This window comes from Faecalibacterium sp. AF10-46, assembly GCF_003604105.1.
Classification (GTDB): Bacteria; Bacillota; Clostridia; order Oscillospirales; family Ruminococcaceae; genus Faecalibacterium; species Faecalibacterium taiwanense.
Genome location: NZ_QVGY01000001.1, coordinates 385,753 through 613,234, shown reverse-complemented (window position 1 = coordinate 613,234; position 227,482 = coordinate 385,753). Strand labels below are relative to the sequence as shown.

At 55.9% G+C, this 227,482-nt stretch carries 222 protein-coding genes, 5 tRNA genes, 2 other RNA genes, 1 pseudogene, 1 riboswitch and 1 other annotated feature (1 of these 232 cut by a window edge); of the genes and pseudogenes, 109 read left to right on the top strand and 121 right to left on the bottom strand.

Translation table 11 applies throughout. From position 1 onward, the window contains the following. Positions 1 to 311, bottom strand: partial view of a cyclodeaminase/cyclohydrolase family protein gene (locus DWV57_RS03000; RefSeq protein WP_097777764.1) — the beginning only. Its footprint begins 325 nt before the window's first position; only the first 311 of its 636 coding nucleotides appear in the window; its start codon is at positions 309 to 311; its stop codon lies off the left edge, out of view. Continuing rightward, positions 302 to 874, bottom strand: a complete 573-nt coding sequence (locus DWV57_RS02995) for a 5-formyltetrahydrofolate cyclo-ligase (protein ID WP_097777765.1) — start codon at positions 872 to 874, stop codon at positions 302 to 304. The genes DWV57_RS03000 and DWV57_RS02995 overlap by 10 nt, the downstream gene beginning before the upstream one ends. A gap of 250 nt (positions 875 to 1,124) precedes the next feature. Here DWV57_RS02995 and glyA point away from each other — a divergent pair, with 250 nt between their 5' ends. The 4 genes from glyA to DWV57_RS02975 all read left to right on the top strand — a co-directional run bounded on the left by glyA (position 1,125) and on the right by DWV57_RS02975 (position 4,532). Continuing rightward, positions 1,125 to 2,378, top strand: coding sequence for a serine hydroxymethyltransferase (gene glyA / locus DWV57_RS02990; RefSeq protein WP_005942005.1), 1,254 nt, complete (start codon positions 1,125 to 1,127; stop codon positions 2,376 to 2,378). A 101-nt stretch (positions 2,379 to 2,479) separates the two neighbouring features. Further along, complete coding sequence (locus DWV57_RS02985) at positions 2,480 to 2,995, top strand: cob(I)yrinic acid a,c-diamide adenosyltransferase (RefSeq protein WP_097775481.1); 516 nt, start codon at positions 2,480 to 2,482, stop codon at positions 2,993 to 2,995. 269 nt (positions 2,996 to 3,264) lie between these two features. Beyond that, positions 3,265 to 3,525 (top strand): cation transporter, encoded by a 261-nt coding sequence (locus DWV57_RS02980; RefSeq protein WP_044953687.1) that lies wholly within the window; start codon positions 3,265 to 3,267, stop codon positions 3,523 to 3,525. A gap of 35 nt (positions 3,526 to 3,560) precedes the next feature. Continuing rightward, positions 3,561 to 4,532, top strand: a complete 972-nt coding sequence (locus DWV57_RS02975) for a 2-dehydropantoate 2-reductase N-terminal domain-containing protein (protein ID WP_120019884.1) — start codon at positions 3,561 to 3,563, stop codon at positions 4,530 to 4,532. Positions 4,533 to 4,598: 66 nt separating this feature from the next. Here the strand turns inward: DWV57_RS02975 and DWV57_RS02970 are convergent, their stop codons facing one another. The 3 genes from DWV57_RS02970 to DWV57_RS02960 all read right to left on the bottom strand — a co-directional run bounded on the left by DWV57_RS02970 (position 4,599) and on the right by DWV57_RS02960 (position 8,977). Beyond that, positions 4,599 to 7,085 (bottom strand): ATP-dependent DNA helicase, encoded by a 2,487-nt coding sequence (locus DWV57_RS02970; RefSeq protein ID WP_120019883.1) that lies wholly within the window; start codon positions 7,083 to 7,085, stop codon positions 4,599 to 4,601. A gap of 160 nt (positions 7,086 to 7,245) precedes the next feature. Next, positions 7,246 to 8,331: a hypothetical protein gene (locus tag DWV57_RS02965; RefSeq protein ID WP_120019882.1), complete on the bottom strand. Its 1,086-nt coding sequence runs from the start codon at positions 8,329 to 8,331 to the stop codon at positions 7,246 to 7,248. Between the two features lie 70 nt (positions 8,332 to 8,401). Beyond that, entirely contained in the window at positions 8,402 to 8,977 is a 576-nt protein-coding gene (locus tag DWV57_RS02960) for a uracil-DNA glycosylase (RefSeq protein ID WP_118527270.1), read from the bottom strand. 622 nt (positions 8,978 to 9,599) lie between these two features. Between DWV57_RS02960 and ligA the strand changes: the two genes are divergently transcribed. From ligA to tyrS, 22 genes are all read left to right on the top strand, one after another. Beyond that, positions 9,600 to 11,600, top strand: coding sequence for an NAD-dependent DNA ligase LigA (gene ligA, locus DWV57_RS02955; RefSeq protein ID WP_120019881.1), 2,001 nt, complete (start codon positions 9,600 to 9,602; stop codon positions 11,598 to 11,600). 128 nt (positions 11,601 to 11,728) lie between these two features. After that, entirely contained in the window at positions 11,729 to 12,622 is an 894-nt protein-coding gene (locus DWV57_RS02950) for an AAA family ATPase (RefSeq protein WP_120019880.1), read from the top strand. After that, on the top strand, positions 12,619 to 13,083 hold the full coding sequence (locus DWV57_RS02945) for a hypothetical protein (RefSeq protein ID WP_120019879.1): 465 nt from the start codon (positions 12,619 to 12,621) through the stop codon (positions 13,081 to 13,083). The genes DWV57_RS02950 and DWV57_RS02945 overlap by 4 nt, the downstream gene beginning before the upstream one ends. 18 nt (positions 13,084 to 13,101) lie before the next feature. Next, positions 13,102 to 13,296 carry a stage III sporulation protein AC gene (gene spoIIIAC, locus DWV57_RS02940; protein WP_005942027.1) on the top strand — a complete coding sequence of 65 codons (195 nt, stop codon included), beginning with the start codon at positions 13,102 to 13,104 and terminating at the stop codon, positions 13,294 to 13,296. After that, entirely contained in the window at positions 13,293 to 13,676 is a 384-nt protein-coding gene (locus DWV57_RS02935) for a stage III sporulation protein AD (protein ID WP_120019878.1), read from the top strand. The genes spoIIIAC and DWV57_RS02935 overlap by 4 nt, the downstream gene beginning before the upstream one ends. Further along, positions 13,673 to 14,752, top strand: coding sequence for a stage III sporulation protein AE (locus DWV57_RS02930; RefSeq protein ID WP_120019877.1), 1,080 nt, complete (start codon positions 13,673 to 13,675; stop codon positions 14,750 to 14,752). The genes DWV57_RS02935 and DWV57_RS02930 overlap by 4 nt, the downstream gene beginning before the upstream one ends. A 6-nt stretch (positions 14,753 to 14,758) precedes the next feature. Further along, positions 14,759 to 15,229, top strand: coding sequence for a hypothetical protein (locus tag DWV57_RS02925; RefSeq protein WP_120019876.1), 471 nt, complete (start codon positions 14,759 to 14,761; stop codon positions 15,227 to 15,229). After that, positions 15,226 to 15,759 carry a stage III sporulation protein AG gene (locus DWV57_RS02920; protein WP_120019875.1) on the top strand — a complete coding sequence of 178 codons (534 nt, stop codon included), beginning with the start codon at positions 15,226 to 15,228 and terminating at the stop codon, positions 15,757 to 15,759. The genes DWV57_RS02925 and DWV57_RS02920 overlap by 4 nt, the downstream gene beginning before the upstream one ends. A 32-nt stretch (positions 15,760 to 15,791) precedes the next feature. Next, positions 15,792 to 16,418: a SpoIIIAH-like family protein gene (locus DWV57_RS02915; protein ID WP_005942037.1), complete on the top strand. Its 627-nt coding sequence runs from the start codon at positions 15,792 to 15,794 to the stop codon at positions 16,416 to 16,418. Between the two features lie 160 nt (positions 16,419 to 16,578). Next, positions 16,579 to 16,965 carry an Asp23/Gls24 family envelope stress response protein gene (locus DWV57_RS02910; RefSeq protein ID WP_120019874.1) on the top strand — a complete coding sequence of 129 codons (387 nt, stop codon included), beginning with the start codon at positions 16,579 to 16,581 and terminating at the stop codon, positions 16,963 to 16,965. Between the two features lie 74 nt (positions 16,966 to 17,039). Then, positions 17,040 to 17,474 (top strand): transcription antitermination factor NusB, encoded by a 435-nt coding sequence (gene nusB, locus DWV57_RS02905; RefSeq protein ID WP_097777779.1) that lies wholly within the window; start codon positions 17,040 to 17,042, stop codon positions 17,472 to 17,474. After that, on the top strand, positions 17,471 to 18,412 hold the full coding sequence (locus tag DWV57_RS02900; protein ID WP_120019873.1) for a glycoprotease: 942 nt from the start codon (positions 17,471 to 17,473) through the stop codon (positions 18,410 to 18,412). Before nusB ends, DWV57_RS02900 begins: the two co-directional genes overlap by 4 nt. Continuing rightward, complete coding sequence (gene xseA, locus DWV57_RS02895; protein ID WP_120019872.1) at positions 18,400 to 19,623, top strand: exodeoxyribonuclease VII large subunit; 1,224 nt, start codon at positions 18,400 to 18,402, stop codon at positions 19,621 to 19,623. Before DWV57_RS02900 ends, xseA begins: the two co-directional genes overlap by 13 nt. Further along, positions 19,601 to 19,816 carry an exodeoxyribonuclease VII small subunit gene (xseB, locus tag DWV57_RS02890; protein ID WP_243111397.1) on the top strand — a complete coding sequence of 72 codons (216 nt, stop codon included), beginning with the start codon at positions 19,601 to 19,603 and terminating at the stop codon, positions 19,814 to 19,816. The genes xseA and xseB overlap by 23 nt, the downstream gene beginning before the upstream one ends. Beyond that, complete coding sequence (locus tag DWV57_RS02885) at positions 19,816 to 20,697, top strand: polyprenyl synthetase family protein (RefSeq protein ID WP_120019871.1); 882 nt, start codon at positions 19,816 to 19,818, stop codon at positions 20,695 to 20,697. Before xseB ends, DWV57_RS02885 begins: the two co-directional genes overlap by 1 nt. A gap of 32 nt (positions 20,698 to 20,729) precedes the next feature. After that, positions 20,730 to 21,197, top strand: coding sequence for a divergent PAP2 family protein (locus tag DWV57_RS02880; RefSeq protein ID WP_097777783.1), 468 nt, complete (start codon positions 20,730 to 20,732; stop codon positions 21,195 to 21,197). A 68-nt stretch (positions 21,198 to 21,265) separates the two neighbouring features. Then, positions 21,266 to 23,149, top strand: coding sequence for a 1-deoxy-D-xylulose-5-phosphate synthase (gene dxs / locus DWV57_RS02875; protein ID WP_120019870.1), 1,884 nt, complete (start codon positions 21,266 to 21,268; stop codon positions 23,147 to 23,149). Beyond that, positions 23,146 to 23,949 carry a TlyA family RNA methyltransferase gene (locus DWV57_RS02870; protein ID WP_118527246.1) on the top strand — a complete coding sequence of 268 codons (804 nt, stop codon included), beginning with the start codon at positions 23,146 to 23,148 and terminating at the stop codon, positions 23,947 to 23,949. The genes dxs and DWV57_RS02870 overlap by 4 nt, the downstream gene beginning before the upstream one ends. A gap of 38 nt (positions 23,950 to 23,987) precedes the next feature. Next, positions 23,988 to 24,839, top strand: coding sequence for an NAD(+)/NADH kinase (locus DWV57_RS02865; protein WP_120019869.1), 852 nt, complete (start codon positions 23,988 to 23,990; stop codon positions 24,837 to 24,839). An 18-nt stretch (positions 24,840 to 24,857) separates the two neighbouring features. Next, the gene (locus DWV57_RS02860) at positions 24,858 to 25,340 is read left to right on the top strand and encodes an arginine repressor (protein ID WP_120019868.1); all 483 of its coding nucleotides are present in this window, start codon (positions 24,858 to 24,860) and stop codon (positions 25,338 to 25,340) included. 21 nt (positions 25,341 to 25,361) lie between these two features. Next, complete coding sequence (gene recN / locus DWV57_RS02855; RefSeq protein WP_118527242.1) at positions 25,362 to 27,026, top strand: DNA repair protein RecN; 1,665 nt, start codon at positions 25,362 to 25,364, stop codon at positions 27,024 to 27,026. Positions 27,027 to 27,092: 66 nt separating this feature from the next. After that, positions 27,093 to 27,348, top strand: a binding site (T-box leader). 64 nt (positions 27,349 to 27,412) lie between these two features. Then, on the top strand, positions 27,413 to 28,633 hold the full coding sequence (gene tyrS, locus DWV57_RS02850; RefSeq protein ID WP_120019867.1) for a tyrosine--tRNA ligase: 1,221 nt from the start codon (positions 27,413 to 27,415) through the stop codon (positions 28,631 to 28,633). Between the two features lie 92 nt (positions 28,634 to 28,725). Here tyrS and DWV57_RS02845 read toward each other — a convergent pair whose 3' ends face one another. The 5 genes from DWV57_RS02845 to asd all read right to left on the bottom strand — a co-directional run bounded on the left by DWV57_RS02845 (position 28,726) and on the right by asd (position 33,474). Then, a complete protein-coding gene (locus tag DWV57_RS02845; RefSeq protein WP_118527240.1) occupies positions 28,726 to 29,193 on the bottom strand; it encodes an ACT domain-containing protein in 468 nt (155 codons plus the stop codon). Between the two features lie 51 nt (positions 29,194 to 29,244). Then, positions 29,245 to 30,552, bottom strand: coding sequence for a CapA family protein (locus DWV57_RS02840; protein WP_243089032.1), 1,308 nt, complete (start codon positions 30,550 to 30,552; stop codon positions 29,245 to 29,247). 54 nt (positions 30,553 to 30,606) lie between these two features. After that, positions 30,607 to 31,365, bottom strand: a complete 759-nt coding sequence (gene dapB / locus DWV57_RS02835) for a 4-hydroxy-tetrahydrodipicolinate reductase (RefSeq protein ID WP_118527236.1) — start codon at positions 31,363 to 31,365, stop codon at positions 30,607 to 30,609. Between the two features lie 90 nt (positions 31,366 to 31,455). Continuing rightward, positions 31,456 to 32,349 carry a 4-hydroxy-tetrahydrodipicolinate synthase gene (dapA, locus tag DWV57_RS02830; RefSeq protein ID WP_118527234.1) on the bottom strand — a complete coding sequence of 298 codons (894 nt, stop codon included), beginning with the start codon at positions 32,347 to 32,349 and terminating at the stop codon, positions 31,456 to 31,458. Positions 32,350 to 32,391: 42 nt separating this feature from the next. After that, a complete protein-coding gene (gene asd / locus DWV57_RS02825) occupies positions 32,392 to 33,474 on the bottom strand; it encodes an aspartate-semialdehyde dehydrogenase (RefSeq protein ID WP_120019866.1) in 1,083 nt (360 codons plus the stop codon). Positions 33,475 to 33,644: 170 nt separating this feature from the next. Between asd and queA the strand changes: the two genes are divergently transcribed. The 7 genes from queA (at position 33,645) to DWV57_RS02790 (ending at position 40,225) form a co-directional block, all read left to right on the top strand. After that, positions 33,645 to 34,673, top strand: coding sequence for a tRNA preQ1(34) S-adenosylmethionine ribosyltransferase-isomerase QueA (queA, locus tag DWV57_RS02820; RefSeq protein ID WP_097777791.1), 1,029 nt, complete (start codon positions 33,645 to 33,647; stop codon positions 34,671 to 34,673). A 97-nt stretch (positions 34,674 to 34,770) separates the two neighbouring features. Further along, the gene (tgt, locus tag DWV57_RS02815; RefSeq protein WP_005942084.1) at positions 34,771 to 35,916 is read left to right on the top strand and encodes a tRNA guanosine(34) transglycosylase Tgt; all 1,146 of its coding nucleotides are present in this window, start codon (positions 34,771 to 34,773) and stop codon (positions 35,914 to 35,916) included. A gap of 73 nt (positions 35,917 to 35,989) precedes the next feature. Then, positions 35,990 to 36,301 (top strand): preprotein translocase subunit YajC, encoded by a 312-nt coding sequence (gene yajC, locus DWV57_RS02810; protein ID WP_005942086.1) that lies wholly within the window; start codon positions 35,990 to 35,992, stop codon positions 36,299 to 36,301. 75 nt (positions 36,302 to 36,376) lie between these two features. Then, entirely contained in the window at positions 36,377 to 36,772 is a 396-nt protein-coding gene (locus tag DWV57_RS02805; protein ID WP_120019865.1) for a TIGR04086 family membrane protein, read from the top strand. 25 nt (positions 36,773 to 36,797) lie between these two features. Continuing rightward, a complete protein-coding gene (locus DWV57_RS02800) occupies positions 36,798 to 37,511 on the top strand; it encodes a hypothetical protein (RefSeq protein ID WP_120019864.1) in 714 nt (237 codons plus the stop codon). A gap of 84 nt (positions 37,512 to 37,595) precedes the next feature. Then, a complete protein-coding gene (gene radA, locus DWV57_RS02795; protein WP_118527071.1) occupies positions 37,596 to 39,008 on the top strand; it encodes a DNA repair protein RadA in 1,413 nt (470 codons plus the stop codon). A gap of 11 nt (positions 39,009 to 39,019) precedes the next feature. Further along, entirely contained in the window at positions 39,020 to 40,225 is a 1,206-nt protein-coding gene (locus DWV57_RS02790) for a tyrosine-type recombinase/integrase (protein WP_120019863.1), read from the top strand. Between the two features lie 598 nt (positions 40,226 to 40,823). Here the strand turns inward: DWV57_RS02790 and DWV57_RS02785 are convergent. The 6 genes from DWV57_RS02785 to DWV57_RS02760 form a co-directional block, all read right to left on the bottom strand. Beyond that, the gene (locus DWV57_RS02785) at positions 40,824 to 41,690 is read right to left on the bottom strand and encodes an N-acetylmuramoyl-L-alanine amidase (protein WP_243111399.1); all 867 of its coding nucleotides are present in this window, start codon (positions 41,688 to 41,690) and stop codon (positions 40,824 to 40,826) included. Positions 41,691 to 41,799: 109 nt separating this feature from the next. Next, positions 41,800 to 44,211 carry an endonuclease MutS2 gene (locus DWV57_RS02780; protein ID WP_005942094.1) on the bottom strand — a complete coding sequence of 804 codons (2,412 nt, stop codon included), beginning with the start codon at positions 44,209 to 44,211 and terminating at the stop codon, positions 41,800 to 41,802. A gap of 15 nt (positions 44,212 to 44,226) precedes the next feature. After that, entirely contained in the window at positions 44,227 to 44,973 is a 747-nt protein-coding gene (gene recO, locus DWV57_RS02775) for a DNA repair protein RecO (RefSeq protein WP_118527063.1), read from the bottom strand. A gap of 194 nt (positions 44,974 to 45,167) precedes the next feature. After that, positions 45,168 to 46,106: a GTPase Era gene (era, locus tag DWV57_RS02770; RefSeq protein WP_154255692.1), complete on the bottom strand. Its 939-nt coding sequence runs from the start codon at positions 46,104 to 46,106 to the stop codon at positions 45,168 to 45,170. Between the two features lie 46 nt (positions 46,107 to 46,152). Next, the gene (gene ybeY, locus DWV57_RS02765; RefSeq protein WP_097775507.1) at positions 46,153 to 46,644 is read right to left on the bottom strand and encodes an rRNA maturation RNase YbeY; all 492 of its coding nucleotides are present in this window, start codon (positions 46,642 to 46,644) and stop codon (positions 46,153 to 46,155) included. 53 nt (positions 46,645 to 46,697) lie between these two features. After that, positions 46,698 to 47,657, bottom strand: a complete 960-nt coding sequence (locus DWV57_RS02760) for a PhoH family protein (protein ID WP_005942102.1) — start codon at positions 47,655 to 47,657, stop codon at positions 46,698 to 46,700. Positions 47,658 to 48,009: 352 nt separating this feature from the next. Here DWV57_RS02760 and DWV57_RS02755 point away from each other — a divergent pair, with 352 nt between their 5' ends. Further along, positions 48,010 to 48,204 (top strand): DUF3873 family protein, encoded by a 195-nt coding sequence (locus tag DWV57_RS02755; RefSeq protein ID WP_005942104.1) that lies wholly within the window; start codon positions 48,010 to 48,012, stop codon positions 48,202 to 48,204. Positions 48,205 to 48,277: 73 nt separating this feature from the next. Here the strand turns inward: DWV57_RS02755 and yqeB are convergent, their stop codons facing one another. Genes yqeB through DWV57_RS02705 form a run of 10 tightly spaced genes read right to left on the bottom strand, consistent with a single transcriptional unit; the run spans position 48,278 to position 57,460 of the window. After that, positions 48,278 to 49,093, bottom strand: a complete 816-nt coding sequence (yqeB, locus tag DWV57_RS02750) for a selenium-dependent molybdenum cofactor biosynthesis protein YqeB (protein WP_120019861.1) — start codon at positions 49,091 to 49,093, stop codon at positions 48,278 to 48,280. Beyond that, positions 49,090 to 50,145 carry an XdhC/CoxI family protein gene (locus DWV57_RS02745; protein ID WP_120019860.1) on the bottom strand — a complete coding sequence of 352 codons (1,056 nt, stop codon included), beginning with the start codon at positions 50,143 to 50,145 and terminating at the stop codon, positions 49,090 to 49,092. The genes yqeB and DWV57_RS02745 overlap by 4 nt, the downstream gene beginning before the upstream one ends. Positions 50,146 to 50,170: 25 nt before the next feature. Beyond that, positions 50,171 to 50,401 carry a DUF3343 domain-containing protein gene (locus DWV57_RS02740; protein WP_097775510.1) on the bottom strand — a complete coding sequence of 77 codons (231 nt, stop codon included), beginning with the start codon at positions 50,399 to 50,401 and terminating at the stop codon, positions 50,171 to 50,173. Position 50,402: 1 nt separating this feature from the next. Further along, entirely contained in the window at positions 50,403 to 51,542 is a 1,140-nt protein-coding gene (locus tag DWV57_RS02735; protein ID WP_120019859.1) for an aminotransferase class V-fold PLP-dependent enzyme, read from the bottom strand. Next, positions 51,539 to 52,147 carry a sulfurtransferase-like selenium metabolism protein YedF gene (yedF, locus tag DWV57_RS02730; protein WP_347562363.1) on the bottom strand — a complete coding sequence of 203 codons (609 nt, stop codon included), beginning with the start codon at positions 52,145 to 52,147 and terminating at the stop codon, positions 51,539 to 51,541. Before yedF ends, DWV57_RS02735 begins: the two co-directional genes overlap by 4 nt. A gap of 15 nt (positions 52,148 to 52,162) precedes the next feature. After that, the gene (gene selD / locus DWV57_RS02725) at positions 52,163 to 53,197 is read right to left on the bottom strand and encodes a selenide, water dikinase SelD (protein WP_118527055.1); all 1,035 of its coding nucleotides are present in this window, start codon (positions 53,195 to 53,197) and stop codon (positions 52,163 to 52,165) included. Further along, positions 53,194 to 53,901, bottom strand: a complete 708-nt coding sequence (yqeC, locus tag DWV57_RS02720) for a selenium cofactor biosynthesis protein YqeC (protein WP_118527053.1) — start codon at positions 53,899 to 53,901, stop codon at positions 53,194 to 53,196. The genes selD and yqeC overlap by 4 nt, the downstream gene beginning before the upstream one ends. Then, on the bottom strand, positions 53,898 to 56,189 hold the full coding sequence (locus tag DWV57_RS02715; protein ID WP_120019858.1) for a molybdopterin cofactor-binding domain-containing protein: 2,292 nt from the start codon (positions 56,187 to 56,189) through the stop codon (positions 53,898 to 53,900). The genes yqeC and DWV57_RS02715 overlap by 4 nt, the downstream gene beginning before the upstream one ends. Further along, entirely contained in the window at positions 56,186 to 56,656 is a 471-nt protein-coding gene (locus DWV57_RS02710) for a (2Fe-2S)-binding protein (protein WP_005942122.1), read from the bottom strand. Before DWV57_RS02710 ends, DWV57_RS02715 begins: the two co-directional genes overlap by 4 nt. Beyond that, positions 56,657 to 57,460: an FAD binding domain-containing protein gene (locus DWV57_RS02705; RefSeq protein WP_120019857.1), complete on the bottom strand. Its 804-nt coding sequence runs from the start codon at positions 57,458 to 57,460 to the stop codon at positions 56,657 to 56,659. Positions 57,461 to 57,559: 99 nt separating this feature from the next. On the opposite strand from DWV57_RS02705, the gene DWV57_RS02700 reads away from it, so the two are divergent. After that, positions 57,560 to 58,219, top strand: coding sequence for a nucleotidyltransferase family protein (locus DWV57_RS02700; protein WP_120019856.1), 660 nt, complete (start codon positions 57,560 to 57,562; stop codon positions 58,217 to 58,219). Between the two features lie 3 nt (positions 58,220 to 58,222). On the opposite strand, the gene DWV57_RS02695 is transcribed toward DWV57_RS02700, so the two are convergent. The 9 genes from DWV57_RS02695 to DWV57_RS02655 all read right to left on the bottom strand — a co-directional run bounded on the left by DWV57_RS02695 (position 58,223) and on the right by DWV57_RS02655 (position 67,139). Next, entirely contained in the window at positions 58,223 to 59,572 is a 1,350-nt protein-coding gene (locus DWV57_RS02695) for a nucleobase:cation symporter-2 family protein (RefSeq protein ID WP_242959309.1), read from the bottom strand. A 299-nt stretch (positions 59,573 to 59,871) separates the two neighbouring features. Next, on the bottom strand, positions 59,872 to 60,714 hold the full coding sequence (locus DWV57_RS02690) for a sugar nucleotide-binding protein (RefSeq protein WP_120019854.1): 843 nt from the start codon (positions 60,712 to 60,714) through the stop codon (positions 59,872 to 59,874). 68 nt (positions 60,715 to 60,782) lie between these two features. Further along, positions 60,783 to 61,088: an AzlD domain-containing protein gene (locus tag DWV57_RS02685; RefSeq protein ID WP_005942135.1), complete on the bottom strand. Its 306-nt coding sequence runs from the start codon at positions 61,086 to 61,088 to the stop codon at positions 60,783 to 60,785. After that, positions 61,078 to 61,863: an AzlC family ABC transporter permease gene (locus DWV57_RS02680; protein WP_120019853.1), complete on the bottom strand. Its 786-nt coding sequence runs from the start codon at positions 61,861 to 61,863 to the stop codon at positions 61,078 to 61,080. The genes DWV57_RS02685 and DWV57_RS02680 overlap by 11 nt, the downstream gene beginning before the upstream one ends. Positions 61,864 to 62,002: 139 nt before the next feature. Beyond that, the gene (locus DWV57_RS02675; RefSeq protein ID WP_120019852.1) at positions 62,003 to 63,523 is read right to left on the bottom strand and encodes an SPOCS domain-containing protein; all 1,521 of its coding nucleotides are present in this window, start codon (positions 63,521 to 63,523) and stop codon (positions 62,003 to 62,005) included. Positions 63,524 to 63,641: 118 nt separating this feature from the next. Further along, positions 63,642 to 65,063: an amino acid decarboxylase gene (locus DWV57_RS02670; protein ID WP_120019851.1), complete on the bottom strand. Its 1,422-nt coding sequence runs from the start codon at positions 65,061 to 65,063 to the stop codon at positions 63,642 to 63,644. Continuing rightward, a complete protein-coding gene (gene scfB / locus DWV57_RS02665; protein WP_165853647.1) occupies positions 65,060 to 66,511 on the bottom strand; it encodes a thioether cross-link-forming SCIFF peptide maturase in 1,452 nt (483 codons plus the stop codon). The genes DWV57_RS02670 and scfB overlap by 4 nt, the downstream gene beginning before the upstream one ends. A gap of 65 nt (positions 66,512 to 66,576) precedes the next feature. Further along, positions 66,577 to 66,723, bottom strand: coding sequence for a six-cysteine ranthipeptide SCIFF (gene scfA, locus DWV57_RS02660; RefSeq protein WP_005926683.1), 147 nt, complete (start codon positions 66,721 to 66,723; stop codon positions 66,577 to 66,579). 122 nt (positions 66,724 to 66,845) lie between these two features. Next, entirely contained in the window at positions 66,846 to 67,139 is a 294-nt protein-coding gene (locus DWV57_RS02655; protein ID WP_120019850.1) for a DUF2508 domain-containing protein, read from the bottom strand. Between the two features lie 225 nt (positions 67,140 to 67,364). Here DWV57_RS02655 and DWV57_RS02650 point away from each other — a divergent pair. Further along, a tRNA-Gln gene (locus DWV57_RS02650) sits at positions 67,365 to 67,438 on the top strand. Between the two features lie 101 nt (positions 67,439 to 67,539). Here DWV57_RS02650 and DWV57_RS02645 read toward each other — a convergent pair. From DWV57_RS02645 to DWV57_RS14925, 10 genes are all read right to left on the bottom strand, one after another. Further along, the gene (locus DWV57_RS02645) at positions 67,540 to 69,297 is read right to left on the bottom strand and encodes a bifunctional UDP-sugar hydrolase/5'-nucleotidase (protein ID WP_120019849.1); all 1,758 of its coding nucleotides are present in this window, start codon (positions 69,295 to 69,297) and stop codon (positions 67,540 to 67,542) included. A 269-nt stretch (positions 69,298 to 69,566) separates the two neighbouring features. Next, positions 69,567 to 71,339 carry an oleate hydratase gene (locus tag DWV57_RS02640; RefSeq protein ID WP_118527031.1) on the bottom strand — a complete coding sequence of 591 codons (1,773 nt, stop codon included), beginning with the start codon at positions 71,337 to 71,339 and terminating at the stop codon, positions 69,567 to 69,569. 269 nt (positions 71,340 to 71,608) lie between these two features. Then, positions 71,609 to 71,959: a transfer-messenger RNA gene (gene ssrA, locus DWV57_RS02635) on the bottom strand. A gap of 70 nt (positions 71,960 to 72,029) precedes the next feature. Next, entirely contained in the window at positions 72,030 to 72,512 is a 483-nt protein-coding gene (gene smpB, locus DWV57_RS02630) for an SsrA-binding protein SmpB (RefSeq protein WP_005941729.1), read from the bottom strand. A 102-nt stretch (positions 72,513 to 72,614) separates the two neighbouring features. Next, positions 72,615 to 73,214 carry a recombination mediator RecR gene (recR, locus tag DWV57_RS02625; protein ID WP_005941730.1) on the bottom strand — a complete coding sequence of 200 codons (600 nt, stop codon included), beginning with the start codon at positions 73,212 to 73,214 and terminating at the stop codon, positions 72,615 to 72,617. A 19-nt stretch (positions 73,215 to 73,233) separates the two neighbouring features. Next, positions 73,234 to 73,572, bottom strand: a complete 339-nt coding sequence (locus DWV57_RS02620; protein WP_097774953.1) for a YbaB/EbfC family nucleoid-associated protein — start codon at positions 73,570 to 73,572, stop codon at positions 73,234 to 73,236. Between the two features lie 31 nt (positions 73,573 to 73,603). Beyond that, positions 73,604 to 75,469 carry a DNA polymerase III subunit gamma/tau gene (gene dnaX / locus DWV57_RS02615; protein WP_120019848.1) on the bottom strand — a complete coding sequence of 622 codons (1,866 nt, stop codon included), beginning with the start codon at positions 75,467 to 75,469 and terminating at the stop codon, positions 73,604 to 73,606. 77 nt (positions 75,470 to 75,546) lie between these two features. After that, positions 75,547 to 75,645: signal recognition particle sRNA small type (ffs, locus tag DWV57_RS02610), an RNA gene on the bottom strand. Positions 75,646 to 75,919: 274 nt separating this feature from the next. Beyond that, positions 75,920 to 76,672, bottom strand: a complete 753-nt coding sequence (locus DWV57_RS02605) for a ZIP family metal transporter (RefSeq protein WP_165853646.1) — start codon at positions 76,670 to 76,672, stop codon at positions 75,920 to 75,922. Between the two features lie 92 nt (positions 76,673 to 76,764). Further along, positions 76,765 to 76,899, bottom strand: coding sequence for a hypothetical protein (locus tag DWV57_RS14925; RefSeq protein WP_279221242.1), 135 nt, complete (start codon positions 76,897 to 76,899; stop codon positions 76,765 to 76,767). A 315-nt stretch (positions 76,900 to 77,214) separates the two neighbouring features. On the opposite strand from DWV57_RS14925, the gene DWV57_RS02600 reads away from it, so the two are divergent. Continuing rightward, a complete protein-coding gene (locus tag DWV57_RS02600) occupies positions 77,215 to 77,490 on the top strand; it encodes a hypothetical protein (protein ID WP_120019847.1) in 276 nt (91 codons plus the stop codon). A 127-nt stretch (positions 77,491 to 77,617) separates the two neighbouring features. Here the strand turns inward: DWV57_RS02600 and DWV57_RS02595 are convergent, their stop codons facing one another. Both DWV57_RS02595 and DWV57_RS02590 read right to left on the bottom strand, forming a co-directional pair. Beyond that, the gene (locus tag DWV57_RS02595) at positions 77,618 to 78,190 is read right to left on the bottom strand and encodes a chromate transporter (protein WP_120019846.1); all 573 of its coding nucleotides are present in this window, start codon (positions 78,188 to 78,190) and stop codon (positions 77,618 to 77,620) included. Continuing rightward, positions 78,187 to 78,759 (bottom strand): chromate transporter, encoded by a 573-nt coding sequence (locus tag DWV57_RS02590; protein WP_097777853.1) that lies wholly within the window; start codon positions 78,757 to 78,759, stop codon positions 78,187 to 78,189. Before DWV57_RS02590 ends, DWV57_RS02595 begins: the two co-directional genes overlap by 4 nt. 108 nt (positions 78,760 to 78,867) lie before the next feature. Between DWV57_RS02590 and DWV57_RS02585 the strand changes: the two genes are divergently transcribed. Together DWV57_RS02585 and DWV57_RS02580 are read left to right on the top strand one after the other, a co-directional pair. After that, complete coding sequence (locus DWV57_RS02585) at positions 78,868 to 79,668, top strand: aspartate dehydrogenase domain-containing protein (RefSeq protein WP_005941748.1); 801 nt, start codon at positions 78,868 to 78,870, stop codon at positions 79,666 to 79,668. 15 nt (positions 79,669 to 79,683) lie between these two features. Continuing rightward, positions 79,684 to 80,580, top strand: coding sequence for an NAD(P)-dependent oxidoreductase (locus DWV57_RS02580; RefSeq protein ID WP_120019845.1), 897 nt, complete (start codon positions 79,684 to 79,686; stop codon positions 80,578 to 80,580). A gap of 42 nt (positions 80,581 to 80,622) precedes the next feature. Here the strand turns inward: DWV57_RS02580 and DWV57_RS02575 are convergent, their stop codons facing one another. Continuing rightward, positions 80,623 to 81,159 carry a TIGR00730 family Rossman fold protein gene (locus tag DWV57_RS02575; RefSeq protein ID WP_097774947.1) on the bottom strand — a complete coding sequence of 179 codons (537 nt, stop codon included), beginning with the start codon at positions 81,157 to 81,159 and terminating at the stop codon, positions 80,623 to 80,625. 96 nt (positions 81,160 to 81,255) lie between these two features. After that, a riboswitch (TPP riboswitch) is annotated at positions 81,256 to 81,362 on the top strand. A 57-nt stretch (positions 81,363 to 81,419) separates the two neighbouring features. On the opposite strand from DWV57_RS02575, the gene thiD reads away from it, so the two are divergent. Next, positions 81,420 to 82,220 (top strand): bifunctional hydroxymethylpyrimidine kinase/phosphomethylpyrimidine kinase, encoded by an 801-nt coding sequence (gene thiD / locus DWV57_RS02570; RefSeq protein WP_120019844.1) that lies wholly within the window; start codon positions 81,420 to 81,422, stop codon positions 82,218 to 82,220. Then, positions 82,213 to 82,890 carry a TENA/THI-4 family protein gene (locus DWV57_RS02565; protein ID WP_120019843.1) on the top strand — a complete coding sequence of 226 codons (678 nt, stop codon included), beginning with the start codon at positions 82,213 to 82,215 and terminating at the stop codon, positions 82,888 to 82,890. The genes thiD and DWV57_RS02565 overlap by 8 nt, the downstream gene beginning before the upstream one ends. 592 nt (positions 82,891 to 83,482) lie before the next feature. Here DWV57_RS02565 and DWV57_RS02560 read toward each other — a convergent pair. Next, entirely contained in the window at positions 83,483 to 84,115 is a 633-nt protein-coding gene (locus DWV57_RS02560) for a rhomboid family intramembrane serine protease (protein WP_120019842.1), read from the bottom strand. Next, positions 84,112 to 84,600 carry a CYTH domain-containing protein gene (locus DWV57_RS02555; protein WP_044953662.1) on the bottom strand — a complete coding sequence of 163 codons (489 nt, stop codon included), beginning with the start codon at positions 84,598 to 84,600 and terminating at the stop codon, positions 84,112 to 84,114. Before DWV57_RS02555 ends, DWV57_RS02560 begins: the two co-directional genes overlap by 4 nt. Before the next feature lie 195 nt (positions 84,601 to 84,795). Between DWV57_RS02555 and DWV57_RS02550 the strand changes: the two genes are divergently transcribed. The 5 genes from DWV57_RS02550 (at position 84,796) to DWV57_RS02530 (ending at position 92,557) form a co-directional block, all read left to right on the top strand. Next, positions 84,796 to 86,022: a class I SAM-dependent rRNA methyltransferase gene (locus DWV57_RS02550; protein ID WP_120019841.1), complete on the top strand. Its 1,227-nt coding sequence runs from the start codon at positions 84,796 to 84,798 to the stop codon at positions 86,020 to 86,022. A gap of 577 nt (positions 86,023 to 86,599) precedes the next feature. Beyond that, positions 86,600 to 88,687, top strand: a complete 2,088-nt coding sequence (locus tag DWV57_RS02545) for a glutamine synthetase III (protein ID WP_120019840.1) — start codon at positions 86,600 to 86,602, stop codon at positions 88,685 to 88,687. A 149-nt stretch (positions 88,688 to 88,836) separates the two neighbouring features. Then, positions 88,837 to 90,156 carry a glutamine synthetase family protein gene (locus tag DWV57_RS02540; RefSeq protein WP_120019839.1) on the top strand — a complete coding sequence of 440 codons (1,320 nt, stop codon included), beginning with the start codon at positions 88,837 to 88,839 and terminating at the stop codon, positions 90,154 to 90,156. A 41-nt stretch (positions 90,157 to 90,197) separates the two neighbouring features. Continuing rightward, the gene (locus tag DWV57_RS02535) at positions 90,198 to 90,776 is read left to right on the top strand and encodes an ANTAR domain-containing protein (protein WP_005937320.1); all 579 of its coding nucleotides are present in this window, start codon (positions 90,198 to 90,200) and stop codon (positions 90,774 to 90,776) included. A gap of 137 nt (positions 90,777 to 90,913) precedes the next feature. Next, positions 90,914 to 92,557 carry a CTP synthase gene (locus tag DWV57_RS02530; protein WP_118527002.1) on the top strand — a complete coding sequence of 548 codons (1,644 nt, stop codon included), beginning with the start codon at positions 90,914 to 90,916 and terminating at the stop codon, positions 92,555 to 92,557. Positions 92,558 to 92,607: 50 nt separating this feature from the next. Here DWV57_RS02530 and DWV57_RS02525 read toward each other — a convergent pair whose 3' ends face one another. The 26 genes and pseudogenes from DWV57_RS02525 to DWV57_RS02405 all read right to left on the bottom strand — a co-directional run bounded on the left by DWV57_RS02525 (position 92,608) and on the right by DWV57_RS02405 (position 130,587). Next, a complete protein-coding gene (locus DWV57_RS02525; RefSeq protein WP_120019838.1) occupies positions 92,608 to 94,473 on the bottom strand; it encodes a diguanylate cyclase in 1,866 nt (621 codons plus the stop codon). A gap of 388 nt (positions 94,474 to 94,861) precedes the next feature. Beyond that, positions 94,862 to 96,106 carry a glycerate kinase gene (locus tag DWV57_RS02520; RefSeq protein ID WP_120019837.1) on the bottom strand — a complete coding sequence of 415 codons (1,245 nt, stop codon included), beginning with the start codon at positions 96,104 to 96,106 and terminating at the stop codon, positions 94,862 to 94,864. A gap of 104 nt (positions 96,107 to 96,210) precedes the next feature. Continuing rightward, complete coding sequence (gene rnr, locus DWV57_RS02515; protein ID WP_120019836.1) at positions 96,211 to 98,331, bottom strand: ribonuclease R; 2,121 nt, start codon at positions 98,329 to 98,331, stop codon at positions 96,211 to 96,213. 166 nt (positions 98,332 to 98,497) lie between these two features. Beyond that, positions 98,498 to 98,749: a preprotein translocase subunit SecG gene (secG, locus tag DWV57_RS02510; protein WP_120019835.1), complete on the bottom strand. Its 252-nt coding sequence runs from the start codon at positions 98,747 to 98,749 to the stop codon at positions 98,498 to 98,500. Positions 98,750 to 98,851: 102 nt separating this feature from the next. Then, positions 98,852 to 100,447 carry a penicillin-binding protein 2 gene (locus DWV57_RS02505; protein WP_120019834.1) on the bottom strand — a complete coding sequence of 532 codons (1,596 nt, stop codon included), beginning with the start codon at positions 100,445 to 100,447 and terminating at the stop codon, positions 98,852 to 98,854. A gap of 340 nt (positions 100,448 to 100,787) precedes the next feature. Then, positions 100,788 to 101,732, bottom strand: coding sequence for a site-specific integrase (locus tag DWV57_RS02500; protein WP_243112290.1), 945 nt, complete (start codon positions 101,730 to 101,732; stop codon positions 100,788 to 100,790). A 45-nt stretch (positions 101,733 to 101,777) separates the two neighbouring features. Beyond that, complete coding sequence (locus DWV57_RS14745) at positions 101,778 to 101,942, bottom strand: integrase DNA-binding domain-containing protein (protein ID WP_243112289.1); 165 nt, start codon at positions 101,940 to 101,942, stop codon at positions 101,778 to 101,780. Positions 101,943 to 102,069: 127 nt separating this feature from the next. Next, positions 102,070 to 102,264 (bottom strand): excisionase, encoded by a 195-nt coding sequence (locus tag DWV57_RS02495; RefSeq protein ID WP_117526274.1) that lies wholly within the window; start codon positions 102,262 to 102,264, stop codon positions 102,070 to 102,072. Then, positions 102,261 to 103,164 (bottom strand): annotated as a pseudogene (locus tag DWV57_RS02490) (ATP-binding protein). The gene DWV57_RS02495 and the pseudogene DWV57_RS02490 overlap by 4 nt, the downstream one beginning before the upstream one ends. Further along, positions 103,161 to 103,940 (bottom strand): replication initiator protein A, encoded by a 780-nt coding sequence (locus tag DWV57_RS02485; RefSeq protein WP_120019833.1) that lies wholly within the window; start codon positions 103,938 to 103,940, stop codon positions 103,161 to 103,163. The pseudogene DWV57_RS02490 and the gene DWV57_RS02485 overlap by 4 nt, the downstream one beginning before the upstream one ends. Further along, positions 103,915 to 104,928, bottom strand: a complete 1,014-nt coding sequence (locus DWV57_RS02480) for a hypothetical protein (protein ID WP_133303626.1) — start codon at positions 104,926 to 104,928, stop codon at positions 103,915 to 103,917. Before DWV57_RS02480 ends, DWV57_RS02485 begins: the two co-directional genes overlap by 26 nt. Positions 104,929 to 106,165: 1,237 nt before the next feature. Then, entirely contained in the window at positions 106,166 to 109,303 is a 3,138-nt protein-coding gene (locus DWV57_RS02475; RefSeq protein WP_120019831.1) for a DEAD/DEAH box helicase family protein, read from the bottom strand. Beyond that, entirely contained in the window at positions 109,293 to 110,348 is a 1,056-nt protein-coding gene (locus tag DWV57_RS02470) for a virulence RhuM family protein (protein WP_120019830.1), read from the bottom strand. The genes DWV57_RS02475 and DWV57_RS02470 overlap by 11 nt, the downstream gene beginning before the upstream one ends. A gap of 15 nt (positions 110,349 to 110,363) precedes the next feature. Further along, complete coding sequence (locus DWV57_RS02465; RefSeq protein WP_120019829.1) at positions 110,364 to 111,218, bottom strand: DUF2971 domain-containing protein; 855 nt, start codon at positions 111,216 to 111,218, stop codon at positions 110,364 to 110,366. 1 nt (position 111,219) lies between these two features. Beyond that, a complete protein-coding gene (locus tag DWV57_RS02460; RefSeq protein ID WP_120019828.1) occupies positions 111,220 to 113,271 on the bottom strand; it encodes a site-specific DNA-methyltransferase in 2,052 nt (683 codons plus the stop codon). Positions 113,272 to 113,289: 18 nt separating this feature from the next. Then, positions 113,290 to 115,053, bottom strand: a complete 1,764-nt coding sequence (locus tag DWV57_RS02455; RefSeq protein WP_120019827.1) for a DUF4365 domain-containing protein — start codon at positions 115,051 to 115,053, stop codon at positions 113,290 to 113,292. Then, complete coding sequence (locus DWV57_RS02450) at positions 115,046 to 115,693, bottom strand: DUF4391 domain-containing protein (protein ID WP_120019826.1); 648 nt, start codon at positions 115,691 to 115,693, stop codon at positions 115,046 to 115,048. The genes DWV57_RS02455 and DWV57_RS02450 overlap by 8 nt, the downstream gene beginning before the upstream one ends. 19 nt (positions 115,694 to 115,712) lie before the next feature. After that, positions 115,713 to 118,943: a helicase-related protein gene (locus DWV57_RS02445; RefSeq protein WP_120019825.1), complete on the bottom strand. Its 3,231-nt coding sequence runs from the start codon at positions 118,941 to 118,943 to the stop codon at positions 115,713 to 115,715. A gap of 304 nt (positions 118,944 to 119,247) precedes the next feature. Then, a complete protein-coding gene (gene groL, locus DWV57_RS02440; protein WP_097777868.1) occupies positions 119,248 to 120,891 on the bottom strand; it encodes a chaperonin GroEL in 1,644 nt (547 codons plus the stop codon). Between the two features lie 52 nt (positions 120,892 to 120,943). After that, entirely contained in the window at positions 120,944 to 121,231 is a 288-nt protein-coding gene (locus DWV57_RS02435; protein ID WP_005937287.1) for a co-chaperone GroES, read from the bottom strand. Positions 121,232 to 121,484: 253 nt separating this feature from the next. Then, positions 121,485 to 122,480, bottom strand: coding sequence for a YegS/Rv2252/BmrU family lipid kinase (locus tag DWV57_RS02430; RefSeq protein WP_120019824.1), 996 nt, complete (start codon positions 122,478 to 122,480; stop codon positions 121,485 to 121,487). 132 nt (positions 122,481 to 122,612) lie between these two features. After that, positions 122,613 to 124,388: a hypothetical protein gene (locus DWV57_RS02425; RefSeq protein WP_120019823.1), complete on the bottom strand. Its 1,776-nt coding sequence runs from the start codon at positions 124,386 to 124,388 to the stop codon at positions 122,613 to 122,615. Between the two features lie 205 nt (positions 124,389 to 124,593). Next, positions 124,594 to 126,894: an ATP-dependent Clp protease ATP-binding subunit gene (locus tag DWV57_RS02420; RefSeq protein ID WP_120019822.1), complete on the bottom strand. Its 2,301-nt coding sequence runs from the start codon at positions 126,892 to 126,894 to the stop codon at positions 124,594 to 124,596. Between the two features lie 139 nt (positions 126,895 to 127,033). Continuing rightward, on the bottom strand, positions 127,034 to 127,297 hold the full coding sequence (locus DWV57_RS02415) for a TIGR03905 family TSCPD domain-containing protein (RefSeq protein WP_005937268.1): 264 nt from the start codon (positions 127,295 to 127,297) through the stop codon (positions 127,034 to 127,036). Positions 127,298 to 127,388: 91 nt separating this feature from the next. Beyond that, the gene (locus tag DWV57_RS02410; protein ID WP_120019821.1) at positions 127,389 to 128,246 is read right to left on the bottom strand and encodes a PHP domain-containing protein; all 858 of its coding nucleotides are present in this window, start codon (positions 128,244 to 128,246) and stop codon (positions 127,389 to 127,391) included. A 64-nt stretch (positions 128,247 to 128,310) separates the two neighbouring features. Further along, positions 128,311 to 130,587, bottom strand: coding sequence for a hydratase (locus tag DWV57_RS02405; protein WP_097781857.1), 2,277 nt, complete (start codon positions 130,585 to 130,587; stop codon positions 128,311 to 128,313). Positions 130,588 to 130,861: 274 nt separating this feature from the next. On the opposite strand from DWV57_RS02405, the gene DWV57_RS02400 reads away from it, so the two are divergent. Continuing rightward, positions 130,862 to 130,945, top strand: a tRNA-Leu gene (locus DWV57_RS02400). A 50-nt stretch (positions 130,946 to 130,995) separates the two neighbouring features. On the opposite strand, the gene DWV57_RS02395 is transcribed toward DWV57_RS02400, so the two are convergent. The 20 genes from DWV57_RS02395 to DWV57_RS02305 form a co-directional block, all read right to left on the bottom strand. Next, positions 130,996 to 132,513 carry a nicotinate phosphoribosyltransferase gene (locus DWV57_RS02395; protein WP_120019820.1) on the bottom strand — a complete coding sequence of 506 codons (1,518 nt, stop codon included), beginning with the start codon at positions 132,511 to 132,513 and terminating at the stop codon, positions 130,996 to 130,998. Positions 132,514 to 132,737: 224 nt separating this feature from the next. After that, positions 132,738 to 134,252 carry an IMP dehydrogenase gene (locus DWV57_RS02390; RefSeq protein WP_120019819.1) on the bottom strand — a complete coding sequence of 505 codons (1,515 nt, stop codon included), beginning with the start codon at positions 134,250 to 134,252 and terminating at the stop codon, positions 132,738 to 132,740. Further along, the gene (locus tag DWV57_RS14305) at positions 134,236 to 134,433 is read right to left on the bottom strand and encodes a hypothetical protein (RefSeq protein ID WP_133303625.1); all 198 of its coding nucleotides are present in this window, start codon (positions 134,431 to 134,433) and stop codon (positions 134,236 to 134,238) included. Before DWV57_RS14305 ends, DWV57_RS02390 begins: the two co-directional genes overlap by 17 nt. 366 nt (positions 134,434 to 134,799) lie before the next feature. Next, complete coding sequence (locus DWV57_RS02385; protein WP_005937246.1) at positions 134,800 to 135,087, bottom strand: hypothetical protein; 288 nt, start codon at positions 135,085 to 135,087, stop codon at positions 134,800 to 134,802. 176 nt (positions 135,088 to 135,263) lie between these two features. After that, positions 135,264 to 136,001, bottom strand: a complete 738-nt coding sequence (locus tag DWV57_RS02380; protein WP_120019818.1) for an acyl-ACP thioesterase domain-containing protein — start codon at positions 135,999 to 136,001, stop codon at positions 135,264 to 135,266. A 63-nt stretch (positions 136,002 to 136,064) separates the two neighbouring features. Next, positions 136,065 to 137,297, bottom strand: a complete 1,233-nt coding sequence (locus DWV57_RS02375) for a spermidine/putrescine ABC transporter substrate-binding protein (RefSeq protein WP_120019817.1) — start codon at positions 137,295 to 137,297, stop codon at positions 136,065 to 136,067. After that, on the bottom strand, positions 137,297 to 138,142 hold the full coding sequence (locus DWV57_RS02370; protein WP_120019816.1) for an ABC transporter permease: 846 nt from the start codon (positions 138,140 to 138,142) through the stop codon (positions 137,297 to 137,299). Before DWV57_RS02370 ends, DWV57_RS02375 begins: the two co-directional genes overlap by 1 nt. Next, positions 138,142 to 138,957, bottom strand: a complete 816-nt coding sequence (locus DWV57_RS02365; protein ID WP_120019932.1) for an ABC transporter permease — start codon at positions 138,955 to 138,957, stop codon at positions 138,142 to 138,144. The genes DWV57_RS02370 and DWV57_RS02365 overlap by 1 nt, the downstream gene beginning before the upstream one ends. A gap of 9 nt (positions 138,958 to 138,966) precedes the next feature. Further along, positions 138,967 to 140,013: a spermidine/putrescine ABC transporter ATP-binding protein gene (gene potA / locus DWV57_RS02360; RefSeq protein ID WP_097774916.1), complete on the bottom strand. Its 1,047-nt coding sequence runs from the start codon at positions 140,011 to 140,013 to the stop codon at positions 138,967 to 138,969. A 279-nt stretch (positions 140,014 to 140,292) separates the two neighbouring features. Continuing rightward, positions 140,293 to 141,276: a DUF4340 domain-containing protein gene (locus tag DWV57_RS02355; protein WP_120019815.1), complete on the bottom strand. Its 984-nt coding sequence runs from the start codon at positions 141,274 to 141,276 to the stop codon at positions 140,293 to 140,295. Positions 141,277 to 141,288: 12 nt separating this feature from the next. Further along, positions 141,289 to 142,719, bottom strand: coding sequence for a Gldg family protein (locus tag DWV57_RS02350; RefSeq protein ID WP_120019814.1), 1,431 nt, complete (start codon positions 142,717 to 142,719; stop codon positions 141,289 to 141,291). Between the two features lie 15 nt (positions 142,720 to 142,734). Then, a complete protein-coding gene (locus DWV57_RS02345) occupies positions 142,735 to 143,607 on the bottom strand; it encodes an ABC transporter permease (protein WP_097781863.1) in 873 nt (290 codons plus the stop codon). Further along, complete coding sequence (locus DWV57_RS02340; RefSeq protein ID WP_120019813.1) at positions 143,604 to 144,578, bottom strand: ABC transporter ATP-binding protein; 975 nt, start codon at positions 144,576 to 144,578, stop codon at positions 143,604 to 143,606. The genes DWV57_RS02345 and DWV57_RS02340 overlap by 4 nt, the downstream gene beginning before the upstream one ends. Before the next feature lie 189 nt (positions 144,579 to 144,767). Next, positions 144,768 to 144,968 carry a 50S ribosomal protein L31 gene (gene rpmE / locus DWV57_RS02335; RefSeq protein ID WP_005926533.1) on the bottom strand — a complete coding sequence of 67 codons (201 nt, stop codon included), beginning with the start codon at positions 144,966 to 144,968 and terminating at the stop codon, positions 144,768 to 144,770. 233 nt (positions 144,969 to 145,201) lie between these two features. After that, the gene (locus tag DWV57_RS02330; protein WP_097777885.1) at positions 145,202 to 146,542 is read right to left on the bottom strand and encodes a TRAP transporter large permease; all 1,341 of its coding nucleotides are present in this window, start codon (positions 146,540 to 146,542) and stop codon (positions 145,202 to 145,204) included. Position 146,543: 1 nt separating this feature from the next. After that, positions 146,544 to 147,065: a TRAP transporter small permease gene (locus DWV57_RS02325; protein WP_097774911.1), complete on the bottom strand. Its 522-nt coding sequence runs from the start codon at positions 147,063 to 147,065 to the stop codon at positions 146,544 to 146,546. Between the two features lie 99 nt (positions 147,066 to 147,164). Further along, the gene (locus DWV57_RS02320; RefSeq protein ID WP_120019812.1) at positions 147,165 to 148,253 is read right to left on the bottom strand and encodes a TRAP transporter substrate-binding protein; all 1,089 of its coding nucleotides are present in this window, start codon (positions 148,251 to 148,253) and stop codon (positions 147,165 to 147,167) included. A 347-nt stretch (positions 148,254 to 148,600) separates the two neighbouring features. Beyond that, positions 148,601 to 149,611: a TRAP transporter substrate-binding protein gene (locus DWV57_RS02315; RefSeq protein WP_243112288.1), complete on the bottom strand. Its 1,011-nt coding sequence runs from the start codon at positions 149,609 to 149,611 to the stop codon at positions 148,601 to 148,603. Beyond that, positions 149,608 to 150,417, bottom strand: coding sequence for a response regulator (locus tag DWV57_RS02310; RefSeq protein ID WP_005937194.1), 810 nt, complete (start codon positions 150,415 to 150,417; stop codon positions 149,608 to 149,610). The genes DWV57_RS02315 and DWV57_RS02310 overlap by 4 nt, the downstream gene beginning before the upstream one ends. Next, positions 150,414 to 151,937, bottom strand: a complete 1,524-nt coding sequence (locus DWV57_RS02305) for a histidine kinase (RefSeq protein WP_243112287.1) — start codon at positions 151,935 to 151,937, stop codon at positions 150,414 to 150,416. Before DWV57_RS02305 ends, DWV57_RS02310 begins: the two co-directional genes overlap by 4 nt. A 137-nt stretch (positions 151,938 to 152,074) precedes the next feature. Between DWV57_RS02305 and DWV57_RS02300 the strand changes: the two genes are divergently transcribed. Then, positions 152,075 to 152,608 carry a hypothetical protein gene (locus DWV57_RS02300; RefSeq protein ID WP_005937189.1) on the top strand — a complete coding sequence of 178 codons (534 nt, stop codon included), beginning with the start codon at positions 152,075 to 152,077 and terminating at the stop codon, positions 152,606 to 152,608. Between the two features lie 138 nt (positions 152,609 to 152,746). Here the strand turns inward: DWV57_RS02300 and DWV57_RS02295 are convergent, their stop codons facing one another. From DWV57_RS02295 to DWV57_RS02285, 3 genes are all read right to left on the bottom strand, one after another. Further along, positions 152,747 to 154,333, bottom strand: a complete 1,587-nt coding sequence (locus DWV57_RS02295; protein WP_120019811.1) for a mannitol dehydrogenase family protein — start codon at positions 154,331 to 154,333, stop codon at positions 152,747 to 152,749. Positions 154,334 to 154,338: 5 nt separating this feature from the next. Beyond that, positions 154,339 to 155,439, bottom strand: a complete 1,101-nt coding sequence (uxuA, locus tag DWV57_RS02290) for a mannonate dehydratase (protein WP_097777891.1) — start codon at positions 155,437 to 155,439, stop codon at positions 154,339 to 154,341. Positions 155,440 to 155,654: 215 nt separating this feature from the next. Further along, the gene (locus DWV57_RS02285) at positions 155,655 to 157,109 is read right to left on the bottom strand and encodes a lipopolysaccharide biosynthesis protein (RefSeq protein ID WP_120019810.1); all 1,455 of its coding nucleotides are present in this window, start codon (positions 157,107 to 157,109) and stop codon (positions 155,655 to 155,657) included. A 310-nt stretch (positions 157,110 to 157,419) separates the two neighbouring features. On the opposite strand from DWV57_RS02285, the gene DWV57_RS02280 reads away from it, so the two are divergent. Continuing rightward, a tRNA-Leu gene (locus DWV57_RS02280) sits at positions 157,420 to 157,503 on the top strand. Positions 157,504 to 157,680: 177 nt separating this feature from the next. Then, positions 157,681 to 157,932, top strand: coding sequence for a DUF6061 family protein (locus DWV57_RS02270; protein WP_120019808.1), 252 nt, complete (start codon positions 157,681 to 157,683; stop codon positions 157,930 to 157,932). Positions 157,933 to 157,981: 49 nt separating this feature from the next. On the opposite strand, the gene DWV57_RS02265 is transcribed toward DWV57_RS02270, so the two are convergent. Beyond that, positions 157,982 to 158,527 (bottom strand): TetR/AcrR family transcriptional regulator, encoded by a 546-nt coding sequence (locus DWV57_RS02265; protein WP_133303624.1) that lies wholly within the window; start codon positions 158,525 to 158,527, stop codon positions 157,982 to 157,984. Positions 158,528 to 158,625: 98 nt separating this feature from the next. Here DWV57_RS02265 and DWV57_RS14920 point away from each other — a divergent pair, with 98 nt between their 5' ends. From DWV57_RS14920 to DWV57_RS02250, 4 genes are all read left to right on the top strand, one after another. Further along, positions 158,626 to 158,760, top strand: coding sequence for a hypothetical protein (locus DWV57_RS14920; protein ID WP_256468832.1), 135 nt, complete (start codon positions 158,626 to 158,628; stop codon positions 158,758 to 158,760). Next, on the top strand, positions 158,757 to 159,704 hold the full coding sequence (locus tag DWV57_RS02260; protein ID WP_207666231.1) for an alpha/beta hydrolase: 948 nt from the start codon (positions 158,757 to 158,759) through the stop codon (positions 159,702 to 159,704). The genes DWV57_RS14920 and DWV57_RS02260 overlap by 4 nt, the downstream gene beginning before the upstream one ends. 129 nt (positions 159,705 to 159,833) lie before the next feature. Further along, positions 159,834 to 160,760: an alpha/beta hydrolase gene (locus DWV57_RS02255; RefSeq protein ID WP_120019806.1), complete on the top strand. Its 927-nt coding sequence runs from the start codon at positions 159,834 to 159,836 to the stop codon at positions 160,758 to 160,760. Positions 160,761 to 161,236: 476 nt separating this feature from the next. Continuing rightward, positions 161,237 to 162,790: a recombinase family protein gene (locus DWV57_RS02250; protein ID WP_120019805.1), complete on the top strand. Its 1,554-nt coding sequence runs from the start codon at positions 161,237 to 161,239 to the stop codon at positions 162,788 to 162,790. A gap of 206 nt (positions 162,791 to 162,996) precedes the next feature. Here the strand turns inward: DWV57_RS02250 and DWV57_RS02245 are convergent, their stop codons facing one another. The 4 genes from DWV57_RS02245 to DWV57_RS02230 form a co-directional block, all read right to left on the bottom strand. Beyond that, a complete protein-coding gene (locus tag DWV57_RS02245; RefSeq protein WP_120019804.1) occupies positions 162,997 to 164,133 on the bottom strand; it encodes a tyrosine-type recombinase/integrase in 1,137 nt (378 codons plus the stop codon). A 158-nt stretch (positions 164,134 to 164,291) separates the two neighbouring features. Beyond that, on the bottom strand, positions 164,292 to 165,794 hold the full coding sequence (locus tag DWV57_RS14645) for a GIY-YIG nuclease family protein (protein ID WP_207666230.1): 1,503 nt from the start codon (positions 165,792 to 165,794) through the stop codon (positions 164,292 to 164,294). A 35-nt stretch (positions 165,795 to 165,829) separates the two neighbouring features. Next, positions 165,830 to 166,564: a hypothetical protein gene (locus DWV57_RS02235; protein ID WP_120019803.1), complete on the bottom strand. Its 735-nt coding sequence runs from the start codon at positions 166,562 to 166,564 to the stop codon at positions 165,830 to 165,832. Between the two features lie 11 nt (positions 166,565 to 166,575). Next, the gene (locus DWV57_RS02230; RefSeq protein ID WP_120019802.1) at positions 166,576 to 167,202 is read right to left on the bottom strand and encodes a S24 family peptidase; all 627 of its coding nucleotides are present in this window, start codon (positions 167,200 to 167,202) and stop codon (positions 166,576 to 166,578) included. Between the two features lie 147 nt (positions 167,203 to 167,349). Between DWV57_RS02230 and DWV57_RS02225 the strand changes: the two genes are divergently transcribed. Next, entirely contained in the window at positions 167,350 to 167,553 is a 204-nt protein-coding gene (locus tag DWV57_RS02225) for a helix-turn-helix transcriptional regulator (RefSeq protein ID WP_015564041.1), read from the top strand. Between the two features lie 36 nt (positions 167,554 to 167,589). Further along, entirely contained in the window at positions 167,590 to 167,727 is a 138-nt protein-coding gene (locus DWV57_RS14395) for a hypothetical protein (RefSeq protein ID WP_165853645.1), read from the top strand. On the opposite strand, the gene DWV57_RS02220 is transcribed toward DWV57_RS14395, so the two are convergent. Beyond that, a complete protein-coding gene (locus DWV57_RS02220) occupies positions 167,720 to 167,998 on the bottom strand; it encodes a hypothetical protein (protein WP_120019801.1) in 279 nt (92 codons plus the stop codon). The genes DWV57_RS14395 and DWV57_RS02220 overlap by 8 nt on opposite strands. 70 nt (positions 167,999 to 168,068) lie before the next feature. On the opposite strand from DWV57_RS02220, the gene DWV57_RS02215 reads away from it, so the two are divergent. The 43 genes from DWV57_RS02215 to DWV57_RS02015 all read left to right on the top strand — a co-directional run bounded on the left by DWV57_RS02215 (position 168,069) and on the right by DWV57_RS02015 (position 200,834). Beyond that, positions 168,069 to 168,737: a Rha family transcriptional regulator gene (locus tag DWV57_RS02215; RefSeq protein WP_120019800.1), complete on the top strand. Its 669-nt coding sequence runs from the start codon at positions 168,069 to 168,071 to the stop codon at positions 168,735 to 168,737. Position 168,738: 1 nt separating this feature from the next. After that, positions 168,739 to 169,002, top strand: a complete 264-nt coding sequence (locus DWV57_RS02210) for a DUF739 family protein (protein WP_165853644.1) — start codon at positions 168,739 to 168,741, stop codon at positions 169,000 to 169,002. Next, on the top strand, positions 168,999 to 169,256 hold the full coding sequence (locus tag DWV57_RS02205; RefSeq protein ID WP_120019798.1) for a hypothetical protein: 258 nt from the start codon (positions 168,999 to 169,001) through the stop codon (positions 169,254 to 169,256). The genes DWV57_RS02210 and DWV57_RS02205 overlap by 4 nt, the downstream gene beginning before the upstream one ends. Next, the gene (locus DWV57_RS02200; protein WP_005946592.1) at positions 169,253 to 169,468 is read left to right on the top strand and encodes a hypothetical protein; all 216 of its coding nucleotides are present in this window, start codon (positions 169,253 to 169,255) and stop codon (positions 169,466 to 169,468) included. The genes DWV57_RS02205 and DWV57_RS02200 overlap by 4 nt, the downstream gene beginning before the upstream one ends. After that, positions 169,465 to 169,725 (top strand): hypothetical protein, encoded by a 261-nt coding sequence (locus DWV57_RS02195; RefSeq protein WP_120019797.1) that lies wholly within the window; start codon positions 169,465 to 169,467, stop codon positions 169,723 to 169,725. Before DWV57_RS02200 ends, DWV57_RS02195 begins: the two co-directional genes overlap by 4 nt. Before the next feature lie 8 nt (positions 169,726 to 169,733). Beyond that, positions 169,734 to 170,156 carry a hypothetical protein gene (locus tag DWV57_RS02190; RefSeq protein WP_120019796.1) on the top strand — a complete coding sequence of 141 codons (423 nt, stop codon included), beginning with the start codon at positions 169,734 to 169,736 and terminating at the stop codon, positions 170,154 to 170,156. A 54-nt stretch (positions 170,157 to 170,210) separates the two neighbouring features. Then, complete coding sequence (locus tag DWV57_RS02185; protein WP_120019795.1) at positions 170,211 to 170,525, top strand: hypothetical protein; 315 nt, start codon at positions 170,211 to 170,213, stop codon at positions 170,523 to 170,525. After that, positions 170,522 to 171,613 (top strand): hypothetical protein, encoded by a 1,092-nt coding sequence (locus DWV57_RS02180; RefSeq protein WP_120019794.1) that lies wholly within the window; start codon positions 170,522 to 170,524, stop codon positions 171,611 to 171,613. The genes DWV57_RS02185 and DWV57_RS02180 overlap by 4 nt, the downstream gene beginning before the upstream one ends. After that, positions 171,604 to 172,932, top strand: coding sequence for an AAA family ATPase (locus DWV57_RS02175; RefSeq protein ID WP_120019793.1), 1,329 nt, complete (start codon positions 171,604 to 171,606; stop codon positions 172,930 to 172,932). Before DWV57_RS02180 ends, DWV57_RS02175 begins: the two co-directional genes overlap by 10 nt. Further along, a complete protein-coding gene (locus DWV57_RS02170; protein WP_120019792.1) occupies positions 172,933 to 174,018 on the top strand; it encodes an ATP-binding protein in 1,086 nt (361 codons plus the stop codon). Positions 174,019 to 174,092: 74 nt separating this feature from the next. Beyond that, positions 174,093 to 174,581: a DUF669 domain-containing protein gene (locus tag DWV57_RS02165; protein WP_120019791.1), complete on the top strand. Its 489-nt coding sequence runs from the start codon at positions 174,093 to 174,095 to the stop codon at positions 174,579 to 174,581. After that, positions 174,581 to 176,206: a DEAD/DEAH box helicase gene (locus DWV57_RS02160; RefSeq protein WP_120019790.1), complete on the top strand. Its 1,626-nt coding sequence runs from the start codon at positions 174,581 to 174,583 to the stop codon at positions 176,204 to 176,206. The genes DWV57_RS02165 and DWV57_RS02160 overlap by 1 nt, the downstream gene beginning before the upstream one ends. Positions 176,207 to 176,211: 5 nt before the next feature. Beyond that, complete coding sequence (locus DWV57_RS02155; protein ID WP_120019789.1) at positions 176,212 to 178,443, top strand: AAA family ATPase; 2,232 nt, start codon at positions 176,212 to 176,214, stop codon at positions 178,441 to 178,443. A gap of 273 nt (positions 178,444 to 178,716) precedes the next feature. Continuing rightward, positions 178,717 to 179,127, top strand: a complete 411-nt coding sequence (locus DWV57_RS02150; protein ID WP_120019788.1) for a RusA family crossover junction endodeoxyribonuclease — start codon at positions 178,717 to 178,719, stop codon at positions 179,125 to 179,127. Then, positions 179,127 to 179,303 (top strand): hypothetical protein, encoded by a 177-nt coding sequence (locus DWV57_RS14390; RefSeq protein ID WP_165853643.1) that lies wholly within the window; start codon positions 179,127 to 179,129, stop codon positions 179,301 to 179,303. The genes DWV57_RS02150 and DWV57_RS14390 overlap by 1 nt, the downstream gene beginning before the upstream one ends. A gap of 6 nt (positions 179,304 to 179,309) precedes the next feature. Beyond that, complete coding sequence (locus DWV57_RS02145; RefSeq protein WP_120019787.1) at positions 179,310 to 179,717, top strand: sigma-70 family RNA polymerase sigma factor; 408 nt, start codon at positions 179,310 to 179,312, stop codon at positions 179,715 to 179,717. Between the two features lie 488 nt (positions 179,718 to 180,205). Continuing rightward, complete coding sequence (locus tag DWV57_RS02140; protein ID WP_120019786.1) at positions 180,206 to 180,733, top strand: terminase small subunit; 528 nt, start codon at positions 180,206 to 180,208, stop codon at positions 180,731 to 180,733. Further along, complete coding sequence (locus DWV57_RS02135) at positions 180,730 to 182,004, top strand: PBSX family phage terminase large subunit (protein ID WP_120019785.1); 1,275 nt, start codon at positions 180,730 to 180,732, stop codon at positions 182,002 to 182,004. The genes DWV57_RS02140 and DWV57_RS02135 overlap by 4 nt, the downstream gene beginning before the upstream one ends. Continuing rightward, positions 182,004 to 183,434 (top strand): capsid protein, encoded by a 1,431-nt coding sequence (locus DWV57_RS02130; protein WP_120019784.1) that lies wholly within the window; start codon positions 182,004 to 182,006, stop codon positions 183,432 to 183,434. The genes DWV57_RS02135 and DWV57_RS02130 overlap by 1 nt, the downstream gene beginning before the upstream one ends. Further along, positions 183,434 to 185,182: a phage minor capsid protein gene (locus DWV57_RS02125; RefSeq protein ID WP_243112286.1), complete on the top strand. Its 1,749-nt coding sequence runs from the start codon at positions 183,434 to 183,436 to the stop codon at positions 185,180 to 185,182. Before DWV57_RS02130 ends, DWV57_RS02125 begins: the two co-directional genes overlap by 1 nt. A gap of 257 nt (positions 185,183 to 185,439) precedes the next feature. Beyond that, a complete protein-coding gene (locus DWV57_RS02120; protein WP_120019783.1) occupies positions 185,440 to 185,820 on the top strand; it encodes a hypothetical protein in 381 nt (126 codons plus the stop codon). A 72-nt stretch (positions 185,821 to 185,892) separates the two neighbouring features. Then, positions 185,893 to 185,969, top strand: a tRNA-Lys gene (locus tag DWV57_RS02115). A 109-nt stretch (positions 185,970 to 186,078) separates the two neighbouring features. Further along, positions 186,079 to 186,618 (top strand): phage scaffolding protein, encoded by a 540-nt coding sequence (locus DWV57_RS02110; RefSeq protein WP_165853642.1) that lies wholly within the window; start codon positions 186,079 to 186,081, stop codon positions 186,616 to 186,618. Positions 186,619 to 186,623: 5 nt separating this feature from the next. Beyond that, complete coding sequence (locus tag DWV57_RS02105) at positions 186,624 to 187,562, top strand: phage major capsid protein (RefSeq protein ID WP_120019781.1); 939 nt, start codon at positions 186,624 to 186,626, stop codon at positions 187,560 to 187,562. Between the two features lie 9 nt (positions 187,563 to 187,571). Continuing rightward, entirely contained in the window at positions 187,572 to 187,946 is a 375-nt protein-coding gene (locus DWV57_RS02100; protein WP_120019780.1) for a hypothetical protein, read from the top strand. Beyond that, positions 187,946 to 188,347: a hypothetical protein gene (locus DWV57_RS02095; protein ID WP_120019779.1), complete on the top strand. Its 402-nt coding sequence runs from the start codon at positions 187,946 to 187,948 to the stop codon at positions 188,345 to 188,347. Before DWV57_RS02100 ends, DWV57_RS02095 begins: the two co-directional genes overlap by 1 nt. A gap of 4 nt (positions 188,348 to 188,351) precedes the next feature. Beyond that, complete coding sequence (locus DWV57_RS02090; RefSeq protein WP_165853641.1) at positions 188,352 to 188,759, top strand: minor capsid protein; 408 nt, start codon at positions 188,352 to 188,354, stop codon at positions 188,757 to 188,759. Between the two features lie 2 nt (positions 188,760 to 188,761). Beyond that, positions 188,762 to 189,217, top strand: coding sequence for a hypothetical protein (locus tag DWV57_RS02085; protein ID WP_120019777.1), 456 nt, complete (start codon positions 188,762 to 188,764; stop codon positions 189,215 to 189,217). 13 nt (positions 189,218 to 189,230) lie between these two features. Beyond that, positions 189,231 to 189,788, top strand: coding sequence for a hypothetical protein (locus DWV57_RS02080; protein WP_120019776.1), 558 nt, complete (start codon positions 189,231 to 189,233; stop codon positions 189,786 to 189,788). A 101-nt stretch (positions 189,789 to 189,889) separates the two neighbouring features. Next, positions 189,890 to 190,408 carry a hypothetical protein gene (locus tag DWV57_RS02075; RefSeq protein ID WP_120019775.1) on the top strand — a complete coding sequence of 173 codons (519 nt, stop codon included), beginning with the start codon at positions 189,890 to 189,892 and terminating at the stop codon, positions 190,406 to 190,408. Next, on the top strand, positions 190,401 to 190,994 hold the full coding sequence (locus DWV57_RS02070; RefSeq protein WP_120019774.1) for a Gp15 family bacteriophage protein: 594 nt from the start codon (positions 190,401 to 190,403) through the stop codon (positions 190,992 to 190,994). Before DWV57_RS02075 ends, DWV57_RS02070 begins: the two co-directional genes overlap by 8 nt. Further along, the gene (locus tag DWV57_RS14300) at positions 190,945 to 191,136 is read left to right on the top strand and encodes a hypothetical protein (RefSeq protein WP_133303623.1); all 192 of its coding nucleotides are present in this window, start codon (positions 190,945 to 190,947) and stop codon (positions 191,134 to 191,136) included. Before DWV57_RS02070 ends, DWV57_RS14300 begins: the two co-directional genes overlap by 50 nt. Positions 191,137 to 191,187: 51 nt before the next feature. Next, positions 191,188 to 194,565 carry a tape measure protein gene (locus DWV57_RS02065; protein ID WP_120019773.1) on the top strand — a complete coding sequence of 1,126 codons (3,378 nt, stop codon included), beginning with the start codon at positions 191,188 to 191,190 and terminating at the stop codon, positions 194,563 to 194,565. A gap of 14 nt (positions 194,566 to 194,579) precedes the next feature. Then, entirely contained in the window at positions 194,580 to 195,452 is an 873-nt protein-coding gene (locus tag DWV57_RS02060; RefSeq protein ID WP_120019772.1) for a phage tail domain-containing protein, read from the top strand. Further along, positions 195,449 to 196,456, top strand: a complete 1,008-nt coding sequence (locus DWV57_RS02055; protein WP_120019771.1) for a siphovirus ReqiPepy6 Gp37-like family protein — start codon at positions 195,449 to 195,451, stop codon at positions 196,454 to 196,456. Before DWV57_RS02060 ends, DWV57_RS02055 begins: the two co-directional genes overlap by 4 nt. 12 nt (positions 196,457 to 196,468) lie before the next feature. After that, entirely contained in the window at positions 196,469 to 197,608 is a 1,140-nt protein-coding gene (locus tag DWV57_RS02050) for a hypothetical protein (RefSeq protein WP_120019770.1), read from the top strand. A 3-nt stretch (positions 197,609 to 197,611) separates the two neighbouring features. Continuing rightward, a complete protein-coding gene (locus DWV57_RS02045) occupies positions 197,612 to 198,499 on the top strand; it encodes a hypothetical protein (RefSeq protein ID WP_120019769.1) in 888 nt (295 codons plus the stop codon). A gap of 21 nt (positions 198,500 to 198,520) precedes the next feature. Then, a complete protein-coding gene (locus DWV57_RS02040; RefSeq protein ID WP_120019768.1) occupies positions 198,521 to 198,889 on the top strand; it encodes a hypothetical protein in 369 nt (122 codons plus the stop codon). Between the two features lie 5 nt (positions 198,890 to 198,894). Further along, positions 198,895 to 199,047 carry a DUF433 domain-containing protein gene (locus DWV57_RS02035; RefSeq protein WP_005937343.1) on the top strand — a complete coding sequence of 51 codons (153 nt, stop codon included), beginning with the start codon at positions 198,895 to 198,897 and terminating at the stop codon, positions 199,045 to 199,047. 36 nt (positions 199,048 to 199,083) lie between these two features. Continuing rightward, complete coding sequence (locus DWV57_RS02030; RefSeq protein WP_120019767.1) at positions 199,084 to 199,497, top strand: D-Ala-D-Ala carboxypeptidase family metallohydrolase; 414 nt, start codon at positions 199,084 to 199,086, stop codon at positions 199,495 to 199,497. An 11-nt stretch (positions 199,498 to 199,508) separates the two neighbouring features. Next, entirely contained in the window at positions 199,509 to 199,934 is a 426-nt protein-coding gene (locus DWV57_RS02025) for a phage holin family protein (protein WP_120019766.1), read from the top strand. Between the two features lie 6 nt (positions 199,935 to 199,940). Further along, positions 199,941 to 200,321: a hypothetical protein gene (locus DWV57_RS02020; protein WP_120019765.1), complete on the top strand. Its 381-nt coding sequence runs from the start codon at positions 199,941 to 199,943 to the stop codon at positions 200,319 to 200,321. 171 nt (positions 200,322 to 200,492) lie between these two features. Then, positions 200,493 to 200,834, top strand: coding sequence for a sporulation initiation factor Spo0A C-terminal domain-containing protein (locus DWV57_RS02015; RefSeq protein WP_120019764.1), 342 nt, complete (start codon positions 200,493 to 200,495; stop codon positions 200,832 to 200,834). Positions 200,835 to 200,917: 83 nt separating this feature from the next. Here the strand turns inward: DWV57_RS02015 and DWV57_RS02010 are convergent. Next, positions 200,918 to 200,999: transfer RNA gene (locus DWV57_RS02010), tRNA-Leu, on the bottom strand. Positions 201,000 to 201,155: 156 nt separating this feature from the next. On the opposite strand from DWV57_RS02010, the gene spoIVB reads away from it, so the two are divergent. From spoIVB to DWV57_RS01995, 3 genes are all read left to right on the top strand, one after another. Beyond that, entirely contained in the window at positions 201,156 to 202,403 is a 1,248-nt protein-coding gene (gene spoIVB / locus DWV57_RS02005; protein WP_120019763.1) for a SpoIVB peptidase, read from the top strand. A gap of 116 nt (positions 202,404 to 202,519) precedes the next feature. Continuing rightward, the gene (gene spo0A, locus DWV57_RS02000) at positions 202,520 to 203,278 is read left to right on the top strand and encodes a sporulation transcription factor Spo0A (RefSeq protein WP_044953592.1); all 759 of its coding nucleotides are present in this window, start codon (positions 202,520 to 202,522) and stop codon (positions 203,276 to 203,278) included. A gap of 72 nt (positions 203,279 to 203,350) precedes the next feature. Then, positions 203,351 to 204,193: a polysaccharide deacetylase family protein gene (locus DWV57_RS01995; protein WP_243112285.1), complete on the top strand. Its 843-nt coding sequence runs from the start codon at positions 203,351 to 203,353 to the stop codon at positions 204,191 to 204,193. Between the two features lie 6 nt (positions 204,194 to 204,199). Here DWV57_RS01995 and DWV57_RS01990 read toward each other — a convergent pair whose 3' ends face one another. The 7 genes from DWV57_RS01990 to DWV57_RS01960 form a co-directional block, all read right to left on the bottom strand. Next, on the bottom strand, positions 204,200 to 205,045 hold the full coding sequence (locus DWV57_RS01990; RefSeq protein ID WP_120019762.1) for a MerR family transcriptional regulator: 846 nt from the start codon (positions 205,043 to 205,045) through the stop codon (positions 204,200 to 204,202). Positions 205,046 to 205,185: 140 nt separating this feature from the next. Continuing rightward, positions 205,186 to 206,589: an aminopeptidase gene (locus DWV57_RS01985; RefSeq protein WP_120019761.1), complete on the bottom strand. Its 1,404-nt coding sequence runs from the start codon at positions 206,587 to 206,589 to the stop codon at positions 205,186 to 205,188. Positions 206,590 to 206,604: 15 nt separating this feature from the next. Then, positions 206,605 to 207,273, bottom strand: a complete 669-nt coding sequence (locus DWV57_RS01980) for a lytic transglycosylase domain-containing protein (protein ID WP_005941169.1) — start codon at positions 207,271 to 207,273, stop codon at positions 206,605 to 206,607. Then, entirely contained in the window at positions 207,270 to 207,887 is a 618-nt protein-coding gene (coaE, locus tag DWV57_RS01975) for a dephospho-CoA kinase (RefSeq protein ID WP_120019760.1), read from the bottom strand. The genes DWV57_RS01980 and coaE overlap by 4 nt, the downstream gene beginning before the upstream one ends. After that, positions 207,884 to 208,912: an L-threonylcarbamoyladenylate synthase gene (locus DWV57_RS01970; RefSeq protein WP_118528065.1), complete on the bottom strand. Its 1,029-nt coding sequence runs from the start codon at positions 208,910 to 208,912 to the stop codon at positions 207,884 to 207,886. The genes coaE and DWV57_RS01970 overlap by 4 nt, the downstream gene beginning before the upstream one ends. Before the next feature lie 86 nt (positions 208,913 to 208,998). Beyond that, positions 208,999 to 210,090 carry a peptide chain release factor 1 gene (gene prfA, locus DWV57_RS01965; RefSeq protein ID WP_097774901.1) on the bottom strand — a complete coding sequence of 364 codons (1,092 nt, stop codon included), beginning with the start codon at positions 210,088 to 210,090 and terminating at the stop codon, positions 208,999 to 209,001. A gap of 94 nt (positions 210,091 to 210,184) precedes the next feature. Next, positions 210,185 to 210,373, bottom strand: a complete 189-nt coding sequence (locus tag DWV57_RS01960; protein ID WP_005941184.1) for a DUF951 domain-containing protein — start codon at positions 210,371 to 210,373, stop codon at positions 210,185 to 210,187. Positions 210,374 to 210,589: 216 nt separating this feature from the next. On the opposite strand from DWV57_RS01960, the gene DWV57_RS01955 reads away from it, so the two are divergent. Together DWV57_RS01955 and DWV57_RS01950 are read left to right on the top strand one after the other, a co-directional pair. Continuing rightward, entirely contained in the window at positions 210,590 to 211,525 is a 936-nt protein-coding gene (locus DWV57_RS01955; RefSeq protein ID WP_005941187.1) for a S1 RNA-binding domain-containing protein, read from the top strand. A gap of 38 nt (positions 211,526 to 211,563) precedes the next feature. Then, positions 211,564 to 212,127 carry a DUF4364 family protein gene (locus tag DWV57_RS01950; protein ID WP_005941189.1) on the top strand — a complete coding sequence of 188 codons (564 nt, stop codon included), beginning with the start codon at positions 211,564 to 211,566 and terminating at the stop codon, positions 212,125 to 212,127. 54 nt (positions 212,128 to 212,181) lie between these two features. Here DWV57_RS01950 and spoIVA read toward each other — a convergent pair whose 3' ends face one another. From spoIVA to DWV57_RS01935, 3 genes are all read right to left on the bottom strand, one after another. After that, positions 212,182 to 213,672, bottom strand: coding sequence for a stage IV sporulation protein A (spoIVA, locus tag DWV57_RS01945; RefSeq protein ID WP_120019925.1), 1,491 nt, complete (start codon positions 213,670 to 213,672; stop codon positions 212,182 to 212,184). Between the two features lie 140 nt (positions 213,673 to 213,812). Further along, positions 213,813 to 215,147, bottom strand: coding sequence for an aspartate--tRNA(Asn) ligase (gene aspS / locus DWV57_RS01940; RefSeq protein ID WP_120019759.1), 1,335 nt, complete (start codon positions 215,145 to 215,147; stop codon positions 213,813 to 213,815). Between the two features lie 221 nt (positions 215,148 to 215,368). Then, positions 215,369 to 215,989: a sugar transferase gene (locus tag DWV57_RS01935; protein WP_120019758.1), complete on the bottom strand. Its 621-nt coding sequence runs from the start codon at positions 215,987 to 215,989 to the stop codon at positions 215,369 to 215,371. Between the two features lie 328 nt (positions 215,990 to 216,317). Here DWV57_RS01935 and DWV57_RS01930 point away from each other — a divergent pair, with 328 nt between their 5' ends. After that, positions 216,318 to 218,333, top strand: coding sequence for a TIM-barrel domain-containing protein (locus DWV57_RS01930; RefSeq protein WP_120019757.1), 2,016 nt, complete (start codon positions 216,318 to 216,320; stop codon positions 218,331 to 218,333). Between the two features lie 207 nt (positions 218,334 to 218,540). Then, positions 218,541 to 219,908: an MATE family efflux transporter gene (locus tag DWV57_RS01925; protein WP_120019756.1), complete on the top strand. Its 1,368-nt coding sequence runs from the start codon at positions 218,541 to 218,543 to the stop codon at positions 219,906 to 219,908. A 134-nt stretch (positions 219,909 to 220,042) separates the two neighbouring features. Here DWV57_RS01925 and DWV57_RS14385 read toward each other — a convergent pair whose 3' ends face one another. Both DWV57_RS14385 and DWV57_RS01920 read right to left on the bottom strand, forming a co-directional pair. Next, positions 220,043 to 220,180 carry a hypothetical protein gene (locus DWV57_RS14385; protein ID WP_165853640.1) on the bottom strand — a complete coding sequence of 46 codons (138 nt, stop codon included), beginning with the start codon at positions 220,178 to 220,180 and terminating at the stop codon, positions 220,043 to 220,045. A 207-nt stretch (positions 220,181 to 220,387) separates the two neighbouring features. Continuing rightward, entirely contained in the window at positions 220,388 to 220,936 is a 549-nt protein-coding gene (locus DWV57_RS01920) for a GNAT family N-acetyltransferase (RefSeq protein WP_120019755.1), read from the bottom strand. 197 nt (positions 220,937 to 221,133) lie between these two features. Between DWV57_RS01920 and DWV57_RS01915 the strand changes: the two genes are divergently transcribed. Genes DWV57_RS01915 through DWV57_RS01905 form a run of 3 tightly spaced genes read left to right on the top strand, consistent with a single transcriptional unit; the run spans position 221,134 to position 223,298 of the window. Then, entirely contained in the window at positions 221,134 to 221,889 is a 756-nt protein-coding gene (locus DWV57_RS01915; protein ID WP_120019754.1) for a GntR family transcriptional regulator, read from the top strand. Between the two features lie 28 nt (positions 221,890 to 221,917). Next, positions 221,918 to 222,859 (top strand): aspartate carbamoyltransferase, encoded by a 942-nt coding sequence (pyrB, locus tag DWV57_RS01910; RefSeq protein ID WP_120019753.1) that lies wholly within the window; start codon positions 221,918 to 221,920, stop codon positions 222,857 to 222,859. Between the two features lies 1 nt (position 222,860). Next, positions 222,861 to 223,298, top strand: coding sequence for an aspartate carbamoyltransferase regulatory subunit (locus DWV57_RS01905; RefSeq protein ID WP_120019752.1), 438 nt, complete (start codon positions 222,861 to 222,863; stop codon positions 223,296 to 223,298). A 419-nt stretch (positions 223,299 to 223,717) separates the two neighbouring features. Here the strand turns inward: DWV57_RS01905 and DWV57_RS01900 are convergent, their stop codons facing one another. The 3 genes from DWV57_RS01900 to DWV57_RS01890 are packed head-to-tail and all read right to left on the bottom strand — an operon-like array spanning position 223,718 to position 227,167. Beyond that, positions 223,718 to 225,025, bottom strand: coding sequence for a sensor histidine kinase (locus DWV57_RS01900; protein ID WP_120019751.1), 1,308 nt, complete (start codon positions 225,023 to 225,025; stop codon positions 223,718 to 223,720). Continuing rightward, positions 225,018 to 225,740, bottom strand: a complete 723-nt coding sequence (locus DWV57_RS01895) for a LytTR family DNA-binding domain-containing protein (protein WP_120019750.1) — start codon at positions 225,738 to 225,740, stop codon at positions 225,018 to 225,020. Before DWV57_RS01895 ends, DWV57_RS01900 begins: the two co-directional genes overlap by 8 nt. Positions 225,741 to 225,799: 59 nt before the next feature. Then, entirely contained in the window at positions 225,800 to 227,167 is a 1,368-nt protein-coding gene (locus tag DWV57_RS01890) for a sodium-dependent transporter (RefSeq protein ID WP_120019749.1), read from the bottom strand. Positions 227,168 to 227,482: the final 315 nt, after the last annotated feature.

The following is a 227,482-nucleotide window of genomic DNA, read 5'->3' as shown; positions in this document are numbered from 1 at the left end:
TTGTGTGCAGCCTGCTCTGGTGTGTCCTTGGGCAGGCCGTAGGCCGCAGCCAGCGGCGCAAAGGCATCGGCATCGGCCTGCACCAGCGCTTCCAGCTCTTTGCGCAGGGCATCGGCTTTTGTGTTCAGGGCCTGAATGTCTGCTTCCACGGCGGCATATTTCTTTTTGCCGGTGGTCAGGTTGCCCACCATATTGCCCAGCGCTACACCGGCAGCACCCACCAGCGCTGCCGTTCCGCCGCCGCCCGGCGTGGGGGCTTTGCTGGCCAGCTCTGCGAGAAATTTCTCACAGCTCAGCTTAGTCATTTCCATTTGTAAATACCCCTCTCTGTTACATAGGCATCCAGCCGCTGGTCGTGCTCGTCTACGGCAGCATGTTCCACCCGCTGTGCCTCAAATGCAATGCCGATCTTCACCGCGTTTTTGCAGCGGGGAAGATACCGGTCGTAATAACCCTTGCCCATGCCGACCCGGAAGCAGTCTGCATCAAAAGCCGTGCAGGGTACAAGGACCAGATCCAGCGCTTCCGGCAGCAGAATCTCCGACCGGCTCAGGATGGGGGTGCGGATGCCGTACTGCCCCATCTCCCAGCCGTCCGGGCCGGGCACAGCGGCTGTAAGGGAATACGCCTCGCCGCACACCGGATAGGCCAGTGTTTTGCCCTGAGCTGCTGCTTCGGCGGCAAAGGCAGCAAGGTCGGCTTCAAAGCCAAACGCTGCGTACAGCAGGATGGTCTGCGCATTCTGCACGGCAGCCAGCTGCCAGAGGGATGCGCACAAAGCGGCATTTGCAGCCTTGCGTTCTTCCGGGCCGAGAGCCTTGCGTGCGGCACGGCCCGCTTTGCGCTGGGTCTGCTTTGCTTCGCTGACCGTCACCAGAGAACACCTCGCTTCATCTGAAGATTGACTGACTTGAAAAATATACAAAAACGACACTGCATTTTTATACAAGTATAATAAACACTTCAGACGAAAAAAGCAAGCCTTTTGGCAAAATGGAAGTTGAAGATTCTACAGCTTTCTGCTATGATAAAAGAAAGCAATTCGGTTCGTGCGCGGAGCAGGGTGGCTTGAAGAGATCCAGAGATCCGGGGCTTTCTCCGGAAATTGAGAGGGGTAGAATATTATGTACAATGAAATGATGGACACCATCGGTCTGGTCAATACCGTTGATCCGGAGTTGGCCGCAGCCATGGATCGCGAGCTGAACCGTCAGCGCCAGAACATTGAACTGATCGCCAGTGAGAACATCGTCTCTCCCGCCGTCATGGCCGCAATGGGCAGCATCCTGACCAACAAGTACGCCGAGGGCCTGCCCGGCAAGCGCTACTATGGCGGCTGTGTCTATGTGGACGAGGTGGAGAACATTGCCATCGAGCGTGCCTGCAAGCTGTTCGGCGCAAAATATGCCAATGTTCAGCCCCACTCCGGTGCACAGGCCAATCTGGCAGTTTATTTTGCTCTGCTGGATCTGGGCGATACTGTCATGGGCATGGATCTGTCTCAGGGCGGCCATCTGACCCACGGTTCTCCGGTGAACATGTCCGGCAAGAACTATAACTTTGTCTCTTACGGTGTCAATGCCGACGGCGTGATCGACTATGCTGAGCTGGAAAAGCAGGTTAAGAAGGTGCGCCCCAAGCTGATCGTGGCCGGTGCATCTGCATATCCCCGTGCCATCGATTTTGAGAAGATCGCTGAGATCGCCCACGGCTATGGTGCATATCTGATGGTGGATATGGCCCACATTGCCGGTCTGGTGGCAGGCGGCTATCACCAGAGTCCTGTGCCGTATGCTGATGTTGTTACCACCACCACCCACAAGACCCTGCGCGGCCCCCGCGGCGGTCTGATTCTGACCAACAATCCCATTCTTGCAAAGCGCATCAATTCTGCCGTGTTCCCCGGCACCCAGGGCGGCCCGCTGGAGCATGTGATCGCCGCAAAAGCTGTCTGCTTTGGTGAAGCACTGAAGCCGGAGTTCAAGGAATATGCCCGCAAGATCGTGGAGAATGCACAGGCTCTGGCAGCAGAGCTGCAGGCCCGCGGCGTCAAGCTGGTGTCCGGCGGTACGGATAACCACCTCATGCTGATCGACCTGCGTGACGAGGAGTGCACCGGCAAGGAGCTGGAAGCACGTCTGGACAGCGTGCACATCACCGCCAATAAGAACACTGTCCCCGGCGAGACCCGCAGCCCATTCGTGACTTCTGGCGTGCGTCTGGGCACCCCGGCTGTTACCACCCGCGGCATGGGCGTGGCCGAGATGAAGGTGATCGCCGACTGCATCGCCGATTGCATCTGGCACTACGACGAGAAGAAGGACGAAATCAGTGACCGTGTGCTGAAGCTGACCCGGGATTTTCCTCTGTATCAGTAAATATCGCATTGTTTGAAAGAGGAAGCGCCTTCGGGTGCTTCCTCTTCCTTTTTTGCTGGGTTTGTGTTACCATAAACGCAAAGACAAAAGGAGAAATGACCATGAAGCGTACAGGGCTGTTACATCTATATTACGGTGATGGCAAGGGCAAGACCACCGCTGCCATGGGCCTTGCTTTGCGGGCCATGGGCAGCGGAAAGCGGGTGGTGATTCTGCAGTTCCTCAAAGGCGGCAAAAGCGGCGAGGTGCCGCTGCTGGAACAGCTGGGTGCAAAGGTGTACCGCGGCAAGGCGGGGCAGAAATTCGTGTTCCAGATGAACGAAGCGGAAAAGGAAGCCACCCGCCAGCTGCAGAATGCGAACCTCACAGCTGCCATGGCTGACCCTGCCGACCTGCTGATTTTGGACGAAGCAGGCAGCGCATGGGAACTGGATATGGTGGATAAAGCCCTGTTGCAAAAGGCCGTGCTGGAACGCCCGGCAGAGCAGGAATGCGTGCTTACTGCCCATGCTGCGCCGCAGTGGATGCTGGATGCCGCCGACTATGCCACGGAGATGAAGTGCCACCGCCACCCTTACCAGAGGGGAATTTCCGCCCGGCAGGGCATTGAATACTGACCCGGCAGCAGGATGCCGGGTGCATGAGTGAAAAGCGCAAAAACCGGGATGGGGTATTTTTCATCTTGCATTTAGCCCACTGGTGTGATATGATGAAGACAAGAAATCATGCGTGCATTTTCTGAGCAGACCCACCACAGAACAGGGAACCGCTCCGCACCGCTGCCGGGCAGTTCCCGACGGCGTTTTGTTTGAAACTGCGGTTAGTGCTTCCTAACAGATTCTGCGTCAACGGGCCGATGCGCGCAGAAGATCTGGAGGAGAATAAAATGATTGAAACGATCGTAAAAGTAGATGGTATGATGTGCGGCATGTGCGAGAGCCATGTCAACGAAGCCGTGCGCAAGGCCTTCCCGGAGGTAAAAAGGGTGTCGTCCTCGCAGGCAAAAGCCCAGACGGTGATCCACTCGGAACAGCCGCTGGACGAGCAGAAGCTGCGGGATGCCATCAATGCAACCGGCTATGAGGTCAAGGGCGTAAGCAGTGCACCTTACGAGAAAAAAGGCTTTTTCTCGTTTTTGAAAAAGTAAGCAAACCTTAACACACATAAGGGAGGCGTATCTGGATGAGGATTCTGGTTTACGGTGCGGGCGTTTTGGGCTGCGAGCTGGCCCATGTGCTGATGCAGAACAAAAAGAACGTTGTCACGCTGCTTGCACGCGGAGAGTGGAAGGAAATGATCGACCAGAAGGGTTTAATCATCCGCCACTGGGTGCAGCGCAAGACCACAACGGAACGGATCAAAACCGTGGACACTCTTGCCCCGGATGATTATTATGATCTCGTCTTTGTGGTCGTGCAGGCGGGCCAGCTGCCGGAGGTGCTTCCTGTGCTCAAGGCCAACAAGAGCCAGTATTTTGTGTTTGTGGGCAACAACCCGCAGGCAAAGCAGGTGCTGGAATTCATGCAGCGCCCGGCGGATAAGATCGCATTCGGCTTTCAGGGCACGGCAGGCCGCCGTGAACACGACCATGTGGTCAGTGTGTACGCCAGTGCTGGCATGACGGTGGGCGGTGCCACAACTCCGCTTTCTGGCACCTTCCGAACCCGGCTCAAGACCGCCTTTGACGGTGCAAAATACAAGCTGACCTTCTATGGCGATATGGATGAATGGCTCAAGTGCCACATTGCATTCGTTCTGCCGGCGTGCTATGTGTGCTATGCCTGCAACGGCGATCTGCACCGGGCCACCAAGCAGCAGCGCGGTGCCATTCTGGATGCCGCCTATGAAGCCTGCCTGATGCTCAAGGATGCGGGCATCCCGGTGAACGATGCCAACAACACCGATAATTTCCAGCCCGGCACATCGGCCCGCCGTAAGATGGAAGCGATGGTGTTTACCATGACAAAAACACCGCTGGGCAGATTGTGCGTTTCGGATCACGCCATGCACGCAGTGTCCGAAATGAAGTATCTGGACGAAGCGTTCGATGCTCTGCGCAGGCAGACCGGCACGGCAATGCCCATGTGGGAAAAGCTGCGCAATGAAATGCCCTCGTGGGATAGCCTGCAGCAGAACCGGAAAGCAGCAAAATAAAACAAAAAAGAAGCAAAGGCACTGCCGCTCCTGTTTTGGGTGCGGCAGTGCCTTTTTGTTTGGGTCTCATTTATTCCAGAAGTCCTGCAGGGCAGCGGCCAGTTCTTCGCAGCTGCGCAGATAGCGGATATGCCGCCAGTGAGGAGGGAACAGCCGGATGTATTCCTGCTGGGCAAACCGGTCGTCCAGCAAAAGCACCGCACCTCTGTCTTCCGGCGTGCGGATCACGCGCCCTGCGGCCTGCAGTACCTTGTTCATGCCGGGATAGCGGTAGGCATAATCAAATCCAAAGCCGTTCTGTGCGTCATAATAACGGCGCAGCATTTCCTGCTGCGGATTTACCTGCGGCAGGCCCACACCCACAATGGCGCACCCGATCAGGCGGCTGCCTGCAAGATCAACTCCCTCACCAAAGATGCCGCCCATCACGCCAAAACCTAGAAGCGTTTCGGCCGGGTCCGGCACAAACTGAGCCAGAAATTCAGCCCGAGCGGCATCATCCAGACGGCTTTCCTGCACAAGGGTGCGAATGCCCGGGTAACGTGCTGCAAAATCTTCGTGTACCTGCCGCAGATATGCGTAGCTTGGGAAAAAGGCAAAGTAGTTTCCCGTTCTGGCCTGCACCAGCCGGGCCAGTGCATCCGAAACTGCCTGCACGCTGGCTTCGCGGTCGCGGTAGCGGGTAGAAATATTCGGCAGGCAATACAGCCCCAGATTTTCAGCCGGGAAGGGATTGTCCAGTGCGACGGCACGTGCATCGCTGCAGCCCAGAACACTGCGGTAGAACGAGGGCGGAGCCAGTGTTGCACTGAACAGCGCTGCGCTGCGCCCTGCGGCAAGGCTGGCATCCACAAAAGGTGCCGGGTCCAGACACAGCAGCTGCAATTCAAGCTCTCTGCCGCGCGCGGTAAGCTGAGTGACAAAGTGGCTGTCGTATCGTTCGGCGGCACGGGTGATGTCCTGTACAGCAAAATAAAGCTCCAGCAACTGTGCATGTACTTCGGCATCCGGGTTCGCTTCCAGCCAGTCCTGCAAAGGTGCCTGTACGGCCCGCAGCGAACTGAGCAGGGCAGAGGGCGGCTCCTGCAAAAACACAGTACTGTCCTGTACATACAGCGGTTCGGGCAGTTCCAGTGCGGGGGCAGTGTTTTCAGGCAAAAGACTGGTCTGTGCCGGGTCTGCGGCATCGGTCTGGCTGCTGTGCCGGGGTGCAAGCTGTATGCAGGCTTTCCGGGCTTCCAGCAGGGCTTTGTCTGCTTTGGTCAGAGCGGTCTTTAAAGCACTTTTGCCCTTGCCCAATGCGCGTTTTGCCTCGGTCAGGCTGCTTTTACAAAAGCGTGCAGAATACATTGCTCTGGCTCTGTCGGGCAGATTATGTGCTTCATCGACCAAAAACAACCAGTCGCCGGAAGAATCAAAGAACCGCTTCAGGTGCACCACCGGATCGAACAGGTAATTGTAATCCCCAATGACCACATCGCACCACTCGCTCAGGTCTAGCCCCAGTTCAAAGGGACACACCGAAAAACGCTTTGCCGCCCCGGCCAGCGCTGCGCGGTCAAAGCTGCCGGTACCGTCCAGCAGAGCTGTCAGCGCATCCTTGATGCGGTCGTAGTAGCCGTTGGCGTAGGGACAAAGCTCCGGCAGGCAGGCGGGATGTCCCTCTGCGTCCGGATGCAGGCAGACCTTTTCCTTGGCGGTCAGCGTCACACTGCGCAGGGCAAGCTCTGGCTGTGCCGTATGCAGCCGGGTCAAGGCATCCTCGGCGGCAGTCTGGGTCGTGTTGCGGGCCGTGAGATAGAACAGCTTTTCTCCGTTGCCTTCGCCCATGGCTTTCAGCGCGGGGAAAAGCGCGCTCATGGTCTTGCCAATGCCGGTAGGAGCCTGACAGAACAGCCGCGTACCGCCCTTGCAGTCGGCGGTCTTGCCAGCGCGGCAGGCGCGGTAGATCTCGCCCGCCATAGCCCGCTGTCCGGGCCGGTACTGCGCAAACGGGAACTGCAGTGCCGCAAGGCTCTGAGTACGCTTTACATCCCACTCTATCCGGCGCTGCGCCCACGGAGCATACTGGCACAATAATTTGTCAAGAAATTCATCCAGCTCCTGCTGCGTAAAGCGGCGGATAAAGCGGATGATCTGATCGGTGTCTATCTGATAATAAGTCAGCCGGACGTTCAGTTCCGGCAGGCTTTGCTGTGTGGCATAAATGGCACCGTACACCATGCCCTGTGCCCAGTGGCAGGGGTTCATATCCTCAGTGATCTCTTCCGGCGGCACAGCGGTGGTCTTGATCTCGTCAATGACTACCGTGCCAGTCTCATCGGTAAAAATGCCGTCAGCCCGGCCCTCAAGGGTAAAAGTGATGTCCTCTGCCTGCCGCTCTACGGAGAGAAACACCTCAGCCTGATAGCCGTCTCCGGCAGCTTTTTGCAATTTGCGGTGGATGTGGGCACCTTCCAGTGCACGGTCAAACCCCGTAAACCGGCTGTCAATGCTGCCGGTCCGCAGCAGAAATTCCACCAGCTGCCGGATGGGCAGATGAACCGTTGCCAAAGCATTTCACCTCCGCTTTTGGGATACACTGACGAACCGGTAATTTCTCTTCAGACACGATTCGGGCCATTCCATCGCCCGTCCTATTGCCTCACGGCAACAGGGTCCCACCCCAGCGGACGGTCCTCAGAGAAACTCCCGGTTCGTCGACGTAAACTGATTATTTCAGGCCGAACATCTCCATGCATTCTGCTGCCGCTTCATCCACTTTGCCAAAATCCACCGCTGCACGGTAATAGGTCTCCAACTCATCGTGGCAGCTCTTGGCCTGTGCCATCAGGGCACTGGCCTGTTCCAGCAGTTCGGCGGCAGCACGCTCGTTAAAGCGCAGCCGTGCCCGGTACGCTGCCAGATTTTCCCTGTCAAGGAAGCGGGTGCACCGCACAGCCTGCACACTGGGCAGATGCACCGGATGCCAGCGATTATCCGTCAGGAAGGCAAGCTTCAACTCCGGGATCAGGATATGGTCGATCTTATCCTCCGGGTGCATGGCGCATGGACAGGTAATAATGTGGTAGCCCCGCGTCAGGGCTTCGGCGCGGATCAGCTCCAGCAGCAGGCGGGACACCGCGCCGTAGTCATCCCGGAACACGATAAACTTATCCGCCAATGCCTGTGCAGTGCCCTGATAAAACACTTCACCCTTGGGGGTGACGGCGGAAAGCAGGCGCAGCTCTTCGCTGCCAATGCCTTCCGTGCGCGGCATCACCCGGGTGCACAGCCGTTTGACATAACGGCGCACCTTGTCAAAATTGGCGCTGCAGGCTTCGGCGCGGCGGCTGTCCAGCAAAAGACTGCCTGCCGATGCAATATATCGTGCAGCGCGGCTGCGCAGCAAGGCGTTGCGGGCAAACAGCGCCTTGACCTCATCGGTGCACTGGTGCAGCTTTTCTGCATCGATGGTGTGGTACAAACTCACCACCACTTCGTCCGCACCGGGAGCATCCGGCTCCACCACATGGGGCGCAGTGGCATCCACGATGGCCCTGTGCTGCCCGGGCAGGATCACGCCGTCCAGACTGTCCGGGTCGCTGGCACAGTGGATGCGCTGCGTCAGTTCGCCGCGCTGTTCGGCAACACGGGCAAGCCGCTTCATCAGGGTGGATTTGCCGCAGCCCGGCCCGCTTTTGATCAGGTACATCTGCATACCGGGTTCGTGGCGCAGCGGTTCAAAATAGCCCTTGAAACCGGCAGGCGTTGTGGCACCCAGAAAGAAATCAATGGAATCACGTCGTGCAGCTTCCATAATCGAACACCTCTCTTTTTGTTTTAGAGTATGCAAAAGGAAGGTGTTTGGTTCTTGCAGCGGGAATGATTCAGTCTTTATGATAGGTATGTTTGCACACCGTTTCAATGCTGTCCCGCAGGGCAGTAAAATCAGCAAAGGCTGCAGGCTTGTTCTGCGGGCTGCGCAGCAGAGCGGCAGGGTGGAAGGTACCCATGAACAGGATGCCGCCCTTTTCGTACAGCTGGCCATGCTCCTTGGTCACGGAGAAATCCTTTCGGATCATCCGCTGGGCGGCAATGCGGCCAAGACAGACCACGATCTTTGGCTTCAGCAGGCGGAACTGCTCCCGCAGCCAGGGCATACAGGCTTCGCTCTCAGCAGGCTGAGGGTCACGGTTCTGCGGCGGGCGGCACTTGACGATGTTTGCAATATAGCAGTTCTTCGTGCGGTCAAGGTCGATGGCAAACAGATATTTGTCCAGCAGCTGGCCGCTGCGTCCCACAAAGGGCAGACCCTGCTCATCCTCATTCTGGCCGGGGCCTTCGCCCACAAACAGAACTTCGGCATCTTCCACACCCTGACCGAACACCACATTGGTGCGGGTCTTGCACAGCTCGCAGCGGGTGCAGGCAAGACAGCTTGATCTTAATGTTTCCCAATCCATGGCGGCTTGATCTCCTCTTGAAACGGTATGATACTTGATTCACAAATCGGAACAGCTTTTCTCCTAAAATAATAGTACAAAAGCTAGGGTGGTACGATGCATTGCATGAAATGACGAATCCACTCAATACCTCTTTTAGTATACGACTTTTCGGCAACATCATCAATACAGTGGCCGACAATCTTTTTAATGACATGCTCATCCACACCGGCTTTCTTTGCCGTGGTGACGAACTGAACACGACCATCATGAGGACGATGCCGGGGGGATAAGGCTTAAAGCATTCACAACGAATGCGTTGCCCTTTCTGTGTGTGTTTTGGCTGGCGACTTAACGATACCACGGGACGATTCACTCGTCATGGATGTGGAGAAATCATACGATAAAACGTTGTTTTATCAAAAGAATAAACAAAGAGTATCTCGGAGCGTTGATTTTAAATCAATCTGCAGCAATGATTGAAAACGATTACACGTGCGGATTTCAAAGCACTTATACAAATTGTATCCGCTTTCTCTTTGCAGAGCGCGGCTGGATGTGTTATAATCAAAATAGTTTTCTGCAATGCATTTTCAGGCGGTAGTGCCGGACGGCAGCGCGGGAGAAACCGGATAGCGGGAGAGTGGAACTTTTGGAGTTGGAACAGGCAAAAAAGCGCGTGGAAGAATTGCGCGCTGTGATTGAGAAAAACAATCGGCTTTACTATGACCAGGATGCCCCGGAGCTTGAAGATTTTGAGTATGATGCTCTGACCCGGGAACTGAAAGAATTGGAAGCACAGTTTCCGCAGCTGGTCACGGCATCGTCGCCTACCCAGAAGGTAGGCGGCACGGCCAGCAGCAAGCTGCCCAAGGTGACCCATGCGGTAAAAATGGAAAGCCTGCTGGATGCATTTTCGTATGATGAACTGCGGGATTTTGACCGCCGCGTGCGGGAAGCCGGCATAGAGCCGGAGTATGTGGTGGAAATCAAGATCGATGGCCTTTCCTGCAGTCTGGAATATGAAAACGGTGAACTGGTTCGTGCCTCTACCCGCGGCGATGGCGTGGTGGGTGAGGATGTGACCGCCAATGTCCGCGCCATCCGCAGCATTCCCAAAAAGTTGAAGGATGCGCCGGAATTTCTGGAAGTGCGTGGTGAGGTGTATATGCCGCATGGCGCGTTCCAGAAGCTGTGTGCAGAGCAGGAGCTGCAGGGCGCGGCACCCTTTAAAAATCCGCGCAATGCGGCTGCCGGTTCGCTGCGCCAGAAGAATGCAAAAATCACCGGAAGCCGAGGCCTTTCTATCTTTGTTTTCAATGTGCAGCAGATCCGCGGCAAAACGCTTACCAAACATGCCGAAAGTCTGGATTACCTCAAGAGCCTTGGCCTGCCGGTCTCGCCGCGCTATCATATCGTGCATGACATTGAGCAGGCCATTGCCGAGATCGAGCAGATCGGCCAGAACCGTGCCAAACTGGATTTTGATATGGATGGTGCTGTGATCAAGGTGAACGATTTTGCACAGCGCGATCTGATGGGTTCCACCAACAAATTCCCACGCTGGGCAATTGCGTTTAAGTATCCGCCAGAGGTAAAGGAGACAACGCTGCGCAACATTGAGGTCGCAGTTGGCCGCACCGGTGTTCTTACCCCGACGGCCTGCTTTGACCCTGTCTTTCTGGCGGGTACTACCGTTGCCCGCGCGACCCTGCACAATGAGGATTTTATCCATCAGTTCGGCCTTTGCATCGGCGATACCATTCAGGTGCGCAAGGCGGGTGATATCATCCCGGAAGTGATCGGTGTTACCCATCACGCAGAGGATGCACAGCCCTATGAGATGCCCACGGTCTGCCCCTCCTGCGGTGCGCCAGTCGTTCATCTGGAGGATGAAGCAGCTCTGCGCTGTGTTAACCCCGAGTGCCCGGCACAGGCACTGCGCAATATCATCCATTTTGCTTCCCGCGATGCAATGGATATCGAGGGCCTTGGCACAGCAGTTGCCACCCAGCTGGTGGAGAAGGACATGGTGCACTCCGCAGCAGATATCTACACGCTGACACGGGAACAGCTGCTGACGCTGGATAAGTTCAAGGAAAAGAGTGCCGATAACCTGCTGAACGCCATCGAGGCTTCCAAGCAGAACAATCTGGATAAGCTCCTGTTCGGATTTGGCATCCGCAACATTGGCGATAAAGCTGCAGCCCTGCTGGCAGAGCATTTCGGTACGCTGCAGGCTGTCCGGGAAGCAAGTGCAGAGCAGATCAGCGAGATCGATGGGTTTGGCGGCGTAATGGCGCAGAGCGTCGTGGAATTCTTTGCAAAAGAGGGAACGACCGACCTTGTCCATCGTCTGGCCGATGCCGGATTGAATATGCAGTGGAAGGGCGAACCGAAGGGCGATAAGCTGGCAGGAAAAACGCTGGTGGTCACCGGCACACTGGAAACTCTTTCCCGCAATGAGGCGGAAGCACTGATCGTGAAAAACGGCGGTAAGGCCAGCGGTTCTGTTTCAAAGAAAACGGCCTATGTCGTGGCAGGCACGGCAGCAGGCTCCAAACTGACCAAGGCGCAGGCGCTTGGTATCCCGGTGCTGACCGAGGCAGAATTTCTGGCAATGATCAGCGACGAAAACATCTGATAAAACCGCTCCAATGGATATCCCCGCAGTTTTGTGCTGCGGGGATATTTTTATGTCCGCAGGTTCTATCCGGCAGGGACAGGCATATACTCATAGCAGGCAATGAGCCTGAAAAAGGAGAGGACAGTGTGGATGAGTATTATCGGGCGATACGCCTGCTTCCCTCATGGCTGGCCGGGCCATTGGGACAGCTGCCAGCACAGACGGCAGCGCAGATCCATGAACTTCGGTTCCGGACAGGCTGTGGTGTTTTTGTTACACTGTCGGGTCGGCAGCTCCCGCTGCAGGACCTGCCGGAGTGCCCGCTGCAGCTGAGGGAGTGTGTATTGGATCAGCTTCAGATCGAAGAAATCTTTCACACCCTGTGCGGCGGCGCGGTACATGCACACCAGACGGAGCTTGCGCATGGATTTCTGACAATACCCTCCGGCTGCCGGGTGGGTGTGGCAGGACGCTATGTGGATCGCGACGGCCAGACGGTTCTGCAGCAGGTGCAGGGGCTGAACCTGCGCATTGCAAGGGCGGTTCCGGTACAGCTGCCGGACGAACTTCTGGTGCAACTGAAAAAGCATTTTATTGGGATGCTTTTGGTCGGCGAGCCGGACAGCGGCAAGACGACGCTGCTGCGTCAGATCGCACGAGAACTGGCCGGGATGCAGCGGCGAGCCTGCGTGGTGGACGAGCGCTGCGAGATCTTTCCGCCGGGTGATTTCGAGAAGATGCCGCCGCTGGATCTGCTGTCCGGCATCCCTAAGGAACGGGCTGTGCAGATGGCACTGCGCACGCTTTCGCCGCAAGTTATTTTGCTGGACGAGCTGGGCACGCTTGCCGAAACTGCAGCGCTGGAACAGGGCTTTTACGGCGGGGTGGACTTTGTTGCAAGCGTCCATGCCGCAAGCGTGGAAGAAGCCGCCCGGCGGCCGCAGGTACAGGCGCTGCAGCGGCATGGAATGCTGCGTGTATTTGTACTGCTGCACGGCTGCACAACGCCGGGAAAAGTCCGGCAGGTCTGCACGGTATGATGCGGCTTTTTCATTGGGCAGCGGCTGCACTGCTTCTGCTGTGCGGGTGGCTGACCGGTTCTGCATTTCAGGTCAGAACAGAGCAGCATATCCTGCAGCTGCAGCGCACCGTGGAGCTGCTGCAGCGCATCCGGCAGGAGATCGCTTACCGCAGGCTGGATCTGGAACAGCTGCAGCGGTGTCTCGTGCAGGAAAAGCTGCTGGAAAGCGATGCAGCACCAAAACTGCAGGAAATTCCGGCACCGGAAAGATTTGATGATGCGGAACGCCTTTGCTTTGAGCAGTGCTTTGCCGGCCTTGGCCAAAGCGAAGCGGCACAGGAATGCGAACGACTGGATTATTACTCTGCCCGTTTTGAAGCATTCCTGCACCAGGCGCAGCAGAAAGCGGCATCCGGGCAGGGCTTACCGTGCAGGCTTGGCCTTGCAGCCGGCGCGGTGGCAGCACTGATTCTTTTGTAGTGGCAGGAGGACGAAAACTTGGAGATCGACCTTGTGTTCAAAATTGCAGCGATCGGTATTATCGTGGCCGTCCTGAACCAGCTGCTGATCCGTTCCGGCCGGGAGGATCAGGCCATGATGACGACCCTTGCGGGTCTTGTGGTAGTGCTTTCCATCCTTGTCAAGCAGATCAGCGCACTGTTCGTTACCATCAAGTCGCTGTTTGCACTATGAGTACATCTTTTTCCATTCTGGGGGCAGTGGTCGTCTTTGCAGCAGCGCAGCTTCTGCTGCGGAAGGATGCACCGGTCTATGCGTTTCTGCTGTCCGTTGGCGCAGCATTGTTTGTGCTGCTGCAGCTTGGAGTGGCGGTGCAGGAGCTGCTTCGGAATATACTGGCTTTCAGCCGCCGGGTGGACGGGCCTGCATTTGCCTGCCTGCTGCGCTGTGCCGGAATTTTGCTGCTGACCGATTACGCGCGGACCCTGTGTGAAGAAGCTGGTGCGGATACTTTGGCATGGTGCGCCGGGTTTGCGGGCCGATGTTTGGTTCTGGCATCAGCATTTCCTCTACTGGAAGAGATCTGTCAGAAGATCTGGGGGCTTGCCGCATGATAAAAAAATTCCTGCAAAAAGCGGCAGCGTTTGTATTGTGCACAGCATGCTTTCTGGCTTTTGCACCTGATGCCGCTGCGGCACAGCTGCAGGGCCTGCCCGGACAGGAGCTTTGGCAGCCTTATCTGGAAAAAGCTCCACAAAGCGCAGATTCCTTTGCCAAAGATCCGCTCAAAACTCTGCTCGCGCTCCTGCCGGGATCACCGGCAGAGATGATCCGGCAGATGGCACACTGCTATGCGGATGTTCTGCTGTTTTTACTGTTGCTGATCGTGCTTTCATTTCTGGTGGGAGGAGCAGCCGACAGCGCCTTGTTGGAGCTGGCTGCGGCTGTGGGCTGCGGCACCCTTTTGTGGGGAGATCTGATCAGCCTTGCACAGCTGATCTGTGAGCGGATGGAGGGGTGGAAAAACTACCTTCTGGGTTTTCTTCCGGTGTACAGCGGTGTGCTCGCTGCCGGTGGAGAGGTAAATGCCAGCACAGCGGCAAGCGGTCTGCTGCTGACCGGGCTGTGCTTTCTGGCACAGGGTACGGTGCTTGTGGTCAGTCCGCTGCTGCAGAGCTACCTTGCGGTAAGCATGGCGTGCTGCATCAGCACCCAGCAGGGGCTTTCGGAAACGTGCCGTGTCATGGGCGCGTTGCTGCGCAGGGGGCTTGTCTGGGCTGGGCGGATTTTTGCAGTGCTGTTAGGGCTGCAAAGAGCGGTAACGGTTCAGCTGGACCGTTCTGCACTGCGGTTGGGCCAGCTGCTTACCGGCGGCGTGCCGGTGATCGGGCAGGCTCTGAGCGATACGGCAGAAGTATTTCTTGCCGGAATGCAGCTGCTCAAAAGCAGTCTGGGTTTTGCGGCACTTGCCGTGATCGGGGCCGAATTTCTGCCGCTGTATCTGCAGCTTCTGCTCCATTTGCTATTCCTTGCAGGATGCAGGCTTCTGTGCGGCCTTGCGGAGAACCGGCGCTGTCAGGCGCTGTTTGATTGCATGGCCGAAGCGGTAAAATGCATGGCAGCAGTAACGGCACTGTTTTTTGAACTGCTGACGGTAGGCGTGGGGCTTCTGATGATGACGGGAGGCTGATAGGAAATGCACGCATTTCAGACGGCGGCATCGGCGTTCTGCATTGCCTGTATCTGTGCGGAGATCACGACGCTGCTGGTGGGCGCAGGCTGGGCGGGCAGATGCATAAAAGCCGTTGCCGGGCTATATATTCTAGTGATCCTGTTCCGGCTGGCCACGCAGATGAAGCTGGAACTGAAAAGTGCAGCGGCGGCGGCTCCGGCAGCGGTCAGCATCCAGAGTACGGAGACATCGCTCTTGCAGGGAACGCAGGAACGGCTGGAAGCGGATCTTTGCGCAGAGTGTGAGCGGCGCTTTGGTACAAAGGTGAAACTGGAGATCACACTGACCCGGACAGAACAGACCGTTCGGGCAGAAAAGGTGCTTGTGATCCTCCCGGCGGCGTGCACATCCGCAGAGCAGAGCCGGATCGCGGCATATCTGCAGCAGGAGCTTGACATGGCACCGATACTGGAAGTGCAGGAGGACACCGAATGAAAGAAGCAGGGGGCATTTCGTTCGGAGATTCCGTGAAAGATTTTGCCCGGAAATGTAAAGGGAAACAGGGCAGAGCAAGGCTTGCTGCGGCAGTAGGCGTTCTGGCAATGCTGCTGATCCTGCTGTCGGAACTTTTTCCGCAGAACACGGCAGCGGGCAACACAAAAAACACAAAGTCTGCCCAGAGCAGCACGGAATATCAGGCACAGCTGGAGAACCGGCTGGAACATCTGATCTCACAGATGAGCGGTGCGGGCAAAACGACCGTGATGGTCACGCTGGAGACTGGGGAAGAAGCCATTTATGCGCTGGATACACAGTCCGGAGAAATGCAGTCCCAGCAGACCCATGTCCTGCTGGAAGATGGTTCAGCCCTGACCGAAACGGTATGTCTGCCGCAGGTGTGCGGTGTGGCCGTGCTGTGCGAGGGCGGCGGAGACATCCGCGTTGCTGCCCGGATCACCGAACTGGTAAGCGCACTGCTGGATCTGCCATCCAACCGCATTTGTGTGGAACAGCGCAAGGGCTGAGACCCTGCAGCTTTTATAAGGAGGAACGATTTATGAGAGCACTTTCCAGAAATACCCGCAGGGCCACAGCTGTTACATTGGCTGCCGCACTGGTGATCGCCGTATACTTGAACTGGCAGTATGCCCGCAGCGATGTGCCCACGGAACTGCCGGACAATGCTGCAATGGTCGCGGCAGAGGCTGAGGATGTCCCGGTACAGGCGCAGACGGTTCTGGATGAGCTGCCCACAGAGGCCGAAGCGGTGTCCAGCGCCAACAAAAACTATGGTGAAGCGCAGCTTGTAAGCGTTGCCAGTGACAGCGGTGCAAAGTTTTTTGAGCAGGCTCGGCTCAAACGACAGAAGGCCCACGATGAGGCGATGGATTCCATCAAGAAAACGATGAAATCCTCGTCGCTTTCCGCAGAGGAAAAGAAGGAATATACCGCCCAGATGACCGCAAATCTGGAAGATCTGAATGCGGAGAATGAGATCGAAACGCTGATCAAAGCCAAAGGTTTTGCCGATTGCCTGTGCTTTTTGCAGTCCGGCCGGGCAGACCTTACCGTGATGACCTCCGGTGAACCGCTCACAGCGGCACAGGTGGCACAGATCCGGGATGTGGTGCTGAACAAAAGCACTGTGACTGCCCAGAACATCACGGTGGTGGAGGTCAAATAAGAAGGTGCGGCAGAGTTTTCCGAAACAAGTATTGAAATCGCACCCGCTTTGATGGTATAATAACTCTATCAATAAAGAATGATGTTGTCCTGCGTATGGCATTGATCGTTTCAGGCAGGACCATTTCAAACAAGAAAAAGCAGGCTGTGCCCGCTTTTGAATGGAGGACAACACAATGGATTTTCAGAATACAGATCTTCAGGGCGGCAGCCTTCAGATCTCCACCGAAGTCATCGGTAAGATCGCACGCTGCGCAGCATTGGAAATTGACGGCGTTGCCGAGGTTTCCTGCGGCGGACAAAATAAAAAGCTCAAGGATCTGCTGGAAGCATCCAGCATCCAGTCTCCGGTCGTGGTGGAAATGCGGGATGGTACCGCAAACATCACTCTGAACCTGATGATGAGCTTTGGTGCACGCATTCCTGCTGTGGCCGAAAAGGTGCAGGAAAACGTGAAGAACGCCGTACAGAACATGACCAATGTCACTGTGAGCCGCGTCAATCTGGTGATCGCCGGCCTTGCACAAACCACTGCAGCAGAGCAGTAAAATAAAATTCAGAATTGGAAGCCGATCCTCTCTGTGCTCTGGCCAGAGAGGCTTCGTGCTGCGAGAGGAACATTATGGAAAATATTTTGCCCCGTAGAGAAGCACGCGAGAATGCATTTTTGCTGGCATTTTCGCAGACCTTTGGTGATATCCCGCTGGCAGAGGCCATTACCAACCACGAAGAAAACGATGAAGAACACCCTGTGGATGGTTTCAGCAAGCACCTGCTGAACGCATACTACGATCATTCTGCCGAGGTGGATGACGAGATCCGTGCACATCTGCGCAACTGGACCATGGAGCGCCTGCCTCGTGTCAGCCTGACCATCCTGCGTCTGGCAGTTGCCGAGATGCTGTTTGGCGGCGAGAATAAGCCCGGTGTTGCCATCAACGAGGCGGTGGAACTGACGAAAAAGTATGGTGCGGACGAAGATTACCAGTTCGTGAACGGTCTGCTTGGCGCAGTGGCCCGGGATCACGGTCTGGATGCGGAGCAGGCCGAACAGTGAGCCATTATACGCTTGGCATTGATACAAGCAACTATGCAACCTCTCTGGCAGTGTTTGATACAGCTGGAGAGGTTGTTTGCGCAAAGAAGCGCTTTTTGCCGGTAAAAACGGGCCAGCTGGGCCTGCGGCAAAGCGATGCACTGTTTCATCATACGGTCGCGCTGCCGGAGATGATGCAGGAACTGGCGCAGGAATTTGATCTGACGCAGATCGATGCTGTGGGCGTATCGCAAAAGCCCCGCCCGGTAGAAGGCAGCTATATGCCTTGCTTTCTTGCAGGTGTCAATGCTGCAACGGCCTTTGCACATGCAAAAGGGATCCCACTTGTGCTGACGACCCATCAGCAGGGCCATGCTGCTGCTGCACTGTTTGCAGCTAAGGGAGAACAGCTGTTTGCTGAAAAAGTTCTGCTGTTCCATATTTCCGGCGGCACCACGGACCTGCTGCTCTGCGATCAGGTGCGCCGGATCACAACGCTTGGCACCAGCACAGACCTTTATGCCGGACAGGCTGTGGACCGTGTGGGGGTCAGGCTTGGCTTTGGCTTCCCGGCGGGTGCTGAGGTTTCCCGTCTGGCTGCACAGTGCACTGAGGAGATCAAGCCAAAATCCAGCGTGAAGGGGATGCAATGCAGCCTTTCCGGGCTGGAAAACCAGTGCAATGCCCTGCTTGCCGCAGGCAAAACGCCGGAATATGTGTGCAAGTACTGCCTGCTCTGTGTGGCGGATACAGTGGTAAAAATGACCAAAGCTGCACAGAAGGAATACCCCGGCCTGCCGGTGGTATGTGCTGGCGGAGTGATGAGCAGCGATATCATCCGTGCATGGGTGCAGAAACGTCTGCCGCAGGTCTACTTTGTGCCGGGACAGTATTCCAGCGATAATGCCATCGGTGTTTCGATCCTGGCAGCGCGGGAGGCCGGATTATGGCTGAAGTGATTACCGTTTCAGCACTCAACCGTTATGTAAAAACGCTGCTGGATGTCAACGATGCTTTGTTTGACCTTGCCCTGCGCGGCGAGATCGCAAATTTTGTACAGAATGCGCGCAGCGGGCACTGCTATTTTTCTCTGCGGGATGATGTCTGCAGCGTCAAAGCGGTAATGTTCCGCACTGATGCACGCCGCCTTGCTTTCCGCCCGGAAGAGGGAATGCGTGTAGTCGTGCGCTGCCGCGCTACCCTTTATGAGCGCGACGGCGCATTTCAGCTGTACGTGAACGATATGTTTCCAGATGGCATTGGTGCCGCACAGCTGGCGTTGGAACAGCTCAAGGCAAAACTGGAGCAGGAGGGCCTGTTTGCACCGGAGCACAAAAAGCCGCTGCCGGAATTTCCTAAATGCATCGGTGTTGTTACCAGCAAGACGGGAGCTGCCCTGCAGGACATCCGCAATGTGCTCACACGGCGCTGGCCATCTGTACGGCTGCTGCTGTGTCCGGTGACAGTGCAGGGGTTTGAAGCCGCGCAGCAGGTGGCCGATGCCATCAAAAAGCTGGATCAGCGCAAAGAGGTGGACGAGATCATCGTTGCACGCGGAGGCGGCAGCCGGGAAGACCTGTGGGTCTTTAACGCAGAGATGATCGCCCGGGCTGCATACCGCTGCAAAAAACCACTGATCAGCGCAATCGGCCACGAGATCGACTATACCATTCTGGATTTTGTGGCAGACTGCCGTGCCCCCACACCTTCGGCTGCAGCAGAGCTGGCTGTACCGGATCGGGCAGAGCAGGAACGGATATTGCTGGATTTGCAGCAAAATATTCGCAAAAATATGCAAAAACGTTTTGATTTATGCTATAATGGTCTGGAACAATACAACTTTGTGTTGGAGCAGGGCCTTGCACGCCGAAACTGGCAAAAAAGTCAGGGCCAGCTGCAGCAGGTGCAGGATGCCATCCGTCAGCAGATGCAGAAACGCCTGCATTCTGCAGAATTGCAGCTGGGTCATGCGGCAGCACTTACTGGTTCGCTGGATCCATACAAGGTGCTGGCGCGCGGCTACACGATGGTCACAGCAGCCAACGGCACTATTTTAAATGCAGATGATCTGCAGCCGGAAAAAACAATCTATGTTCGCAGCGCTTCCCGCCGTGCAAAGTGCAGGGTGGAAGCGGTGGAGGAGATCAATGAGAGCACCCAAAAGTTTTGAGGAAGGCATGGAACGGCTGAATGCGCTCCTTGCACAGATGCAGAGTGAGGATACGACCCTTGCAGATTCGGTCAAACTGTATGCAGAGGCCGCTTCTCTGATGGAGTACTGCCATGCTGCACTGGAAAAAACATCGCTGCAGATCGACGAGATCGACGCAAAGCTTGCGGGCACAGTGCAGGAGGAAAGCTAATGGACTATCAGGAGCAGTATCAGAATTATTTGGCGCAGGCAATGGCCGCGCTGGAAAAGGCCTGCGGCCGTTTTCTGCCGGAAGGATCCGAGGTGTGCCGTGCGGCACGCTACAGCCTGATGGGCGGCGGCAAACGGATCCGTGCAGTTCTTGTTCTCAGCGTCTGCGATATGCTGGGCGGCAGTATGCAGGCGGCACAGCATTTTGCAGCTGCTGTAGAAATGCTGCACTGCTATTCGCTCATTCACGATGACCTGCCCTGCATGGACAATGATGATCTGCGCCGCGGCCGTCCTTCCTGCCACAAGGCATTTAGCGAAGCAACTGCCATGCTGGCCGGTGATGTGCTGCTGACAGAAGCATTTGAGACAGTCGCCAATGCCTCGGCAGATGCGTCTGTCTGTGTACAGGCAGCGCGGGCACTGGGTGCAGGCGCTGGCAGCCGCGGCATGGTCTATGGGCAGGAACTGGATCTGAAATACGAAGCGTTGGCCGCAACAGAAGACCAGCTTCGGCTGATCCATCGCAATAAAACGGGTGCGCTGATCAATGCAGCCATCCAGATGGGTGCGGCTGCGGCCAAAGCGGATGAAGCACAGTGCAGAGCGCTGGAACAGTATGCTTATGGTCTGGGTCTTGTTTTTCAGATCGTGGACGACGTGCTGGATGTTACCAGCACACCGGAACAGCTGGGCAAGCCCATTGGCAGCGACAGCGAAAATGGAAAAACTACCTTTGTGACCCTTTATGGTGCGGAAGGTGCCATGAAGCTTGCACATGACCTGAATCAGAAGACCTGCACGGAACTGCACCGGAATTTTGGCGAAAAGGCTGCGTTTCTGGAACAGCTTGCGCAGCAGCTTCTTGTGCGTAAAAACTAAAAATAATCCATACAGAATAAAGGAAAAAGATTATGCAGCTTATTCAAAACATCCTGTCTTTCAATCAGATCCTTACGGTTTCACTGCTCGGCTGGTTTGTGGCGCAGGTGCTTAAAACCATCATCAATTTTATCCTACTGGGCAAGTTCCAGTTGGAACGCATGTGGGGTGATGGCGGTATGCCCAGTGCCCACAGCGCAACGGTCTGTGCCATGGTCATTGCAACCGGACGCTGTGTGGGTGTTGACTCTGCCATTTTTGCAGTGGCAAGCGTGGTGGCAATCATTACCATGCACGATGCCATGGGCGTGCGGCATGAGACTGGCGAGCAGGCCAAGGTCCTGAACCAGATGATCGATCAGTGGATCGAAGTGAGCGAGAAGAATGCTCCTTTCCTGCAGAACATGCATCTGAAGGAGATGGTCGGCCATACGCCGCTGCAGGTCGTGGCAGGCGTACTGGTCGGCGCAGCCGTCGGCTTCCTGTATCCGCTGGCTTGAGACATTCTTTTTTCACGCAGGAACGCACTGCAGAAACAGAAAATCTTCATTTGAAGGACGTGTGATTTATGGGAGCATTGCTGCTGGACAGCATCAATCAGCCCAAGGATTTAAAGCAACTGAATGAACAGCAGGTGAAACAGCTGTGCGCGGAGATCCGCCAGTTTCTGCTGGAGAATATTTCCAAGACGGGCGGCCACCTTGCCTCAAACCTTGGCGTGGTAGAGCTTACCGTTGCGCTGCACCGTGTTCTGGATACACCACAGGACAAAATCGTGTTTGATGTCGGTCACCAGTGCTACACACACAAGATCCTTACGGGTCGGCGCGGACAGTTTGATAAGCTGCGCCAGCTCGACGGGATCTCCGGTTTCCCGAACCCGAACGAGAGCGAACACGATGCATTCATTGCCGGGCACGGAAACACGGCGCTTTCGCTTGCGATCGGCATGGCGTGGGCCAAAAAGCTGCATCATGAAGCAGGGCTTGTGGTCGCGGTGATCGGCGATGGTGCCTTTACCGGCGGCATGGTCTACGAGGGAATGAACAACATTGAACAGCTGGACAACCTTCTTGTGATCCTGAACGACAACAAGATGTCCATTTCTAAAAATGTCGGTGCACTTGCCCGCTATCTGACTCATTTGCGCACGACCACGGCCTATTTTGATGCCAAGGATAATGTACGCAGCTTTTTGGATAGAGTACCGCTGGTGGGCGCTCCACTGAAAAAAAACATCACCGAGTGCAAGACGCTTTTGCGTCGGGCAATGTACCACTCTACCATGTTCGAGGATATGGGCTTCCAGTACATCGGGCCGGTGGATGGCCACAACGTGGAAGAGCTGGAACGCACACTGCGCACCATCCGCAACCGGCAAGGGCCACATTTTCTGCACGTGATCACAAAAAAGGGCAAGGGCTATCAGCCGGCCGAGGTAAACCCCGGCAACTATCACGGCGTGTCGGCATTTGATCTGGATGGAATGCCCGACCCGGAGGTGGCACCAAAGGAATCGTTCTCGACGGTATTTGGCAATGCTCTTGTGACGGAAGGCAACCGGAACCCGAATATCTGCGCCATCACTGCAGCAATGAAGTATGGCACCGGCCTGCAGTTTTTTGCGCACAGCCACCCGGAGCGTTTTTTTGATGTCGGTATGGCAGAGCAGCACGCTGTGACCTTTGCTGCCGGGCTTGCAAGTCAGGGCATGCTGCCGGTGGTATGCATTTATTCCACCTTCCTGCAGCGTTCCTATGATCAGATCATCCACGACGTAAATCTGCTGCGGGAGAATGTAGTTTTTGCCATCGACCGCGCCGGTTTTGTCCCAGCGGATGGCGAAACGCATCAGGGCATTTACGATCCCGCTTTCCTGAGCCAGCTTGGAATGCCGCTGTATGCGCCTTCCAATTATCATGAACTGAATTACTGGCTGCAGCAGCTGTTGAGTGACCGCTTCCATGGCCCACGGGCAATTCGTTATCCCCGCGGTGGGCAGGATGCAGCTCTGGCGGAATTTGGCTGCACCGGCGAAGATTATGATTTCCTGCGCAAGGCAGATGATGCAACAATCGTTCTGGTGAGTTACGCCGACGAACTGGCCGACCTTTTGCAGGCAGAACGTGAATTACAGCAGAAAAGTATTGCGTGTGATGTGATAAAGACTGTAAAGCTATATCCCTTTACAGACAAAATGATCGCTGATCTGTCGAAATACAAAATAATCCTGTTCGCGGAAGAATGCATTGCAAACGGAAGCATTGGTGAACATCTGGAATATGCTTTGCAGCAAAACGGATGGAATGGGCGCTTTATCCATTGTGCAGTGCGGAACGCGTGTCTTCCGCATGCCAGTGTGGCACAGATCAAACAGGCAACCGGTCTGGATGCAGCGCATCTTGTACAGGCCGTGCAGATGGCCGTGACGAAAGGAGAAAATTTACTTTGAAGATTCGATTGGACCAATATCTTGTTCAGCATGGTCTGACACAGAGCCGTGAGCGCGCAAAGGCGCTGATCATGTCCGGCATCGTTTTTGTCAATGAGCAAAAGGTGGACAAGGCTGGAGAGATGATCAAGGAAGATGCCAAGGTGGAAGTGCGCGGGCACGACATTGGCTATGTCAGCCGCGGCGGCCTGAAGCTGGAAAAAGCTATGAAGTGTTTCCCGCTTACACCCAATGGCAAGATCTGCATGGACATTGGCGCATCTACCGGCGGCTTTACGGATTGCATGCTGCAGAACGGTGCCGTCAAGGTCTATGCGGTGGATGTCGGCTATGGACAGCTTGCATGGAGCCTGCGTACAGACGAGCGCGTAGTGAACATGGAGCGCACGAACATCCGCAATGTCAAGCCGGAGGATCTTGCCGAGCAGATCGAGTTTTTCAGTGTGGATGTCTCGTTTATCTCGCTGCACCATATTTTCCCGGTGGCACAGGCAATCACAACGCCGGATGCCATGGGCGTTTGTCTGGTCAAGCCGCAGTTTGAAGCTGGACGCGAAAAGGTTGGCAAGAACGGTGTGGTGCGCGACCCTGCTACCCACCGTGAAGTGCTGCACAATGCCATGGGCTATGCTGCTGCAAACGGTTTTGCTGTACGCGGATTGGATTTCAGCCCGGTAAAGGGACCTGAGGGCAACATTGAATACCTGATGTTCGTGCAGAAGAGCGGTGAACCTTCCGTGCTGGACGACAGCGTTGCAGAGCAGGTGGTGGCGGCAAGCCACAGCACGCTGGACCGCTGAGCGGCTCTGCCATCAGTCCAGAAAAAGGAGCTTCCAGCATGACGATCTATATTTCGCCGAATCCCGGCAAGACCTCCGCCAACGAGATCGCACTGCGTGCAGCGCAGATCCTAATGAACCATGGTGCAGCTGTTCTGATGTGTGAACAGCCGCGCAGAAGCTGCAGCACAGCCGGAGTGTTTTATCTGCCGCTGGAGGAATGCCTTGAGCAGGCAGATGTGATCCTGACCATTGGCGGCGACGGCACCATTCTGCATGAGGCAAATCTTTCGCTTCGGTACGCAAAGCCGATCTTGGGCATCAATCTGGGACGCTGTGGTTTTCTGGCTACCTGCGAAGTCAGCGAGATGGAAGCCAAGCTCTCCGCTGTTGCACGGGGAGAGTTCAGCGTAGACAACCGGATGCTGCTGTATGTCCGCGTTCTTGGCCACGATGGCTGGGAGGGCCACGCCCTGAATGACGTGGTGGTCACAAAGGGCCGCCTGCAGCAGGCGATCGATTTCAGCATTTACTGCGATGATATTTTAGTAGAGCACTACCGTGGGGACGGTGTGATCGTTGCAACGCCCACCGGCTCCACAGCGTATTCGCTGGCGGCGGGCGGGCCGATCCTGGATTCCCAGACGAAGGGCGTTGTTGTAACGCCTATCTGCCCGCACAGTCTGGCCAGCCCGGCCATGGTGTTTGCGCAGGAGCGCAAGCTGAATATCTGTGTGGGACAGGTGGCCGATGATGAAGTGTTTATCAGCTGCGATGGCAGAGCTGGCTGTCCGCTCAAGGCCGGCGCAACGGCTGAAGTAAGGCTCTCCGATCAGGTGGTAAAGCTGATCACCTTCGGAAAAGCAGATCAGTTCCAGGCCATTGACCAGAAGATTCGCAGCAGACGATAAAGGGGAGGCGAGTTTACGATGGCGCGCAGCCGTAAGGAAGATGTAAAAAGCAAGGGAGAACGTCAGCAGGTGATTCTCCGGCTTGTGCAGGAACACCCGATCAGCCGGCAGGAAGTTCTGCTGGATCACCTTTCCAAAGAGGGATTCGAGGTAACACAAGCCACCGTTTCCCGCGATATCCGGGAGCTGTGTTTGGTAAAAGCTGCCACGGCAGAGGGGTATCGCTATGTCTCCAGCCGGAACGAAAGCTTCAACCCCAAAACGCAGGGAAGGTTTGAAACGATCTTTCATGAATCCGTGCTGGGGGTGGATTACGCCGGACATGTTGTGCTGGTAAAGTGCTATTCCGGCATGGCCAACGCCGCATGCGAGGTTTTTGACGCATTGCAGTGGAAAAGTGTGGTCGGCACGCTTTCGGGCGACGACACGTTCCTGATCGTTGCACGGTCGGAGCGTGATGCAAAAACGATCTGCTCGGAACTGACGAGACACATTGGATAAAAATAACGCGGGAGAAAAGATATGCTGAGCAGCCTGCAAATTGAAAATGTTGCTGTGATCCAGAAGGCTGAAGTACATTTCAAGCCGGGACTGAATGTTCTTACCGGTGAGACTGGTGCCGGCAAGTCGATCCTGATCGATTCCATCAATGCGATCCTGGGAAACCGCACTTCAAAGGATCTTGTGCGCACAGGGGCCTCCAAGGCGGTGATCCGTGCAGCCTTTGAGGAGGTGCCCGGTACGGTGCTGGACAGCCTTGAGAAGGCGGGCTACGAGCGCTCGGATGCACTGATGCTCAGCCGCGAGATCACAGCCGAGGGCAAAAGCACCTGCCGCATCAACGGAATGCCTGCAACGGCTGCGGTTCTGCGGGAGCTGTGCGGAGGACTTATCAATATCAACGGTCAGCACGACTCTGTGGGCCTTCTGAACCCGGCAAGACATCTGGGCATTCTGGATGATTATGCGCAGAACAGCGCGGAGTTTCAGGACTATTATGTCCTGTACCGGGAGCTTGTGCGCATCAAGCGGGAGCTGGATGTCATGATCACCGACGAAGCCGAAAAGCAGCGCCGGATCGATCTGTTGAGCTATCAGGTGCAGGAGATCGAGGATGCCGAACTGACCGCCGGAGAGGAACAGACGCTGGAAAGCCGCCGCAAGATCCTTGCCAATGCATCTGCCATCCGGGATAAGATCGCACAGAGCTATGCATTGCTTTCGGGCGATGACGAGGCCTCCGGCGCAGTCGATCTGCTGGGCGAGGCATCCAATGCAGTGGATGCTGCCGCGCAGCTGGATGATGCACTTGCCGGTGCATCCAGTCAGCTGCTGGATCTGTATTACAATGCAAAGGATGTTGCTGCAGATCTGATCGGTCGGCTGGATTCCTATGATACAAACGATGCAGAGCTGGATGAGATTGAGCAGCGTCTGGATCTGATCTACAAGCTCAAGCGTAAATATGGTGATACGGTAGAAGACGTGATCGCTTTTGGACAGAATGCAAGGGAAGAACTGGAGCGCATCCAGTCCTCGCAGGAGCGGCATGACCACCTGCAGGCAGAAAAGCTCCGCCTTTATGCGCTGGCCCGTGAAAAGGCAGAAGCACTGACCCAGACGCGCCTGCGCGCTTTTGAAGAGCTGAACAAGCGTATTTCCGGCACGCTGGATTTTCTGAACATGCCGGGCGTGCGCATGACACTGCGCCATACCCGCGGCCCGCTGGCAAGCCATGGGCAGGACAGCATCGAGTTCTACATTTCCACAAACCCCGGTGAGGCGCCCAAACCCCTTGCAAAAATTGCTTCCGGCGGCGAGCTGAGCCGCATCACGCTGGCCATCAAAAATGCAATGGCCGATAAGGATGCCGTGCCTACCGTGATCTATGATGAGATCGACAGCGGTGTTTCTGGCAAAGCCGCCGGGCGTATCGGTGAGGTACTGCGCCAGAGCGCACAGGGCCACCAGATCTTGTGCATCACCCATACAGCCCAGATCGCTGCACTGGCCGACTGCCATCTGCTGATTCAGAAAAATGTAGCCAATGACCGCACCTATACCGAGATCCATCCGCTGGATGAGGAGGGCAGGGTGGAAGCACTGGCCCGGCTGATCTCCGGCGACCACGTTACCGAGCTTTCGCGTGCCAATGCCCGCGAAATGCTGGGTCTTGGCGCAAAATAAGCCAAAATAAACCGCTGCAGATAAGGGGGTTGACAAGCCCGAAGCATTGTGATAAAGTAGTTCTTGTTAATGGCGATGAAGGGAACAAGTACCTTGAAGTGTTCTGCCCAGAGAAACCCCGGTTGGTGTAAGGGGCCGCAGAGCAGCAGGGGAAATACCTCCCGGAGCTGCAGGCTGAATGCCGTTCAGGTTAATAGGCTGTGCCGCGTGCGAGCGTTACAAACGCAGGAGTGTCTCTCTACTCTGGGGTGTGCACTCGTGAGGTCGTTTCTGTGAGGAAGCGGCAAACAGAGGTGGTACCGCGAATTTTCTCGCCCTCTGCCAAATTCATTTTTGGCAGGGGGTGTTTTATTTTTCCCTCTGCCCACAAACAGGAGGAAAAAATCATGACTCTGTACGAAGAACTCAAGGCCCGTGGCCTGGTGGCCCAGATCACCGATGAAGAGATCATCGACCTGATCAACAATGGCAAGGCAACCTTTTATATCGGCTTTGACTGCACTGCCGACAGCTTGACCGCAGGCCACTTTATGGCCCTGACCCTGATGAAGCGCCTGCAGATGGCAGGCAACAAGCCTATTGCCCTGATCGGCGGCGGCACTACCATGATCGGCGACCCCTCCGGCCGTACCGACATGCGCAAGATGCTGACCAAAGAGGATATCGCCCACAATGCCGCATGCTTCAAAAAGCAGATGGAAAAGTTCATCGACTTCTCTGAGGGTAAGGCACTGATGCTGAACAATGCAGACTGGCTGCTGAACCTGAACTACGTGGAACTGCTGCGTGATGTGGGTGCCTGCTTCTCCGTGAACAACATGCTGCGCGCCAAGTGCTACGAGCAGCGCATGGAGAAGGGCCTGTCCTTCCTCGAGTTCAACTACATGATCATGCAGAGCTACGACTTCTACTACATGTTCCAGCACTACGGCTGCAACATGCAGTTCGGCGGCGACGACCAGTGGAGCAACATGCTGGGCGGCACCGAGCTGATCCGCCGCAAGCTGGGCAAGGACGCTTATGCTATGACCATCACCCTGCTGACCGACTCTCAGGGCAAGAAGATGGGCAAGACCGCCGGCAATGCCGTCTGGCTGGACCCCAACAAGACCAGTCCCTTCGAGTTTTACCAGTACTGGCGCAATGTGGGCGATGCCGATGTGATGAAGTGCATCCGTATGCTCACCTTCCTGCCGCTGGAGCAGATCGACGAGATGAGCACATGGAAGGATCAGCGCCTGAACGAAGCTAAGGAAATTCTGGCTTACGAGCTGACCAGCATGGTCCATGGCAAAGAAGAGGCCGAAAAGGCCCAGAATGCTGCCCGCGCACTGTTCAGCGGCAGCGCAATGGATACCGAGCACATGCCTTCTACTCAGCTGACCGAGGCCGACCTGACCGATGGCTCCATCGGTATCCTGACCCTGATGGTCAAGGCTGGTCTGGCAGCATCCAACGGCGAGGCACGCCGTCTGGTCGTGCAGGGCGGTGTTCTGGTGGATGGCGAGAAGGTAGCCGCTCCCAGCGTTGGCTTCACTGCTGAGCAGCTGGCAAAGGGTATTGTGATCAAGAAGGGCAAGAAGATCTACCACAAGGTCACTCTGTAAAAATATTGAACATGAAAATGCCGGTGTACTCTGTTTTGGAGTGCACCGGCATTTTTTCACTTGATGGAGGATTGCTCGCTTGCTTGCAGAATTTACAGCTCGTAAGCCTTCTTCAATGCTTCGTAAGCTGCATCCTCATTCTCTGCGTGGACCAGCAGGGAAATATCCAGATCGCTGGTGGTGATAAGTAGTACTTCAATGCCGGCCATTGCCAGAGAATTCAGTGCACGGGCAGCTACGCCGCAGCTGGTGACCATTTCTTCACCAAACAGGTTCAGCTTGGAATAACCCACGCTGATCAGCGGGGAAGCCTTGGCATCCTTGTCCAGATTTGCAACGGAAATAGCCTTCATCACCAGCGGAAGATCACTGCTGGAAGCGGTAAAGCTGAAATCAATGGTGGTGCCATGGGGTGCACTCTGGCTGATCATATCTACGACCACACCGTTATCTGCAAAGATCTGCAGGTAACGTGCCAGACTGTTGCCCTTGAACGCTACATCCTGCACACTGATCATCATGAGGCTCGGCTCAATATTGATCTTCGATACTCCGTACATAAAGATCCTCCATTCTGCCCGAAAGGCGGGCTTCAACGATACAAAATTTATTCAGGTAAGCTGCAAAAGCTCCGGGTCGATATTTTCCCGGGCAATGGACTGAATCATTTCCAGGCTGAAATCCGGATACGCCTGCCGTACTCCGTGGGCCTTTGTAAGGGCTTCGGTATAATCGCGGAACAGGTAGGTACGCACATTGGATTTGCCTGCATCATAGTGGGTCACTGTCGGCAGAAGTCTGGGAGAGAGCACGTTGCAACGGACAGTGCCGTCCGGTTCGGTCGTTTTTTCAAGCTGAACTGATAAAATTGCGCCGACCAGCTGATCGGGCTTTTCCTGCGTGCTGATAAAATTGCCCAGAGAATAGGCCGTGAACACCTGCCTGCCATCTGCTGCAGTCAGCCACTGTGCATTTTGCAGCACATGCGGGTGGGTGCCAATGATCAAGTCTGCACCCCAGTCTGCAAGGTTTTGCGCCAGAGTTCGCTGCGGATCTGCGATGGTATGTCTGTTTTCTACACCCCAGTGCACACCCACCACCACAAAATCTGCAAGCTGACGTGCCGCTTTTACTTGCTGCTCGATCACATCGGTCTGGCTGGTATAGATCACATTGGCCTGCATGGAGCTATTCTGCGGGATGCCATTGGTATGCTCTGTATAGGAAAGATATGCGATCGTTACACCATTGACAGTCTGCAGCGGGATATGACCGTAGTCCTCTTTGCCCTTCCACAAACCGGTGGTCACTACATCCTCCGGCATACTGCCCCAGAAGCGCAGGGTAGCGGCAATGCCGGAAGCGCCTTTATCGTAGGTGTGGTTATTGGACAGGCTGAACACCCGCACACCCGCCCGATAAAGCGCACGGGCGCAATCGCCCGGCGTAGAAAAGCATGGGTAGGTGGATGGCTCCAATTCATCCGTGCAGAGCGTTTCCTGATTGATCCAGTTCACATCATGCTGTGCATAAAAAGGCGCAATATGTTCGTAACAGTAATCGAAACTGTAAGCTTCCTCCCCGGAAGCGCGGCGCTGCGCCTGCTTATAAATGGGAGCATGGATCAGATTATCTCCTGTTGCAGAAAAGCAGACAGTCTGAACCAGCGGCTGCGGTTCCCGCTCTGGCGTAGGCTCTGCTTCTTCCGGTTGTGATACAGTGGTAAAACCTGCAGAAGAGCTTTCCGTGCTCACCGGTTCTGCCGTCAGTATGCTTTCCTGCAGAAAGAACTTTGGCAGCAAAGGCAGGCAGAACAGAAATACGATCAGCATCGCTCCGGCTGTCCAGAAAGCCTGCCTTCTGGCGCGGCGTTTTGCAGTCGGTCTGCGCCGGTGCTGTTGCGGGGATTGTTTGCTCATCCGCGTCCACATCCTTCCACCATGTTTCTGCCAAAAGCAGAGCAATCAGGCTTTTTAAAGTGCAGCGATCATATCACCCATATTGTACAGGCCCGGCTCCTTTTTTGCAAGGTAAACTGCTGCATTCACAGCGCCGTTTGCAAAAATATTGCGGGAATAAGCGGTGTGCTTGAGAGTGATCACCTCGTCCGGGCCGCAGAACAGCACTTCGTGATCACCCACGATGCTGCCGCCGCGCACGGAACTGATACCAATTTCCTTCGGGTCGCGCTTCTGGCGGACAGAAGAACGGTCGTAAACATAATGATATTCGCCATTGTTTTGCTCATTGATGGCATCGGCCAGCATCAGAGCGGTGCCGCTGGGTGCATCCAGCTTGTTGTGGTGGTGCTGCTCCACGATCTCAATATCGTAGTTCACACCCAGAATAGCCGAAGCGCGCTTGCACAGCTCCGACAGCACATTGATTCCCATGGACATATTAGCGCTCTTGAACACCGGCACCGTGCGGGATAGCTGCACCACCTTGAGCTGCAGCTCTTCCGAAAGGCCGGTGGTGCACACCACGATGGGCAGCTTGTGAGCTTCACAGTAGGGCAGAGCCTTTTCCACAGCGGCCGGAGAGCTGAAATCGATGATCACATCGCCCTTGCCGTCCAGCTTTTCCAGGCTGTCATACACAGGGATGCCGTTCTGTTCGCCATCCTTTATGTCGATGCCTGCAATCACGCGGCAGTCCTCGCGCTGTGCGATCATATCACACAGCACATGGCCCATGCGGCCGCCGATGCCCTGAATCACAATATCCGTCATAATTTTTATCCTTTCCTGCCCGTTTTACATATCGGCATATCGCAAAATGCCCGGACAGAGCGCTCCGCCGGGCATTTTGCAGCCAAAAACTTATTCTGTAATAAGACCCTCTGCACGCAGAGCCTTTTCAATATACTCCTTGTGTGCCTCGCTCGGCTCTACCAGAGGCAGACGGCACTCGCCAGCTTCCCAGCCCAGCACATTCATGGCGTACTTCACCGGAATGGGGTTCACTTCACAGAACAAAGCATCTGCCAGCGGCAGCATTTCCAGCTGCAGCTCACGGGCCTTTGCGGTATCGCCGTCAAAAAATGCCTTGCAGCAGTTGTGCACCAGCTCCGGCTTGACATTGGACACGACGCTAATCACGCCCTTGCCGCCCAGAGCCAGCAGGGGAACCACCTGGTCGTCGTTGCCGGAATAAATGTTCAGCTCGTCGCCGCACAGCTGTGCAATCTTGGCCACCTGAGAGATGTTGCCGGAAGCTTCCTTGATGCCGTTGATCAGAGGATGCTTGCTCAGTTCCAGAGCAGTCTCCGGGGCAATGTTCAGGCCGGTGCGGGAAGGCACGTTGTACATGATCACCGGGATGCCTCCGGCCTCAGCCATGGCGGTAAAGTGAGCAACCAGACCAGCCTGCGTGGTCTTGTTGTAATAGGGAGTCACCATCAGCAGAGCGTCTGCGCCGCATTCGGCAGACTTTGCGGCCAGTGCGCAGCCGTGGTCGGTATCGTTGGAGCCGGCACCGGCAATGACGGGCACGCGGTGGTTGACAACATCCACCGTATACTTGATAGCGGCAAGCTGCTCCTCATCGGTCATAGTAGAGCACTCGCCGGTGGTGCCGCAGATGATGATGGCATCGGTATGGTGCGCGATCTGATCCTCAATAATGCGGCCCAGCTCGTCAAAGTTGATGCTTCCGTCCTCGTACATCGGGGTGATAATGGCAACACCCGCGCCGGTAAAGACAGGATTCTTCATAGCCTAAAAACTCCTTTGTATGCGCTTTTGCGCAAAATATACTTAGTCGAAATAGCCCTTTGCGGCCAGCAGCTCTGCCAGCAGAACGCCGCCGCCTGCAGCACCGCGCAGGGTGTTGTGGCTCATGCAGGCAAACTTGTAATCAAACAGGGTGTCCTCGCGCAGGCGGCCGATGCACACAGCCATGCCGTTCTCGGTGTTGCGGTCCAGCTTGGGCTGCGGACGATCCGGCTCGGTGAAGTAATGCAGGAACTGTTTGGGTGCGCTGGGCAGGTCAAGCTCCTGCGCGGGGCCGCGGAAGTTTGCCCATGCCTCCAAAATCTGCTCCTTGGTGGGCTTCTTCTCAAAGCTTGCAAACACGGCAGCGGTGTGGCCGTCGGAGACAGGCACGCGGAAGCACTGTGCGGTGATCACCGGCTTTTCGGCGTTCACGATATGGTCGCCCTCAATGTGGCCCCACAGCTTGAGCGGCTCGCGCTCGCTCTTTTCTTCCTCGCCGCCGATGTAGGGGATCACGTTGTCCACGATCTCGGGCATACGGTCAAAGGTCTTACCTGCACCGGAAATGGCCTGATAGGTGCACACCAGAGTCTTGCTGACACCAAAATCCTTCATCAACGGGTGCAGGGCGGGAACATAGCTCTGCAGGCTGCAGTTGGACTTGACGGCAATAAAGCCGCGCTTGGTGCCCAGACGCTTGCGCTGTGCGGGGATGATCTCGATGTGGTCGGCGTTGATCTCGGGCACCACCATGGGCACATCCGGGGTAAAGCGGTTTGCACTGTTGTTGGACACCACCGGGCACTCAGCCTTTGCATAGGCCTCTTCCAGAGCCTTGATCTCATCCTTGGGCATGTTGACTGCACAGAAGATAAAATCCACCTGAGAAGCAACCTCTTCCACCTTGGATGCATCCAAAACTACCATCTTCTTAACACTTTCCGGCATGGGGGAGGTCATGGCCCAACGGGGACCGACAGCTTCCTCATAGGTCTTGCCGGCGCTGCGGCCGGATGCAGCCAGAACGGTCAGCTTGAACCAGGGGTGATTTTCCAGCAGCGTCACAAAACGCTGACCGACCATACCAGTCGCACCTACGATACCCACTTTATACTGTTTTTCCATTTCCAGCACCTTTCCTTTCGTGAAAGCGAACTCAATAAATATTTCTATTACATAGATTCACGGCTTGCAAACCGGACAGCGATGCAATATAATAGATACTGTTTATACAGATTTTATGATATCATTGATACGGTGTCCGTGTCAATCATCGGAAAGGCAAATTGCACGCTATGTTAAAAAAAGATTTTTGGTATGATTTACCCAAAGAGCTCATTGCACAGGAGCCTGCTGACCCCAGAGACTCTGCACGGCTGATGGTGCTGAGCCAGAAAGACGACAGCATCCAGCACAAGATCTTCCACGATCTGCCGGAATTTTTAGAGCCGGGCGACCTGCTGGTGGTAAACAATTCCAAGGTTCTGCCCGCCCGCATTGTGGGTGTCAAGCAGCCCACAGGCGCTGTGTGTGAGCTGCTTTTGCTGCGTCAGGTCAAGGGCGACCAGTGGGAGTGCCTTGCAAAGCCTGGCAAGCGGATGCAGCCCGGCACGAAGGTGAGCTTTGGTGACGGCAGTCTGACCGCCGTGGTGGACGAGACCATGGAGGACGGCAACAAGTACGTTACATTCTATTACGATACTGAGACCCTTTATGAAAAGCTGGATGAATTTGGCAAAATGCCTTTGCCGCCCTATATCACCAAGCAGCTGGAGGATCAGAGCCAGTACCAGACCGTCTATGCCAAGGAGCTTGGCAGCGCCGCAGCGCCCACGGCTGGCCTGCACTTCACCCCGGAACTGATGGATACCATCCGCGCCAAAGGCGTGAACATTGCCGAAGTGACTCTGCATGTGGGTCTGGGCACCTTCCGCCCTGTACAGGAGGACGAGATCACGGATCACAAAATGCACAGCGAATGGTACTGCATCGACGAAAAAACGGCGCAGGTGATCCGCGATACCAAGGCTGCCGGTCACCGTGTGATCGCAGTGGGCACTACCAGCTGCCGCACGCTGGAAGCCGTTGCCGCAAAGTACGGCGAGATCCGCGCCTGCAGCGGCAACACTTCTATCTTCCTGTATCCAGGCGTGAAGTTCAACTGCATCGACGGCCTGATCACCAACTTCCACCTGCCGGAAAGCACCCTAATCATGCTGGTGTCGGCCCTGTATGGCTACGAAAAGACCATGGCAGCCTATAAGGTGGCTGTGGAGGAACGTTATAGATTCTTCTCTTTTGGCGATGCGATGCTGATTCTTTGATTATTTTTCCCGCTATTCTGTTGTTGATGAGCCTGATCCCGGGCTTTTTCATGAAGATCGCACGGCTGTTTTCCGTGCACAGAAAGGAACAAAAACTATGCCTTCTTTGACGACCTATAAGCTGCTCAAGCAGGAACACGATGCCCGGCGGGGCGAGTTCAAGACCGTGCACGGCACGGTGCAGACGCCCGCTTTTCAGAACGTGGCTACCGCCGGTGCTATCAAGGGCGGGTTGTCTGCGCAGGACCTGAAAGACATTGGCGCACAGGTCATGCTGTGCAACACCTACCACCTGCATCTGCGCCCTGGCGACAAGCTGGTAGCCGATATGGGCGGTCTGCACAAATTTACCCGCTGGAACGGCCCCATTCTGACCGACAGCGGTGGATTTCAGGTATTCAGTCTGGCAAAGCTGCGCAAGATCACCGAAGAGGGCGTGACCTTTGCCTCCCATCTGGACGGCCACCGCATCTTTATGGGACCGGAAGAGAGCATGCAGATCCAGGCAAACCTTGGCTCTACCATCGCCATGGCCTTTGACGAGTGCGTAGAGAACCCCGCACAGCACGATTACTCCAAGGCCAGCTGTGAACGCACGACCCGCTGGTTGAAACGCTGTAAGATTGAAATGGCCCGCCTGAAGCACGAGGGCATTTCCGTGAATCCCGATCAGCTGCTGTTTGGCATCAATCAGGGCTGCACCTTTGCTGATCTGCGTGTGGAGCACATGAAGCAGATTGCAGACCTCGATCTGGACGGTTACGCCATCGGCGGTCTGGCTGTGGGCGAGCCCACCGAGGTGATGTATGAAATGATCAGTCAGGTGGAGCCCCACATGCCCAAGGATAAGATCCGCTACCTGATGGGCGTTGGCACCCCCGGCAATATCATTGAGGCAGTTTCCCGCGGCGTGGATCTGTTTGACTGCGTGATGCCCAGCCGTAATGCACGCCACGGCCACTTGAACACCTGGGGCGGTATCATCAACATCAAGAATGCAAAGTATGAGCGCGATGAACGCCCTATTGATCCTGCCTGTGGCTGTCCGGTCTGCCGCAGCTATTCCCGTGCCTATATCCGCCACCTGTTCAAAGCGGAGGAGATTTTGGGAATGCGCCTTGCCGTCATGCACAACCTGTGGTTCTATAACCATCTGATGGAGCGCATCCGGGATGAGCTGGATGCAGGCACCTTCACGGCTTTCCACGATAAATATGTAAAGCTTCTGGATACCCGAATTTGAGAATAAGCCTTGCAACAGGTCGTTTAAAAAGGTATAATAAGCTTATCTGAATTTTGAGAGGAGATTTTGCCCCATGCAATTTCTGACTACCACTTCCGAAGGCTATATCAGCCTGTTCTTCACACTGGCTCTGATGCTGGTTCTGCTGTACTTCATGATCTATCGTCCCCAGAAGAAGCAGGAGAAGAAGGATGCCGCAATGCGCAGCAGCCTAGAGATCGGCGATCAGGTCACCACCATTGGCGGTGTCATTGGCCGTGTTGTTGCAATCAAGGACGATACCTTTGTTCTGGAGACCGGTGCTGACCGTGTGAAGATCCGCTTCACCAAGACTGCAATTTCCGCTGTTGAAAAGCTGAACATGGACAAGGCTGACAAGAAGTAAGCTTTTTCTTCAAACAATTAAGAGCATATCAAACGCGTCTTCCTGCATAGATTACTGGCAGGGAGGCGCGTTTTTATGTCTGAGAAAAAACTTTTCCCGGCGGAACTCCGGGTTCTTCTGCTGGCGGGGGCAGTCGGCGTTATGGTCACAGCGGGCTGGCTGGCCGCAATGGCAGCGCTGATGACAGCGCAGGGTTATTCTGGTGCCGCCGCACCGCCGCTGGCAACAGCAGCCGTTGGTGCAGGGAGCCTTTGCAGCGGTTGGATCGCTGCATTTTGCAAAAAGGAACGCGGCCTGCTGTGCGGGCTTGTACAGGGTCTGTTTTATGCGGCATTGCTCGTGGTGCTCAGCGTTCCTTCCGGTACGCTTACGGAAGAGCCGCCGCTGCTGCGGTTTGCTGTGGTGATCCTGTGCGGCAGTATTGGCGGATTGCTGGGCATGGTGACCCGGGAGAAAAAGCGCCGCAGCTGAACAAATAAAACAAGGAGGTTCGATCATGTGGGTCTATCAGCAAACCGGAATGCCAGCGCACTTGCCAGAAGCTGTGCTTCTGCCGCAGCCGCAGAAAACACTGCCGCCAGAACGCTCTGCACCGGAAGTGCCTTCACCGCTGCAGAGACATAACACGGAAACTCGGCAGAAAACCTGCTGGCTGCTCGTCTGTGCCTTTCTGATCGGCTCTGGCTCAGCTGGCGTGCTTCTGGCTTTCTGCGAAAAGCAGCAGCCGGACTGGCTGCAATATTACCTGCAAAGCTGGCGCGGCCTGTTTGCCGCTGCAGATGCACATACTGCGGCCAGCCTTTTCGGAATGGAATATCTTACGCTGGCTGCGGCCGCGACCCTTCTGTTCCTGATGGGCTTTTCCGCACTTGGGCCGGTTTTGATCTTTTTGTTTACGATGTTCTATGGGCTGGGAAACGGGACGCTGTTTGTGCAGCTGCTTTCCGACACGGCACTGAAAAAAGAAACGTGGCTTCTGCTGCTTGCATTTCTGCCTGCGGCAGCTGCTTCTGCAGGGCTGTGCACGCTCGGCACAGATTCTCTGCGGGTGAGCAGCCAGATCCGCGTCTGTTCCTTTTTTGCAGCAGGGCCTGACCGGGAGGTCGTCCGGCCACATGGATTCATCCGGCAGTATCTGCTGACGCTGACGTTATTTGTGCCGCTGTGCGGCATTTCTGCAGCGCTTGCAAGCATTGGAAGCAGGCTTTGAACAAGGGCTTTTCTTGCGGGTTTGCTTGTTATATGCTACAATAGAGAATAATAGAACCAAGACAATGTAACAGGAGCTTTTTTGATGAAGGAACCAAAACTGAAAACTGTATATGTGTGTTCCAACTGCGGCGAGACAAGCCCCCGCTGGATGGGCCGCTGCCCAAGCTGTGGCAGCTGGAACACGATGAACGAGGACGTTGTAGCGGAAGCCCCCAAAGCAGGTACTGCCGCAGCCAAACAGGCGGCAGCCGCCCGCCCGGAAGGGGTGACCACCCTGACCGCAAAACGCCTTTCTGAGATCAGCATGACCGAAGAAAAAAGCCGTATTCTGACCGGCATTTCGGAGCTGGACCGTGTACTTGGCGGCGGCATTGTGCTGGGCGGCGTTGTGCTTTTGAGCGGTGAGCCGGGTGTGGGCAAATCTACTATGCTTCTGCAGCTGTGCGGTGCCATTTCCAACCAGCACAGCGTTTTGTATATCACTGGCGAGGAATCGGTGCGGCAGGTCAAGCTGCGCGCTGCCCGGCTGAAAGTGCCGCAGGATAACATCTTTCTGGCAGCGGAGAATGATGTGGACGAGATTTGCGGCCTGATCGAAAAAGAAAAGCCGGATCTCGTGGTCATCGACTCCATCCAGACGATGCGCTGCATGGATATCTCGTCCTCGGCCGGTACGGTAAGTCAGGTCAAGGAAAGTGCGGCCCGCCTGCTGGCCGTGGCCAAAAAGCAGGAGATTCCCATGTTCATTGTGGGCCATGTGAACAAGGACGGTGCCATTGCAGGCCCAAAAGTCATGGAGCATATCGTGGATACGGTGCTTTACTTTGAGGGCGATAAAATGCTGCCGTACCGCATCCTGCGTGCGGCCAAGAACCGTTATGGCTCCACCAATGAGCTGGGCATGTTTGATATGACGGGGCAGGGCCTTGCTGAGATCGAAAACCCTTCACAGATGCTGCTGGAAGGCCGTCCTCTTGGCGTTTCCGGCAACTGTGTGGCCTGTACCATGGAGGGCAGCCGTCCTATTCTGAGCGAAATTCAGGCCCTTGCAACCAAAACCAATTTTCCAGCACCGCGCCGTGCCTGCAGCGGCTATGACTACAACCGCATGAATCTGCTGATCGCTGTGCTGGAAAAGCGTGCAGGGTATTTCTTTGGAAACCTGGATGTATATATCAACATCGTGGGCGGCATTGCGCTGCGTGATACTGCCTGTGATCTTTCTGTCTGCTTGAGTATGGTCTCCTCGCTGCTGGACAGGCCCGTCAGCGATAAGCTGATCGCCATTGGCGAGGTCGGCCTTGGCGGTGAAGTGCGCAGCGTACCCAATCTGGAACAGCGCCTGCATGAGGCAGAGCGTATCGGCTTTGAACGTGCGGTGATCCCGAAGCACAGCCTGAATCATCTGAACCCGGCAGATTATCCTGGAATGCAGCTGATTGGCGCGGCTTATATCACCGATGCGATCAATGCCCTGAAATCTGACCGCTTATAAGAGGAAAAACAATGTCGATCTATCTGGACGAGAAAAATCCCGGCAAGCACAAGCCCTTCGATGATGCTGCGCCGGACATTGTAGAATACGTCCGCTATCTGGAAGTGATCGCGGGCAAAAGCGCAAACACGGCGTTCAGCTACTACTGTGATCTGCGCGGATTCAGCCGTTTTATGAAGCGCCGCCGTGGGCTTGTGCCCGAAGACAGTGAGATGAAGGATATCGACCCCAAAGGGCTGGACACCGCATTCTGGGCCTCCGTAACAAAGGAGGATATCTACGAATATCTGTACTTTTTAAACCGCGAGTGCGGCAACAAAAAGTCCTCAACGGCCCGGCGGCTGGCAAGCCTGCACGGCTTTTATGATTACCTGGTCAATCAGGTCAACCGGCTGGATGCAGATCCGACTGCGGCCATCCACCCACCCAAACAGGATAAGGTACTGCCCAAATATCTGACGGCGGAGCAGTCCATGGAGTTATTGGAAAGCACGCAGACCCAAAGCGATTTTCCGGAGCGGGATTATTGCATGGTGACGCTGTTTTTGAACTGTGGAATGCGTCTGGCAGAGCTTGTCGGCATGAATCTGGACGACATTGATTTGGAAAACCGCCAGATACGCCTGTTTGGCAAGGGCCACAAGGAGCGCATGGTTTATCTGAATGATGCCTGCATGGAAGCATTGCGGCTGTATCTGGGCAAACGCAATACGATGGAGGGGCTTCTGCCGCAGGAAAAGGCGGTCTTTATTACCCGACGGCGCAAAGAGCGTATCTCGAACCGCAGGGTAGAACAGCTAGTGACCGGTGCAATGAAAGCAGCCGGATTAAAAGGCTTTTCCACACATAAGCTGCGCCACACTGCCGCAACTCTGATGTATCAGACCGGCAATGTGGACATCCTTACACTCAAGCAGCTTTTGGGCCACAGCAATGTGTCTACCACGCAAATTTATACGCACCTACAGGAATTTCAGGTGCGCGCGGCTATTGAAGAAAACCCGCTGGGCAAGGTCAAAAAGCCCAAAGCAGCTTCTCGCATCTTGGATACAACAGAAAAGGAAACAGGGGAGACAGCAGAGGATTCAGCTCTGGATGAGGAACTTTCGTCTGCGCCCATGAAAGCCTTTGAGGGTGCGGCTCAGGATGGCATCGGACTGGATGCTTCCGTGCTTGCAATGAAGCCTGATGCGAACGCTGAAAACGGAAATTCCTGAACCACATAAGAATACCCATAAAATGGAACGATACCGTCTGTGACGCGTCCAAAGTGCGGACATGTCATCGGCGGTATTTTTATAGATATATTTATATAAATAATGGAATAATAAGCTGTGATCTGGCCAGCGATTTGAAATCGTACGAGCAAATGGTCGTTCACAAAAAAATAAAAAGATCAGAATGACCACAGAACTTATAGCAACATAAAAAGAGAATCTGTAAAAATAAAATGCAAGCGCGCATGGCAACGGCAGACTGTGCAGCTTTGTAATTTGTAAGTCCATAAAAAGATTGTAGCACCAAAATACTAATGAGACACAAAAATATAAAAAACGCAAAAGTTGAATCATACGGTATTACAGATGGCTGCAGATCCGCAGGTCGCGGAAAAAGGCCAGATTCAGGAAAATAGAGATTTTTCGCTTCCCCGCATTTCGCATAACGTGCATTATACGAAAATTACGCAATCAAAAAATAAGACCGCCCTTCTCTTCTGGCTATGAGTTCAGCGGTCTTAAAATACTGATGGCTGTATGGTGTTGGGTTCAGAATGTTATCGCTTCTTCTCCCTTGGTGATGCTATGCTGATACTTTTTAATTTAAAGTGAACCCGGCAAGCTGCTCGGCCTGCGGCTGTGTGCCAAAGTATGCACAGATCGCTTCGTAATAAACGCGGGCTGTTTTTTTACAACCTTCTTCGCTGCCGAACTGTGCAACATCTGCTTCATTCGTTACAAAGCATTGCTCTGCCAGCACTGCCGGACAATTTACATCTTCCAGCAACGTAAAGCTTCGCTCTGCACGCACCTCGGTGTGGGTGCTTTCCACCAGTTGCTTCTGATCGTTTTCCAGATAATAAATGTATCGGACTCCCCCGCGCCCACGCAGAGATGCTCCTGCAGCCTGCATTCCTTTGGCAAGCAGCTGCGCAAAGTAAAAGCTTTCCTGATGCCAAGTCCGGCCCGGCACTGCCGGATAGCACTCAAAGCCGGATGCAGTGGAGCCATTTGCAGCTGAGTTGCCGTGGATGGAAAGCAGCAGCTGCGGTGCCTGTTCGTCCGCTCTGGCGGCACGCTGGGCGGGTGTAGTGGTTTCATCAAAGCTGTCACGGGTCTGCAGCGGAATAAAATTAGAGTCCTGCTGCAGCAGCCGGATCAGTTCCGAGGCGGTTGCTGCGGTCATATCTTTTTCTTCGATCACTCCCCTTGCACCCGGGTCTGCTCCACCGTGCCCAGCATCGATCACCACGCGGTAAGGCGGATCACCGACCTGCGGACGGAATTCTTCACCGGCGATGCTTTCCGCTGGCTGAACTGTCTGCAGAGTCAGCGCTGCATGCCAGAGTGAGCTGCCAAACCAGATGCCCACTGCGCAAAAAAGCAGAATGACCGTATTTTTGAGCACATGAGAAGTCTGTTTTCGTCTTTTTGAGTGCGCGGCTTTGGAATATCGTTTTGCCATTTTGGCTTACATCCTTATACTAGTATTCTTTATAGAATACGATCCTGCTCTGCAAATTCCTTCAATGTGAGAAAAAGCTACCCGAAAAATCCTTCGGATAGCTTTTTCTTTATTTCAGCTCTACCACGGTCACGCCGCTTTCACCCTCGCCATAACGGCCCAGGCGGAAGCTTTTGACCATGCGGTTGCCGCGCAGATGCTTGTGGATAGCTGTGCGCAGCGCACCGGTGCCATTGCCGTGGATCAGATAAACCACTGTCTGTCCGTTCAGGATGGCACGGTCGATAAAGGAATCCACCTCCGGCAGCGCTTCGTCCACCGTCAGGCCCAGCAGATTGCATTCCATCTTGGCGGAACGCTGTACCCTCTCTACCCTGCCGTTCGGGCGGTTGGCATCGCCGGTCAGGCGGGAATAACGCTGCTGTGCTTTAGTCTGCGGTTTCTTTTCCTTGACCAGCTTTTCCGGCTGTTTCAAGCCCTTGAGCGGAACTTTGGTCTTGATGATGCCTGCACGCACCAGAACATCGCCGTTTTTATCCGGCAGGGCTAATACGGTGGCCAGCTGGTTCAGCTCTGCAATGCAGACCTCCTGCCCTACCTTGACCTCTTTCAGCGGCACAAATTCCTTGACGGGGTTATGCACAGCCTCGGAGCCGATAAACAGCTTTTCCGATTCTTTTTTGGCGATCTCGCGGGCGCGCTGAGCTTTCTGCTGGGTGCTCATGCGCTCGTCCTTCTGCAGCTGACGCAGTTCATCAGTCAGGGCGTAAGCCTGACTTTCCACCTGCTGTGCCAGTGCACGAGCCTTGGCACGGGCAGCTTCCAGTTCATTTTCGCCCTGACGGATCAGCTCATCACGCTTTTTCTGCGCGGCTTCCAGCTGGTGGGAAGCTTCATTTTTCAGCTCTTCCACCTCGTTCTGGCTTTCCTTCAGCTGCAGCTTCAGATCATCCAGCTGTCCCAGAACGGCATCCAGACGCTTATCCTCTGCGGAAAGATGCTGCTGTGCCGCTTCGATCACGCGCTCCGGGATGCCCAACTTTTCGCTGATGAGGAACGCATTGGATTTGCCCGGCACGCCGACGCTCAGCTTATAGGTCGGGCGCAGCGTTTCCAGATCAAACTCACAGCTGGCATTGACAACGCCCTTGGTTTCCAGAGCAAACACCTTCAGCTCAGCGTAGTGAGTGGTGGCCATCAGCAGCACGCCGCGGCGGCGCAGCTCTTCAATGATGGCCACAGCCAGCGCAGCACCTTCGGCGGGGTCGGTACCGGCACCAAGCTCGTCCAGCAGCACCAGTGTGTGCGGCATGGCAAGCTCCAGAATGCCGGTGATCTTTTTCATATGGCCGGAGAAGGTGGAAAGGCTCTGCTCAATGCTCTGTTCATCGCCGATATCCACCAGAAATTCGTCAAATACGCAGATCTCACTGCGCTCGTCAGCCGGAATCAGGAAGCCGCACTGCGCCATGGCGCACAGCAGGCCCGCTGTTTTCAAGGTGACGGTTTTGCCACCGGTGTTCGGTCCGGTGATGATCAGCGAATCGTAATCCCTGCCCAGAGCAATATCCACAGGCACGCACTTTTTAGGATCGATCAGCGGGTGGCGCGCACGGATCAGCGAGAAGGAATCGTCGGTGCGGACAGCAGGCTTGAATGCCTTGAGATCCAAAGCCAGCCGTGCCTTTGCCAGCAGAACATCGATCTCCAGCATAGCCTTGTAGCTGTACTGGAACTGCGGCTCAATGGCAGCCACCTGTGCGGTAAAGGCCACCAGAATGCGCTCGATCTCCTGCGCTTCCTGCGCACGGTACTGCAAAATGCGGGCATTGGCTTCCACAACGGCCTGCGGCTCCACAAAGACGGTGGCTCCGGTAGACGAAACATCATGAATAATGCCGCTCACCTCACCGCGGTATTCGCTCTTGACCGGCACAACATACCGGCCATTGCGCATGGAAACCACGCTTTCCTGTAGATACTTGGAGGTATCCATATTGCGGACCATGCTCTCCAGACGGTCACGGATGCTGTTCTCCGTTGCGCGGATCTTTTTGCGCAGATCGTTCAAGGTATGAGAAGCCGTGTCTGCCATGGCATCCGGTGCCAGAATGGCGCTGGAGATCTGCTGTTCCAGGCCCGGCTGCGGTGCCAGCGCATAGAACAGATCGTCTGTAGGCAGAGCGTCGTGCTCCGAAGCGCCATACCAGCTTGAAAGATTCTGAAAATTGCGCAGTGCACCAGCCACCATCAACAGCTCGCCCATTGAAAGTACGCCACCTTTTACGGCGCGGGCCGCCAGCTGACTGACATTCTCCACGCCGCCAAAGCGCGGGGAGCCGTTTTTGATCAGCAGAGTGTTGATGGCATCGGTCTGTTCCAGCGCATAGCGCACCTCGTCCGGGTCGCACTGCGGCTGAGTGGCAAGCAGCATTTCGCGCGCTTCCTTGCACACGCAGCCCTCTGCGGCACGGGCGATGATCTTATCCAGTTCCAGAGTTTTTAAGTAACTTGTTTCCATAGGTTTCCTTTATGCTCAGGGCAGCAGGGTCTTTAAAAAGTCATAGCTTTTCAAAGGCTTGTCCAGGTGGGTCAGTGCATAGCGCTCTGCCACTGCGGAAAGCTTTTCCAGACTGCCCACAGAAATTTTGAATGCAAATATTTTTTTGTCGTCCACAAGGCAGATGTGCCGCAGCGCATACAGTGCGCCCTGATCAAGGTTGCAGGTCTTTCCTGCTTTTGCGGCGCAGTCTGCACAGAGCAGGTGGCCTTCCTGCACATCCAGATAGAACGCAGCACCGTCATAGGCGCTGCAATCGCGGCAGCACACGATCTGCGGCATAAAGCCGCACTCGCTCATGGTGCGCAGTTCAAACACGGCCTTGATCACCCGCAGGTCCGTTTTGCTCTCGCTGATCATATAGAAACAGTTGAGCAGCAGTCGAAGCTCCCGCTGTGCCTCCTGCCCGGTGGGCGAAAGGGTCATTGCCATTTCAGCCATATACATGGCAAGGCTCATGCCCTCAATGCTGGACGAGATGCCGTGAAAGACATTTTTCACTTCCGCTTCCCGCACAGTGTACATGTTGCGGCCCGGCACCAGTGTGAACTCGGAATAGCAGAACAGCCCGCACGCGCTGAACAGCTTGCTCTTTAGCCGCAGGCTGCTCTGCGCTGCTGCCGAGATCACGCCCAGTTCCGGTGTCAGGATCGTCAGAATGCGGTCCGATTCCTTATAGCGGGTCTCCTTCAGCACCAGACCCGTGGTTACAAAGGCTTCCATTTTCTTGGTCCTCTGCCGGGGTTTCTTCCGGCCGCTGTTGTTTATAATCGAGATAACGAAGAATGTTTCCCGTGCAGGCAAACGCCTGCCAGCTTGCTTGTGCATCCATTTGCAGCACCTCTTCCCTGTTACGGATAGTGTCAAGTTTATTTTAACCGTTCATCCAAGGGAATTCTGTCCTGCTTTGGCAAGTTTCAACGGTTATTGGTGTTCTGCTTGAAGCCAAAGTTGTTCAGCAGGAACTCGTTATCGCGCCAATCGGATTTTACCTTTACCCAGCACTGCAGATTGACGCGGCAACCCAAAAACTCTTCGCAGTCTGCACGGGCAGCACTGGCAATTTTTTTCAGCATTGCACCGCCTTTTCCAATGACCATGCCCTTGTGGCTTTCGCGCTCGCAGTAGATATTTACATCAATATCGATCAGGTCGGTGCCCGGGCGCTCTTTGAAGCGCTCCACCACGACAGCAATGCCATGGGGGATCTCGTCGCGCATGAACAGCAGGGCCTTTTCACGGATGACCTCCGCCACAAGCTCCTTTTCCGGCATATCCGTGTAGGCATCATCATCAAAATAATGCGGGCCTTCCACAGCATAGCGGCTCAAAGCATCGAACAACACTTCGCAGCCGTCGTTATCACGGACGCTGATGGTGTAGATATCGTCGAATACACCCAATGCCTTCAGCTCTTCTTTGCGGGCTTCCAGATCAGCAGGCTCCTTGACAAGGTCGGTCTTGTTGATGACTGCAATTGCCGGGCCGCCGCTGCTGCGCAGCATATCCACCAGCACCATTTCCGATTCATTCAGTGCGCCGTAAGGCTCAAACAGCATCATGGAAACATCCACATCTGCAATGGAATCGCTGGCAGTCTTATCCATCCGTTTACCCAGTTTGTTGCGTGCCTTGTGCACACCGGGTGTATCCAGCAGCACATACTGCAGCGGCCCGCGGGTGATCACGCCGGTAATGCGGGTGCGGGTGGTCTGCGGCTTGGAAGTGACGATGGCTACCTTTTCGCCAACCAGAAGGTTGGTCAGACTGGATTTGCCTACATTGGGACGGCCAATGACAGCCACAAAAACGGAAGAAGTATCATAATGCCCCTGAATGGGTGTAGCGTTACTCAAAATCTAGCTCCTGTCTGTATTGTGCGGCAACCGCACGGTGAATCAATTACTCGGTATAGCTTACGGTGCGCGGCAGGCCCAGCTGCAGCAGAACAGCTTCCTCTTTCTCACGCATCCGCATGGCTTCCAAACCGCCATTTTCGTGGTCGTAGCCCAGCAGGTGCAGCATGGAGTGCACCGTCAGGAACGCCACCTCACGCTGCAGCGGATGGCCGTAGAGATTTGCCTGCTCCTGTGCACGCTCCATACTGATGACGATGTCACCCAGCATTTTGCAGCCGTTGTTCTCGTCAACATCATATTTGCCGTCCACCCCCAGAGGGAAGCTCAGCACATCGGTGGGCATGGGCTTGTTGCGGTACTGGTTGTTCAGCTCAGCAATGGCGGCGTTATCCACAAAGGTCACGCTGATCTCTGCAGGAGCTTCAAAATGCTCATATTCCAGCACGGCATTACAGGCACGGCGGATGAGAATGCGCAGACCGGAAGGAACCTTGACGGCCTTCTGTGAATTGGTGATTAAAACTTTATTGGACATAAATCAGTCCACTCCTTTCTGTTTTTGATGGCTTTATATGAATTCTGGTGATTTTATTTTTCAGGGTGTGCAGCCTTTTCGTAAGCCTTGATAATTTCCTGCACTAGACGGTGGCGCACAACATCCTTCTCAGTAAAATAGCACTGTGCAATCCCATTTACATTTTTAAGCACGTGCAGTGCATCCACAAGACCGCTGCGGGTGCGTTCCGGCAGATCGATCTGGGTCACATCACCGGTAACCACCACCTTGGAGCCGACACCCATACGTGTGAGGAACATTTTCATCTGCTCCGGTGTGGTGTTCTGTGCCTCGTCCAGAATGATAAAGGAATCATCCAGCGTGCGTCCGCGCATATAGGCAAGCGGTGCAACCTCAATGATCTGCTTTTCCACAAGGCGCTCGTAAGTTTCGGCACCCAGCATATCAAACAGGCCGTCATACAGCGGGCGCAGATAAGGGTCTACCTTCTGCTGCAGATCACCAGGCAGAAAGCCCAGCTTTTCACCCGCTTCCACTGCCGGGCGGGTGAGCACGATACGGGAAACATCCTTGGCTTTAAAAGCCTTTACCGCCATGGCAACGGCCAGATAGGTCTTGCCGGTACCCGCCGGGCCAACGCCAAAGGTAATGGCATTGGTGCGGATGGCATTGAGATATTCCTTCTGGCCCAGTGTTTTGGGCCGGATCGGCCGTCCCTTGACCGTTACGGTAACAAAATCTTCGGTCAGTTCCTTGACCCGCTTTTCTGCTCCATCGTGCGCCAGACTGATGCAGTAGCGCACGGTCTGGTCTTCCAGCGGTGTATGATTCTCGATCAGAAGCAGCATTCCCTCCACAGCGCGGCTGGCCGCGGCAACATTGGCCGGTTCGCCTGAAAGCCGCAGCTGCGTGCCCCGGCAGACCGCCGTAACAGAAAACTCGTTCTCCAGCAGACGGATGTTCCGGTCGCAGTTGCCAAAAACAGCTGCGGCGACCTCTACACTATCCAGTTCAATATTCTTTTCTGCCATGTGCTCCTCCTGAAAGGATATATTTTAATGCTTCTATTGTACCACCAAAATCTCGAGAAGAAAACTGTGAAAAGTGCACAAAATATTTTCATCCGTTCCATCGGTTTTTCCATACGGCAAGGCAGCTGCCCATGCAAAGCGGCAGCAAAAAGGAAAATGCAGGAACAGGAACGCATCCTGTACGAATGATCTTGTCAAGTCCTTTTGTGCCACAACCACAGAGAAAAACAAAACATATCTTTGGACAAAAAGGCAATAGCAAACTTCTCCCCTGCGTGCTACAATAGCAAACGTTGTGCGGCTTGCATCCGGCCAGCCGCTCCGGAATGCTGAAATCAAAGGAGAAGGAACCATGGAACAACTTTTTCTGATGCCCGGTGAAGAACGCTGCGAACGCTTCAAGGATGGCAACGGTATTCCGAGAGTTCACTACTCCTATCGCTCGATGCACGGTGCATTCTTCGACTGCGAGAGCCGCAGTTTGGAGGAAGCCCAGCGCCTGTGTGAGGACTGGCTGGTAGGTCAGGACCGCTGCTACCGCAACTGAAATGAAAAATAGAAACCTCCGCTTCCCTGTCGGTACTGCCGCCGGGAAGCGGAGGTTTTTGCTTTTTACAGGTTTATTTCCACAGTTGAGCGCAGACAAGTTCCAGCACACTGCCCGCGATGCAGCGGGCCTTATCCGAAATGAGAAAACAGTTGGAAAGTTCCTCTTTGCGGGGGTCTATATCGGCCACCTTAAAACCGGGCGTTACCGGATAGCTGCTACGCAGAAGCCCGCGCAGAATGCCCGTGATCTGCGTGGTCACAGAGATCATGGCACCATCTGCCGTGCGGATCTGCGCAATGGTCTCACCCGCTTCCACGATATCTCCAATTTTGCGGAGATTCATAAATATACCGGCCGTGCCGGCATGGATCACGCGCTCTTTGCCATAGCCGCCAATGATTCCGGGAATGCCGGTATCGGGGATGGCACTGCCTTCCCGAATGATGCGTCCCAGCCGGTGGCCGCGTTTGGTCTCCACCACCACATCTACATCCTGCCCGGCCGTGAAACCGGGGCCGAGTGCAATGGTCAGGGGTGCCATATCCCGCGTTGTGCCAAGATTCTTTTTGGCAAGGATCGCATCCACAAGGACATCCGGCTTTGCCGGCGCAATGCTTTTGCCTTGCGGGTCTACCAGAACAGGAACGGCATTCTGTTTCCAGATTTCTTCTGCCTGTGCCAGAGTTTCGATTCGTACCGCACGCAGACCTTCAACGGCGGTCTCACCTTCATAAACGGCTTCGCACAGAGAAACCTGCCGCCGGATCGCCGCCGGATGCTCCGCTTCCAGCACCAGCACACGCAGGCCTGCGCTCCACAGCCGGTGAATGGTGCCGGTAGCAAGGTCGCCGCCGCCGCGCACAAGGATCAGTGCATCCTTCTTCATTTGATCTCCTCTCCGGGCTGGAGTCGAGTCAATACGATCTCCATAGACCCACCGCAGGCAGCAATTGCTGCATCATCATTTTTGCCGTCTGCCGAAAAATGCAGCCGTTGATACGCCGGAGCAGCTCCCGTCAGCATTTCCTGTGCAGCCAGAATGGTGCGGTGCTCCATAATACCGCCGCCCACACTGCCCACAATAGAGCCGTCTGTGCGAACCAGCATTTTTGCGCCGATTTCCCGCGGCGTAGAGCCGTGCCGCGCCGCAATCACAGCAAGCACCGCCTGCTGCCCGGCGGCATCTATCTGAGCCATGGCTTCCAGAAGGGCAGATGAAAAGCCCTCCGTCTGCGGACGCGCATTCTTGATCGATACGATCTGTGCCAGAATGGAAAGTGCGATCTCCTCTGCCGTCTGTGAGCCGATGGAAAGCCCGATGGGGGCGTACAACGCCTCCACTCTTTCGGCATCGATACCGGCTTCCAGAAGTTGACGGCGCACCAGTGCGGCACGCCCGCGGCTGCCCATCATGCCAACATAGGCTGCAGGCTTTTTTAATATCACCTTCAGGCAGTCCACATCAAATGCATGTGCCCGGGTGACGACCACAAAATAAGTCTCTGCGCCGTCAGGTACCTGCGCAAGCGCTTTTTCAAACGGCAGGCAGAGCACTTTATCGGCTCCGGCCAGCCGCAGCTGCTGTGCATATTCCTCGCGGTCATCCATTGCAAGGACCGTCAGGCCCAGCAGCTTTGCAAGCTGCACAACGGCTGCAGCCACATGTCCACCGCCGCAGACTACCAGCTGCGGCACCGCGCCAAAGCGCTCCGCAAAGATGTCTGTGCCCGCAACAGAGTGGATACCAGCTGCTGTGCAGCCCTGCAGTTCTGTCAGGTGCTGCAGCAGTACGGTGCTGTCTCCCCTCTGCCACACAGGCCTGCCCTCCAGCAAAAGCAGCTGGCTCCCAGCGGCATCGCCCTCTAACTGGGTCTCCATCGTCCAGCCGCCCGCAGAACGGGCTTTTTGCAGCATTGTATAAAGCGGCATTTTACCCATGCGTCATTCTCCTGTTTTATCTTTATTACTGTTCTACTGCTGCGGCCTGATCGTAACGTGCCGGGTCCAGCCGGTTCTGCCACTGCTCAAATTCTTCCGGCAGCATCCGCCAGGCAAGGCCGCAGCCTGCGGAGATCTCGCGCGGCAGTGGGATGAGCCTGCCCGGAACCTTCTCCGCAAGGCACTGCTTTTCCCATTCCATGGCATCCAGCGTTGTGCGGAACGAAAGAACAATATAAGTTTTTTTGATGCGCATATCAGATCTCCTGTGCAAGCTCCTGAACAGCGGCTGCGGTCTGAAGCACTTCGGCTTCCGTATTGAAATGCGAAAAGCTGAACCGTACCACGCCCTGCTCCACCGTGCCCAGCGCTTTATGCATCAGCGGTGCACAGTGCGCACCGGCACGCACACAGATGCTGTAGTCCTCCCACAGGATATCTGCAACGCGGGCTGAATCTTCATCTCCGATGTTGAGCGAGATAATGGGAGCATGCAGCGGCATTTCCGGGTCGCCGTAGATCTTCACGTTCGGCAGATCTCGAATGTTTTTATAAAAGAGCGCCGCCAGTGCAGTTTCTTTTGCACACAGCGTTTCCACGCCATGAGCCAGAATCCATTCCACACCGGCACACAGGCCCGCCAGACCCGGAACATTGAGCGTCCCGGCTTCCAGAGCGGTGGGCATCTGTGCGGGATGCTGTTCATCAAAGCTGTGTACGCCGCTGCCGCCCACTACCAATGGCCGGATGGAAAGCCCCGGGCGCACATACAAGCCGCCTGTTCCCTGCGGGCCAAGCAGCGCCTTATGCCCGGTGAAGCATAGCACATCAATGCCCAGTGCCTGTACGTCAATGGGCTGTGAACCCGCCGTCTGGGCCGCATCCACGATCAGCAGCAGGCTGTGCCGGTGTGCAAAAACCGCTGCTTTTGCAAGATTCGTTCCGTTGCCGGTCACATTGGAAGCACCTGTTACGACCAGTGCTTTTGTATTGGGCTGAACCAGCTTATCCCAGTCATCATATTGCAGCCGTCCGCGCTCATCCACGCCCGCAAAACTGAACTGCAAGCCCTGTTCCCGCAGTCGGTAGAGCGGCCGCAGAACAGAGTTATGCTCACATACCGTTGTGATGATATGATCGCCCGGCGCAAAAAGACCACCCAATGCAATGTTCAAAGCCTCCGTTGCATTTGCCGCAAAGGCAATGCAGGACGGGTCTGGTGCGTGGAGGAGCTTTGCCATTGCGCACCGCGCAGCATAAACAAGACGGCTTGCGTGCAGCGTGGGCTCATGGGCGCCCCGTCCCGGATTGCCTGCCGTGCGCATTGCGTCCAGCACAGCCTGCTCCACCTGCGGCGGCTTGCGCAGGGTCGTGGCAGCGTTATCCAGATAGATCACGGTTTCACCACGTTGCCTGCCTGCGTCAGCTTTTCCACGATGGTGTACATGTTGGTCACACTGCCAACAGCAAGCTTTTCGGTCAGGCCATAGAAATTCAGGCAGGTGCCGCAGGTCATGATCTCCACGCCCTGTGCTTCCAGTGCCTTCAGGTCATCCAGCATGGGCGAACCCTCACAGGTCAGGGACGCGCCGCCGTTATAGAACAGCACTGTTTTGGGCAGCTGATCCTGCTGGGTAAGTGCGAACACAAAGGCCTTGAGCAGGGACTTGCCAAGGTCATCTGCGCCAATGCCCATTTTATCAGAGCTGATGGCAACCACCGTGTCTGTGCGGGTGTCCAGTGCACAGGCCGGTGCTTCTTCAGTGGGTGTTTCGGACGCTTCGCCGACTGTGAAGAGCACGCGGTATTCCCGCTCGGCCAGCTTTTCGGCGCTGTACCGATAACCTTTCTGCTGGGCCATTTTGGTAAGGTTCTGCACGGCGATCTCATTATCCACCAGCACTTCCACCTCACCGGCACCCTGCAGTTCAGAGATTGCTTTTTTGGCTTTTACAACGGGCAGCGGGCATGCGTCGCCACGGGCATCAACTTTCAGCATCATAATTGTAGGCCTCCATCAGTATTTTACAGTGATTTCCTGTTCGGTTTTGGGTATGATCTCACCCACGATCTTTGCGGGTAGGCCAGCGGCCTGCAGCTCTGCTTCCAGCGCATTTGCTTCTTCTGGCAAAACGGCCAGCAGCAGTCCGCCGGAAGTCTGTGGGTCAAACAGCACCTCTTCCATTGCAAACGGCACATTTTCAAAAGTGACATATGGCCCGGTATGGTTGCGGTTGCGCTGTCCGGCAGCGGTATACAAAAAATCATCTGCCGCTTTTTCGGCTCCCGGTAGAACCGGCACCATCCGTGCATCAATGATACAGGAAAGCTTTCCGCCCATCATCTCGTGCAGATGGCCCAGAAAACTGAAACCGGTCACATCGGTTGCCGCGTGGACCGTATACTTTCGGCTGATCTCGGCAGCGTTTTTGTTCAGCGTTGTCATGGACGCAATGGCACCGGCCATATCTTTCGGTGCCGCTTCGCCCACACGGTTTGCCGTGCAGATCAGGCCCACGCCCAGAGCTTTTGTTAAAATCAGCTTGTCACCGGGCTTGCCGGAATCATTCATATACATTTTTTTCGGGTCCACAAGGCCAGTCACCGAAAGTCCGTATTTCACACCTGTATCGGCAATGGAATGCCCGCCTGCAAGGCTTCCGCCCGCTTCGGCCACCTTCTCGGCTCCGCCGCGCAGAATTTCGCCCAGAATGTTCAGATCCATGCTCTCGGGGAAGCAGACAAGGTTCAGTGCAGTCTTCACCTCGCCGCCCATGGCATAGACATCACTCAGGGCGTTGGCCGCTGCGATCTGGCCGAAGGTATAGGGGTCATCCACCATCGGCGGGAAAAAATCCACTGTCTGCACCAGTGCTATATCATCGGTAATGCGGTATACAGCCGCATCATCCCGGCTGTCGTACCCGACCAGAAGGCTCGGGTCTCTTGCATCGCGCGGCAGCTTTTCCAGAATACGGCTCAGCGCTCCGGCCCCCAGCTTTGCGGTACATCCGCCGCCGGTGCAGAACACGATCTTGCCTTCTTTGCTCATGCACGTTCTCCTTTCTCGAAATGAGACGTAACGCAGGAAATACGATAAATATTTTTCAGAATATCAGCTATCTGCCGGGCCAGAGCAGCCTGCTCTTTTGTATCGGCCTGATTGAGTACAGCATAAAAGCTGCGATCCCCTACAGCCTTCCTTCCACCGGCTTCACTTGCAAGCAGCTTTGCCAGAAGTTCCGGTGTCAACTGCGCATCCTGCGGAACACAAAGCAGCTCTGCGGCAAGCTCCGCCCGGAAACAGACCTCCCGGAGCGGATGCCTCAACGCAGAAAGCCCTGCTACGGCCAGAACCGTATCGCACTGCGGTAAAAGCACCGGCTCGTGCGCAGCGGGTGCCTTGCAGGGCATCCGTTTTGCGCCGTCCGCTTCAATGAGCACGATATCTGCAAGGGTCATCCAGCGCTCCAGCTGTGCCTGCGGCGGGGCCGTCAATTTGCCGCCGTGTGCAGCGGTTCCGGCCACGGCATAACTGCCGCACTTCCACAGGCGGAAAAGCTCTGCATCCGTCTGTGCCCAGACCCCGCCGGGCGGCTGCATAATATGGGTGGTGGTAGCGGCCAATACCCGCCAGCCCTTGCGGGCGCAGTGCGCAGCCAGATTGTACATCAGTGTGGTCTTTCCGCCGCCGCCCACCAGAGAAATAACATGTCCCTTCTCCGCAAGAAACGGAAAAATTTTTTCGTCGATCATTTCTGCTTTTCTGCAACTGCCATGGCGATTTTTTCCGGTGTGATGGGCAGCTCATAGAACCGGGTGCCGATAGCGTTATAGATGGCATCGGAAATGGCAGGCAGCGGTGTATTGATGACCACCTCGCCGATGGACTTTGCGCCAAAGGGTCCGTTGGGTTCATAGCTGCTCTCGAATTCAACCTTGATCTTGCCCACATCGGTGCGGGCCGGAATTTTGTACTGGAACAGAGAGTTCTCTTCCGGGTAGCCATTTTTATCGTAGGTGATGTTTTCGGTCAGAGTCATGCCGATGCCCTGCAGCAGACCGCCCTCAGCCTGCACACGGGTCAGGTTCGGGTTGATGGGCGTGCCGCAGTCCACACAGGCATCAAACTCCAGCAGCTTTACCTCGCCGGTCTCAGTATCCACTTCCACCTCAGCAGCACCAACCATGAACGGCGGCGGCGACAAAGGCGAAGTATGCGTTTCGGTGGCTTCCAGCGGAACCATATGGCCGAACTGCGAAGCATACGCAATCTCGCTCAGAGACTTTTTCTGTGTGGGATCTTTGCTCTTGAAAACATCTTTTCCATCAAATTCCACCTCGTCCTCGGTGCATTCCAGCAGCTCTGCGCCCAGCTTGCAGATCTGGCCGCGCAGCTTCATGGCACACTTTTCGGTGGCCTTGCCGGTAACGTAAGTGGTACTGGACGCATAGGAGCCGGAGTCATAGGGCGAGGTATCCGTATCAGCTCCGAAGACCGTGATATTGTCCAGCGGGCAGTCCAGCACTTCGGCGGCGATCTGCGCCAGTGTAGTGTCACAGCCGGTGCCCATGTCGGCCGCACCGATCATCAGGGTGTAGAAGCCGTCATCATTCAGTTTCAGGGTGGCACTGCCCACATCCATGCCGGAAATGCCGGAACCCTGCATCGCCATGCCCATACCGACAGCGCGCACCTTGCTGTTGCCCATATCACGGGCAGGGTATTTGTGCTCCCAGTCGATCATATCCCGCACCTTGACAAGGCAGCGGTCCAGCGCGCAGCTGGTGTTGACAGCCCCATAGTAGGCGGGCATCACATCGCCCTCCTGTACGGTGTTTTTCAGCCGAAGCTCAAAGGGGTCCATATTCAGCTTATGAGCCAGTTCATTGACAGCAGATTCTACGGCAAACAGTCCCTGCGTTGCGCCGTAACCGCGGTAAGCACCGGCAGACATGTGGTTCGTATACACCACATCACTGATAAAGCGGAAGGCTTCTGCCTTGCCGTACAGCGGGATGGACTTGTGACCGGAAAGGCCCACGGTCGTAGGGCCATGCTCACCGTAAGCACCGGTATTGGAAAGGGTGTACAGATCAATGCCCTTCACAACGCCGTCCTTCGTGGCACCCAGCCGCACATGGATCTCCATTTCGTGACGCGGCGAGGATGCGATCTGGCTTTCCACACGACTGAAAATGATCTTGGCGGGCTTTTTGGTCTTCCAAGTCACAAAAGCCGGATACACCTCACTGACCGCCGTCTGCTTGGCACCAAATCCGCCGCCGATGCGGGGCTTTGCCACGCGCACCATGGATTTGGGAATATGCAGTGCGTTCGCAATATTGCGCCGTGCATGGAACACGATCTGCGTGGAGCTGAGCACATTCAGCCGCCCATAGGTATCAATGGAGCAGTAGGTGCGGAAGGTCTCCATCATGGCCTGCTGGCAGGCTTTGGTGTGGTAAATGTGGTCAATGACTACATCGCTGGCTGCAAGCACCGCGTCGATATCACCGGCTCCGCATTCATCATGGGCGCAGAGATTGCGTTTGTTGTCAGCTCCCACCGGGCACAGACTGGCCCAGTTGTCCTCCGGATGCACCAGAATGGGGTTGTCCTTGGCAGTGTGATAGTCCAGCACTGCTTCCAAAACCTCATATTCCACCTTGATGAGCTTGAGAGCCTTATCCACGCACTTTTCGTCCTTACCGGCCACAATGGCCACCACATCACCCACAAAGCGCACATGGCGGTCAATGAGCAGGCGGTCACGCGGACTGGCTTCCGGATAGGTCTGGCCAGCCTGCGTGTAGCGCGGCGCATCCTGCGGCACATCCTCCCATGTAAAGATCGCCTCGATGCCGGGCACCTTTTTTGCTACAGCCGTATTGATCGTTTTGACGATGGCATTCGCGTGCGGAGAGCGCAGCAGCTTTACGATCAGGCAGTCCTGCGGGATCACATCGTCCATATAGACGGGCTGGCCGGTGACCAGCTGCATGGCATCCTTTTTACGGAAAGGCTTGTTGATGGTACTCATTCTGCGGCCTCCTTCTGCTTTTTCCATGCCAGAAAGTTCATGATGCCGCGCAGCTGGCCCTCATAGCCAGAGCAGCGGCAGAGGTTGCCGGAGAGATATTCTTTCACTTCTTCCTCACTGGGGTACGGATTCTCGCGGAAGAGGGCCAGCGCATTCATGATAAAGCCCGGGTTGCAGAAGCCACACTGCTCTGCGCCCTGATCCGCGATAAAGCCGCCGAACTCCGCCGCTTCTTCCTGCAGGCCTTCCAGTGTGGTAATGCTGTGACCGCTGGCACGCGCTGCCAGTACCGAGCAGGACAGCACCGGTTTCTCGTCCAGAAACACCGTGCACAGACCGCAGTTGGAGGTCTCACAGCCGCGCTTGACGCTCTTGCAGCCGTGGGCACGTACAAAATCGATCAGCAGCATATCTGCAGCCACATCCTCTGTGACCTTGATGCCGTTCAATGTAAGAGTGATCTGCATTTAATTTTCCTCCTGTGCCGTGCGTGCTTCCAGTTCCAGAACAGCACGCTTTGTCAGAACGCCTGCCAGATGGCGGCGGTACTCGGCATTGCCGCGCATATTGGAGCCAGTGACAATTTTTTGCTTTACTTCATCGGCAAAGTTCTGCGCCAGTTCCTGCGCAGAAACACCCGCCTTTGCCGGCAGCTCAAACAGCACAGCCTTGAGCGGCCGCGCACCGATCGCAATGCGATAGCTGCCGTTTTCCAGACGGGCGGCCGCGCAGGTAAGCACCGGGATATCAGTCTGGCTGTTGCGCACGGACTGATAGAAAAATTCTGCTTTTTCCTTTTTAACGATCAGCCGCACAAGGATGTCCCGGTCATAAGGGCGCTCAGCATACTCCTGCAGGGATATGATCCCACCCTTGTACAACTCTACCGAACAGTCCATGGCCATAAACAGCGTGAGCACATCAGAAAAGCCGAACCGGCTGTAGATGCTGCCGCCCACAGTTGCCAGATTGCGCAGCTGCACGCCCACGATATGCCGCAGCGCTTCCTTTACTGCGCCATGGGTATACGCAGCAAGACCGGCGTGCTCTTCCAGCTGGCGCAGTGTAACCATGGCACCAATGGAAAAGCTGCCCTCGGTCTCCTCTATGGTGTCCAGTCCCAGACCGGACAGGTCGATGGCTGTACCGACATTGATATTCTCCATTTTGAGCCAGATCATGCCGCCCAGCACACGGTTGGCCTTTTTCTGGTTCAGCTGCCACGCTTCTTCCAGACTTTCGGCCTGCTTATATTCTCGGATCGTCATCATAGATGCAGGTTCCTCTCTCTCTTTTTCTCTGTTCTTTTATTTTAACACAGATTTCGATATAATACTATTGTGAATTCGTTTCAGAAAGAGTGGTACTATATGAAAGAACTTCTTCCGGTGGGCTGTGTCATTATGGCATCCGGTCTGAGCCAGCGCTTCGGCTCCAACAAACTCCTTGCGCCGTTCTGCGGGGAACCGATGCTATGCCGCGCATTTGCGGCGACCGATACTCCAAAGCTTTCGGCCCGCATCGTGGTGACACGTTCAGACGAAGTTGCACAGCTTTGCCGTTCCCGCAATGTTCCGGTGCTGCTGCACGATCTGCCTGGTCGAAACGATACGGTGCGGCTTGGTCTTTCTGCGCTGCTGAAACAGGTTCCGGAGCTTTTTGGCTGCATGTTCCTGCCGGGAGACCAGCCGCTTTTGTGCCGCGAGACAGTGGAAGCCATGGCAGGCATCTCCGGATGGGATCACAAGACCCGGCTGGAACGGCAAAAAGAAACAGAACGGGAGATCTTCCGTCTGGGATTCCGGGTCCGTAACGACCCGTCTCCCCTTACTGGAAGTCCCGTTCTGTTTGAAAAAGGACTTTTTCAGGAACTGCTCACCTTGCCGCAAGGCATGGGCGGAAGTGTTCTGCTTCGGAAATATCCCGCGCATGTTCACACCGTTTACATTGCGGATCGGAATGAATTGGCCGATGCCGACACGCCCGAAGCACTTGCGCAATTGGAAGCGCTGGCCCGGCAAAAGCTTTGAGCTTTATTCTGCCTTGTCATCCTTCGGCAGCAGCACATTCAGCAGGATCGCCACAAACGCAGCCGGAACGATGCCGGACTCGCCGCAGATCAGCTGGAAAGCGTGCGGAGCCTGTGCCAGAATGCCGCTGTTGGCACCCATGCCGTAGCCAACACCCAGAGCCACCGAGACGATGGTAAGCTGACGCGGGGTCATCTTTTCCTTGGTGATGAGCTGGATGCCGCTGACCACGATGGAAGAGAACATCATAACGGCAGCACCGCCCAGAACGGCCTGCGGCATAATGGAGATCAGCGCGCCGAGCTTGGGGATCAGACCGCACAGGATCAGGAAGATGGCACCGGAGGCCAGAGCCATGCGGTTGACCACTTTGGTCATGGCCACCAGACCCACGTTCTGGCTGAAGGAAGTGTTGGGCAGTACACCGAACAGAGCCGCAAAAGAGGAGCCCAGACCGTCACAGATCACACCGCCGGACAGCTCTTTATCGGTGGGCTCACGATTCATGCCGCCCTCCATGACACCGGAGATATCACCCACGGTCTCAACAGCGGTAACAACGAACATGATCATCACCGGCATAATAGCGCGCATATCAAACACGATCTTGACCGGCATCAGCTTGGGAATGGCAAACCAAGAGGCCTGTGCCACCTTATTCCAGTTGAGCACCCATGCCTTGGTAAACTCTACACCATCGGCAGTGACACCGGTGGTGGGCAGCACCAGACCCATGACAAAGGCCGCAACGTAACCGGCCAGAATGCCGATCAGGATCGCGGAAGAGCTGAGGAAGCCCGTGGTCCAGTGCTTGAAGATCAGAATGACCACCAATACGAACAGGGCAAGCAGAAGATTTTCCATGGAGCCAAAGTCTTTTGCGCCGTTGCCGCCGCCAAAGGAATTGATGCCCACCGAGATCAGCGAAAGACCGATGGAAAGTACAACCGTACCGGTGACGACCGGCGGGAAGAACTTGCGCAGAGGCTTGAGGAAGAAGCCCAGAACGCCTTCAAAGATGCCGCCGATGATGGATGCACCCATAATGGCACCATAGGCCAGCACACCGCCGCCCATGCTGCCGACAACACTGTTGAACACGCCGATAAAACCGGAACTGGTGCCCATGATGATGGGCACGCTACCGCCCACGGGGCCGATGGTGAACAGCTGTACCAGCGTGACTACGCCGGCCACAAACATGGCGCTCTGCAGCAACGTGACCTGCAGATCTGCAAATTCACCACCCGCAATGCCGCAGGCACTGGTGATGATCAGCAGCGGGGTCAGGTTGCCCACGAACATGGCGCAGACATGCTGCAGGCCCAGCGGGATCGCCTGTTTCAGGGACATTTTTGCGTTGAACTGATACGCCGACTCTTCGAGCTTGACTTCCTTCAAATGTTCCACTCTCCTCAAATCTTGACAAAAATCATTCTTTTCGACTGCTTTACCAAAAAAGCGGATTTATTATAGCAAAACTGCGTATCCTTGTAAATTAAGTATGACTTTTTCGTGAACGGTTGTTTCCCGCTGAGAAACACAAAAAGCAGGGCGCTTTGTGCGTTTTTTCCGCTTTGGTCGGAAGAATTTCGCGCAGAACTCCTGCTTTTTTGTTTTGTTTTATTTGATTTTTGTGCGATATGGAAATTTTACAGCGTTCTCAGCCCGTAATCTTTTAAACAGCGCTGGATGCCCTGCTGAGTAGTGTCGAACCGAATGCCGAAGCGTTCCAGTTTTGTGGTGTCCATCACAAGGTTCCGGCCCCAGCTTTCTTCCTCGATCTGCACAGCGATTCCCAGCGTTTCGGCAAACTGCCGGGCGGTGCATACCATGTTTTCGGCATTGCCGCTGCCAAAATTGTATACGCCGCCGGGCAGCGCCATGGCAGGCTCCAGATTTTCGATCACCTGCCGCACATAGGTCACGCCGCGGTGGTCGTTCCGGGAGAAGCGCAGAGCCTCTCCCTTCAGCGCGGCACGCAGAAGATTCAGCGGAAGATTGCCCCGGATGGGCAGCCCATAGCCGGGCAGGTCATACATCCAACTGGCACGCAGATGGACCGAGTCCGGGCAGAGCTCCAGCACACGCTGCTCTGCTTCCAGCTTGTATTGGCCGTAAATGTTTGCGGGATGCAGGGCCAGTGTTTCCGGCAGCGGCCCCTGCTGCTGCACACCGGCATAGACCTGATCCGAGCTGAATGCCACCAGCTTTGCCTTCGTCTGCTGCGCAGCCCGTGCCAGCCAGACTGGCAGCTCCACATTGGCACGGTAAGCTTCTGCCGGATGCTGCGCACAGTAACTGGTATCGGAAAGAGCGGCGGTGTGCAGGATCACATCCGGATGCAAAGCTTCCACCTGTGCACGGGCGGGAGCTTCATCGGCTGTACAGAAAAAGCCTTTTGGAAGGGCGCAAAGCTCGTACTTTCCCTGCCACTGCTGCAAAATGCGGGAGCCGACAAAGCCGCCTGCACCGGTGATAAGAATTTTTTTCATGATAATTTCCTCCTGCAGGGCAATGAAAAAGTGCCCAGCAGCATGACAGCCTGCCGGGCACAAAAATTTTAAAGGAACAGTTCCAGCACGAACACGACGGCACAGCAGGCCACAGATACCTGAAACAGGCTTGCGCCGAACCAAGCAGCTGCAATGCCTACCACCAGCGCCATGGCACCGGCAGCCGGGCTCTGGGTCGCGTTGACAATGGCCGGGAAGGTCATGACCGCCAGCGTCACATAGGGCACATAATACAGAAACGACTGAATGAAGCGATTTTTGATGGGCTTGCGGATCAGTGTGAGCGGAAGGATGCGGATGGCATAGGATACCAGCGCCATCACTGCAATGTAAATGTAATGATTATGCGTCATGCTCTGCCTCCTGCTCTTCTGGATTTACCGGAAAAAGAACTGCTGCAGCGCTGGAAATGAGCACTGTGAGCAAAATGGTGCGCGTGCCCTCCGAAAGAGCGGAGATACCCGGCAGGTAATTGCACACAAAGCTCAGTGCAAAGCTGCTGGCAACAAGTGCAGCTACCACCCTGCTCTTACGCGCCGGAGGAATGATGATGGCAAGGAACATGCCGTAAAGGGCAACGCTCAGCGCACTGACAGCCCGCAGCGGCAGCAGATTGCCCGCAATGATGCCCAACGCCGTACCGATGGCCCAAGCCGGTGCCGCCAGCAGAATGGCACCGTAGGTATAATATGGGTTCAGGCTGCCGGGCCGTGCAATGGTGATGCCAAAAAGCTCGTCTGTCACATCATAACCGATGAGCAGCCTGTGCCAGAAGGGTGTGCCCGGCGCAAAGCGCTGGGCCAGTGCGCAGCTCATGAGCAGATAGCGCGCATTGGCGATCAGTGTGATGATAGCCACTTCCAGATAGGTCGCATTGGCCATGATGATGGCAAATGCAGCGTATTCGCCTGCCGAAGCGTTGTTCAGTAGGCTGACCAGAAAGCCCTGAAACGGGGTAAAGCCTGCCCGGCGGGCCGCAATGCCCAGCGAGAAGGAAACAGCAAAATAGCCCAGCGCAATGGGAACGCCATCCCGCATGCCCTCACAGAAAATCTTTTTGCTGAAAGCCCAAACCGGTCTTTCTGCATTGACAAGCTCCGGGGCAAGGAGCTTACTTTTGGAATTCATCTTTGTTTTTTTACTCCTTTCCTATTTCAAACACCGCTTTTTATTATACTCTCCCGCACACAGAGAAGAAAGGGCTTTTTCACTTTCTTTTCGGCACAAAAGGAAAACGCCGCCTGAAAAGGCAGCGTTCTTCGTCGATTTATGCACCCGGCACCAGAAAATGCATCGCCTGCGGCAGGACCTGCGTACCGGCTTCCAGCCCATTTGCCGTCAGGATCTGTGCCGGTGACACATGGAACCGTCTGGCAATGCCGAACAACTCCTCCCCTGCCTGTGCATAGTAGATGCGCAGTGCGATCTCCGGGTCCGGAGTCGTCAGCGGTTCGCCCAGCTCAATGCTGCCGATGCCCGGATGTGTGCTCCGGCAGAGGATGGCTCCTTCGGCACGGGCGGTGACCGTCACTTCCAATGTGCCGCCAGTGCAGCTGCACTGGATGTTCTCGGTGCTCAGCCAGCATTCCGGGCTGAACTGTGCACCCGGCGGGGCTTCTACTGCAAGCGGAAAGACAAGCTCCAGTGTTTTTTCGTAGCTTTCCAGCTCGGCAAGACTGTTCTCGGCAAAGGCGGTGGCAACGGCACGCACCGTAAAGGCCCAGCCGTCGCGGTAAGGTGTTACCTGCGCCGGTCCATAAGACACAAAGCAGGCGCGCAGCTGAGCATCCGCATCTGGCAGCGGCCCGGAGGCCGTGGAAGATGCTGTCTCGTTCAGCATACAGGCAAGATCTTCTGCTGCCAATTCCTGCGGCGTGACGGCGGTTTCAAACTGCGTAGAAAAGGCATCCGCTACGTATTGCAGCTGGCAGGGCCGCCATGCGTGCAAATGCATCATCACGCTGGCTGTCAGTTGGCCGCTGGCTTCCTGTTCGCCCTCCGCAAGGGCAAAGCCAACCGGCTCCAGCACGCACATGCATCTGCAGTCCTCTGCTACGCCTTCCAGATTCACCACCTGATTGAACGGCAGGGATGCCGCCTGACTTTGCAGGCTGCTTTCGCCTTCCGCGCGCCAGGCGCATTGGGCACGTACCTCGCCCTTGACCACTGCCTTGCCCGCCAGCAGCTTTACCTCCCGCACGGCGGCGCTGCCGGTAATATCCAGAATGGCTGCGGGCGGCTTTGCAAACACAAGCTCCCCTTCCACAGTGACCAGCTTTTCCAGCACCGCGGTGCTGCGCACGCCGTTCAGCGTCTGCAATTTCTGTTCAATGCCGCCATCGGCCAGCGCCGTGATCAGTTCCTGTTTATCCTGTGTATGGATAGTAACCACAAGACCATAGGCTCCGCGCACCTCGATGCGGTGCGGGTTTACCGCCCGGCAGTTGAGGTATTCGGTCTGCCCTTCTACCATGGCCATCCAGCTGGTGAAGGAAAATTCCGGCACCTCCAGCTGCTTTGTAAACGGCAGCTTCTGCTCGGTCTGGCAAAGCCCGGCCCCGTCCTCGCCCTGATAAAACACCGTGCAGCGCAGATAGCCTTCCAATGTAAGCCGCCCGGGCTGCAGCTGCTTTTGCAGCACCACCGGTTTTGCAAAGCATTTGACCAGCTTGAACACCGGCGGAAGATAATCTGAAATCAGGATCTCGGTTTCCAGCGGAAGTTCTGCCTTGACGGTGCAGCTCGTGCCTGCCTGTGGCAGCGTATCCCGAAAGATCTTCAGTTCCATGCAGTGTGCTCCTTTCCCTGTCCGTCTCTACTGGAAAAATATGCACATGCTTTGCAGGATATGCGCGCAAAAAAGGCACCGTGCAAAATGCACGATGCCTTTGGGCCTTTTGAAACAATCAGATCGTTTTGCGCAGGACAGCCGCCTGCATTACATGGTATTTCTGCATTAGCCGGACGGCAGCCGATGTGATCTTCTCGCCGCTGACCACAATGGGGATCGCAGGCGGGCAGGAAACCGTCGGCATAGCGCAGATACGCCCCACCGCCTGCTCTGTGGGCACCTGCTCCTGCGGGGCAAACACGGCCTGCCGGATGCTGCAGCAGGTGTGCAATTCGTGTTCCAGCTCCAAAAGCTCACGATCGTTTTTTTCCGGGAGCGGGAACGGTCCTGTAAGGTTTTCCACAATGTGGAGAACGGCAGAAGTCAGCCGTTCAAAGTCCTGCGGCGGATTTGCCGGGGTGAACATCAGCACAACATAGCGCGGGTCGGCATATTCGCACTCGACCTTTGCGCTGCGCAGTGCTTCTGCAAGCTCTGTGCCGGTCATGCCCAGTGTAGCAGCATCCAGCGTGACCTTGAGAGGTTCGCTTTCCAGTGCCAGCGGCCCCGGGCAGTGTTTTGCCGCAGCGGCTTCGTTCAGCTCCCGGCGCAGGCGGGTCAAATATCCGCAGCACTGCAAAAGCCGCAGCGGATAACCCTCCGACAGAACCTGATTGCATTTGTCCAGCGACTGCAAGATCAGGTAAGACGGACTGGTGGAACCAAACAATGCCAGTGCATTGCGCACAGCGGCTTCGTCCTGAATGGGGGCATTTTTGCCCAGATGCAGGTATGCGCCGCCAGTGACAACGGGCAGCGTTTTATGGCCGGAGTCGCAGCACATGGCCGCGCCCAGTGCAATAGGATGCTGACCGCCCTGCGGCAGAAAACGCAGGTAAGCACCGTGGGCATTATCCACCAGAAGCGGAACGCCAAAATCCTTGCACACTCCGGCCAGCGCTGCAATATCCTGCACGCCGCCCAGATAATCCGGACTGGTGATGTAGACGCCAAAGGGCCTTTTGCCCTGCTGTGCCAAACCCTGCAGAGCACCTGTCAGCTTTGCAGCTGACACCGGGCAGCTGCAAAGTGCACCGGCATCCTGCGGCGCAGGCCAGAGCCACTGGATATCAAAATCCAGCAGCGCCGCCGCATACAACAGCGCTTTGTGAGCGTTGCGCGCTGCCAGCAGGACCGGGCGCTGTCCGGCTGCGGGCGCAGCCTGCAGTGCAAGGCACAGCATTGCACGGATGCACTGGGACGAGCCCTCTGTGCTGTAATAGGTATGCACCGTGCCGAACAGCCGGGTAGCGTTGGCTTCGCTTTGGGCAATGATGCCGTCAGCCCCATACAGTTCATCCGCACCCTTTATTTCGGTAATGTCCCACGGCTCAAAGCCCAAAAGGCTCTGGCCCTTGTGGCCGGGCATATGCAGCCGCGAGGTGCCGGACTGTGCGTAACGGCGCACAAAATCCACAATAGGCGTGGTCGTGCTCATTCGCAGGCTTCGCCATCAGCACAGGCGTTACAGGTGGAACCCAGCTCAATAGGCACCTCGATGCCCTTGGCGGCAAGTTCCTGATTCTCAGCGACCTTGATCATGATAGCGCATTCCATTCGCTTTTTGAACAGCTCGCAGCCGTACTCATACACACCGGTAATGTTGCCGGTAGCGTGGTAGGAGTTTGCTGCACAGCCGCCGGAGCAGTACAGCTTTGCCCAGCAGTTCTGGCACTCCTTGCGGGCATAGGCGTTGCAGTGCTTGAACTCATCGCGCACGGCAGTGTTCGTAACGCCCTTCCAGATATCGCCCATCAGGTACTTGGGGTCGCCCACAAACTGGTGGCAGGGGTACAGATCGCCCCAAGGAGTAACAGCCATGTACTCCGTGCCGGAGCCACAGCCGGAAATGCGCTTGTAGATGCAGGGGCCGCCGGTGAGGTCGATCATGTAGTGGTAGAAGGTAAAGCCGCGGCCCTCGCGGTTGCGCTTGATCATTTCCTTGGCAAGGATCTCGTACTGTTCCTTCAGGATGGGCAGATCTTCCTCGGTCAGGGCACTGGGGTCGCCGGGCTTGGACACCACAGGCTCCATGCTCAGCTCAGTAAAGCCGAGGTCGGCCATGTGGAAGATATCGTTGGTGAAGTCGGTGTTGTAGTGGGTGTAGGTGCCGCGCATGTAGTAGTTCTTGTCGCCGCGCTTCTTCACGAACTCCTGGAACTTGGGCACGATGGTATCGTAGCTGCCATGGCCTGCATAGTCCTTGCGGAAGCGGTCATTGACCTCTTTGCGGCCATCCAGACTCAGAACGACGTTGTGGCACTCCTTGTTGCAGAAATCGATCACATCGTCATCGATCAGCATACCGTTGGTGGTCATGGTAAAGCGGAAGTTCTTGTTGTGGATCTTCTCCTGCTCACGGCAGTAGGCCACCAGCTTTTTGACCATGTCAAAATTCATCAGCGGTTCGCCGCCAAAGAAGTCCACCTCAAGGTTGCGGCGGGTGCCGGAGTTTTCGATCAGGAAGTCCATGGCACGCTTGCCCACTTCAAAGCTCATCAGCGCACGGTCGCCCTGATAGCGGCCCTGCGAAGCAAAGCAGTAGGAGCAGTTCAGGTTGCAGGTGTGTGCAACATGCAGGCACAAGGCCTTGACCACGGTGTTGCGGTTTTTAAAGTCGAAAGCCATATTCTCATAGGTATCCGGGGTCCACAGCTTGCCTGCTTCCTTCAGGTTGGTCACATCATCGATGCACTGACGCAGATCTTCCTCCGTGACATCCTCGCGGTCTCCATACTTTGCCATCATAGCCGAAACGATCTCGTCAGCAGTATGCTCCGGGTACATGGCAATGATATCGTATGCAACATCGTCCACCACATGCACCGAGCCGCTGCAGGTGTCCAGCACGATATTATAGCCGTTCAATTGATACTGGTGTACCATTTTACTCTCCATTCCAATTATACAAAAAAATGCCGCCCGGCAAAGGCGGCAGGGGGTTGCAAAAATTACTTGTTGCTGTTCTCGCACTGCTGGTTAGCCACGCCGCAGGAGGTCTTGCAAGCGGACTGGCAGGAAGTCTGGCACTCGCCGCAGCCGCCGGTCTTAACGCTCTTGGTCAGGTCACGAGTAGCAATGGTCTTAATACGTTCCATAATAGAAAACCTCTCTAGCTCTCAAAATTTCATCGCGCCGGACAAAGCCCGGTACGCATTTATCTTTGCTTATGATAACACGCAAGGGGCTTTCTGTCAAGATTTTTATGCTGCCAACCTGTTCAAACCTGTCCAGCAGGCTGATACTTCGTCAGGACGGTGTGCAGCCCCAGCTCCCGCGCCCTGGCCAGTAAGTACCGGTAGCGGCACAAAAGCGCCTGCCGCTCGTAAATGCGCTGCTCGATCAGGTCTGTATCCACCTCCAGATCAAACATCATCTCATTGCGCCGCAGGCAGAACAGACATTCCTTCAGCTCTTCTTCCAGTTCTGGGTGATAGCGTTCGTGCTCGGCATCCCGCGGGATGCGGCTCGAAAGCAAAGTTTGGGTGTTCTGGGCATGGGTTCGTTCCAGCATAGGCCGTCCTCCTCTTCTTTGTGTATCTTGAAGGTTTGTACATTCTAGTATATGAAGAGACCGGTGCAGAATATGCCAGTTTATGGTAAAGCAGAAACTTTCTCCGCTGGTGCGCGCATTTTAAAAAAGTTTGCAATTTTTTCAAAATCACGCTTGACAAGTATCACTTTTCCGCGTATAATAGCACACGTTGAGCGGCTCACACTGCGAAACGCAATCGAATATTGGGGATTTGCATAGTGGTAGTGCGGTAGACTCTGACTCTACTTGTGGGAGTTCGATTCTCTCATCCCCAACCAAAAAGCCATCTGGTTTATGCCGGATGGCTTTTTTCGTTCTATATTGTTATACAAAAACAGCGTACCGTCTTTGCGACGGTACGCCCATTTTTATGCAGTTATTACAGAATGCTGATGCGGCCTGCGCCGTAGGGATTCTCATAGTCCAGCAGGTAGCCGGGATAATCGGCCAGCGGGCTGTTGGCCGTTGCCAGATGCGGCAGACCCTCGCCGTCCACGCCGCCAAAGCTCATTGCGTAAGTGGACATCACGAGGTAATCCTCAGACACATAGTCCTTGATCAGCTCTGCGCCATCAAACATGGCAAAGCCATCGCCCAGATTGCGCAGAGTGTAATTCATGCCAGCCAGAGCGTAGGTCTTGCTCTCGTCCAGCGGTTCATAAGTACCGGAAGCCTTGTTGTAGATCTTCACATTCTGCACGCGCGGAGTGCCGGTGGCACTGCCGATCCAGACATTCTTCTCGTCGGTCTGCACGGTGTTGGGGATATCGGTGTGGATCTCGTAGGAAGCGCCTGCCACATGCAGGAAGCCGCCGTTCTCCTTTTCCGTTCCGGCAAAGCGGGCTGCAAACTCCAGTGCATCCTGGATCTGCTTGCCGGTGACAGACATCAGACAGGCCACATTGCCAAATGGGCTGACCTGCTTGCAGGTCTTGAAGGTCCAGTAGCCGGCTTTCTCATCGGCGCGGATGCCGCCGCCGTTCATGATAGCGATGTCACAATGCAGCTGTTCCACCTCATTGAAGTAGGAGTAAATGCCGTCGGCCACGAAGTCGCCGAGATTCGTCTCTGCCATGCGGATGCGGCGCTTGCCAGTCTCGGGGTCGGAGATGTAGAAGTTCGTATCGGCAACAGCGATCTTCTCACCCAGCATGTCGTCCACAGAAGCGACCCATGCGTTCTGGATATCGGCAACGGCACTGTCGGAGCCTTCGTAAGAGGAGATCAGACGGGTGGCAATGGAGCCGTCAGCCTTGATGGTCATTTCGCCAACATTTGCAAAATAAGAGCCGGTCTGGGTCAGGGCGACAGCCTTGCCGGACAGATCCTTCACCCACTCACACTCCATCTTGGTGTGAGAATGGCCGTCGATGAATGCATCGAAGCCGGAGGTGTGCTCGATGACTTCCTTGCTGGTCCAGGGCGAAGAGGAAGGATCAACGCCCAGATGGCCCAGACCGATCACGTAGTCAGCCAGAACCTTGGCCTTATCAATGGACTTCTGCACAGCCTTGTACAGCTTCTGGCCGTCGTCACCGCCCAGAATATCATAGATATAGCGGCTCTGGCTCTTATCCATGAAGTAAGCCGGAGTAGACTTGGTGAAGGTCTCGGGCGTGGTGATGCCCACAAATGCGATCACGCGGCCGCCGATGGTGAAGTATTTGACATCCGGCAGAACGCGGTTGCCCAGCGGCAGATTGACCCAGTTGCTGGAGAGGTACGGGAAATCCGCCTCAGCCATTACCTCTTTTGCACGGGCCATGCCGTAGTCGAATTCATGGTTGCCGGGAGTTGCAGCATCATAGCCAGCGGCGTTCATCAGCTGGATGATGGATGCACCTTCGTCCATGGAACCATATGCGGTACCCTGAATATGGTCGCCCGCATCTACAAGCAGGACATTTTTGCCTGCATCCTGATAGCTCTTTTTCAAAGCTGCGATGGCAGCATAGGTCAGTTCCGGCGATTTTTTGTCGATATAAGTATGAACATCGTTGGTGTACAGGATCGTAATGTCCTTAAAGCTGCCGGGGTAACATGCAGACGCAGCGGGTGCGCCCAGACTCACGGCAGCAACGGCCGTGGTGACACCTGCGGCTTTCAGGAAGCTGCGGCGGGAGATAAGCTGTTTCATGGAAAAACGACCTCCTCTTAAAACTCTCTTTTGTTTTTATCGGGCGCACAGAACCAGCCCGACGCTTGTTATATTAAGCATAACACACAAAACACCCAAGAACAACCCGGAATCGCACAATTTGTTCATAATTCACGGTACTAAGTCACACTTTTTGTGCAACATTATTCCTTTTCAGGGCAAAAAACAGCCCGCATCTGCAGCCAGTCGTTGACTGCAAAAGCGGGCTGTTTTCAAAGGGGATTCAAAAATAGATCAGAGCAACGAGCTCAAATCGCATTGTATTCCTTGAGGAATTTCTCAAGGTCGGTACCCTCGATCTTTTTCAAAGCTTCCTTCATGGCAAGGCGCGGGATGAGCGGCAGATCCATGTCGGTGATCTTCTTGCCGTCGCGCAGCTTGACCGTTGCATCGATCAGGGCACGTACATCATAGGTGCTGCCCCAGACCTCGGGCACACCGCGGTCGATGTCCAGCAGGGTGTACACAGCTTCCATACCGGTGCGCATGGAGTATTCGGTGGTGAAGATGGTGTCACGGCCGGTCTCGGCGAACTGACCCAGGAAGGCAAAGTTGACAGCACCCTCCGGCACGATATCAGGACGGTCGCCCATCGCACGCGGCATAAAGAATGCATCGATATAGGGCATCATCACAGGTATGGTGTTTGCGCTGTGCTCTGCCAGCTCCTCGATCTGATCCTCGGGCACACCAATGTGGTACAGCCATTCCATGCACAGTTCCTTGCCGGTGCAGTCGCGCATGGCCTTCTTGACGTAGTTGCCGGGCTTATCACTGAACAGGCCGTAGACCCAGACGCACAGCTGGTTCTTAGGCTGGTCTCGGAACTGCTGCTGACGGTTCAACGTCCAGCTGAGCAGCCAGTTGGAGTCCTTAACGGTGACGATGCCGCCGGTGACGGTGTGGCCGCTGAACGGGTCACGCTTGCAAATCTTCTGGATATACTGCGGGATCTTGTCGTCCAAGGTGGTAATGGTGGCGCTTTCCCAGTTGGAATGTTCGGGGTCGGAGCAGAACTTTTCAGGATTGCCGAATGCGGGGTCCTGTGCAGCGATCTTCTTCCACAGGTCCCAGCCGTTACCCGGCTTGATGGTGGGATCAAAGCCTGCTGCCTTGTCCTGTGCGCCCATCGTGCAGCTTTCCACGCAGCCGCCGTTGGTGATGAACAGCAGATCATTTTCGGTCAGGCCGATGGTGCTGGTCTCCCCCGCATGCTCCACAACCACACTGCTTGCCTGCTTGCGCTTGCCATTGATATCAAATTTCACGTCCACGACCTTGGTCTCATAGTGGAACTGCACGCCGTGGTCCTTCAGGTAAGTGACCATGGGCAGGATGATAGATTCATACTGGTTGTAGCGGGTAAAGCGCAGGGCGGTGAAATCCGGCAGACCGCCGATATGGTGGATATAACGCTTGAGGTAGAGCTTCATTTCCAGAGCACTGTGCCAGTTTTCAAAGGCAAACATGGTGCGCCAGTACAGCCAGAAGTTGGAGTTCAGCACTTCATCATCAAAGAAATCGGTGATCTTCTTATCCTGCAGCTGCTCGTTGGGGGTGAAGAAGAGCTTCATGATCTCCATAGCACCCTTATCAGACAGGCCGAACTTGCCATCGGTGTGGGCATCCTCGCCGCGGTTGACGGTAGCACGGCACAGTGAATAGTTGGGGTCTTCCTTGTTCAGCCAGTAGTACTCATCCAGCACACTGGCACCCTCGGTCTCCAGAGACGGAATGGAGCGCAGCAGATCCCACATGACCTCGAAGTGGTTATCCATCTCGCGGCCACCGCGCATCACGTAACCGATATCGTATTTGTAGCCGTCGCAGGCACCGCCGGGGATGGGGTCTTTCTCAAACACATGCACATGCTCGCCCTTCATCTGGCCGTCACGCACCAGATAACATGCAGCCGTCAGTGCAGCCAGACCGGAACCAATGATATATGCAGATTTATGATCGACACCCTCCGGCTTTTTAGGAGTTGCAAATGCTTCATAGTTGCCACTGGAATAGTACATAGAAAAGCCTCCCTGCTTTTTATTGCTTTTTTCGGCATCCTTGCGCCGTCCTTATGGCAACAGTATACCCCGCGCCGCCGCAGCAGACAACAAACAAACTTTAGCGGGTGTATAAATTTTATACAATCATTCTGTTTTGCTGGAAATACGTACAAATTGTGACAAAAGCCGCCCTAATAGCGAATCGTTCTGTGATATAGCGTGCTTTATAAACCAGTTTCAGCAAAAAGAAAAGCACCCAGATTTCAATGAATCCAGGTGCTTTTTGTTGGTGGAGGCGATGGGAGTCGAACCCATGTCCGAAAAGAGTTCAGTGTAGGTGTCTCCGGGTGCAGGCGATCTACAACATTCCCGCCGCGCCACGCCGATCGTCAGGCTAGCGCATTGGTAGCTTCATGAGTTCCTGCCGGTCCGCAAAGCTTAAGTCCGTTCAGGTGCTGTGTCTAAAGGACGCCCCGGCCCCACACGACACAAGAGTGGGCGGAACGCGCAGCACTCAGGCTGCGAGCAACTGAGAATTGTTATTGTCAGTTAATTTTTTTGGAGGAGTTATAGAGCAGTTCCCCCACTGCTACCCGCTGCCCAGACCTCGCTCTCCCCGTCGAAACCTTTACGCCCCCTTATAAAGCACACCTTGCGGTGTGCAGAAAGCTTTGAAAAAGTTCCGCTTCAGGAAGCGGTCTGAAAAGATCAATAGTATTTGCCGTTGGACTTCATGGCACGGTCAATGGAACGCTTTGCATCGCGCTGGGCGGCATCGGCACGCTTATCGTAGAGCTTTTTGCCTTTGCAAAGGCCCACTTCCATTTTCACGCGGCCATGTTTGAAATAGAGCGAAAGCGGCACAAGGGTATATCCCTGCAGCTTGCACTGCTGATGCAGCCGCCGGATCTCACTTTTGTGTGCCAGCAGGCGCCGGACGCGCATCGGATCCTGATTGAACATGTTTCCGTGGTCGTAGGGACTGATATGCATTCCCTTTACCAGCAGTTCACCATCCTCAATATCGACCCAGCTGTCTTTCAGGTTGACCCCTCCGGCACGCAGGCTCTTGACCTCCGTACCTTTCAGTTCAACGCCGGTTTCCAGCGCTTCCAGAACGAAGTATTCATGGCGCGCTTCACGGTTTGTGGCAATGGTTTTTGTTGCCGGACGCTCCTTAGTGGGTGCCATTCCGCGCGCCTCCTTTCTCCATTGTGGTTTGTTGTATCAGTATACCATTTTTTTATGGTTTTGCAAGGGCTGTTTTTGAAGAAACTGTAAATTTTTCCCAATTCACAGCTCACCACGGCCAGAAAGTGCACGATACAAGGTGGTCTCGTCTGTGTACTCCAGACTTGCACCCACCGGCAGACCGTAGGCCAGACGTGTGGTCTTGATGCCCAGAGGCTTGATAAGCTTTGCCAGATACATGGCGGTAGCTTCACCCTCCACCGTGGGGTTCATGGCCATGATGACCTCTTTCACCTTGCCGTCGCCCAGGCGGGCCAGAAGTTCCTTGACGCACAGCTGTTCGGCAGTAATGCCGTCCATCGGGCTGAGCAGGCCGTGCAGCACATGGTACAAGCCGTGATACTCCCTTGTGCGTTCAAACGCCTGCACATCGCGGGGCGTTTCCACCACGCAGATCACAGAAGGATCGCGTTTTGCACTGGCACAGATGGGGCAGATATCCGCTTCTGTATAATTCTGGCAGATACGGCAGCGATGGAGCTTGGTGTGGGCACCCTGAATGGCTCCCGCCAGTGCGGCGGCATCTTCGTCCGACATGCTCAGCACCTGATACGCCATGCGGGTAGCGCCCTTGCGCCCGATCCCCGGAAACTTGCTGAATTCTTCGATCAGCTTTTCCAGCGGGGCAGCAGTATAGCCCATGTTCTTCCCTCCTGCCGAATCAGAGACCGGGGATGTTCATGCCGCCGGTCAGCTTGCCCATTTCAGCTTCGGCAGTTTCGTCCACCTGCTTGACGGTTGCGTTGATGGCAGCAGCCACCATATCTTCCAGCATTTCAACATCATCCGGGTCCACAGCCTCGGGCTTGATGGTGATGGACAGCACTTCGTGCTTGCCGTTCATCTTAACAGTGACCATCTCACCGGCAGCGCTGCCGGTGTACTCGGCAGCTTCCAGCTCGGCCTGTTTGGCTTTCATATCTTCCTGCATCTTCTGTGCCTGACGCATGAGGGCGTTCATATCGGGGCGGCCAAAGCCTGCGGGCATTCTTGCTTTCATAATCGTTTCTCCTTATTGATGCAATGTATTTTTATGATCTCGTTTTCCTTGCGGAATCCTCAATGGACACATCCAACCCCAGCTTTTCCAGTGCACGAAGCGACTGCTCTGCGTTGGAGACCGTTTTGCCAGCGCTCTTTGATTCATAGGGACCAATGGGCACCGCCGTACCGGACACATCCTTGATCAGCTTTTTGATCAGGCGCTGGCTGTCCTTATTGGCGCGGATAAAATCGCGGAAGGTCTTGCCGCCGTCGATCAGCACGCGGGTGCCATCAAAGTAAGCCTTGGACTTGCGCAGATAGGTGTAGAGCATGGGATCTTTTTCCTGCAGCTGCTGTACCACCTGCGGCCAGTACGGATACAGCACAGTCCCTTCCTGCCCGGCATCCTGTGGCTTTTCCGGCACAGGCTTTGCAGCGGGCGTGGGTGCAGGTTTGGGCGGTTCTGGCTGCGGAACAGGTTCCAACTCTGCCGGCACGGGTGCAGCTGACTGTGCGGCCTGCGCGGCAGGCTCGTCCCAAGGCAGCATTCCGGCCTGCTGCACGGGCGGTTCCTCCGGCAGCGGCGGCAGCTCTTCGGTCTGGACGGGTGAAGTCTGCTCTACAGATATTTCCGACGGCACGGAAGGTTCTGCCTTTACAGGTTTCGGTTCTGCTGCAGGCTGCACCACAGGAACGGACGGTATTGCCGGCTGGGAAATCGGAGCGCTTGCAAAGGGCTGCACAGCAGTTGCCGAGGCAAACGGCTGCGGCGCTGCGGGTTGAGCTGCAGCACGGACAGGCGCGGCCTGCACAGGAACTGCCTGCGGCTGCTGGGGCGGTTCGGATAAGCCAAACAATGCAAGTTCCAGCTCGATCCGCTGGTCGCTGCCGCGGGTCATATGTTCCAGCGCACTGCCCAGCGCACGGATGGCACGAATGGCCTCCCGCTGGCCCAGCTGCGGGCCTTTTTCCAGATACAAAGCCTCCTCCTCCGGCGAAACGCCGGACAGAAGGCTCTGCCCGCCCGGCAATGCTGCCAGCATCAAAGCACGATAATGCGCGATCAATTCCTCTGTCAGACGCTTGACATCCACAGACTGCTGGCGAAGCTGTGCCAGCTGGGCCAGTGCTGTGGCACCGTCCTGCGCTTCCAGTGCGTCCGAAATGCGGAACAGATAACTGCGGTCGGTCACACCTGCCATGCGGCGCACCACATCGGCGTCGATTTTCGCCGTAACGCCTGCGCAGGTATCCAGAATGGACAACGCATCGCGCAGCGCACCGTCGGCCAGACGGGCGATCAGTTCCGCACCGTCCGGCGAAAGCTCCAGCTTTTCCTCCCCTGCAATGTATTCCACCCGGCGGGCGATATCCTCCGGCCCGATGCGGGTAAAATCGTACCGCTGGCAGCGGGAAAGAATGGTGGCTGGCACCTTCTGGATCTCAGTGGTTGCCAGAATGAAGATGACGTGGGCAGGCGGTTCTTCCAGCGTTTTGAGCAGCGCATTGAATGCTGCTGTGGACAGCATGTGCACCTCATCGATGATGTATACCTTATATTTACAGGCGCTGGGAGTGTAAGCTGTTTCGTCGCGCAGGTCGCGGATATCGTCCACACCGTTGTTGGAAGCCGCATCCATCTCCACCACGTCCAGAATGCTGCCGTTATCGATGCCCTTGCAAATCTCACACTCGCCGCAGGGGTCTCCATTGACCGGATGCAGGCAGTTGACTGCCTTTGCAAAGATCTTGGCGCAGGTGGTTTTGCCGGTGCCGCGCACGCCGGTAAACAGGTAGGCATGGCCCACACGGTTTGCCGTGATCTGGTTTTTCAGCGCAGTAACAATGGCCCGCTGGCCTACCACATCCTCAAAACGCTGCGGTCTCCATTTGCGGTACAAGGCACGGTACATGGTTCTCTCCCCTTTCCTGCAAAATAAAAAGGACAGCGCTGACGGGGTTTTGTCCCCGCCTTGCGTAACTCGGCATACGGATGCAGGCTTACTGAAACGCACGAACGCACTGCTTAAGGCTGCTTGGTTCCCCACCTGACCTGGTTCACAGCGAATCCATCGTACAGGACCCGCATCCGTATGCCGAACCACGCAGCAGGCGCTGTCCGACACATCCTTCTGAATGCCAGAATATTGTACCATAAACGCAGGCAGATTGCAAGGGGTGGGAGGTATCATTTCACGGCCCACGCATGAAACGATCAAATAGGATAGCCCAAAGTCAGAAAATGTGATGTTCTCTAAAATCCAAAAAGCGCAGTACATTCTCTGCGCTTTCGCGTTTTGTACTGCGCTTTTCTTTTATCCTGTTATTTTAACGGCATTGATTTTGCAACAGCCCTTTTTTTCTTACAATGCCACATCCAGTGCCATCATCAGCGCAAATCCCAGCACAATGCTTACAACACCGGCAGGCTCATCGCCCTCCACGGCCTGCGGGATCATCTCCTGTGCGGTCACGCACACCATGCAGCCCGCCGCTGCGCTGAGCAGCCACGGCAGCGCAGCACTGACCCATTCGGCCAGAGCAAAGGCAAGCAATGCCCCCAACGGCTCTACCAGCCCGGAAGCCGCTCCCGCAAAAAACGCCTGACTGCGGGTGCGGCCATTATGGGCCAGCGGCAGGCTGACTGCTGCACCTTCCGGGATATTCTGCAGACCGATGCCAAGGCTCAGCGCCAGCGCACCGCTGATAGCATCCGGCTCCCCGGTCAAAGCCAGTGCAGCGGCAAGGCCCGCCACCATACCCTCGGGCAGGTTGTGCAATGTTACAGCCAGCACCATGCGTCCGCCGTGTCCGGCCCCGCCTGCCAGCAGCTGCCCGGCAAACTGTTCCACCTGCAAAAGGCCCACTGCGCCAAGCACAAGCCCCACTGCCGATGGGATCCATGCCGGAAGCGGCAAAGTCTGTCCGCGCTGGATAGCAGGCAGCAGCAGGCTCCACACACTGGCCGCCAGCATAATGCCCGCTGCCATGCCGCACAGGATGCGCTGCGTGCAGGGCCGCGACTGCCGCCGCAGCAAAAACACACCTGCTGCTCCCAGTGTAGTGCACGCCGCCGGGAACAGCAGCACCCACGCAGTGAAAACGATCTGGTTCACGATACATTCCCCCTTTGCCCGGTGTATGTGCGCCGAAGCAAAAAGGTGCAGAAAAGCCCGTCACACAAAATACAGTGTGACGGGCTTTTCTGTCAGAATGCGATGGCATCTTCTTCGCTGTCAAAGTCATTCTCCGGTTCTTTGACCAGCTTTACCTTCTGGCCTACTGTAAACGGCTGAGTGCCGAAGCGGTAGTTGAGTCCGGTCAATGTAACATAGTACTTCATCTTTATTTCTCTTCAGGAAACATGCATTCCCGTCTTGATTCAAATGAACAAATAATGAAAGAAATTACAAAGGGATTACAACGCGGTAAAAAATTCTTTCCTGAGTTTCTCTGCGCTTCGATCAGTTTAACAAAAACTCTTTGACTTTTAGCGATAAATTATAACAAAATCGTAGATTATCATTGAAATCTCACTTCTTAGCCCAAAAAGCTCTTGATTTTTTCGCAAAAAAGACTAGAATATCCACTTGCAGAAAGGCACTTCCTGTAGGGCCTTCTGCAAAATACATTTGCGTATGGCAAGGAGATTTTAGATATGAAACTCAAGAATGTTTGTGTTGCTGTTGTTGCTCTGGCTCTGGCTGTTGGCATGACCGCTTGCGGCGGTTCTGCTTCCTCCACTGCTGCATCCTCTTCCGAGGCTGCTTCTACCAGCACTTCTGTTGCTGCTGAGGCCGAGGAGAACGCTTCTTCCGCTGTTGCAGAGGAGAACGGTTCTTCTTCTGAGGCTGCTTCCAGCGAGGCCGCTTCTTCTGAGGCCGCTTCCAGTGAGGCTGCTTCCAGCGAAGCTGCTTCTTCTGTTGCAGCTTGATCGCACAGCGCCTAAATTCCAATAAAAGCTGAAGCCGGGCACAGGGAGCCATGAGTTTTCCTGTGCCCGGCTTTTTACAACAAAACGCACCGGATCTTTCAACGAGAACCACCCGGCGCGTTATTTTTTATGCTCCCCAGAACAGGATCCCCAGTCCTGCAGAGAGCAGGATCATCCCAATGGGCGATGGTGCTTTGCCCTTTTTCCGGCGGCAAAGGGCATGCAGCCCCCACAGCAGCAGGAACACCACAATGGAACGGAGATCCGGTGCAATGCCTGCCTTGTCCGCTGCAAATCCGGCCAGCGTAGAAAGCGCCATGTTGACAGCAGTTGCCAGGATCATCGCCACCACACAGGGACGAACGCCGCCAAGAACTGCGTTGACTCCCGCATACTTCATCAGGTTCTGCAGCACCGATGCAACGAGCAGGATAATGACAAAGGACGGCAGCACCACACCCAGCGTCGCACACAGCGCGCCCCAGAAGCCGCCCTGTGAAGCGCCGATGAAGGTAGCCATATTGATAGCCAGCGGGCCGGGTGTGGATTCCGACACGGCAATGAAGCTGAGAAATTCGCCTTCTGTCAGCCAACCGTGTCCTAAGACCGTTTCCCGCACCAGCGAGATCATCCCGTAGCCGCCGCCAAAGGACAGCGCGCCGATCATGAGAAAATTCCAGAAAAGTTCTACATAGATCACGGCTTCTTCTCCCCCTTCCGCAGCTGCTGTACTGCATACACCAGCAGCCCGGCCGCACCGCTGAACAGGATGTAAAAAATGGAAGAGAAGGACACTGCTGCAATGGAACAGCCCACCATCGCTGCCGCAACCGTGGTCAGGATGACAATATTGAAGACGCTGTGTTCCAGCTGCTTCAGCATTTTCAGGCCCGCCGAGAGGATCAGATAGATCACACACACCTGAATGCCGTGGAACGCACTTGCCACTACCGACAGGCGGAGGAACTGGTCAAAGAACAGCGAGATCAGATAAATGACCGCGAAGGACGGAAGACATACCGCCACCGTGGACGCTGCCGCACCTGCCGCGCCCTCGATCTTGTAGCCGATATAGGTGGCACTGTTCACCGCCACCGGGCCGGGCGTAGACTCCGCAATTGCCACCATGTCCAGAAATTCTTCTTTTGTCACCCACTTTTTCTCTTCCACAAATTCATTCTGCAGCAAAGCCACCATGGCATAGCCGCCGCCAAACGTGAACGCTCCAATTTTGAAAAACGTCCAGAAAAGCTCCTTTGTTTTCGACATAGCTTTCTCCTTTCTTGCACCTTATTATATCATTTTTTGTTTTGATATGATATACTTTAATGGAATATGCTGTTTTCTTTGGAAAAAGCAGAAAAAGGAGTTTAGGATATGAAAACAAAATTTGGTATCGTAGGCTGCGGCTTTCTGGGCGGCATTGTGGCCAACGCATGGAAGAACGGTCTGCTGCCGGACTATGAGCTGGTGGGCGTGACCAGCCGCACCCGTGCTTCGGCAGAAAAACTTGCCGCCGAGGTCGGCTGTCCCGTCTGCGATGATGTGGATGCTCTGCTGACACTGCAGCCGGAATACATTGTGGAGACTGCTTCGGTGGAGGCTGTGCGCGCCATGGCTGTGCCTGTACTGAAAAAAGGCGTGAATCTGGTCATTATTTCCATTGGTGCCTTTGCGGACCTTGATTTTTACGAGCAGGTCAAGGCCGCTGCCGTGGAGGGCGGTGCCAAGGTGCATCTGGCAAGCGGTGCCATTGGCGGCTTTGATGTGCTGCAGACCGTCACCCTGATGGCCGAGGCGCAGAAGCTGGCCGAGACGGCAGGCATTGAGACCCACACCGGAGCCAAGGGCTTCCGCAACACGCCGGTATGGGCCGACCACCTGCTGACCGATACCGAAAAGACCACCGTGTTCACCGGCAATGCCAAGCAGGCCATTGCCACCTTCCCCCGCCGCGTGAATGTGGCTGTTGCCACCTCGCTGGCCACCACCGGCCCGGAGATCACCGGCGTGACCATGCACTCGGTACCCGGCTGGGTGGGCGACGACCACTGCATCACCGCCGAGATCGAGGGCGTGAAGGCCGTGGTGGATATCTGCTCTTCCACCAGCGCCATTGCCGGTTGGAGCGTAGTTGCCCTGCTGCGCAACCTCTCCTCCCCTGTATGCTTCTATTAAAGGAGGACTTTACTGATGTTCAACAAACTGGTGGCCATTGAGCCGGTAAGCCTGATTCCTTCCGCCGAGGAAGCGCTGCATCAGTACGCAAAAGAAGTGGTGCTGTACCGCGATATCCCGGCCAGCGATGACCAGATCGTGCAGCGCATCGGAAATGCCGATGCCGTGCTTCTGAGCTACACCTCCCGCATGGGCAAAAATGTGATCGAGCGCTGCCCGAATATCCGTTACATCGGCATGTGCTGCAGCCTGTATTCTGAGGAAAGCGCCAATGTGGATATCGCCTACGCCCGCACCCGCGGCATCAAAGTGCTGGGCATCCGGGACTACGGCGACCGCGGCGTTGTGGAGTACGTCCTGCATGAGCTCACCGGCATCCTGCACGGTTTTGGGATGCCCATGCTGCGGGACGAGCCGGTGGAGATCACCGGGCTGAAGGCAGGCATCATCGGGCTGGGTGTGTCCGGCAAAATGATCGCCGACGCGCTGCAGTTCATGGGTGCCGACATTGCCTATTACAGCCGCACCCGCAAGCCGGATGCCGAAGCTGTGGGCATGGCCTATAAGCCGCTGGCACAGCTGCTGACCGAGAGCGAGGTGGTGTTCACCTGCCTGAACAAGAACGTACTGCTGTTGGGCAAGGACGAATTTGCACAGCTGGGCGCAGGCAAGGTGCTGTTCAACACCTCCATCGGTCCGGGCTTTGACTCTGCTGCTCTGGAACAGTGGCTTGCTCTGCCGGGCACCCACTTCTTCTGTGACACCCGTGCCGCTGCCGGCCCGGTGAGTGAAGACTTCTTTGCCCGTGAGAATGTGCATTGCGCGAATGTTTCTGCCGGACGCACCAAGCAGGCTTTTGTGCTGCTGAGCCAGAAGGTGCTGGCAAATATCCGCACTGCACTGGGAGAATGATATAAAAAGGAAACGCTTCCCGGGCCGGGGAAGCGTTTCCTTTTAGGCTTTATTCAAAATTGTTGTAATCTCTTCCAGATTCGCCGCAAATCGGATGCCCTGCTGGCGCTGCGGCGTGGAAAGGCCCTTCTCGATCATTTTGGCAAGCAGTGCTTTCAGGCTGTCGTAGTAGCCGTTCAGATCATACAGGATGCAGGGCGCGTCCAACTGGCCCAGCGAGACCTTGGACATTACCTCTGCGATCTCTTCCAGCGTGCCGGTGCCGCCGGGGAATGCGATAAAGGCATCGCCCAGCTCGATCATCTTCGTCTTGCGCTCGGTCATGTCCTTGGTGACGATCAGCTCGGTCAGGCCATCGTGCTGCAGCTCCTGCTGCACAAAGAACTGCGGTTCCACACCGGTCACCGTGCCGCCTGCGTCCAGCGCGCTCTGGGCAAGCTGACCCATCAGGCCGCTGCGGGAGCCGCCGTACACAAGGCGGTGCCCGTTTGCACCGATCCAGCTGCCCAGTTCCCGGACAGCTTCCGCCAGCGCAGGATCATTGCCCGCATTTGCTCCAAGATAGACCGTGATGTTCATGGTATTTCCCCCTTTGTTTTTTCCATTTTACCACGCAACGGGCCGATTGAAAAGGGCCATCCCCTTGCAAATGCAGCGGCACTGTGGTATTCTTGAACGCAGAAAAAAGGGAGCCTGCAAAAGCAGGCTGAGAGTGGGCTGTTTGCCCAGACCTGTGACCTGATTTGGACAATGCCAACGTAGGGAGATACTGCTGCTTCAAAGTGCGGAGGTGCCTCCTTGCGGGCATTTCCGCATTTTTTGCAAAGGAAGTTGTAACCATGAAAACTGCATTGACGATTGCCGGCAGCGATTCCAGCGGCGGTGCTGGCATCCAAGCCGATATCAAAACCATGACTGCAAACGGCGTGTACGCCATGAGCGCCATTACCGCACTGACTGCCCAGAACACCACCGGTGTGACCGGCATTTTTGAAGCCACACCCGAATTTCTGGCACAGGAGATCGATGCCATTTTTACCGACATCTACCCGGATGCCGTCAAGATCGGCATGGTATCCTCGGCAGAGCTGATCGGTGTGATCGCCGAAAAGCTGCACACCTACGGCGCAAAGCATATCGTGGTGGACCCGGTGATGGTTGCCACCTCCGGCTCCAAGCTGCTGCGGGACGATGCCGTGCAGGCGCTGACCGAAAAGCTGCTGCCCATGGCAGAGGTGGTCACCCCCAACATTCCGGAGGCTGAGATCCTTTCCGGCATGAAGATCACCGATGCGGCCGGAATGGAGGCCGCTGCAAGGCTGATCAGCGAGAAATACCACTGTGCCGTGCTGTGCAAGGGTGGCCACCAGATCAACGATACCGACGACCTTCTGTGGCGGGACGGCTGCGGCAAATGGTTCCGCGGCAAGCGCATTGCAAACCCCAATACCCACGGCACCGGCTGCACCCTGTCCAGCGCCATTGCGTCCAATCTGGCAAAGGGCTATGATCTGGATGCATCGGTGGAGCGCGCAAAGGCCTACATTTCCGGCTGTCTTTCTGCCATGCTGGATCTGGGCCACGGCTCCGGCCCGATGGACCATATGTTTGCACTGAAGGGAGAGTTTGTGGGTGAGTGAGCAGACCTTTGTGCAGCAGCTGGTGCAGGAAAGTCTGCCTGTGTGGGAGAAATGCCTGCACTCAAAATTTCTGACTCACCTTGCGGATGGCACACTGGATGAAGCCTGCTTCAAGGGCTACATCGTGGAGGACAGTCTTTACCTGCGGGAATATGCCAAGGTGTTTGCCTGGGGCATGACCAAGGCAAAGGATATGCAGACCATCCGCACCTACTATTCCCTGCTTTCCTTCGTGAATGAGAGCGAGGATGCAGCCCGCCTGCACTATCTCAAGCACTTTGGACTGACCGATGAAGGCATCCAGAGCCTGCCGCTGCGGCCGGAGAACCGTGCCTATGTGGACTCTATGATCGAAGCCGCCAAAAACGGCGAGGGCGCAGCCGAGTGCATGATGGCCTGCCTGCCCTGTATGCTGAGCTATGGCTGGATCTTCCAGAAACTGCTGGAAGAAAAGCCTTCCGTGCAGGATACCCTTTATGGTGCACTGGTGGTGGACTATGCTGACAAGGGCTATGAGGCGGCCTGCCGCGACTGGGCCGCGTTTGCAGAAAAAGTCTGCGAAGGCCTGAGCGACGAACGCCTTGCCCGCTGCCGCGAGATCTTCCATGCCTGCTCGGAGCACGAGCTGAGCTTCTGGGCCATGGCAGCTTCCCCGCGCAGTGACCTGTAATTTTTCCTAAAATATAAAATGCACCCGGCCTGTGGGCAGAACCGCAGCAACCGGGTGCATTTGTTTTGTTCAGATTTTCGTGGCCGCAGCCGCAGGCATGAGCCTTCGTGCCGGAAACAAGGGAACCCTAAAACAAAAACTCCCCCGGCTCTTCTGCCGAGGGAGTGGAAAAGAAAAACGCCCCTAACAGAAGAACTCTCTTCTGTCAAGGACGAATAAAATTTGGCCTTTTATCCGCGGTGCCACCCTGACTTCATGGGCATGACCCCATGCACTTGGCGGGATGCCAACACATCCCCGGCAACTGACGTATGCCCTACGTTGCAGAATACTGTGCGGCGAAAATCCGCCGCATTTCCCTGCACCCTCAGCGGTCCATTTCGGGAAAATATAACGCAAAGTCACACTTTCCTTGACGAACTGTTTCCGGTCTGCTTCTCAGCTGCGCAGGCTCTCTGTACAGGCATGGTTCGCCGTTATCTCCACTTCAACGGTTTAGTGTATTGAATTTTGCTATATTAAACCACAGATTTTTCGTTTGTCAATCCCTGTTTGCAATTTTTTTCAAAATCAGCCTATGTCCACAGTGGGTTCAGCGCTTCCGGCGGCCGTTCGTGCTGGAAAACTTCACCGCTTTTGCCGGTCTGCGGCGGCTGTGCAGCGCACTGTAGTAGCCAAAGGCTGTGCCGCATAAGCCGCCCACAATATGCATGAAGTTTGCTACATTGTCGTGCACAAAAATGATATCGTACACCTGCTGACCAAAGTACAGCGCTGCAACCAGCAGCATGGTGACCGGGATGCCGCCGGAGAAGCCCGCCAGCGACGAAAGCATGATAAGCATGAACACGATGCCGGACGCGCCCAGCAGCCCCGAACGTGGGAACAGCACGCATTGCAGCACGCCGGTGACCAGAGCGGTGAACACCATGCCGCACAAAAGCGGCTTGCTGCCGTACTTTTCTTCCATTGGCGGGCCAACAACGAGCAGCAACAGCATATTATTCAGAAAGTGATCCCAGCTGGCATGGCCCAGCACATGGCCGAACAGCCGGATGTAGAACAGCGGGTCCTTCAGCGAGGAGCGGTAGACACAGAACAGATGCATCGTCGTCCACCCGTCCGTCCACTGGTCGAGGAACAGCACCAGAAGTGACAGCAGGAAAAATGTGAGGATCACCGGAGAGTTGTACTGCAGTTCCAGTTTGAGTTTTACTTTTTTCATCCTCTTGTCTCCACCCAGTATTCGCCCATGCTCTGGCCGGGCTGGTTCGTCACTTCATCCTTAAGGTAATCGCCAAGGCCGCAGCTTTCCGGCTGCCATGCAAGGGCTGCTTCCACCGTGGGGTACTCCACCTCGGCATACCAGAACTCGGTGGGCTGGCCTTCGTCCACATGGTTCACTTCCAGCACAGAACCGTCCGGCAGGGTGTAGCTGCGGCGCAGCTTCGGGATGAGAGGTTTAGCGATAATCTTGTATTCCAGATCATCAAACAGTTCTTTGTCGATGCTGCGCTCGATCTCCTCGCGGGCAAGGCCGCCCCCGGATTTGAAGCAGAGGATGTAGTCCGTTCTGCCGCCAGTGAGGGCTTCTTCCCGGATGCGCACGGTGGGCCGCACGCTGATATAGCCCTGCCGCATGGCAAATTCCTCCCTGAGGGGCAGCCCCTCCGGCCAGCCCTTCACCATCCATTTGCGTTCGATCTCCATAATGCATCCCTCTTTCATGCGGTTTTTTGCATTTCTTATTTATAATAACATGATTTTGTGCTATTATAAAGGGTAGATTTTTACTCCTTCAGTCTGCTTCGCAGCCAGCTCCCTCAGTGAGGGAGCCTATCTGCACGGTAAGCGTGTCGAGCGAACGCGGGACGAAGGGAGTTCGTTCATGATAAGGAGAACCATATGAAAGAACGCGCTTACCCTGTGTATACCGTCAACAAACACGCCGAGGGCCTGCTGGTGGGCGGGCACCCCTGGGTGTATGAGAACGACATCCTCCATTCCCCGGAAAATGAGCCGGAAAACGGCACTCTGGCCGATGTGGTCAGCACCAAGGGTTCCTACCTTGGCACCGGCTTTGTCTCGCTCAAGAGCAAGATCCGCGTGCGGCTGATCTCCCGCAATGCCAACGACACCTTTGATGCTGCGTTCTGGCGCCGCCGGGTGGAATATGCATGGAACTACCGCAAGACCGTGCTGGAACCTGCAGACCTTTCTGCCTGCCGCGTCATTTTTGGCGAAGCCGACCAGTTCCCCGGGCTGACTGTGGACCGGTTCAGCAACATCCTCGTCACGCAGACCCTGAGCGTGGGCATGGAAAAGCTCAAGCCCATCCTCTTCCCCATTCTGGCAGAAGTCCTGCGCGCCGACGGCCAGACCATCGACGGCATCTACGAGCGCAACGATGAGGCTCTGCGCGCAAAGGAAGGTCTTGAGCAGAACAAAGGCTGGTTTGAGCTGCCCGGTGAGCCTCACCCGGCAAGCACCCAGACCGAGATCTGCGAGAACGGAGTTTACTATCATGTGGATTTCGAGAACGGCCAGAAGACCGGCTTCTTCCTTGATCAGAAGTACAACCGCCGGGCGGTGGCACGCCTTGCTGCAGGTCACACCGTGCTGGACTGCTTTACCCACACCGGCAGCTTTGCACTGAACGCCGCTGCGGGCGGCGCTGCCCGTGTGACCGCCGCCGACATCAGCGCCGAGGCCATTGCCATGGCGCAGCGCAATGCCCAGCGCAACGGTCTGACCAATATGGACTTTTTGTGCGAGGACACCTTTGAGCTGCTGCCCCGCTTGGAAAGAGAAGGACACCCCTACGATTTTATCATTCTGGACCCGCCGGCCTTTACCAAGGCGCGCCGCACTGTGGAGAACGCCATGCGCGGTTACAAGGAGATCAACTACCGTGCCATGAAGCTGCTGCCCCGCGGCGGCTATCTGGCAACTGCCAGCTGCTCCCACTTTGCCACCGAGGAGCTGTTCATCAAGATGCTGCGCGCCGCTGCAAAGGATGCTCACCGCCAGCTGCGGCAGATCGAGGTGAAGCAGCAGGCACCGGATCATCCGATCCTGTGGGGTGTGCCGGAGACGAATTATCTGAAGTTCTTCCTCTTTCAGGTGATTTAACGATTTTAAAATTGCTCCGCTTCGCTCTGCAATTCATTAAGGTATTTTATTTTATATTTTCGTGTTTGTCGCGTCCTGCGGGACGCTCCAAACGCATTTTCACAAAAGGGGTCGTAGCGGGTAGTAGCATCTGCGGCTGTCACGCAACGGATAAGCCTAGGTTTTGCAAATGCAATTGTCCGTAACGACTCCTCCCGTGAAAAAACAGTTCCGGCGGGCCCGCAGGCCTGCCGGAACTGCAAATTTAAAAATATTATTTCCGCTGATATTGCCAGAGCGCAAGCGGAGGCAATTCCAAATCGTTCTGTTCCGGTTTAAAGGTTCAAAAGTCATACCAAGTGCGGATGCTCCAAAAATGCAGGAAGCTGTTTGTACAGAATCGTCAGATTTGTCAATTGCCTTTTTGGCCCGCCGGGGCTATAATCAAACCATAGACAGCAACGGCGCTGTGGGTCACCTCCTGACTCGCAGCGCCGTTTTTGTTAAGATGCTTTCGTACTTCTGGGTGCGGCATTGCGGCAGACCAGAATGCAGACGAAAGGGTAAGAAAAATAAGATCAAGTAAGGAGTAGGATTTATGGCAGCGAATGTTATGGAAATCTACGGCAGCAAGGTCTTTAACGAACATGTGATGAAGGAGCGCCTGCCGAGCGCAACTTATAAGAGCCTGAAGAACACCCTGCACAAGGGTGCTCCGCTGGACATTGAGGTGGCAAACGTTGTGGCCAGCGTGATGAAGCGCTGGGCCATGGAGCTGGGTGCCACCCACTACACCCACTGGTTCCAGCCACTGACCGGCATCACCAGTGAGAAGCACGATGGCTTTGTTTCCCCTGTGGGCGACGGCACCGCCATCATGGAGTTCTCCGGCAAGGAGCTGGTGCGTGGCGAGCCCGATGCATCTTCCTTCCCCTCCGGCGGTCTGCGCGCCACCTGCGAGGCCCGCGGCTACACTGCATGGGACCCCACCAGCTACGCATTCGTGAAGGATGACGTGCTGTGCATCCCCACCGCATTCGTCAGCTACACCGGCGAGGCTCTGGATAAGAAGACCCCGCTGCTGCGTTCCATGAACGCACTGTCCAATCAGGCGGTCCGTATCCTGAAGCTGTTCGGCAAGGATGTGGATTACGTCTCCACCACCGTCGGCCCCGAGCAGGAGTACTTCCTTATTAAGAAGGAGGATTACGAGGCCCGTCAGGATCTGATCCTCACCGGCCGCACCCTGTTCGGTGCCCCCTCTGCCAAGGGTCAGGAGCTGGAAGAGCACTACTTCGGTGTCATTCGTCCCGAGGTCTCCGAGTTTATGAAGGAGTTGGACGAAGAGCTGTGGAAGCTGGGCATTCCCGCCAAGACCAAGCACAACGAAGTTGCTCCCTGCCAGCATGAGCTGGCTCCCATCTTCGACACCACCAACGTTGCCATCGACCACAACCTGCTGACGATGGAGATGATGAAGAAGATTGCTCCTAAGTACGGTCTGGTCTGCCTGCAGCATGAGAAGCCTTTTGAAGGCGTGAACGGCAGCGGCAAGCATAACAACTGGTCCATGTCCACCACCCACGAGAACCTGCTCGACCCGGGCGACACCCCCATGGAGAACCTGCAGTTCCTGGTGTTCCTGGCTGCTGTCATCAAGGCTGTTGACGAGTACGCCGATCTGCTGCGCACCTCCGTTGCCACTCCCGGCAACGATCACCGTCTGGGTGCCAACGAGGCACCTCCGGCTATCATTTCCATCTTTGTGGGCGAAGAGCTGGAAGCTGTCATCGATGCTATCGCATCCGATTCCCCCTATGCCGGCCCCGTCAAGATGAAGATGGATCTGGGCGTTGATGTCCTGCCCAAGTTCAGCAAGGATACCACCGACCGCAACCGTACCTCTCCCTTTGCCTTCACCGGCAACAAGTTCGAGTTCCGTATGCCCGGTTCCGCTGAGAACCTGAGTGATGCCAACACCATCCTGAACACCGCCGTTGCAAAGGAACTGAAGGGCTACGCCGACGAGCTGGAGGGCGCTGAGGACTTTACCAGCGCCGTGATTGCTCTGGTCAAGCGCACCATCCGCGACCACCGCCGCGTCATCTTCAACGGCAACGGCTACACTGCCGAGTGGGAAAAGGAAGCCGCAAAGCGCGGTCTGCCCAACAAGAAGAACACCCCCGCTGCTCTGCCTGCCCTGATCGAGCCCAAGAACATTGCCCTGATGGAAGAGTTCGGCGTGCTGACCAAGGTAGAGATGGAGAGCCGCTACGAGGTGGAGATGGAGCACTACTCCAAGATCATCAACATCGAGGCTCTGACCATGCTGGAAATGGCCCGCAAGCAGCTGCTGCCTGCCGTCAACTCCTACATGAGCGAGCTTGCCAATACCGCAGCATCCAAACTGGCCGTGAGCGAGAACATCAGCGTGCGCAGTGAGACCAAGACCCTGACCAAGCTCTCTGCTGATGCCGATGCTATGAGCGACGCTGTCGATACCCTGCAGGATGCAGTGGATGCTTCCAAGGCATTGCCCACCGAGGCAGAAAAGGCCGTTGCTTTCCACGACAACGTGCTGCCTGCAATGGATGCTCTGCGTGCCGCTGCGGACGACGCCGAGACCATCTGCGGTGAGGATTATTGGCCTCTGCCCAGCTACAGCAAGATGCTCTACTACGTCTGATCTTTCATCAGCGTAACAGCAGAATAGCATCCGTAGGCTGCGGAATTTAAAATCGCCATTCTCCTTTTCCTATTTCTTACACCAGCCTAAAGACCTGCTCCCATTCTGAGGGCAGGCCTTTAGGCGTTTTATTTGAAAGGGAAACCATTATGAGCTATTCGACCCAACAGGACATCCTTGATTTTGTGGAGGACAACAACGTCAAATTTGTGCGCTTTGCCTTCTGCGATATCTTTGGCACTCAGAAGAACATTGCCGTGCTGGCAAGCGATCTGCCCAAAGCTCTGGAAGACGGTGTCTGCTTCGACGGCAGCTCCATTGCCGGCTTCATGAAGGTGGAGGAAAGCGACCTTGTGCTGCGGCCGGATCTTTCCACCGTGACCATTCTCCCCTGGCGGCCTACCGAGGGCCGGGTGATGCAGTTCTTCTGTGATGTGGAAAAACCGGACGGCCAGCCCTTTGGCGGCAACTGCCGCGGCTTTCTGCGCAGCGTGAATCGCAAATTCAAAAAGCTGGGCATCACCTGCAATGTGGGCGCAGAGTGTGAGTTCTACCTGTTCGAGAATGATGACCGGGGCCGCCCCACCCGTATCCCCATCGACTTTGGCGGCTACTTTGACGTGGCCCCGCTGGACGCAGGCGAGAACCTCCGCCGGGACATCTGCCTGACCATGGAGCAGATGGGCATGAGCCCTCAGCACAGCCATCACGAAAGCGGCAACGGCCAGAACGAGATCGACTGCCACCACGCAGGCCCCCTCAAGACCGCCGACAACGTGATGATGTTCAAGCAGATCGTGCGCGCCATTGCCACCCGCAGCGGCATCCATGCAAGCTTCCTGCCCAAGCCCCTGCCGGATCAGGCAGGCAGCGGCCTGCACATCAACCTGTCCCTTTACATGGATGGCCGCAACCTGTTTGAGGGCGACATTGCCCCGGACAGCATTGCAGGCAGCTTTATGGCCGGTGTGCTGGCCCACAGCCGGGAGCTGACCGTGTTCACAAACCCTCTGCCCAACAGCTATCAGCGCTTTGGCTGCGATGAAGCGCCCCGCTATGTGAGCTGGAGCCGCCAGAACCGCAGCCAGCTGGTGCGCATCCCGCAGGTAAAGGGCGACAACTGCCGCATGGAGCTGCGCAGCCCGGACCCTGCCTGCAACCCCTATCTGGCCATTGGTCTGGTTCTGGCTGCCGGATTGGACGGCATCGAGAACCGCATGGTGCTCTCTGCCCCCGTGAACAAGAATCTGTTCGACCCCTCTATGGCTGAGGGCCTCAACCTTGAGACTCTGCCCGCCAGTCTGGAAGAGGCCGTGCAGGCTGCGGAGGAGAGCGAATTTTTGCGCAGAGTGCTGCCCGAGCAGCTTGCCAGCCGCTACTTTACGGAAGAACTGAAGCGCTGCGAAGCACTGAAGCACGCGTCCGACCCTGTTGAGTATGAGCGTATCCATTACTTCAACGCCATCTGACCCCTGCAAAAGAGGGTGTGTAGGAGAAAGGAGCGAAGGAAATGGGACGTGCACTGATCGTAAGTGCCGGTGCAAGCTCCAACGAGTATATCGCTGCACGGCTGACCGAAATGGGCTACAGCCGCCCGGTGATCATTCCCAGCGGGGCCGAAGCCCGGCGGCGCATGACGGAATCGGATTTCGAGCTGATCGTGGTCAACTCTCCCCTGCCCGATGAATTCGGGCATGAGGTGTGCATCAATGCTGTGGAAAAAACAGATGCCGGTGTCGTGTTTCTGGTCAAGGCCGCACAGGCTGAGCAGCTTTTGGGGCCTTTGAGCGAGCAGGGGGTATTGCTGCTGTCAAAGCCCTTCAGCACCGCCTTTTTTGTGCAGGCCATGCACATGGCGGCGGCGGGCAACCACCGCCTGCTGCGTGCCCGGCAGGAGAACGCCCGCTTACAGGAAAAGATCGCACAGGTGCGGCTGGTCAGCCGGGCAAAATGCTGCCTTGTGGAGCACGAGCACATGACCGAAGCCGAGGCACACCGCTACATAGAAAAACAGGCCATGGATACCCGTCGTGACCGCACAGAAATTGCACAGGAAGTCCTTGAAAATTATGAGGACATGGGTGTATAATATTGGATTGGGAAAAGTATTCTTGCTTTCACCGGCTCATTTTGGGAGAGGCTGAGAGCAAGACCGTTCACCTGAAAGAATTCACAAAGGTTTATAAGGGAAAGAATTCAGAAAACAAAAATAGAGGAGGAAATTCTATGGCAGAGAAACAAACCAAATTCATCTTTGTCACCGGCGGTGTCGTCTCCGGCCTTGGCAAGGGCATCACAGCCGCATCGCTGGGCCGTCTGCTCAAGTGCCGCGGTCTGAAGGTGGCCAGCCAGAAGCTGGACCCCTATGTGAATGTGGATCCCGGCACCATGAGCCCGCTGCAGCACGGTGAGGTGTTCGTGACCGACGATGGCACTGAGACCGATCTGGATCTGGGCCACTACGAGCGCTTTATCGACGAGAATCTGAACAAATACTCCAACCTGACCACCGGCAAGGTGTACTGGAACGTGCTGAACAAGGAACGTCAGGGTGCCTATCTGGGCCAGACCGTGCAGATCATTCCCCACATCACCAACGAGATTAAGAGCTACATCTACAATCTGGCCTCTTCCACCGAGGCTGACGTGGTCATTACCGAGATCGGCGGCACGACCGGTGATATTGAAAGCCAGCCTTTCCTCGAGGCCATCCGTCAGGTGGGTCTGGAGCAGGGCCGCGACAACTGCTGCTACATCCATGTGGTGCTGGTGCCCTACATTTCCGGCTCGGACGAGTACAAATCCAAGCCTGCACAGCACTCTGTGAAAGAGCTGCAGGGCATGGGCGTGAACCCGGACATCATCATCCTGCGCGCAGACGGCAGTGTGGGCGGCGACATCCGCCGCAAGATCAGCACTTTCTGCAATGTGAAGCCGGAGTGCGTGATCGAGAACCTGACCATGCCCAGCTTGTACCAGTGCCCGCTGATGCTGCACACCGGTGGTCTGGACGAGGTAGTGGTGCAGAAGCTCAAGCTGGATGTGCCCGCTGCCGACCTGACCGAGTGGAAGCAGGTGGTCAGCCGCATTGCCACCCGCAGCAAGACCTGCAGCATTGCACTGGTGGGCAAATACGTCAAGCTGCACGACGCTTACCTCTCCGTGATGGAAAGCCTGTACCACGCCGGCTTTGAGAACGACAGTCAGGTAGAGATCAAGTGGGTGGAAAGTGAAGACCTGACCGATCAGGCCGCCTGTAAGGAAGCCTTTGCCGATGTGGACGGCATCATCGTACCCGGCGGCTTTGGCGACCGCGGCATTGAGGGCATGATCCAGGCTGCACAGTATGCCCGCGAGAACCATGTTCCCTACTTTGGCATCTGCCTTGGCATGCAGATCATGGTGATGGAGTTTGCCCGGGGCGTTCTGGGCTACAAGGATGCAAATTCCAGCGAGTTCACCCCGGATGGCAAGCACAATGTGATCGCCCTGATGGCCGACCAGCAGGGCAACATTCCCAAGGGCGGCACCATGCGTCTGGGTAAATACCCCTGCAAGGTGATGCCCGGCACCAAGATGGCCGAGTGCTACGGCGAGGCCGAGATCTGGGAGCGCCACCGCCACCGCTACGAGTTCAACAACGAGTTCCGTCAGGAGATGCAGGACGCCGGTCTTGTTATTTCCGGCACCAGCCCCGACGGTCGTCTGGTAGAGACTGTAGAGCTGCCCGGCCGTGACTTCCATTTGGGCGCACAGTTCCACCCGGAGTTCAAGAGCCGTCCCAACCGTGCTCACCCGCTGTTCAAGGCATTCATTGCTGCGGCACTCAAGTTCCGCGCCAGCGAGCAGCGCAGCCTGCTGCACATGTAAACCATAAAAATAAGGTGCTGTCTATGCGGACAGCACCTTATTTTTTACCCCTATGATCCATGATCCTGCAGGGCGTGGTTCTTTTGCTTGTGCTTATACATCCGCTGGTCAGCCAGACGGGTGATCTTGTCTGTATCCGTGCCTTCTTCCGGGTAAAGGGCAAAGCCGCAGCTGGTGCCGATCGTCAGAAGACTGCCTGCAACATGATAGGGTGCTGCAACAGTCTTACAGATAAGCTCGACCTTGCGGTGGGCCTCTTCCGGGGACATTGCGCCAATGGTCAGCAGGGCAAATTCATCGCCGCCCATGCGAAACGCATAATCTTGATTGCGGATGCAGCTTTGCAGGCGCTTTGCCACCGCCTGCAGCAGCTTGTCGCCCACCTCGTGTCCATAGGTATCGTTGACTGACTTGAAACGATCCAGATCCAGATAGAACAGCACAAACGCCTGTTCCTGGTGGACCAGTGCACGGGTCACAGCATCAAAATAGCGCTTGTTCAGCAGGCCGGTCAGGCCGTCCGTGTTGGCAAGTTCCTGCAGAATGTGCTGGCCGCTCATATCCTGCGAGATCATTATGATCTGGGTCAGACGGCCATTCTGCCAGCCGACAGGCACCACCGTCATCATCAAAAAGTTTTTGCGGTCACGGGTGGCATATTCGAACTTGATGCTGTCCTTTTCCTCTTTGAGCTGTGCACGCAGGTTTTCCGGTGCAAGCATCTGCACGAGCTTTGCGTTCTCGCCGTCGGTCAGGATCACATACTGCCGGGACAGCCAGCTGAGCAGATCCAGATAGCTGCCCTCGGTCGGGTACAGCTCCTTTCCCCTGCGCTCGTGGTATTCATAGTGGTCATTTTCCAGATCACACACCACAAACCGGTCCACGATGCGGGCCATCCCGTGGAACATCTGTTCCGTAAGTTCCTTGCGGCGCTGTAGCTCTATCCGTTCCGCTTCCGCTTTTTCTTTTCGCGTTTTTTCCTTATCATAGAAGATCTTTCCGATACCGCCCAGGATCATCAGAGACAGCACTACCAGCAGTGCAATGGTAAACATTTGCACCTGGCGCATTCCCGCGTCCATCACATTGGTGGGCACAATGCCGATGATGGCCCAGTCTTTTACACCTACCGGCTGGTATACCATATAGTAGCGCTTGCGGTTGAAGGTATAGCTCACACTGCCTTTGTACTGCAGCGGCAGGTTCTTGCGCATCTCGTCAAAATACGGCTGGTCGGCCTTGACGTTTGCTTCCAGATAGTCGAACAGGTTGGTCATCTGCTCCGGGATCTCGCTCTTCGGCTCGGTGGAAAGCACGATATTGCCATTGGAGCGAACAATGTAGCAATCGCTCTGTCCCTCATAAGCCAAGCCGCCCAGCATGTTTTCCAGTACGGAGTTATCGTAGCAGATCGCCAGCGAGGTATAGGTAACGCTATCCATCGTGACAGGCTCGATCTGCTGGGCAAACATGACCTTGCGCACACCCTTACTGGAAATGTAGCTGGTCACGATAGGGCCGTCCATAGTGTATACTTCTTCCAGCGCAGACTGCATATGCGGGGCATCTCCCCGTCTGCCGCTGACCGTCCAGAACTGATCATCCGCGTTGAACAGGGCCACCTCGCTGTACTGCCAGTTGGCTTTTTCGTTCACATATCTGCGCCACTTTACCTCGGTATTCGTTTCCTCTGCCAGCTGCGCAAGATCATCAGACCAGATCTCAAGGATGTTCCAGTTGCGCTGCACAAACATGGTAAAGGTCTTGCTTACCTGCCCATAGGTGGAAAGCAGATTTTGCGTGCTCTCGTGGTGGATCTGGCGCTGGGTATAGCGGCTGTATGCCACAATACTGAGCAGCATTACCAGAACAAGCCCTGCCCCAAGAAGGATATTCTTCCTCCGCTGTTTCATAAGCTGTTCCCTCTACTTTTCTTATATCTTCCCAGAGAAATTATACCATTTCCGAAAAATGGGTGTCAATGCACGAAATGGTCGATTCACGTCTGAAAACGGTCGATTCGCGCACAGAGCGGCCTTCCGCCGCCTTTGGAGCCTTCTTGTTCTGCCGAGTACTTTCCGCATTTCCCGCTGGCAATTGCCTGCATGCTGTTCAAGGTTCCGCTACGCATTGGCTTCTTCCTGCGCCCCTATGAGGAATCCGCGTGGGCCGTCTTTTACCGGGACATCACCGCCCCGTCTGCTGCACCGGAAGAAAATTTCTAAAAAGTCCATTCCCTGTATCACACAAAAAGCCACCGGGAGCTTTCCGCTTTTGCAGAGAACTCCCGGTGGCTTTGTTCTATCCTTGATTTCCGATCAGCACCACGGCCACATCGTTGACATTCGTACCGGTCGCGCCGGTGATGATCAGCCCATCCACCGCCTTGAGGGCATGGTAGGCATCGTTGTTCTGCAGCACATCGTACACCTTCAGCTGGTTCTGCGCCAGTGCCGCGGCCGTGCCGCCGTCCACATAGCCGCCCGCAGCATCGGTTGGGCCATCGGTGCCATCGCTGCCCACCGAAAAGACCGCTGCGTCCAGCCCGGCGATCACCGGTGCTGCAGCAAGGGCAAGCTCCTGATTGCGCCCGCCCAGACCTGTTCCGGTCAGATGGACGACCGTCTCACCGCCTGCAAGAAAGGCCAGCTTTTTGCCCTGCCCCGCGTGGGTGCGGGCTATGGAACCAAGGAAGCTGCCAGCCTCCCGCGCTTCACAGCAGAGCCTGTCGGTCAAGATCACCGGCTCATAGCCCAGCTCCCGGCAGGCGTTGGCTGCTGCGCTGCACAGCTCCCGCACGCTGCCGGTGATCTGCGTGGCAACACGGTCCAGCACCTTTGGAGTCTCCTGTGCCAGCAGAGCCTTGGCCTGTGCCGAAAGCTGCAGGTGATATTTTTCCGCAATGGCAAGGGCCTGTGCACAGGTGGAGGTATCCGGCACCGCAGGGCCGCTGGCGATCATATCCAGCGGGTCGCCCAGAATATCGCTGAGCACGATGCTGAACACCTGCGCGGGCGCACAGCTCTGTGCAAACCGCCCGCCCTTGACCCCGGACAGGCGCTTGCGAATGGTGTTCATCTCCACGATATCGGCACCGCTGGCAAGCAGCTGGCCCGTGATCTGCTGCAGCTCTGCGCCGGGGATCAGCGGCTTCTCAAACAGTGCACTGCCTCCGCCGGACAGCAGAAACAGCACCGTATCCTCTGCCGTTAAGCCCTGCACCAGTTCCAGCGCTTTCCGGGTGGCGGCAAAGCCATTCTCATCCGGCACGGGGTGCCCGGCTTCACAGCAGTCCACGCCGGGGATCGTGCCCTTCACGTGGCCGTATTTGGTCACGACCACGCCGCCATCCACCCGGCCAAGAAATCTCACTGCAGCATGGGCCATCTGCCATGCTGCCTTACCGGCAGCCACCAGCAGCACCCTGCCGCCCTGCGGTCGGAAATTTTTCAGCGCGCGGCACACCGCTTCGTCCGGCAGAACAGCGTCCAGACTGGCACGGATGATGGCACCTGCATCTCTGCGCAGTGTTTCGTTTTTCAGCATGTCGTTCTCCCCTTTCCCATCGCTTCTTGTCCGCGGACAAAAAACACCTGTACAGTCTCTTCCTATGCAGGAAAACGCAGTACAGGTGTTCTGATCTTTTTTGTTTACTTTGTGCTTGCCGGAGCAACCTCAAAGTCGATCTTGCCCAGGTTCACATCCGCACGCACAATGGTGATCATCATGGTGTCACCCAGACTCCAGTTCTTGCCGGAGACGGGGTCGGACAGGCGGATGCCCTCGGTGAGCATGGTGCCGGAGGGGGTCAGGCTGGAAGCAGGCACAAAGCCCTCCACGCCGTTCTCCAACTCAATGAACAGGCCGCGCTGGGTCACGCCGGAAATGCGGCCCTCGTAGCACTCGCCCAGATGGCGGCGGGCATACTCGGCCTTGTAGCAGTCCTCAGCCTTGCGCTCGATCTGCATTGCAATGATCTCGCGCTCACTGGACTGCTTGCTTGCCTTCTCGGCAAAGTCGCTGTAGCGCAGCACCATGGTATCCTTATCCATGCCCTTGAGCTGGGCGGTCATGATGCGATGGATGGCCAGATCCGGGTAGCGGCGGATGGGGCTGGTGAAGTGAGCGTAGTCCTTCAGCACCAGACCGTAGTGGCCCTTGGGCTTTTCCTCATACACAGCCTTGGACATGCAGCGCAGCATACCGGTATTGATGATCTGCTCATACGGGCCGCCGCGCACACCTTCCAGAATTGCGCTCAGCTCCTTGGGGGTGGGCACATCCTTGGCAAAGTGATCGTTGATGCCGCAGGCCTGCAGCAGAGTGTGCAGACGCTCCAGCTTTTCAGCATTGGGTTCCTCGTGCACACGGTACACGAAGGGGATCTGCTTCACGCGGGCAAAGTGGGCAGCGCACTGGTTGGCCAGCAGCATGAACTCTTCGATCATAGCTTCGCTCTCGCCGGAGGTGCGCTTTTTCACATCGATGCAGTGGCCGTCCTCGTCGAGGATCAGCTTCACCTCGCCGCTCTCGATATCCATGCAGCCGCGCTCCTTGCGCAGGCGGGCACGGTGGCCGTACAGCTCCTTCATGGCGGGCAGCTGGCTGAGCACTTCATGGTACTTGCCCTTCAGCTCATCGTCAGCACTGCCGGCCAGCAAGGCATTGATCTCGGAGTAAACACCCTTGACGCGGCTGCGGATGACCGACTTGACAAAGCGGTAATCGATCAGGTTGCCATCCTTATCCAGATGCATCAGGCAGGAGAAGGCCAGACGCAGCACGCCCTCATTCAGGCTGCAGATGCCGTTGGAAAGCTGCTTGGGCAGCATGGGCACCACCTGATCGGCATAGTAGACGCTGGTTGCGCGGTTAAACGCTTCGTTGTCCAGTTCGCTGCCGGGCTTGACATAGTTGGAAACATCTGCAATGTGGACACCCAGCTCAAAGCCGCCCTCCGGGGTCTTGGTCAGGCTGATGGCATCATCGATGTCCTTGGTCTCAGCACTGTCAATGGTGAAGATGGGCAGGGCACGCAGATCCATGCGGCCCTCGGCGTCCTTTTCAGAGACCTCAGCGTTCTCCAGCTTCTTGGCTTCCTCACGAACCTTATCCGGGAAGCGGCTGCGGATATCCTGCGCATAGAGCAGGGCCTTTGCGCAGCGCTTTGCTTCGTCCGAGCTGCCAAACCGCATGGCAACGCCCACGCGGTGATCTTCCTGCCGATTGCCGCGCTGCAGGATCTCCACGGCCACCTTGTCGCCGTCCTTTGCACCGCCCTCGCAGTCACGCATCAACTGCATGGAGATGGCCGGGCAGTCGTCCGGCACGAACTTCAGGCGGCCCTCAATGCGGCGGGCAGTGCCCACCAGATCGTTCTTTTCTTCCAGAATGGCCAGGATCTCGCCTTCATCGCTGCCCTCCACACGGGGGTGCTCAAACTTTTCCACAAGCACCATGTCGCCGGGCATGGCACCGCGGGTAAAACGGCCCGGGATAAAGATATCGCTGGTGCCGTCCTCCAGCATGACAAAGGCAAAATTCTTGCCCAGTTTTACCACCTTGCACAGCAGAGCCTTGTCTGCACGGCCGGAGCGCACCGTAAAGAACACGCCCTGACGCTGGCAGATGACCGCCTCGTGCACCAGCTGATCCACAGCCTCCATCACCTTGCGGTCCGAGCCGCGGTCCCCGCCGAATTTGGATTTGAGGTCTTTGACGGTGCACGGCTGATTCTGGATCGCGTGCTCAATTTTATCGCGCATTGCCATAATATTTTTTCTCCTTGCTCTTCCATGGCCGCAGCCTCCAACGTGCCGCAGCGCTGCCAATCGTGGGCCAGCTGCCCCACCCTGCCCAGCGGTCAGACTGCCGCCGACATCCTATCATAACACAGAAAAACAGCCCCGTCCTTTACACGGGGCTGCACGAACCTTGTCAACCTGCCATACGGCCTGCAAACAGACAAGCCAGAATGGCAACCACAAAGAAAACAATGCCTGCAATGCGGGTGGTCTTGGCCAGCATCTGATCAGCCGGGGTCAGACGGGCATTGTTTGCGCCGCCCATACTGCCGTTGATGGCACCGGAAAGGCCCTGACCGTGGGTGTGCTGCATGAGAGTGAGGAAAACGATGACGAGCGAAGCGATCAGCAGGATCACACCGCCAACAATTTCGATAACAGACATGGATTGAAACGCTCCTTTATTTTAATTCAACAAAAACTACGCAGAAATACAAATATATAGTAGCATAACAAGCGCAAAAAAGCAAGCAGAAACCGTGCATTTTTATGCCAGAAGGTCCAGCATTGCGCACAGCCGGGCAAAGATGGCGGCGCTGGAATGTTCCGTGCTCACCTGCCCGTCCTGCAGCACCACAATGGTGTAGCGCGGCTGCTGCGCCGGGTAAAACCCTGCGAACCACAAGTTTTTGCGTTCCGTGCCATCCGGTGTGAACTGCCCGGTCTGAGCGGTACCGGTCTTGCCGCCAGCCCCTTCTTCCAGCCAGGCAGCATCCTGTGCGGTGCCCTCTTCCACCACCTGCTGCAGCATTTTACGCAGGAGCGCTACATTTTCCGCACTCATCACCCGCCTTGACTGCGGATGTGCAAGCGTTTCCAGCGGCGTACCGTCAGTTTCATCCACCGAGCCACACACAAAGAAAGGCGTGCGGTACACCCCGCCGGAAGCAATGGTGTTCATCATGGCGGCGATCTGTACCGGTGATGCCAGCAGACCGCCCTGCCCAAAGCTGAAATTTGCCAGCTGGCCGCTCTGGGCAAGCTCCCCGGCAGACGGCAGCTTTCCGGCATCGGCGTGCAGCGCACCTGCCACCGGCACCTCTTGCCCGAAACCAAGCTGCCGAGACATCTGCAAAAGCGTCTCTGCCCCCAGCTGCTGCCCCAGCCGGATAAAATAGCCGTTGCAGCTTTTTTCCAGAGCCGCAGTCATGTCCACCGTTCCGTGCGGAACACCGCCTGCGCAGCGGAAGATCTGTCCATCCACCACCACCGCACCGGTGCATTCGTACTCCGGCAGGATGCCCTGCTCCAGCGCTGCCGCAGCCAGCACCGGCTTGAACACTGAACCCACAGCATAGCTTTCCAGTGCGCGGTTCAGGAACGGACTGTCCGGTGCATCCAGACTTGCGGCAAGGTCATCCGGGTCATAGCCCGGTACGCTGACGCTGGCGCGAACCGCAGCAGTGGCCGTGTCCAGAACCAGAATGCAGCCGCTGGTCATGGTGTCTGCGGCCACCGCTTCGGCGGCACGCTGCACCGGGCGGGAGATCGTCAGCTGCACGCCAACCGCACTGCTGTCCTGCCGGGTGAGCTGCGGTGTTTCCCCAGCCCGCAGCCGTCCTTGTGCTGTGACCGCGCACACCAGCGTGTCATGCTCCTTTGTCCCGGCCAGCTGGCTGTCCAGCGCCTTTTCCAGCCCGGCAGTGCCGCGGCCTTCTGCATCCAGATAGCCGATCAGATGCTGGCACAGCGGAACTTCTGCGCAGCGCCGTGCCGTTGCAAAGCAGCGTATGCCGCGCCCGGAAAGGTCGCGGTCCACTTCCAGCAGAAATGGTGCGGAGCGGTTGCGGTTCCGGTACAAAAGTGCCTGTCCGGCACTGTCCGTAAATGCATACAGGCGTGTGTAGTTGTTTTCGCCCGGGAAGCAGAGGGCAAGATACCGCGTTTCCAGCCCGGTGAGAAGCAGGCCGCTGTGATCGTAAAAGCTGCCCCGCCGGGCAGGCAGCGAGAGCCGGACCGTGCTCTGCGCTTCGGCCCGGGCAGCATAGGTATGGTTCTCTGCCAGAAAATACAGGCGGCACAAAACTACCGCAAACCCCAGCAGAACAGCTGCATACAACGCCAATACCCGTTTACCGGACATCTGCTCACCCCTTTTTGCTAGAGTGGGCTGCATCTGTGGTTTCTATACAAAAAGAGACGGGGTCTCCGAAGAGATCCCGTCTCCATAAGGTACTTATTGAGTAGGCACGTCTGCTGCTTAGTACATGCCGCCCTTCCAAACCACACTTTTGGAGCCGGATCACGCATATCCGGAAACGTAGACTTTTGTAGAATTATCAAGGCCACAAGCCGATTTTTCCAGATTCTCCGTTTTTGCACGATCCACGCTTTTCTACACAAATCTACGCCACTTACCGGGTGATTGGCGTAAGTTTTGGCGTAAGTTTCGGCGTAAGCAATTCCGCTTCATGCGTCGAAAATCACAGGTTGCCGGCGATCTGTTCAAAGGCCCTTTCAACCGATTCAAAGCTGCTGTGCGTGTAGACATCCAGCGTCACACTGGCATTGGAGTGTCCCATCAGGTATTGCAGGCTTTTTACATCCAGCCCGGCCTGCTGAACATTGGTGCAGAAGGTGTGTCGCAGCACATGAGGTGTAATGCGCGGAACAGGTTTGCCATACGCCTTCTCAAACTTTCCCTGCACGCCACGCATATAGTTTTCCAAGTGCATTGCCACCTTCGGCATTCCGGACTTGTCCAGAAAGAGAAATCCGCTGCAACCATCTACCAGCGCTTCCACTTTCGTGGACGCTCTGGCTTTTACTACACGCAACAGTGCTGCACAAACGGTATCTGTCATGGGAACATTGCGGATACCGCTTTTTGTTTTCGGCGGTGTGACAAAGTAGGGTTTTTCAGCCGTCCGGCAAAGCTGCCGCCGCACATGGATGCAGTGCCGTTCAAAGTCGATATCTGCTCGTGTCAGGCCGTACAGCTCGCTCACACGCAAGCCGGTTCCCATAAGAATGACGATATCATCATAATAGTTGCCGCCATAGTCCTGAACGAATTGCAGATATTTCATCTGCTGCTCTCTGGTCAGAGCATCACGCACATAAGCGTCCTTTGGCACAACATCGGACAGTTTGAACTTGAACGGATTCTTGCGGATAATGTCATCCTCCACCGCCATCTCGAATGCCGGTCTGACAACGCTTTGCAGGATTCCTATGGTGTTTTGCTTGAAACCGCTGTCATGCAGAAATACGAACCAGCCTTTCGCATCGGACAGTTTTACCGTTTTGATAGCTTTTTGCCCGAAAGGGTCCGCATGAATCCGCTTGACCGCTGTGTTGTACGACCGCAACGAATTTGGCTTCAACCCACGTTTCAGATTCATATAGCGGTCAACCAGATCAGCCACTGTCATCTCTCCGGCAGCATAGTCGATGCCGTCTGCCAGATCACGCTACAGCTCATCCTCTTTCTCCCGCAACTCTGTCAGGGATTTGGCGTAAATACAACGCCGTTTCTTGTGGATATCGGTATAACGATAGTCGTAGGTGCCGTTTGCTCTCTGGCTTTCGCCATCCTTCAAAACACGGCCCTTGCTATCCTTGCGCTTTTCAGGCATTTAGAAGCTCCTTTCTGTGAAAAGCGCATCTATAAGGTCAGTGTCAGTATAGCACATCAACCATGCGATTTCCACCCGCAGCGAATGAGAAAAGGACGGTTTCACATTTGCAGCCTTTGGTAGCCTCTCAAATAGAATATGCTTGCTCGACAAAGCAATCGAACAGGCGACGTTTGATCAGACGCTTGTTTCCCACCCAAAGGACGAATTTGCATTTATCTTCATTCGTAATTTCACGCAGTTTGTTGATGCCAATGCCGGAGTAAGCCGCAGCTTCTTCCAGCGTCAGATTGCTCTTTTCCCAAATCGGGATTTCTTTCATAGGCATTTTCCTTTCCTTGTAGCTGTGCTGTGTGCCAGCAAGTTTTTCAAGCTTTCTTTCCGATTCATCCAATCAATGCTTTCAGCCGTTCCAGCTTCTCCTGTGCGGTTTTCCTGCGCAAGCTGACCCCAATGCAGGAAATCGGAACGCACATTTCTAACAGGCGGTCATAGATTCGGGCGTGAGCAGTATCCTGTGGGTGCCGGATCTCATCCAGTGTCAGATTGGTGGTGACGATGAGGGCTTTCGGCTGCGGTAGCGGCTGTCCACAATATTGTAGATCTGTTCCAGTGCATACTCCGTGCCGCGCTCCATTCCAAAGTCGTCGATAATGAGCAAAGGGTATCGGCACAGCCTTTCCACCACCTCATTCCGCCCGGAAAAGCTGTTATTCAGCTCGTTCAGGATGTGTGCGAAGTTCGTCATGCACACAGGTACTTCCTGAGCCATCAGAGCGTTCGCAATGCACCCGGCAAGGAAACTCTTACCGGTGCCGACACCGCCCCAGAGAAGCAATCCAATGTTCTCTGCACGCATGGTCTGCCATTGCTCTACATAACGGTGTGCATGACACATCTGCGGGCTGCGGCCATTGTCGTTTTCAAACTTCCAGTCCAGCATTGCCGGGTCAGAAAATCCCTCGGCTTTCAGCCGCCGCACAAGGTCGCTGTGCTTTTGCTGGCTGATAAGGGCTTCCTGCTTTGCCCTCTCGATGCGTTGGCAGCTGCATTCAATGGGGTGCTTGTTCTTGCCCATCAGAGCGACGCCTTTTGCGAAGAACGCTTCCCTTGGCGTATGACATTTTCCGCAGTACAGCAATCCATCCATGCCATAATAATCTTCGGCGTTTTCGGGTATACTGGAAACGGATTGTTCCAAAATCTTTTCAATCGTCTTTATAGGCTTTCTCCTTCCGCAAAGGTGTAATCTGGAATACCCGGTGCTGTCTTTTTCTCTGATTGCCTCCGCTTTGCCCAGATACGCAGCGTTGCGGCATGGTCTGCATACTTTTTGCCAGTGGACTGGATATAAGCGGACAACTGCTCAATCAGACTGTCCAGCCCTGCAAAGTCAGCCTTGAGCCGCTTATACTCCTTTTCCGTCAGAAAGACATTCCGGTATTCTCCCAACGATAGACAAGCATTATTTGATTTTATCAGGTGGTTATCATTCAGGTTGTTCTTATTACGTTGGTTAGGTGTGCATTTTTGCGCAATCATACTGTGCGTTTCTGCACAGTCAGCTTGTGCGCTGGTGCATACTGTGACTGCGCAATTCTGCACAGTATGCGGAACTTTGAGCAGAATGTGGCTGGGTTTAGAAAAGCCGTAGCGCACTCGTTCGACAAGGTTGGCTTTTTCAAGTTCTGTGAAAGAGCGTGTCACGCTGGAGATACAGCAGTCCAAATCTTTTGCCAGATTGGAAAGCGGATAGATCACATAAATACGCCCCTGATTGTCCACCCAGTTGTTTTTCTGTGAGAGTGTGGCACGGTCGAGCAGAAGCGTGTAGAGCAGCTTTGCCGTGTGGCTCAAATCAGTATCTAACAAAAACCGGGCATAGGGCAGATACTGCGGCAGCGGCATATTGGGTTTCAAATAATCTGAAATGGCATTCACCTCCTTATCTTTCATACGACCATCTGTCGGGTTAGGATCGTTGTTCTTTGTCATCATTCAGTCTGTCTTTTACAGCCTGAAGATACCGGCTGGCACGGTCAATAAAAATCAGCAGCTTCTCATTGTTCTTCGGTTCGGTAAGAATATCGGGGTATTCACGAAAATACATTTCCCACCGCCGGACAAAGTCCTCCTGCGCTCCCTGAATCTCGCACATCATGGCTTCGCCATCTGCCAAACGGCGAGGTGAATAGATGCTCTTGACGGCATCCTTGAGATTCTGTTTTTCTTCCTTGTTGAGTCCTTTCTTACGACCCTGAATGTCTTGCTTGAAGGTCGTTATAAACGCATTGTCCTTTGAAGGTGAACCATAAGAATTCGTGACACAGGTGTTCCGTTCGGCTTTAGGCTTACGCAGCTCTGCCACAACTTCGGGACGCTTTTCCTTTGGAACCTTTGCAATCGAGGAAATTTCACGGTCGGTTGCCCGGATCTTTCCACTCAGGATTTCTTTCTGCACTCCGGGTACTGCCTCCTCCGCAACTTCCACACCTTTTGCAAATTGCTCTGCACGGTAAACATAACTTTCGGATGTTCCATGTTCCGCAGCGACCTTTGACCGTGAGCCGTGCTTTGCGCGGTCTGGTTCATTTTGAACCAGACCACTTTCAGATGCCAAGGTATACTGATTGCCGTGAAACGATTTGATTTGCTTTTCCGCTTCTGCCTGCTTTCCGATCAGGAACTTTTTCTGTTCTGGGGTCAGGTTTCGCCGCCTAAGCTGATTTTTACAGATCCATGCGAGTGCTTCATAGCGGCTGGAAAATTCTTTTTCGATGACTTCAAATGGAATGAACGGATATTTCCGAAGGACTTGATAGCGCGTGTGTCCGTCAACAATGTAGCCGTTCCACGTGATGATCGGATTCAGTACACGTTCTTCTTTGAGGATGTTCATTTCCAGTTGGTGTTTTTCTTCAAATGTTGGAGGATTGATCTGACGCTGGAACTCTGGGTCAATTTTAAGCTGGCTCAGTTTTGTCATAGGCAAACCATCCTTTCTGAAATGAAATAGAATATCATTGTTCTTACGCCGTTCTCTCTGCATGGATTTCCTGCCCCCTTCCGGCGGCGTTTTCCGGCTCTCACACTTGGGGGTCATGGCCGGGTATCCCATGCAGACGGTCATTCGGTTTTCAAGGTTCGATGAAGGCTCTGAAATTAGACTAACACATTCATAGAAGATTTTTTAGGAGGTCGTACCTCCGGTTTTGGGTTGTAAAAAAGCGGAAGTGATGCTTCCGGTTCTTTGCTGCAAACCATCGAAAAAATTATATCACATCGTAAATTTTATTTTTAGGAACTGGTAGTTCCGGTTTTTAAAAAATATGAAGTGAATTTCAAGGCAAAATCGGAACTATTGGTTCTGGTTTTGCGTATTAACGTGATTTCAAATTTTGGCTGCCGTTCTCTCTGCATGGATTTCCTGCCCCCTTTTGGCGGCGTTTTCCGGCTTTCCCACTTGGGGGGCATGGCCGGGTATCCCATGCAGACGGTCATTCGGTTTTCAAGGTTCAATTGATGTCTTGCTGGTAGCTTATCACACTTTCAAAAGAATTTTTAGGACCTGACAGGTCCGGTTTTGCGTGGATTTTATCCTGAATTCTCTTGAAAATCGGACATCGTGCCCGGTGCGTAAGATAAGTATACCGTATCCTTTTGCTGCTGAACAGGAAGTATTCGTTCCGGTTTTGAGGTCTTTTTCGGCTTTTATGGGCAAAAACCGGAAGCTTTAGTTCCGGCTAACCACTGGATCGCTTTTATCATAGCAGAAATTTCGTTGAATTTTTAGGAGGTCGCACCTCCGCTTTTGCATACAACTTGCTTTAGCTGCGTGCATTTCGTTGTGCGCAAAAACAACCGTCCGCTTCAAGTTAAACTTGAAAACGGACGGTCTGGCATACAGGATGATTTTCAAACTAGGAAGCACATCGAGAAGCTTCATAGTACCCGCAAGCAGGGCAGACGTATATACAACGTCTGCATCTGCAAGCAATGTTTTCGTCTATACAAAAACACTTTTTGCGTTGCAAAATGCTTGTTGGGAAATCCCAAACCCTTGAACTGCATCCTGTGGATGCAGGCTGTGCGATTGCATCGCTGATTCGTTCAAACTCATCGCAGCCCTATATTATCGCTCACACTCCCGATCAGGATGTCACATGCAGAAGCGGCCATCTGCATCTACGCAAACAGCCGCTTCATGATTCATTTTGTACTGGTCACTGCAGCACCTTATTCATCAACTCCTGATAGCTGTCCACATGGTCGTATGTCACAAGTCCATCTGACAATTTTGCAAAGAGCTTCTTGGCGCAGTCGATCTTGGATTTCTCGATCGGACGCAGGTTCAGGCTCTCCATTGTACCTTTGGTTTCTGCTACAAAATAGATGTGCTTCACTTTGCCTTCATGGAACACGATTGCCCAGTCCGGGGAGTAGTGTCCAACCGGGGTCGGAATATAGAAGCCTTTCGGCAGTTTTGCATAGATAAAGACTTCCTCTGCACCATCCAGATTTTCCGCAAACTTCCGTTCCACGCTCTTTTCCGCTGTGCCATCGGTGAAAACGTAATCCTGAATCGCCTTTTGTGCCTTGTAAGCCTTATCCATCGTCAGAGCGTGTTTCTCTGCCGTAAAGATGCTGCTGTCGTAGCTGCCCTCAATGGTATCATAGGTGATATGCTCCACGATCATGGTAGCTTTCTGCTCCTTGACCAGCCGGATCACCTTTGCGATAAATTCTTCTGGGTTGTTCTGGTACATCGCAAAGGTTGTCGGCTTGATGCCCTGCAAAATCCGTGCAACGGTATGCCGGGTCAGCGTTGTGCCCTCTGCAATTTTGCCGATCAGGTCATACGCAACCTGACCTGCGTAGTCATGTTCTAATTTTTTTGTTCTGCTCTTGGCATCGCTGAAGCTGCTGCCTTCTCGCACCATATCGGCACTCAGGACATCTTTCTGCCCGGCATAGGTAACGGTATATTGCAGGCGACTGACGTACAGTTCCCTGTCGATGTATTCGATTGCTTTCCGGATCAGTTCCTCAGAATCAAAATCCACCGTATAGGCGTATTTGTGGTTGATCGTCTGCCAGAGCTTCTGGAACTCTGCCTTTTCAAACCGGTCGTTCAGCGGATTTTCCAGCACTTTCGGCTTGTTGCCATCCTCAAACATAGACTTGAGCATACTGTCATCATAAATTGCCTGCACAAGCGTGTGCACGCCCTCTTCAATGGGCTTCAGCGTTTCCGGCACCGGTGCAAGTGTTCCGGTCTGCACATCGTCCCGGTAGTCCTGCGTGACATTATCCTGCTCATCCACATAGTTATTGCGGACAAGATACTGATAAATTGCCCGTGCCTGACGGTCATCCACCTTGACAATTTTGCCATCCAGCCTGATGGTCTTGCCGGTGAAATATGCAATGTCCGCCTTGCGGGGGCGATCATACAGCACTGCTTCGGTCTGCTTTTGCAGTCCGTCTACAAATCCTGCATAGCTCTCGCTGGCAATAACGGTCAGGACGTTGATATCCTGCACCTTATCTCCCAGCACTTCTGCATCCATGCGGTTCCCGTCCTTATTCACGCACAGACGCAGACCACGGCCTACTTCCTGCCGCTTCTGCGTGGTGCTGTCGCTGTGCTTCAGGGTGCAAATCTGGAACACATTCGGGTTATCCCAGCCTTCCCGCAGTGCGGAGTGGGAGAAGATGAACCGGGTCGGCTCTTCAAAGGACAGCAGACGTTCCTTGTTTTTCAGGATCAGATCATAGGCAGAAATATCATCCGACATATCTGAGCCACGCTTGACCGAACTGTTGACGCTGTGACCTTTCTTGTCGATGCTGAAATAGCCCTTGTGGACATCATGCACATCGGTTGAATCCAGATAGGCTGTATAAGCAGGGTCGAACAGGGTACGGTGCTCATTCAGAACCGAAAGATACTCCTGCTCAAAAATCTTGCCGTACTCACCCAGCAGTTCGTTTCCGTCTTCATCGTACTGGCGGTATTTTGCCACTTCGTCGATGAAGAACAGCGAAAGAGTCTTGATGCCCAGTTTGAAAAGTTCCTGCTCTTTTTCAAAGTGCGAAAGGATCGTTTCATGGATCTGCACCCGGCGCATATCATTTTCGGAAACATCGCCGGTGACATCGCCTTTGCGGATGGTATCACCGTTCGTAAAGGTCACAACACCCGTAATCGGGTCGATTTCCGACACTACGAAGCCCTTGTACTGCTCCATTTCCCCGGAGATGTAATAGAGATTATCGCCCACATCCAGCGTATGGAACTCTCGCTTCGTGCCGTTCTGGTGGCTGACCTCCAGCTCCACTTTTGCCCGCGGCGGATTTTTCGGGGAGATGATGATGCTTTCCAGATACAGATACTTGTCCGTACCACGCAGATTTTTGACCTCAAAGCCTTTGACTTCGATTTTCTTGACCAGCCGCTTATTGTAAGCGTCCAGCGCATCCAGAACGTAGATCAGATTGTGCTGCTTGGCGTGGGTAGCAGAGTAGTTCAGCGTGAAAAGCGGATTGAACTTTTTCAGGGCTTTCTGCGTGGCAGAGTCCTCTTTGCCCATCTTCTGCGGTTCGTCCAGAATCAGGATCGGGCGGTTGGCGGCAATCACATCAATCGGGCGGCGGGAGCCGAACTCGTCCCGCTTGGTGTAGATAATTCTCGCAGCGGCATCACCCTTGCGGCCTTCCACGTTCTTGTCCTCGTTCATGGAGGCGGCAAACGCCTGCGTGTTGATGATCATGACATTGATGCCGGAATTGCTGGAAAAGGAATCCAACTGATTCAGGTTGCTGCTGTTATAGATAAAGAACCGTGCCTTTTTGCCGTAGCACTCCATAAAGTGATCGGCAGTGATCTCAAAGGACTTCTTTACGCCTTCACGGATGGCGATACTCGGCACAACAACGATAAATTTGCTCCAACCATACCGCTTGTTCAGCTCGAACATGGTCTTGATGTAAACATAGGTTTTGCCTGTGCCGGTTTCCATCTCAATATCCAGAGAACACCTGCCCAGCGGGGCAACCAGCTTTTCCGACTGATGGATGTTTGCTTCTGCCTGCAATGTGCGGATGTTCTGAAGCAGCTCCTGCTCGGTCAGTTGGAGTGCTTCGTTCTTAAAACCGGAATCGTTGATCAAATCCTGTAACTCCACCTGTGCCGCATCGTCCCCATTGGAAACAAGACTCAACTGCTGCGGCTGCGCAGACAGGCTTCCCATATCCCGCAGGTACGACACGCCTGCATTGTAGGGCTGCCCCTGAAAGACCCGTGCCACCGCATCCACAGCGTCCGTCTGGTACTGCTGAATCTTAAAACTAAACTTCATCTTTGTGGTTTACCTCCTGCTCCAGCATCAGGAACCGGTCAAAATCGCTTTCATACAGGCGATCCTGAATGACACGATACTTTTCGTATTCGGTTTCCGCATGGAGTTTTGCCTGTTCTGCGCTGATTTTACCGGGGCCTGTCAGCAGTTCGTTGCCGTTGAACTCCAGAAAACCATCCAGCCGCTTTGCCCAGTCCTCCATGCTCATGGGGATCTTGCGCTCCGCCTGCAGCTCGGCATAATCCAGATAAAGCGACACAATGCGCTCCAGATAGTTCATTTCCTCTTTGCTCAGGTAGTTTTTGGCTATTGTCACATCCGCTTTCAGGATTTTTCCATCCGGCGCATTTTCCCATGTGGTAAGCCCCATGTGTTCCTTGTTGGCATCGGCACGCTCCACGATCAGTTCTGCCGCCGTGTGGCGATGCACAGCATAGTGCATCTTATTCTGAACCGTCTGGAAAAACAGCCGGGTCGTCTTGGCATCCTTGTCGTAATCAAACGCTGTTGCGTACAAATCCGTCACTTTCTGGTAGAACTTGCGCTCCGACAGGCGAATTTCACGAATCTGCTGCAACTGACGCTCAAAATATTCATCCGTGAACATGTGGCCTTTTTTCAGCCGTTCCACATCCATCGTCCAGCCCTGAATCGTATGGTCTTTCACGATCTGACCCGCCCATTTGCGGAACTGCACAGCACGCTGATTATTCACCTTAAAGCCGACTGCAATAATCATTTGAAGATTGTAATGATCCTGCTTGCGGCTGATCTGCCGGTCACCTTCGGTTTGAACTGTCAAGTATTTCTTGACAGTTGCCTCCGGAGCGAGTTCCCCATCCGCATAAATGCGCTTGATGTGCTGTGAGATCGTCTGTTTGGACACATCATATAAGGTTGCCATCATCTTTTGCGTCAGCCAGATGTTTTCATCCTCATAGCGCATTTCATAGCTGGTATCACTGTCTCCGGTAGAAGCCACGAAGGTCAAATATTCTGCCGCAGAGCTGTGAATTGCCTGTTCTTTATTCTTTTTTTCGGGCATTGTAGTCTGCCTTTCTTATCGTATTTTGATGCTCGACTGTTTAACGATATCCGGAGACATATTTTTAGATTTCAAGAGTTCCTGAAGTCCAATCTTGGTAAGTTCAGATGTAACAAACGGGCTGATCGTAATTTCTTCTATAACATCCGCAACGGGGAATTTTTTCAGTTCAAGCTGTGGGCGAATTGTATTTCCGACCAGCGTAAACTCTTTGGTCGCCTTTTCGCCCAAGTACTGATCTTCAAATGGAATGCCAAAGCGATATTCATGCTCAAAAGAAAAGTCTGGAGACTTAATTCTCAAGCAATATTGCAAGACGTCATCATAAATCATCTGTTCATTATGAAGCACCAACCAAAGTTTTATAACAGTATCCATATCTTGTCCGGCATTATAGCTGACAGGACCCTTTATTAAATTTGTAAAACCGTTTTTCAAATTATCATCACGGAGTGAATAGAGAAACTCATTCAATTTTTGACTATCAAATTTTATAGAGCAACCATCTTTGGCATACATCCGCCACATGGCAAGATCATCGTAGTTTTGTGACAGGGAAAGAATATAGTAATTCAGGTCGCACATATTCCATTGCAGATACGGCAGATCTTCACCAATCCCTTTGAGCCGTTCAACTTTTCCTTGCTCAATGTTTTCGATTGCAGTCAAAAGCTTTTGCACAAACTCATTTTCAGCCATGGGTTGAAGGAGTGCTTTCAACCAGTGTGTCGCATAAGAAAGCTCCTGCGTATCATTCAAAAATCGATAGTCTGTCAAACGAATTGTTTCATTCTGCAAAATAGCGAAAAGTGACGCCAGTGATGTATAGTGATAAAGGTCAATGTCCTCGTATTGAATTTTTGCTGTCATCTCACAACACCTTCCTTACCGTTTCCGGGCTATACGTTTCAAAAATCTGGTCAAAGTTTGTCGCAACACTGTCGTTTGCCATGGAGCTGTCACGGAACACGGCATAGTAGGGCTTCATCTGGGCAATGGCCTTGACAGTCTCCTCCGTCACATCATGGTCGAAGCAGGCCAGCAAGAAGCCGTCTGCCACGTTGAACACCTTTTTGCCCGCAATCTCTTTCACCTCAATGGGGCTGGACAGCAGCACACCCAGATCCAGCATCACCTGAAACAGCAAATCTTCCGGGGTGCGGTCAGGTTTTACGTTATCCACCAGCGAGAACAGATCCTGCTGACTGACTTCTTCCGGCGTGTAGTAGACGTTTTCCATATTGCTGCTGTCCAACCGCAGGCAGCGGAAGCCAATATCCAGATCAGCTAGTGCCGTTAAGCCAGCATCCTCCTTAATTTTCCGGCCCGCACGACGGATGCGCTCTTTGCCGATTTCGCAAAGCGTTTCATATTGCGGCGAATTTCCTTTTTCCGGCAACTGAACAAGAATATACTTTCGATTACCACCATCTTCCATATTCTTTTTCATGACTGCGTGTGCTGTTGTAGCTGACCCTGAAAAGAAATCCAAAATATACGAATCTTTATCCGTTGCAATTGTTAAAACACGTTCCACCAACCTAGTCGGTTTTGGAGTATCAAACGGGACACTTCCATCAAACAGGTTTTTTAGTTCTTTCATTGCCTCATCTGTATGTCCAACCTCTGCGTATGGCCATAGATTTGTCACTGTCCGTCCCTCAACCTGGTTCAAGTATGTCTTTCGACGAATTCCTCCCATACCATCTTTCGTGAAGTAGAAACGTGGCCATTGCCCACGATTTAAAACAAGTTTAGCCTTTTCTTTTGCTTGATTTAAATCGTATTTAAGAACAATTGCTTTTACGTCTTTCCGAATGTTTTCAACATCTACTCCACAAATTTCTGCTCTTTCTTTTTCATCATTGATATTTTTCAGTTCATATTCGCACCATCCGCTCATATAATCCAACATTGTCTTTTGGTCATATCTCCAGCAAGAAGCCGGTGCAGGGTAAAGAAGCTCTCCTGTAAATGGATGCTGTATAGCATAAACCATTCCCTGATGAGTTCTCGCCCCTGGTGCGTATGGTGTAGTATTTTGCCATGCACCATTCGGATCATTATCAGGGTTTTTATAAGCTGCATCCATTTTATCCGTACGCGGCAATTTATTCGGAATCCAATTGGGTTGTTTGCTATACACCAAAATATGTTCTGCTTCCGAAGGAAGTCCCTTTGAATCGTTTCGCATAGAATAGGTGCGTTGCCATGCAACATTTCCAACAAAGCAGCTTTCACCGTAAACATCATCACATATTTTTTTCAAATTATAAAGTTCATTATCATCAATGGAAATAAAAATAGCACCGTCATCTGCAAGCAAATCCTTTGCAATTTTCAGACGCGGATAAATCATATTGAGCCAATCCGTATGGAATCGACCGTTGCTCTCTGTATTCAGTTCCAACTTACCAACGATCTGGTTTCCCTCTTCATCATAGTTTCCGCTGGTGGCGTTCCATTCCTCGCCCCTCATTCCAAATTCATCATTATAAACAAAGTCATTGCCGGTGTTGTACGGCGGGTCAATGTAGATCATTTTGACCTTACCCAGATAGGTCTCCTGCAAAAGCTTCAGCACTTCCAGATTATCGCCCTCGATGTAGAGGTTTTCACTGTCAAAGCCGCCGGGCGTGCCGTCCTTGCCCACACTGTCTGCCACAACCGGGCGCAGCGTTGCTGTAATGGGCGCATTTGCCGCCAACATCGCCTTTTTCTTGTCCGGCCATGTAAACTGGTAACGCTCTTCCCGACCCTCCACGATGGAATCGGAAAGCTCCTGCCGCAGAACGTCAAAATCAATGGCATGTTCTACCTTGCCGTTGCGTTTCACCTCGGTAATTGCATTGGGGAACAGCTTGCCGATTAAATCTATGTTGCGCTGTACGCCGTCAAGGCTGTGCATTTTTAGAGTTTCCATCAGATAACCTCTCACTTTTTATAAATAGAATTTAACGTCTTCATGTTCATATAGTGGCAAATCTTTTTCTTCAAATTCTAATCCTTTGCAGATGCCACGATAAAGAAGGCAACAAATCGAATCGTAGTATAGTTTTCGCTTCTGTACAAACATTCCTATCGACATGCTTCCAGTTGCCGACATAAGTCCCTCTGGGATATCCCCATTTGGGAAATCCAACGAAAGAGACGGTTCCATCTGTATACTGAATTTTTTTGCCTGATAGCATTGAGACTCTATCCCTAAATATTTTGAATTATCGAGGCTGTCACAAATCAGCTTATAAACATATCTATTTTGAAGAAGATATTTATTTGTGTCAAAGATATTATGATACGTTTCTTCGTACAAATCAGGCAACTTAGAAAACAGTTTTCCGCATATATCATTGCATCTGGAAATATAATCAGGTTTATTGAGTTGAACCAAATCGTACCAATGATATCTCCAAACAGGAGCAATCTCTTGCACCTTCCGTTTTTCAAGTTCAAGAATTGCCAAAAGCCACCGTACACTTTCATCTGTCAAAAGCTCAAGCATACTTCCTCGAAAACGGTTTTCATCATCCCTTCCAGAAGCACAATATTTTTTGAAATCTTCCGGACATGAACGTGCGCACTCAAAGATATCGTAGAAATTTTTTCTTCCATGAGAGAGGATTTCATTTGTCCGTTTTACATATGCAATTTCCTTATCTGAAGATGCATATCCTGAGAGGACAAAGCACATGTAATTATGCAATAAAACGAATCTACGGCAAATATTCGATGGCAAGTATATATTCGATTTTGATTTTTCAAAGAAACAGTTGCTTTTTTCAATAAAGTCCTCCACCTGTTCTAACAGCACAAGTGTCGGTAAGCAGTCGTTCTGTATTCCGATTCTAAAATAGTTTTGAATAATTTCATGCAGTGTGTTTTTACTATATTTCTTCAAATCGGTTTCAGATATAAAAGAAAAATGTGTAAACATATTTTCTTTTATATTCCAGTCATATTCGTGCACTCCTGTGTCAAGATTTCCACGCATTTGAGGATACAACGCAACACACCCAGCAACTTGAATCGTTCTATCATTAACCTGAATATCACGGTTCGAGCTATACTTAATGCCAATCCTCCACAAATCCGGAAAAACACGTTCCTTTATCTTCTTCAAATCACCATTCAAGTGCTGGTTAAGGTAATCCACAGCATCTTGAAGTTCCGAAATCTGCTGAGATGTTTTATATACAAAAAGTCGATTGCGTTCTTGAGCGATATGCCTCATTTCTAAAATGAAAGAGTTGATATCAGATATAGATTCGGTCTCCGAAAAATGATATTTAACCGTCTTCTTCCCTTCAAAATTCAACTGCATCAGCATCTTATCCGAAAGATATATCCAAAAGACTTTTTTCGTTGAAAGATCTATTACAAAGTAAATTGCCGGACATTCCGTCACCTTGTCTTTAACATACTGCAAGAAATTTGTTTTGAGTGAATAATCATATTTCCCAATATTTTTTCCTTTTGTGTTGCGTACCAATTTGTCAACCTTTTTTATTTGGACGATAAATTGTTTGACAGGTTCACATTCATTGTTTACAAGCTCAAACGTTCCATCATAATTAGGTGTTCGATCATTTTCGCCGAAAAAAGTTTTAATTTCACGCGTTGATTCCAAAAGACCTTTTAGAATTGTGATAGATTCAGACTCGTCAAAAGCCGATTTACTATGCTTTGAAATCATAGAATTAGACATGTTTCAGCCTTTCTTTTAACATTTTAGCTTTTTGAACCATCTCAAATTTTTTCCTTGGTTGCTTTTCCTTACGGATTTTGGCTTCCAGTGCCGCAATCTGCTTTTCCAGCTGCTCTCGTTGCTTCTGCTGCTCCACACTGTCTTTCAGGGACGCACTTTCTCCTGTGCCAAGCGCATCACCTGCAATCTGACGGACAAAGTTCTCGTATACGGCATCCAGCGTAAGCCCTTCCAGATGCACAGGCAGATTGTCTTCGCCCATCCAGTCCGTAGAATAATAGCGGTCTACCTTAAAGGTTGTCTTGCCCGCCGCAGCTTCCTTGTAGCCGATGACAGCACGATACTTGCCCTCGTATTCCAGCAGAAAGAGGATGTGATACGGAATTTCCCGGTCGATCTGGCGCAGCACACTCTCGTCCAGCTCCGGGGCAGACAGCCGCACCTCGAATACCTCGATCTCCGTCACTTGCCCACCAGCAGCCAGATTCAGGGTGGTGGCAGCAATCTTATTGCGCCAGTAGATGATTTTGATCTGCTCGACAAAGGCTTTCTTCATAGCTGGGGTGACAGCGATGTTCTCATATAACTTCTGCTTCGGGATGCGTTTATTAAACTCGGTAGATACAGGCAAGTCCAGCACGTTTTTCACCTCTATGTGTTCATTTCACGACAAGAAAACAAATCAACTCAAAATCATCCAGCCCAGACACCTGACTGAGTAATGCTGTTGTTCCGCCCGCAGAGAACAGGCTGTCGATATCGCTTTCTTCCTTAATATCAATGATTGAATCAATGGCTTCGCTCAGCAATTCGGACATTTCTGCCATGTCCTTTCCATCGTCTGTTTCCCGGTTGAAGCGTTCATACACCTCTTTGATTGGCTCAGTCTTTCCACGGCACAGCAGCCGGATATCGTCCAACATCTTTTTGGGGTTCAGGTAGTCGCAGATAATCTGCCCATCCATGCCGATGTAAACCATGTAGAACGGATGGATGCGGTTCCGATTGTCCACATTGACGCTGTTATTGATGTTTTTCAGCACGAAGATCACACCCTCCGGCAGTTCATCCGTAGCTGGAACCACCGCATGAAGTCCACGGGGCTTCTTGTCCAGATCACCGTTGTGTTTGATGTAATCCAGCAGGTCGAGCCGAAACTCGTTCAGTCCCAGATCCATGATGGAGATGCCGTCCGATATATCCTCGATGTCAACGACCTCTTCCTGCAAGCGTTTCAACTGTGCCTTGCGGTATTCCAAATCGCCCTTTTCTTCGGGGTTGATAAGGTCATCATCTCCGGTAGAGGTCATAACTGTGATTTTCATGCGGGTCTCCACACGGGATTTCAGGTTGATGTAATCGTCCAGCGTCAGATCAGGCCAGAAATTCACAAGCTGGATGTACTGGTTTCTGCTGCCGATACGGTCGATTCGTCCAAAACGCTGGATAATGCGTACCGGGTTCCAGTGAATGTCATAGTTGATCAGATAATCGCAGTCCTGCAAGTTCTGGCCTTCGGAAATGCAGTCTGTCGCAATCAGTACATCAATCTCCGTGGTACTACCGGGCATCAGAACATCCCGGTCTTTGGAGAGCGGAGAAAAACAGGTCAGTACATTGTTGAGTGTTGCCTTGAAGCCCTTGATCGTGGTTCGCCCATCAATCGATCCGGTAATGACAGCGGTATCTAGCCCATACTTCTGCTTTACGAATGTACTCACATTGTCAAAGAGGTACTCTGCAGTATCCGAAAATGCAGAAAAAATCAGCACTTTCTTGTTGCCGGCATTGATCGGATGCTCAATTTTTTCGGACAGCAGCTGGAACAGTTCTTGTAGCTTGGTGTCGTGCTGCGGTGTGATATCTGCCACCATAAAGGTCAACAGCTCCAGAATTTCTGCATCTTTTCGAAGTTCATCACGCCAACTCTTCCAATCCATATCCGCAAGATCGATTTTGACTTTTTTGCCGACGGTGAAAAAGTCAGTGTTCTCATCGTCCATGTCAAAATCGTCTCCGGCCATGTCGTATATATCCAGATCAGCGTGGCCGGAGCGTTCAAACTGGTCAATGGACTGAATCGTACCATCAATCAGTTTCTTGATGCGCATCAGGGTCAGCTGGAACGAATGTACAGAGCTTTCCAGCCGTTTCAGCAGGTTGATACTCATCAACCGACAAATACCCTGCTCACGGCCTCTCTGGGTCAGATTCTCGCCCTTATTGTGTGTCAGCTCCTGATATTTCTGGATCTTACTTGCGAAGATGTAGTTGGAGGGCATATAGACGCACAAGCTCAACTGTATCAGCTGCTCGTAAATCTCATTGTAGTTGATGGCATTATTCAGGTCTGTCAGGCATGGCCGAACAGAGATCGGCTTCAACCGCTCCGGGAACTTTCCGATAGCGTTGGTGTTATAGTACTTCTCGATGTGCTTACGGGAACGTGCGATGGTCACACTGTCCAGCAGCTCAAAAAAGTCGAAATCCAATGTCCGCAGCAGCGCATCCGTGGTTCTCTCTTCTGGTTTCAGTTTGCTCCATGCGTTAAAGGCTTTTTGCGCCTGCTTAAAGATGTCTTCAATGCTCTTTGAGGTGTTCAGCCTTTCATCCAGATATTCGGAGTTTCCCTCATAGGCAAGGGCCAGCTGATTTTTCAAATCCACAAAGCGGTTGTTGACCGGCGTTGCCGAAAGCATCAGCACCTTGGTCTTAACTCCGGCACGGATCACCTTGTCCATCAGCCGCTGGTAACGGTTGTCCTGCGTCTTGCTGTGCGTACCGATGCCGTTGCGGAAGTTGTGCGATTCATCAATGACTACCAGATCGTAGTTGCCCCAGTTCAGGCGATCCAGATCGAGGCCATTCGATTTTCCGCTGCTTCTGGACAGGTCTGTGTGGAACAGGACGTCATAGTTCAGCCGATCCGATGCAATCGGGTTGTTCACATAGTTGTCCTTGTAGGTATTCCAGTTTTCCGCCAGCTTTTTGGGGCACAGCACAAGAACCGACTTGTTTCGGTTCTCATAATACTTTACGACAGCCAGTGCGGTAAAGGTCTTACCAAGGCCAACACTGTCCGCAAGGATACAGCCGTTGTACTTTTCCAGTTTATTGATGATGGCAAGCACCGCATCCTTCTGGAAGTCGTACAGCAGGCTCCAGATCTTGCTCTGCTTGAAGCCGGTTGCCTCATTCGGCAATTCGTCTTCTGAGATGTCGTCCAAAAACTCGCTGAACACATGATACAGCGTCATAAAGTAGATGAACTCCGGGGAATTTTCAGCATAAGCCGTGCTGATATTCTCCAGAACTACATCTGTGACATCCTGCATTTTGTCCCGGTCGTTCCAAAGAGTATCAAACAGCTTCATGTACTGCTGTGCAAACGGAGCCTCCATGCAGTTGACCATGTTGTAGCTGTTATTTCCACGCTCACAGCCAATATCGACTGTCGTAAAGCCGCCAATCGGCATATAAGCGGTCTGTGCTGCACCGGAATCCACCGTCATGAAGCCAGCCATATTTTCGCCGGTGGTGTTCGATTTGAACGTTGCCTTTTTCCTGATCCAGTCTGCGCATTCCTTTGCGATGGCTCTCTGGGTCATCTCATTGCGCAGTTTGATTTCAAACTCTGTACCGTAAAGGCTTGTTTCCCGGGAAATGCGGGGAATGTAGAACTCCCGCTTCTGCTTTTCAGCCTTTTCTTTCACAAAAGTGGGCGATGTAAAGATAAATTCAAACTCATCTATGGTTTCCAGCTGCTTCTTCAGCTCTTTATAGGCATACATCGAAAAGCAGGCTGCCGCAATAGACACCCTGCTGCCTTTTTTGATTTCCACCCGCAGATCATCTCGAACGGTATTGGTGATGTTATCCAGAATTTTCATATCATCCACCGGTTTTATGCTTATCCGTATTCTTTTATAGTCTTGACTATGAAGGCGCTCTTACAAAAATCTATTTCTATTATACCACCCACTTTTTCCCCTGTAAACGAAAAAGCTGACGGTGTGTAGTGTGCAGCATCCATCAGCTTTTCGTGATACAAAAATCGGCACCCGCTTTTCAGCGAGTGCCGATTTTGTTACCCTATAGTGCGCTTTGATTTTTGGCGTAAGTGGCGTAAGTTTGGCGTAAATCCGCTTTTGCGCGCTCCAAAAATCAAGGATTCATGCGGTTTTTAGGCAGTTATTAGTACATGCCGCCCATACCGCCCATGTCACCGCCTGCAGCAGCGGGTGCAGCAGGGGGTTCCGGCAGGTCAGCGACCAGGCTTTCGGTGGTCAGCACCATCTCAGCGACGGAGGCTGCGTTCTCCAGAGCGGAACGGGTGACCTTGGTGGGGTCAACAATGCCAGCGGCGATCATATCGTCCACAAAGACCTCGTTCTGAGCATCAAAGCCGTAGTTGGGCTTGTTGGCAGAGATGATCTTGTCGATGATGACACTGCCTTCCAGACCGGCATTCTTCGCGATCTGGCGCAGAGGAGCTTCCAGAGCCTTCAGCACGATCTTAGCGCCGGTGCGCTCGTCGCCTTCCAGCGTGTCGCACAGCTCGCGCACAGCGGGGATCGCATTGATAGGAGCAGTGCCGCCGCCAGCAACAACACCTTCCTGAACAGCAGCCTTGGTTGCGTTCAGAGCATCCTCGATGCGCAGCTTCTTGTCCTTCATCTCAACTTCGGTAGCAGCGCCGACCTTGATGACGGCCACGCCGCCAGCCAGCTTTGCCAGACGCTCCTGCAGCTTTTCACGGTCGAAATCGCTGGTAGCGGCCTCGATCTGGCTGCGGATCTGAGCGATGCGGGCTGCGATGGCATCCTTATCGCCTGCACCGCCAACGATGGTGGTGTTCTCCTTGGAGACCTTCACCTGACGGGCATGGCCCAGCATCTGGACGGTAGCATCCTTCAGCTCATAGCCCAGATCGGAGGAGATCACGGTGCCGCCGGTCAGGGTTGCGATATCCTGCAGCATTTCCTTGCGGCGGTCGCCAAAGCCGGGAGCCTTGACAGCGCAGACGTTCAGGGTGCCGCGCAGGCGGTTGACGATCAGAGTGGACAGAGCCTCGCCCTCAATGTCCTCAGCCACGATCAGCAGTTTCAGACCGTTCTGCATCACCTGCTCCAGCAGAGGGACCAGATCCTGAATCACGCTGATCTTCTTATCGGTGATCAGGATAGCGGCGTTGTCCAGGTCAGCCACCATCTTGTCGGTATCGGTGACCATATACGGGGTGAGGTAGCCGCGGTCGAACTGCATGCCTTCCACGATCTCGTTGTAGGTCTCAGCGGTGGTCTTGTTCTCCTCAATGGTGATAACGCCATCGGAGGTGACCTTCTCCATAGCCTCGGCGATCAGACGGCCGATCTCGGGGTCGCCTGCAGAAATAGTGCCGACGCGGGCGATATCGTTGCTGTCCTTCACCTTCTGGCTGTGAGCCTTGATGGTCTCAACAGCCTTGGCAACAGCCTTGCTCATGCCGCGGCGGATATCCATGGGGTTTGCACCGGCGGTGACATTCTTCATGCCCTCGGTGACCATGGCCTGTGCCAGAACGGTTGCGGTGGTGGTGCCGTCGCCTGCTGCGTCGTTGGTCTTGGTAGCGACTTCACGCACCAGCTGTGCGCCCATGTTCTCGAACTCATCCTTCAGCTCGATCTCCTTGGCAATGGTCACGCCATCGTTGGTGATGACCGGTGCACCGAACTTTTTGCTCAGCACCACATTGCGGCCCTTGGGGCCCAGGGTGATCTTAACGGTGTTTGCCAGGGTATCGATACCGGCACACAGTGCCTTGCGGGCATCCTCGCCCTGCTTGATCTGCTTAGCCATAATCAAATCGCTCCTTTAAAGCTCAATTTTCAAATATCAGAGGGGAAACTGCTCAGTCCTCAACGACTGCCAGGATATCGCCCTGACGGACGATGGTGCACTCTTCGCCGTCCACCTTGACCTCGGTACCGGAGTACTTGCTGGTGAGGACCTTGTCGCCGACCTTCACAGTCATCTTGACTTCCTTGCCGTCCACAACGCCGCCGGGGCCGACAGCGATGACCTCAGCCACCTGGGGCTTTTCCTTAGCACTGCCGGTCAGGATCAGACCGCCCTTGGTGGTCTCCTCAACCTCAACAGCCTTAATGACAACACGGTCTGCAAGAGGAATAATCTTCATAGTTCTTGCCCTCCTATAGTAAAAATATAATTTAAAACTTTGCTGTGTCCAAAGGGCCTCGTGCCGGCTCTTTGGTTCTTTAGCACTCCATTTCTCTGAGTGCTAAGTGTATTGTACTCATCTTGACCCGAAAAATCAAGACCTTTTTTGCTTCTTTTTGTTAAGAATTTATGACAGATGAAAAAATCAGCCGTACAGCGAAAAAGAGACAGCTTTCTTCTTGGACAAAAAAGCTGTCTCTTCTTCTGGTTTTTCATGTTCGGTCTGCACTCTGTGCCGTCCTCTGCGCTGCAAAGCGCTCAAAAGCAGGCTTTGGCAGAAGGATGCGCCCTGCCAGCGGCTGTACCTGTACAGTGATCTGTTCCTTGGGTGCGCATTCACCGTCTGCCGTGGCAACGATCGGCCCGCGGCCATCCGCAGCGCGCAGGCTCACCTGCTTTGCGCGGCGGTAAATGAAGTACGGCTCTGCAGCCCTGACGAGCTGACCGTTCTGGAAGTGCTTGCCGCTCTTGTACATTCCCAGCAGCTTTGCAATGGTCACGCGGCTCACCTTGCGGATGATATATACATCCAGCCAACCATCGTCGGGCTGTGCTTCCGGCGCTGCATAGAAACCGCCGCCATAGGTGCGGCCATTGCAGATGGCACACATCAGGCAGTCCACATCCAGCGTTTCACCATCGATGGTGTACTCCACCCTGCGGCCGATGTGTCCGCACAGCTGTTCCACAATGGAAAGCACATAGGCCATCTCGCCGCCGCACAGCGGGATGCGCCGGAACTTCGGGATGCCGTAGGCAACCTGCGCATCCAGACCGGCAGCGCAGATGGTGGCCGAAAGGCCAAGGCTGGTCTGCATCAGATCGATGCTCACCGGCCCACCGGCCAGCTGGGCATCCAGATCCAGAAACTCTTCCTTTGTACCAAAGGTGCGCAGAAAATCGTTGCCGCTGCCAAAGGGCAGACAGCCCACGGCTGCATTTGCATAGCCATAGATCCCGGTGAGCGCTTCGTTGAAGGTACCGTCGCCGCCGGCAGTGAAGACCCGCAGTTCTTCCCCGCTCTGCCGGGCCTGCTGCGCAGCGGCATTGGCCAGCTCCCGGGCATGACCGGCGTGATTTGTGACCTGAATGGCATATTCTTCCGGCGCAAGCCCTGCACGCGCGGCGGCAGCATTGATCTGCTGCGGCAGCGTACGGGTGCAATCGGCCTTACCGGCAGTTGGGTTCAAAAGAAACAATGTGCGCATGGACTTCCTCCTGCAATTCTGTTGCTTCTATGATAACAGAAAACCAAAAGGATGCAAGAGCCAATCTCACAATGTCCCTGCCCCGTACGCACAAAAAAGGAGCGGATGTCTCCGCTCCCTTCGGGGGGATGTTTACTGTTTGGGGAATGCCTTATTCCATGTCTGGATGACCTTGAATTTCGGGGTCCATCTGTCGGGATCGAAATCCGCATCCAAATAGCCCTGCTCCACGCACCACTGTGCAGCTTTGGCTGTTTCGGGGTCCGTCATATTGGCAAAGGCAGAAGCATTTTCCGGTTCCGGAAAACCCGCCGTCTGCCAGACCAGTTTTGCCAGCTGGGCCTGATTTTGGGGGATCGCCGCGCCCTCGGGCAGAAGATCCTGCAGCATCAGTTCCGTGATGATGGTGTAGCCGCCAAAGACAGCAGCACCCGCAACAGCTGCTGCCACAAGAGCCCCTGCGGCATCGGAGCTGTCGCCGCCCGCACTGGAATCATCCGGGATGGGGTCCGAGATGTCAGGGATGATGGTCAGGCTCTCGTTCAGGCTTACGGCGGCATTTTCATAAGCAGGCGTTTCTTCCAGTTCTTCGCCGTCCAGCACCACAGTGTATCCCGCGCCTTCGGCCTGCTTATAGGTCAGTTTCAGTTCCAGAGGAGAGTTCCCGGTATTATTTTTCAGTCTCAGCGTACCGGCGCAATCCACATTCAGGTCTGTTCTCCTCTCCTGGGAATCAATATCGATGCTTACATTGTTTGCACCGGAAATATGGACGGAATTTCCCAGTTTACCTTTGACCTTGATGTTCGGATTTTCGTTGCCTTTGAAATCCACCGGAATCTCAAGATCGCCCTTAAGATCGACCGTGTATGTCTTGCTTGCAGAGTCATAGGAAACGGTCATGTTTGACATGCCAGCCGGATCCTGCGGAGTATTATCCGGGGTAAGCAAACCGCTATGGGTGTAATATTCCCAGAACACCGTCGGTTCGCTGCCGGTGTAAAGTTCCCAATTTGCCGTCACTTCCACCGCATGGTCTGGCATGGTAAAGAAAAAGGCCGTTTTTGTCGGGTCACCGATAGTTTCTACGTCAGCCGGAAAAAGCCAACGGTTGAATTTCAAGCCCTTTTCTGGCCGGGAGGTTTTCACCCATACAGTTTCACCTTTGTAAAAGGTCGTGTTATTCTCAGAGTCCTCGAGTTTTCCTCCATGCACTGTTACCGGGTAGGCAGGTGCTTTCCGGACGCTGATATAAGCTTCCGAAGGCTCCCAACTGCACGATACGTAATGATGACCGATACGGCTTTTAAACTGTTCCGTTTCTCTGTTGCTGCCGACATAAATCGCCTTTTCGCCACTACTAGAAGAAACGCAGACCGATATCCAATCACCGATCGCCTTGCCACCCTCACCCGTTGCGATCAGGGTCAGATCACCGCTGATATCGTCAATATCTGCTTGATCTGCCACCATGGTTTCACCGGTTATGGTCACGTTGTGTGCACCGGCCACGGTCAGGTTTCCGCCGACAGCTGCACCGCTTGCTGTTTCCATCACTACATCAACATCGCCCGCAGCGGTGGGGACATTGATCATCAGATTGCCGGCAACTGCCTGCAGGATCGTCAGGGTGCTGACATCCGTGCCGCCTGTAAACCGAATCCGGATATTATCGACCACGGTACTGTTGACAAGCACCCTCTGGCCGTTGACGGTGATACCGGTATCTCGCCCTTCGTCTTCCTCGCTCAAAGCGGCAGTACCGTTCGTCAAACTTACCATATCTGCCACAGCGGCATTGCCCGTTCCGTCCGGGGCCGCAGCCAATGTTGGCAGTGTCACCGACAGTATCATGGCCGAGGCCACAACTGCCGCCGAAGCGCGCTGGATAAGCTTGTGCAGTTTCATACAGTTTTCTCCTTTTTATTCCGTTTTATTTACGGGGGGGGGTATGCTTTGAGGGAAGTATACCATATTTTTGCAAAAAGTAGAACAAAACCTGCGTGAATCGCGCCAAAAGCTGCGTGAATCGCTTCCGCCCGCCCCCTGCAGACAAAAAAATACCGCCCCGGGTCTTGTAACTCAGGGCGGTCCTTTTTGAGCTTCCGATGCTTTAAAGTGTTGCGGTTTCGTCCTCCCGCAGGACGATAGCACCATCCGCCGAGCAGTCCGCTGTCCAGTGCTGGCCCACGCAGGCCGTGCCGGATGCGATCTGATCCGCAAGTGCCTGCTCCACTGCCCTGTCCACTGCGCGGCGCAGTTCTCTGGCCCCGTAGGCAGAGCGGGCCTTTGCTGCCAGCGCCTGCCCTACCCGCGGTGTGTGATGCAGCTGGTAGCCGCTGCGGGCGGCACGCTGCTCCAGCTGGCACAGCATTTTTTCGGCAATGGCGCACAGGCTGTCGTCGGCCAGCGGACGGAATACGATCATCTCGTCCAGACGGCCTGCCAGCTCTGGCCGAAACCACTTTTTTGCCTCCTCAATGGCCTGCGCAGACTGCTTTTCAAACACGGCTTCGCTGCCCGCCGCAAAGCCCAGCGGCGTGCTCTGACCCGCCAAAAAACGTGCGCCGAGGTTTGAGGTGAGCAGTACGATGGTGTTGCGGAAATCCGCCTTGCGGCCCATGGCATCGGTCAGCTGGCCATCTTCCAGTATCTGCAAAAGGATGTTTTGAATGTCCGGGTGTGCCTTTTCGATCTCGTCAAACAGCACCACACTGTAAGGGCGGCGGCGCACTGCTTCGGTCAGCTGTCCGCCCTCGTCATGGCCCAGATAGCCCGGCGGCGCACCCAGCAGCCGGGCAGCGGTGTGCTGCTCCTGATACTCCGACATATCAAATTTGAGCAGGGCTTTTTCGCTGCCGAACCAGCTGACCGCCAGCGCCCGGGCAAGAGCCGTTTTGCCCACTCCCGTGGGGCCAAGAAACAGCATGGCACCCATGGGCCGGCCCGGCTCGCCAAGACCGGTGCGGCTGCGCCGGATGGCACCTGCCACTGCAGCCACAGCCCGGCTCTGGCCCACGATCTCGGCGTTGAGACGTTCTTCCAGCTTGTCCAGTCGTTCCCGCTCCTGCTCACCTACCCGCTCCACCGGCACACCGCTGGCCTGCGCCACCACATGGGCGATATCGTCCGGCATCAGCGTGGGCTTTGACTGCTTTGCCTGCTCGGCCCGGATGCGTGCCGCCGCACAGGCTTCGTCCACAAGGTCGATGGCCTTATCCGGCAGAAAGCGCCCCGGCAGATACCGCACCGAAAGCTCCACCGCAGCCTGCAGCGCTTCCGGCGGAAGGCAGACATTGTGGTAGTGCTCATAGCGCGGCGCAAGCCCGTTGAGGATATCCAGCGCCTGCGCAGGCGTAGGCTCCTCTACCTGCACCTTGCCGAAACGGCGTTCCAGTGCGGCATCCTTCTGGATGTGGGTGCGGAACTCTTCGGTAGTGGTGGCACCGATAATTTGTATCTCGCCCCGGGCCAGCACCGGTTTTAAGATGCTGGCTGCATCGATGGCACCCTCCGCTGCACCGGCACCCACGATGGTGTGGAACTCATCTACGAACAGGATAGAGTTGCCGTCCCGCACCAGCTCTTCCAGCAGGTTCTTGAACCGCTCCTCAAAGTCACCGCGGTATTTGGTGCCCGCCACAAGGCTGGCCATATCCAGTGCCAGCAGACGGCGACCCTTGAGCGCACGGGGCACACGATCCGTGGCAATGCGCTGGGCCAGTCCTTCGGCAAGGGCGGTCTTGCCCACGCCCGGCTCCCCCACAAGGCAGGGGTTGTTCTTCTGACGGCGGCATAAGATCTCCACCATGCGGTCCAGCTCTGCTTCCCGGCAGAACACCGGGTCCAGTTCCCGTTCCGCAGCACGGCGGGTCAGATCCCGGCAGTACTTATCACTGGCGCGGCTGCCGCGCGGCGCACTGACCGTGGCCCGCGTCTGATACGGCAGTACGAACTGCCCGGACAGCTGGCGGCATTCCCGCACGGCATCTGTGAGCTGCACGCCCATGGATGCCAGCAGGATGCCTGCTGTGCAGCCGTCATCCTCCAGCATGGCGCAGAGCAGATGCTCCGGCTCGGCCCGGTTCAGGTGCGCGTTCTGTGCCCCGATGATGGCGTAATCCATGGTGCGCTTGAGGTCCGGCGCAAGAGCGTAGCGATCCAGATGCAAAGCCGGTGCGCGGCGGCTCTCGGCCAGCTGACGGCGCACCTCCGGTTCCCGGATCTGCTTGCCCTCCAGAAACCGTGCTGCCGCCCCGTGATCCTGCTGCAGGATCGCCAGCAGCAGGTGGCCGGTATCGGCTTTTTCGCAGCCAAGGTTCCCGGCAAGCTCCACCGCACTGCGCAGCAGCTGATCCGACTCGTGCGAAAAGCCCTTGTACCCGCCAAAGCCAAGTTTTTCCCAAATACTCATTTGCCCGCTCCTTGCTGATGAAATTCGTTTTCACAAGAAGTATAGCCCCGAAGCACAGAAAAAAAACATCTCTTTCTGTCGGGATGGGAAAACAAAAAGGAGATACCCGCAGGCATCTCCCCTTCGCTGTTTGATTTTTTCAGTCCATTTCGGCCAGAGCCTTTTTCAGGTTCTTGGCGATCTGATCCGGGCAGCTGGTATTGCGGAAACCGCAGAGCGTGCCCTCCATGCGGTCGATCACATCTTCGGCCTTCATGCCCTTGACCAGACGGCAGATGCCCTTCAGGTTGCCGTTGCAGCCGCCAATGACCTCCATGGACGCAATGGTGTGGTCATCGTTCAGCACAAAGTTGGTCTGCTTGGAACAGGTGCCGCTGTTCGGGAAGCTGAATTCCTTGCTCATAGTTCAAAATCCTCTCTTTTTGACAGAAATCCCGACGAAGATCGTCTGCTTCTATTATAGAGCAGCGTGCCGGAATGTCAATGTGACCGGGTCACACATCAATACCGCGGCGCTTGTGGGCCAGCTCCAGAATGCGGGCCACCTGATCGTCTGCCGTGGTACAGGTACCCACCGGGTGCGGCACCTTGTGGTTTGCACCGTGGAAGTCCGTACCGCCGGTATGGATCAGCCCATACTGCTCACACAGAGCAGCACACTCGGCCCTGTCCTCCGGGCTGTTGCGGGGGTGCTCCACCTCAATGCCATCGATGATGCCCTCTTTGGCAAGCTGACGCACCAGCGGCATGCTCTTGTAAACGGTCGGGTGTGCAAACACCAGCACCGCACTGGCAGCTTTCGCCGTGGCGATCACTTCCTGCACCGAGGGATATTTTACCTGATGCAGCACCACACCGCGCGGCTCCCAGCCAAAGAGATAACTGTACAGCTTGCCGTACACAGCATCGCACAGCCCCAGCTGGTGCAGCGCTTCCATAATGCCGCTTTTGAACAGCACACCGCTGTCCTTTGCATATTCCAGCGCCTGTTCCGTGCGGAACTGCGGGTACAGCGCTTCGATCTCCTTTGCGCTTTGCAGGCCGCACTCGTTGCGGCGCTGTCGCAGGATGTCGCAGTGCTCCTTCAGATCCCGGCTTTCCGGGTCCGGGAAATAGCACAGCAGGTGCACGCGATGCTTATGCTCATGGTCATAGCCGGTCAGCTCGGTGGCCGGAAGCAGGCGCACGCCGTCCTGCACAGGGTGCTCATAGCAGTAGTTTACGCTGAGCAGGGTGTCGTGGTCGGAAATGGCCATGGTGTCCAGCCCCGCCCGCGCCGCCATGAGCGGCAGGCGGTGGATGGGCACAGAGCCATCGGAACAGGTGGAATGGTTGTGAAGATCGCCGGGCATGGAAAATGAACCTCCCAAGAAAGCCAGAGAAAGGCTTCCCCCAAAGAGGAAGCCTTCTATCATATCAGTGCTTATAGAAATTGATCAGGCAGCCGTCGGCCAGGATCTTGCGCTCGTCGGCGGTCAGCGGGGCCATGTACAGGCTGAACTCTTTTGCGGTGTCGCCCAGCACATAGGCCTTGATGTCCTGCAGGTCGCCCTTGAGGGCCTCGCGGACATTCGGGATAAAGACATAGTCGCCCAGACCGAAGGGCGTTGCGCCCACCAGCTGCAACGGCAGCATGCCCCAGTTGATCAGGTTGGAGCGGTAGCGCTTGGTGGCGTACTCGGTAACGATGTTGGCACCGGCCCCCAGCACACGCTGGCAGCTGGCCGCCTGCTCACGGGCAGAACCATCGCCGGGCTTGACGGCAAAGATGGTGGATGCGATCTGCACATCGTTCCAAGTCAGGTTTTCGCAGCCGGGCACCTTGTGCAGCTGGGCCAGCACCTCGGCGCTGCCCTCGCCTGCACGGCGGGCCTTTTCTTCGGCCTGCACGGCCTTGGCACGGCCCACATACTCCGGGTCCTTGCGGCTGAGGGTGAACTCGGCCAGGCCCAGAGGATTGGAACGGTAAGACGAAGTCTCACCGGAGGGGATCAGCTCATCGGTGGTGGTGACAGGGTCGGTGATGTAAGATGCCACCTTCAGCAGCAGGTTATCGCCCAGCGGTGCAATTTCGGGCCAGTCCTTGATGTTGGGGCCAAGCTTGAGCAGGGCATCGTAATCGCCCTTGCCAAAGCCCTGATACACGCGGGTATCGTAGCTGGAAGGATCGTACTGATACTCCGGCACGGTGGGATCATAGTCGATATCGGTAGCCGGGGTCAGAATGCCGCCGTTGGCCGTGGTGGCCGCAATGCTGCGGGCATCCATCAGTGCCACACCGGAAAGCTGGCCGTTGCCGGGCTTGGAGCCTTCGCGGCTGGGGAAGTTGCGGGTGGTATGGCGGATAGACAGCGCGCCGTTGGCGGGCACGTCGCCTGCGCCGAAGCAGGGGCCGCAGAACGCAGTGCGGACGGTGGCACCGCTGGCCATCAGGTCGTGGATGACTCCGGTGCGCACCAGTTCCATCATGATGGGCTGGCTGCCGGGATACACGCTCAGGGCGTAGTCACCGCAGCCGCCGGTGTGGCCCTTGAGGATGGAGGCAGCTTCATAAATGCTGTCGTACAGACCGCCTGCGCAGCCTGCGATCACGCCCTGATCCACACGCAGTTTACCGTTCTCGATCTTGCTGCACAGGTCAAGGCTGACATCCTTGCGGCCGATCAGCTTCTGCACATCCTGCTCGCAGGCATGGAGAATATCCTCAAGGTTTGCGTTCAGCTCTTCAATGGTAAATGCATTGGAGGGATGCATGGGCAGTGCGATCATGGGGCGGATGGCAGAAAGGTCTACCTCTACCACACCGTCGTAATAAGCAAGGTCGGCCGGAGCCAGCTTCTTATAGTCGGCGGCACGGCCATGCACTGCAAGGAATTTCTGCGTCGTTTCGTCTGTTTCCCAGATGGAGGACAGGCAGGTGGTCTCGGTGGTCATGGCATCGATGGCGTTGCGGGTATCCTGACGCAGGGACGCAACGCCGGGGCCGACAAACTCCATCACCTTGTTCTTGACGTATCCGCTCTTGAACAGCTTGCCCACCAGCGCAATGGCCACATCGTGCGGGCCGCAGCCTGCAGGCAGAGAGCCGGTGAGATAAATTGCAACAACACCCGGACGGGCCACATCGTAGGTGCGGCCCAGCAGCTGCTTTGCCAGCTCGCCGCCGCCCTCACCAATGGCCATGGTGCCCAGAGCACCGTAGCGGGTGTGGGAGTCCGAGCCAAGGATCATCTTGCCGCAGCCCGCAAACTTTTCGCGCATGTACTGGTGGATGACCGCCAGATGCGGGGGCACAAAAATGCCGCCGTATTTTTTGGCGGCGGACAGGCCGAAGCGGTGGTCGTCCTCATTGATGGTGCCGCCCACGGCGCAAAGGCTGTTGTGGCAGTTGGTGAGCACATACGGAATGGGGAATTTCTCCAGACCGGACGCACGGGCCGTCTGGATGATGCCCACAAAGGTGATGTCATGGCTGGCCATGGCATCGAACTTGATCTTCAGGTTTTCGGCATCGCCGCTGGTGTTGTGGGCCTGCAGAATGCTGTAGGCCATGGTGCCGGTCTTTGCGTTCTCGATGGCTGCGGCATCAAAGCCCTTTGCTGCCAGTGCGGCGCTTGCTTCGCCGTCTGCAGGCACCCATTCACCGCGGGCATAGTATGCGCCGCCGGTGCTGCACTTGATCATATCCAACATCTCGATTCGCCTCTCTTTTTGTATTTCCCGCCCGCCCTATCTTGCGGGCACTGCCCCAGCAGAGCGGTACGCTGCCCGCTCTGCCCTCTTCTGCCGCGCTGCCAAAGCACGCGGCTACGGCCCGGAAAACCGTATCTGAAGGTTATTATACCATGAAACCACGGAAAGAAAAAGCACTTTTTACAAATGAATCGTGAACGGAGGATGAAGAGACGGGCTCCGTGCTTTTTCTTGACAAAGAAGCCATTCTATTGTATTATTATTAGCGTTGTATGCCGCTGTGGTGAAATTGGCAGACACGAGGGACTTAAAATCCCTTTCTGGAGACAGAGTACGGGTTCGACCCCCGTCGGCGGCATAAAAAGACCCCCCAAGCTTACGCTTGAGGGGCTTTTTATTTTGCTTATTTTACACCTTGCCGCCGTGCAGCTCTGCATACATCTTGGAACGGCACTCGGCCACAGCCGGGGTCATGTTCACATAGTGCTTATGCGGGCACTCCAGACGCAGCTCGCTCTCCCAGGTCTCCTCGGTGAGCTGCTTTGCAATGTAGGCCTTCTTCTCTGCGATCGAAGGCAGCTCAATGGCCAGCTGACCCTTCAGCACATGCGGCACCAGCAGCTTTTTGACCTTGGTGGGGGTAATGGTGACGGTGCGCTCGATGGCATCGGAGTCCAGATTGACCATCGTGACGGGCTTGCCCGCTTCGATGACTTCATCATCCATGGCGATCAGGTCACACTGGGCCTGACCATTTTCATCGTAGAGGCGCCACGGCATCTTCTTGCCCGGAATGATGGCCTTGCTGGCGGAATCCGAGCACTTCATCTTGGGAGTGTAGCTGCCGTCCGGCTGCTTGACCGCCACCAGCTTGTACACCCCGCCGAACACGGGGTCGGAAGCAGAGGTGATCAGGTTTTCGCCCACGCCGTAGGAGTCAAAATGAGCGTGCTCATACAGCTCCATGTTGGCGATCTTCTTTTCGTCCAGACCATTGGAAGCCACCAGCTTGATGTAAGGCTTACCGGCCGCATCCAGTGCCTTGCGCAGGCGCTTGGAGCCGCGGGCCAGGTCGCCGGAGTCGATACGGGCGCTCTTGACGCGGCGGTTCGGGTCGTTGGGGTATTTTTCGATGAGGTAATCGTCCAGTTTAATGAGGTTGGGCAGACCGCTCTCCATGATATTATAGGTGTCCAGCAGCAGACTGACCGAATCCGGGTAGGTATCGGCAAAGGCTTTGAAGGCATCAAACTCCGTGGGGAAGAACTCGATGAAGCTGTGCGCTACGGTGCCCACCGCCTTGACCTCCGCGCCGAACTTCATCTCTGCCAAACAGTTGGCAGTGCCCACGCAGCCGCCCAGAACAGCAGCATATGCACCATCGTTGCCAGCGCTTTCGCCCTGCGCACGGCGGGTGCCGAATTCCATCACGCTGCGGGGCGTGTGGGTGTTCAGGCCGGTGACGCGGGTAGCCTTGGTGGCGATCAGACTGTGGAAGTTCATGGTCTGCAGCAGGTAGGTCTCGATCAGAATTGCGCCCACGAGGTCGCACTCGATGCGCACCATCTGCACATGCGGGTATGCCACCGTGCCCTCGGGCAGAGCGTACATGTCGCCCTTCCACTGATAGGTGCGCAGATACTCGCAGAATTCCTCACTCATGCCCTTGGTGCGCAGCCACCAGATATCCTGTGCATTGAAGTGGTAGTTCAGCAGGAAGCGGGTCAGCTTGCGCTGGCCGGCGCTGATGGAGTAGCCCTGAGCATCCGGGTTCTTGCGGAAGAACATATCAAACACCAGCGTGGTGTCCTTGAATCCGTGCAGGAACAGGCAGTTTGCCATTGTAAATTCATAAAAATCCACGACCATTGCGGGGTTGTCGTAGTCCTCATCTGGAATATAAGGCACAACCTTGATTTCGTCCATGAATAGTATCCTCTCTTCTTTACACCCGGCAAAGGCTCCTTGCTGTCCCCTGCCGTTCTGACCTGTGGGAAGGTTTGCGCGCCTGCCTGTCTTGACAGTGCGTTTCTATCATGATATCACCAAACGCAGAGCGGTGCAAGCATTTTTGGAAAATCCCGGTCGATTTCCGGTAAGAAAAAGCCGCCCATGCACAAACAGCACAGGCGGCTTTCAGAACAAACGTGTTAGCCGTTGATGATATTGGGGGTAGCATTCTTCAGCACAACGTCGTGGCTGCCGCCCTCAACGATGGAGGTAGAGGAAACCACGGTCAGCTTTGCTTTCTGCTGCAGCTCCGGGATGGACAGAGCACCGCAGTTGCACATGGTGCTCTTGACCTTGTACAGAGTGGTCTGCACACCGTCAGCCAGAGGACCGGCATAGGGCACGTAGCTGTCCACGCCTTCCTCAAAACTCAGCTTGCTGGAACCGCCCAGATCGTAGCGCTGCCAGTTGCGGGCACGGTTGGAGCCTTCGCCCCAGTACTCCTTCATATACTGGCCGTTGATGCGCACCTTATTCGTGGGGCTTTCGTCAAAGCGGGCAAAGTAGCGGCCCAGCATCACAAAATCCGCACCCATGGCCAGTGCCAGCGTGATGTGGTAATCGTGGACGATGCCGCCGTCGGAGCAGATGGGCACGTAGATGCCGGTTTCCTTATAGTACTCATCGCGGGCCTTTGCCACCTCGATGACAGCGGTAGCCTGACCACGGCCGATGCCCTTGGTCTCGCGGGTGATGCAGATAGAACCGCCGCCAATGCCGATCTTCACGAAGTCTGCACCAGCCTCGGCCAGGAAGCGGAAGCCCTCGGCATCCACAACGTTGCCTGCGCCCACCTTGACGGTATCGCCGTAGTGCTCACGGATCCAGCCGATGGTGCGGCTCTGCCACTCGGAGTAACCCTCGGAAGAGTCGATGCACAGCACATCCACACCGGCATCCACCAGTGCGGGCACGCGCTCAGCGTAATCGCGGGTGTTGATGCCAGCACCCACCACATAGCTCTTGTTCTTATCCAGCAGTTCGTTGGCGTTCTTCTTGTGGGAATCGTAGTCCTTACGGAACACCATATACTTCAGGTTGCCCTCGGCATCCACCAGAGGCAGGGTGTTGATCTTGTTATCCCAGATGATGTTGTTGCAGTCGTGCAGGGAGGTGTTCTCCGGTGCAGTGACCAGCTTTTCAATGGGAGTCATGAAGGTGGTGACAGAGGCATCATCCGGAGTGTGGTTGATGCGGTAGTCACGAGATGCAACAATGCCCAGCAGCTTGCCGCTCGGAGTGCCATCGGCAGTGATGGCAATGGTGGAGTGGCCGGTGCGTGCCTTCAGCTCCAGCACATCGTGCAGGGTGGCAGTGGGGGCCAGGTTGGAATCGGACACGACATAACCGGCCTTGAAGCTCTTGACGCGGCGCACCATGGCAGCCTCGTTCTCAATGCTCTGAGAGCCGTAGATGAAGGACACGCCGCCCTGACGGGCCAGTGCAATGGCCAGCTTATCGCCAGAGACCGCCTGCATGATGGCGCTGATCATGGGAATATTCATCTGCAGGGGGCACTCCTCCTCGCCCTTGCGGTACTTGACCAGCGGGGTCTTGAGGCTGACAGCTGTGGGGATATTCTCTGCAGAGGAATAGCCGGGGATCAGCAGATATTCACCGAAAGTGCGGGAAGGTTCTTTATAGAAATAAGCCATGTTCAAACTCCTTTTCTCTTAACGCATCAACATCAATCGGATTCATGTTTGCAACCTGTAAATTGATTGTATATACTGTACCACAAAGCCAGCCGGAATACAAACCCCCGCCGCGCCAAACTTTGTAAATGTCCTTTGCAGAAAAACAGGCAAATTGCCCACCAAAATGGCGTAAGGTCATACTTTCCCGCATGAGAAGCCGGTTTTTGCGTGATTTATGGATGCAAAAAAGCTCGTCCAGAACGGACGAGCTTTTTTGCACACGAAGCGGGATACCGCCTGTGCGGCACATGGATCACGACTGTGAAGGAGAACAGCCGGAGGAGGAGAACCTGTGCCCGATATCCCAAAAAACAAGAAGAAAAAGATTTCACACTCAGCAGGGTCGTTCACCCTTGCTGTAACCATATTGTAACTCTTTTGAAACCATTTTGCAATAGGGTTTTGTAATTTTTCTGTAATTTCTTTTGTTAACTTTTTGTAGACACATACAAAACCCCTGCCAGAGAATTTCCGGCAAGGGCTTTGCAGATCATTATTTATTTTCTTAATAGCACTTTTTGCAAGCAGTGAAGCCTTCCGCTTTTGCTTTCGATAATGTAACCTTTTCCGGGTCTTTCATATTGCTGCAGGTAGACTTGCTGTGATATTTTTTGCCGCCGTGCGTTGGGACCCAGACCATCTGCTCCGTCTTTTTGCCGGCAGAAATGGTCTGAACGGCTGCAGTGGACGGCTTGCAGGCCGCAGTCTGTACACTGGCGGCAGATGCCGCCGGGCACAGCAGGCTGAAGCACAGTACCAGAACGGCCGCAAGGACTCGGAGATGTTTTTTCATTTGTTTTATCCTCCTTTGGACAACGAGAAGATCCTTCTAATAAAAGAGTACTCCCTGTTCCTCAGAGGATGCAATTCTCAAAATGCGCCGTTTTTTCTGCACAGGTGACGTTTTTTGCATTGCTCGCTTATTTTCAGCTAAAAGCGGCGCAGCGGTTCTCTTGAGAGATCAACGATTTACACGTTTGTCTTTCCCACCTCCAGATAGCACTCAAAGCTGGTCTGGCCGTTGTGCTTTCCGATCACATACCAGCCATCCGCCGAAGGGGCATAAAACACCTCTGCCGTTTCTCCCATCGGGATCTCGCGGTGGTAGTTGATAGAAGCAAAGGTCACGGGGCCTTTGCGCATCACTTCCAGCGGCAGCGCATCGCAGACAAGGTCCAGATAGAATGCGTTGTTCAAATGGCCGTTCAGATCGCACTGGGAATAATGCACCGTCCACTCCCCTGCGCTGGTCAGACCATCTTTGCACTTGTGCAGCTGCAAAGGCAGCTCGTCCTCCACCGTATCGTTCCAGAAATTCTCCACCGTCCAGCCCGGCTCCCGCAGGATACGGCCCTCGGCAAGGCTTGCCACGATCCAGCGGCAGTCCACCATAGCCACCTCTTTGCCCTCGGCATCGGTCAGGGTGGTGATGCGTTTGACGGAACCGTGTTTGCTGACCTGCGCCCGGGAGGTAAGGGTCAGCGTTTCGGCACGCTGCGGCACACGGTCAAATTTCAGGGCCTGCTTGCCCACCAGAAAGGTCACACCGCGATCTTTGAAGAACTGGTCATCCATCCCAAAGGCGCGGGCGTGGTCTGTCGAAATCTGCTCCACATAGCGCAGCAGGGCGCTGGGCTTGAGCAGACTGCGGAAGTCAGCATCTGCGTTCATGACTGTCATGGTCTCGGTGTAAAAGAACTGTTCCATGGTTTTTCCTTTCTATAAAAAGAGACCACTGCACGTTGTTCTGTGCAGCAGCCTCCTTTGCGTTTAATACTGATTGCGGTTGCGCCTGCGGACCTTGCGCCAGATGTTGAAGCAGGCCAGCGCTACCATGGCTGCCAGCAGCGCAAGGAACAGCAGACTGCTGCCACCCTCGTCGTAGCTCTTCATTTCGCTCCACTTCACGTCCAGCTCGCTGTTCACATCGTCGCTCAGGGCAGTGAACACCTTTTCCTTGGCGGCTTTCTCTTCGGACGGATAAGCGATCTCGCTCTCCTTCAGATCCTCGTCCAGCACCTCCCACACATCCTGCATGGGGGTGGTGTAGCCGATGTACTCGGCGTTTGCCTTGCCGATGTCCGTCTCACACATGAAGTTGATGAACATTTCCGCAGCTTCCTGATGTTCACTGGCAGCAGGAATGGTCATGCAGTCCACGGAAAGCACGCTGCCTTCCTCCGGGAACACCCATGCAAGGTCGGGATTATCGTCGATCATGGTGATGGCATCGCCGGAGTAGTACACACCGACGGCTGCCTCGCCGCCGATCATCTTATCAAAGATCTCGTCCATGACGTAGGCCTGCACCAGCGGTTTCTGAGCCTTCAGCTCTTCCACCACCTCATCCACCTCTTCGGTGGACTGCGGGTTGATATCGTGGCCGCTCTTAAAAGCAGCAATGGCGTAGGCATCGCGGCTGTTGTTGAACATCAGGATATTGCCTGCGTACTGCTCGTCCCACAGGTCGGCCCAGCTGGTGGGCGCTTTGTCCACCATGGTGGTGTTATAAATGATGCCGGTGGTGCAGAGCATATAGGGCACGGTGTAGGCATTCTGCGGATCGTAATCCGGATCCACGTATTCCTGATCGATCTTTTTGAAGTTCGGGATATTGTCGTAGTTCAGAGGCTTGAGCATCCCCTCGGCGATCATTTTTGCCACCATGTAATCCGACGGAATGACCACATCGTAGTTGGCTGCGCCGGACTTGAGCTTTGCGTACATGGACTCGTTGGAGTCGAAGGTGGTGTAGTTCACCTTGATGCCGGTGAGCTTTTCAAAGGCCGCCACCACGTCCACGCTGTTGTCCGAGCCATTGGAGATGTACTCGCCCCAGTTATAGACATTGATGGCCATGTTCTGGCCCTTGAAGCGGGTCCAGTCGTAATCGTCCGACACCGAGACATCCTCGGTCACCTCAATGGTGCCGGCGGCAAAGGCGGGCATTGCACAGCAGACCGTCATTGCCAGCGCCAGCAGCAGCACAGAAAAACGTTTCATCACACGCCCTCCCCTCTCAGCGCCTTCTGGTCGCGGCGGTAGCTGCGGCTCTCCATTGCGTTGGAGATCAGAATGATGCACAGAATGACCACGAACATGATGGTGGACAGTGCATAGATCTCCGGGCTGACCTTTTTACGGGTCATGGAGTAGATGGCGATGGGCAGCGTTTCCACCGTGCCGCAGTTGAAATAGGAGATCATGAAGTCGTCGATGGAATAGGTCAGGCAGATGAGGAATGCCGACAGGATGGCCGGGCTGATCTCCGGCAGGATGACCTTGAAGAAGGCCTGCCTGGGGTCGCAGCCAAGGTCGAGCGCTGCCTCATACAGCTTGATATCCAATTGCTTGAGCTTGGGCGTGACGTTGAAGATGACATACGGCACATTGAACGCAATATGCGCAATGAGCAGCGTCGGGAAGCCCATGATGGTATCCGGTAGCCAGGAGACACCCCCGGCAAAGCGCTGGTAGGCCACGAACAGCAGCATGAGCGAAATGCCGGTAATGATCTCCGGGTTGACCACCGGGATATAGGTGATGTTGGTGACGACAAGGCGGCTCCCGCGGCCCATGGACGCAATGCCCAGACTTGCCGCTGTACCCAGCACAGTGGCAATGACCGCAGAGATCAGAGCCACTTCCAGCGAGACCAGCAGCGCATGCAGGATGGAGGAGTTGTGCAGCAGGCTGGAGTACCACTTGAGGGTAAAGCCGGTGAAGAGCGAATAGCCCTTGGACTGGTTGAAGCTGAATACGATCATGTATGCAATGGGCAGGTACATGAAGCAGAAAAACAGCACGATATAGACGCGCTGCATCAGGCGCAGATGTTTCGTTTTCATCAGGACACGCCCTCCATTTCATCTTCATCAAAGCTGGAGGTGAAGCTCATGCACAGCAGCACAATGATCATCAGCACAAGGCTCATGGCAGAACCCACGTTCAGGTTGTAGCTGTTGCCCAGAAACTGCATCTCGATCAGATCGCCAATGAGCAGGTTGGAGCCGCCGCCCAGCATACGGCTGATAACAAAGGTGGACACCGCCGGGACGAACACCATGGTGATGCCGGTGCTGATGCCGGGCACGCTCATGGGGATGAGCACCCGGAGAAGGGTCTTGGTGGTGGAAGCGCCCAGATCCTGCGCAGCTTCCACTAGGCTCTGGTCGATCTTGGTCATGCTGGTGTACAGCGGCAGGATCATATAGGGCACATAGTTATACACCATGCCCAGCACCACCGCGCCGGAGGTGTTGAGCATGTTATAGGGGCCAAGGCCGAACACGCCCAGAACAGCGTTCACCGGGCCGTTGATGCTGAGCAGGCCCATCCATGCGTAGGTGCGCAGCAGAAAGTTCATCCACATGGGCAGCATGACCAGCATGAGCATGATGTGCTGCTTGTTCACCCGCAGGCGGGAAAGAAAATAGCCCACCGGGAACGCAATGACCAGACAAATGACCGTGGCAATGAGGGCCAGCAGCAGGCTGCGGGCAAACACCGAGCCGTAGCCGCTGATGGAGGTGAGGTTATCCAGCGTGAAAGCTCCGTTTGCATCCGTAAATGCATAGTACACCACGATGATCAAAGGCACCACTGTGAACAGCGTCATCCATACAAAGTACGGATAGGCCAGCTTTTTATCGTAAATCTTCATCATTGCGGCTCACCCCTCTGAACGCGCCATAATGTGGATCTCGTTGGGGCCGATGCGCATACCAATGGTCTCACCGGGGGTGCAGGCGCGGGTGGAATGGATCAGCCATTCGCGGCCCTCGCACTCCACATGCATCTCAAAGTGGACACCCTTGAAGATGACATCGTTCACAACGCCGACAAGCTGGCCTTCCACAGGAGAGACCACCTCGATATCCTCGGGGCGCACCACGACCTGCACGCTCTGCTCACGGGCAAAGCCGCGGTCCACACAGGGGAAGTCCACGCCGGAGAAGGACACCAGAAAATCCCGGTGCATCACGCCGTCCACAATGTTGGAATCGCCAATGAAGTCTGCAACAAAGGCATTCTTCGGCTCATTGTAAATATCCTCCGGCGTGCCGATCTGCTGCACCTTGCCGCCGTTCATGACCACGACGGTATCGGACATGGTAAGGGCTTCCTCCTGATCGTGGGTAACATAAATAAAGGTAATGTTCATTTCGCGCTGCAGGCGCTTCAGCTCCAGCTGCATCTCCTTGCGCAGCTTGAGGTCCAGTGCGCCAAGGGGTTCGTCCAGCAGAAGGATCTCCGGCTCGTTCACCAGACTGCGGGCGATGGCCACGCGCTGCTGCTGGCCGCCGGACATCTGGCTGATGCTGCGGCGCTCGAAGCCTTTCAGGCCAACAACTTCCAGCATGTTGCGCACCTTGCGGCGGATGGTCTCTTCGTCCATCTTTTTGAGCCGCAGACCGAAGGCCACGTTCTCGAACACGTTCAGGTGCGGGAACAGTGCGTATTTCTGAAAAACGGTGTTCACCGGGCGCTTATAGGGCGGCACGCCGGTAATGTCCTCACCTTTCAGCAGCACTTTGCCGGAATTGGGTTCCAGAAAACCTGCAATCAGACGCAGGGTGGTGGTTTTGCCGCAGCCGGAAGGGCCCAGCAGCGTTACGAACTCTTTGTCATGGATGTCGAGGTTCAGCCCATCCAGAATGCGCTGACCGTCAAATTCCACTACGATATCCCGCAGTGAAACGATCACCGAGTTGTCCATTTTTTACTTTATCCTCCTTGTAACTCAGATACGAAAAAAGACAGGGCCATGCCCCATCCCTCGTACCAGGGCGACCCAGCCCCGCACAACATCCATGACGACCGGAGAACCTGCAAAAGCAGGCTCTTATATTGCGCAGTTATTCTGCCCTGTCTCGTCTATCTTAATCAATCTTTGCTGAAATGTCAATCACTCTGCCAATGTTTGCCGAAGCTTTACACGCCGCAACAAAAAAACATGCGCCGCAGCGGGCTTTCCGCATACGGCGCACAAAGGTTTTTATTCAGCTTTTAAGGCAGCGGCCGTTATCAGAAGGGCCTGCACAGTGTCAAGGTCAACCGCATAGACGGAACTGTCCCCCTCCACCATCATCCAGCAGCCGTCTGCATTTTCGGCGTAGTGGAGGGTCACGGTCCCATTGGCAGAGACGGCCCGCACCGTTGCAAGCGGTGCAGCAAAGCCATAGGCCGAAGGGTCGGCATCCGTGATTTGTGCGGTCACATAGCCTGCCAGAGCAGAGAGGATGCTCTGCACCTTGCTGTCGTCCAGATCGGCAGAGGGTTCATCGGCCAGCCGCCACACGGTCTGATAGGGGGTGGAATCGGCCGCACTTTCCGAGGAATCGCTCTCCGCTTCAGCAGGCTCAGAGACTGCATTCAGTGCAAGGGTGCCGCTGCCCGTCGTAATGGAAACACTTTCCAGCGCGGAGGCCGTCAGTCCCGCCGGGTTGAACGCGCCAAAAAGGTCCGCTTTGGTCAGCTCAAAGCAGGCCGCCTTGTTGCCAGAAACGGTGTACATGGCATCGTCCCCTGCCTTCTGCACGTACAGATCTCCTGTGACCGGGTTCTCGGTGCCAAAGGCAAAGGTGTTCGTCTCGCCTGCCGCCGTCACCGTGACCGTAACAGCCGGATCGGCAAGGCCATAGTCCTCGCCGGGCTGAGCCGTGAGCTGACGTTTGGCGTTCAGGGATGCCAGCGCCGTGACCATGGTATTGCAGGCAGATGCATCCAGATGATAGTCCGGGTCATCCGCCAGCGTCCAGCTGCCGGAATCGTAATTCAGGGTAAGCGTTTCGCCGCCATAGGCATACTGGATGCTGGTCACATCGCCTGCCGCAAAAGAAGAAAGCAGGATGCTGCCCTCTGCGGCGGCGCTGGAAGCAGTTTCTTCTGCGGCATTGCTGCGGCTGACAAACCACAGCAGCCCGCCCAGCACAAGCACCAGCACCAGAAGCACCGCAAGGGTGCGCTGTTTTGTTTTCATGGCAGTGCCCCCTTACCTGCGGCGGCGCAGCAGCACCACCACAGCACCTGCAATGAGCACTGCTGCGGGCAGCACGAATACGAACACCATGCCCAGCGTCATGGATGCGGAAGCCGGGACCGTGATGGGTGCAGCTTCCAGTGCTTTGGTGTCGATGAGCAGGCTCTGCCCTACCAGCGAAGCGGCACAGCCCTGCAGGAAGGTCAGGTTGCCCGGAATGGACTGGTACACCTGCTCGTTGTCCATGTTGGGGCAGCCGATCCAGATCACCTCGGCACCGATGGAGTCATTGCGCGCCCATACGGCCAGCGAGAACGGGCCGTCGGTATCGCCGGCTTCCTTTGCGGAAGAAGAGCTGGCATCAAAGTCCTGCTTGCTGTAGGCATCCTCGGTGGTGTTCAGCAGAGCTTCTGCCGTAACGCCGTCCGTCTCGGAAATGGTGATGCCCTGTGCCACCGAGAGCATCACATGGGTGCTCTGGTTCACGCCGTCCAGCGCGGTGCTTTCGTCGGCGGCCGCGTAGTCCGGGAACAACGAGTACGGGTAGCCGTACAGCGCGTGGCCCGCATCGCCCTCCACCACAAGGCCCGGCTCACGTGCAAGGCCGAACTGTGCCATCACTGCATCCAGATTGGGCGTTTCGGTATAGCCGCTGGTGGTCAGCAGCACCTTGCCGCCGTTTTCCAGATAGGCCTGCAGCTGCGCGATCTCATCCACAAGGCCGTCAGCTGCAAAATCCGAAGCGGGGTCGCTGATGATGAGCAGATCACAGTCCTCCGGGATGGTGCCGGTGAGCAGATCCAGCGGCTGGGCATCGATATTCTGCGCCTTGAGCGCCTCGGTCAGCGAGGAGGTAAGCGCCTGCTCGCCGTGGTTGGTGGTGTAGTAGGCATGACTTTCTGCTGCGGCAGTCAGCTTGTAGATGGCAGAGCTGATCTGCTTTTCGCCGCCAAAGGTCACATTGGCAGCGCCGGTGGTGTAGTAATCGGAGTAATCGTACTCGTAAAGTTCGGCAGCGTTCAGCACTTCGCTGTTCTCACCGCTGACCACGATCAGACTGCCGGTGGATGCATCCTCTGCGCCGTACTGCGCTGCAAAGGTCGGGTAAAGCGCCGGGTCCTTCTGCTCCCAGTGGAAGTGACCGCTCTCGTCGGCGTAGTGATCCAGCAGCTTGGTGATAATGGCATCCTCGCTGCCGGTCTCACAGAGATAATAAACGGTCACGTCCTGATTCAGGCTCTGCATCAGCTGCCTGGAGCTGTCGCCCAGCGTGTACATTTTGGCGGCAGAGAGGTCGAACTCGGTGTATTTTTTCGGGATGGCCCCCACAAGCAGGTTGATCAGCACGGCCAGCACGATGGCTGCTGCCAGAATGGCCGTGGAGTACAGCCCATTGCGGAACACCTTGCCGTTTGCGGAGGAAGAAAATTTGAAATTTTTCATGTTGTTCCCCTCCCCTCAGTTCCAGCGGCGCTTTTCCAGCCCCTGCGCCGTGAAGAACAAAAACAGCATGGTCACGGTGAGGTAGTACACCAGCGTCGGGATGGAAAAGCTGTTGTTGACAAACTCTTCAAACGGCGTGAACAGGCACAGCCCGCTGAGCACCGCGCTGAACGCTTCGGTCAGCCAGCTGCTCTGCAGCAGGAACAGTGCCGTCAGCACCACACAGCAGCCCGCAAAGGTCAGGCAGCCCAGCGTAAAGCTGCGGGTACGCAGGCCTGCCACCACACTGAGCACTGCCGCAATGGCGGTGAACAGGGCCAGCGCCACTGCGCTGCCTGCGGTGAACATGCTGCGCAGGCTGGGCATCATGTAGGCCAGCAGCAGTGCGGCAACACCTGCCACCGCAGCAATGATCTGATTCTCGGTCAGGCTGGAAAGAAACACGCCAATGGCAATGGCGGCGCAGCCCATGAGATAATAGCACAGCAGAGCGGCCAAGTTTGCCAGCGTGGCCGTGCCGGTGGCACCCAGTGCGGCCAGTACAAGGATCATGACCGCATCGGCAAGGCACGGCAGTGCAAAGATGACGCACAGGGCAAAGAATTTGCCCAGCACGATCTCCCACACAGACACCGGGCTGGTAAGCAGCAGCTGATCGGTGCGGGTGCGGCGTTCCTCTGCAAAGGAGCGCATGGTGAGCACCGGGATATACAAAAGCAGCACAAATGTGGTGCGGTAAAGCGTGTAATAGCCAAAATCCGTCAGGCCGTAGCCCAGATTCAGGGCAACAAAATAGATGGCCGTTGCCGCCAGCATAAAGGCGGTGAGCACATAGCCGATCATGCCATGAAAGCTGCTGCGGACTTCGCGTTTGAAAATGGCGGTCATTCAGCCTTTCCCTCCTCTTCTTCATCGTTTTGATCGGACTCGCCCTCGGTCAGTGCAAGGAACACTTCCTCCAGCGTCCTGTTTTCCGCTGCCAACGCCAGCACCGTGCATCCGGCCTGCGAAAGGGCGCGGGACACCTCGGCGCGGCGGTCAGAAGCATCGGCACTTTCTGCGGTAAAAGTCACCTGTCCGTCGGCCTCGGATTCGATCTCCACCTTGCGGATGCCCGGAATGGAGCCGACTGTTTTCAGCACGGTCTTCCCCCCGCCCAGAACGGTAGCGCGCAGACGGCTGCCGGGGTTCAGCTTTTCGGCCAGCTGTTCCGGCGCACCCACCGCCACCAGATGTCCCTTGGAAAGGATCAGTACCTGACTGCACACTGCCTGCACCTCGCTGAGGATGTGGCTGGACAGGATGACTGTGTGGCTTTTCCCCAGCTCCCGGATCAGTCTGCGGATCTCGATGACCTGTGCAGGGTCAAGGCCCACGGTAGGCTCGTCCAGAATGATGAGCTGCGGCGCGCCCAGCAGTGCCTGCGCAATGCCCACGCGCTGGCGGTAGCCCTTGGACAGACTGCGGATGAGCCGGGGCAGCACCTCTTCCAGCCCGGTGCGGCGGGCAGCTTTGCGCACCTGTTCTTTGCGGTCGGCCTTCTTTTTGATGCCTTTCAGCTCTGCAGCAAAATCCAGATATTCCTGCACCGTCATTTCCGGGTAGAGCGGCGGCTGCTCGGGCAGGTAGCCCACACAGGCCTTGGCCTGCTGGGCCTGCTCCGGCAGGCTGAAGCCCGCCACCTTCACTTCACCGGAGGTGGCGGCAAGGTAGCCGGTGAGGATATTCATGATCGTGGATTTGCCCGCGCCGTTGGGGCCGAGCAGGCCGAAGATCTGGCCGTCGCCCACCGTAAAGGACAAATCTTCAATGGCAGGGTGCGTGCCATACTTTTTGCTCAGATGCGATACTTCGATCACAGCAAACGCTCCTTTTTCATCTAGTTCAATGCTGGTATATTTTAGACGGAAAATGTGTAAAAATTAAGACAAACCTGTGGTGGGATGCAAAAAGAATTCTTAAGAATGATTAAGGCCGCCCTTTCATATGCCAAAAAGGCAGCAAAAAAGCACCGTCTCCCGAAGGAAACGGTGCTCAGAAAACCATAATTACTTACGGCCGAAACGCTTGTTGAAGCGCTCAACACGTCCGCCGGTGTCAACCAGCTTCTGCTTGCCAGTGTAGAAAGGATGGCACTTGGAGCAAACTTCGACGTGGATCTCAGGCTTGGTGGAACGAGTCTTAATGACGTTGCCGCATGCGCAGGTGATGGTGCAGTCAACGTAGTTCGGATGGATACCCTGTTTCATTCTTTTCACCTCATTTCTGGTTCTGACTTATCGGGGCCATATTATGAATGTATGTGCCCATCACAACCTTCAATATCGGCTACCCCGTCGAGCGGCCTTGGAAACGATTGCCTTACTATTATAGCACGATTCCGACAGAATGCAAGAGGGAAAATAAAGTTTTTAGCATACAAAAAGCCCCCTGCACTTTCATGCAGAGGACTTTAACGGTTTTACCTTACACCGTCAGGCCATCAGTGGATGAACACAGGACCCAGCGGGTTGGTGATGGGGCTGACGTAGCCGCCCAGCAGCTTGGGAATCGCCAGGCTGATGTCGGGCACGAAGGTCAGCAGCAGCAGTGCAATGAACATGCACAGGTAGAACGGCAGGGTCGCCTTGACGACCTTTTCCATCGGGCGCTTTGCAACGGCAGAGCCGATGAACAGCACAGCGCCGACAGGAGGAGTCAGCAGGCCGATGCCGCAGTTCAGAACCACGATGATACCGAACTGGATGGGATCGATGCCGATGGAGGTTGCGATGGGCAGCAGGATGGGAGTAGCGATCAGGATGATGGGAGCCATATCCATGATGCAGCCCAGAACCAAGATGATCAGGTCGATCAGCAGAGCGATGATGTAGGGGTTATCGGTGACGCTGGTGATGGCATTTGCAGCCAGATCCGGCACATGCAGCATGGTCAGGCAGTTGCCGAAGACTGCAGAGGTAGCGATCAGGATCAGCACGATGGACAGAGTGTTCACGCACTCATCCAGCGCATGCCAGACACCCTTCCAGTCCAGACCCTTGTAGACGAACACCGACACGAACAGAGAGTAGATAACTGCAATAGCTGCAGACTCGGTAGCGGTGAACACACCGCCAACAACGCCGAACACAACGATGACAACAGCGGCCAGTGCCCAGATAGAAGTGCCCAGCTGCTTAACGAAGCCCTTGATGCTGAACGGAGAGCCCTTGGGGTAATTTTCCTTGACCGAGATGATGTAGGAACCGATCATCAGGACGATGGCCAGCAGAGCGCCGGGCAGATAACCTGCCAGGAACAGGCTGCCGACCGAGATGCCGCCGGCAGTGGTGGCATAAATGACCATGTTGTGGCTCGGAGGAACCAGCAGACCCTCGCAGGATGAGGTGATGGTAACAGCAGTGGAGAAGTCGGCATCGTAGCCCTGATCGACCATCATGGGGATCATGATGGAGCCGATGGAAGCGGTATCTGCAGATGCAGAACCGGAAATACCGCCGAAGAAGTAGGAAGCAACGATGTTGACCATTGCCATGCCGCCGCGCATCCAGCCCACGCAGGCATCAGCCAGAGCGATCAGCTTTTCAGAAATGCCGCCGGAGCCCATGAGCACGCCCATGGTGATGAAGAACGGCACGGCCATCAGGCTGAAGGAAGAAATGCCCTTGACCATCAGACGGCAGACATCGGTCAGTGCCTGACCCTGCACCATCATGCACAGCACGCTGGAAAGACCAACGGCGTATGCAATGGGGAAACGCAGGAAGATCATTACAAAGAAGCTGACAAGAAGGACAATGATTGCCAGTGTCTGAACTGTCATATTACACTTCCTCCTTTACAAAAATGCTCTTGATGTGGTTGTACAGTGCCTCGATCTCGAAGATGATCATGGCAACACCGGCCAGCGGCACCGGGAAGTACATCCAGAAGCGGCTCAGCCAGGGCATGGACACGTAGAAGCCGCGGCCGCCCAGAGTGGTGGCATAGTTCCAGCCGACCACCATCATGATGACACCCAGAATGCACACGGCAAGATCGGCCAGAATATCCAGCACCTTGACGGCGATTTTGGGCAGATACACGTCAAACGCAGTCATGCGGATATGAGCACCGCGGCGGATGGCCAGAGCAGCACTCAGCACGGCCATGTAGCTCATGCAGGTCAGCACAACTTCTTCCGACCATGCCGGGTCCGGGATGAACGAGACGTAACGACCGATGACCGACATGGTAGTGATGAGGATATCTGCGATCAGCAGCAGCTTGCAGATAAACAGGACCACTTTGTAGGTGATGTCGTACGCCGGCTTGATCTTATCCAGAGTGGTAAAGATTTTCGGCATATGAATTCCTCCATATAAAAAACCCGGCAGGTCTGCGGGCGTATCCCGTAGTCCCCCGCCGGGCTATGTACTATCTCAGAACAGGAAAGGCTTTTTCAATTATGCCTTCATGTCCAGCAGCTGCTGATACAGCTCAGCCTGATCGGAGGTGTTCTCGCTGATGACCTTAGCGCAGGCCTCCTGCCAGGGTGCCTTGTCGTCAACATCCACAACGTTGCAGCCGGAGCTTCTCAGCTCCTCCAGAACCTTGTTCTCAGCGGTCTCGGACAGGTCTGCATTGAAGGCCTGCGTATCAGCACCAGCCTCCATGATGGCAGCCTGCTGGTTCTCGGTCAGCTTGCCCCATGCGTTATCGGTGATAACAGCCTGAATAGCACCCAGAGTGTGGCCGTCCAGGATCAGGTTGTTGGCAACCTCGGGGAATGCATTGGACTTGTAGTTTGCGATGGGCTGCTCAGCACCATCCACAACGCCGGTCTGCAGTGCGCTGTACAGCTCACCGAAGGAAACGACGGTGGGGTTAGCGCCCAGACCCTCGACCATGCCGTTCATAACGGGGTCGTTGGACACGCGCAGCTTCAGGCCCTTGAAATCAGCGATGCCGGAAACAGGCTTGACCGTGAAGAAGTGACGGAATCCCTCTTCGCCGTAGAAGACACCACGAACGGGCAAGCCCAGCTCCTGAGGCTCGTTCAGGAACTCAGGTGCCAGATCGCTGTTGGCGAAGTTCCAGAAGTGTGCGCGGTTCTCGAAGGTGAAGGGGATGGACAGCAGCTTGGACTTGTTGCAGCCATAGCTGGTCAGTGCGAAAGCGGAGATACGGCTCATATCGATGGAGGTAGAACCGCCCAGAATTGCGTCCAGAACGTCGTTCTCAGAACCCAGAACGCCGGAAGCCTGCACGTCGATGACGACGGAGCCGCCGGTCAGCTCCTCGACCTTCTCCTTGAAGTGGGTAGCGGTCTGGCCAACGATGGTATCCAGCGGGTTGACCTCGGCGTAGACCAGAGTCACCTTGGGATCGTTTGCAGCAGCAGTAGCATCACCAGCAGCAGAAGCTGCGGTGGAAGAAGCTGCGGTAGAGGTGGAAGCAGCAGAATTGCTGGAGCCACCACATGCGGTCAGAGCCAGAGCAGCGGCGGAAACACCGGCTGCTGCCAGAAAGCTGCGACGAGTGATCTTTTTCATAATAAATCGTCCTCCTTAAATCTCCCGAACGGCCCGGTCTGCACAGGACCCGCATGCCGTTCATTTACTGTACACACTTTAGCAAATTTTTTTAAACGAAACAAGGGCTTTCAAAAAATGTCCTGCTTTTTGAAAGAATGTCAGAATTTCTTTTGTGAAAACTGCCAGTTGCTTTACTTTTTGTTTGTGCATCTTCGCCTAACAGATGGATACATTTCTGTATTCCAGATAGAAGCAAAGCGCTGGATGCCCTTCCCTTTGGGGTTCAGAGCACACAGCGCTTTGCCGGTTCTTTATTCTGTTTTCCTGATTTCTTTGCCCATCTTTTCCGGGCTTTGCTGTGGGGCTTATGCCTGCCGGATGCGGGCGATCAATTCGCCCTGCTGGGCAAACCGATCATACATCGGCTGCACAGCAGCACGGAACCTTGCCTTTTCTTCTTCGTCCAGCTCTGTCACCTCAATGCCTGCTGCACGCAGATCACTTTCCGATTCCGCCTCCTGCTGCGCCCAGAGCCTGCGCTCCACCTTGGCGCTCTCCCGGGCACACAGGCGGATGATCTCCGGGTAGCGCTCGTCCAGTGCGGCCAGTTTTTCCATCACAGCAGGGCTTGCAAGCTGCACCTCCGGCACGCGGGTGTGCTCATCCTTTAAAAAGTAAGGTGCCACCTCGTAGTGACCCATGGCTTCGTAGCTGGGCCAGTTGTTCTCTGCGCCATCGATCTCACCGTTGTGCAGAGCGGCATACACCTTGCTGTACACCACCTTTACCGGCTTTGCGCCGAGGTCGGTGATCATTTCGCTCATCATGTCCGATTCCTGCACGCGGATGGTCAGGCCCTGCAGATCTGCAAGGCCTGTCACCTTCTGCCGGGTGTAGATGCTGCGCACACCGGCATCGAACCAGGAAAGGCCGGTCAGCTCCAGCGACTGCAGCATGGAAAGGAATTCGTCGCCGATGGAGCCGTCCAACACCCGCCACATCTGGTCGGCATCGGTATAAAGATACGGAAGCTGCAAAACGCTCAGCGCCGGTTCATACTCAGCCAGCTGGCTGAGGGACACGCGGGAGAAATCAATGCCGCCGAACTGCATCTGCTGGATCACGCTCTGCTCCGCGCCCAGTTCTCCCCCGCTGTACACCAGCACTTTCACGCGGCCATCGGTGCGCTGGGCCACAAGATCCGCAAAGGCCAGCGCTGCCTGCGTAGTAGGATAATCCTCCGGCTGGTTCTCCGCATAGCGCAGGATCAGTTCCGCCCCCTGTTGCTCCTGCACCGGCTGATGGCCGCAGCCCGCCACCGGCAGTGCCAGCACGGCTGCGCCAAACAGGGCGGTCAGCATCTGGCGGCGGGTCACAGGCGGGCCTCCCGTGCAGCCTTGGCCGCTTCCCTGCGGTACTGGGTGGGGGTCATGCCGGTGCGTTTTTTAAAGGTGCGGGCAAAATAGCTGGAATCCTCGTAGCCCACCATGGAAGCTACCTCTGCTGCCGAACGGAACGGGTCGGTGAGCAGCTCCTTGGCAGCGTTGATACGCAGCTCGGTCAGGCAGTCCAGAAAGTTCATCTTCTGGTACTTCTTGAACTGTGCCGAGAGATACGCCGGGCTGATATGCAGGATCTCGCTCACACTGTCCAGCGAGAGGTCGAACATATAGTTATCCTCCATATACTTGCGCACATGGGCCATGACCAGTGCATTGCGGTCGTTCTCCCCTGCTTCGGCGGCATCGCTCTCCGGGTCAGCTTCCGGCTCCGGTTCCACCGGAGCCAGCTCTGCAAGGCGGCGGCCCGCCTCGATCTGACGGATGGCCTTGCGGATGGAAGCTTCCACTTCGTCCGGGTTCACCGGCTTGAGCAGATAATCGCAGGCCCCCAGATGCATGGCCTCGTGGGCGTACTGGAACAGACTGTAGGCCGTAACAAAGATCACCTTGCACTCCGGGCGCTGTTCCAGCACGGCGCGGGCTGCATCCAGACCGTTCATACCGGGCATCTCAATATCCATCAGGATCAGGTCTGCGCCCCACAGCACCGCCGTATCCGCTGCCTTGCGGCCGTTCTCGGCAGTCTCGATGGTCACTTCGTGCTCAAAGCGGCGGGCCACGATGTCCGCCAGCGTTTCCCGTTCCAGTGCTTCATCATCCGCGATCAACAGACGAATCATTCCTCAAACTCCTCCTCATTCTCCACCAATGGCAGGTACAGCACCACCGCCGTACCGCGTCCCGGATGGGACCGTATCACAAAGCGGCTGTTCCGATCCAGCAGACGCAGGCGGGCCGCAACATTATAAATGCCGATATGCTCCCAGCGATCACCGGGCTGACTGAGCGCCCCGCGCAGCTGTCGTAATCGATCCGGCTGGATGCCCACGCCGTTATCCACCACGCGGATGCACAGCATTCCCTTCTCCCGCAGAGGGTTCACGCGGATGCGCACCACACCGCCCTCCTCTTTGGGGCAGATGCCGTGCTTGAAGGCATTTTCCACGATGGGCTGTAAAATAAAGGACGGCACCATGGTCTCGGTAAGATCCAGCGAATCGGAAATGCGCCACTCCATACGCACCCGCTCACCAAAGCGGACATGGTAGATGGAGTAATATTCATCCACGATGCGCACCTCACGGGAGAGCGGCACCTGTTCATCGTTGCTCATCAGGCTGTAGCGCAGCAGGTGCGAAAGCGCCATGATGAGCGCCTGCGTACGGTAGGCCGTCTCGGTACCGGCGGTCTGCTGGATTACATTCAGGGTGTTGAACAGAAAGTGCGGGTCGATCTGGCTGCGCAGCTGCTGCAGCCGGCTGCGCTCCATGCGGTTCTGCAGCTCCAGTGCTTCGGTCTTCTGGCGGTGCAGCTCCCGCTCGATCTCGTTTTTCTCCTGCAGGGTGGTCACCTGCTGGGCCATGGAGTGCTTCATGATGTTGAAGGACTCGGCCAGCTGAGCGATCTCCGGCTGCTTGGGCAGCGGGATATCCGGGGTGTCGAACTCACTTTTGCCAATGGCGCGGGAGGCAGCGATCATCTGCTGTACCGGCGTGAGCAGACGCATGACCATCAAACCGGTAACGCAGCCCAGCGCCACGCACAGCGCCACCACCACCGTCTGCAGCATGGTGATGCGCTCGTTCAGGGCCGAGATGGTGGTGTAGGTGGTCTGGGAATCCTGAATGGCGGTTTCCAGCAATTGCAGGGTGTACTGGCTCAGGTAATCGCCGCAGGGCACCACCTTTGCATAATACAGCTGGGAAGCTGCGGCATCGTTGCCGCTGAGCAGGTCGTTTTCCAGCTCATCCAGCAGGCCGGTGTAGGTCTGATAGACCGTATCCACTGCGCTGTAGAGCACCCACTGCTCATCGCTGACGCTTTCCAGACTGTTCAGGCTGGTACCGATGCGCCAGAGCCATGCGTTGCAGGTGGAAGATGCCGACTGCAGCCGGTCAATGATCTCCTCCGGCTCGCTGTTCTCCCAGCGGTAGTTCTCCAGCACGGAAATAGAGCTTTCCACACCGCCCTGAAAGCGGCTGATGGCGTTGAAGCAGCCCATCTGCGCGTCCTGTACTGCCTGCACTGCTCTGGACTGGTAGCCATTGAGCGTGAGCTGCATGGCAAAGGCCGCAAAAAATGCTGCCAGACACAAGCCCATGCGCTGCTTGAGGGTGATCTGCCGCTTGCGGTGCTGCAAAGCCTGCCGCCTCCTTTCGTTTGGTAACGATTTATTGTACCACGCTTTGGGCCGGATTGGCAAGGTTTGCATGTTTTTCTCTTGCCTAAACCGCACAATTGTGGTACGATGCCTATAAATATAAAGGAGGCGACTTTATGTCCCAGACCATCTCCGTTTCCACCACCATGGGTGAGCAGGGCTTCCGCGATTTTGCCGTGTTCGATGCATTCCATCACCGCAAAGCATGGCTGCGTCCCGCTGTTTTTGCCGCCATCATGCTGGCTTTTGCCGCCGTCTGCCTTTCGCAGCTGGGCAAGCGCCCGGGTGCCGGGCTGCTGGCTGCTGTGCTTGCCATTGTGGGCATCGGCCTGCCGGTGAGCTACTTTTACTCGTTCTTCCGCAGCGTTTCCCGGCAGATCAAACAGATGCACCTGCCGCGTGCCTTCTACCGTGTGGAGCTGGCCGACACCGGCATTGCTGTGTGGATGTACGGCCAGCAGGACAAGCCCGAACCCACCAGCCGCCACGCATGGGACAGCTTTTACTGCGCCTACCGCACGGACAATGCGGTGTACCTCTACGTAGAAAAAGAGAAAGCTTACTTACTGAACGACCGCATGGAAGTGGTGTGGAAGTTTTTGGCCGGCATCCTGCCCAAAGAAAAGCTGCACGACTGCAGAAAAGGTTAAACCCAAAAAATATGCACACGCAAAAAAAGAACTGCTGACATTTCGTTCAGCAGTTCTTTTCTTTTATAAAGACCCACGCTGCGGCAAAGCAACGCGCAGCGTGGGTGCGAAGATAGCTTATGTTATTGCGTCAGCCGATCAGCGGGCAAGCGTATACTTGTGCAGGGTCTTGCGCACAGCGCCGGGGCCTGCAAACAGTTCCTTGGCCATTGCCTCGATCTTCTCGCCCAGACCAACGGCATACAGATCCACGCCGAACACGTCAACACGGCTGTACAGCTTCTTCAGGCAGCTGAAGTCCTGCTCGCCTTCCTTGACCTCCAGCGGAGCCACAATGGCCTGCAGCTCAGCCAGCAGCGGATCGGTGGAAGGCTCAAAAGCCTGACCATTGTCATCGATGCCCTTCAGGTAGCGGGCGTAGCCTGCCAGCACCAGCGGGATCAGGATCAGGTTGCTCTTGTCCAGACCGCGTGCCTCGTAGGCCTTGACGGTCTCGCCAAAGCGGATGGCCAGCTTCTGGGAGGTATCGGTAGCGATACGCTGGGGAGCATCCGGCATGAAGGGGTTGGGCAGGCGGCGGTTGATGACAGCGCCGATGAACTCGTAGGGGTTCAGAACGCCGGGATCGACCACGACGGGCATTGCCTCGATGTAGCCGATCTTCTGGATGAAGGCACGCAGGTCTTCATCGGCCATCTCGGCGGAGATCAGGGTGTAGCCCAGCATGCAGCCATAGATGGACATTGCAGTGTGCAGCGGGTTCAGGCAGGTGCACACCTTCATCTTCTCGATCTTGTCCACGGTCTCGCGGTCGCAGTACAGCACACCGCCCAGCTCCAGCGGAGGACGGCCATTGGTGTAGTGATTCTCGATGCACAGGTACTGGGTCTCTTCGGCGTTGACGAAGGGAGCGGTGAAGGTGTGCTTCTCGGTGACGATGGTGTAGTTGTCCTCAAAGCCGTCGTCGGCCAGCATCTGCTGGACCTTGGCATCCGGGCGCGGGGTGATCTTGTCGATCATGCTCCACGGGAAGGTGATCTTGGTCTCGTCCTGCACATAGGCCAGGAACTCGGCGGGCACCAGACCCTGCTCCACCCACTTGGCAGCATAGGCGTGGACAGCGTTCTTGACCTTATCGCCGTTGTGGGAGCAGTTATCCATGCTCTGGACGGTCAGGGGCAGCTTGCCGGCCTTGAAGCGCTCGTACAGCAGAGCAGTGACCTTGCCCATGGCCAGCACGGGGGTCAGGCCGCGCTCCAGATCAGCAGGAGCAACGCCGTAGCCCTTCTCAGTGATGGTGAAGGAGATCATCTGCAGGCTGGGGTTCTGGAAGATCTCCACCAGACGTGCCCAGTCCTCGCCGAAGGAGTAGTCAGCCTTCAGGCTCTCGGTAACGGAAGCCACCACCTTCTTCTCGATCTCGCCGGTGGACTTCAGGCAGACCAGCAGGCTCATATTGTCGTAGGGACGATAAGCCTTGTCGATGATCTCGTAGTCAAAGCTCTCGGCCACGATGACACCGCGGTCATACTTGCCGGTGTTCAGCGCATCGTTCAGGATGGCAGCCGGGAATGCACGGAAGATATTGCCTGCGCCGAAGTGCACCCAGGTGGGTTCGGCGTGGGTCTTGGCCTTGACAGCCTCGATATCGAATTTGGGCAGCTCATAGCCCTTCTCTGCCCACTCGGCGGACAGATTGCCGTTTTTGATCTCAGACAGCTTCATATTTATCAGCCCTTCTTTTTCTCTTCATCCAGACGATCCAGCAGATCCCAGACACCCAGCATGTACTGAACGCCCAGAGCACGGTCATACTTGCCGTAACCGGGGCGGCAGCTGCCGGGGCCTTCCTCCCACAGCTGACGGCCGTGGTCGGGACGGATGTAGCCCTCAAAGCCGCAGTCATGGTAAGCACGCAGCACCTCGATGATGCCGGTCTCGCCGCAGCAGTCGCGGTGAGCAGCCTCGGAGAAGTCGCCGTTGGGGAAGTGGTGGATGTTGCGGATGTGACCAAAGGCAATGCGGTCGCAGTGCTTGCGCACGATCTCGGCACAGTTGTTGTTGGGGTTTGCGTTCAGGCTGCCGGTGCACAGGGTCAGGCAGTTGTACGGATCATCCACCATGCTCAGGAAGCGGTCGATGCTCTCAGCATCCACCAGCAGACGGGGCAGGCCGAAGATATCCCAAGGGGGATCATCCTGATGGATGGCCATTTTGATGCCGCACTCATGGCAGGTGGGCATCAGTGCTTCCAGGAAGTACTTCAGGTTTTCCCACAGCTTTTCCTTGGTGACAGGGGCGTAAGCCTTGAACAGCTCGTCCAGCTTTGCCATGCGCTCCGGCTCCCAGCCGGGGAAGGTCATGTTATACTTCTCAGTGAAGGACATGATGTACTCAGCCATAGCCTTGTAATCGCCCTTGATCTTGTCCTTCTCGTAGAACAGTGCAGTGGAGCCGTCGCCCACGGGGTGGAACAGATCGGTACGGGTCCAGTCGAACACCGGCATGAAGTTGTAGCAGATGACCTTGACACCGAACTTGGACAGATTGCGGATGCACTGCTTGTAGTTCTCGATGTACTTATCGCGGGTGGGCAGGCCGATCTTGATGTCATCGTGGACATTGACCGACTCGACCACGTCCATGTCGAAGCCGTAAGCGTGGATCTGATCGGCTACCTTCTGGATCTCGTCGATCTCCCAGATCTCGCCGGGCATCTTGTCGTGCAACGCCCAGACGATGCTGGTCACGCCGGGGATCTGCTTGATGTCGCTCAGGCTGATGGGATCGTTGCCCTCGCCATACCAGCGCCAACCCATTTTCATAGGCATAGGAAAATCCTCCTGTTTTATATTTTCTGCTTTGCATTTTCCGCGCAGCCGTGTGCCGCGCTCTTGTACTTATATTCTAGTATATCAGTTGCGTTTTTTCAATGGTCGCTTTGCCGGTTTTTTATATTTGTTCTTGTATACTTTAGACAAAAAGAACAAAAATCCGTCGGACATCACCCGCCCGACGGATTTTTACGCGATTCAAAATGCCGGTTTCAGCGTTTCAGCTTCTGCCGGATGGACGGAGCCATCACATCCTTGAAATATTCAAAGGTATCCAATTCCAGAATGGCAGAGCCTGTCAGATAAATGCCCAGACCAACCACCACCTGAATGATCACCGTCAGCAGATCCGGCAGGTGCAGGAAAATGACCAGATACATGCACAGGCCCGCGCCCGCTGCCAGCAGCAGGGTCGGCAGGATATCGCGCATCTGTTCCAGATAGCCATAGTCGATCAGCTTTTTGCTGGGCTGTGCATCCAGGATCTGGGTCACGACATTCGTGATCAGCACACCATATGCAATGGCCTCGACGCTGATACGGAATGTTGCCAGCAGAAGAAGGATGCACACCGCTTCGTTCATAAGCTGACGCTTCAGGTAAAGATCGCTGCGGCCCACTGCCTTGGCTGCATTCAGGTTTGCCGTGATGATCGGCCAGCATATATAGCTCAGGCAGAACACCCTGAGGAACAGCACACAGGGCAGCCACTTCTCGGTGAGGATCAGGCGCACCAGCGGTTCGGCACAGAATGCAGTGCTCATCATCACCGGCGCAATAATATAGGTACAGGTCTTGATGGAGCGGCGGGTCATGTTCTTGACCTGCGCACGGTCATCCTGCAGTGAGGACATGACCGGGAACAAAACGCTCTCAATGGAAGTATCCACGCTTGACGCGATATTATAAGTCAGGTTATCGCCCTGATTGTAATACGCCAGATCCGCCGAGGTGTACACCTTGCCGATGATCAGGCTGCGCAGGTTGTTGTAGATGACGCTGCTCAGCGACGAGGCCAGCAGCTTCCAGCCATAAGAGAGCAGCCCTTTCAGGTGCTGCCACGAAAACTCCATCTTAGGCCGCCAGGAGGACAGCTTCCACAACACCAGCGTGTCCACCGTGATATTGGATACCTGCTGCACCACCAGCGCCCAGACTCCAAAGCCCATATAGGCAAGGCCCAGGCCCAGGACCGTGGATACGATCGCGCCCGCAAAGGCGGAATAGAAAAAATACTGGAACTTCATGTTCCGGGTCACATGCGCCTGCTGGATCGTTTTGATGCCGCAGACCGCCACTGTCAGGCTGATGCCGCGAAAGATCGGGGTCATGCTGGGGTCATTGTAGAACGCAGCCAGATACGGCGCCGCCACGAACATTCCCCCATACAGCACAAAGCTGATCACAATGCTGAAAAAGAACGCCGACGAGTAATCCAGCTCGTCCACTTCCTTCTTCTGCACCAGCGCGGTGCCAATGCCGCAGTCCAGCAGGACATACATGATATTGTTGAACACCGTCACCAGTGCCACCTTGCCGTAATCATCGGGTGTAAGGATGCGCGCCAGAAGGATGGACACCACCGCTGAGATCAGCTGCACACCGCACCGCTCTGCAAAGCGCCAGAAAAAACCGTTTACAATAACATTTTCTTTTTTCTCGTTCATTCCTGCGTCCACTCAAATTCCTTTCAAAAAACCGGCCGGTCTGCACCCTGCGCAGAAATGCATTTCCGCCGTATCCTTATCATCTTCTTCCCTGCTGCCAAAACAACTGAGCAGAGATAGTTAGTTATATAGTATCACACCCATCCATGCATTTCAACCAACATATTCTTAAGGAATGACGGCCCGAAAATTTCATTTAAAAAGAGAAAAAGCGCTTGACTATCTGCCAGGAACGTGGTAATATATTCAAGCAGTCCGCATCACGGTCTTTCACCTCAGAGATTTCAGGGCTGCGAAAACAATACGGTATGCGAGGGTGGCGGAACTGGCAGACGCGCACGTTTGAGGTGCGTGTGGTTTATCCTTGGGGGTTCGAGTCCCCTCCCTCGCACCAAACCATGAAAATCCGAACCTTTTCTCGATAGGAGAAGGGTTCGGATTTTTTGTTTTCTTCGGAAACGAAAACAAGGGCTCTTCCCTGACGGCTGTGTGTCCGAAACCTTATCAGAAAAAAGACCGCGTCACAAAGGTCACAACTGTAAAGGTGCCGTAAGGCGGAAAGGACATAAACATGAAGTACGATGCAAGAGCTTGCCATTTCAACATGGACACCGGCTGTGTGGAACTACTGCTCCGGGATGGGCGCAAAATTTCCATTGACTGCACCGGGGTCGAGGATGCGTTGGACGTGACCATGGCCCAGAGGTCAGAGTTAGACTACCTCATCTACAATGACCCACTGGGCTATGCCGATTTGATTTTGAACGGCAATCCGAAGGAATATTTGAAAAACGTAACCGAGAGCCATGGCTTAGAAGATTAAGAATAGCAAAACAGGGCGTATCTCTTTTTATGGGATGCGCCCTGTTCTTTTATGCCTGTTTTTTCTGTGCTTCTGCAAACATCCGGGCAATCTCCGTGCCGGATTCCTGCATTCCACGATTCATCCACTCATGTACCCAGCCATATAGCATATAACCGATGGCAGAATTCAGATAAGCCAACCCGTTGGGAATCTCCGGCGAACGGTCAAAATAGCCGAGGATCGTTTCCAGCATAATATTGGAAAGCCCTGCATGGTACAATGCAAGGTAAAATTCAGCATGGTCCTTGTAAAAATCCAGCAAACTGACGAGCCATAGATTATCCTGACCCGGTGTGCCATCAGGATGCTCATGGTCAAAATTTGTCTTCCATTCATTGGTCAGACGCACAGACTCCTGCTGTAATACGTCCTCTTTGCTTGCGAAATTACGGTAAAAAGATGCCCGCCCAACACCGGCAGCATCCACCAGCGCCTGAATGCTGATGGACGCAAAGTCCTGTGTGTGCATCAATTCCAGCAGCGCAGACAGAATGTGCTGCCGCACATAGGTGTTCTTTTCCTGATTGTTCATGTTCTTCATGGGATGATACAAACGCCCTTCTTTGTCTCATTTTGGCTGAGACGATTGACTCAGCACTGTTTTGATGATACACTCGTCCCATTGAAAAGTCAAGAAGAAAGGAGTTCACAATGAATTTGACGAAAAAGCGATTGTTGATTTTGTTCATCGTCATCATTTTCGGAGCAGTCTTAGGGCGGCTGGCTGTTCGCGCTGGGCTGAATCTGCTGCTGGGCGGCACGCTGTTTGGAGGGAATATTCTGTGAAAACACTGAAATGGGGATTGCTCTATACTGCTGCGTTTCTTGCGGCTTTTGTCGGCTCTGCTTTACTCAAAATAAACAGCGACCCGACCCACGGCAAATACAACACCCGTTGGGATGAAACGATCGGCAAGGCATACACCGATTTGCCTTATGGAGAGGGTGCCGCCAACAAGTTTGATCTTTATGTACCGGCTGACAAAAGTCAGGATGCATACGGTCTTGTGGTCTATCTTCACGCCGGTGGATTTACCGGCGGAGACAAAGCCGGTGATGCCGAGATGCTGAAATGGCTGTGCAGCAAAGGCTATGTGGCGGCAGGAATCAACTACACATTGTTTACGGAAGAAAACCCGGATGCCAGCGTATACAGCCAGTCGGAGGAGATCAAAGCCGCCATGCCCTCTGTGGTTGCAGCAGCCGAAAAACTGGGGTATAAACTTGACCGGATGGCTATTTCCGGCGGCAGCGCAGGTGGATGTCTTGCGCTGATCTATGCCTACCGGGATGCCGACACCTCGCCGCTTCCGGTCAAAATGGTATTTGAAGCAGTCGGCCCCGGCAGCTTTCATGTGGAGGATTGGGGTATCTTCGGTCTCGACCAAAGCCCGGAGGCCGCCGCAGGACTGTTCAGTGTAATGTCCGGTCAGGCGCTGACCCCGGAGGATATCACATCCGGTGCCTATCTGGACGCAGTCAAACCGATCTCTGCTGACCGCTGGGTCACAAAGGATACGGTGCCCTCTGTCCTCTGCTACGGCGCACACGACAAGATGCAGCCCTTTGCCGCATCTAAACCGTTGGTCGCCGCACTGGAAAAGAACGGAGTAGATTACCGGTATTTCGTAGCGAAGCATTCCGGCCATGGGTTGCAAAACGACAATAAGGTCTATATGGAGTATCTGGATGCCGTAGTGGAATATCTGGACAAGTACATGAAGGACTGACCTTGTGTGAAAGATAACCGTTCAGGAGGCTGCCATGCAAAAGAAAGATCTTCTGGTAATGGCAATTATCGTGATTGCCGCCATCGTTTTGGGGGCAATATGCGGTAAGCTGCTATTGGATAACGTCATATGAGACGGAAAGCAAAAATAATCGTGTACACCGGAATATTTGTTCTGGTGTTTCTTGCTGCTGCACTGGCAAGGGTCTATCTGCTGGGAAGTGCACCGGAACGACTGGTAAAATCGCTGGGGCAGGATCTGACCGGCACGGTTTTCAGAGATCAGAACTACGAAAACGAGAATGGAAACCGGTACGACCTTTATATTCCCGCCGAACTGGACAGGATGCAGGATCAGAATCTGATCCTCTATATCCACGGGGGAAGCTTCAATTCCGGTTCAAAAGCTGACGGTGAAACATGGTGCAGATACTATGCCGCACAGGGGTACATTACCGCTTCCGTAGATTACACCTTGCAGATGCACGGAAAAGATGCGTCCATTTATCAGATGAACAAAGAAATCGAAAATGCAGTTCGGGCAATTCGGCAAAGGACGGAGGAACTGGGGTATCATATTGCAGGAATGGCTCCGTTTGGGGTGTCCGCAGGCGGGACCTTGGCGATGAATCTGGCTTATAGTGGAAATTCTGCGATCCCGGTCAGATTTGTTTTCCAAGTGGCTGCCCCCACATACTTTGAGCCGTCCGAGTGGCCCCTGCTCATGAAGGTGGACAAACTCACATCGGCGCACGACTTCTGCAGGATGATGACCGGAAAGGAATTGGAGGATTATACACAGGAGATTCGGAAAATCTCTCCGGCAGGCATCGTGAAGGATGATTCTGTGCCGTCGTTGATCGCCTATGGTCGAATCGATCATTGTGTCCCTGTGAACCAAAAATATTATCTAATGGGAGCGTACATTCTGCACAACGTTCCATACGACTATATTGAATTTCCGAAGTCTAACCATGGGATGTATAATGATCCGGATAAGCTGCAGGAATTTCTGGAAAAGTCTTTGGAATATGCCGAGCGTTATTTCACCGATTGATCCGCATGGGCTGAGGAGGAATTGTGTCAATTTGACACAATTCCTCCTCGTCCGTTCTAAGCAGGGTTTGGGGCAGGCACGCCCCAACAAGATCACATCAAAACTCGCTAGAGTTTGAGAAGTGAAGTCCCGATGGAGCACAAGATTTTCAAGAATTGAAAATTTGTGGCCACGGGACGGTTCTTGCCCTCTACCGCTGCGCTCAAAACTCATTTTCAACAAATGTTTCCGAATTGTTAAGACGCAAAATTTTTTTGAACACTTTCTTTTACTGAAGTGGTGGTGCTCATCATGAGCACCACCACACCTGTGATTTTGGATATTAAGGGCAGACGAAATCTTACCTATGCTTTCAGCAAAACAATTGCTCAAATTTCCCCTTGCAATCTCACCTAAGTTGTGGTATATACATTATACGAAAGCTGCTTTTAAAGAACGTTCCACCGTTCAATGATGTGTAAAGTGAGGTGCCTGCCATGACCGCCGTAATCTATGCCCGCTATTCATCGGATAACCAGCGCGAAGAATCCATTGAAGGCCAGATTCGTGAATGCACAGCCTATGCGGAAAAGAACGGCATCACCATCGTCAAGCACTACATTGACCGTGCTATCTCTGCCAAGACGGACAACCGCCCGGAGTTCCAGCAGATGATCAAGGACAGTGACAAGAAGCTGTTCGACATTGTGCTGGTCTGGAAACTGGACCGCTTTGCCCGAAACCGTTATGATAGTGCCCGGTACAAGACCCAGCTGAAGAAGAATGGTGTCAAGCTCATGTCTGCCACCGAGATCATCTCCGAGGGGCCGGAGGGCATCATTCTGGAATCGGTGCTGGAAGGTTATGCCGAGTATTATTCGGCAGACCTTGCCGAGAAGGTCGTGCGTGGACAGACCGAGAACATCCTGAAAGGCCGCTGCAACGGTGGACGTGGAACTTTTGGCTACACGCTGGATCCCGAGCGGAAGTTCCACATTGACCCTCTCACCTCGCCTTTTGTGCTGGAATCGTTCAAGAAGTACGATGAAGGCTCCACCATGAAGGAGATCCGGGACTGGCTGAATGAAAACGGCATTAAGAACCCGGTGGGTGGTGCGTTTACTTATAACAGCGTCGAACATATGCTCAAGAACCGGCGGTACATCGGAGAACTGAAGTTCCGGGATGTGGTTGTGCCAGATGCGATTCCGCCCATCGTGCCGCTGGAACTGTTCGATGATGTGCAGGAAAAGATTGCCAAGAACAAGAAAGCCCCTGCCCGGAGAAAGGCAGAGGAGGATTACCTGCTGACCACCAAGCTGTACTGCGGTTACTGCGGTGCACTGATGTTTGGTGAAAGCGGAACGAGCCGGACGGGAGAAGTCCACCGCTATTATAAATGTGCCACCGCCAAAAAGAAGAAGGGCTGTAAGAAGAAAACCGTCCGCAAACAGTGGCTGGAAGATCTGGTGGTCAATCAGACCATGCAACTTGTCCGGGATGATGCCGCCATGGAATCCATCATCGCCAAGGTCATGGAGCTGCAAGACCGGGAGAACACTAATCTTCCCCTCTATGAGAAGCAGCTCCGGGATGCAGAATCGGGTATCCAGAATATGCTCAATGCGATTCAGGCCGGAATCCTTACCAGTTCCACCAAGGAGCGGCTGGAGCAGCTCGAAGAAACCAAGCGTGAGCTTGAAGCCCGCATTGCGGAAGAAAAGCTGGCAAAACCCAAGATCAAAGAGGAATTTATCCGCTTCTGGTTGCTGCGGTTCCGCAAGCTGGACATGAGCCTGAAAGACCAGCGGCAGGCATTGGTGGATACGTTCATCAATGCGATTTACCTGTATGATGATAAGGTTCTCATTACCTTCAACTATAAAGAAGGGACACAGACCGTCACCTTTGGAGAAGCGTCAGAAGTTGCATCCGAGGGAAATGGTTCGGATTTGGATTGCATTCCTGCACCAAAAACCAGTACACATTGTGTACTGGTTTTTCTTTTTGTGCGAGGGAGGAGACCTCGAACAACACTATTTATTATATAAAAGAAAGCGCGATGAATTCTGAGAACTCATCGCGCTTTTTCTCTTATGCGGGTAGTGGGGGTCGAACAACAAAAAATGATTGAGTGATGTCAAAAACATATCTGCAACGCGTCTAAGCACTTGCTAAAAAGGTAGTGGGGTTGGTTTGTAGCCCATGTATTTTGCTACGTTTACAAAAAAGAGTGTTACCAAAACTGTTACCAGAGTCAGGCCTGTGCCTTTTTGAATGCCGCGGTGGTAGCGGCAGCAAGATCTTCCCTCTGACCGTCAAGCTCGTGCCGATACACTCCGGCAGTGTCCATGTTCTTGCTGTGACCGACCAGCATTTTCAGCTGGCTGTCGGTCAATACGCCGGATTCAATGCTGACGAAAGTGTGCCGCATCTCATACAGCGTGACCTGAGGCTCAATGCCATTGTCACTCTGGTACTTCTTCCAGCGCTTGAATAAAGCTCTCTGGTTCGGGATCTGGAACAAAGGGGTGGTATAGTTCAGCGGGATATCGGAAGCCTTCAGCAAGGCCACCTGCGCTTCGTAGGCCTCATGGGCTTCCTCGCCCATGTCAAATGAGCGAATGGCGTTTTCGTTCTTGCCGGTGGTTTCCTCATCCAACCGGTTGATGCTGCGGCGCAGATTGACCGTGTTCCCTTTGATGTCACCATACCAGAGCCCCACAAGTTCACCCGGGCGTACACCTGTAGCAACTGCAAACCGGTAGGCATAGATATACTCGTCAAAGACCAGCTTGCCATAGTAAAGGCGAGTGTCCACATCAAACAGAACTTTCAAAGCGGTCGGCTGTAAAATCTTTTTCTTCCCCATGCGGGCATTCTTCGGGATAGACAGCTCAGGGAACATCGTACTGTACCTGTTCCGGCGGCACCATTTCAAAAAGCTGATCTCCGTTGAGCGGATCGTCATAATGGTCTTGCGGCTCAAAGGCTTGTCGCTTGACCTACGCTGACGCTCCTTTTTAAGGCATCGCTTTTTGAAAGACATATTGATGGCCTTTTGCAGATCGCCTTCGGTCAGCTCGTCAATGCGGATGTCCCCACAGACAGGCAGAATATAGTAATCTCCGTATTTCTTGCACTGCTCAACATAGGATGTGCCGCAGGTGAGCTTCAGTTCTTCTACCCACTGGGCATAGAGGGCAGCTACCTTCTTCTTGCCGTCCCGGATGCTGTCGTCAAGCCATGCATCCGCTTTTGCGTTTGCTTCCCGTTGTCCTGTTCGGCCCGGCGTACTGCTGTAAAAGCGCTTGCGGGTGCCGTTCTTCTGCACCGCAATGCACCAACGCTTTTCCTTCTCGACCCAAAATGCCGTGTTCGTTCTCTTTTTCATTGTTTTCACCTCCAAAAGGGTACACTTTGACAAGCCTGCCCGGAGGTGGTATCATTACTATGCAGGGGTCGCAATCCTGTATAGAACTGTTTTACCTTCGGTCAAGCGGTTCAGGAACCTCCTTCGGTGCTGGTAACGCCGGAGGAGGTTTTCTTTTTTTATTCGGTCATTTCTTCCTCTTCATCATCTGCCGCTTCCGGGTTCTCCGACACGTGCGTGATAGAAAGGCTCTGGCGGTACTGTTCTGCCAGAACAGTGCGTTTAAACTCGGCTGTCGGTGCGATTTCACCCACCAGCTTTTCAAGATCATCCAGCGAGACACGGAAGAACTCCTTGCGCAGGTTGACCTTGTTCACGCGCTGATCGTTCAGGATGTGGTGCAGCTTAGTTTCCAGACTGACTGCATCATCCGAGAAGATCATCGAATGAACATCAAACGGGAACGGCACGCTTGCGCTGCCCAGTTCGTTCACACGGTCCATAGGCTCCAAACGGCGGGTCATGCCGATTTTGAACACGTTCTCTCCAAACGAACCGATGTTGCTGATAACATACACATTGCCGGCCTTGCCATTTTGCAGCTGGACGATTTTATCACGCTGCTCTGCCACTGCACCCAACTGGCGCTGCAGCTCCTCGATACGTGCCTGCAAGAGCTTCGTCTTTTCATCATCCGCAGACTGCATCTGCTCTGTCAGCTGACTGATCTGGTCGTGATACTTGCTTTCTTCCTTCTCGATCTGTTTGCGCTGGCGCTCCAACTCGCGGCGCTCTTCCGCTTCCTGCCGCATCTGTTCACGGATAGCACGCTGCTCCTCACGGGCGCGCTCTTTCTGAACATAGTATTCATACTCGATTTTAACGGCTTCCTGAAAATAATAATCCAGCTCACCAATAAACTTCTTGACAGTGGGAGCAATACTCTGGTTGCCATCCGCTGCGATCACATAATATTTGTTAGTGATCGTTTTGATATCGTTCAGTGCATCATCCAGTTTGCCAAAACTGATATTATTCAGCACATTCTGCAACTCTGCCGACAACGCAATGACCATCAGTCGGTAGATCGTGATGTTAGCTTTTGTTGTATAACGATCCTTGTATTTTTCAAAGGTCGCCTGAATACTCTTTTCGTTTTCTCTATACCGCTTCCGCAGTTCCTTCATATCCAGACACTGGAGCGTGAGGGTCACAGTAGGCTGCATCAGGGAGTCTGCATCCTTCAGCAGGTCATCCACAGACGACAGCTCGTCCTCAGTACCAAAGACTTCACTTGCGTGCTGGATTGCCTTGATCAGTTCCTTGCTGCGACGCACCTTCTGCTCTGCGTTTTCAGCACTCTTGCGACTCTTTTCTTCTTTCTTGGCGAGCTCGTCAAGATGATTTTTACTTTGAAGAATCCACTCTTCAAGTTGAAGTTTCGTGGTTGTCAGCTCTGCATTTTCCGTTCTGGCCTTTGCCGTTCCATCTGCACGAGCTTCCGCAGAGATTTTGTCAAACAAAGCCTGCTGGTCAGACAGCTGCGCATTTAGCTTATCCAGCTTATCTTGCAGTTCTGCCTGCTCCTGTTCCATGCGGACAGTAGATGCACAGTTCGCACACAGGCCATTGGTCAGCTTCAGAAAAAAGCCTTTCCGGCCGCATCGGTTACATTTTGGCATTTTACAATTCCTCCTCGTTTACACCTTCTTTGTCCTTATGTGCAAGTACACTCGCTGAAGCAATTGATATGCTTTTCAATTTTAGACAAAAGCAATTCATTGGAACTGCGGCGAATATGAAATACAAAGTAAGACGATTTCTTTCCCTGATGCTTCCAGCAAATCACTTCTGCCTTACCAACATTACCGTCCTGCAAATAATAAATATGCCCAAAAATTTCCTTGCCTTTCCCGCTTGATACCTTCCACTGTTCATCGTGAGACATTAAGCAAAAGCTCATTTTCAATGGATACTTTGGCTTCTTCCCTGTAGGAGTTGGCGGCATCATAAATAATCGGGTGTAGTCATCGCCCCCACGTTCAGAAGGTTCAAAGCGAATACTATCTGCTTCGATATGAAATTCCGGAACATCTGTTTCTTTTTTGTAGCCTTGTGAGAGAAAAGCGTTTAGCTTCAAAATATCTTCTTTTGCAATTTTTTGATTTTTCCCATCGATAAAGATAGAAATCCGGTTATTCTCCATTCCAAAGTCAAAGCCACGAACTTTTGAAAAATCATATCGAGTCTGGAAGGTCAGCTCCGGCATTTCAAGATTTATAATTCTTGATGGCTTCCGGTTATTCCATTTCTCAAGATACGGGTCGTGGTTAGGATTTGGAACTTGAGAGCACTTTGCACTGCTTTTCTCTTCAAGCGGTTCTTCGGCAGCTTCTTCTGCCATCTTTCCAATAACCTTTGTGGCTTTTTTCATCCAATTCAGAAATCCCATAGTATCATCCTTTATCGGAACACCTTCCGGCACTCCACAACCAATCCTGCAATCCGCACAGGCACCCTCTTCAAATCGTAAATCTGCGTTTGATGCATCGGATTAAAGCTCTTCGGGGTCAGGATCACGAGATCACCTTCCCGCCGAAAGTATTTTACAGTCGCTTCGTTGCCGTTGACCATCACCACAGCCAGCTGGCCGTTTTCCACTTCCGGCTGTTCACGTACAAGGATCTGGTCGCCTTCATCCATGCCGGCAGCATTCATGCTGTCCCCGCGAATGTTCAACCAGAAATACTTTGCACCATCGGTCTGCCGGATGGGAATGTAATCCTCTATGTTTTCCTCGGCATACATTGGCATCCCTGCACGGACAGCGCCCAACAGAGGGGCAACGTTCTGGGCATTAAATGGCGTAGCTTCAGCTGGAAGTTCTTTATCAACACTATCCCCTGTCATAATAAAGCTTGGGGTGGTTTTTAGTGCCTTCGCGTAAGCTGCAATGCGGTCACGCCGCATATTAGCAATTTCACCGCTTTCCCAGCGGGAGACTGTTGCTTCCGAAACGTCTACCATCTCTGCGATTTCCTTTTGCGTTAACCCAAGAGCTTTTCGGCGGTCAGCTAAATAATTCCCCATGATCTGACGCTCCTTTCTGCCTTTATTATATCATTGTATTGCGTTTTTGCAATGTGTTTTTGCAATTTCCCAAAGAAAACTTGCATTTTCGTATTGACTTACGTATACGCAAGAGTTATACTGTTCTTGCGCAAAGGAGGTGAGCAAATGTTCAACCGCGATTTATTTCGTGCCAAATGTATCGAGCATGGCATAAGAACTCAAGACGCCGCCCAGATTATGGGCATCAATCCGGCAACTCTGTCCCGTAAAATGGGTGGTCAGTCCGACTTCACCCGAAATGAGATTCAGTTGTTCCGGGCCGCACTGCATCTTACTCCGCAGGAGACCGATGCTATTTTTTTCGCGTAAACTTACGTTTACGTAATTTCAAAGGAGGTGAACCACATGGACAACAACAAAAAGTCCAGCCGCAAGCACGACTGGACTCCCAGGACGACAACCAAGATTCTGATTGCTACGATTTGTATGCAGCTTGTCACCCTCGTCGCTCTGATTATCCGAATCGTTCGGGATTTCATCTGACAATCGCGATGATGGCCGCGACCATAGAGACAAAAGCGATCAGCAGTGACGCAACAGTGAGCCAGCGGTTCACTCGGTTTTCTTTCGCCTGTTCTTTCTGGTCGGCTTCGTATCGTTCCACATACTTGTGCAGATCTTCAGACGATCGCACCTGTGCATTTTCCACGATGCGTTTCGAGCCTTGAGATGCTGCCACAGTTTTAGCTGCATTGACATTGCCGCCAAGAATCACCTTGCCTGCATCGCGGATCGCATCTTCCAGTTCCGACATTTTCTCATCTCCCTTCTGCCCTCTATTCTACCGCAGAAGGGAGCCACCAACAAGGAGGTATATCTTCACCATGACCGACATCATCTTATCCACCCAGAACGGCGAACCGGTAGCATCCAGCCGGGACGTCGCCAAGCGCTTCGGCAAAGAGCACAAAGACGTACTCCGCGCCATCAAGAGTATCACAGCGCAAAATTGCGCCGTGACCCAGATGTTCTACCAGAGCGAGTACACCGCAGGCACTGGCAAGAAGTACCCCATGTACCTGATGAACCGTGACGGCTTTTCCCTGCTGGCCATGGGCTTTACCGGCAAGGAAGCCGTGCAGTGGAAGCTCAAGTACATCGAGGCCTTCAACCAGATGGAAAAGCAGCTGGCCGCGCAGCACAAAGAGCAGCAGGCCGTGCAGGATGCCAACATTCAGAGCGCCATCGACCGGGTGATCGAAGCCCGGAAGAAACTGGACGAGAACACCGCTTTTCTGGACGAGTGCCGCAAGAACCGCGAGGACAGCAAGGCCAAGTACATGCAGGTCAAGGCCCTGTGCGGCGAGTTCAAGGCCATTTACGGCCAGCATTGCGACACGGTGCGCACCATGGAGAACGTGGTGCGCGGCTCCCAGAGCTACCTCACCAGCGCCATTGACAGCCTGACCATCGTTGCCAAAGGCTACCCGTTCTACGCCGCCCTGATGGACAGCCTGCTGGATGGGCTGCCGACCGCCAAGAAGGAGGAATAAAATGTTGAACACATCAACCATTCGCGGCACCTTCCGGCAGATTCCGTACTGGAAGCTGCGGGGCCGGTTCCACAGCTGCGGGTTCCGGGATCAGGAGATTGCAAATGCAATCGGCATCGGAACTGACACAATGAGCAAGCGGATGAACGGGAAGCAGCCTTGGACAAGCACTGAGATCGCAGAAATTTGCAAGACGCTTGATATCCCGCAGGATGAAATCGGGGAGCTGTTCTTCCCTACTGTTGAGAAAGGAGAATCCGCATGAGCAAACCTTACACCCTTGCATCCGAGCGGGCCGACGCGCCCAACGGATGCGCGTACGTGGCACCGACGTTCTGGAACAAGTGGTTCCGCTGGGATGGAAGCCGGGCATCCGGCTGCTATCAGCTGGGCGGGCAGGTCAAGGACGAAAACCACACCGGCCTGCAGATTTTTGCAGATGGCGAATGGCACCCGGTCATTGGATGGACATTGGACAGCTGCGGCCCCGCAACTGACTATCAGGAGGTAGGAGCATGAAAATCAACCCGAACGCTCAGTTGAAAATCCAGCTGGGATCGGATGGCAACCCCAAAATTTACGCCTGCGGCACACAGATGGAACAAGCGGCTCTTTGCACCGCATTGGTCGCGGGAATCTGTATGGACAGCAAAGACCCAGCAGAGACAATCATCAACATCATGACAGCCGCCGCCGATCTTATGGACAGAATGGAGGAAACCCACCAATGAAGATCAAATCCGGCGTATGGTACTGGCTGGCCGTGGCCAGCGGGGCTGTGGGCCTGCTGTACGGCATGGGGCTGGAGGGCAGCTTCCAGACCGGCGGCACCGTCTCGGACGGCACGTTCATCACGGCCATGGTGCTGATCCTGCTGGCGGTATTCTTTGCCCGTCTGGGCTTTGCCGCCGAAGCACGTGAGAAACGCCGCCGCAAGGTGCACCAGCAGCCCCGCAACACCGTGAAGAGCGGTAGGAAGGCGGGCTGACACCACCCATGAATAAAGGAAAGCACTTTACCCGCGTTTGTTGGGACTGCGGCAAGGTGATGGAAAATGTTGCTGGCAACCTGCGCTTTTGCGCTTCCTGCCGCAGAGAGCGCCACAACCAATATTGCAGGGATTACAGGGCGCATAATGAAAAACCTGCCCGCGTCATGTGGTACACCGTCTGGGACGCAAAGACCGGCGATCTGCTGGCATCCGGCACGTCCGAGATGTGTGCCCGGCGGCTGGGCTACAAGAGCGCGAACAGCTTTGCGTCTGCCGTCAGCCATGGGCTCAGCGGCAGCCATCGAACTTACAAATACACATTTGCGCGGGAACGTATCGACCGCAGCGAGGTGGACAGCCTGCCGCCGGTACGCACTATACGAAAAAAGCCCGCCGGTGCGCCAACACCGACGAGCTGCAAGGGATGATGAGTTTGAACGACTTCATCACCCCGATGATATCACAAAATCGGAGGTTTTACAATGAAAGGAATTTTGATCGAACCGGGCAAAGAGCCGGTAGTCACCACCCTGCCGGACAGCCTGTGGGCCATTGAGAACCGGCTGGGCACCCGCAGTGAGATGATCGTACTGCCCCGCACCCCGGCGGTGCTGTTCGTGGGCCGGTACGATGGCCCCATCCAGCCCGCCAGCCTGCTGAATCGGACGTACCGGGGCCGTCAGCTTTACGGACCCATCCTCTGCTACGGCTGGAAAAGCAACAACATCCAGCCCCTGAACAAGGCCCTGCAGGCCGAGATGCTGGACCGCCTCAAGGACACGGAGGTGAGGGTATGAGCGAAGAACTTGCCGCAGCCCATGCCTTTGACTTTTCCGCTCTGGGCGACCTGTCCGAACAGGCCGTGGAGACCGATCAGCAGTTCGATCTGCACTACGGCATCGCACAGGATGAATACCTCATTTCCTGCATCTACGTTGCCAAAATGCACGCCCTGACGGCCAAGGCTGGCCGCTATGGCGGCGGCACATGGACAAAGTGGTATGAGAGCAAGGGCATGAGCGAGGGCAGCGCCCGAACCATGACCCAGAACGGAGATGCTTTTAAATCCGCAACAGTTGCGGATTTAAAATTACTGCCGTCCATCTCCCGCAAAGACCTGAACCTGATCGCCCGCTCCGGCTGCGCTGAACAGCTCACCGCAGCCGCCGGAGACAGCCAGCGGGTGCAGGAGCTGCTGGCCCAACTCAAAGCCGAGAAAGACCGCGCCGACGCCGCCGAGAAGTCCGCTCAGAACGCCCGCAAGGAAAATGCCTATTTCAAGGAGCTGGTAAAAAGCGCCGAAGCCCAGACCTCTAAGGACGCGGAAAGGCGGGAAGAAGCAGAAAGCCGCTATGAATCCGCCCTTGCCGACATCAGCGGCCTGAAAGAGCAGAACGCCAAGCTCCAGCAGAGCTACCACGATGCAGACGAGAGCCGCATTGCGGCCAACCTCCAGCGCCAGAAAGCCGAAGCGGAACGCGACAAGGCCGAAGCCCGGGCCAAGAACGCCGAGGGCCAGCTTTCCGGCTCCCGGCAGGTGGCCGAAGCGGCCAAGCTCCGGGCCGACAAGCTTCAGGAAGAAAATGCGGCCCTGAAAAAGCAGCCCATCGCCGCCGTGGTGGATGAGGAAGAGGTAGACCGGCGGGCAGGCGAAAAAGCTTACGAGATTGCGGCCGGAATGACTGCGGACTATAAGGCACAGCAGGAACAGGATGCCCGCGATGCCTACGACAGCATCATTCTGGCCGGGCGCTCCATCACAAGCATCGTTCAGTCCGCCAAAATGCAGTTCCGCAAACTGCCGAACGACCAGCGGGAGACCGCGATCAACCAGTTCGTTCACACACTCGCATCCGCTCAAGGGGAGGTATCCGCATGTCTGTAAAGATCATGGCCTTAGAGGCCGAAAACGTCAAACGCATCAAGGCCGTTGCACTCACGCCGTCGCCCACTGGCCTGACCATCGTGGGCGGCAACAACAATCAGGGCAAGACCAGCGTGCTGGACGCTCTGGCATGGGCCCTCGGCGGCGACCGTTTCCGCCCGGACGCTGCCCAGCGGGACGGCGCAGTGGCTCCGGCGCATCTGAAGGTCAAGCTTTCCAACGGTGTGGTGGTGGAACGCAAGGGCAAGAATGCCAGTCTGACCGTCACTGACCCCACCGGGCGGCGCAGCGGGCAGCAGTTGCTGAACGCCTTTGTGGAGCCGCTGGCGCTGGATCTGCCCCGCTTCATGGAAGCATCCGACAAGGAGAAAGCCGACATCCTGCTGCGGATCATCGGCATCGGCACCGAGCTGCACACCCGTGACATGGAGATCAAAGCCCTGTACGACAAGCGCACCTTCACCGGCCAGCTGGCCGCGCAGAAAAAGCACTTTGCCGAAGAGCTGATCTCCTACCCGGATGCCCCGGAGGAGCCGGTCAGCGCCTCCGACCTCATCCGCCAGCAGCAGGAAATTCTGGCCCGCAACGGCGAGAATCAGCGTCTGCGGGCACAGTACACAGAGCTTGAGCGTCAGGAGCAGCAGTGTGTGGCCGAACTGAAACGCACCCGTGAACGCATTGCCGAGCTGGAACAACAGTATCAGGAGCTCGACGCCAAGCACACCCGTCTGTTCAATCAGCGGAAAACCGCTCAAAAGACCGTCGCCCAGCTTCAGGACGAATCCACCGCCGAACTGGAAGCGTCCATCCGGGACATCGAAGAGACCAACCGCAAAGTCCGCGCCAACCTCGAAAAATCCCGCGCCGAGGACGAAGCCGCCCAGTATGACAGTGAATATAAGCGCCTGACCGAAGCCATCACGCAGAAGCGTGCCGACCGTATGGCCCTGCTGAACGGTGCCGACCTGCCCCTGCCGGGCCTTGGCGTAGAGGACGGTGCCCTTACTTATAACGGTAAGCACTGGCGGGACATGTCCGGCAGCGACCAGCTGCGGGTGGCCGCTGCCATCGTCCGCCGCCTGAACCCGGACTGCGGTTTTGTGCTGCTGGACAAGCTGGAACAGATGGACATGACCACCCTGCAGGAGTTTTCCGCATGGCTGGAAGCAGAACACCTGCAGGCCATTGCCACCCGGGTCTCCACTGGCAGTGAATGCCAGATCATCATTGAGGACGGCATGGTGAAGGATGCCGAAACTTCCCTGCCGCCCGTCACCGAAAAGCCCCAGCAGAAAAGCTGGACGAAAGGAGCGTTCTAAATGAGTAAGTATGCAGTCACTGCCGGGGTGCAGGATTCCCCGGTCAAGACCGTGCTGTACGGCCCGGAGGGCATCGGCAAATCCACCTTTGCATCCCATTTCCCGGATCCTGTTTTCATCGACACCGAGGGCGGCACCAAGCGGCTGAACGTCAAGCGCCTGCCCCAGCCCACCAGCTGGGCCATGCTGCTGGATGAGGTGGCCGAGGTGCGCAAGGGCAGCATCCCCTGCGGCACGCTGGTCATCGACACCGCCGACTGGGCTGAACGCCTGTGCATTCAGGCCGTGTGTGCCAAAGCCAAGGTGAACGGCATCGAAGATTTCGGCTACGGCAAGGGCTACACCTATGTTAAGGAAGAGTTCGGCAAGCTGCTGGACGCTTTGGAAGAGGTGCTGCAGGCCGGGCACAACGTGGTGGTGCTGGCCCATGCCGCTATTACCAAATTTGAGCAGCCGGATGCCGTGGGCAACTACGACCGCTGGAGCATGAAAACTTCCAAACAGGTGGCCCCGCTGCTGCGCGAGTGGTGCGATATGCTGCTGTTCGCCAACTACAAGACCGTTGTGGAAAAGGTGGGCGACGGCAAGAACGCCAAGAGCAAGGCCAGCGGCGGCAGGCGTGTACTGTACACCGCGCATCACCCCTGCTGGGATGCCAAAAACCGCTTTGACCTGCCGGAGGAAGTACCCTTTGACTATGCCAGCATTGCCGCCTGCATCCCCGGCGCAATGTCTGCACAGGCACCGAAACCGGAACCGCAGCCGCGTTCCCAGCCGGAAGCCGACATCCTGCCCAGCCCGCAGCAGGAAGCAAAGCCGATGGCTCAGCCGCAGCCCGCACCGCTGCAGGAAAGCTACGAGAAAAATGTTCTGCTCAGTCTGGGCGTGCCGGAAAAGCTGGCCGCTCTGATGAGCGCCAACAAGGTCAGCTGTGAAGAGCTGCAGGGCGTTGTGGGCAAACGGGGCTATTTCCCGGAGGATATGCCCATCAAGGACTACCCTGCTGACTTTGTGGAGGGCTGTCTGATCGCCGCATGGCCGCAGGTGTTCCAGATGGTGCTGGATAACCGTGATATCCCGTTTTAACAGGCTCCCTCACGGAGGGAGCTGGCACGTGTAAGCGTGACTGAAGGAGTTTTATAATAAAGGAGTAATTACTTATGAACGACATGAATACCACCGACCGCGCCCTGAGCTGGGACGACGAATTTACCAACGAACAGCAGGAGTTCGTGCTCCTGCCCGAGGGCGATTACCCCTTCGAAGTCACCGGCATGGAGCGTGCCCGCTTTGATGGCAGCGCCAAGCTGCCGCCCTGCTCCATGGCAAAGCTGACCCTGAAGATCTTCGGCGGGGCCAAGGGCGACACTACCGTGACCCACCGCCTGTATCTCCACACCAAAACGCAGGGCCTGCTGGGCGCTTTCTTTGAGAGCATCGGTCAGTGCAAGCGCGGCGAGACCTTCCGCCCCCGCTGGAACGAGGTCGTGGGTGCCAAAGGCATCTGCAAACTGGGTGTCCACGAGTACACCAAGCAGAGCGGCCCCCACGCGGGTGAGACCGGCCAGAGCAACGAGGTGGCGCGCTTCCTGCCGCCGCCGGAACCCAAGGCCGCACCCACTCAGGGCTGGACGCAGGGGGCATTCTGATGGGGCAGGAACTGAGACCCTACCAGCAGCAGGCCCGCGACCACATTCATGCCGAGTGGGAGAACGGCCACACCCGCACCCTGTTGGTGCTGCCTACCGGCACCGGCAAGACCATCGTGTTTGCATCGGTAGCTGCCGATCAGGTGCGCGCCGGTGACCGGGTGCTCATTCTGGCCCATCGCGGTGAGCTGCTGGAACAGGCAGCGGACAAGCTGCAGCGCTCCACCGGCCTTGTCAGCGCGGTGGAAAAGGCCGATGCCACCTGTCTGAATACATGGTTCCGCGTTGTCGTGGGCAGCGTGCAGACCCTGCAGCGCACCGCCCGGCTGGAACGCTTTCCTCATGATTACTTTGGCACTATCATCATCGACGAAGCGCACCACGCCATCACCGACGGCTACCGCCGCATCCTCGACTACTTCGGCAGTGCCAAGGTGCTGGGCGTCACCGCCACGCCGGATCGCGGTGACATGCGTAATCTGGGCGAGGTGTTCGACAGCCTTGCCTTTGAGTACAAGCTGACTGATGCCATCAAGGAGGGTTATCTGTGCAGGATCATGGCCCAGACCATCCCCCTGAAGCTGGACATTTCTTCTGTCACCATGAGCGGCGGGGACTACGCCGTGGGAGACCTCGGCACGGCGCTGGACCCCTATCTGGAACAGATCGCCGCCGAGATGGCCCAGCGCTGCAAAGGCCGCAAAACAGTCGTATTCCTGCCCCTCATCAAGACCAGCCAGAAGTTCCGCGACCTGCTGAACTCCCATGGATTCCGTGCCGCCGAGGTCAACGGCCAGAGCACCGACCGCAAGGAAGTGCTGGCCGATTTCGATGCAGGCAAATACAACGTGCTGTGTAACTCCATGCTGCTCACCGAGGGCTGGGACTGCCCCAGCGTGGACTGCGTTGTGGTACTGCGGCCCACCAAGGTGCGCAGCCTGTACAGTCAGATGGTAGGGCGCGGCACCCGGCTCTCCCCGGGCAAGAGCGATCTGCTTTTGCTGGATTTTTTGTGGATGACCGACAAGCACGAGCTCTGCCGCCCGGCAGATCTGGTCTGTGAGGATCGCGCCGTGGCCCGGCAGATGACCGAAAATCTGGCCCAGACCGGATGCCCGGAGGACATCGAGGAAGCAGCCGTGCAGGCCAGCGAGGACGTGGTGGCCCAGCGGGAAGAAGCACTTGCAAAACAGCTGGAAGAACAGCGCCGCAAAAAAGCCCGTCTCGTGGACCCGCTGCAGTACGAAATGAGCATTCAGGCTGAAGACCTTGCCGGATATGTGCCGGCCTTTGGCTGGGAAGCAGGCCCGCCCAGCGCGGAACAGACTGCTGCTCTTGAAAAAATGGGCATCCTGCCGGACGCTGTAGAATCTGCTGGTAAGGCTTCCCTGCTGCTGGACCGGCTGAACAAACGCCGTGCCGAAGGGCTGACCACACCCAAGCAGATCCGCGTGCTGGAACGTTACGGTTTCCAGAGCGTGGGCACGTGGAGCTTCGATGCAGCCAAACACATGATCGACCGCATTGCGGCAGGCGGCTGGCGCGGCGTGCCCAAGGGCGTGAACCCAAAGACTTACACTCCTGCACAGGAGCCGCCCACATCAGACATTGACTTCGGATGGTAACGCGAATGGAACATGAAAATGAACTCAAGGAAGCATTGGACTTCGTATCCCCGTCCGCCCTGACCTATGACGAATGGCTCATGGTGGGCATGGCACTGAAGGATGCTGGTCTGCCCGTTACCATCTGGGAACAGTGGAGCACACGCGATGCGGGCCGCTATCATAAGGGCGAGTGCGTCAAGAAATGGGAAAGCTTTCACGGCGGCGGGGCCAGCCCCGTCACCGCAAGCAGCATTTTCCAACTGGCCTACTCCCACGGATGGAGCGGCCCCGCAGGCCACGCTCTGGACTGGAACGATGATATTTCTGCCGGCACCAGCACACAAACCGAGGGCCGTCTGGTAGACCCGCGCTGGGTGGAAGCCCACGAGCTGACTTTGCCCGCAGAGTGGCACCCCGCCGACCAGCTCAAGCGCTACCTGCAAGCCCTGTTTGAGCCGGATGAATATGTGGCCTATGTGACCGAAAGCTTTATGGCCGCCGACCGCCGCCGCCCTGCAAAAGGCAGCTGGACCCGCACCGCAGGGCAGCTCATCACCGAGCTGGATGCCTGCGGCGGCGACCTCGGCAAGGTGGTGGGCGACTGTGATCCTGAAGTAGGTGCATGGATCTGCTTCAACCCTGTGGACGGCACCGGACGCAAGGATGCCAATATTACTGCCTACCGCTATGCCCTCGTGGAGTGCGACAACATGGAGCTGGGCAAGCAGCAGGCTATCATCAAGCAGCTGGAACTGCCCTGTGCGGCGCTGGTCTACTCCGGCGGCAAGAGCGTCCACGCCATCGTGAAGGTGGATGCCCCGGACTACGCCGAGTACCGCAAGCGCGTGGATTATCTCTATGCCGCCTGCCAGAAAAACGGCCTGACCATCGACCAGCAGAACCGCAACCCTTCCCGCCTTTCCCGGATGCCCGGCATCCTGCGCGGTGACAAACGGCAGGTGCTGCTGGAAACCAACATCGGCAGATCCTGCTGGGATGAATGGCGTGACTGGCTGGAAGCGGAAACGGATGATCTGCCCGACTGGCACACCAGCAACGATTTTTCCAATATCCGCCCGCTGCGCGAACCGCTCATTGAAAATGTGCTGCGAAAAGGCCACAAGATGATGATTGCAGGCCCTTCAAAAGCCGGCAAAAGTTTTGCTTTGATCGAGCTGTGCATCGCCATTGCTGAGGGCACCACATGGCTGGGGCATTTTAACTGTGCACAGGGAAAAGTTCTGTATCTAAATCTGGAACTCGACCCGGATTCCTGTATGCACCGGTTTCAGGATGTTTACAATGCACTTGGCCTCCCTCCAGCACATTTTAACCAGATCGCCATCTGGGACTTGCGCGGCATTCCGGTGCAGCTTGACAAATTAGCTCCAAAGTTAATCCGCCGGGCAAAAAAGCAGGGCTTCACGGCAATCATCTTCGACCCTATCTATAAGGTGCTGACCGGTGATGAAAACTCTGCAGAGCAAATGGCGAAGTTCTGCGGCCAGTTCGATAAGGTATGCCATGAACTGGACTGTGCTGTAATTTATGCCCATCACCACAGCAAAGGTGCCCAGGGCGGCAAGCGCAGCATGGACCGCGCATCCGGCTCCGGCGTGTTCGCCCGCGACCCGGATGCCATGCTGGACATGACCGAGCTGGTGCCCACCGATGCCATCCGGGAGCAGCTCCATAACAAAGCCGCCTGCCGCGTAATCAAGGCCATGTTGGACAAACGCGGTCATGCGGATGCCTACGGCTTGGATGATACCCTTAGCCGCCACCGGATGCTGACCATCGCAAAGGAAAAACTGGGCCTTGCAGATCTGCGGGCCATCGATGCCGAGGTCGCGGCTGCTGAGAAAAAGGCCGACGGCATGACCGCATGGCGCATCGAGGGCACCCTGCGCGAGTTTGCCCGCTTCGACCCGGTGAACCTCTGGTTCGATTACCCTGTGCACAAGCCGGACAGCGGCCTGCTGGAGGACCTGCAGCCGGACAGCGATTTCAAAACGCTGGGCAGCCGCGGTGCCGCCAAGCGCTGGGGCGATAAAGGCAAGGTGACCAAGGACAAAAAGGCCGAACTGGACACCGCCTTTGAAGCCTGCATGATGGATGGCGAAGTTACCGTCTATGCGCTGGCTGAATACATGGATCTGAAGCCCCGCACCATCAAGACGCGGCTGAAAGATGACGGACGGTTCTGGATCGATGGCGAGAAAGTGGGCCGCAAGGAGCCCGGCAGCGCAGGTTAAACAAGCCGTAATAAGCCTAATTACAATTTGTTGTAAAAATGCAGAAATAGCCGCTATTTTGCACGACACGAAAAACTGCAATTTTGCAGTTATAGCCGCTATAACTGCAGATTTTGCAGTGCAAAATAGCCTATATATAATAGCTAAAACTGCAACTGCAATTGTGATGGGGTCTCCCGAAGGATGGGGCGTACACAGCCCCCATCCATTCGGGGACCCTCCCCATCACGTTGGCGCTAAAACCTGAAAAAAAGAAAAAACGAGGTGAACCCCATGTACATGCAATTCTTTATCCCCATGCAGCCGCCCACCACCACACACAACGCAAAGCAGCTGCACGCCTACATGAAGGGCGGGCAGCCGCACGCGGTGCTCCACGACAGCCCGGAACTGAAACAGACCCGTGCCAAGCTCCACGCCCATCTGGCACCCCACGCGCCGGAAAATCCCATCTCCGCAGGCCGTCCGGTGCGTCTGCTGGTCAAGTGGTGCTTCCCCGCCGAGGGCCGCAAAAGCGGCAGCTGGCGCACCACAAAGCCGGACACCGATAATCTGGAAAAGGCCCTCAAGGACGAAATGACCCGCCTGCACTTCTGGGCCGATGACGCGCAGGTGTGCAGCGAGATCGTGGAAAAATTCTGGTCGGACCCCTGCGGCGTGTTCGTCCGGGTGGAGGAACTGTAATGACAATTGGAATGGCAATTCTTATCAGCTTCTTGGTTCTTTGTGTTATCGGCGCAGTTGTCGCCGCACTCTATGGCTTAATGATTTTGCTGGAAAATCATCCGGTCATTCTGGGCGTGCTGCTTTTTCTGCTACTTTGGACATTTGCCGCCGTGATGATTTATGTGAGAGGATGATGCCCAATGACCTACGAAGAGAAAAAGGCATGGCTCTGGAGGTACCGGGATGCTCAGAAGCTGCTGGAACAGCTTTGTAACCGGTTAGAAGAAGCACGGACCGCTGCCAGACATACCACACAGAATTTCAGCCTTACCCCCAGCGGCAACGGTGACGGCCAGAGCCTTGCCCGCGCGGTGGAGCGGACGGACGATCTGGAGCATCAGGTAACTTTTCAGCTGGCCGAGTGTGATGCCCTGTATGAAGAGATCGACGAAGCTTTGCAGCAGCTGGAGGATTTCTGGAAATACCACATTCTGAAAGACTACTACCTCGAAGGCAAGACATGGGAACAGATCGCCCATGATACGAATTACTCTCTCAGCATGATCTATGTTCTGCGGCGCAAAGCAATGGCACAGCTGCCCCTTTGAAAAACATTACACTGTCATTGCATTGCGATTGCAGTATTTCATGGTGTAACATGGTACCATCGGCAAAGCCGAAAGGCTCTCCGATACCCTACGCAGTCTCCGCACCGTGTCCCCGCTGCTCGACAGCACGGTGCGCGGGCTGCTTCTATTATGCCGCCTGAGCGCAATTTGGAGCGCGGCGCGTGTGTGTAGACACGGCTGGTTCGATTCCAAGGGCGGCTCCACAATGCCGTGCCCCGTCACGGCAAACGCCTGACGCATGGGCCGACATGCCCGCTCGTGGCTGTGTGCAGAGTGGTGGTTGACCTCCTTACCAGCCCGAGCAGACTCTGCACACAACGGAGGTCACAGAATCCGCAAGCCGGTTTGTGAAGTTTCCCGGCAGGATGTGCGTCAACCGCCAGCATGGAAACGTGCTGGCTTTTTTGATATTCCCAAGCCGTCCATCCGGGCGGCTTTTTGATTTTACGGCAAGAGAGGTGGTGAGGATGACCGACAAGCAGGATCGTTTCTGTGAAGAATATATGATCGACCTGAACGCCACTCAAGCGGCCATCCGCGCCGGATACAGCCCCAAAACCGCAAGAGAACAGGCACCCCGGCTGTTAGCAAATGTTAGCATTAAAAATCGCATTGCCCAGCTGCAGGCTGAGCAGAGCCGCCGGACCGGTGTATCTGCTGATCGTGTCGTTCGAGAGCTTGCCAAGATTGCATTTGCCAACGCCAGCGACCTGATCGACCCGGAGACTGCTTCTGTCAAACTGGATGCCTCCCGGGATGATCTGGCCGCAATCCAGTCCATCAAGGTCAAGAGCTTTGGCGAGGACGGTTTGGAACACGAGGTCAAACTTGCAGATAAGCTCCGAGCACTTGACCTGTTGGGCAAGCATCTGGGCATGTACAAAGACGCATCCGAAAAAGAAAATGCCGCTGCTCAAAATAACGACATGCAGACCCTTGCTGATCTGCTGCAGCACCCTGTGCCAGACCGTGACATCAAGGACTTTGAGACATGAACATACCTGCACCTTTTTCACAAAACCAGATGCGTTTCTTCTGGAACTGCTTCGACCACTGGTTCAATGTGGCTGAGGGCGGCAAACGCGGCGGCAAGAACGTGCTTATTACTATGGCCTACTGCACCATTCTGGAAAAGCATCCCAGCAGAATACACCTCATTGCGGGCGTATCCACTGCGACGGCCAGGCTGAACATTCTGGACTGTGACGGCTTCGGCCTGAAAAACTATTTTGAGGGCCGCTGCCGTGAGGGCACCTACCAGAACCGCGACTGTCTGTACATCCAGACTGCCACCGGTGAAAAGGTGGTGCTGGTGTCCGGTGGTGGCAAAGCCGGTGACGAAAAGTTGATCAAGGGCAACACCTACGGCACCGCGTACATCACCGAAGCCAATGAATGCAGCGAAACTTTCATCAAGGAAGTATTCGACCGTACCCTGTCCAGCCCGGACAGAAAGGTATTTCACGACCTGAATCCCAAGGCAGAGGGTCACTGGTACTATGAAAATATCCTGAATCTGCACGAAAAGAAGCAGAACGAGAACCCAGAATACGGCTTCAACTATGGGCATTTCACAATTGCCGATAACATGAGCATTTCGGACGACCAGCTCCGGGCTGTGCTTGCAACCTACGACCGCAGCACGGTCTGGTATGCCCGTGACATCCTTGGAAAAAGGAAAGCTGCCGAGGGCCTTGTATACCCTTTCTTCTCCGCCGGGCAGGACACCTACCTTTTTCACGGTGATGCTTCCCACATCGATGGGCAGTTTTACGTGTCCATCGACTACGGCACCCACAACCCCTGCAGCATGGGCCTGTGGGTCATTCATGATGGCAAGGCCCTGCGAATCAAGGAAAGCTATTTTGACAGCCGTGCAGAGCGTGTGCAGCGCACGGACGAAGAACACTATGCCGAGCTGGAACGCCTGACCAAGGGCTATTACATTCAGGCGGTGGTGGTTGACCCGTCCGCCGCTTCCTTCATCGAGACCATCCGGCGGCACGGCAAGTATCTTGTGATCCCCGCTGATAACGACGTGCTGAACGGCATCCGCTGCGTGGCATCCCTGATGCAGGCCGGGCTTGTGACCATTCACGAGAGCTGCGCGGCATCCCGCCGGGAGTTCGGCCTGTACTCGTGGGACGACAAAGCCAAAGAGGACCGCGTCGTGAAGGAGAACGACCACGCCATGGACGACATCCGCTATTTCTGCTATACGATACTGGCCCCGCTGATCCGCTGGGCAGACTGGAGACGAAAATAATGTTTGATAGACTGCTTTTCTGGCTGCGGGAGAAAGCGCGGCTGCTGTTCGGTGAAAATACCACCGTCAGCGCCAGCGTGTCCTACAGCATGGAGAATGCGATCATCCTGTGGGCGCAGATGTACGATACCGGCGGGCCGTGGTGCCACGGCGGCAAGAACGCCCTGCACAGCCTGAAGCTGGCCCAGAGTGTTGCATCGGAGCTGGCCCGTCTGACCACGCTGGAAATGGAATGCCTTGTTTCCGGCAGCGCCCGCGCCGACAGCATCAACACCATGCTGCAGCCTTTCATTGCAGATCTGCGCACCCCGGTGGAATACGGCTGTGCGCTGGGCGGCATCCTGTTCCGGCCTTTCCTCGATGCAGAGGGACGCATCCAGATCGATGCTGTGCAGGGTGACTGCTTCTGCCCTACCCGCTTTGATAGCTCTGGCCGCATGACCGGGGCTATTTTTTATGACCATCTGGTGCGCGGCAACCGCATTTATACCCGTCTGGAAGATCACGAGTTTTCCGGCAGCACGCACAGCATCACGGTCAAGGCATTCCGCTCCATGACCAGTACAGATCTCGGCATCGAGGTCCCGTTGACCGATGTGCCGGAGTGGGCCGCGATTTCCCCACACACTGAGTTTTCCGGTGTAGACCGCCCGCTCTGGGGCTATTTCAGAGTGTCCAGCGGCAATTCCACTGATCGGCACTCCCCGCTGGGCGTGAGCGTCTATGCCGCTGCTGTTGACACCATCCATGATACCGATGAACAGTATGGGCGGCTGCTGTGGGAGTATGACGGCGGGCAGCTGGCCCTTGACGTTGACCAGACCGCCCTGCGGCCCGGCATCAACGGCGAGAGCGTTATGCCGCAGCGTGAGCAGCGCCTTTACCGCAACTGGTTGAACGGCAGTTCCGGGGCCAATGGCCGGAACCTTTATGAGGTGTTTGCCCCTGCCCTGCGCGATGAAAGTTATCGTCGGGGGATGGATGCCATGCTCAAGCGGGTGGAGTTCCAGTGCGGCCTTGCCTACGGCACCCTGTCCGACCCGCAGAACGTGGACAAGACCGCCGAGGAGATCAGGAGCAGCAAGCAGCGCAGCTACACTACCGTCAAGGATCTGCAGCGGGCGCTGGGCAATGCGCTGACCGATCTGGTATACTCCATCAGCAAGCTGCTGGATGCCCAGTGGAACAGCGGCGCAGCCGTTTCCCCGCCGGGCGACTGCAACGTGACCTTTGACTTTGACGATAGCATCATCTCCGACCCCAAAGAGCGCAAGCAGATGTATTGGGGCTACGTTACCGCAGGCAAGTTCCCGTTCTGGCGGTATCTGGTGGAGTTTGAGGGCTACAGCGAGGACGATGCCAAGGCCATTGCCGCCGAAGCGGATGCCGAGAACCGCAGCCCTGAAGCCCTCACCTTCGGGGGTGCCTGATGCTGCCGCCGAGCTATCTTGACCGGATGCCGGATGCCTTTGTGCAGCTCTGGCAGCAGGTCGAGGATGATATCCTGCGGGACGTGGCCCGGCGCATCGGCAAGATGGACAAAGTGACCCCCACCGCAAACTGGCAGCTGTGGCGCTACCAGCAGACCGAGGCGCTGCGCAACGACGTGGTGAAGCTGCTGGCGAAGTACACCGGAAAGAGCGAAACGGCCATCCGCAAGCTGCTTTTGCAGGCCGCCACCGAAGCCATGGAGCGGGAAGATGCAATCTATTACCACTACGACATGGAGCCGACCCCCTTTGAAGAGAGCGCCGCCCTGAACAATTTGCTGGATGCCGGTGCGCGGCAGACCTGCGGCACATGGCAGAATCTGACCGCCACCACGGCAAACACCGTCACAGGGGCCTTTGAGCGCACGCTGGACGCTGCATGGTTCAAGGTGAGCACCGGTGCCTTTGACTACAAAACCGCCGTGAAACAGGCCGTGGACAGCCTTGCAGACGACATGCCAATGGTCACATACCCCAGCGGCCACAAGGACAGCATCGAGGTGGCCGCGCGGCGTGCCGTGCTCACCGGTGTGAACCAGACGACTGGCAAGCTGCAGGTGGCCCGCGCCGACGAGATGGGCGTGGAGTTCTTCGAGACCACCGCCCACGGCGGGGCACGACCTTCCCACGCTGAGTGGCAGGGACGGCGCTTCCATCGCGGTGGGGCAGTGGATTACAAGGGCAGGCGCTACCCGGATTTTGAAGCCGCCACCGGCTACGGCACCGGCGCAGGCCTGTGCGGCTGGAACTGCCGCCACACCTTTTTTGCGGTGTTCCCGGGGCTGGGCGACCCGCCCCAATGGACGCAGGAGCAGCTGCGGGAGCTGAACGCTAGGGACATCGAGTGGAACGGCAAAAAGTACACCGCCTACGAGATATCCCAGATGCAGCGTGCCCGGGAGCGGAACGTCCGCCGCTGGAAAAAGCGGTATCTGGCCGAGGATGCTGCCGGGCTGGACACCACCGACAGCGCTATGCACCTGAAAGCGGCCCGACAGAGCCTTGCAGAGTTTGCACAGGCCACGGGTGGCCGTGTGGACAGCGCCCGTGTCAGCGTGCCGAAGTTCGGCAGGAGCGAAGCCAGCAGAGCAAGCGCACAGGTGCGGAAGGCATCCTCTACATACAGCAGCTTGAACACAAAGGCGAAACCTGTTACAATGCAGTCAATCGCAAATGTTAAGGCGTTCAGCTGTGACACACTGGATGCCGCCGGGCAGCAACAGCTGAAAAACGCCCACAAGCGCCTTCTCATGGTCGCTTCAAAGCAGCCGGAAAATGTTGAAGTGGGCAGGGTGTTCGACATCAAGATGAAGCCGCTGACGAAAGATATCATCGGCTTGCCGGATGGTCATTCTGTTCAGCTACCAAACCCGGATGTACCCTATATTGCGATTCATACCCATCCTGCATGCGGTAGCTTTTCAAATGGTGATCTGCGGCAATTTACGCGAAACGCAAATTTGAAGTTGCTTACTGCTCTTGGGCATGATGGGCATATTTACGCAATCGAAAAGACTTCTACTTTTCAAGAAAGCTCCGCGAAACAGGCCATTCGGAAAATGGATTGCGCAATTGATGAATTGCTCAAGTCCACGCTGACGGATGAACAGGTTCTTGAAAAGGCAGAAGGGGTTATTTCGGACTGCATAAAGGAGTTGCAGAAAAATGGTGCCAAATTCTACGAATAAACCTTCTTACACAGAACAGGAAGTCAGGGAAATGCAGCAGGTTCTTCTGGAAACTCCTATAGACCCGGCATATGACGATATTTGCAACTCATTTTACGATGGGTGGGACAGAACTGTACACCGTCAGATGTATGCTCGTGACTGCTACAGTATTTTGAAAGAACTTGGAAAGCTCCCGCCCGGCATCGAATAACCTTAACCACCATCCACCCGGACGGTGGTTTTCTTTTGCCCATTTTTACAGAAAGGAACGAACCATGAAAAAGATTCTTCTCGCCCTTGCGCTGGCCACATCCATTCTGCTGTGTGGCTGTTCCAGCGAAGCCGAAAAGGCCAACTACAACATCTCCAAGCAGGCAGATTACTTCGAGAGTGAGCGCAAGATCACCGTCTACAACGCCCGCACCGACAAGGTGATCATGGAAGCCGAGGGCTACATGTCCATCTCCAACAACTCAAACAATGAGCTTGTCTGCACGGTGAAGGTCGGCCCGGATTCCTACCGCAAGAACTACATCTATCTGAACGACTACACCATGTATGTGGTGGAGGACATCACCGGCACCCATACCGACCCCTACCACTACAAGCTCTATTTCCACACGGACGTACTGCCGAGCGTAGAGGTCAAGCCGTAAAAGTCATTCACGGAAATTCCCCATTTTAACCACTATGTGCCCCGAAAAAAGGCTTCATAGTGGTTTTTTCATGCCGTTTTAGCTCATGTTGGCAGAGCACCGGACTTTTAATCCGGGGGTGGCGGGTTCAACTCCCGCAAGCGGCACCACAGCGGAAGGCGGCGCGTACCCCGTCTTGTCCCGTGCGGAATGAGAACCGCGATACAAAACAGCAGGGACTTATCCACCCAACAGACAAAAGAAAGGAGCACATCGCAAGTGAAACGCGAAGATGTGAGCAAGATCATTCCGGGTATCACCTCGGACCAGCTGGACAGCATCATGAACCTGCATGGCGCGGATATCACGGCCAAGGTGAACGAGATCACCACCCTCAAGGCCGAGAAAACCACCCTGACCGAACAGCTGTCCACTGCAAACAGCAAACTGGAAGGCTACGACCCTGAGTGGAAGGCCAAGGCCGAGCAGGCCAAGGCCGATGCTGCGGCTCAGATCGCTGCCCTCGAAAAGGGCTACGCTCTGGAACGCAAGGCATCCGGCCTGAAATTTTCCAGCGAGAGTGCCCGCAAGACATTTCTGACAGATGCCAAGTCCCAGAATTTTGCCATGAAGGACGGCGAGATTCTGGGCTTTGATGATTATGTCAAGGCTTTCAAAGAGAGTGATCCCAGTGCTATCCTGCCGGACGGCGGCATGGCACGTTTTTCCGCATCGGCGACCGGCGCACCCGGCCAGCCCGCAAACACACATGAGGCCGCAAATGCTGCATTCCGCGCAGCGTTCGGCCAGAAAGGTTGATTCTTATGGCTATTGATGCAATCGCTCGCAATAAGGCTGAGGCCCTGATCCGGGAGCAGCTGGTGAACACCATCCAGCAGGACGTGCCCAAAAGCTCCACCGTCATGCAGCTGGGCACCCGCCTTGCCAATATGACCTCTAACCAGACCAAGATCCCCGTGCTGTCCATGCTGCCGCTGGCTTACTGGGTCAACGGTGACACCGGCATGAAAAAGACCAGCAAGCAGGAATGGGACAATGTCTATATGACCGCCGCAGAGCTGGCCGTCATTGTGCCCGTGCCCGAAGCTGTGCTGGCAGATTCCAGCTTTGACATCATGGGCGAGGTACAGCCCCGCGTCCGGGAAGCCATGGGCGCAAAAATCGACAACGCCATCCTGTTCGGCGGCGAGCGCCCCACCGAGTGGACGACCGATGTTCTGACCCTTGCGGCCAAGAACAAAGTCACCGGCCCCATCGACTACGCAAAGCTGCTGGGCAAGGACGGTCTGTTCTCCAAGGTTGAGGCTGGCGGCTTTGGTGTGGATGCCGTGGTCGGCGATCTGACCGCAAAGGCAGAACTGCGCGGCCTTGTGGATACCACGGGCCGTCCTCTGTTCCGTTCCGATATGCAGGGTGCAACCACCTACGCGCTGGACGGTGCCCCGATGTACTTCCCGGAGAACGGCGGCTTTGATGCTTCTAAGGCCCAGCTGATCGCAGGCAACTTCAAGAAGCTGGTGTACTCCATCCGTCAGGATGTCACCGTGAAGCTGCTGGATCAGGGCGTTATTCAGGATCCTTCCACCAAGGAGATCGTTTACAACCTCGCCCAGCAGGATATGGTGGCCCTGCGTGTGGTCATGCGCATGGGCTGGGCACTGCCGAACCCTGCAACCCGCCTGAATGCCGACCGCTCCAAGGTTCCGTTCGCGTTCCTGACCGCCGCTGCCGTCGCAGCGTAAGGAGCCGCCATGCTGTACTGTACCTACGACGAATACCTCACGGCGGGCGGCACGGTGCCGGAAGCGGCCTTCGGGGTGCTGTGCAGCCGGGCTTCCCGCATGATCGATGCCGCCACCTTTGGCCGGGCGGAGAACCATGCCGCCGGGTGTGAGGCCTGCCGGGAAGCATTGGCGGATGCCTGCACGCAGATCATCGGACTGTTGGCCGCTGCGTCTGCGGCGGGCGCTGTGCCGGGTGCTGCAAGCGTCTCCAACGACGGCTACAGCGTCACCTTTGGCAGCAATGCCAGTGTGACCGCGGCCACCCGGCAGGAAGCCTATGAGATCATCCGTACCGCGCTGGGCAGTGACCCGCACGGCCTGCTGTACAGGGGGATTCTGTGATGCAGACAGCCGTTACTGTGGTGAACCTCATCCACGACACTGCCACCGAGACGGACAGGCCGGTGTGCTGGGTGTTCGCCGGGTGCAGCTGGCGGGAATGCCGCTCCACCTCCGGCTCCGGCACCGCCAAGGACCCGGAGCGCACTACGCACATCCGCATTCCGGCCAGCGTGTGCACCATGGGCTATCTGCCCTACGCTCAGTGGGTGGCTCTGCCTGCTGCCGAAAAGGCCAAACACTGGACCCTGAAACGCGGCTGGAAGCTGGTGCAGGGCGCTGTGCGCACCCTGACCGCCGAAGAGTACGCACACCTCGAAAAAACGCACCTGTGCTGCACCGTGTCGGCTGTCTCGGATGACCGGGAGCCGCTGTTGCCCCACTGGCACGTGGAAGGGAGCTGAGACTGTGAGCAAGCCCATTTTTGAACAGCCTGCCGGATATCGCTTCCGGGCAGACGGCGTGCAGATGTCTCTGGACTGGCGGGCAAATTTCGGCGCAGAGAAAACCGCTGCTTTGCAGAAAGCACAGTTCGCCACCGCGCAGAAAGCCGCCGCTCTCATCGACCAGTACGTGCCCTTCGATACCGGCATATTGAAAAACAGCGTGAATCAGGCCAGCAAGTTTGACGAAGGCTTGCTGGTCTATAACACGCCTTATGCACGCAGGCAGTTCTATCTTCACCCTGAAGGCGAATGTCTGCACGGTGAAAATGGGCTGCGCGGCTCTTACTGGGGACAGCGTGCTCTGGCCGATTACGGTGAAGCCATTGCCTACATTGCCACACAGGCCGTCACCACATTCTGGGGAGGTTGACCATGTCCGAAGTAAAGCCCACCATTGCCGCCCTGCGGGCGTGGCTCAAGACCTGCCCGCTCATCGCCGAGGAACAGGAAGCCACCGGCGCGGCCTTCCGCATTGCCGGACTGGACGAAGAGGCCACCGCCTTTTCCATCGAGGACAGCCCCGGCGACCCGGTGCTCACCGAGTATCTCTCCGGGCGGGACATGGCAAAGAATTACCTGTTCCTCTCCCGGCGGGAGTACGGCGAGGCGGACGTTCTGGCCATCCAGAACAGCGGCTTTTTTGAGCAGCTGACCGACTGGGTGCTGGCGCAGAATGACTGCGGCCATCTGCCCGATCTCTCGGAATGCGGCAGGGACAAACAATCCCTCAGCGTGTCCGTCACCTCCACCGGCTACATCGTCACCAGCAGCGCGGGCAGCTGCCGGATGCAGATGCAGCTGCGCCTGACCTACTACATGCCCAAATGAAAGGAGTTTTGATATGACTGTTTCTGAAACTCTGGCTAAGCTCAAGACCGATAAGGGTATCGAGCCGAAAGCCGACTACACCGGCGTAGAGCGCGCCGATGACTTTATTTTTGCCATTCAGACCAGCGCCGAGCAGAACAAGGTCGGTGACTGGATCGTATGTGCAGAGCGAGTCAAGGAGCACTCCGGTGCTCTGAACGCCACCACCGAGGACAACTCGTATATCCGCGCCGGCACTGTGACCGAGAAGGGCGAGGTTCAGCGCACCTTTGCCCTGAACGGCAACCGCTGCGTGGGTGACGCTGCGCAGGATTTCCTGCTGAGCCACAAGGTCAAGTTCGGCTCCGGCCAGAGCGTGATCTTCCCCTACGTCTACTTCAGTGTCAAGACCGGCAAGGGCGAAAAGGGCCAGGCATCCTTCATCGTCACCAGCGATTCCAGCGGTGCCGCCGGTGCCGCTGCAGGCTTTGCCTGCGACGTAAAGGGTATCGGCACCCCGTCGGAGTACGATTACCTGACCGACCCCGACATGCAGACGCAGGCAGCTCCCGGCAAGGCTGTCAAGGCCTGATATCCGCTTTCCCGTTCCGCCCCGGAACGGGATTTTTCATGCCGTGAAACAGGTTTCTCCGGGGCAGTACCGGGGCACGGCGCAACGAAAGGAGCCAGAAAATGGTTATTTGTGGACAGGAATTTGAGTTTTCCATTCTGAACGCCAACGATATGGACCGCTTTGAAGATGCCAACGAGCAGATGCAGCAGGCCGGCAGGGCCGAAACTAAGCGCTTCAACCACGGCGGTGTGCGTCTGGGTGATTATATGCGTGCACAGGCAAGGATCGTCATGCACTGCATCGACGAGATCCTCGGTGCAGGCGCATCCGACCGTCTGGGTCTGGACGAGAACAACGCAGCGCCTATCTACGATGTGCTGGATGCCATCAACGAGGCCTGCAAGGCTGAAAAACAGCACTACGCCGACCGTATCCCGAAGCCGCAGCCCATGAACCGCGCCCAGCGCCGGGCCGAGAAGAAAGCACGGCAGCGCACCCAGACGGCAGGCCACATCGTCGGTCAGCAGCCTGTGAGCTTCCCCGCACAGCCGCCTGCCGCTCAGATGGTGAAACGTGTGGACAAAGCTGCCCGCCGCAAGGCTCTGTTGGCCGAACTGGCTGCTCTGGAAAATGACTGACCTGCTGACGGATGCCCTGCCTACCATGTGGGAAGGCAGACGCATCGACCCGGATTTCCGGCATATGGTCTGGCTGCTGAACACCTACCGCCGGGCAGAAACTGACGAAGAAAAGGTCCAGCTGATGCGCGACGCAGCAGAGCGGTTCTTTGCAGAACCGGTTTCAGACCCGCAGCTGCCGGATGCTTTTGCGTCCCTGATGCGCTTTTTCCGCGGTTGTGCGGACGACGCTCCCGGTGGAGAGCCGCCGGAGGCCGATGCCGGTGCCGGTGAGATCACGCTGGACTACCACTGCGATGCAGCCTATGTTCTTGGCGCATTCCAGCAGGCCTACGGCATCGATCTGACCACTGACAAGGTGCACTGGTGGCGTTTTATGGCGCTGATGCAGGCACTGCCTCAGGAGACCGCGCTGTCGCAGATACTGCAGATCCGCACCACGGATACCAGCGAGATGGACCCAGCCACCCGACAGCGATACGAAGCGGCAAAGGAGCGGTACGCCCTGCCGCCGGAGCTGAAAGGAGGTGCGCGCGATGTTACCCCGCAGCAGCATGATGCCGCATTCCTCGCGCGGTTCCGCTGAGGACAGTACCCGCGTGCCGGTGCGCTGCCCGTATTGCAGCAAGCCGCTGCCTGCCTGGGCAGAAGCTTCCGCCAGCGCTCACGGTGTGTGGGTCAAATGCAAGAACCCGGCCTGCCGCCGGGAAGTAGAGATCAAGTTATAACAGCCTGTGCCCTTGTGCCCGCGCTCTTTTGGAATTGAGAGAGGTGGGTACATGGCAGATTTCAGCATCACCGGCGAAGTAAGGCTCAACAGTGACCCGGCGGAAAAGAGCACCAGCAAATGGACCGTTGCCGCCGGAAACATGATTGCTGACTTTGCGAAGAAAGCTTCGGCGGAACTGGGCAAAGTGGTCAAAAGCGGCATTGACTACAATGCCAGCATGGAAAGCTACCTGACCAATTTCAAGGTCATGCTGGGCAACGAAGAGCTTGCGGCCGAAAAGCTTTCCGAGCTGCGTAAGATTGCAGCGTCCACGCCCTTTGCTCTGTCCGACCTGACCGAGGGCACACAGACCCTGCTGCAGTTCGGCATTGCCGCAGACGACACCACCGGCGTGCTGAAACAGCTTGGCGACATCTCCCTCGGCAACGCGGACAAACTGCAGACGCTGGTACGCGCCTACGGCAAGATGTCCAGCGCAAAGAAGGTCACGCTGGAAAACGTCAACATGATGATCGATGCGGGCTTTAACCCGCTGAACCAGATCTGTGATGCCACCGGCGAGAGCATGTCCGACTTGTACAAGCGCATCTCGGACGGCAAGGTCAGTTTCAGCGAGCTGCAGGCCGCCGTTTCTGCCGCCACCAGCGAGGGCGGGCAGTTCTACAACGGCATGTTGGAAGCAAGCCAGACCTTCAGCGGGCGCATGTCCACCCTGAAGGATAATGTCAGCGCCCTGACCGGTGAGCTGACCAGCGGCCTGTTTGCGGCTCTGGGAGAGCTGGTGGTCAAGCTCAACGAGGTGGTGACATCCTTCCTTGACAGCGACGAGAAAATGGCGCAGCTCAAGGACACCATCGGCATTGCCGCGTCGGTGGTCGCCGCTGCGGGCGCGGCATTCCTCACGTATAAGGGCTATGTGGCTCTTGCCACCGCCGCCGAGATCGCCCACACCGCCTACACCACGGCCATGACCGCCGCCCATGCAGCCGCCGAAGCGGGCGCGACCGGCCTTAAGGTCGCGCAGGCGGGCTTGAATGCAGTCCTCTCCGCAAATCCCATCGGTCTGGTGGTGTCTTTGCTGGCTGCTCTTGCGGCAGGTTTCGTGACGGCCTATCAGACCAGCGAGACCTTCCGCAATGCGGTCAACTCCGCATTTACGGCTGTCGAAAAGATAGCACAGAATGCCATCGGTACGGTGGTGGACTGGCTCAATGAGCTGGTCGCCAAGATCAAGGGTGCCGCCGCCGCGCTGGCCAACCTGAAAAACGGTGTCGGTGCGGCACAGGAAGCCTATGATGCAGCCTACAACGGCTATATGGACAACTATAACCAGTCCAAGCGCGATAAAGCTGCTGCTAAGCGCAAGGCCCTCCACGATGAACGTGTGAAGCAGGCGCAGGAGGAAAAGGCCGCGGCCGAAGCTGCTGCAGCCGCATCCACGAACGCAACCGGCATCATCACAAACAATGCGGGTAAGGCCGCAAAGGCCACCAAGCAGGCCACTGCCACGGTGGTCAAATCCATCTCGGACACCACGACCACCGTAAAGGACGGCGTGACCCGGACGGTGGAAACGGTCAATGAGACCTTGTCCAACGGCAAAAAGCAGCAGAAACAGACCATCACCGAGACTTCCCGGCAGATGGTGGATGGTGTGCTGAAGGATGTCAAGACCATCACAGAGGTTGCTGCGGACGGCACCAAGACTGTCAAGCAGACCATGGAGGATGTCAAGGCGTCCGTACAGACCACGGTCAAGGACACCCAAACCAGCATCGTGGGCGGTGCGCAGGTCACGGTGGAAAAGACCACCGAGACCCTGACTGATGGCAGCGAGCGGGTGTCCACCGTGACTACCCGCACCGGCACCGAGGTCATCGAGGGAGTAGAGCGCACCGTCAAGACCGTGACCACCAAGACCGCCGACGGTGTGGAGACCACGGTCAAGACCATTGAGGATGCCGGTCCGCAGTATGCCAGTGCCGGAGAGCTGTTGACCACTCAGCTGCGCACCAAGCTGGAAGATGGCTGGAAGAGCATCAAGAAGGACATCCAGACCGACGCGGTCGGTGCCATCAAGACCCTTGCCAACGCGCTGAAAAACGGCGATCTGGAACAGCTGGGCTTCTGGGCAGCTTCCTACTTCTGGCAGGCGTGCACGGATAAACAGAGGGAGCAGATCACGGCCATTGCGCAAGGTGCGCTGGACCAGCTCGGCAATGCGCTGTCCGGTGTTGGCAACAAGCTGGCAGCTCTTGCATCCAGTCTGGTTGCAAAGTTCGTGCCCGCTGCAACGACGGCCACCGGTGCGCAGGAGGGGCTTAACGTTGCCATGGATGCCAACCCCATCCTGCTGGTGATTTCTCTGATCGGCATGTTGGTGGGCGCACTGCTCAACTTTGCCAGCACAAACAAAAACGTCGCAAACGGCATGAACGATGTATGGTCGGGCGTGGCCGATTTCATGTCTTACATTTTTGAGGGCCTGATGTACGTCCTTGGCTTGTTTGTGGAGCAGTTTGTCATCGAGATCAATGCGCTGATTGGTGCCTATAATCTCGTCGCACAGCTTTGGGACGGCCACATCGACTATGTGTCCAACCCCGCATGGGACTATGCCAAGAAGATCCAGAAGGAGCGTGAGGACCGCAAGAACGCCCGCCTCGCCAAGCAGGAGCAGGCCGAGCTGGATGCGGAGTATGCCCGTCAGTCCGGCGATGCCGAGAAAAAGCAGCTGGATGCCGAGTACGCTAAAAAGGCTGCCGAACTTGCCCGGGCGAAACTTACCGAGGATGACCCCGGTATGCTGGATGCCGAAAAGGCCGTGGCTGCTGCGGACTATAAAAAATCCGTTGCCGGCCTCGAAAAGAAACTGCTGGATGCCGAGTACAAGAAGCAGTCGGCGCAGATCGGCAAAAAGACTGCTGCCGATGCAACCGCGCTGGCGGATCTGGAAAAGCAGCTTGTCGAGGCCGAGAACACCCTGCGGATGGGCGACCTTGAGCGGGAACTGCTGCAGCTGGACTACGAAAAGACCCTTCGAGACCTAGAAGAAAAATACAAGCCCAGCACCCCCGCCGAGCCGGAGAAGCCTGATGCCTCGACGGACCCCGGCACCCCCGGGACTACGCCGGATAAGGATAATACCGATGCCATCCGGGACAACACCGAGGCCCTGCTGGCCGCAAACAGCAAGCTGGCCGAGATGGTGCGGCAGGCAGACAGTCTGGTGCTGTCGGACAACATGGCCATCTCTCGCAGTGTGGCCGCTTCCGGCACGGCAAAGGTGGCCGCAGCCGCCAACCAGTACCACCGGGAGGGCGACACCAACATCACCCAGAACATTTACAGCAAGGCCCAGACGGCGGCAGACCTCCAGCGGGAAGCACGCTGGGAAGCCGACCGGGCCAAGGCCCAGAAACGATGAAAGGAGGGCTCTGAATGCCATTTCGCAAAGACCATTTGCGGCTCGTGACGGATGCCGGGGCCGCTCTCGACATCGGGTGGGACTACGGCACGCCCTACTCCCTCGATCCCATCAATGGTGTGAACGTAGATCTGCAGACCGCACAGGGCGTGAACCAGATCGGCAACACGGTGGAGAAACAGAGCGTGGCCGGGGTGAGCCGTGAAGTCATCATCCACTGCCACAGCCCCCACGGCGATGCGGATGCCGCCCTGCTGCTGGAAAAACTCCCCTACTTCACCAGCGGCACCATGTACTTTGAGGACAAGTATTTCTGCCGCTTTGTGCTTTCCAAGACCCCCTACACAAAGAGCATCCACCCATACCCGGTCCTTGACATGATGTTCTTCTGCCCGAAGCCCTTCTGGTACGATCTGACCGCTCAGAGCTTCTGCATCAACGGCTTTGTGCCCAGCTTCAGGCTGCCGGTCAACTACTCCAAGCCCCACCGGTTCGGCGTGCGCACCTCGTTTGGCTGGCAGAACGCGGTCAACCCCGGGGCGCTGGCTGTACCCTTCACGGCCACCCTCAAAAGTGACGGTGCGGTGGTCAACCCCTGCGTGCTGAACATCATCACGGGCCAGAGCATCCGCATCCTGACCACCCTGACCCCGGGGCAGGTCATCGAGATCTACCGCACCACCACCGACAAGCTGGCCGTCAAGCGGACAGAGGACGGCACGGAGGAGAACATCTTCTCCCTGCTGGACGAGGACAGCGACCTGCTGGAGCTGGCTCCCGGAGACAACCTGCTCAAGGCCACCGCCGACAGCGGCGAGACCCTCCTGCAGGTCACGGTGCAATTTTATCCCATGGTTTCAGGCATTCTGCCGGAGGTGATTGCATGACGCTGGATGTTTTGGATGAGACGACCCTTGCCCGGCTGGGCCGGGTGGAGGTCTGGGTGAGCCTTTACTGGGACGAGCCCTACAACACCGAGGGTGAGTTCACCCTCGAAGTCAGACCCACCGAAGAGAACCTGTCCCTGCTGCGGGAGGGCCGCTGGCTGCGCCGCAGTGACAGCGACGTGCCCATGCGCATCTGCCACCGGAGCAACGAGAACACCGACAGCAATCTGGTGGTCACCGGCTTCCCGGGATCGTGGATCTTCACCAAGCGGGCCTGCACCGTCATCGTGAAGAGCGAGAACGCGGAGCAGGCCATGCGCAGGCTGGTCAATTCCATGGAGCCGTGGCCCAAGCTGGAGCTTGGAGAGCTGGTGGGCTTTGACACCACCTACACCGCACAGACCTCCGGCGGCAGCATCATGGACTACCTGATGACCATCGGCGCGGCCTGCGACCTAGGCTTCCGGGTACGGCTGGCAGGCAAGAACGCAGATAAGAAGCTGCTGTTCGAGGTCTACCGGCCCACCGCTGACCCCAACAACCGCTTTTCCACCAAGTGGGGCAACCTGACCGGGGCCAGTTGGGCCTTTGGGGACAGCGACTATGCCAACGTTGCCGTTGTTCAAGGGGCCGGTGAGGGCGATGCCCGGGCCACCGTGACCGTGGGCCTGACGGATGCCACCGGAGCCGACCGGCGGGAGCTCTATGTGGATGCCCGGGACGTGCAGCCGGACGAGGAAAAGGGCGAGAGCAACAAGAGCGAAGCCTACCTCGAGCGGCTCATGGCCCGGGGCACCAACAAGCTGCTGGAACAGCTGCGCACCGGCTCCATTGAGCTGACCATCGATGCCGAGGGGCTTTCCCCCGGCGACGTGGCCTTCTGCACCATCCCGGAGCTGGGCTACAAGGCCACCGTCCGGGTGGCCGATGTCATCACCCAAAGCCAGAGCGACAGCACCACCCGCACCGCGCGGCTGGGCACACCGGTCTGGCGCAAGCTGTAAGGAGATGATCTTTTGAGCAAAATCGTTTTATACCCCGCCGACGGCTACGACTTCGATGCCGCAGACGTGGCGGCCTACCTTGCGGGCCTCACCAGCGGTGTGTTCAGCTCCGCTGAGGACTTCCCGGTGACAGCCGCAGGCGGGCTGAAGGTCACCGTGGGCGCGGGCCGTGGCTGGGTGCACCCCAGCCGTTTCACCGGCTACTCCATCACAAAGCGGGAGGCCGATACCCTGACCCTGCCGCTGGCCGACCCATCTCTCCCCCGCATCGACCGCATCGTCATGCGCTATGATGCCGGTGCCAGAGCCGCCAGCCTGCAGGTGCTGCAGGGCACGGCATCCAGCACACCCACGGCCACGGCCATCTCCCGCACCGAGCTGATCTACGACCTCTGCCTTGCCGAGATCACCCGCCCGGCAGGCTCCACCGCCGTCACCACCGGCCAGATCACCGACACACGGCTGGACGAGAAGCTCTGCGGCATCGTGCGGGACGGCGTGACCCACATCCCGACGGCGGAACTTCTGGCCACAGCAAAGGCGCGGATTGCGGAACTGGAAGAGACTGCATCGGACAGCAGCCGCAAGGCCGCTGCCTGTATGGAGGAGGCTGCTGCATCTGCCAAAGCCGCTGCCGATGATCGAGCCGCCGCCGGGACCCATGCCGCCAATGCCGAGCAGGCTCTGCGTGACACCACACAGGCCCGCGATGACGCGCTGCAGGGTATCAACGCTGCCTGCACTGAGGCTCTGGACAGCGTCAGCAAGGCAACCGCGCCCGCACAAGAGGCCGCTGCCGAGGCCGGCAGGAAAGCGACAGAGGCCGCAGACGCTGCAACAGCTGCTGCGCAAGACAAGACGGCGGCAGACACAAGCGCCAAAGAGGCCGCTCGAAGCCAGAGCGCAGCAGCTAAAAGCGCCGAGGAGGCCAAAAAAGCTGCTGGTGAGGCGAAAGCCTACGTCTCCACTGATCCTACCCTGTCCACCGAGGGTGCGCCTGCCGATGCAAAGGCCACCGGTGATACCTTCGATGCAATCATGCTGATGCTTGTCACTGGTCAGCTGACGTTCGGTCTTTACACCTCAACCGGTGACACCCTTTGCACATCCACCGGTGGCACATTGATCGCAACCAAACAGATTGGAGGATAAAACATGGCAAATGTACCTATTACAAGCCTTCCACAGGCAAGCACGGTAGCAAAAACTGACCAGCTTATCTTGCAGGGTAACAGCACCCAGCGCGCAACGCTGGCAAAGATTCTGGCAGATCTGGGAGTCGTTAATCCTGATACTGCACAGGATGATATGTTGCGGTTGACTACACCAGCTGGCGCAGCTGCACATAACTGTGTCTACCGGGGCAAGGCACTGGGCGGCAGCGTCACGAGCGAGCAGTGGGCAGCCATCAAAGCGGGCACGTTCAAAAACCTGTACCTTGGTGACTACTGGTCTATCGGTGGCATGGACTACATCATCGCAGCCTTTGACTACTGGTATAAGTGCGGCGACAAGCCCTGCAATACCCATCATGCCGTAGTCATTCCCCGCAGCCACCTGTACATCTACAAGTTCAACCCCACCAACACGACCGAGGGCGGCTACGTCGGTTCTGACCTGTACAAGAACGGTCTGACGCAGGCAAAGACCACGATCAACACTGCTTTTGGCTCTGCGCACATCCTGAACCACCGTGAAAGTCTGGTGAACGCTGCCATAAACGGCGCACCGACTGGCACGGACTGGTACGACAGCACGGTCGAGCTGATGAACGAGAACATGGTCTATGGCGGGCGGCAATTCTCGCCCATACCGAACGGTGCGACTGATCCGTGGAACACCTGCCGGAACTATACCATTGACAGGAACCAGTTGCCCCTTTTCCAGCTGGTTCCGTGGATGGGCTTCGTTCGTAACCAGTGGTGCTGGCTGCGAGACGTCTCCTCGAAATTCGGTTTCGCGCTTGTCGACGGCAACGGCGGTTCGGGCCGCGGCGAAGCCAGCGGTGACTATCGCGTTTGGCCTGCTGTCGGTATCTGCTGATAAGGAGAAAGGAGCGAAAAGATGAAAACATACACTATTACCTTTTCCGATGGGACAAAGCTCGAAAAGCTGACCCTGAACCCCGGTGCGAATACGTTCCACTCTCCCGCAGAGGTCACCATGGACACATTCGACGGCAAGCTTTCGGAAGTACACATTGCCGCCAGCGACTGCGATATGACCGGGTGCGCTTACCCGGACACCCTGCACGATGCAGAGCTTGTGCAGATCATGCAACCCACTGATACCCCGGACGGGACGTGGCAGTTTATCTTACGGGAGATTCCAGAGGATGAAGTCGCTAAAGCCAAAGCAGAAAAACGTTTCACTTCGTTGGAAGCGGCAAACGACGACCTTGTGCTCATGATGGCTGATTTGATTGGAGGCTGATTTTTATGAAAACCCTGAACGCACTCAAACTTCGCATTATGACCCGCGCTTTCAAAATCCGCATTGCCGCCGGTGAAGTCTTTGAAGACATCGCCGCCGACTACCCGTCCCTGACCACGGACGATCTGGAAGCCATCAAGGCAGAATTGGAAAAATAAGCCCGTGGCTTGATCCTATGAAAGGACGTGATACATATGGCGATCAAGCAGTACAGTTTGAAGAATGATGGTGCAAAGCAGCTCTCTCCCGCATTCCGTGTGCGTGAGTTCCGCTGCCGCGACGGCACCGACACCATCCTCATTGACGAGGGCCTTGTGGTGGTACTGCAGTGCATCCGGGAGCACTTCGGCAAGCCCGTGACCATCACCAGCGGCTACCGCACCGCCAGCCACAACGCAAAGGTGGGCGGCTCTAAATCCAGCCAGCACCTGCTGGGCCGGGCCGCTGACATTCAGGTTCAGGACACCGACCCGCTGGCCGTTGCCGCCTACGCTGAAAGCCTGATGTCCGGCTGGGGCGGCGTGGGCCGCTACCCGGTCAAGGCAGGCCGGGCAAAGGGCTGGGTGCACGTGGACACCCGCCCGAACAAAAGTCGGTGGACACTGTGAGGAGGTGGCGCATGAAAGATTATTTTTGCATGGCAATCGGCGCGATCGGCGGCGTGATTGCCGGTCTTTTTGGCGGCTGGGATGCCGCCCTGCAAACGCTGGTGATTTTTATGGCCATCGACTACATCACCGGCCTGATCGTGGCCGGTGTATTCCATGCAAGTCCCAAGACCAAAAGCGGCACGCTGGAAAGCCGCGCAGGCTGGAAGGGCCTGTGCCGCAAGGGCGAAACGCTGCTGATCGTGCTGGTGGCCTGCAGGCTGGATGCCGTGATAGGTTCCACCCTTGTGCGGGATGCCGTTGTGATCGGCTTTATCTGCAACGAGACCATTTCCATCATCGAAAACGCGGGCTTGATGGGACTGCCGATCCCGGCAGCGATCACCAAGGCCGTGGACATTTTAAAGCAGCGCTCGGAAACCGAGCAGAAAGGATAAGCTCTTATGAATGAATTTCTGAAAGTCGCTCTTACTGCCTGCATCCCCGCAATGACCGTCATTTTCGGCTGGGGCCTGAACAAGGGTGTCAGCATTGCAAACGGCTACATCAACAACAAGTTTGCGCAGACCTGTCTCCAGAATGCCGCCAACGCGGTGTTCAACGCCGTCCAGTACGTCAACCAGACCTACGTTGATGCCCTGAAGGAACAGGACAAGTTCGACGAGGCTGCCCAGCGCATCGCCTACAGCCGCGCACTGGCTGCAGCGAAGAAAGCCCTGACGCAGGAGACCATCACGTTCATCAAGGAGACCTTTGGCGACCTCGACAGCTACCTGAAGCCGATGATCGAAGCGCAGGTGCGCAGCCAGAAGACCTCTATGTGATGTTTCTGTAGCGCCAACAAAATCATAGTATAACAGCCCCGGGGAGCCTGACAGTTCCTCGGGGCTGTTTTTGTTTGGCGTGTTTCGACGCTTTACGACGTATATCGACGCAATTAACAAATTTCAAGTGTTTTTCGGTTAGAGTTGACGCAAAGAAAGGATGTGTCAACTATGATTGTTTCCGAATTATCCACTCAAGTCAATGATCTGCTGCGCCCGATGGGCATTACACGTAACCTGAGTGCCTACAGTATCCTGTGCCAGTGTCTTGAGCTGATCTGTGAGCAGGAAGACCGTCTGCAGGCCGTGGAGAAAGAGATCTATACCCCTATCGCCGACCGCAGAAGGTGTGAGCCAAAAGCGATTCAAAGCGCTGTCCGTCGGGCAGCTAAAGGTGCATGGCTCACAAACCCGGAGTATGTGCAGCAGCTGGCAGGCTATCCGCTGACCGGATGCCCAAGCGCGGTACAGTTCATTGAAATGCTGTATAATGCGCTGGTGAGAGCAGTCTGAAAACTTAAGAGTGTTACCAAAAGTGTTACCATAATAAGAAAAAACACGCTGGTTCTGTACGAACCATCGCGCTTTTTCTCTTATGCGGGTAGTGGGGGTCGAACCCACACGCCTTGCGGCACAGGAACCTAAATCCTGCGCGTCTGCCAATTCCACCATACCCGCGTATTCTTCTATTCTGCAGCTGCGGCCAAACCGCCTTAATATAGTATCAGTTCCGGCGGCAAAAGTCAATCACTGCATTGATATTTCCGCCCTTCACAGCGCATACTATCGCCGGACGATCGTATCATTTTCCATGGCGGAAAGGGGCTTTTGCCGATGCGCAGATCAAAACTACGCCGCGCTGGCAGCATTGCGGCAGCTTATCTTCTGGTGGCCGCGCTGGCGGTGCTGGGCTGGCTGTGGCACAGTCTGCCTGCTGAAATTTTGCTGGAACCCGGCCAGACCCTTACCCTGCCCCGTTTTGCCTATGTGCAGCCGCTGCGCACCGCTGGCTCCCGCAACGCGGCCAGCACGCAGGCTGCGGGCAGCTATCAGGCCACTTTGTCCATTGGCGGGTGGCTGCCCGTCAAGACTGTGCGCGCTCTGGTGGAAACACGTCCGGTGGTAACCGTGTGCGGTACGCCTTTCGGCGTTAAGATGTTCTCCGAGGGCGCGCTCATTGTGGGCTTTTCCGACCTGAACACCCCGGACGGCACCGCAAACCCCGCCAAGAAGGCCGGGCTGCGGCTGGGCGACCGGGTGGTGCGCATGGACGACACCCTGACCGAGACGAACGATGCCGTGCACGATGCTCTGGAAACGGCCGCAGGCGCACCGGTGCAGGTGGTCTACATCCGCAATGGTGAGCAATTCCAGACCCGGCTGACCCCCGTGTGGGACAGCACCGCCGGGCAGTGGCGCGCCGGGATGTGGGTGCGGGATTCTTCCGCCGGGGTAGGCACCATGACCTTTGTGGACAATGCCGCCGGGGTGTTTGCCGGGCTTGGCCACCCCATCAGCGACAGCGACACCGGTGAGAGCGTGGCCCTGCGCAGCGGCGAGATCGTCCCCTGCCAGATCGTGGGGTGTACCAGCGGCACCGTGGGCAGTCCCGGTGAGCTGAAGGGCCGCTTTCTGAGCACCCATGCGCTTGGCAGCATCTGCATCAACAGCAAGACCGGGGTCTATGGCAGAACACGGGCTGCATTCTCCGGCCCGGAGCTGGAGATGGCTTTTGCGCAGGAGGTTGTGCCGGGCGATGCCGAGATCTGGACGACCGTGGACGGCGAGGTGCCCAAGGCATACCGCATCCGCATTGAAAAGGTAAACGACGCAGACCCCCACCGCAACATGATCCTGCGCGTGACCGACCGGCAGCTGCTTGCCAAAACCGGCGGCATCGTGCAGGGCATGAGCGGCAGTCCCATCCTGCAGAACGGCAGACTGGTGGGTGCAGTGACCCATGTGCTGGTAAACGACCCCACGCGGGGCTACGGCATTTTTGCTCAGACCATGCTCAAGCAGGCCCGCGCTGTTGAAAAAACAGACGATACAGCGCATACGCAGGCCCAAAACGCAAAATAATTTGCGGGTTTCGATTTTCTTTGCCAAAATTTGCCAATAAAAGTCGTTGAAAGTTCTGGAAAATTATGGTAAAATCCATGGTGTTAAGGGAACTGCACACATTGGAGGAAACAACCATGGACAAAGTTAGATTTTTGATGTCGGATACTGGTGCCCCGTTCACTGCCGCCTGCCGCGAAGCGCTGGAGCAGAAGGGCGTGGATGTGACCGTTGTGGAAAAGGACGGCAACAAGGTCCTGCAGAAAATGCTCACCGTGCGCCCGCAGGTGGTCCTGCTGGATGCTTTTATGCCCGGTCTGGATGCCCTTGCGGTAAAGCAGCGCTACAATGCCGCCGGTGAACGGCACACCTCCTTCTTCGTGACCGGTGCCTTCCAGAGTGAAGAGATGGTACAGGAGCTGCTGGACGAAGGCTTTGCCTACTACTTTGTAAAGCCCTTTGATGAGACCGTGCTTGCCGCACGGGTGCTCAAGGCGGCACTTGGCCCGGAAAAGCACATCCTGCACACCAGTGTGGACAGCGATGAGCTGACCGTTACCGAGATCCTGCACCAGATCGGCGTCCCTGCCCATATCAAGGGCTACCAGTTCCTGCGGGATGCCATCCTGCTCACCATGAACGAGCCGGAGTACATCAACGCCGTGACCAAGCGTCTGTACCCGGAAATTGCCAAGAAAAACGGTACCACTGCCAGCCGGGTGGAGCGCGCCATCCGTCACGCCATCGAGGTGGCGTGGGACCGGGGCGATGTGGATACCCTCAACAGCTACTTTGGTTATACCATCCATAACCTGCGGGGAAAACCCACCAACAGCGAGTTCATTGCGATGATTGCCGACAAGATGCGGCTGGATAAACGGCAGAGAGTGGGGTAATTTTTTTCATAGAATCCGCCGTCGTTCATATTCTGATAAGAGCAAACCAAACAGACAAAGGAGGTTTTGCTCTTGAAGCTTGCAGAATATCTCGCACGGCGCAGGCGGGCCAGAGTTGCGGCCGTAATGCTGTTCGCCCTCATTATGGGGTTTGTATCTGCTGCGCCGCCGGTCGTCACCGGATGTCAGGCGCAGGATCTTACCCCGGCACCGGACACTTCGATGCTCTCCCCCGCCATTTCGGCTCTGGCACAGGAGCAGCAGGAGCCTGCTGCCCAGCCGCTGCCGGAAAAGTGGGTCTGCCTGACCTTTGACGACGGCCCCAGCAAGACCACACCGGATGTGCTCAGCGCGCTGAACGCGGCCGGAGTGCACGCCACATTTTTTGTGGTGGCTACCGGTTACAACGAGAAGTATCTGCCCCTGCTCACCGAAGCGGTCAGCGCCGGGCACCAGATCGCGCTGCACTCTGCTTCCCACGAGTACAGCGATATCTACCGCAGCAGCGACGCTTATTGGGAGGACATTGCCCTTTTAAAGGAGCGCATTGCGCCCTATGTGGATGCCGAGAGCATCCGGTATCTACGGTTTCCGGGCGGCAGCACCAACACCGTCAGTCGGCGCTACGGCGGCAAAGGCCTGATGAAGCAGCTGAAAGCCGAAGTAGAGCAGAAAGGCTGGCATTGGGTGGACTGGAACGTGTGCGCCGAGGATGCCGTGGGCGGGCACCCAAGCGCGGGCACCATCTACCGCAATGTGGTGCACGAGACCGGGCAGCAGACGAACTGCATCGTATTGATGCACGATTCTTCCTCCACACACACCACCGCCGAAGCACTGCCGGACATTATCCGGTGGTATGCCGACAACGGCTACACCTTTCTGACGGTGGCCGAAGCGCTGCCGCTGGGGTAATGCGCCTTACAGCCACCTTTCAAGGCAGCGTTCCAGCAGCACTCCGGCAGAGGCCAGCACCGCCAGCCAGAGCCAGCCTGCGCCGCCGGTCACCACCCACCCCGCCGCCAGAATGGCGGCAAAGGTACATACCGGCGGCACAGCGAGGCGCAAAAAGCGCAGCAGCTTCTCCCGCCGGAGCGGCAGTCCGGTGTCCAGCTGCTCGGGATGCACAGCATCGCAACAGATTTCGTCCCGGTACTTGCCCGGGTTGCGGTAGGCCTTATACGCGATGCCGTCCAGCAAAAACTCCGGGTACATCCCCTCTTTGGTCAGAGTGAAAAGCATCCCTTTTTCCTCTGCATAGGCTCGCAACGCCGCCGTAAATTCCTGCGGGGTGTTGATGCTGCCCTCCGGGATAAAGGAAAAATGCCTCTGGTGCTGCACCTGTGCCAGCGTGCGGTAATCCTGCAGCCAGCCGGAGAAGAAGCCCTGCTGCGTGGCGGGGTGTTCCATGCGTGTCAGGCAAGCATCCACATCAAGCGTTTCTGCCTGCGGTGCCTGCCGGGCAAGGTCGGCACAAAACTGCATGGCCGCTGCCAGCTGCGCCACCTGCTGCTCCAGCACGGTCTGCTGAGCCTGCAGCGCCTGCTGCAGGGGCTGTTCCCCGCGCAGCACCGCCTTGATGGTGGGCAGCGGCACATCCAGCATGCGCAGCATCCGGATGAGTTTAAGGGTACGGATATCCCCTGCGGTATAATCGCGGTAGCCATTGCCCTGCCTGCGCGCCGGGGTGAGAAGTCCCTCTTTTTCATAAAAACGGATGTTGGGAGCCGAAACGCCACTCTGTTCTGAGGCCTGTTTGATGTTCATCTGATTCACCTCCGCACCTACATTACACCTGAAAGTCGGTTGAAGGTCAAGCTTTTTGCGCCAAAAATAAAATATCCGCAGTATTTCCGCTGGTTTTTGCAAACCGGGAAGCGCTGCGGATATTTTTTCAGGCACAGAACTTACTGCTCAGCCTGGCAGAACAGCGAGAAGGTGCGGTAAGCCATGTACAGGTCGGTCTTGTGGATGACCTCGAAGGGAGAGTGCATGGACAGCACCGGCACGCCGATGTCCAGCACCGGGATGCCGCGGTTGGCCACGTACTTGGCAATGGTGCCGCCGCCGCCCAGATCCAGACGGCCCAGCTCACCGATCTGCCATGCCACGCCGTTGGCATCCAGCAGGCGGGTGATCTCCCCTACCAGCTCAGCGGAAGCATCGCTGGCAGAGCTCTTGCCGCGGCTGCCGGTGTACTTGAAGAAAGCCACGCCGCGGCCTGCGTAAGTACCGTTCTGCGGCTCGAAGGCATTTGCCCAGGAGGGGTCGTAGGCGGCGGTCACATCGGCGGAGAGACACACGCTGTTCTGGAAGGCAAGGATGTCGTCCTGACCGGCGGCGCGGCACAGCAGCTGCATAAAGTGGAACACATACATGCTCTGCATGCCGGTCACACCGTCGGATCCGATCTCTTCCTTATCGGTCAGCACGCAGACGGTGGTGTGCACAGGATCTTTCGTCTCGATCTCTGCCATAAGGGCGGGGTATGCGTCCACACGGTCATCGTGACCGTAGCCGCCCACCATGGAGCGGTCAAAGCCCACGTCCCGGGCCTTATGGGCGGGCACCACCTCGATCTCAGCGCGGGTGAAGTCCCGCTCGGTGATGCCGTACTTTTCGTGCAGCAGCATCAGGGTGTTCAGCTTGACGGCCTCCTTGATGTCGGCATCCTCCACAGCATCGGAGCCGATGAGCACGTTCAGCTCTTCGGCCTTGATGCCCTCGCTGAGCTTGCGGTCGTTCTGCTCGGCACCCAGATGGGGCAGCAGGTCGGTGATGCAGAACACGGGGTCGTTCTCGTCCTCACCCACTGCAAAGGACACGCTGGAGCCATCGGCACGGGTGAACACGCCGTGGATGGCCAGCGGCATGGTGCCCCACTGGTACTTGCGGATGCCGCCGTAATAGTGGGTCTTGAAGTAGCTGAGGTGGTTTGCTTCGTACAGCGGGTTCGGGCGCAGGTCCAGACGGGGGCTGTCGATGTGGGCGATCACCAGACGGAAGCCCTCCTCAAACGATTTCCGGCCGATGGTAGCGGCCACCACCGCCTTGTGCTCCTGCACAAAGTAGATCTTCTGGCCGGGGGCATAGGTCTTTTTCGGCTCAAACTTTTCGTAACCGGCCTCCAGCAGCAGCTTTTCGCTGGCGGCGGCAGCTTCGCGCTCGGTCTTGGCAGCGTTCAGGAAGGCTTTGTAGCCTTCGGCAAAGGCTGCAGCCTTTGCCTTCACGTCGGCGCTCTTGTCGGCAGCGTACTCCGGCTTGTAAAGCAGCTGTTCGGCAGCCTGCTTTGCGGTAAGTTTCTCGCTCATGTTCCTTATCTCCTCTCAGCTTTCTGCATAGATACGCTGATACCGCGCATAGCAGGAAGTGATCTTTTTTACGTAGTGGTTCATCTGGTTATAGGGAAAGCCCTGCAGCGTTTCGCCGTCTGCGGAGTGCTCTTCCATCTGTAAAAGAGCATCTACCGTGCCCCACCCGCTGTGATAAGCGGCAGCGGCAGTGGCAACATCGCCGTTGTAGCGCTCCATGCACAGGTGTAGGTAATAGCATCCGAACCGGATGCTGGTCTCCGGGTCGTAGAGATTTGCAAAGAGCAGTCCTTCGTCCGGTGCGATCTTGCTGCGCAGCCAGATAAAGGTCTCCTCGGTCATCTGCATCAGGCCCCGGGCATCCACAGTGGAGGTGGCCTGCGGGTCAAAGCCGCTTTCGGTGCGGATGAAGGCATCCACCAGAAGCGGGTCAAGGCCGTAAGTCTCCGCCCACTGGTCCACCAGTGCTTCGTACTTGCGGGGGTATAAAAGCCGTTCTGCCCTGCCCCACAAGTTGGGCACCAGCACAAACAGCAGGATCAGCGCCATGCCCAGCAGGAACAGCCTGCGGCTGCGCATTTTTTTGCGGCGGCGTGCCTTCTGGGCGCGGAGAGCGCGGCGGATGCGGGCCGTCTCCGGGTCGTACTGCGGTGCAGGATCTTGTTCGTTATATCGTTTGTTCAAAATTCTTTTCCCGCACCTCCTTCTGCCAGAAGCTTTGTGCAGAGCTGCTCTGCCGCAGCCTGCAGATGTGCAAGGCTGGAATCGTTGCGCAGCACATAGTCTGCCTGCGCGGTAAGGGTGCTTTCCGGTGTCTGGGCGTTCAGGCGGCGGGCGGCCATCTCGGCCGAGATGCCGTCCCGGGCCACGATGCGGGCCACACTGGTCTCAAACGGTGCCGTGACCACGCACAGGCGATCACACTCGGCCTGCGCCGCAGTCCCCACGATGACCGCGCCATCCAGCACGAACAGCGGTGCACCGGCATCCTGTGCCGCCTGCTTTGCCGCACGGATGCGGCGCACGATCTCCGGGTGGGTCAGGCTGTCCAGCGCCGCCTTGCCTTCCGGGGTGGCAAAGGCGCGGTCAGCCAGCAGGCGGCGGTCCAATGTGCCGTCTGCTTTTAAAATGTCTGCGTCGAACCGCTGGGCCAGCCGGGGCAGCAGCGGCGAGCCGGGCAGTAAAATCTCGCGGCTGATCTGGTCGGCATCGGCCAGCGGCACACCGTGGGCCGAAAACACCGCCGTGACCGTGGATTTGCCGCAGCCGCTGCGGCCCGTGATGCCAAGCGCGATCATAGCTTGATCACCCGGAAGGCCGCAGCGCGGATCAGGCGGTTGTACACCGCCATGGAAAGGCCGTCCTTCTGCGGGCAGCGGGCGTAGACCACGGCATCGCCCTGCTCATCCAGCGCGCGCAGGCAGCGGAAGATGTGCTTTGCCTGATCGGCACCGTCGCCCTCGCGTCCATACTCCACGCAGGGCACACCCAGCTTTTCCGCCTCGCCGGTAAAGCACAGGCAGCTGGGATCCTGCTCGGCGTGGGCATCCACATAGGCTTTGAACTGCTCAAAGGTGCCGTCCAGCAAGGTCACATCCGCCTTGGGTGCGTAGTGCTTGTACTTCATGCCGGGGCTGCGCACCACAGCACCCTCCGGCAGCTTTTCGAGGATGGCTTTGGACACTTCCACCTCTTCGCCGAGGGCACGCTCGAGGTCCTCCAGCGTGATGTGGCCCGGGCGGAACAGGGTGGGCTTTTCGCCCACCACCGACACCACAGTGCTTTCTACGCCCACGTCGCACTCGCCGCCGTCCAGGATCAGCGGCAGGCGGCCGTCCATATCGGTGAACACATCCTGCGCGTTGGTGGGGCTGGGCTTACCGGAAAGATTGGCGCTGGGGGCAGCAAAGGCGCAGCCGCTCTTTTCAATGACGGCGCGGGCCACCGGGTGGCTGGGCATCCGGATGCCCACGGTGTCCAGACCGGCACAGCACTCCGCTGCCACCTCCGGGCCGCGGGGCATGATGATGGTGAGCGGGCCGGGGCAGAACGCAGCCATCAGCAGCTGGGCGCGCTCCGGCACCTCGCTGACAAGGCCGGGCAGCATTTCCGGCCCGGTGACGTGGACGATCAGGGGATTGTCCTGCGGGCGGCCCTTGGCCACAAAGATCTTCTTCACAGCCTCGCCGTTGCGGGCATCGGCAGCAATGCCGTAAACCGTCTCGGTGGGCAGGGCCACCAGCTCACCGTTCTGCAGCAGGGCAGCGGCTTTTTCAATGCTCTTTTCGTCCGATGCGGGCAAAATTTCAGTTTTCATTTCCATACGGATCATCGTTCTTTCTATCTGTAAAGTATTTATGCTTTTCAGCATTTATCGACAGGATATCGTTTTATTTTCAAAGCCACATTTCAGCCCTGCTCGTTGAGCTTTTGCAGCTTTTCGGCCTGTTCGCGGGTGGCCAGTGCGTCGATCAGCTCGTCCAGATTGCCGTCCATGATCTTGGAAAGATTGTGCACGGTCAGGCCGATGCGGTGGTCGGTGCAGCGGTCCTGCGGGAAGTTGTAGGTGCGGATCTTTTCACTGCGGTCGCCGGTGCCCACCTGCCCCTGACGGCTGGCGTTGATGGCATCCTGCTGCTGTTTCTGCTTCTGGGCCAGCAGGCGGCTGCGCAGGATCTCCAGCGCCTTGTCCTTGTTCTGGAACTGGCTGCGCTCGTTCTGGCATTCTACCACCATGCCGGTGGGGAGATGTGTCACACGGATGGCGCTGGAGGTTTTGTTGATGTGCTGACCGCCCGCGCCGGAGGAGCGGAAGGTGTCGATGCGCAGGTCCTTCATGTCCAGCGCAAAGTCCACCTCTTCGGCCTGCGGCATCACAGCTACCGTGGCCGTGGAGGTGTGGATGCGGCCCTGCGTCTCGGTCTCCGGCACACGCTGCACACGGTGCACACCGCTCTCGTACTTGAGGCGGTTGTAGGCCCCGGCACCGTCCACCGAAAAGATGGCCTCCTTCACGCCGCCAAGCTCCGTCTCGTTGAGGTTGAGCATTTCCAGCTGCCAGCCCCTGCTTTGCACATACATGGTGTACATGCGCAGCAGGCTGTGGGCAAACAGGGCAGCTTCCTCCCCTCCTGCGCCGCCGCGGATCTCCACAATGACATTTTTGCCATCGTTCACATCCTTGGGCAGCAGCAAAATTTTGAGATTATTTTCCAGCTTTTCCACATCTTGACTTTTTTCGCTGATTTCCTGCTGTATCATCTGCTTGAAGTCCGGGTCAAGTGCGCCCGGTTCTTCCAGCAGAGCTTTGGCCTGTGCCAGATGATCCTGTGCGGTCTGCCATGCGCGGTAGGCCTGCACCACAGGTTCTGCATCGTGATACTCCCGCATCAGCCTGCGGAAAAGCGCAGGGTCTGCGGCGGTATCCGGCTGGTTCAGGCGGATGGAAAGCTCTTCAAAGCGGTGGCAGACGGCATCCATCTGGGTAAACATGTTCGGCATAATTCCGGCAGTTCTCCTTACAAACTCAGATTCATGTTCGTGCAGCCGAACGGCTCCGGGGCCTTTCCGCCCCGGATGCGTGCTGCGCCGGGCGCTAGGCCTGCCCGGGTTTTACCACCTTTTTGATGTTCTTTTCAATTTTAGCACGCGGCAGCATCACCTCGCGCCCACAGCCGGTACACCGGATCTTAAAATCCATGCCGACGCGCAGCACCTCGAAGCTGGACGCTCCGCAGGGGTGCTTTTTGCGGGTGAGGATGGTATCACCTACAGCAATGTCCATAGCTCTGCTTCTCCCTTCTGCCTGCCCAAAACAGCAGGCGGTGTGTGCGCAAAGTCCGGCGTGCCGGTTTGCTGCGCATACAGACATAGTATAATGCAAAGCCGCACAAAATGCAAATATCCGCCCATGCGGATGCATAAGTTTTAATGAAATGGAGCTGGCTTTCCCAGACGGCACCTGTCCAGCTCCCAAAAACAACAGAAAGAGGAATGAAAGATGATGCAAGCTTACCGTACCGAAGGCAACTACCGTTCTGCTGCGCGCCTGTCCCCCGCTGAACTGCGCGCCGCCATGGCAAACCGCGAGATCCTGCAGGCCACTGCTCTGGCCTTTGATACCCAGCGCCAGCTGCGGTTCGAGATCGGCGGGGTGAGAGCCGTGATGCCCTTTGCCCAGTGCGCCGATGGTGCCGCAAACGGCACCGTGCGGGACATTGCGGTGCTGACGAGGGTGGGCCGTCCCACCTGCTTTGTGATCGAGGCGCTGGACACCGACGAGAACGGTCAGCCCTTCTATCGGCTCTCCCGCGCGCTGGCGCAGCAGATGTGCAAGGCCGACTATCTGGACACCCTGCAGCCCGGCGATATCCTGCCCTGCACCGTGACCCATATCGAACCGTTTGGCGCGTTCTGTGATGTGGGCTGCGGCATCAGTGCCCTGCTGCCCATCGACTGCATGTCGGTGAGCCGCATCTCCTCCCCCGCCGACCGGGTGAGCGTGGGCCAGCAGATCTTGTGCGCCGTCAAGAACCGGGATGTACAGGGCCGCTTTGTGCTGACCATCCGGGAACTGCTGGGCACATGGGAGGAAAATGCGGCCGGGTTCACCGTGGGTGAGACCGTGGTGGGCATCGTGCGCAGCGTGGAGGAATACGGCACCTTTATCGAGATCGCGCCCAACCTCGCGGGCCTTGCCGAGAGCTGCACCGACCTTGTGCCCGGGCAGGCGGTGAGCGTCTACATCAAGAACATCCTGCCGGAAAAAATGAAGATCAAGCTGGTGATCGTGAACCACGCCCTGAGCCAGCGCCACCGGTTCGAGCTGAAGTATTTCATCACCGAGGGCCATCTGGACCACTGGGTGTACTCCACGCCGGAAAGCCCCAAGCGCATTGAGACAGATTTTGCCGCTGCGGCTTGCAATCCGGCGTGAAAGCCTTTATACTATAAAAGAAAAGGAATGCAAGGGGGATGTATGGAACGATGGCCGCCAATGATGCTTTTACTGCCGGTGTACGTCCCGGCGGGTTGACCAGCAGCACCGAGATCCGGCTGCTGCTGTGCTATCTGGTCAAAAATGCCGGACCCATTGCCCGGCAGGAGATCGAAAACGCCCTGATGGAAGAAGCGCTGGTGAACTATTTCGAGATCGGCTCGTGTCTGGACGATATCACCAGGCAGCAGCTCGTCACCCTGACAAAGGGCAGCTACACCATCACCGAGAAAGGCCGCAAAGTGGCGCAGGAGCTTGCCTACGACCTGCCCCGCAGTGTGCGGGAGCGCGCTGTGGCCGCTGTGCTGCGCTGCCAGACATGGGCACGCAAGGAAGCCAAGTACAGTGCCAGCATTACCGAAAAAGAGGACGGCCACTGCACCATCCGCTGCACGGTGAAAGGGCTGGACAGTGAGCTGTTCTGTCTGGATCTCGGCACACCGGACCGGCTGACCGCCGAGCTGGTAAAAAAGCAGTTCATCCTCAAGGGCAACGAGATCTACCAAATGCTCATCAATAAGCTGACCGAAGAAGAGAAGTGAACAAATAAAGAGGGAGGCACCCGCGCGGCGCTTCCCTCTTCTGTTTTGTAGCGGTCAGATCAGAATGCAGATCAGCCCGGTGCAGCCCTCATTGATGACCCGTTCCAGCGTTTCCTGCAGGCGGGTGCGGGCCTCCTGCGGCATGTGCAGCAGCTTGTTCTGCAGCCCTTCGTTCACCAGCTCGTGCAGGCTCTTGCCAAAGATGTTGGATTCCCACAGCTTTTCCGGGTCGTCCTCAAAGCCGGCCAGCAGGCTGCGGGCAAGGTCCTCGCTCTGCTTTTCGGTGCCCACGATGGGGCTGATCTCGGTGTGGATGGTGGCCTTCATCATCTGGATGGAGGGCGCGCAGGCTTCCAGCCGCACGCCGTAGTTCGTGCCCTGCCGCACGATCTGGGGCTGTTCCAGCTTCAGCTCGCTGACCGTGGGCATCACGATGCCATAGCCGGTGGCTTCCACCTGCTCAAGGGCACTACGTACCTTCTCGTACTCCCGTTTGGCCTTTGCCAGCTCCATGATGCAGGGCATCAGGCCCGCTTCGTCGCCAATGGCAAGGCCGGTCTGCTCGCTCAGCACCTGATAGAAAATTTCCGGCTTCAGCTCCACCGTGATGCGCACACTGCCATTTGCAAGGTCGATGCCGCTGATGGCCGAGCGCTGCACTGCGTCACATTCCAGCGCAGGTGCGTCTGTTCCGGAGGGCACATCCTTCATGCGGGAGACCTTTGCCGCCAGCTGCATGGCCGCATCGTACACCTGCGTCTGCAGCCAGTGGCCGTTTTCCAGCATCGTGACCCAGCGCGGCAGGGCAAAATCCAGCTCCTGCACCGGGAACTCGTACAGCACCTGCCGCAGGATGCCGCCCAGCGCCGCCGCGTCCAGATCCACGCAGCTCACCGGCAGCACGGTGTGGTCGTAGTCCCGTGCCATGCCCTCGGCCAGCTGCTTCGTCTCCGGCGCATCCGGGTGGGTGCTGTTGAGCAGGATGATGTAGGGCTTGCCCAGCGCATCCAGTTCTTCCACGATGCGCTTCTCGGTTCTGGCATAGCCCTCCCGCGGGATGTCGCTCACAGAGCCGTCGGTGGTGACCACGATGCCGATGGTGGAGTGTTCGCAGATCACCTTGCGGGTGCCGGTCTCGGCGGCAAGGTCGAAGGGCACCTCGTGGTCGAACCACGGGCTTTTGACCATGCGGGGCTTGTCGTTCTCCTCGTGGCCCATAGCCCCCTCCACCATGTAACCCACGCAGTCGATGAGCCGCACCCGGCACTCGCCGCCGCCCTCCAACTGCAGGGGCACGGCTGCTTCCGGGATGAATTTTGGTTCCGTGGTCATGATGGTGCGGCCCGCTGCCGACTGGGGCAGCTCGTCCCGGGCACGCTCCCGCGCAGCCGCCGGGCCGATGGCGGGCAGCACCAGCTGTTCCATGAAACGCTTGATAAAGGTGGATTTGCCGCTGCGCACCGGGCCAACCACCCCAATGTAGATATCTCCGCCGGTGCGTGCACCGATCTCGCGGCAGATGCTCTTCTGTTCCTGATTTGCCAAATTGCTCTCCCCTTCCCGTTTGCGCTGTGCACCGGACAGGATTCCGGTCCGCTTGTTGTAATCGTATGTTGGGGAAAGGCCGGATATGACAAAAGGCTCCCATGCCAGCAGCACAGGAGCCTTTACAAGCATTTTTACAATTACGGGGTCAGACGGTTGGGGCCGCGGAACAGGAACTCGGCGTCCTTGATGGTCAGGCCGCACAGCAGCATGGTCAGACGGTCGATGCCAATGCCGAAGCCACCGTGGGGCGGGCAGCCGTACTGGAAGAACTCCAGATAGAACTTGACATCATCGGCCAGACCCTTTTCCTCGGCCTGCTTCTTCAGCACCTCGTAGCGGTGCTCACGCTGTGCGCCGGTGGTGATCTCGACACCACGCCAGATCAGGTCGTAGCCCTGGGGCACGCCGTTCTCGTCGCGCATGTGGTAGAAGGCACGCTTCTCGGCAGAGTAATCGGTGATGAAGAGGAACTCGTGACCGTAATGCTTCTTCACCCACTCATAGCTCAGGCGCTCGGCCTCAGTGGTCAGGTCGCCCTTCTCGCTCTCATCGACGGTGTAGCCGAACTCTTCTTCCAGACCCTTGTACAGGTCAGCCAGCTTGACCACCGGGAACGGAGTGGTGGGAACGATCACTTCCTGCCCGAACATCTCCTTGATCTGGTCGCCGTAGTTGTCCTTGACGGCCTGCAGACCGGCGGTGAGCAGCTCTTCCTCCATCTTCATCACGTCTTTATAGGAAGTGATGTAGCTGAACTCCAGATCGAAGCCGGAGAACTCGGTGGAGTGCTTGTTGGTGTAGCTCTTCTCGGCGCGGAACACAGGGCCGGTCTCGAAGATGCGCTCAAAGCCTGCAGCCATGGCCATCTGCTTGTAGAACTGAGGGCTCTGTGCCAGATAGGCGTTGCGGTCAAAGTAGTCCACCTTGAACACCTCAGAGCCGCTCTCGCTGGCAGCAGCGATCAGCTTTGGGGTGTGGATCTCGATGAAGTTACGGTCCAGCAGGAACTTGCGCATGGCGTTCACAAAGCAGCTCTGTGCCTTGAACATGAGCTGGTTCTCGTCGGTGCGCAGGTCGATCCAGCGGTAATCAATGCGCTGGTCGATGCTGGAGCGCTCCACAGCCTTCTTTTTCTTGGTGGCTGCGATCTCCTTGCGGACGATGGGCAGAGCGTTGGCGATGCTCTCGATCTCGATGCTCTCGGGGATCATCTCCACGCCGCCCATCTTGACGTAGTCGTTCTCCACCACCTTGCCGGTGACGGTGATGACGGAGTCCGGGGTGAGCTGATCGATGGTATCCACCAGATCGGGGTGATCTTCCTTTTCCACCGTGATCTGCAGCTTGCCGGTAATATCCTTCAGCACGATAAAGGCCATATACTTGCTGTTGCGCAGGTTCTCGATAAAGCCCTGCACCTTGACCGTGCCGCCGATGGCCTTTTGAGCCTCGTTGATATAGGTGCGTTCCATAATACAGGAATCCTCCTTTGACGTCTTGTGTACTGTTTTATTATACGCTTTTCCGGGGATAAATCAAGAGATATGGCGATTTCGAGTTCGCGAGGCAAAATGCAGTTTCTGTTCACGACCCCTTCTGTGAAAAAGCAGTTCTGGAAAATCCGCAGATTTTTCAGAACTGCAAATAAAAAATATTTTTCCGCTAAGAATGGCAGAGCAAAGCGGAGCCATTTTTAATGATCCCGCTTTTCCTCTTCGTGCAGAGTGCCGGTGCCGCCCTCCACCACGCCGTCGTGCTTAAGCACCGCGGCAATGGTGCCGAAGAAGCATTTCACATCCAGCCCAAAGCTCAGATGCTCCACATACCAGCCGTCCAGCTTGGCCTTCTCGGCAATTTCCAGCTCGTCGCGGCCGTGGATCTGTGCCCAGCCGGTCAGGCCCGGGCGCACATCGTTTGCATGGTACTTGTCGCGCTCTGCCAGCAGGTCATACTGGTTCCACAAAGCAGGCCGCGGGCCGATGACCGCCATATCACCTACAAAGATGTTCCACAGCTGGGGCAGCTCGTCCAGACTGGTCTTGCGCAGGAAATGACCCATGCGGGTGATATACTGGTCCGGGTCGTGCAGCAGATGGGTGGGCATATCGTGGGGCGTGTCGATGCGCATGGTGCGGAACTTTAAAATGTAAAAGTGCTTTTTGCCAATGCCCACACGCTTCTGTTTGAAGAACACCGGGCCGGGCGAGTCCAGCTTGATGGCGACGGCCAGAATGAGAAAAAGCCAGGACAGGCAGATCATGCCGCACAGCGACAGCACCACCGCCAGCAGGCGCTTGATTCCATTGCGATACATGGGTTTCCTCCATTTTCCGATTCAAAGTAGCAGTTCCAGTATAACAGTATGGGCCGGAATTTGCAATTGCATCCGCCGCCTGCCGCCGATATTTTTATGCTTTGGCTGCGTTCTGCCGGTTTTGTGGCAAAAAAGTGCCGGTTTTGTCTCTTGTTTTGCAGCGTGGCCCGGGGTAAGATAAAGAAAATGAGAAGTCCACTCCCCCAGTCTCGCTTTCGCTCGACAGCCCCCTCGGAGATGGGGCCTTTGGCAAAACCTCTCACTTTTGGAGAGGCAGCACGCCGAAAGGCGTGACGGAGAGGGCAAGGATGCTACAAGGAGGTTCCCTATGATCCAGCGTTTCCGTTTTGGCCTGCCCCTGCCCACCGACAGTGTGGTGCAGGAGATCCCAGTTTCCGCCGGGCCGGTGCCCTTCCTCACAGCCGAAGAAGACGGCTGGGCCTACCGGATGGCTCCGGATGCCATCGTGTACGGTCTGGGCGAAATGCCCCGCGGCATCAACAAGCGCGGCTGGCACTACGTGACCAACAACACTGACGAATCCCGCCACAGCGAGGATAAGCTTTCCTACTATGGTGCGCACAATTTTCTGCTCATTGACGGCGGTGCGGGCCGTGAATGCTTTGGTGTGTTCATCGATTTCCCGGGCAAAGTGCGTTACGATATCGGCTACACCGAATACGATGCCCTGCGCTTTGCCACCGAAGAGCCGGATCATGAGCTTTACATCATTACCGGCGACGACCTGAACGATATCAGCCGCCAGTTCCGGCAGCTCATCGGCCGCAGCTATATCCCGCCCAAGTGGGCCTTTGGTCTGGCACAGAGCCGCTTTGGCTACAAGACCGCTGCGGACGTGCGGGAGGTGGCCCGCCAGTACAAAGAGAACGATCTGCCGCTGGATATGATCTGCATGGACATCGATTACATGCAGGACTACGCGGATTTTACCGTAAACAAGCAGCGCTTCCCGGACCTTGCCGCCCTGAGCGCCGAACTGAAAGCGCAGGGCATCCGGCTGGTGCCCATCATCGATGCGGGTGTGCGCATCGACCCGGAAAACCCCGTCTGTGCCGAGGGCCTTGCAAACGGTTCCTTCTGCACCAAAGCCGACGGCACCCCCTTTGTGGCGGCGGTGTGGCCCGGCAAGGCTTACTTTGCGGACTTCCTGCGCCCGGAGGTGCGGGAGTGGTTCGGCCGGCAGTACAAGGCACTGACCGACTGCGGCATCGAGGGCTTCTGGAATGACATGAACGAGCCTGCGCTGTTTTACTCACCCGAGCGGCTCAAGGCTTTCTTTGAGAGCATGGACGAACTGAGCCGGAAGGACAACATCGTGCAGGATGAATTCTTTGGTAAGGTGGTGGGCGGCGCGCTGGGCCTGATGAACGCCCCGGAGGACTACGCCAGCTTCTATCACGATGTGGACGGCCAGCGGGTGCGCCATGACAGGGTGCACAACCTCTACGGCGGCAATATGACCCGTGCGGCAGGCGAAGCCTTTGCCCGCCTGCGGCCCGGCAGACGCACGCTGCTCTACAGCCGTTCCAGCTTCATCGGCAGCCACCGCTACGGCGGCATCTGGCTGGGTGACAACGCTTCCACATGGGCACAGCTTCTGGCCAATATCCAGATGATGCCCAACGTGCAACTGTGCGGCTTTCTTTATACCGGTGCCGACCTGTGCGGTTTTTCCTACGATACTACGCCTGATCTGGCTCTGCGCTGGCTGGAGTTCGGCCTGTTCACGCCGCTGATGCGCAACCACGCCACCGACGGCTCCCGGATGCAGGAATACTACCGCTTTGCGGATATGCTGCCTGCCCTGCGGAAGATGCTCCGGCTGCGGTATGCCCTGCTGCCCTACCTTTATAGTACCTTCATGAAGGCGGCATTGGAAAATACCAGTTACTTCCGGCCCTTGGGCTTTGATTTTCCTGCTGACCCGGATGCCCGCGAGGTGCAGGACCAGCTGCTGCTGGGCGAGGGTGTGATGGTAGCGCCCGTCTACACCCAGAACGCCAGCGGACGGCATGTCTACCTGCCGGAAGCAATGAAGCTCTACCGCATCCGCAGTGTGGACGACTACGACACCGAGCTTCTGCCCGCCGGGCACCACTACGTCCGCTGCGCATTGGACGAAGTGCTGCTGTTCATCCGCCCGGGCCATGCGGTGCCGGTGGCAAGACCCGCCAGCTGCACCGCCCAGCTGGACGATACCAGCCTGACCCTGTGGGCCTGCCCGGACGAAAATGGCAGCGCCCGCTGCCGGATGTACACCGATGACGGCGAGACGAGCGATTTTGCCGCACCGGAGCACTGGAAGGTGCTTGAATCCAACTGAAAAACCGTTTTCCTGTGGCATTGCCGGAAAAAGCTGTCTTTTTTTTCGGCGGTGCCACTTGTATTTTTCTGCGCCGCGCGTTATAATATGCCTTCGGTTCCCTTTATTTACGAAAAATTTACATTTCAGATGCTGTCCTCCCAAGCAGTGTGCAATGCTTCGGAAAACGGCTTCTCAGAGGAAACATAAAAAGGAGGCATTCATTCCATGGCACAGTCAAGCCGCACCGCTGACCTAACCAGCGGCCCGATGCTGCAAAAGATCATCCTGTTCTCCATCCCGCTGGCAGCTTCCAGCATTCTGCAGCTGCTGTTCAACGCTGCGGACGTAGTGGTCGTGGGCCGCTTTGCGGGCAGCACCGCACTGGCCGCCGTCGGCTCCAACGGCTCCCTCATCAACCTGCTGGTGAACCTGTTCGTAGGGCTTTCGCTGGGCGCAAACGTGGTGGCGGCCCGCTGCTTTGGCGCAAAGGATGACCGCGGCGTGCAGGACACGGTGCAGACCTCGGTGACGCTGGGCCTTGTCAGCGGCGTGCTGCTGGCTGTGGTGGGGTTCTTTGCAGCCCGGGGGCTGCTGGAGCTGATGAGCTGCCCGGAGGATGTGATCGACCTTTCTGCGCTGTACCTTAAAATTTATTTCATCGGGATGCCCATGACCATGCTTTACAACTTCAGCAGTGCGCTGCTGCGCGCCGTGGGCGACACCAAGCGCCCGCTGTACTGTCTGGCAGCAGCCGGCATCATCAACGTGGTGCTGAACCTTGTGTTCGTCATTGGCTTTTCCATGAGCGTGGCAGGCGTGGCGCTGGCTACCATCATCAGCCAGACCGTCTCTGCCTGCATGGTGACGCGGATGCTGATGAAGGAGGAGGGCGCGCTGCATCTGGATCTGCATCATCTGGGCTTCCACATGGGTGCCCTGAAGCAGATTTTGCTTATCGGCCTGCCTGCCGGTCTGCAGAGCACCGTGTTCAGCCTGTCCAATGTGGTCATCCAGTCGGCCATCAACTCCTTTGGTTCCACGGTGGTGGCAGGCAGTTCGGCCTCCGCCAATCTGGAGGGCTTCGTCTATACCGCCATGAACGCCTTTTCGCAGGCTGCCGTCACCTTTACCAGTCAGAACATGGGCGCGCGCAAGTACCAGAACCTGAACCGTGTTGTCCTCAACTGCCTGCTGTGCGCCATCGTGACCGGCGTGGTGCTGGGCGGCGGTGCGGTGCTGGCAGGCACCCAGCTGCTGCACTTCTACTCCTCGGATGCGGCGGTGATCGCCGCCGGATACGAACGCTTGCGGGTGATCTGCGGCACCTACCTGCTGTGCGGCATCATGGATACGCTGGCCAGCAGCCTGCGCGGCCTTGGCTACAGCGTGCTGCCCATGGTGGTGAGCCTTGTGGGCAGCTGCCTGCTGCGGCTGGTGTGGATCGCCACCATCTTCCAGCTGAACCGCACACCGTTCATGCTGTACATCAGCTACCCCATCAGCTGGGTGCTGACGGCTGCCGTGCATCTGGCCTGCCTGCTGGTGGTACGGCACAAGATGAAAAACAAAGAGCGGTCTTTGCAGGCAGTCTAAAGGGCAAATGGACATTGTTATTGACAATTCCTGCAAAAATCATTATATTATAAATAGAAAAGGTACTGTCCGCATGGTCAGTTCCCTACCCGTTTAGCCAAAAAGATTGACTGTACAAGTTGGTAGCTGGGCAGTCAATCTTTTTTGTTGCCACTGGCTTTGTGCTGGTAAAACTTTTCCATGACCTCAACGGCCAGACGGATCACGTCCACGATCAGACCCAACAGTGTGAGAATGAAGGTGAGCAGTGCGAGGGTTTCCAACAGAGTCACCGGATATCCCTCCCTTCGCCTTCAAGGCTCCGGGAAGTTTCATTTTGCAAAAAAGTTCCACTCCCGGAACCTCTGCTTCGTTCTATGTAGAAAGAGCAGCGATAACGGGCAGGAAGCATGACCACCTGCGCTTGCAGACAGCACCTTAACGCCACCCTTCGGGGTGGCATTTTTAGTTTAACATACTTTTTGACGAATTACAACTTTTTACAGCTCCTTTGCCAGCAGGTAGCGGTCGTGGCCGCCATACATTTCCCGCCGGGAGACGATGGCAAAACCGGACGCAAGGGCGTTGTGCAGGCTGTACTGGTTCTGCGGGCTGACGGTAGCACCGATATGGGTGATTTTTTTCGGGAAAAGCGGCAGCGCTGCTTCCAGCATGAGCCGTTGCAGGCCGTTGCCGCGAAAGTCTGCGTGGACGATGGCGCTGTCCGCATTGGCCCAGTGCTCCCACTCGGTGCGCGGCACATCCATGAAGGCCGCATAGTTGTGTGCGCTGCGCCCGCAGAAGCGCACGATGAGATACCCGCCAAGGCGGCTGCCCTGCCATGCGCCGATGCACAGGTCATTGCGGACATAGGCCGTGATGTTTTCCAGCGTGTCCGGCACGAACTGCTCCGGGTCCGGCATGGCGGCGCGCACCTCGTTCTGCAAGGCGTACACCGCCGGGGCCTGCTCCGGCGTGCAGCGGCGCAGCTGCATGGACATCGGCGGCTGCACCGGCTGGCCGCAGATCTTGTGCAGAAAAACTTCCATCTTGCGTTTCCCTCCAAAATAAAATCATACTTTTTCGCTGTTTCCAGTATAAATGCCGCTTTTATAAATGTCAATTTATGTTATAATAAAGTATAAAGGGGTCTGCGGCGTATGGCGTGGTCACAAAGGTGCCGTGCGGCGCAGGCTTCAAGTCCCGGCGGGGAGCATCCCCTGCCCGTGAACGGAGGAACCGAACCATGAAGGAATCTGCACTTACCTCTTCCAACCGATTGGGCGGTGCTGTGATCAGCGACCGCATCGTTGCCAGTCTGCTGGAAGAGCTGCGCACCGGGCGCTATGCCCGGGCCGACCGTCTGCCCGCCGAGGTAGATCTTGCCGCTGAGCTGGGCGTGAGCCGCACCGTCATCCGCGATGCTTTGAGCGAGATGGAGCGCGCAGGCTATGTGGAGCGCGTGCGCGGCATTGGCACGGTGGTGAACCGCGCTGTGCTGGGCCTGCGCAGCCGGCTGGACCAGAAGCTGGAATACTACCCGCTGATCCGCAGCTTTGGCAGCTACCCCCACGCCGACGGCATTCAGGTATTTCCCATCCGTGCCGGTGAAGAGCTGGCCCACGATCTGGAAATTGAGCCGGGCGACGACGTGATCTGCATCAAAAAGCGCATTCTGGCCGATACCACCCCGGTGATCTACTCCATCGACTACCTCCCCAGAGCACTGTTCGGTGCCAGAGACTACACCCGCATCGACCTGACCGGCGGCGTGTTCGATATTCTGGAACGGGAGTGCCACCAGCAGATCTCCTCCAACGTCGCCCACCTGAAGGCAAGCTGCGGCGACGATGCCATCCGCTCCGCCATGCGCCTTGCTCCGGGCGAGGCCATGCTGCTGCTGGACGAAGTGTGTTTCAATCGTTTGTGCCGCCCGGTGATGCGTTCGCTGAGCTACTACACGAACTTCTTTGATTTTTCCATTTTACGCAAGCTGCTCTAAACCAAAAAACTGACGGAGGTATGTACCCATGCGACATCTGATCGACCCGTTGGATTTTACCCAGCAGGAAATTTCCACTCTGCTCGACCTTGCCGACCGCATCCATGACGACCCGGCCGCGTATCAGGAGGTGGCCCGGCATAAAAAGCTGGCTACCCTGTTCTACGAGCCTTCCACCCGCACCCGCCTTTCCTTTGAGGCAGCCATGCTGAACCTTGGCGGCCATGTGCTGGGCTTTCCCAGTGAGAACGTGTCCAGCGCAAGCAAGGGCGAAAGCGTTGCCGACACCATCCGCGTGGTGTCCTGCTATGCGGACATCGTGGCCATGCGCCACCCCAAAGAGGGCGCACCGCTGCGCGCTTCCCGCTACTCCCGCATCCCGGTGATCAACGCGGGCGACGGCGGCCACCAGCACCCCACCCAGACCCTGACGGACCTCATGACCATCCGCCGCCGCATGGGACGGCTGGATGACCTGACCATCGGCCTGTGCGGCGACCTGAAATTCGGCCGCACCGTGCACTCCCTCATCAAGACCATGGCCCGCTGCAAGAACATCCGGTTCGTGCTTATCAGCCCGGAAGAGCTGCGCGTGCCGGACTACATCGTAAAGGACGTGCTGGAGGCCAACGGCATCCCCTACAAGGAGACCCGCAGTCTGGAGGAATCCATGTCGGAGCTGGACATCCTGTACATGACCCGCGTGCAGAAGGAGCGCTTCTTCAACGAGGAGGACTACATCCGCCTGAAGAACAGCTACATCCTCACCAAGGAAAAGATGGGCCTTGCAAAGCCGGATATGGCTGTGCTGCATCCCCTGCCCCGCGTCAACGAGATCGCACTGGACGTGGACGACGATCCCCGCGCCGCCTACTTTGAGCAGGTGCAGAACGGCGTGTATGTGCGTATGGCACTGATCATGACCCTGCTGGGCCTGCGCGACCCCAAGGCACCTAAGGAGGAAAACTGATATGCTGAACATCGATGAAATTCAGAACGGCATCGTGATCGACCACATCAAGGCAGGCACCGCCATTGGCCTGATGGATCTGCTGGGCATTGCGGGCAACCGCACCGCCAGCGTGGCGCTGATCCAGAATGCACGCAGCAACAAGAGCGCCAGCGGCCGCAAGGACATCATCAAGGTGGAGGGCGATGCTTCCTGGCTGAACCTGGATGTGCTGGCCTACCTTGACCCGGGCATCAGCGTGACCATCATTGAAAACGGCAAGGCCGTGCGCAAGGAAAAACCCAAGCCTCCCAAGCGTCTGGTGAACATCGTGCGGTGCAAGAACCCCCGCTGCATCTCCTCCATTGAGGAAGAGTGCGACCAGATCTTTGAGCTGAGCTCCAACGGCAAGTACCGTTGCATCTACTGCGAGCAGGAGCTGCAGGTAAAGCCGGAATAACGACACAGAAAAAGAGCTGCTGTATCAGGCGATTTTGCCGTACAGCAGCTCTTTTTTTGCAATAAAAAAAAACTGACGGTGCTCCCACCGACGCAAATGTCCTGTGCGGCAGATGCTCCATTCCCACAAGCAGCACCTGCCGGACAGAAATGCGACGTACCGAGTGACTTTATCAGCAGCAAACCCCAAAGTTCGCCGTTGAAAGCCCCGCCAGATGAGCTGCGCAGCGCATAAGGACTGCACAGCGAAGAGCAAAGGGAAAACAGAGCAGCTTAACACGCACCGCTGCCCGGATCACTGCACAGGGGGGCAAAGCTTCACCAAATTTTCCTTTGGCCGCAAATCCGCCCTGCCCCGGCAGGAGATCACCTTTACTGGCCCTAGTATAGCATTGTTGCGCGCCTGTTGCACAGAACATGTCATAAATTGTCGGTGCTCATGTCATGAACTGCGCACGGGATGGTGCAGGTAAACCGGAACCACCGGTCGCGGCAGCTCACGGTGTACTCGGCACCGTACTTGCGCAGCACGTCCTGCACGTTGGCAAGGCCCATGCCGTGGCCGCTCTCCTTTTTGGTGGTGCCGGGCAGCTTGCCCTCCTCCAGCAGCAGGTCTTCCTGCACGCGGTTGCGCACCGAGATCAGATATTCTTCCGGCGTTTTGCGGATGCGCACATGCACCTCCGGCGGCAGGGCCTGCGCTGCGGCGCGGATGGCGTTGTCCAGAAGGTTGGAGAGCACGATGACCATATCCATGCTGTCGAAGGGCATCCGCTTCAGATCGCACAGGTCAAAGTAAATGTTCACGCCAACTTTTGCCGCTTCTTCGTACTTTTTGCTCAGAATGGAATCCAGCAGCGGGTTGTGGGTATCCATGATGGTGGTGCCCGCCGCCACCGTTTTGCTCACGCTGGCAAGGTAGGTGCGGGCTCCCTTCAGGTCGTCCTGATCCAGCAGCGCGCTGAGAGCACTCATGTGGTTGGTGAACTCGTGGGTCAGGCGGCGCTGCTCCGTGTAGGAATCCAGCAGGGCTTCGGCACGCTGCTGTTCCAGCTGAGCACGGTAGCGGGAGTTCTGCCGCTGCACCACCTGATCGTTGAACATCTGCACGATGGCGATATGCACCAGCACCGCCACGCTCATGCCAAAGGTGAGCAGCATGGTCATCCGGGTAGCGGGCTGCTGGGTCCCTGTGACCATCAGTACGATGTTCAGCACCACAGCCACCCCGGGGAAAAAGGACATCACCAGCGCCTGTAGCGGCTGCAGAGCACACTTCTGGTTCCAGCTGTACAGGAAATGCGCAACTGCTGCACCCACGATAAGGTTCGCGGCGCACAGCGCGATCAGGCAGCCGGGGTGCTGCCATGCTTCGCCGGTGCGCACTCCTGTGAACCAGGAGTAGGTATAGTTGACCGTGTTCTCCACCAGCAGGCACATGGTGCCGTTGATCAGGCAGGCGGTGAGCTTATCGGCAAAGTTTCCGCCAAACAGCTGCGCCGTAACAAAAAGGTACAGCACATTGAGCAGGACGCTCTGCACATTGAAGAATGACATTCCTGCTGCGAGTGACAGGCCCATCTCCCCCATACACAGCAGCTCTGCCCACAGAACCGGCCAGCGCAGTTTTCCCCTGCCCAGATAGGCCCATTCTACCAGAATAAAGGCGTTGCACTGAATCAGACACACCAGATGCCCCAGCATCATTTCCGCAAATGCATCACTCATCCCCATACTGCCCCTTCCATTCCAGATATGCGTTCTGGATGGCCGCATAGCCTGCGCGGCTCACGCTCAGCTCCACCCCGTTTTTCAGCAGGGCGCGGTAGCTGCGGATGCTGCGCACATATTTCATGTTCACCACATCGCTGCGGCTCACCTGCAAAAAGCCGTTCTCGTAGAGCATGGGCGGCAGGTCGGCGATCTTGCCGTAGTAGGTGCAGATGGGCTGGCGGGCAATGTCGCCGTAGACGTTGATCTGGCGCAGGTCGCTTTCCAGATAATAGATCTGATCCAGCGGAATTTCCGTTTCGATGCGGTTGTGGTGCACCGTCAGAGTCTTGCGCTGGTCGGTCAGGGCGGCAAGCAGGTCGTCCAGACACTTGGGCAGGGTGCGCGCAATGTCCCGCTTGAGCAGGTAGCGGTAGGCGTTCACCGTGTAGCCTTCCAGCGCAAATTCCAGATAGGCCGAAACATACACCAGCATCAGGCCGGGGCACTTCTGCTTGAGCTGACGGCCCAGCACCATGCCGTTTGCACCGGGCATGTCCACGTCCAGAAACGCCAGCTGATACAGCTCCAGCCCCGGCGTTGCAAGCACCTCGGCTGCGCTGGTGCAGACGGCGGTGTGCACCTGCACGCTGCGGGCGGTAAAGTAGACAGTGACATATTCTGCCATGCGCGCGCCGAACGCCGCATCGTCGTCACAGATCAGGATATGCATGGAAGGTTCCTTTCTGCCGCAAAAGGCCCCTCTTGCAGTAAGAGGGGCCAAAGTAACTATCAGAGAAATTTATCGTAGAGACCAAAGGCAAAGATGAACAGCACGATCACCGGCAGCACGCAGGTCAGGTAGCCGCGCATCCAGTCGTGCATCTTGAGGCCCTTGCCGGTGTTGACTTCCTTTTTATAGTTGTCCCAGCCCCAGCCGTAGTTGGTAACGCAGAACAGCAGGTACACCAGGCTGCCCAGCGGCAGGAACAGGTTGCTCACGAGGAAGTCCTCCAAATCCAGCACAGCGCCGCCGAACACGGCAAAGCCGTCCCATGCCCACACGTTGTAGCCCAGCACGCAGGGCAGCGAAAGCAGAGTGATGAGCACGAAGTTCACCAGACTGGATTTCTTGCGGCTGCAGCCGGTCAGCTCCATGCCGCAGCAGATGATGTTCTCGAACACGGCCAGCACGGTGGAAAGCGCTGCAAAGGCCATGAACAGGAAGAACAGGGAGCCCCACAACCGGCCCATGGCCATGTTGGCAAAGATGTTGGGCAGGGTAATGAAGATCAGGCTGGGGCCGCTGGTCTGGTCCACACCGTAGGTGAAGCAGGCCGGGAAGATGATGAGACCGGCGGTGATGGCCACGAAGGTATCCAGCACCACGATGCGGGCGGACTCGCCCAGCAGGGAGTGCTCCTTGCCGATGTAGCTGCCAAAGATGGACATTGCGCCAATGCCAAGGCTCAGGGTGAAGAAGGCCTGATTCATGGCGGACACCAGCGTGTTGACCACGCCCACCTCTTTCATGCGCCCGAAGTCGGGCACGAGGAAGAAGCTCAGGCCTTCCTTTGCGCCGGGCATGAACAGGCTGTTGACGGCCAGCACCACCATGATCACCAGCAGGGCGATCATCATGACCTTGGTCACGCGCTCAAGGCCGTTCTGCAGGCCCTTGGCGCATACAAAGATGCCCAGTGCCACCACGAACACCATCCAGAAGGTCATCACGCCGGGGTCTGCCAGCATTTCGGTAAACTTGCCAGCCACCTGATCGGCGTTCAAGCCTGCCAGCTTACCGGTGGCGGTCATGTAGAAATAGTGCAGCATCCAGCCTGCCACGGTGGTGTAGAACATCATGAGCAGATAGCAGCCAATGAGGGTAAGATAGCCGTGGATGTGCCACTTCTGGCCCGGTTTTTCCAGTGCCTGATAGGCCCGCACCGGGCTTTTGCGGGAAGCGCGGCCCACTGCAAACTCCATGGTCATAATGGGCAGGCCCAGAATGACCAGAAAGAGCAGGTAGAACAGCACAAATGCGCCGCCACCGCCCTGACCGGCAATATAAGGGAACTTCCACACGTTGCCAATGCCGATGGCACAGCCCGCCGAAAGCAGAATGAAGCCCATGCGGGACTTCAGTTTTTCTCTTTCCATGATTCCAAACTCCTTGTTTTCCGTTCTGCTCTGCCCTGCCCTTTGCGGGGCCGGGCGAAGCGTTGCTTTTGTATTATAGCACAAATTTGGTCGAAGAACAGGGGCGCTTCAGTGAGATGAACTTTTGTTGTCAAAAGTATTCTTTGTCTTTCCCGCGTGCACAGCCTGTACATCCGGCAGGAGTGTTTGACACTTTTTATTGCTGGTGCGTTTGTTTTTTGCGTATTTGCAGTAAAATTCAATTTCATTCACTTGAAGCGTGAAAAGCTGACAGTTATTCATCTTTCCACCCAGCAGCAAAAAGGGGAGAAGCAT

Bases quoted from the DNA above. Each gene is read 5' to 3' on its own strand.
- glyA (WP_005942005.1), top strand. From the start codon at position 1,125: ATGTACAATGAAATGATGGACACCATCGGTCTGGTCAATACCGTTGAT.
- DWV57_RS02985 (WP_097775481.1), top strand. From the start codon at position 2,480: ATGAAGCGTACAGGGCTGTTACATCTATATTACGGTGATGGCAAGGGC.
- DWV57_RS02980 (WP_044953687.1), top strand. From the start codon at position 3,265: ATGATTGAAACGATCGTAAAAGTAGATGGTATGATGTGCGGCATGTGC.
- DWV57_RS02975 (WP_120019884.1), top strand. From the start codon at position 3,561: ATGAGGATTCTGGTTTACGGTGCGGGCGTTTTGGGCTGCGAGCTGGCC.
- DWV57_RS02965 (WP_120019882.1), bottom strand. From the start codon at position 8,331: ATGGAAGCTGCACGACGTGATTCCATTGATTTCTTTCTGGGTGCCACA.
- DWV57_RS02960 (WP_118527270.1), bottom strand. From the start codon at position 8,977: ATGGATTGGGAAACATTAAGATCAAGCTGTCTTGCCTGCACCCGCTGC.
- DWV57_RS02945 (WP_120019879.1), top strand. From the start codon at position 12,619: ATGATGCGGCTTTTTCATTGGGCAGCGGCTGCACTGCTTCTGCTGTGC.
- DWV57_RS02935 (WP_120019878.1), top strand. From the start codon at position 13,293: ATGAGTACATCTTTTTCCATTCTGGGGGCAGTGGTCGTCTTTGCAGCA.
- DWV57_RS02930 (WP_120019877.1), top strand. From the start codon at position 13,673: ATGATAAAAAAATTCCTGCAAAAAGCGGCAGCGTTTGTATTGTGCACA.
- DWV57_RS02925 (WP_120019876.1), top strand. From the start codon at position 14,759: ATGCACGCATTTCAGACGGCGGCATCGGCGTTCTGCATTGCCTGTATC.
- DWV57_RS02920 (WP_120019875.1), top strand. From the start codon at position 15,226: ATGAAAGAAGCAGGGGGCATTTCGTTCGGAGATTCCGTGAAAGATTTT.
- DWV57_RS02915 (WP_005942037.1), top strand. From the start codon at position 15,792: ATGAGAGCACTTTCCAGAAATACCCGCAGGGCCACAGCTGTTACATTG.
- DWV57_RS02910 (WP_120019874.1), top strand. From the start codon at position 16,579: ATGGAGGACAACACAATGGATTTTCAGAATACAGATCTTCAGGGCGGC.
- nusB (WP_097777779.1), top strand. From the start codon at position 17,040: ATGGAAAATATTTTGCCCCGTAGAGAAGCACGCGAGAATGCATTTTTG.
- xseA (WP_120019872.1), top strand. From the start codon at position 18,400: ATGGCTGAAGTGATTACCGTTTCAGCACTCAACCGTTATGTAAAAACG.
- xseB (WP_243111397.1), top strand. From the start codon at position 19,601: ATGAGAGCACCCAAAAGTTTTGAGGAAGGCATGGAACGGCTGAATGCG.
- DWV57_RS02885 (WP_120019871.1), top strand. From the start codon at position 19,816: ATGGACTATCAGGAGCAGTATCAGAATTATTTGGCGCAGGCAATGGCC.
- DWV57_RS02880 (WP_097777783.1), top strand. From the start codon at position 20,730: ATGCAGCTTATTCAAAACATCCTGTCTTTCAATCAGATCCTTACGGTT.
- dxs (WP_120019870.1), top strand. From the start codon at position 21,266: ATGGGAGCATTGCTGCTGGACAGCATCAATCAGCCCAAGGATTTAAAG.
- DWV57_RS02865 (WP_120019869.1), top strand. From the start codon at position 23,988: ATGACGATCTATATTTCGCCGAATCCCGGCAAGACCTCCGCCAACGAG.
- DWV57_RS02860 (WP_120019868.1), top strand. From the start codon at position 24,858: ATGGCGCGCAGCCGTAAGGAAGATGTAAAAAGCAAGGGAGAACGTCAG.
- recN (WP_118527242.1), top strand. From the start codon at position 25,362: ATGCTGAGCAGCCTGCAAATTGAAAATGTTGCTGTGATCCAGAAGGCT.
- tyrS (WP_120019867.1), top strand. From the start codon at position 27,413: ATGACTCTGTACGAAGAACTCAAGGCCCGTGGCCTGGTGGCCCAGATC.
- DWV57_RS02845 (WP_118527240.1), bottom strand. From the start codon at position 29,193: ATGTACGGAGTATCGAAGATCAATATTGAGCCGAGCCTCATGATGATC.
- DWV57_RS02840 (WP_243089032.1), bottom strand. From the start codon at position 30,552: ATGAGCAAACAATCCCCGCAACAGCACCGGCGCAGACCGACTGCAAAA.
- dapB (WP_118527236.1), bottom strand. From the start codon at position 31,365: ATGACGGATATTGTGATTCAGGGCATCGGCGGCCGCATGGGCCATGTG.
- dapA (WP_118527234.1), bottom strand. From the start codon at position 32,349: ATGAAGAATCCTGTCTTTACCGGCGCGGGTGTTGCCATTATCACCCCG.
- asd (WP_120019866.1), bottom strand. From the start codon at position 33,474: ATGGAAAAACAGTATAAAGTGGGTATCGTAGGTGCGACTGGTATGGTC.
- queA (WP_097777791.1), top strand. From the start codon at position 33,645: ATGTTAAAAAAAGATTTTTGGTATGATTTACCCAAAGAGCTCATTGCA.
- tgt (WP_005942084.1), top strand. From the start codon at position 34,771: ATGCCTTCTTTGACGACCTATAAGCTGCTCAAGCAGGAACACGATGCC.
- yajC (WP_005942086.1), top strand. From the start codon at position 35,990: ATGCAATTTCTGACTACCACTTCCGAAGGCTATATCAGCCTGTTCTTC.
- DWV57_RS02805 (WP_120019865.1), top strand. From the start codon at position 36,377: ATGTCTGAGAAAAAACTTTTCCCGGCGGAACTCCGGGTTCTTCTGCTG.
- DWV57_RS02800 (WP_120019864.1), top strand. From the start codon at position 36,798: ATGTGGGTCTATCAGCAAACCGGAATGCCAGCGCACTTGCCAGAAGCT.
- radA (WP_118527071.1), top strand. From the start codon at position 37,596: ATGAAGGAACCAAAACTGAAAACTGTATATGTGTGTTCCAACTGCGGC.
- DWV57_RS02790 (WP_120019863.1), top strand. From the start codon at position 39,020: ATGTCGATCTATCTGGACGAGAAAAATCCCGGCAAGCACAAGCCCTTC.
- DWV57_RS02785 (WP_243111399.1), bottom strand. From the start codon at position 41,690: ATGGCAAAACGATATTCCAAAGCCGCGCACTCAAAAAGACGAAAACAG.
- DWV57_RS02780 (WP_005942094.1), bottom strand. From the start codon at position 44,211: ATGGAAACAAGTTACTTAAAAACTCTGGAACTGGATAAGATCATCGCC.
- recO (WP_118527063.1), bottom strand. From the start codon at position 44,973: ATGGAAGCCTTTGTAACCACGGGTCTGGTGCTGAAGGAGACCCGCTAT.
- ybeY (WP_097775507.1), bottom strand. From the start codon at position 46,644: ATGTCCAATAAAGTTTTAATCACCAATTCACAGAAGGCCGTCAAGGTT.
- DWV57_RS02760 (WP_005942102.1), bottom strand. From the start codon at position 47,657: ATGGCAGAAAAGAATATTGAACTGGATAGTGTAGAGGTCGCCGCAGCT.
- DWV57_RS02755 (WP_005942104.1), top strand. From the start codon at position 48,010: ATGGAACAACTTTTTCTGATGCCCGGTGAAGAACGCTGCGAACGCTTC.
- yqeB (WP_120019861.1), bottom strand. From the start codon at position 49,093: ATGAAGAAGGATGCACTGATCCTTGTGCGCGGCGGCGGCGACCTTGCT.
- DWV57_RS02745 (WP_120019860.1), bottom strand. From the start codon at position 50,145: ATGGGTAAAATGCCGCTTTATACAATGCTGCAAAAAGCCCGTTCTGCG.
- DWV57_RS02740 (WP_097775510.1), bottom strand. From the start codon at position 50,401: ATGCGCATCAAAAAAACTTATATTGTTCTTTCGTTCCGCACAACGCTG.
- yedF (WP_347562363.1), bottom strand. From the start codon at position 52,147: ATGATGCTGAAAGTTGATGCCCGTGGCGACGCATGCCCGCTGCCCGTT.
- selD (WP_118527055.1), bottom strand. From the start codon at position 53,197: ATGAGCAAAGAAGGCAAGATCGTGTTCTGCACCGGCGGCGGATGTACC.
- yqeC (WP_118527053.1), bottom strand. From the start codon at position 53,901: ATGATCGACGAAAAAATTTTTCCGTTTCTTGCGGAGAAGGGACATGTT.
- DWV57_RS02715 (WP_120019858.1), bottom strand. From the start codon at position 56,189: ATGAGTACCATCAACAAGCCTTTCCGTAAAAAGGATGCCATGCAGCTG.
- DWV57_RS02710 (WP_005942122.1), bottom strand. From the start codon at position 56,656: ATGCAGATCACTCTTACATTGAACGGCATCAAGGTCACAGAGGATGTG.
- DWV57_RS02705 (WP_120019857.1), bottom strand. From the start codon at position 57,460: ATGATGACGATCCGAGAATATAAGCAGGCCGAAAGTCTGGAAGAAGCG.
- DWV57_RS02700 (WP_120019856.1), top strand. From the start codon at position 57,560: ATGAAAGAACTTCTTCCGGTGGGCTGTGTCATTATGGCATCCGGTCTG.
- DWV57_RS02695 (WP_242959309.1), bottom strand. From the start codon at position 59,572: ATGTCCCTGAAACAGGCGATCCCGCTGGGCCTGCAGCATGTCTGCGCC.
- DWV57_RS02690 (WP_120019854.1), bottom strand. From the start codon at position 60,714: ATGAAAAAAATTCTTATCACCGGTGCAGGCGGCTTTGTCGGCTCCCGC.
- DWV57_RS02685 (WP_005942135.1), bottom strand. From the start codon at position 61,088: ATGACGCATAATCATTACATTTACATTGCAGTGATGGCGCTGGTATCC.
- DWV57_RS02680 (WP_120019853.1), bottom strand. From the start codon at position 61,863: ATGAATTCCAAAAGTAAGCTCCTTGCCCCGGAGCTTGTCAATGCAGAA.
- DWV57_RS02675 (WP_120019852.1), bottom strand. From the start codon at position 63,523: ATGGAACTGAAGATCTTTCGGGATACGCTGCCACAGGCAGGCACGAGC.
- DWV57_RS02670 (WP_120019851.1), bottom strand. From the start codon at position 65,063: ATGAGCACGACCACGCCTATTGTGGATTTTGTGCGCCGTTACGCACAG.
- scfB (WP_165853647.1), bottom strand. From the start codon at position 66,511: ATGGTACACCAGTATCAATTGAACGGCTATAATATCGTGCTGGACACC.
- scfA (WP_005926683.1), bottom strand. From the start codon at position 66,723: ATGGAACGTATTAAGACCATTGCTACTCGTGACCTGACCAAGAGCGTT.
- DWV57_RS02655 (WP_120019850.1), bottom strand. From the start codon at position 67,139: ATGCTGGAACGAACCCATGCCCAGAACACCCAAACTTTGCTTTCGAGC.
- DWV57_RS02645 (WP_120019849.1), bottom strand. From the start codon at position 69,297: ATGAAACAGCTTATCTCCCGCCGCAGCTTCCTGAAAGCCGCAGGTGTC.
- DWV57_RS02640 (WP_118527031.1), bottom strand. From the start codon at position 71,339: ATGTACTATTCCAGTGGCAACTATGAAGCATTTGCAACTCCTAAAAAG.
- smpB (WP_005941729.1), bottom strand. From the start codon at position 72,512: ATGGCACCCACTAAGGAGCGTCCGGCAACAAAAACCATTGCCACAAAC.
- recR (WP_005941730.1), bottom strand. From the start codon at position 73,214: ATGGGCTATACTGCTGCCCCGCTGGAAAAGCTGATCGAAGAATTCAGC.
- DWV57_RS02620 (WP_097774953.1), bottom strand. From the start codon at position 73,572: ATGAAAGCAAGAATGCCCGCAGGCTTTGGCCGCCCCGATATGAACGCC.
- dnaX (WP_120019848.1), bottom strand. From the start codon at position 75,469: ATGTACCGTGCCTTGTACCGCAAATGGAGACCGCAGCGTTTTGAGGAT.
- DWV57_RS14925 (WP_279221242.1), bottom strand. From the start codon at position 76,899: ATGAAGTACTATGTTACATTGACCGGACTCAACTACCGCTTCGGCACT.
- DWV57_RS02600 (WP_120019847.1), top strand. From the start codon at position 77,215: ATGAAACTCAAGAATGTTTGTGTTGCTGTTGTTGCTCTGGCTCTGGCT.
- DWV57_RS02590 (WP_097777853.1), bottom strand. From the start codon at position 78,759: ATGTCGAAAACAAAGGAGCTTTTCTGGACGTTTTTCAAAATTGGAGCG.
- DWV57_RS02585 (WP_005941748.1), top strand. From the start codon at position 78,868: ATGAAAACAAAATTTGGTATCGTAGGCTGCGGCTTTCTGGGCGGCATT.
- DWV57_RS02580 (WP_120019845.1), top strand. From the start codon at position 79,684: ATGTTCAACAAACTGGTGGCCATTGAGCCGGTAAGCCTGATTCCTTCC.
- DWV57_RS02575 (WP_097774947.1), bottom strand. From the start codon at position 81,159: ATGAACATCACGGTCTATCTTGGAGCAAATGCGGGCAATGATCCTGCG.
- thiD (WP_120019844.1), top strand. From the start codon at position 81,420: ATGAAAACTGCATTGACGATTGCCGGCAGCGATTCCAGCGGCGGTGCT.
- DWV57_RS02560 (WP_120019842.1), bottom strand. From the start codon at position 84,115: ATGAAAAAAGTAAAACTCAAACTGGAACTGCAGTACAACTCTCCGGTG.
- DWV57_RS02555 (WP_044953662.1), bottom strand. From the start codon at position 84,600: ATGGAGATCGAACGCAAATGGATGGTGAAGGGCTGGCCGGAGGGGCTG.
- DWV57_RS02550 (WP_120019841.1), top strand. From the start codon at position 84,796: ATGAAAGAACGCGCTTACCCTGTGTATACCGTCAACAAACACGCCGAG.
- DWV57_RS02545 (WP_120019840.1), top strand. From the start codon at position 86,600: ATGGCAGCGAATGTTATGGAAATCTACGGCAGCAAGGTCTTTAACGAA.
- DWV57_RS02540 (WP_120019839.1), top strand. From the start codon at position 88,837: ATGAGCTATTCGACCCAACAGGACATCCTTGATTTTGTGGAGGACAAC.
- DWV57_RS02535 (WP_005937320.1), top strand. From the start codon at position 90,198: ATGGGACGTGCACTGATCGTAAGTGCCGGTGCAAGCTCCAACGAGTAT.
- DWV57_RS02530 (WP_118527002.1), top strand. From the start codon at position 90,914: ATGGCAGAGAAACAAACCAAATTCATCTTTGTCACCGGCGGTGTCGTC.
- DWV57_RS02525 (WP_120019838.1), bottom strand. From the start codon at position 94,473: ATGAAACAGCGGAGGAAGAATATCCTTCTTGGGGCAGGGCTTGTTCTG.
- DWV57_RS02520 (WP_120019837.1), bottom strand. From the start codon at position 96,106: ATGCTGAAAAACGAAACACTGCGCAGAGATGCAGGTGCCATCATCCGT.
- rnr (WP_120019836.1), bottom strand. From the start codon at position 98,331: ATGGCAATGCGCGATAAAATTGAGCACGCGATCCAGAATCAGCCGTGC.
- secG (WP_120019835.1), bottom strand. From the start codon at position 98,749: ATGTCTGTTATCGAAATTGTTGGCGGTGTGATCCTGCTGATCGCTTCG.
- DWV57_RS02505 (WP_120019834.1), bottom strand. From the start codon at position 100,447: ATGTCCGGTAAACGGGTATTGGCGTTGTATGCAGCTGTTCTGCTGGGG.
- DWV57_RS14745 (WP_243112289.1), bottom strand. From the start codon at position 101,942: ATGCCTGAAAAGCGCAAGGATAGCAAGGGCCGTGTTTTGAAGGATGGC.
- DWV57_RS02495 (WP_117526274.1), bottom strand. From the start codon at position 102,264: ATGAAAGAAATCCCGATTTGGGAAAAGAGCAATCTGACGCTGGAAGAA.
- DWV57_RS02485 (WP_120019833.1), bottom strand. From the start codon at position 103,940: ATGATGACAAAGAACAACGATCCTAACCCGACAGATGGTCGTATGAAA.
- DWV57_RS02480 (WP_133303626.1), bottom strand. From the start codon at position 104,928: ATGACAAAACTGAGCCAGCTTAAAATTGACCCAGAGTTCCAGCGTCAG.
- DWV57_RS02475 (WP_120019831.1), bottom strand. From the start codon at position 109,303: ATGAAGTTTAGTTTTAAGATTCAGCAGTACCAGACGGACGCTGTGGAT.
- DWV57_RS02470 (WP_120019830.1), bottom strand. From the start codon at position 110,348: ATGCCCGAAAAAAAGAATAAAGAACAGGCAATTCACAGCTCTGCGGCA.
- DWV57_RS02465 (WP_120019829.1), bottom strand. From the start codon at position 111,218: ATGACAGCAAAAATTCAATACGAGGACATTGACCTTTATCACTATACA.
- DWV57_RS02460 (WP_120019828.1), bottom strand. From the start codon at position 113,271: ATGGAAACTCTAAAAATGCACAGCCTTGACGGCGTACAGCGCAACATA.
- DWV57_RS02455 (WP_120019827.1), bottom strand. From the start codon at position 115,053: ATGTCTAATTCTATGATTTCAAAGCATAGTAAATCGGCTTTTGACGAG.
- DWV57_RS02445 (WP_120019825.1), bottom strand. From the start codon at position 118,943: ATGAAAATTCTGGATAACATCACCAATACCGTTCGAGATGATCTGCGG.
- groL (WP_097777868.1), bottom strand. From the start codon at position 120,891: ATGGCTAAGCAGATCAAGCAGGGCGAGGATGCCCGCAAGGCACTGTGT.
- DWV57_RS02435 (WP_005937287.1), bottom strand. From the start codon at position 121,231: ATGAAGATTATTCCTCTTGCAGACCGTGTTGTCATTAAGGCTGTTGAG.
- DWV57_RS02430 (WP_120019824.1), bottom strand. From the start codon at position 122,480: ATGCGCACATTGTTTCTTTTGAACCCAACTGCCGGTAAGGCCGATTGC.
- DWV57_RS02425 (WP_120019823.1), bottom strand. From the start codon at position 124,388: ATGAAACTGCACAAGCTTATCCAGCGCGCTTCGGCGGCAGTTGTGGCC.
- DWV57_RS02420 (WP_120019822.1), bottom strand. From the start codon at position 126,894: ATGAGTATTTGGGAAAAACTTGGCTTTGGCGGGTACAAGGGCTTTTCG.
- DWV57_RS02415 (WP_005937268.1), bottom strand. From the start codon at position 127,297: ATGAGCAAGGAATTCAGCTTCCCGAACAGCGGCACCTGTTCCAAGCAG.
- DWV57_RS02410 (WP_120019821.1), bottom strand. From the start codon at position 128,246: ATGCCCGGCGATCTTCACAACCATTCCACCTGTTCCGATGGCTCTGTG.
- DWV57_RS02405 (WP_097781857.1), bottom strand. From the start codon at position 130,587: ATGTTGGATATGATCAAGTGCAGCACCGGCGGCGCATACTATGCCCGC.
- DWV57_RS02395 (WP_120019820.1), bottom strand. From the start codon at position 132,513: ATGGACGAAATCAAGGTTGTGCCTTATATTCCAGATGAGGACTACGAC.
- DWV57_RS02390 (WP_120019819.1), bottom strand. From the start codon at position 134,252: ATGGCTTATTTCTATAAAGAACCTTCCCGCACTTTCGGTGAATATCTG.
- DWV57_RS14305 (WP_133303625.1), bottom strand. From the start codon at position 134,433: ATGACCTTACGCCATTTTGGTGGGCAATTTGCCTGTTTTTCTGCAAAG.
- DWV57_RS02385 (WP_005937246.1), bottom strand. From the start codon at position 135,087: ATGAAAAAACATCTCCGAGTCCTTGCGGCCGTTCTGGTACTGTGCTTC.
- DWV57_RS02380 (WP_120019818.1), bottom strand. From the start codon at position 136,001: ATGGAACAGTTCTTTTACACCGAGACCATGACAGTCATGAACGCAGAT.
- DWV57_RS02375 (WP_120019817.1), bottom strand. From the start codon at position 137,297: ATGAAACGTTTTTCTGTGCTGCTGCTGGCGCTGGCAATGACGGTCTGC.
- DWV57_RS02370 (WP_120019816.1), bottom strand. From the start codon at position 138,142: ATGAAAACGAAACATCTGCGCCTGATGCAGCGCGTCTATATCGTGCTG.
- DWV57_RS02365 (WP_120019932.1), bottom strand. From the start codon at position 138,957: ATGAAGATTTACGATAAAAAGCTGGCCTATCCGTACTTTGTATGGATG.
- potA (WP_097774916.1), bottom strand. From the start codon at position 140,013: ATGGACAACTCGGTGATCGTTTCACTGCGGGATATCGTAGTGGAATTT.
- DWV57_RS02355 (WP_120019815.1), bottom strand. From the start codon at position 141,276: ATGAAAACAAAACAGCGCACCCTTGCGGTGCTTCTGGTGCTGGTGCTT.
- DWV57_RS02350 (WP_120019814.1), bottom strand. From the start codon at position 142,719: ATGAAAAATTTCAAATTTTCTTCCTCCGCAAACGGCAAGGTGTTCCGC.
- DWV57_RS02345 (WP_097781863.1), bottom strand. From the start codon at position 143,607: ATGACCGCCATTTTCAAACGCGAAGTCCGCAGCAGCTTTCATGGCATG.
- rpmE (WP_005926533.1), bottom strand. From the start codon at position 144,968: ATGAAACAGGGTATCCATCCGAACTACGTTGACTGCACCATCACCTGC.
- DWV57_RS02330 (WP_097777885.1), bottom strand. From the start codon at position 146,542: ATGACAGTTCAGACACTGGCAATCATTGTCCTTCTTGTCAGCTTCTTT.
- DWV57_RS02325 (WP_097774911.1), bottom strand. From the start codon at position 147,065: ATGCCGAAAATCTTTACCACTCTGGATAAGATCAAGCCGGCGTACGAC.
- DWV57_RS02320 (WP_120019812.1), bottom strand. From the start codon at position 148,253: ATGAAAAAGATCACTCGTCGCAGCTTTCTGGCAGCAGCCGGTGTTTCC.
- DWV57_RS02310 (WP_005937194.1), bottom strand. From the start codon at position 150,417: ATGATTCGTCTGTTGATCGCGGATGATGAAGCACTGGAACGGGAAACG.
- DWV57_RS02300 (WP_005937189.1), top strand. From the start codon at position 152,075: ATGTCCCAGACCATCTCCGTTTCCACCACCATGGGTGAGCAGGGCTTC.
- DWV57_RS02295 (WP_120019811.1), bottom strand. From the start codon at position 154,333: ATGAAGCTGTCTGAGATCAAAAACGGCAATCTGTCCGCCGAGTGGGCA.
- uxuA (WP_097777891.1), bottom strand. From the start codon at position 155,439: ATGCCTATGAAAATGGGTTGGCGCTGGTATGGCGAGGGCAACGATCCC.
- DWV57_RS02285 (WP_120019810.1), bottom strand. From the start codon at position 157,109: ATGAACGAGAAAAAAGAAAATGTTATTGTAAACGGTTTTTTCTGGCGC.
- DWV57_RS02270 (WP_120019808.1), top strand. From the start codon at position 157,681: ATGAAGTACGATGCAAGAGCTTGCCATTTCAACATGGACACCGGCTGT.
- DWV57_RS14920 (WP_256468832.1), top strand. From the start codon at position 158,626: ATGAATTTGACGAAAAAGCGATTGTTGATTTTGTTCATCGTCATCATT.
- DWV57_RS02255 (WP_120019806.1), top strand. From the start codon at position 159,834: ATGAGACGGAAAGCAAAAATAATCGTGTACACCGGAATATTTGTTCTG.
- DWV57_RS02250 (WP_120019805.1), top strand. From the start codon at position 161,237: ATGACCGCCGTAATCTATGCCCGCTATTCATCGGATAACCAGCGCGAA.
- DWV57_RS02245 (WP_120019804.1), bottom strand. From the start codon at position 164,133: ATGAAAAAGAGAACGAACACGGCATTTTGGGTCGAGAAGGAAAAGCGT.
- DWV57_RS14645 (WP_207666230.1), bottom strand. From the start codon at position 165,794: ATGCCAAAATGTAACCGATGCGGCCGGAAAGGCTTTTTTCTGAAGCTG.
- DWV57_RS02235 (WP_120019803.1), bottom strand. From the start codon at position 166,564: ATGGGATTTCTGAATTGGATGAAAAAAGCCACAAAGGTTATTGGAAAG.
- DWV57_RS02230 (WP_120019802.1), bottom strand. From the start codon at position 167,202: ATGGGGAATTATTTAGCTGACCGCCGAAAAGCTCTTGGGTTAACGCAA.
- DWV57_RS02225 (WP_015564041.1), top strand. From the start codon at position 167,350: ATGTTCAACCGCGATTTATTTCGTGCCAAATGTATCGAGCATGGCATA.
- DWV57_RS14395 (WP_165853645.1), top strand. From the start codon at position 167,590: ATGGACAACAACAAAAAGTCCAGCCGCAAGCACGACTGGACTCCCAGG.
- DWV57_RS02220 (WP_120019801.1), bottom strand. From the start codon at position 167,998: ATGTCGGAACTGGAAGATGCGATCCGCGATGCAGGCAAGGTGATTCTT.
- DWV57_RS02215 (WP_120019800.1), top strand. From the start codon at position 168,069: ATGACCGACATCATCTTATCCACCCAGAACGGCGAACCGGTAGCATCC.
- DWV57_RS02210 (WP_165853644.1), top strand. From the start codon at position 168,739: ATGTTGAACACATCAACCATTCGCGGCACCTTCCGGCAGATTCCGTAC.
- DWV57_RS02205 (WP_120019798.1), top strand. From the start codon at position 168,999: ATGAGCAAACCTTACACCCTTGCATCCGAGCGGGCCGACGCGCCCAAC.
- DWV57_RS02200 (WP_005946592.1), top strand. From the start codon at position 169,253: ATGAAAATCAACCCGAACGCTCAGTTGAAAATCCAGCTGGGATCGGAT.
- DWV57_RS02195 (WP_120019797.1), top strand. From the start codon at position 169,465: ATGAAGATCAAATCCGGCGTATGGTACTGGCTGGCCGTGGCCAGCGGG.
- DWV57_RS02190 (WP_120019796.1), top strand. From the start codon at position 169,734: ATGAATAAAGGAAAGCACTTTACCCGCGTTTGTTGGGACTGCGGCAAG.
- DWV57_RS02185 (WP_120019795.1), top strand. From the start codon at position 170,211: ATGAAAGGAATTTTGATCGAACCGGGCAAAGAGCCGGTAGTCACCACC.
- DWV57_RS02180 (WP_120019794.1), top strand. From the start codon at position 170,522: ATGAGCGAAGAACTTGCCGCAGCCCATGCCTTTGACTTTTCCGCTCTG.
- DWV57_RS02175 (WP_120019793.1), top strand. From the start codon at position 171,604: ATGTCTGTAAAGATCATGGCCTTAGAGGCCGAAAACGTCAAACGCATC.
- DWV57_RS02170 (WP_120019792.1), top strand. From the start codon at position 172,933: ATGAGTAAGTATGCAGTCACTGCCGGGGTGCAGGATTCCCCGGTCAAG.
- DWV57_RS02165 (WP_120019791.1), top strand. From the start codon at position 174,093: ATGAACGACATGAATACCACCGACCGCGCCCTGAGCTGGGACGACGAA.
- DWV57_RS02160 (WP_120019790.1), top strand. From the start codon at position 174,581: ATGGGGCAGGAACTGAGACCCTACCAGCAGCAGGCCCGCGACCACATT.
- DWV57_RS02155 (WP_120019789.1), top strand. From the start codon at position 176,212: ATGGAACATGAAAATGAACTCAAGGAAGCATTGGACTTCGTATCCCCG.
- DWV57_RS02150 (WP_120019788.1), top strand. From the start codon at position 178,717: ATGTACATGCAATTCTTTATCCCCATGCAGCCGCCCACCACCACACAC.
- DWV57_RS14390 (WP_165853643.1), top strand. From the start codon at position 179,127: ATGACAATTGGAATGGCAATTCTTATCAGCTTCTTGGTTCTTTGTGTT.
- DWV57_RS02145 (WP_120019787.1), top strand. From the start codon at position 179,310: ATGACCTACGAAGAGAAAAAGGCATGGCTCTGGAGGTACCGGGATGCT.
- DWV57_RS02140 (WP_120019786.1), top strand. From the start codon at position 180,206: ATGACCGACAAGCAGGATCGTTTCTGTGAAGAATATATGATCGACCTG.
- DWV57_RS02135 (WP_120019785.1), top strand. From the start codon at position 180,730: ATGAACATACCTGCACCTTTTTCACAAAACCAGATGCGTTTCTTCTGG.
- DWV57_RS02130 (WP_120019784.1), top strand. From the start codon at position 182,004: ATGTTTGATAGACTGCTTTTCTGGCTGCGGGAGAAAGCGCGGCTGCTG.
- DWV57_RS02125 (WP_243112286.1), top strand. From the start codon at position 183,434: ATGCTGCCGCCGAGCTATCTTGACCGGATGCCGGATGCCTTTGTGCAG.
- DWV57_RS02120 (WP_120019783.1), top strand. From the start codon at position 185,440: ATGAAAAAGATTCTTCTCGCCCTTGCGCTGGCCACATCCATTCTGCTG.
- DWV57_RS02105 (WP_120019781.1), top strand. From the start codon at position 186,624: ATGGCTATTGATGCAATCGCTCGCAATAAGGCTGAGGCCCTGATCCGG.
- DWV57_RS02100 (WP_120019780.1), top strand. From the start codon at position 187,572: ATGCTGTACTGTACCTACGACGAATACCTCACGGCGGGCGGCACGGTG.
- DWV57_RS02095 (WP_120019779.1), top strand. From the start codon at position 187,946: ATGCAGACAGCCGTTACTGTGGTGAACCTCATCCACGACACTGCCACC.
- DWV57_RS02085 (WP_120019777.1), top strand. From the start codon at position 188,762: ATGTCCGAAGTAAAGCCCACCATTGCCGCCCTGCGGGCGTGGCTCAAG.
- DWV57_RS02080 (WP_120019776.1), top strand. From the start codon at position 189,231: ATGACTGTTTCTGAAACTCTGGCTAAGCTCAAGACCGATAAGGGTATC.
- DWV57_RS02075 (WP_120019775.1), top strand. From the start codon at position 189,890: ATGGTTATTTGTGGACAGGAATTTGAGTTTTCCATTCTGAACGCCAAC.
- DWV57_RS02070 (WP_120019774.1), top strand. From the start codon at position 190,401: ATGACTGACCTGCTGACGGATGCCCTGCCTACCATGTGGGAAGGCAGA.
- DWV57_RS14300 (WP_133303623.1), top strand. From the start codon at position 190,945: ATGTTACCCCGCAGCAGCATGATGCCGCATTCCTCGCGCGGTTCCGCT.
- DWV57_RS02065 (WP_120019773.1), top strand. From the start codon at position 191,188: ATGGCAGATTTCAGCATCACCGGCGAAGTAAGGCTCAACAGTGACCCG.
- DWV57_RS02060 (WP_120019772.1), top strand. From the start codon at position 194,580: ATGCCATTTCGCAAAGACCATTTGCGGCTCGTGACGGATGCCGGGGCC.
- DWV57_RS02055 (WP_120019771.1), top strand. From the start codon at position 195,449: ATGACGCTGGATGTTTTGGATGAGACGACCCTTGCCCGGCTGGGCCGG.
- DWV57_RS02045 (WP_120019769.1), top strand. From the start codon at position 197,612: ATGGCAAATGTACCTATTACAAGCCTTCCACAGGCAAGCACGGTAGCA.
- DWV57_RS02040 (WP_120019768.1), top strand. From the start codon at position 198,521: ATGAAAACATACACTATTACCTTTTCCGATGGGACAAAGCTCGAAAAG.
- DWV57_RS02035 (WP_005937343.1), top strand. From the start codon at position 198,895: ATGAAAACCCTGAACGCACTCAAACTTCGCATTATGACCCGCGCTTTC.
- DWV57_RS02030 (WP_120019767.1), top strand. From the start codon at position 199,084: ATGGCGATCAAGCAGTACAGTTTGAAGAATGATGGTGCAAAGCAGCTC.
- DWV57_RS02025 (WP_120019766.1), top strand. From the start codon at position 199,509: ATGAAAGATTATTTTTGCATGGCAATCGGCGCGATCGGCGGCGTGATT.
- DWV57_RS02020 (WP_120019765.1), top strand. From the start codon at position 199,941: ATGAATGAATTTCTGAAAGTCGCTCTTACTGCCTGCATCCCCGCAATG.
- DWV57_RS02015 (WP_120019764.1), top strand. From the start codon at position 200,493: ATGATTGTTTCCGAATTATCCACTCAAGTCAATGATCTGCTGCGCCCG.
- spoIVB (WP_120019763.1), top strand. From the start codon at position 201,156: ATGCGCAGATCAAAACTACGCCGCGCTGGCAGCATTGCGGCAGCTTAT.
- spo0A (WP_044953592.1), top strand. From the start codon at position 202,520: ATGGACAAAGTTAGATTTTTGATGTCGGATACTGGTGCCCCGTTCACT.
- DWV57_RS01990 (WP_120019762.1), bottom strand. From the start codon at position 205,045: ATGAACATCAAACAGGCCTCAGAACAGAGTGGCGTTTCGGCTCCCAAC.
- DWV57_RS01985 (WP_120019761.1), bottom strand. From the start codon at position 206,589: ATGAGCGAGAAACTTACCGCAAAGCAGGCTGCCGAACAGCTGCTTTAC.
- coaE (WP_120019760.1), bottom strand. From the start codon at position 207,887: ATGATCGCGCTTGGCATCACGGGCCGCAGCGGCTGCGGCAAATCCACG.
- DWV57_RS01970 (WP_118528065.1), bottom strand. From the start codon at position 208,912: ATGGAAATGAAAACTGAAATTTTGCCCGCATCGGACGAAAAGAGCATT.
- prfA (WP_097774901.1), bottom strand. From the start codon at position 210,090: ATGCCGAACATGTTTACCCAGATGGATGCCGTCTGCCACCGCTTTGAA.
- DWV57_RS01960 (WP_005941184.1), bottom strand. From the start codon at position 210,373: ATGGACATTGCTGTAGGTGATACCATCCTCACCCGCAAAAAGCACCCC.
- DWV57_RS01955 (WP_005941187.1), top strand. From the start codon at position 210,590: ATGATGCAAGCTTACCGTACCGAAGGCAACTACCGTTCTGCTGCGCGC.
- DWV57_RS01950 (WP_005941189.1), top strand. From the start codon at position 211,564: ATGTATGGAACGATGGCCGCCAATGATGCTTTTACTGCCGGTGTACGT.
- aspS (WP_120019759.1), bottom strand. From the start codon at position 215,147: ATGGAACGCACCTATATCAACGAGGCTCAAAAGGCCATCGGCGGCACG.
- DWV57_RS01935 (WP_120019758.1), bottom strand. From the start codon at position 215,989: ATGTATCGCAATGGAATCAAGCGCCTGCTGGCGGTGGTGCTGTCGCTG.
- DWV57_RS01930 (WP_120019757.1), top strand. From the start codon at position 216,318: ATGATCCAGCGTTTCCGTTTTGGCCTGCCCCTGCCCACCGACAGTGTG.
- DWV57_RS01925 (WP_120019756.1), top strand. From the start codon at position 218,541: ATGGCACAGTCAAGCCGCACCGCTGACCTAACCAGCGGCCCGATGCTG.
- DWV57_RS01920 (WP_120019755.1), bottom strand. From the start codon at position 220,936: ATGGAAGTTTTTCTGCACAAGATCTGCGGCCAGCCGGTGCAGCCGCCG.
- DWV57_RS01915 (WP_120019754.1), top strand. From the start codon at position 221,134: ATGAAGGAATCTGCACTTACCTCTTCCAACCGATTGGGCGGTGCTGTG.
- pyrB (WP_120019753.1), top strand. From the start codon at position 221,918: ATGCGACATCTGATCGACCCGTTGGATTTTACCCAGCAGGAAATTTCC.
- DWV57_RS01905 (WP_120019752.1), top strand. From the start codon at position 222,861: ATGCTGAACATCGATGAAATTCAGAACGGCATCGTGATCGACCACATC.
- DWV57_RS01900 (WP_120019751.1), bottom strand. From the start codon at position 225,025: ATGAGTGATGCATTTGCGGAAATGATGCTGGGGCATCTGGTGTGTCTG.
- DWV57_RS01895 (WP_120019750.1), bottom strand. From the start codon at position 225,740: ATGCATATCCTGATCTGTGACGACGATGCGGCGTTCGGCGCGCGCATG.
- DWV57_RS01890 (WP_120019749.1), bottom strand. From the start codon at position 227,167: ATGGAAAGAGAAAAACTGAAGTCCCGCATGGGCTTCATTCTGCTTTCG.